This is a genomic window from Cohnella sp. GCM10012308 (assembly GCF_042649185.1).
GTDB lineage: Bacteria > Bacillota > Bacilli > Paenibacillales > Paenibacillaceae > Cohnella.
The window spans coordinates 57,217-287,902 of the sequence record NZ_JBHRYU010000005.1 but is presented as its reverse complement, the minus strand read 5'-3'; the positions used below and the strand labels follow the sequence as shown (position 1 = coordinate 287,902).

Genomic DNA, 230,686 nt, shown 5'->3' with positions numbered 1-230,686 from the left:
CGTATGATCGTTGTTCATCGAGGCCCTGCTGTTGACTTCAAAATAAATCGCCGTGCCCTTCTCCACCGCAACCGGCTTCAGATCGGGCGTCTTGCCGTCCGTCGTATTGACGACGGCGCTCCATAGCGTAGTCTTATCCTTCTTGATCGTTGCCAGGATGCCGTCGCCTTTGCCGTCGCCTTTTTTGACGGTGCCTCCGATCGTGATCGTCCCCTTGCCGGGCGATACCCATTTGCGTACGGCGTCGAAATCCTTGCTCGGATGCATCCCGTCCTTGTTCACCCAGGGATAACCGGTGTCCGCTGCCGCTTGCCAGCGGGTGCCGTCCGCGTTGTATGCGAGATTGCTATATACCGAGCCCGCGCTTTTCTGATAGAACCATTGGTTCCGTCCCTGCGCGACCGAGAAATCTTGCGGAGCTGCATATAAACTGCTAACGCTGACGGCTTGCGCGTCCCTTACGGATACCAACGAATTCGTAAGGCCAAGACCCAGAGCGAGCGCCATTGCCGTCAAACCGATTTTTTTCAAATAAATAACCTCCGTATGTTTGAATATGATTGACATGTGGTAAAGACGGAGTAATAGCTAGAACTGTATATGGTCAGGCAGCTATATTTGATATATCGGATCAACATGGGTTTGCATGAATACATTGGCAGCCGATTCGGACATGCCATTTGTTTCCTGCGACCTATTTTAGCATGCTTTTTAAGAATTAAAAGCAAAGAAATTATAATCTATTTTTAATAGAAGAAACACGAATCTCAGTGTACCGATCAACGGGGAAAATGGAGGAGTTGCGGGTAGGTGATAAGCAGGCGATGGACAAGTGATTCAACGGAATTTTAAACATTCGTTTAATCCAACGTACATCAATATACCACGAAATCCAAATTAAAGTACATATTGAATCTATTGTATGATAAAAAGTTAATAATTGGAGTTGGGGCAAAAAAAACAGAATGTCGCTCGTCTGCAGAGGCGGGCGCATTCTGTATTTTTTTGCGGAATGGTATGAAGCCCCGCACGCGAACAGCGAATCGCCTTCTTAATAGAAGGCGTTGGCGTTATTTTCGTACGATTGGCCCAATCGCCTTCTATATAGAAGGCGTTGACGCGCGATTGGGGCAATCGCCTGCTCTACGGCAGGCGTTGGCGCGCATTCCGCAACTGTTTCTACCTAATTATGTACGAAACCTTCTTTCATCCTCCGCGCCCCCGGCTGAAGGCTCCACCGAACCGATCGAGCGGCACAGCGCCAGGTATGCCTCGCGCGCTTCGGGCATCCAGCCGTTCCGGTACCTTCTTTCCCAAGTGCGCTCGTCCTGTCGGAGGAAGCCCTCGATGGCCAGAATCGGCTTCGTATGCGCGGCGACCGCGCACATGCGCTGCGCATGACGCAAATATTCGCCGATGACGGGCATCGCCTGCTCGTAGTCGTCGATGTCTTCGGCCGGACCGCCGGCGATCAGCGCAGACAGGATCCCGCCCGCTCCCTCGAGTAGCGCCGGGTCGATCGTATCCGAGCTGAGCGCCTCCTCCAAGTCTCCTTTGAGCGCGCAAGTATAAGCGAGCACGCCGTCGCCGATCCGGTTGCGGAAGCCGTCGCGAAGCAGCCAGTCCCGAATCTCCTGCGTCTCCGGGTCGAGACGCTCGACCAAGTAAATTCGGCCCCAGCCGTCCACGCACCGCGCCAGCTCGAAGAGCGATTTGCTGGGATTCTCCATGCTCATGAGCGCAGAAGCCGCGTACAGCGTGAACTCTTCGTGCTTGCCAAGCGTGAACGTCAGCTCCCTGTGCCGATCGCTTCCGTATTGGCTCAACAAGGCAAGCCCGAACTTCACGACGTTGCGATGCACGCCATGCCGCGCCATCCACAATGCCTCTTCGTAAAGATTGCCGGCATTCAATCCCGGCAGCTTATGTAATGCCTGCAGCGCCGGGCTGATCGTATCCAGCGATTCTTCGCGCATTAGCGCGAGATAGGCGGTCCTTCGGTTGCGTACGTTGCGGTCGCGGCTGAGCCGGAGGAGCAAGCTGGTTAGTTCCTTGGCGGAGCCTTCATCCTCGAAGACGCCGATCGACCCGATTCCCTCCAGGCCTTGTTGACGCAGCGCCTCCTTGCGTTCGGGCTTGTCCACGTATTCATCGTCGTCGGGCAGCGCCTGGGATTTCAGCTTGCCGTCTTGACCCGTTCGAAGAACGATCATGTCGTAGACGGACGGCTTGCCTGCCCAGGGGTACAACGGAGCGACGGCGGTATTGCGAAGCATACGGATATCTTCCTTCCGACCGGCAATCGGTCTGGCCGTATCAAGCCGGATTGCCGTTACGTATGTATTACCCGCCTGGCAGATATTGCATCGGAAAACTGGGCGGCAAACGTCGAAGCATGCAAAAACGAGGCGCACGGATCTGTATCTGTCCATCACGAACCCGCCACGCATAAGGAGACGCACTTCCTGCGCCAAAGATCAGCGTTTAGCGAACATGTGTACGAAAGATGTTATAATAAGAACTCAGAGCAAACCGGATTGCAAAGCGAGGTCATGCTATGTTTATAGAGGACGATCCATTGGAAGACGATCAGTGGTGGGAAAATCTGCTGCACAGCGTCGCCGCTGAATTTGACGACCTGACGCTTAAGCGCGGCTATCAATACTACAAACAAGGGCGCATCGAGCTCAAAGATCCCGAAGAGATGCAGCTGTTGATCGCCGTGGTCGAAGGTACCAAAAAATATCGGACGCAGGTCGATGTCGAAGACTTCGCCGACAGCGAGTGCAGCTGCCCCGTCGGCCGCGCTTGCAAGCATATGGCCGCGGTACTCATGGAGTGGGCCGGATATCACGGTTATCCCGTCCACGCCCTCGCCAACGCCAAGACAAATTTGTCGCGTCCGAGCCCCCTTCCTGCCTCGCAGCAGAAGGCCGACGTCGAGCGGCTTGCCCGGGACGCCGCGCAGATTCCCGGCATGAGCGTCCCGCAGTGGCTGGACCTGTTCGGCCGATGCCTTGCCCCCATCGCCGGTCAAGTGCGCAACACGCAGTACGTCAAGCAAGCGCTCGGCCTCTTTTATAAAATAAAACCGGCGCTTCCGCCCGTCGCCGAGCGGCTGTTCGAGCTGAACGCGCTGCTGTTTCTCATGCGCCATGCGGCCGAGACCCAGAGCAACCCGGCGCTCGGTCCCAATTCGTACCTGGGCTACTTCACGCATCTGGCCGTGACGGATCTTCACGAAGCCGCGATGGGCTGCCTGGATCGCCCGCTGCCCGAAGAGGACGAGCCGCTCGCGAGAGATCGCTTGCTCGAGACGGCAGACCTCCTCAGGGCGGCGATGCTGGCGCCCGGCCCGACGCAGGACTATGACCTTAAGCATTACGGCCGTCTATGGGAAACTTGGCTCGCGCCCCCGTATGGCGGCGACGCCCTGTACGCAGAGGAGCTCCGCAAGCTCGAAGAGGCCGAGAACGGCTTGCCCGCCCAGAGCGGCAGCGCCTGGAACGCGGCCGTGCTGCGGATGCGGTTCGGCCTGGCCGACGACGACCGTGCGCTGGCCTTGCTTCACGGTCAAGCGAGCCGCCTGGGCTCCGTCCAGGTCGCCCTGCTTACGGAAATGCTCGGCGAGCTCGCCCGGAAGGAAGAATGGCACCGTCTGCTCCGATGGCTGACCGAGCTGGGCCCCTTGATGAGCGGCCGCCGCCTGCGGGAGCTCGAGACGTACGCGGAGCTGTGGGATGCCGTCGTCGCCAAGCTTCCCGAGGCGGAGCCCCGGATGTGGGAGACGCTCGAGGCGATGCTGCCGTCCTCCCAGACGATCTACGAGGAACGGCTGCTCGGCGCCGGAAGGTACGAAGAGTGGATCGACATTCAGCTGTCGTTCGGCCGCGAGCCGCTCGACTACCGCGTCACCGAGCTTGCGCCTCTGGAGAAGGAAGCGCCGCATGCGCTGCTCCCCTTTTACCATCAGGCGGTCGAACGTCATGTGGCGATGAAAAACAGAGCCAGCTACAAGTCGGCGGTCAAGCTGCTCAAGCGGCTGGCCAAGCTGTACAAGAAAATGAAGCGCGAGGAGCGCTGGATCGAATTTTACGAGCTGTTCGAGCTGCGCCACAGCAGGCTGCGCGCACTGCAGGAAGAGCTGCGGAAAGGAAAGCTGTCATGAGCGCGCACCGGGATACGATCAGCGTCGACGTGCGGCTGAGCGAGCATGGAGACGCATTGATATACGGCGTTCTCGACGGGTACGGCTACGTGCCGGGCATGCTGCTCAAGCACAGGCTGTTTGCCTGGCACGAGGCCTCGTTTTACGGAACGAACCTGGACGTGAGGCAAGTGATGATGCCCACGGCCGACGATCCGGCCCTGGGCAAGGCGGAGATCGTCATTCTCCCCTCCGAGCATGTGCTGGCCTTCTTCGCGAAGCCCCGGCTGCTCAAGCACGTGGAGTGGGAGTTGGCCGGAGACGGCCGGCGGCTCGCCGCATTGGCCCCGGCTCTTGCAGCATGGGTCGACGAGCGCCGGTTTATTCCCCATCTGGACGCCTATCGCCGAGGCCTGCTGCAGTGGAGTTGGGAAGGCGAGCTGCCTTCCGCTGACGGCGAAGCTGCAGTTGGCGAAGCCGTGGACGACGAATTTGCGGAAGGCCTGCGAGCCGCCTTTTCGGCTGCCGTACGGGAGCGACACTACGGCACGGACGAGGATTATTCCGAGCTGCGGCGGGAGTATCCGCGGCTGTTCGACAAAAGCGCCGCTTCCGCGGCCGGCATGGACGCGCGCGGCTGGCTCGAGGCGATCGGCTGGCGGCAGGACATGGCGCCGTTCCGGCCGATCCTGCGGCTGCTCGAGCCCTATGCGGCGGGCAACGCGCCGGAAGATTGGCGGCTGCAGCTCGCGCTGCAGAGCAAGCGCGACGAGACGATCGTGCATCCCGCGAAGCTTGGCGCGGACGGCTCGGTTTCCGGGCGCTGGCCTGCCGCCTGGAACGAAGAGGCCGGCGAGCGTGCCCCCGGCTGGCTGGAGCGGCTGCGCGCGGCGCTGCCGCCCGAGCGTCTCGCCGGCGGGCCCAAGGACGTGCTGGCCGCGCCGCTCGACGACGAAGCGGCCTGGCGTTTTCTCTCGGCAGACAGCAATCGTCTGCTCGAGGCCGGCTGGCGGGTGCTGCTGCCCGCCTGGTGGGAGGCGGCGACCCGCAAGAAGCCGCGGCTGCGCGCCAAGATCGCGCCCGAGTCCGGCGGCAAGGGCAGCTCGCTGTTCGGGCTGGACGCGATCATCGACTTCGATTGGCGCGTCGCCATCGGGGACATTGAGCTCAGCGAGGAAGAGTTCGCCGCGCTCGTCGCGCGCAATCAGCGACTCGTCCGCCATCGCGGCCGATGGATCGCGCTCGATCCGGCGCTGCTGACGCAGATCCGGCGCATGATGACGGGCATGGACAAGACGGCCGGCCTTTCGTTCCAGGACGTGCTGCAGCTCCATCTGCTCGGCGAGGGCGAGGACGACGACGCGGACGGCGCCGAGACCGAGGAATCGGCGGAGGCTTCCGCCGCGCGCGTGCGGCTGGAGGTCGAGCTGAACGAGCATCTCGCCTCTTTCTTCGCGCAGCTCGGACGCCCCTCGGAGTGGCCCCTGCCTGAGCCGCCCGCCGATCTGCAGGCGACGCTTCGGACGTACCAGCGGGAAGGTTTCGGCTGGCTCACCTCGCTTCGGCGCTTTGGCCTTGGCGCGGTGCTCGCGGACGATATGGGCCTCGGCAAGACGGTCCAGCTGATCGCTTATCTGCTGCAGCTGCGTCACGATACGCCGCCGGAGCGGCGGCGCGCGGCGCTGATCGTCTGCCCCACCTCGGTGCTGGGCAACTGGCAAAAGGAAATCGCGCGCTTCGCGCCGAGCCTTTCGGTCAGCCTGCATTACGGCAGCGGCCGGATTACGGATGAAGAGGCCTTTGCCGCTCAAGCGGCGACCTCGGATGTCCTGCTCACCTCGTTCGCCACGGCGTCGCTCGATCAGGAGCTGCTGCAGACCTACGTATGGGCGGCGATCTGCCTCGACGAGGCGCAAAATATCAAAAACGCGCAGACCAAGCAGTCCGTCGCCGTGCGCAGCTTGTCCGCAGGACAGCGCATCGCGCTCACCGGCACGCCGATCGAGAATCGGTTGGCCGAGCTGTGGTCGATCTACGACTTCATCGCGCCGGGCTACCTCGGGACGCAGCGCGCCTTCCAGGAGCGGTTCGCGACGCCCATCGAGCGCAACCGCGACGAACGGAGGACGGCCGAGCTCAAGCGCCTCGTCGGACCGTTTATGCTGCGCCGCAAGAAGAAGGATCCGAACATCCAGCTCGACCTGCCGGACAAAAACGAAATGAAAACGTACGTCCCGTTGACACCCGAGCAGAGCGCGCTTTACGAGCAGACCGTTAACGAGCTGCTGGAGCGGATGAAGACGCTCGAGGGCATCGAGCGCAAGGGCGCGATCCTCGCGGCGCTGACCCGCCTCAAGCAGGTATGCGACCATCCGGCGCTGCTGAAAAAGGAGCAGGCGACGGCGTCCGCAGCTTCGGAGGACAAAAAGGGGCTCGCAAGCGGGGCGGAGCCCGCGCCCCCGGCCAAGCCGCCAATCAAGTCCAAGCCGGCGGGTGAGGCATCGGCGCCGTCCGAGGCGGAGCTGGCAGAACTGGTCTCCGGTTCGGCCAAGCTAGAACGGCTGCTCGCCATGGTCAAGGAGCTTCGGGAAGAGGGCGACCGCTGCCTTATTTTCACCCAATACGTCGGCATGGGAGAGATGCTCCGCCTCGTGCTGTCGCAAGAGCTGGGCGAGCCCGTGCTGTACCTGAACGGCAGCACGTCCAAGACGGCGCGCGACCGGATGATCGAGCGGTTCCAGTCGCAGACGCTGCCGCAGGACGAGCAGCCTAACGTATTCATCCTCTCCCTCAAAGCGGGAGGCGTCGGCCTCAACCTGACCGCGGCCAACCACGTGTTCCACTTCGACCGCTGGTGGAATCCCGCCGTGGAGAACCAGGCGACCGACCGCGCTTACCGGATGGGGCAGACCAAGGACGTGCAGGTGCACAAGTTTATCTCGCTCGGCACCCTCGAGGAACGTATCGACGAGATGCTGGAGAGCAAGCAGCAGCTCAGCGACAACGTCATCTCCTCCTCCGAGGGCTGGATCACCGAGCTGTCGACCGACGACCTGCGCGATCTGATCACGCTGCGGCGCGGCATGAACGGCTAACGCAAAAACGCCTCCGACCGAGAGGCGTTTTTTGCATGCGTTTATAACGACCTCCCGAGCATCGCGGCCCGTCGCCAGCCTGCTATTCCCCGCATTCCCGCGAGCGAGGTCAGATCAGCGGATAATGGCCTTCGTAGCGCGGATGCGCATAATACGGCGGTCGCGGTCCGATCAGCGGCAGATTCAGCGTAAAAAAGTCCCCGTAAGCGACCCGCACCATGCCGTTTGATTCATTGATCAGCAGCGCGTTCGCCTTTTTGCTGAACGAGTATGGCACCTTCATATCGATCATCCTCCATCGGACTGTTCGCCGTCATAGCCTATGCCGGATTTGATCCGGGAGAGCAGGTCCCTATAGAAATAGAATCGCCTGCCGGCGCATCTCGCTCTGGGCGTTGCGGACCATCGTTAGCGTAAATGCGGCGGTCGATGATAGACTTAAGAACAAAGCGGCAACTGCCGCACAATTAACGAGCGGCCAGCTCGCGGACAAGGGGCACTGAACAACGTGATTAAAGAATTGGTCTACGAAGATCAATGGATCGAAGCATATCCGGTCATGAACGAACTGCGGACGCAATTGGACCAGGATGCTTATCTGGCCCTTTTGCGCGAGATGCATGCCGAAGGCTACAAAATGCTCGCGCTGTACGCTGAAGACCGGATCGTGGCGTTGGCCGGCATCATCATGCTGACGAACTTCTATTTTGGCAAGCATGTATTCGTATACGACCTTGTCACTAAAGCCTCCGAGCGCTCCAAGGGCCATGGCGAGACCCTGCTTGAGTACGTTCACCAGTACGCAAAGGATAACGGATGCAAAACGGTGGCTTTGGAGTCGGGATTTCCGCGCGTGGATGCCCACCGGTTTTACGAGACGAGAATGGGCTACAGCAAGCCGGGCTTTTCATTTTCAAAAACGCTTTGACCGCGTTCTCGTCTTAACGATGTCCTCATGGAACGACATACAGCGCATGCCCGAAGTCTCCTGCAGAGCGCTCCCCATCGACCCGCAACGAAGCGGCTAGGCACCCGTCTAGCCGCTTTGGCATACGGTGAGAAATAACGATACCGAGGAAGACCCGCTCTATCCCAAGTCAGGCGTGCGGGTCGCCGATTCACGGGAGGCCGACATGACCGACAAGCGCGATGGCGAGAACGAGCTGGAGCAAATAAGAAGCATGCAGCTCAAATTCGAAGAGGCGAAGATTGAAGATCCTTATCCCCTCTATCCCAGCTACGGCACGATTACGCGGTACGAGGACATTGCGATCAGCGTGCCCGAGCAGCGTCAATACCGTCAGCCCGGCATCGAGAACCTGATGGTGCCGAAACCCATCGTCGACAATCCGCATTATAAAGGAAGCGGCAAGCTCGAAGGCAAAGCCGCGCTGATCACCGGCGGCGACAGCGGCATCGGCGCGGCGGCGGCCATCGCTTTTGCCAAGGAAGGGGCCGACATGGCCATCTCTTATCTTGACGAGCACGAAGACGCGGAGCGCACCAAGGCTTGCATCGAAGCGTACGGCCGCACCTGCCTGCTGCTGCCGGGCGATGTGCGCGACAAAGCCGTGAGCGAGTCGATCGTCCACGACACCGTCAAAGCGTTCGGCCGCCTGGACGTTCTCGTCAACAACGTCGGCATCCAGTTTCAGCAGAACGAGCTCGAGGACATTACCGACGAGCAGTTCGAGAACACGTTTAAGGTCAACTTCTTCTCGCACTTTCATACGACCCGCGCGGCGCTTCCTTACCTGAAGCCCGGCGCGTCGATCATCGGCACGGCCTCGGTCGTTGCTTACGTCGGCGAAAAAACGCTTCTCGACTACACCGCCACCAAGGGCGCGATCGTCGGCTGGACGCGCGCGCTGGCGCGCAACCTGGCGCCCAAGGGCATTCGCGTCAATGCCGTAGCCCCCGGTCCGATCTGGACGCCGCTTATCCCGAGCAGCTTTTCGCCGGATCAAGTCGCCGTCTTCGGCACGGAGACGATGCTGGGACGTCCCGGGCAGCCGTTCGAGCTCGCTCCGACATACGTCTATCTGGCGTCGGACGACTCGCGTTACGTCACCGCGCAGGTTCTTCACGTCGACGGCGGCCAATCGACGAACAGCTGAACCCAATTCCGCTTCCGCGCCGACTTACCGGCCGACGCTCGTTCGGAGATCTCCCGTATCGTTGACGGGGTCTTTGAGCGTCTTTTCCGCTGCGATATTTCCTTGATCGTCCAGCGCCTGAACCGTATAAGGCAGCTCTGCAAATTCGGGCAGCAGGACGAACCAAAATCTCTTGCCCGGTTCGTATTCGACGATATCCGCCGCGTATTTGCCCGGTTTCTCGCCACTGGTTTTCAGGATGACGCCAGCGACGGACGCATCGGTCAACTCCCCGACCACCAGCGGATAAGGACCGGGCACGCCTGGATACTTGCTAGGCATGGTCATATAATTCAGCAGCGAACGAACGCCTGCCTCCCCAGGTTCGCCATAGCCGATGCCGTAACCTCCACCCATGCCCCATTTCCAACCCAGCCACGTGCGGCGCACGAATTCAACCTGCAGCTCCGTACCGTTCGGCTGTATATTCCGTTTGATGAACAGCAGCACGCCCCCGTCTACGGCTTCGCGGTGAACGACCCGCATCGTATCGAAGCGCCGGAACTTCTCCACCGCTTCCTCCGGCGTCCGCCCGATCGGAATGTGCAGCGTGCTGCCGTTCAATCCCATCGCCTTCGACAGCCGCCGATCCGCGAAACCGCCAGGCGCTTCGTAAAAATAACCGATTCCCGCAGCCAGTATCATAACCGCAAGCGCCGCGACGACCCCGATCGCCCATCTGCGCCTCAAATGCTTGGCAGCAACTTCGCGTTGGCCCGCGTTCGCCAGTATGTCGGCCAACCTGCGCTCGCCAACCCTCCGCCGCTCGGTTATCGGCGTCTCCCTGAGCCGGTCGAACAGCGAGTCCCGCCTCAAATTCTCATCCGTGATCCGGCTGCCCATCGTTCTCTTCTCCTTTCATCCGTTCGGCTAGCATCGCTCTGCCCCTGTAGAGCCTGGACTTCACCGTACCCTCTGCGATACCGAGCAACCCGGCGATCTCGCTGTAAGACCATTCATAGTGAGCGAACAGAACGATCGGCTCGCGATACTTTCCCGGCAAGTCCCATACCGCTGCCCACACCTCGTTCGCCAATTCATTCCGCCAATATTCGTTCTCCGCCGAAGCGGCGCCATTGGCGTCAGGAATCAAACCGACGAGCGTCACTTTTCGCCAAAAAGCCGACTTCCGGTAATTAAACGCCGTATTGCGCGCGATCCGGAACAGCCAATTTTTAACCGGCCCGTCTCCCCGATAAGCATCGATCGCCCGCATCGCCCGCACGAACGTATCCTGCGCTATATCCTCCGCCAAGTGCTCCCGCCTCGTCAGAAACAACGCGTACTGCCACACGTCATGCCAATACTTGGCGATCAAATCGGCCATCTCATCCGCATCCAGTGCGACGCGATATTTGAGGTCGTTATCCTCGATGTCCGCCAAGCGCCTCGCCTCCCCTATGCCATAAAGACAACGCAGCTGCCGCGTTTGTTCCGTAAATTTCGTATTTTAACGATATCCCCTTCAGTCAGGTACATCTCGTGCTTCTGCCTATTTGAACGATATCCCCTTCGGTCAGGAACTTTTCGTGCTTCTGCCTATTTGAACGATATCCCCTTCGGTCAGGGACATGCCGCACTTCCGCTCATTTTAACGGTATCCCCTTCAATCAGGTAGCCAGTAACGAAACCTCGCAAAGATCAGACCGAGGGAACGAGTTCATCTCCACCTGAACGAAAGGGATATTGTTCAAAATAGTGGCGCGCCGATTGTCGCTTCCGCCCGCCTCTCCTGATCCAAGGGGATACCGTTAAAATGTGACTACGAGCTTGGACCGACGCCTTTCCTGAGCGAGAGGGATACCGTTCAAACCCTGCTAAGCGGATAACCCGGCCCGCTCCTGATCCAAGGGGATATCGTTCAAACGGCAAAACGGAGCCTTCCGCGCCAAAAAGCCATCCCCCGTCCCGGTAAGAACCCGGATAGAGGATGGCTGAACCTTAAGCATGGTCACACGGTCTGCGCGGTCTGCGGCTGCTCCGAGGCGGGTTCGCCCGCTTCCGGTTCGGCTTCGCCAGCCGGTCGGATCTCTACCGACAAGCTTCCGCCCGATGCTTCGACCGTCATGAGCGAACCCTCTGGCGCCGAGCCCGCGATCAGCGCTCTCGCTACCCGCGTCTCGAGATGACGCTGGATGAACCGCTTCAGCGGACGCGCGCCGTACACGGGATCGAAACCCTCCTTTGCGATAAACCGGACGGCTTCGTCCGTCAGCCGCAAGGCGACGCCGCGCTCGGACAGGCGTTCGGCCAGGCCGCGCGCCAGCTTGCGCACGATCGATTCAATCTCGCCAAGCGACAGCGGCTTGAACAGGACGATGTCGTCGACGCGGTTCAGGAACTCCGGCCGAAAGTGTCCGGTCAGCTCCTTCATGACGCGGTCGCGCACGGCCGGCGCGATGTCGCCGTTGTCGTCCACGCCCTGCAGCAGGTGCGGAGAGCCGATGTTCGACGTCATGATGACGATCGTGTTCTTAAAATCGACGACGCGTCCTTGCGAATCGGTGAGCCGGCCGTCGTCGAGCAGCTGCAGCAGGACGTTAAAGACGTCCGGATGCGCCTTCTCGACCTCGTCGAGCAGCACGACGGTGTACGGCTGCCTGCGTACGGCCTCGGTGAGCTGTCCGCCCTCTTCGTATCCCACGTATCCGGGAGGCGCGCCGACAAGACGGGACACGCTGTGCTTTTCCATATACTCGGACATGTCGATCCGGATCATGCCGTCTTCGCGGTCGAACAGCGTCGCCGCGAGCGCCTTGGCCAGCTCCGTCTTGCCGACGCCCGTCGGCCCCAGGAACAGGAAGGAGCCGATCGGCCGGTTCGGATCCTGAATGCCGGCACGCGCCCGCAGTACGGCGTCGGAAACGAGACCAACAGCCTCTTCCTGGCCTACGACGCGTTCGTGCAGCGTTTCTTCCAGCCGCAGCAGCTTGTCGCGCTCGCCCTCGACCAGACGCTTGACCGGGATTCCCGTCCAGCGCGAAACGATGTCGGCAATTTCTTCCTCGGTCACGGACTCACGCAGCAGGCGCGTCTCTCCTTCTTGCTCGGCCGCCTCCTCCGCCGCCTTGAGCTGGCGCTCCAGATCGGGGATAATGCCGTAGCTCAGCTCCGCCGAGCGGTTCAGGTCGTATTCCTCCTGCGCATCCGCCAAGTCCTTGCGCGCTTGCTCAAGCCGCTTTTGCAGATCGCGCACGCCCTGGATCGCGGCTTTTTCCTTTTCCCAACGCGCCATCATGCCCAGATGCTTCTCCTTGAGGTCCGCCAGCTCCCGCTGAAGCGACTCCAGCCGGCGCTTGCTCGCGTCGTCGGACTCCTTTTTGAGCGCGGCTTCTTCAATCTCCATCTGCATCATACGGCGCATGACCTCGTCCATCTCGCCGGGCATCGAGTCGATCTCCGTGCGGATCATCGCGCAGGCTTCGTCGACCAGGTCGATCGCCTTGTCAGGCAGGAAGCGGTCCGCGATATACCGGTTGGAGAGCGTACCTGCCGCTACAAGGGCGCTATCGTGAATTTTAACCCCGTGATGGAGCTCGAAGCGTTCTTTTAAGCCGCGCAAAATGGAGATCGTATCCTCGACGTTCGGCTCGCTGACGAGCACCTGCTGAAATCTGCGTTCGAGCGCGGGATCCTTTTCGATATACGTCCGGTACTCGTCGAGCGTGGTCGCGCCGATGCAGTGCAGCTCCCCGCGCGCCAGCATCGGCTTCAGCATGTTACCCGCGTCCATCGCGCCCTCGGTCTTGCCCGCGCCGACGATCGTATGCAGCTCGTCGATGAACAGGATGATCCGGCCGTCGCTCTCCTTCACTTCCTTCAGCACGGCTTGCAGCCGTTCCTCGAATTCACCGCGGTACTTCGCCCCGGCGACGAGCGCGCTCATGTCCAGCGAAAATACAGTCTTGTCCTTTAGCCCCTCAGGAACGTCCTTACGTACGATCCGCTGGGCCAAGCCTTCGACGATCGCAGTCTTGCCGACGCCCGGTTCGCCGATCAACACCGGGTTGTTCTTCGTCTTGCGGGAAAGAATGCGGATGACTCGGCGGATCTCTCCGTCCCGGCCGATGACCGGATCGACCTTGCCTGCCCGTACCTCGGCGACGAGGTCGCGCCCGTACTTTTCCAACACCTCGTACGTAGCTTCGGGTTCCCGGCTCGTCACGCGCTGATGGCCGCGAATCTCCTTGAGAACCGAGAGCAGCCGATCCCGCGTTAATCCGAAGCCGTCGAACAACTCGCGCACGTCGCGGTTGCCGTCCCTTGGCGCAGATGCCATCGCGAGTACCGCATGCTCAACCGCAACGTACTCGTCCGTCATCGCCGCGGCTTCTCGCTCCGCCTGCTCCAGCACGGACACGAGCGCGGGCGACGCGTACCGCTTGACCGAATCCGAACCGCCTACGCGCGGGCGCTTCATCAACCGTCCCATCGCTTGCCGATCCATCTCGGCCGGCTGAATGTCGGCCCGCTGTAGCAATCTCGGCAGCAGCCCGTCCTGCTGCTTCAGCAGCGCGGCGAGCAAGTGCAGCGAATCGATCTCCGGATGTCCGCTCGCGCCGGCCAGCGATTGCGCGCCTGCGACGGCTTCCTGCAGTTTTTGCGTATATTTGTTGAAGTCCATAAGCGTGTCTCCCCTTATCGGTTAAAATGGTGTCCCGCTTGCAGCGTATTCATGCCGGACATGCGTACGCTTGGCGGCATCAGCTTCTCGGGCGCGGCTTGATGCCCGCCTTGAAGCCGCTTCGCTCCGCGAGCTGGCGGTATAGCTCCCGCTCCTCCTGGCTCGGACTAGGCGGTATGGCAAGCGCGACGTCGAACAAAATGTCGCCGTATCCGCCGTCCTTGCGGCGCAGGCCTTTGGCGGGAATACGCAGCTGCTTGCCCGCAGGAAAGTCCGGCGGGATCCGAAGCTTGACCTGGCTGCCGTCCGGCAGCCGGACGATCGCTTCTCCGCCGAGCACGGCTTGCCACGGCGCAGCCTCCACCGTCGCGTGCAAATCCCCGTTTTCGCCGAGTCCGTACGAATCATTCGGCTCGACCGACAGCTCGATCAGCAGCTCGTCGCCTTCCTGCAAGCCGTTCGCCCCGTCTCCCTTGAGCCGGATGACCGTCCCGTCGGCCATCCGTTCGGGCACGCGCAGCGCGATGTCTTTGGTCCCGACCCGCACATTGACCTTGGCGCCCTGCCAAGCCTGCTCCAAGCTGACGTTCAACCGGGCATGCTGCGTTCGCGAGCTCGCGCCGAACGGATCGAAGCCCGACGCGCCCCAAGCGGATCCGGCTCCGAAACCCGTCGAACCGTCGCCGTATGCGCTGAAGCCTTCTTTATTTCCGAAGCCGCCGATTCCTCCGATTCCGCCTTGGCCGAAGAGCATCTCGTACAGCTCCTCTTCGGACAGTCCAGCCGCGCCTTGGCCGCCGCTCCAGCTCCATGCGCCGCCGTTCTGCGCGCCGCTTGGTCCGCCGCTGCCTCCTGTCCGCCCCGCATACTCTCGCCGCATCGACGCATAACGTTGTTCTTCTTCGTAAGCCTGCCTTTTATCGTCATGGCTCAGAATGTCGTAAGCCTCCGCGATCTCCTTGAACTTCGACTCCGCCTCGGGGGCTTTATTAACGTCGGGATGCCATTTCTTAGCCAGCTTCTGATAAGCCTTCTTGATCTCCTGCTTCGTAGCGTCCTTGCCGACGCCGAGCACCTCATACGGATTGCCGATCGTCATGGCGCATCTCCTCCCCCGGGCAGTCTCGTCTGACCTTTCTTGACCTTAATGCTATTATAGCCCCCGTCATGCGGATATGCCAAAGACGTTTTAGGGCGTTTATGGGCGTTTTTTATTAATAAAGGGCTGCTTTTCTCACTCAGAGGACCGTTTTTGACCTTTACTGATCTTTGTTGATGATTCCGGATCCTCGATTATCCTTACCACCAGCACACTTTTCGGACTCAGAAGCCGAGCCGTGTAAGACTATATACCGTGAAGCGCGACCTGGGCGCTAACGCCGGCTATTGTGTCACACCGATAATGGTTCTGTAGTCCGCAGCTTGCCGGCCTCAACCTTCGATACGACGCCAATATCCCCCTCGCCTGCGCGAAGGGGATATCGTTAAAATGTGCGTATGATGGATGTTACCTGCGCTTGCGTGCCTGCGTTTGCGCTCCTACGTTTTCCGGCAAGATGAGTCTATGCCTCGCTATTCTGCTGCGCTCGCTTGGCCCAGCTTGGCGAACAAATCCTTGAATATCGCGTCACGCTCGACATGCGTCACGTAACGGATCGGATGGCGGCCCTCCGCCTCGGCCCAGCGGCAATCGTCCGTCACGAGCGGACTCGGCACCAGCTCGCTTGGACACCACTCGGGCCGGACCAGCCAAGCGACCGCGGACAAGTCCCAAATGACGCGCGAGCGCCCGGTATGATCGTCCATGCATCCAAGATACGTCTCGTAAAGGTACTGTCCAAGCGGCCCTTTGTCTCGAACATGGTCCCGCAGCTCGGACAGCGTCGTCGTCAGGTGGGACACGACGCCCATGCAAGGCAGAAGCACCAGCGGAACGCCCGAGTTAAACACGACGCGCGTCGCGTGCAAATCCTGCTCGAGGTTGAACTCCCGCGTATTTTGCCAATGGAAGGCATGGCCCCCGAGCCAGACGAGTACGATCCGGTCCGCCAGGGCGGGTTCGAGCAGCAGCGCCGACGCGACGTTGGTAATCGCGCCGATGGCGACGACGTAGAGGGGATCTTCCTCCCCGCGCGCCATCGCCCGGCGAATCAGATCCCGGGCAGCCTCGCTCTCGACCGGCATATCCGGACCTGGCATATAAGTCGTGGATCCCCGGCATACCGGCAGCGTCTCCCTGCCTGCGAGCGACCGGATTTTCAGAATTTCCCGGTAACTCTTCTCCATCCCGTCCTCGGGTCCGTCGGACATCGTGTTGTGAAACGGAGCGGCATGAACGGCCTCGACCTCCACCGCCTCCGGCGAGTTCAGCGCGTAGATAAGCGCAAATTGGTCGTCGATCTCATTGTAAGTATCGGTATCCATTACGATCGACACCTTTTTACCGGGATGCGCCAGCCGGCTGACGCGGCGATCCTCCGCTGCTGATACGAACGGCTTAACCATGGTTCCGTATCTCCTTCTTATTCTTTTTGGCTGAACGCGTTGCAGCAAGCATGTTAATATAATAGTTAAATTATAAACAGGAAGCCGTTTGAATCGTATCCGGTTTCGGCCACTTTCTATAACGATCTGGCTGATCTTCAAGAGCAGAGGAGCATTGCCCATGTATGCACGTCTTGACTTCCTGTTCTCCATAGCTCACATGCCCGGGAACGACGTAACTTTGCATCGTCACGGTTGCTACGAGCTGGTTTATTATTTGAAAGGCAACGGAAAGACGCGCATCGGCGATGACGATTATGAATACCGCGAGGACGACTACGCGCTGATCCGGCCGGGAACGCCTCACGACGAGCGTCATGCCGCGCCGACCGAGGTGCTATGTCTCGGCTTTGCGCCGCTGCGGGAGTTTGCGCTTCCCGAGGGCGTCTTTTCCGATCAGCGATTTAAAGACGACGTGGACGATTACGCACCCGTTCTGCCGTTGCTGCTCGGGATGGTCAAGGAGATGAGGAATAAAGACGAGGACTACGCCGGCATGCTCGACCTGCTCGCCTCCCAGCTTGTCCTGATGCTGCGGCGGAGACTGGCCGGCGGCTCGCCGGCTTACGACGAGGATAAGTTCCGTTATGCGATTAATTATATGAACGAAAATTTTCATCAGCGAATCGACTTCGGCTCGCTCGCCGCCATGGCGGGCTACAGCCTCGATCGCTACCGCCATCTGTTCAAGGCCCATACAGGCGCGTCGCCCGGCCGTTATGTGCTCGGCAGGCGGATCGCGCACGCCCGGACGCTGCTCCGCGAGACGAGGCGCAGCATCTCCGGGATCGCCGCGGATTGCGGATTCGCGAGCGACTCGCAGTTCTGCAGCCTTTTCAAGCGCGAGACGGGCTGGAGCCCCGGCGCCTATCGCAAGGCCAGCCCGTAAAAGGCGCAAAAAAGAGCGCAGGGTCCCGGACCCATGCGCTCCTGCCGCAAAGACGCGATTATTTTTTTTGCCAGACGTCCCCGTACTCGGCATTCCGCTTGAACTGCACGAGCGCGTAAGAACATACCGGCACGATTTTCTTGCCCTCCGCGCGGGCCGCCTCGACGACTCTGTCCAGCATGCGCCGCGCGATGTCTCCGCCGCGGTAATCCGGAGAAACGTACGTATGATTCAGCAGCCAGGTATTCTCTCCGTCCGGCATGAACGTAATCTCCCCGATCTGCTCGCCGTTCTCTCGTACGACGAAGGCATTGCCTTCTTTATGAATGACGCCGATCTCGTCTTTTTTCTTCCAGCCCTTAAACGTATCCTTCGCCTCGGTCACGGTATCCTTCACGCTGCCGATCGTCTCTTGAACGTCGGACTTAATACTGTCTATATGCCCTTTCATGCTGTCCATTTCTTTCTTGATGCCCTCGATCGGACTGCTCATGGCATTCGCCTCCTCTAATCAGCCGCTATGGCATATACTACTATATACCCGCTTCGCCCCCGGTTATTCAGCGGCGGATGGTTGCAATGGCGTTCGGAGGAGAGCGGGCGGCATGCCGCCGTTTCGGCATTGTGCAATTCGGATAAAGACCATATAATATGAGCAAGTATTCATATGTTATAGCGCAAGCTAGGACGGAAGGGCTGACGGCAAATGGTTAAACGCAGCGAGAAGGGGACGGACGACCAGGTCGGAGGCGCGACGCGCCAAAAGGATTCGGGCAGTGCGCACGCACACTCGGACGCCTGCACGCACGACCGCGATCACGTTCACGGCGGCCACGACGAAGGCCATGCGCACGGACATCCGAGCGACCGTTCACACGGTCATTCGCATGGACACTCACATGGTCATGGAGGACATGGGCATAATCACGGCCATCACGGCCATCATCACGGGATCGGCGGGCACCATCATCACGGGCGCGAAGGCGACCGCAGAGGCCTGACGACCGCCCTCGCGATCACGGCGGGCATCATGGTGCTCGAGTTCGTCGGCGGACTGCTTACCGACAGCCTCGCGCTGCTGTCGGACTCGGGCCATATGCTGAGCGACACGAGCGCGCTGGCGCTGAGCCTGGCCGCCCTCTGGTTTGCCTCGCGGCCGGCCTCGGCCAAGCGAACCTACGGCTTTCACCGGTTCGAGATTCTCGCCGCGCTGTTCAACGGCGTCGCGCTGTTCGTCATCGCGGGCTTTATCGTCTATGAAGCGATCGGCAGGATGGCCTCGCCGCCGGAGGTCGCCGGCGGCCCGATGATGGCGATCGCCGCCGTCGGCCTCATCGCCAATCTGGCCAGCGCCTGGGCGCTCACGCGCCAAGGCGACGTGGAGCACAACGTCAACATGCGCAGCGCTTACCTCCACGTGCTCGGCGACGCGCTCGGTTCCGTCGGCGCGATCGCCGCGGGCATCCTCATGATGGCCTTCGGCTGGTACATCGCAGATCCGATCATCTCGATCGTCGTATCCGTCCTGATCCTGCGGAGCGCATGGCTCGTCATTACGCAGACGGTGCACGTACTGATGGAGGGCACCCCGGCCGGCATCGACCACGAAGAGGTGAAGTCGGCGCTGCTCACGCTTGATGGCGTCCGCGACGTGCACGACCTGCATATCTGGACGATCACCTCCGGCCTGGATTCCTTCAGCTGTCACATCCTCGTCGAGGACGGCGTCCAATGCCAGGACGTGCTGCAGCGCGCGATCACCCTGATCGAGGGCCGCTTCGGCATCAGCCACGCGACCATTCAGGTCGAGAGCGGCGCCATCCGGCACGGAGATATTCCCGTGTAGCCAAACGCACTAAAAAAATGGGAAGCTTGCGTCGGCTCGACGCGGCTTCCCATCTTTATTTGCGCTTGTTCAAGAAGCTGTTCTCCCTGCGCTTGCGCTCCTGCATCAGACGCTCCTGCTCGTAAACATGCGCGACCTCGCTCTTGATGCGCAGCGAGCAATCCGGGCACAGCTTGCCCTTGCGGATCGGCGCCTCGCACAAATCGCACGCGTCGGTCAGGTTCGGATAATCGTATACCTTCAGCCTGCCCTTGCGGATCCACGCGCGAATCAGCTCGGGGCGCTCGTCTACCCGTTCCGCCAGTTCTTCCGTGGTCAGCTTGCGGTTCGAGCGCAGCTCCTTTTCCATACGGTTCATCAACGCATCCTCGGCGGTCGCGCAAGCGGCGCACAGCTGCCTAAGATTAATTTGATAGATTCTGCCGCAGCCTGGGCAATGGTCCACACGCAATTCGGAAGTGATAAGTCATCCCTCGCCCGTCTTCCTGTAGTTACATTTATCATACCACAGGGACGGCGAACTTCACTAGATTGCCGATACGGGATACTGCTCGTCCGCCAGCGCGGCGGCCGCATCCGGCGACATCCCGGACAACATATCCATCAAGGCTTTGGCATTGGGCGTGGCGTCTCCCGCCGAATTGTTGTTGAACACGACGTACACGGTGTCCGTCTCCCGATCCAGCGCCAATAGGCGGTCCCGCCACTCGGCGAGCTCCTCCGCGTCATAGTGGTAAAGGTAACGGAGCTTGCGCCAATCCGGGCGCCCGCTCGCATGCCAGCCTCCCTCGTTGCGCCCGTGCAGCCGCACGTAGGTCATATCGCTCGTCGTGGCGACCGGCACGATCGGGATCGAACCCGTTCCTGCCTGAGGCTCGTCCACGATCGTATGGATCCAGCCTTCTTTTTTCATAAAGGCGATCGTCTTATCCTTGAACTCGGGGGAGTACCAGCTCCGGTTGCGCAGCTCCAGCGTGCATGGAACGTCTCCCATGTATGCCTTCGTCTTGCGCAGCAGGTCCACGTTCTCGCGGGTGCAATCGAACCACGGCGGATACTGGAACAATGCGGCCGCCAGCTTGCCGGCCTCGCGCATCGGCGCGATTGCCTCGTGGAACGCCTTATACATGGTTTCTTCATCGTCGAAGTAATTTTTCTTGCCGCGAAGATGTCCCGTCATTCCCTGATAGGCCTTGACGACAAACTTGAAGCCCTCCGGCGTGTCCGACGTCCACTTGGCCGTATTTTTAACGGACGGCACGGCATAGAACGAGCTGTCGATCTCCACGACGTCGAAATGCTTGCTGTATTCGCGGAGCCGTTCTCCGGACTTGAGCTTGCCGTACAGCTCCTCGTGATCGCCGAAGCCCGTCAGTCCGATTCGAATCATCGCTGCCGCCTCCTTTGCGCCAAAATTATCCTACGTCTATTTTACACACCGGAGCGGAGAATGAACGAACGACTTTGATTGCCGCTGAGCGCCCGCAGAAAAATAGACCGGCTCGCAAGGCATCCTGGGGATGCCCAAACCGGTCTTCATTTATTTTTCTGATTATTCTAAATAGACTATCTTTTTAACGCTAAGCTGTGATAGAATGCTGTTACAGGAAAGGAGGTGCGTCAACATTAGTTCCCATATGTTGAACGTATCCCTTACCCGGTCCAGTCTCTAATCCGGCTGGAGGCGCGGGATACGGTTCAATCAAGCAGCGCCGCTCGGGTACGAGAGACCGTCTTCGGACGGTCTCTTTGTTTTGTGTACCATGCGTATGAGCGCTGTCTTTATCCGCGCGCGGGCCGGCGATACGGCGCATGGACGCTGCCGGGCGCGATATCGGCGTCCAGATAGGCGCCCAGGCCGGCGATGCCCGCTTCTATCATCCGCCGGTGGTTGCGGACGAAGATCGGTCGCAAGAGCGGCGAGAGCGCCGACATCCATCGCCGTCTGGCCGCTAGCTCCATCAGGACGTGCACCTCCGTCGCGCGGCCCGCGCCGTGCAGCCGTACGACGGCTCGCCCCTCCAAGTCGCCCGTTACGCGCAGCGCGACTGCGGTCGGCGGCCGGCTCTCAGTGACTGACACGCCAAGCTTAAGGGTGTAAAACAGCCCCGAACGGAATTCGCCCGCGTAGCCGTTTCCCACGCCGTCGCCCGATGTGCCCGTGGCAATCCGCTTGATCTTGACGTTCGGCCACCAGCCGTCGTACCGGAAATCGCCGATCAGCGACCATAACCTCTCTTTCTCCCGACCCACGCGCCATACATGTTCGAACCGATAGATCGAATCGTCCATATGCACCTCCGGCTCGCGGTTGATATCAATGATATTTAACCACTTTAACCGGAGGTGACAGCCGCTTGCGGCAATCGGTCTGCGCTCAAGCTCGGGCACGCTTATTCCTGAAGCAGCTTAAGGCCTACGTTGCGCATGTTGGATTCTACCTTCAAGGCGATGGATGCCTGCTCGTATAAAGCGGCCCATTCCCCATATCGTCCCGGGGGCAGCGACGAGCGGTAACGGTTGCCGAAGCCGAAGACGTCCGAGCCCTTGGCTTGCGTCTTGGCGAACACGCCGATCGACCGCGCCTCAAGCAGCTTGTTCACTTCTTCTTCGATCCTCCGGCTCGATAGGGGCGAAGCGTGAGACGTGTCCATCAGCTTCATCGTAACGCGAATAAGAATATGGATATCCGGCTTCCCCCCTGCCCATCCCGTACGAATCTGAGCCTTCGACGTCTCGACCTTGACGTTGGCGCCTCCAGCCGTCTCGATCTCGAACGGCGTCATCCGGTTCGTGACGAGCTCGTAAATCAGCGTCTCCTCCGGCGTGAGCCAGCCGACCATCTTGTCGTCGACGAAATAGGCGTTGCCTTTCAGATTGAACTGGAAAGACTCGTCCTTGACGAGCAGCGGCACCAGGCTTTCCTGAAGGTGATTGTAATGCCGGCTGAACACTTCCCATAGCGCGACCTTGTTTTTTTGCGGCGTGCCGCCGGCATACCTCTCGAAAAAAAGCCGCGTATATACGCCCGATAGCTCTCCTGACGGGTTGGGCCGCTGGAAGAGCGGCTCCATGTCGCCTTCGATCAAGGTGAATATCGCGTTGATCGGCAGCATCCGGTCGCGCACGACAAAGTCAAGGCAGCCGTAAATCCCCTTGGCCTCTGCCAGCCTTCTTTCGACGAAGACGGCTCTCGTTTGCGACAAATCCAAATATTTAGGCATCCGCGCCCGCAGCCGGTCCAAAGCGTCGGAGGCGGTCTTGCCCCGCTCGCTGGCGGACAAAAAGTCCTTATTGCCGCTCCCGATGCCCAATTGAGAATGAGGAAGCGGGAATCTCACCCATATTTTTACGCCCTTCTCGTCAACCATCGAGATGCCCAGTGCCGCGACCAGCATGCGGTTGTCGATATCCCGGATATCCCAGCAGCCCTGGAGCAGCGCCAACGGTAACAGCATGCCGAGCACGGCCAGCCAACGCCTTCGCATTTTTCGCCCCCTCATGCGCTATGCCGCCTTCCGCTCGCCAGACGGCGCCACAGCCATACGACGGGAGGAAACAGCACGAGGTAAATCCGAACGGGCGTATCGGCCCAGATCCCTTTCTCGATCCATCCCCACGAAGGAATGAGCTGAGCGGAAATATAAGTACCTGCGCCGACGGCGACATACGCGAAGCGGGCGGGCAGAAACGGCATCAGCGCCCGAAGCGCGGCGACCAGGCTATGCATCATCAGGCTGAGCGTCAGGATGACGAGCAGGATGACCGCCGAGAGGAACACGGCCGTCAGGTTCTCGACCACCAGCCAGTAATGGCTGACGGAGTCCATCTTGGAGAGGAAAGGAAAGGTCAACGCCTTGGCAAATCCGACGCCGAACGTCAGGACGGGGAAATAGATCGCGGCGGCGATCGCCGGCAAAAAGCAAAAGGCCGCCGCCGCGTAAGGGCGCCAGAGCCTGCCGGGGACTTGCGCATATTGGCCGCAAGAGCACAAGTACAGGAAGCCGATCCACACGAACGAGGATTTATAAAACGACCGGCTGCCCCAGTACGACAGGTCGGTCGGCCGCCAAGGCTCGCGCAGCGCGAAGTCGAGGTCGCTGAACCCGAGCAGCGTGATTCCAATCGTCACGGGAATGCCGACCATGACGAATACGGCTGCTGCCCGCACGATGGAGGCCACCCCTCCCGCGGCTAGCAGCATTGCGATCGGTATGGTGCAATGCAGGATCCAGAGCGGCGTCGAATGCAGAATCGTCATCGACACGATCTCGGCATGCGCGCGGGCGATCATCGTCATGGCCCGCCAGATGTACCAGCCGTACGGAAGCGCGAAAAGCAGCAGACCCGGCCAACCCAGCACGCGTTTTATGGCTGCAAAGGCGTCGAGTCCGGGATATTGCGCCATGAGGCCGGAGAACAGCCTCGCACCGAGGATGCCCGCCAGCAGTCCGGTCACGATCGGCATCCAGTAGCTGCCCCCGTCGGTATGCAGAATCAGATACGGATACAGGAAATAGGACGTCGCGCCGAATACCGCCAGCTGCATGATGAAGTATTGGGCGTCGGACAACTTTATCGCCGAATTCGTATCGTTCATCCCCGCCGTTCCCTCGACCGCACCGGCCTTTTGAACCATGAGAGCCACGTTCTAGAATACACGCGGGCACGCGGCCCGGCCGGGGAAAGATAGGAAACGCCGAACGACTCCAGGCGGGACAGAAAAACGACCATGATCGCAAAGCACAGAACGAGACCGAGGATGCCGAGCACGCCGGCGCCGAGGAGCACGAAGTACTTCAGCACGCGGAGGACCAGGCCCATCTGGTAGTCTACGACGATGAAGTTCGTCAGCGCCGTCGTTGCCGCGACGATCACGAGCAAATTGCTGACGATGTTGGCCTGAATGATCGCCTGTCCCAGCACGACGCCGCCGACCATCGTGACGGTGGCGCCGATCGTTCGCGGCAGACGGACGCCCGCCTCTACGATGCAATCCAGCAGGAAGAGAATGAGCAGCGTCTCCACGAGCACCGGATACGGCACGCCTTCCCGGCTTCCCGCGGCAGCCAGACTGATCTCCAGCCGGTTCACGTCGATGTTGACGGACGTGATCGCCACGTAGAAGCCCGGCAAAAACAAATTGATCATTAACGCCATAAAACGGAGCGTCCGTAAAAACACGGCGATAAACGGCATTAAATACCGGTCCTCGGCCGCCGCCCAAAAATCGGTGAAAGCCCCGGGCGCCACGATGGCCAGCGGCGTGCCGTCGAGCACGATCGCGATCTTCCCGTCAATCAGCGCGCCGGCCACCCGGTCCGGCCGCTCCGTCGTCACGGCGAGCGGGAACAGCAGAGACTTACCGCCGAGCAGGCGCAGCAGCTGGCCCGTATCCTGAATGCCGTCGGCCTCGATCCGCGCGAACCGATCCTTCACCCGTTCCACCAGCCCCGGGTCCGCGGCGCCCTGCATGTAAAAAATGCCCGCCGTAGTGGAGGTCACGCGGCCGATCGTCGTCTCCCACAGCTTGAGCTTCGGCGATCGCATGCGTTGGCGCAGCAGGGCGACGTTGGTGCGGTACGATTCGTTGAACGCGTACATCGGACCCTGGATCACGTTTTCGGTCAGCGGCTGGCTGACGTTGCGCTGCTGCCAGTCCGCGGTCTCCAATATAATGCCGGACGCCGACGCCGTCGTGCATAGGACGGTGTCTCCGCGGCATAGCGCCTCCACGCAGGCAGCAAGTTCGCCCTCCGCGAACTTGGTGCCCACATACCGCTCCACGAGAGACGCGTCCGCCTGATCGAATGACGGGTCCAGCGAGAACAAGAGATGCTCCGATCCGACCAGCGTAGACAGATAGCACAAATAAAGCTCATCCGACGCCGCTTCCCCCAGGCGCACCGCCTCGAAGTCCGCCATGCCGTCGAACGAGCCGCGCAAGCCTGCGAGCAGCCCTGCCCCTGGAACGGGCTGCAGCGCATGCCATATCGTCCGTTTTCGGTGACCGCCCATAATCAGCCCTCCCTTGCGGGTCGAGAGCCGCAAGTTTTCCTTCATTATTCCGGAAGGAGGGCCTAATTATTCCGCTTGTTTGAGCGTCTAAACGATTCTCCGCGCGCAGCGAGCCTTCTAAGCGTCGGGGCCTTTGAACGATGCCGCCTCCAGCGGCAGCTCGAAGAAGAAGCGCGTGCCTTCCCCGACCGCCGACGTCACGGATATCGTGCCGCCCATCATTTCGACGAGATCCTTGCAGATCGCGAGGCCGAGGCCCGTGCCTTCGTGCCGCTTGGCGCGTCCGTTCTTCGCCTGGTAGAAAGGCTGGAACAAATGCTCCAGCTCTTCGCCCGGAATGCCGATGCCCGTGTCCCGGACCTCGAAACGAACGTGCCTGCCGGCCTCCGCTCCCCCGCTGCCGGCAGAATGCACCGCGACCTCGATCCCGCCTTTGGCCGTGAATTTTACCGCGTTGCCGACCAGGTTGATCAGCACCTGGCAGATCCGCTGCTCGTCCCCGAGCACCGCGTCGGTCAAGTTGTCGTCAACCGCGCACGCGAGCTCCAGCCCCTTTTGCTTGCACTGGGTTTGAAAAAGCATCGCCGTATCCCGCACGAGCCCCTTCAAGCTGAACGGCGCGATCGACAGCTGCATCTTGCCGGCTTCGAGCTTGGAGTAATCCAGCACGTCGTTGATCGTCGACAGCAGCAGCGCGCCGCTGCCATGGATAACCTGCACGAACTCGTGCTGCTCCTCGCTGAGCTCGGTCTCGAGCAGAATCGCGCTCATGCCGATCACGCCGTTAAGCGGCGTGCGGATCTCGTGGCTCATCACGGCGAGGAAGTCGCTCTTGACCCGCAGCGCTTCCTCCGCGTCCCGCTTGGCGGCCAGCAGCTCGCGCTCCGTTATGATGCTGTTCGTGATGTCTTTGGCTATCGTATAAACGTCCTGCACCCGGCCGTTCTCTACCCAGGGCACCATCGTGCAGCTCAGATGAAGCAGATGTCCCGCCTTGTGGCGAACCGTCACCTGGACCGTGCCCGATTCGCCCCGAAGCGCTGCCATGAAGCAAGCCTTGAGCTGCTCCAACTCGTCTGGATTCACCATCTCGTTGTGGAACCTGCTCGGAAGCTCGGAAGCCGCGTATCCCATAACCCGCTCTGCGGCGGGATTGGCCCTGAGGATGCGTCCGCCCGAATCGTACAGGCAGACCATATCCGGATGATGCTCGAAAATCGAATCGTATCTGCGTTTGTTGGAGTCGGCGATCCGAAGAGCAAGCCGCTTGTCCAGAATCTGGCTCGCCGTAACGAGCGCGAGGATGAAGAGCATCGAGCCGCCGATGACGGCGGCCAGCAGGGCGTTCCCCGTCTGCATCCGCTCCGCCGTCTCGTGCGCATGCGCTGCTTCGGCTGCCGTTCCCGTGAACGAGACGGCCGCCATCGCGGTGTAGTGCATGCCCGCGATCGCAGCGCCGAGCAAGAGGGAGAGCAGCATCTTGGCGCTCTGGCTGGCGGCCCGCCCTTTGCGCTGGTTCGCATGGGACAGCTTGAGTGCGGCAAAGGATACGGCGAACGCGATGACGACGGATGCCGCGACCAGCAGCCAATCGTAGCGCTGGTCATAGGGCAAGCGAATCGCGGCCATGCCGCTGTAATGCATGCCGACGATCGCCACGCAGAGCCAGAAGCTGCCGATCGCCATCGAGAGATTGCTCGCCAGATTGCGGGACATCATCCGAAAAGCCGCATACGCAGCCAATACGGGCAATAGAATGGAGACCGCGAGCCATCCCGGGTGGTAATGAATATTCACGGGAAGATGATAGGCCAGCATGCCGATAAAGTGCATCGACCATATGCCGAACCCCATGGCCGTCGAGCCGAGCAGCAGCCATAAGTCGCGGTAAGCTCCCCGCAGCGTCAGGACGCGCTCGTAGACAAGCAGGGAACAATAGGAGGACAATACTGAAATGAGCACCGATAAAACGACCAGAGGCGTATAATAGGTGCCATGGAGCTCTGTCATCGGAAGTCCTTCCCGGGCTGCGCACCTTCATTGGCCCATTTATGGTAGATGAACTTGTAGATAGAGCCTAATATTACTATTTTCAGTCTAGCATACGACAGCGTTTTCAAAAGGAATGGCAAATCCTATTTTTCCGACCTCCGTCGACAATCTATTTCTAAGTATATAGGATGATACTCACCTGCGGAAAGACCTACTTTGCATGAAAGGGCGCGGGACGACGTGGGACGCATGGGATGGCGGGCAACGCATGGGATGGCGGGCAACGCATGGGATGGCGGGCAACGCATGGGATGGCGCGGAACGCAAGATTGGCGCGGGACGGCATGCTGCGGCGAGCCGCCGGCCTGTGCTACAATACTGGAATCGAGAATGCCCTTCAATACGGGCAAGCGGGAAGGTTGATCGAACCATGCTGATTATCGGCATCGCCGGAGGCACGGGCTCCGGCAAGACGACGGTCGCGCGTTCCGTCATCGAGCGTCTTGGCGCCGGCAAAGTCACGTTTATTTCGCAGGACAGCTACTATATGGACTATCCGTATTTGAGCATGGAAGAGCGCGCCAGGATGAATTACGATCATCCGCTCATGTTCGATAACGACCTGCTCGTCGAGCATCTGGGCATGCTGAAGACGGGACGCACGGCCTATGCGCCGGTATACGACTTTGGCTTCTACGGCAGGTCCGCCGACGAGCGGGAGGCGCTGCTCCCCAATCCGATCGTCATTCTCGAAGGGCTTCACGTGCTGTACGAGGAAAAGCTGCGGGAGCTGCTCGACATCAAGGTATTCGTCGACACGGATCCCGACGTGCGCATCCTGCGGCGGGTCGTGCGCGACATCGAGGAGCGCGGGCGGACGATCCAATCGGTGTACCGCCAGTATATGGAGACGGTCAAGCCGATGCACGAGGCGTTCATCGAGCCTTCCAAGAAGTACGCGGACCTGATCCTGCCCGAAGGCGGGCACAACCAGGTCGGCATCGAATTGCTCACGGTGCTGACGGAGAAATATCTGGACGGCGCGCCGCGCCGGTCTTGAACCTTGCGGGACGCATAGCCCTGTCGCCTGTATTGGCGCAAAGCGAAAACAGCCCCTCGCCTGAAGTCGCTCCTGAGCGAACGGAACTCGTTCGCTTGGACGTGCTTAGGTTGAGAGGCTGTTTTTGCATGTTATCCGGGGGAAGGCGCTACTGCGCGCCGAACAAGACGATCGCCGCGGAGGACGAGGTGAATTCGGCCTCGATGACCGCCCGTCCCGACGCGTCCCACGCGACGCGGACCCCCTCGGAGTGCCAGACGGGCCGCGCCGGCTTGCCCTTGGTGGCATACGTATAGCTTCCGGGCGTCGCGGAGAAAAGCGCGACAAGTCCGCGGCCGTTCATGGCGGACAGCTTCTCGTGCACTTCCGCCGCCCCGCCGATCTCCCCCTCGCGGACCGGATCGCTGTCGGCAATATCGTCGCGTACTTGCTTGTAGCGGTCAAGCGTCCCGCGTATAAAATCGCGGTCCGCTCGCGGCAGCGCAGGCAGATCGCCCCATAGGCCGTTATGGCCGAGCATGAGCGAGGCAAGGGAGAGCAGTTGGTTGTCTCGCGGCGCATCCGGCAAATAATGCGCGAGGAACAGCGTCGACGGCAGCCAGCGATCGTAGGCGAGCGGACGGCGGCAGATCCAGCCTCGCGCGGGACCGGGATGAAAAAACAGGTTCCAGTTGTCCCGCTCCCGGTCGATCGGCACGTCGTAATTAAAGTAATACGGACCGTTGTTCACCAGAAAGTACTTGCCGGAGCCCAGGAATGCCAGCCCCATCGCGCGGCCTCCCTCGGTAACGTCGAAGTCGACGATCGCCTGCGGGCACGCCTCGCACAGCCGATCGACAATGCGCGCCATGGCCTGCACCTGCTGGAACGCGTAGCTCTCCCGACGTTCCAGGCGGGTATGTCCCGCATCGCCGTGATCGTGCCCGGGCGCGTCGCAGCCGTACTGCGCGATCGCGTCCCATTTGAAATACCGGACGCCGTAATCCCGGGCCAGCCGGATCAGCTCCGCGGCGAACGCGTCCGCATACCGGCTCGCGAGGCAAAGCGGCACGCTCGCCTCCGTCTCCCACACCTCGGCCGGCTCGGCTTCCCGGCCTTCCTCCGACATGACGCAGTCCCGATGTGCGGCGAGCATCTCGCTGCCGAGCGCGGCCACCGTCGGGTTGAACCACAGCCCGAGCTTCATGCCGTAGCCGTCAAGCCGCGCCCTGACCTCGCGCAGATCGTCGGGGAAGCGCTGCGGATCCGCTCGCCAGTCGCCGGTGCGGCCGTACCAGCCCGTATCGAGGACGTATACTTCCACGCCCAGCTCGTGCGCGGCGTCGATATCGAGCAGCGTCCGCCTAAGGCGCATCGGGTCCAGATACTTGCCGCCCTGCTCGTTGCGGACTCGCTCTTGATAGTTCCAAGTGTTATAGAAAATATAGGGCCTGCGGCTCTCCGCGTTTTCCGACCAATGGCGCAAGGCGAAGCGGCGGTAATGCGAAGCGAGCGCGTCGTCGTCTCCCTCGATCGCAGCCGCTTGCATCCATACCGTTCGATAGGGCCGCTCCGGCGTCGGGGCACTGCCGTCCAGATAATTTCCCTTGACCGCCTCCAGCTCGACCGTCCGGTCCGGCCGGAGCCGGTACTGAATGAAGGCGTCCGGGTACTGGGATCCGTGTTCGTAGGCAAGCAGCAGCCGGCGGCTCCCGTCTCCCGCGGTCAGCATCGGCCCCATCAACGTCTCTCCCCGCCTGAAATGCAGCTCGTCCACCTGGCGCTCGGTCGGGCAATAGCTGTGTACCGGTTCCACGAATTCGGACAGCCGCCGCTCGACCGTAAGGTCGCAGCCATCGAGGGAAACCGAGACGTAGCGCAGCCGGTCGCTGCCGGTCCGCTTCGTCAAACGCGCGCCGTCCCGCGAGGCCAGCTCATAACGGAAGCGGACGACCGGATTGCCGCCGTCCGCCACGCGCACGATCCAATGCAGGTCGGTCCCCGGCGCGTCGCGCAGCGGTCCGCCCACCTGGTATTCGGTCACGCCGCAGATCAGCGTCCGGTGCGGCGCAGTCTCCGCGAGCGAGGCGAGCGCGCCGGACACCATCCGCCCTTCCAGCTCGAACGTCGGGCTGCCGAACGTCCAGCCCGCTTCTATGCCGCCCGTATATTCGATCGCCCAGAAGCGTTTTTCGCGGCCATAGCAGACGACCTGCATGCCGGACCGCTCCGGACTGCGCCATGCTTGTTCCTCCGTCATCCCGGCCGCTCCTTCCGTTTCCATGCGTAAGGCCCTTCAATCTCAAGCGCGACCTCATAATCGTCCGGGATGTCCGTCTCGATATGCAGCTTCCCGTCGGCATAGCGCCAGGACATCGCCAGCAGGTCGCCGCCGGCAGGCAATGCGCCCGCGCAAGACAGCAGCCCCGACGTGCCCGGGCGAAGCACGACCCTCCGGCGCAGCGGGTCGACGCGGCGGAAGCCGAGCAGGTCGCGATACGCGACATGGACGACGTGGCTGACGAAGCCATGGCTGCAGCTGGCGATCGGCTCGTCCTGCTCCCACAGCGTGCCGGTGGCGCTCGCCATCCCGCCGAGCAGTTCGGGCAGCTCGGCCGCGATGACGTCGGCACGGCCCGCGGCGGACAGCGCCTCGAGTCGCAGCATGTTGCCGATGAGCTGGTTCGTCGGCGCGACGCCCGGCGCGCGCCCGCTCTCGATGCCGCGGCGGCGCGGTCCAAGACGGTCCACAAGCTTACTCCACAGCTCAGGGTAAGTATCCGGCTCCGCGATGCCGAAGCAGAAGGCGTAGTACTGGCAGGCCTCCGACACGTGGCCGGTCTCAATCCGCAAGCCATCCGCGGTCCGCACGGCATGATCCGCGAAGTATTCGCCCGTAAAAGCTTGGGACCGCACCGCGGTCCTCACCGCTTCGGCCTGCCGCAGCCAGTCGTCGGAGCCGTACAGCCGGCCCGCCGCCTCAAGCGCTGCCGCATACAGCATGTTGGTCGGATAGCTGACATCCTGCACCCACTCGCGCGCCGGCGACCAGTCGACGAAGATCCAGCCGTTCAGCCGCTCCAGCAGTCCGTCTACGTTGCGGAAGGGCTCGAAGTACCGCATCAACGACTCAACGCGCGGCCTCAGATGTGCCAGCATGTCCGCATCGCCGCTGCGCGCGTCGTATTCGTCCAATTGAAGGACGAACCACAGCCCCCAGTTCGGAATAAAATTGCCGTCGAAGTGGTCTGCCGGGTAACACATCGGCACCATTCCTTCGGGGAGATTGGCGAAGCGTTCCGGCAGCGCGTAATTTTCCAGAAACAATCGTTCGTATACGGTCGTACCGCTCAACGCCGCCGCCGTGCGCGCCATGAAAAAGCTGTCGCACAGCCATCCCGCGCGCTCGCGCGACGGGCAGTCCATAAAGATGTCGACCGCATTCTGCCTGTAGGTCTCGATGCCCGCCGCGACGATCGCGTCGAGCGCCGGATCGCTGCTGGCGAACGAGCCCAGGACGGCATCGCCGCACACGTATTCCCGGACGCCGATGCCGCGGATATCGGCAGTCCCCTCCCATACGAGCAGCTTCAGATAGCGGAGCGAATACGGCTCCATCGTCTCAAGCCGGTGGACGCCCGGTTCCAACTCGTAGGCGACGGCATTGACGGCGTCAAGCCGCAGGAAGTCGACCTCGCCGCCGCTCAGCACCTCGTCGAACAGCAGGTACAATCGCGCCGGTTCCGCGCAGACGACCTCGGCCCGTATGAAGCCTGCGGCGACGCGGCCGAAGTCCACGATGCGGTAGCTCCGCGCTTCGACCCTCAGCGCAGCGTCCGGCACGTAGGGCCGATCGCAGGCGTCCCGCTCGGATGTGACAATCTCTTGCAGCAGCAGCGACGGAACGGTCTCCAGCTCCGCCTCGGGATAGCCGAGGAAAAGCGGACCGACGCCCGTCAGCGACCGGTCCTTGCGGTAGCCGTCGGGCGGCACGCGATGCGCCACGGCGCCGGATTCGCATACGAAGAGCGGCTGCAGCGTTGGAAAAGCCGGCAGCGGTACGCCCCTGGGCAGCGCCATCCGGGCGGGCACGCGCGACCAGTCCGCCTTCGCACCCGGAACGGCGGCCGCCGATAATCGCCAGTCCCCCGCGCCGGTCTCCAGCCGGTACGCCTCCGTAAAGGCCCGCTGGAAGCTGTAGCGCTGCGTCCGGCGCAGCCGCTCCCGCAGCTCGCCGGCCTCGAACCCCCGCTCGCCGTCCGCCCCCGTCCAGCAGAGCGGGCGGGCGGCCGATGTCAGCAGCTCCGCCTGCAGGAAAGAAGACTCAGCCAGCGTATAGAAGCTGTTTACGTTATAGCCGGCGACTTCGATCGCGATGATCGTCTCTTCCTCCGTCCCGTCTCCCGGAAGCTCCCATTCGTCGACGCGGCAATACCCGTGAGGCGCGGCCGCCGGCCCGTGGCCGACGAACCGTCCGTTTGCGAAGCAGCGGTAGATCGACGCGGCGGCGATCCGCAGCCGCGCCCCACGTCCGACAGGCGCGGCGACGCAGGCTCTGAAGCCTGCCGTCACATTCATCGTGTCTTCGAGCCCTGACAACCAAATGGGCTCGGCGCGTTCAAAAACGAACGTTTCCATCTTCGTCCTCCCCGCTTCCCCGTTGCGAGCCGCCATCCCCCGCTCGTCTCGCTCGACGTTCCTCGCCATTCCCGCTCTTCACCCCTTGATCGCGCCGGCCGTCATCTCCTCGATGATGAACCGCTGACCGACGGCGTACACGAGCAGCACGGGGGCCATCGCGATCAGCAGGTCGGCGAAGACGTAATTCCAGTCCGTGCCGAACTTCGACTTGAACATGTAGACGGACATCGGGATCGTCCACATGTCGGAGCTGCCGAGCAGGTATAGCGGCCATTGGAAGTCGTTCCAGACGCCGAGAAAAACGAATACGGTCGCCGTCGTGATCGAGGGCAGCAGCAAAGGCAGTATGATCCGTACGAAAAGGCCGAAGCCCTTCGCCCCGTCGACGAAGGCGGACTCGTCGATCTCGCGCGGGATCGCCTTGACGAAGCCGGTCATCATGAGAAGAATGAACGGCGTCTGCAGCGCCGCGTACAGCAGGATGATGCCCACAAATTGATTATTCAGCTGCAACGACTGCATGAGCTTGACGGTCGGGATGATCGATGGCGGCGCGATCAGTCCCGCCAGGAACAGCGTATAGATTACCGTAATCAGCCTTCCGGACCGCCGGGCCGCGATAAACGCGCCCATGACGCCGATGGAGACCGACAATGCGACGGAGCCGGTCGTGACGATCGCGCTGTTGGTAAGTCCCCGCAGCATCCGTCCCTGTTCGAATACGATCTTGAAGTTGCTCCAATGCCAGGAATCGGGCAGCTCGAGCCGCATGAGCGCCGCCTGCTGCGCGTCCTTGACCGCGCTGAGCAAGATGAATAGCAGCGGCACGACGACAATGAGGCTGAGCGCCAGCAACAGGACCAGCCTGAGCGCGGTCAGCGCGCCGCTTATCCTCATAGCTGAACCTCCCTTCGGCGCAGCAGATGCAGCGCGTAGAAGGAGATGACGGCGATGACGAGGAACAGGCAGACGTTGGCCGCCGTACCATAAGCGTACAAGCCGTCCGAGAACCGGTCGAAGATATACGTGTTGACGACCTCCGTGGCATCGCCCGGACCGCCGCTTGTCAGCGCGAACACGATCTCGAATACTTTAAGCGAGCCGATCAGGCTCAGAATGACGTTAATGGTGAACGAAGGCGCGAGCAGCGGAAAAATCACGTAGCGCACGCGTTTCAGGTAGCCGCTGCCGTCGATGATCGACGCTTCGATCAGCTCCTTGGGAATGACCAGGATGCCGGCGATGTAGATCGCCATCGCGAAGCCGGCATACTGCCAGACGTTGGCGACGGAGATGGCGTACAGCGCCACGTCGGCGTTGCCCAGCCAGTCCGTCGTCGCGAATCCGAGACCGAAGAAGCGCAGCAGTTCGTTCAGGATCCCCTCCGGCCGGTAGATGGCGGAGAAGACATACCCGATGACGAGCGTGCTGAGCACGCAGGGCAGGAAAAAGACCGTGCGGAACGCGTTGCGGCCCGGCACCCTGGTCGTCAGGATCAGGGCCAGGCCGAGGCCCAGCCCGTTCTGGAAGACGGTGACGATGGCGGCGTAGACGAGCGTGTGCCTGACGGCGTTGACGAGATCACCCGCCGCCAGCAGATCGCGGTATTGCTGCAGACCGACGAAGCGGATGCTTTCTTTATAGATGTTCCAGTCCGTCAGAGAATAGTAGAAGCCCGACAGCGTCGGATAAATGTAGAGCGCTCCGTATACGGCCAGCACGGGCAGCAGCAGCCATAGGGGGTACATTTTTTTGATGTGCATGTTGCGTCAGCTCCCTCCTGCCCGGCCGGCGCGCCGGCCGGGCCCAACCGCTTACCAGCCCGCGAGCCCCGCCGCCTTGGCGGCGGTGTCGATGTTTTTCTGCAGCGCCTTGGCGACTTCGGCCGCCGTCTTGTCGCCGCCGTACAGCGCCTGCAGCTCCTTCGTATAGTCGCCGACCGAAACGGCCGTCAGTCCGTTGAAGAACGGCGCGGCGCGCCCGGCTTCGACGACCGGCTGCAGATCGGCCGTGCCCCCGTTCAACGCGGCCTCCACGCCGAGCCAGCTCGGCATCGTCTTGGCGGCGTCATAATACGTTTTGAGCGTTTCCGGCTCCGCGATATAGGCAAGCAGGTCTTTGGCCTGCTCGACGTTCTTGGAATTCTTGAATGCAAAAGCCGCCTGCGGATCGCTGATGCCGACGTAGCTGTCCGCCTCGAACGGCTGCGGGAACATGCCGACCGGCGCGTCCGGATACTTGGCCAGCAGCGTGGGCAGCGCCCAGTCCGCGTTGATGACCATGGCCGACTTGCCGGTGGCCAGCTCGTCGAGCGACAGATCGTACGTGCCGGAGAACAGGTTTTTGTTGGCATAGCCCTTTTTCACGAGATCCGCCTGCTTCTGCAGCATATCCACGAACTCGGGGATCTGGTCGAACGTCGTCTGGTGCGCGTTGATCTTGTCCATCAGGTCTGGCTGCTTGGCGAGCAGATTGGCGAACCCGCTGAAGGTGAATACCTGGAGCGGCCAGCCGTCCTTCCCCGCCTCGTAGAAGGGGGTGATGCCCGCAGCCTTGATCTTCTCGGCGTCGGCGAGCAGCTCGTCGTACGTGCGGGGCACGGACAGGCCGAGGTCGGAAAATACTTTTTTGTTGTAGAGAACGCCCGACACGTTCATCCCGCTCGTCGGAATGCCGTAAACCTTGCCGCCGTCCTGCAGGTAATATTTCAAAATGGTCGGATTGATCCGCGAAATATAAGATTCACCCGACAAATCGACGAGGTTTTTTTCGGGATTGAGCTTTTTGATGGCGCTGCTCTGGCTGAAGAAAAAGAGTACGTCGGGGATGTCCTCGGTCGCGATCTTGGTCAGCACCATCTGCTCGAAGTTGTCGGACACGATTTGCAGATCGACCTTGTTGCCGCTTTTCTCCTCGTAGCCCTTCATGATCTTTTCCCAAGGTCCGCCCTTGGCCCAGTCGGCGTGCATAATGACGGACAACGTCACCGGCTTGGCGGCGGGGGCCGTCTCCGACGGCTTCGCGGAAGCGCTTGCCGAAGCGGACGGCGAAGTCGAAGACGACGAGGAAGGCGAGGCGCCGTTGCCGCTCTCGCCTCCTCCGCAGGCTGCGAGCGCGGCGGCCATGAGCACGGACATTGCCGCGGTCAGGCCGGACTTGATCTGTTTTGCATGCATAGGTTGACCCTCCAGAATTGAATGATGGCAGCGAGTATGCCGTATTCCTAACGATAATGAAGCCGCCTCGTCATGGAAATGGAAAATGTGCAGGTAGCGGCCTGTAAAATTCCTAGATCGGCTCCGCCGCGCGATCGTCGGTGCTATACTGCTAGCAAGAGGTGGGAGTCATGCTAAGCCGGCTGAGCATACGGGTCAAGCTGTTTCTGGCGTTTACGCTGTGCGTCAACATCATCATCGGATTGCTCAGCTACTTATACTATCGGCAGACGGCGGACGTCATCTACCTGCGCAACCGGGAGGCGACCCAGCAGATGCTGTACAGGTTCGTCACGTCCATCGACCGGATGTACAAGGACCTTGACCGGATTTCCGCGCAGATTTTGTACAACAACGATATTGCCGCCTATTTTTCGCCCCCCGAGCCGGACTTCGACAGCTCTTACGCCGCCTTCGTCAAAGTGCAGAAGCTGACGAATCTGCTCGAGTACTTCAACGGACCGCAGATGACGGCCAAGCGCATTCTCGTCTTCAACCTGAACGGCGACTATATCGATTACGGCTTGAACTGGGACACGTATCCAAGTTTAAGGGAGCGCTTCCGTCAGGCGTCGTGGATCGATGATACGCTGGCGCTCGGCGGCGAGAAGCTGCTCGTGCCGCCCCGGCCGACCGAGTGGCAGACGACGGCGGAGGTTGTCTTCTCGGTCGCCCGGCGCCTGAATGCGCATACGCTGATCGAAGTTCAACAGCCCTATGCGCTGCTCGAGCAGACGCTGACGGAGGGGCGAGAATCCGCTGCAGAAGCCAGCCTGTTTATCTACGACGACGACGGGCGCATCTTCTATCCCTATGGCGCTTCGCGCATCCCTTTCGACGGCCGGGCGTTCGCAGCCGGTGCGGACGGCAGCGAGATCCGGCGGCTCGATACCGGAGAGACGAACGTCGCCAATCTGACCCGTTCCTCGTATACCGGCCTCAATGTCGCCCTGCTGCAGCCAAAGGAAGCGCTGCTGAGGCCCATCCAGCGGCTCCATCAGCTCAGCATCGTCATCATCGGCGCGGCGGAGCTGCTCGCGCTGGCGCTCTCCTACGCGATCGCGCGCACGATCACGTCGCCGATCTTCCGTCTGCAGCGCTACGTGCGCAGCGTAGAGCTGGACTCCCATCCCGCGACGCCGGCGCCTCGCGCGTTCGCGTACTCCCGCGAGGTGAACGACCTGTACGAGACCTTCGTCAAGATGACGCAGCGGCTGCACCGATCCATGAACGAGCTCATCGACCTTCGCAGTCGCGAGAGCACGGCGCAGATTCAGGCGCTCTATGCGCAGACGAACCCGCACTTTCTTTACAACACGCTCACTTCGATCGGCCGGCATGCAGAAGAGGCGGACGATCGCGAGGTTGCGGAGATGTGCTACGCGCTCACGCAGATGCTGCGCTACAGCAGCGTCGCGCCGGCCGCTCCCGTCGCCGTGCGCGAGGAGCTGGCCAACGCCCGCGCCTACTTGGAGCTGATGAAGCTTCGCTACGAATTCCAGCTGCAGTTCGATATCGCGCTCGACCCGCTTCTGGCCGAAGAGCCGATACCCAAGCTGATCGTGCAGCCGTTTCTGGAAAATTGCTTCGCCCACGCCTTCAAGCAGGTCGAGCCCCCGTGGCATATATCCGTCGCCGTCCGCGCGAGGCAGGACGACCCCGGCTGCTGGGAGCTGTCGATCGCGGACAACGGCGCCGGCATCGGCGACGAGACGCTGGCAGCCGTGCGCCGGCGGATCGAGACGCTTCGCGCGGACGGGGACGGCGAGCTCTCTCGGATCACCTCGCGCGGTCTCGGCCATGTCGGCATCGAAAATACGCTGGCGCGCTGCCGGCTGTTCTGGGGCGACCGGGTCCGCTTCAACGTCGGCCGACTGCCCGAGGGCACCGAGATTGTCATCACCGTCCGCAAGGAGGAATGCGACAGATGTTCCGCGTCGTGATCGTCGAAGACGAGCCGCCCATTTTGCGCAGCATCAAGGAGAAGATCGCCGCCATCGATCCCGGCTTCAAGGTCGTCGGCGAGTACTACAACGGCGCGGCGGCGCTGCTCGAGATGGATATCGTGCAGCCGCACGTGCTGATCACCGACCTGCACATGCCTGTCATGGACGGAGAAGCGCTGCTCGAACGCGTGCGCGAGCGTTACCCGGACATGCTCTGCGTCATACTCACCGGCTACCAGCAGTTCGAGTACGCGCGCATGGCGGTTCGCATGGGCGTCGTCGATTACTTGCTGAAGCCGCCTACCGGGGCTACGATCGGCGAGCTGCTCGCTTCGCTCCGGCAGCGGCTGCTGCAAAACCAGACGCTGGTCGAGTCGTTTATTTTGCAGCGCCTGCTGCTGCCGCACTCGTCCGTCGCCCATGGCGGCGCGGAGCTGGAACGTTATGCGCGGGAGTACTTTTACCACGCCAGCTATATGTTGCTGTACGCCTGGCTGCCTCCCGAGCTGGAGCGGGACTTCCCGGCAGCGCAGCTGCGGGACGCCGCGGAGGCATGGCTGCAGGACGGCGAGCGGTGCTACGCGCTCGCCGCTCCGTCGCACGAGTGCATCCTGCTGCTCGGCGTGCACGAGCTTGGCGGGACGCGGCTCGGCGCCTGGGCGGCCGCCGGCGGTCCGGGCGGCCCGGACTCGGCCGCCGTGCTGGCGATCCCGCTCCGCAGCGGGGGCATCGCCGGCGTGCCCGGCGCGCTCCAGCTGGCCCGGCGGGCGGCGCCGCAGCTCAGCCGCATGGCCGGCGCGGCGTTCGCCGTCCACTCCCCGGGCGAGGGAGTGGGCGAGCCGCTGCGGGCGGAGCTCCCGGCCGCCGCCGTGTCGCACATGGCCGCCTTTGTGCGCAAGCGCAGGAAACCGGAGTTTATGCAGGCGCTGACGGCGGCCATCGGCGACATCGGGCTCGGCAGTCTGCCGCGGTCGACGTGGATCAGGACGCTGCAGCGCCTCGCGCGCGAGCTTGCGCCTCATGCGGGCGCCATGGGGACCGACGGCGCGCCGGAGCGGATGGAAAATGAAATCTCCCAGGCGATATGGGGGGCGGCGCAGCCGGAGATCGCGCTTGCGCATCTGACGCGGATATTCGGGCGGCTGTGCGAGGAGGAAGGCTCGGACGAGGAAAGCGCCGGATGGCCAGAGGAGGTCGAGGCGTACTTAAAGGCGAACTTCACCTCCAATCTGTCGCTCGCGGACCTCGCGGAGCGCTTCGGCCTGAATCCCTCTTATCTGAGCTTCGTATTCAAAAGCAAACGGGGCAAGTCGCCGGGCGATTACCTGATCGAGCTGCGCATCGAAGAAGCGAAGCGGCTCATCCGCGAGTTTCCGCGGCTGCTGTTCAAGGACATCGCGGAGCAGGTCGGTTACCCCGATCCGTATTACTTCAGCAAGCTGTTCAAGCAATGGGCCGGCCTGACGCCTACGGAGTACAAGCGGGGTCAGCGCTTCGACTAGCTGCGACTCGACTTTGGTATGCCCGGCCCGCTATTTGTGCCGCTATTTGACGCAAAGGGTTACTCGCCGGGCAAGCCTGCGAATTTTACAAGCCGCATGCTGAGATTCGTCCATTTCGTTGTCCCTCCCTCGGGTGTAAGCTTCTTGTGGTAACGCTTACAAAAATTTTGAGGAGGCAATGACGTGCGAAAAAAACTATGGTACGGCTTGATGGCATGGCTATTGACGGCGGGGCTGGCGCTCGCGGCAGGACCGCAAGCGGCGGATGCCGCCGGCAACGGGCTCAAGGATACGTTCTCCGGCGGCGCGGGCGGCTGGAGAGCCGCGTCGGGGTCCTGGTCCGCCGCAGGAGACGAGTACGTGCAGAGCGCGACGGCGAACGGCACCTACTGGACCACGATTGCCGGCAAGCGTTGGGGCGACGCCACCTACGAGCTGGATCTGAAGCTGCTCGACAACGGCGGCAGCAGTCTGAGCTGGGCCGGCCTGCAGTTCAAAAAAATGGGCCAGGACGACGGTCCGTTCGACAGCGGCATGCTGCTGTACGTGCGGGCGAACGGCACCATCGAGCTGTACAAGGTGAACAAGGCGCTCGTGTCGGTCGCCACCGGCCTGTCCTTCGGCACCTACCGCCACCTGAAGGTCGTCAACAACGCCCACAACATCAAGGTGTACGTCAACAACGAGACGACGCCGCGTATCGACTATACCGATCCGACCTTCGCCAGCGGGTATGCCGGACTTGCGGCGAGCACGAGCAGTTGGGCCTTCGACAACGTGAGCGTGTCGGGGCCCGATCTGCCTTACACGATCAACGTCGGCAGCCCGAACCTGCTCTACGCGGACGCGCAGATGCCGATCACGATGGACGCTTCGTTCGCGACGCTGCGGGAGAGCGCGAGCGCGATGCATTTTTACCATGCCGAGTTCCTCCAGCATCTGAAAGGCCCGCTGGACGCTCCGTTCCAAACTTACGTGTCGGCGGGCGGCAGCAATTTGATCGATAAAAACGGCTTCGGCGCCGGCTACAGCGCCTATAAGATCTGGATTATGAATATGTACGAGATCGCACCCGGCGAGCTGCTCGGCTTCACGCATAACGAGGCATGGTCGACGCCGCAGCCGACGGGGTTGCCTACGAACTTCAGTCTCGGCATCGTCTACTCGACCGACGGCGGCGCGACATGGGAATACTGCGGCGAGATCGTGCGGCCTAAAAATACGGGCGTCAACATCGGCGGCGTCCCCTATATCGTCCGCAACGGCGAGTTTTACGTGTACTTCAACGACGGCATCTACGGAGAAGGGGACGGCATGGGCTACCCGCGGCATGTCGCCGTAGCCAAGGCGAGCGTGCAGGACGTCGTGAATGCGGCGCGCAATCTGCAGACGACGACTTGGACGAAATACGTCAACGGAAGCTGGACCGGAAACGCCGTGACGAGCGTCGGCAGCGCCGTCCTCGACAACACCTACCTGTACGAAGACGCGCACTCGGACGCTGCATACAGCACCGCGCTCGGCAAGTATCTGATGACCGTGCAGACGCATCAATCGAGCCGGCTTAACCTCTACTCCTCCTCCGACGGCGTCGTCTGGAGCATGGAAGCCGCGCTGGACGTCGCGGCTCCGGGCTCGGTCATGCAGCCCTATTCGACCTTCGTGGATTACGAAGGCGGGACCAACGACGGCCGCGAGGTCGACGGCGCGTTCTCCATTCTGTATCCGCGCAAAACCTGGGGCAACTACGAGCACGACGACCTGTATCGGCGCTCGATTACGATCTCGGCCGATCAGGCCGACCGATACTCAGCTTCCGGGGGCTACGGCCAGACGCAAGGCGCGAACGGCTGGTCCTATGAGCAATGGGACGGCTCCGCTTACAGCAATATGACATGGGACGCCGCGAACGGGCGCTGGAAGGGCGCGCAGACATACGCGATCGTCGGCGGCGGCTGGCAGCATCCCGACGCGAACGATTCCGTGCGGACATGGACGGCGCCGAAGGCGGGAACAGTCAATGTGTCCGGCGTCGCGCGCAAGGCGGACACCGCGCTGGGCGGGGACGGCGTGCAGGTAAAGATCATGAAAAACAATACGCAAATCTGGCCGGCGAGCGGCTGGCAGCCGATCGGCGCTTCGGACACGAACGGCTTCGCGCACAACCTGACGGTCAGCGTCGCCCAGAACGACAAAATTCGCTTCGTCGTCAATAAAGGCGGTACGATATCGACGGACGCCACCTGGTGGGACCCGACGATCCAATACGATCTTTACGAAGCCTCGAGCGGCTTCAGCCAGACTCAAGGCGCGAACCAGTGGTATTACAAGCAGTGGGACGGCTCCGCCTACAGCGATATGACCTGGGACGCGGCAAACGGACGCTGGAAGGGCGCGCAAACTTATGTCCTGGTCGGCAGCGTCCTTCAGCATCCGGACGCAAACGACTCCGTACGCGCTTGGCTCGCGCCGAAAGCGGGAAAAATCCGCGTCTCGGGTACCGCGAAGAAGGAGCCGGGCAGCGGAGCCGGCGACGGCGTCAACCTGAAAATCATGAAAAACGGATCGCAAATCTGGCCCAGCGTCGGAAGTTCCGCGACGCTGGCCTACAACGACTTCGCCGGCATCTCTCATGACGTCGCCGTGTCCGTCTCCGCAGGGGATTATATCTACTTCATCGTCAATAAGCGGAACAATCTGACGTCGGACGGCACGCTCTGGAACCCCACGATCCAGTATACCGGCTTGTAGAGCGCCTGTTTGCGGGGCATGAACGCACGGTAAGGGCGGTAAAAGGCGGGATCGCGCAGCTACCTTGCGCGATTCCGCCTTCTTTTCTTGCATGCCGCGTCTGCGTTACTGCCGCGTATACGCCACGATTGCGTCCCGCAAAAACGCCGTCATGCCCGGCTCTTTTTCATAATAAGCCTTGAACCGCTCATCGTCGACGTACATCTGCGCGAGTCCTGCGTGCGCCTCCTTGGAATAGCTGCCCCAGGAATAGGAGAGCCACTGCTTGTGCAGCTGCACCGTTCGCCGAGCGGCTTCCCCTTCCGCGTCGCCGGTCTTGAACGCTTCGGCCAACGAGACGTGGATCTCGTCCGCCAGCTTGTTCATCTCGGCGTACTCCGCCTCGCTCATGCCTCTCAGCTTCGCGTTGGAGCGGTCGATCGTCCCGTCGCCGTATTTCGCGCGGATCTCCGCGCCGTACTTGGCCTCGTTGTCCGCGATCAGCTTATCCTTAAACCCTTCGAACTTTTCTTCGTCGCTCATATCCGTTCCTCCTTCACGGGCGCCGATGGTGCGCTCGACGTTCGCGATCAGCGCATCCAGCCGTTCCCTGCGTTCGAGAAGCTCCTCGCGATGAAGCCGCAGCGCCCGCACGCCGTCGTAGTCCGGATCGCACATGATCTCCTTGATCCGGTCCAAGCCGACGCCGAGCTCCCGGTAGAACAGTACCTGTTGCAGCCTGTCGACCTCCGCGGCCCTGTAGATGCGGTATCCGGACGAGTTGATTCTGGCCGGCTTCAGAATCCCGATCTCGTCGTAGAACCGCAGCGTCCGGGCGCTCACGCCCGCCAGCCTGCCCAGCTTCTGTACCGTATATTCCATGCGATCGCCTCCCGACGACTCTACTGTAAACGTTGACGCAACGTGAAGGTCAATCGTTATTTTGCAAATTCTATTTTATACCGCGGACGCTTCTCCGCAGACGCCCGCCAGCTCCGCGAGCAGCTCGCCGAAGACGCCGTCCCAATCGCGCGTCCCCGCGTAGGCGTAAGCCCGCTCCGAGATCGCCTCCCGCAGCGCGGGCTCCCCGTGCAGCCGGGCGAGCGCCGCGGCGAAGGCGTCCGCGTCGTCCGGCGGGCAGAGCAGGCCGGTCTCGCCGTCCTGCACGAGGTCGGGCAGCGCCCCTGCTTTCGCCGCGATGACGGGCAAGCCGCAGGCCATCGCCTCCAGCGCGACATTGCCGAACGTCTCCGTCGGCGAAGGGAACAGCAGCGCGCCGGATGCCTGCATCCAGCGCTGGAGCTCGCCTTGCGACACCGCGCCGAGAAACAGCGCGTCGATGCCGAGCTGCTCGGCGAGCCTGCGCAGCTCGCCTTCCTGCGGCCCGTCCCCGGCGATCACCAGCCGGGCGTCGGCATCGGTCTCCTCCCGGAACCGGCCGAATGCGCGCAGCGCCGTACCCAGGTTTTTCTCCGGCGCGAGCCTGCCCGCGCACAGCACCGGAAAGCTCGAAGCAGGCAAGCCATGCTCGCTCAGCCATCCCGCGCGGTCTCCTTCTCTGCCGAACAGAGAGGCGTCGATGCCGCGGCTCCATACGCGGAGGCCCAGCCAGCCGTCGCGCCGGCATTCCTCGAGCACGGATGGCGACGGCACGAATACGCGCCTGCAGGGGCGGTGGAACCAATGCAAGTACCTGCGCAGCAGCGCGCCAGCCCAGGTCAGATTGTAGTAAGGCAGATATCGCGCGAAGTGCGTATGATGCGACGCGATCAGCGGAATGCCGTGCTTCAGCGCGAGGCGCCGCCCGGTGAGGCCCGTGCCGAACGGGGTCGCCACGTGCACGGCCGTAGGCTTGAAGGCGAGCAGGCTGCGCTCGGCCGCCGGGGACACCGGCATGGCCAGCCTGCACGCCGGGTACAGAAAAAACGGCAGGCTGGCGAGGCGCTCCGCCGTCTCCTCGTAGCCCGGCGCACGACGCGGACCTGCAGGCGCGAATACCTTGCAGACAATTCCCTTTTTCTCCAAATAATCCGTCCATCGCTGCAGCGTTTTGGCTACGCCGTTGATCTCCGGGGCGTACGTGTCCGTAAACAAGGCCAGGCGGATCTCGTTCATGCGACGACTCCTCCTCCGCGATGCGTTTTACGCCCATCGTACTGCGCCCGCATTAGCGCGGGATCAGCGGAGTGTCAAATTGCGGATGGCTTGTTCCTTTACAGTAAGGCCGACGGAACTTCATACCCCAATGACAATTCGCGGTTAGACTGGGGGAACATGAAGCCGCGCCCGCGCGCCGAAGGAGAGATGGCCATGGCACAGTTCTATCGCATGTTGAGCCGCTTCGAGAGCAATTGGTTCCTTTATATTAACATCCGGTGGAACCGGGCGGCGCTGACCACGCTGTTCCGGCTGTTGTCGCTGATCGGGGGCGCTACGTTCTCCCTCTCCATCTCCCTTGCCGTCGGCCTCCTGGCCGACGGCATCTGGCGCACGGCCGGCTGGCAGGCGCTGGTCGCGGTCGTTATCAGCCATATTCCCGTCGCGCTTGCCAAACGTCTGTCCCCCAGGTCCCGGCCCTATCAAGTATTGCCCCAAGCCAGGACCGGCCCCCGTCCACTCCAGGATCCCTCCTTCCCCTCGGGTCATACGACCGCGGCCTTCGCCCTGCTGACGCCCTGGATGATCGCCAGCCCCGCGCTCATCCCGCTGCTGCTCCCGATCGGCGCCGGCGTCGCGCTGTCCCGGGTGTACTTCGGCCTCCACTATCCAAGCGACACCGTCGCCGGCATGCTGCTCGGTAGCGCAACGGCGCTGCTCGTGGGCATATGGATTCACGCGGCCTGATCTGACAAAACGGCATAAGACTGATGCGGCGCAAATGACCGGGGAAGCGTCCCAAGTAGCTCTAACGAAGACTACTTCCGCCCGCGATCCCTGGCACGCACCCAAAGTAGCTCTAACGGAGACTACTTCCGCTCGCGATCCCCGGCACGCACCCAAAGTAGCTCTAACGGAGACTACTTCGGCTTGCGATTCCCGGCACGCGCCCAAAGTAGCTCTAACGAAGACTACTTCCGCCCGCGATCCCTGGCACGCACCCAAAGTAGCTCTAACGGAGACTACTTCCGCTCGCGATCCCCGGCACGCACCCAAAGTAGCTCTAACGGAGACTACTTCCGCTCGCGATCCCCGGCACGCACCCAATGTAGCTCTAACGGAGACTACTTCCGCCCGCGATCCCCGGCGCGCGCCCAAAGCAGCTCCGATGGAGACTACTTTGCCGCACATGACCTGGCACGCACCTAAAGTGACTCTGGTTGAGACTACTTCGGCCCCTACTCCCCGACTCGCCCACCATGTAGCCCCGGTAGAGGCTACTTCGGCGCTTTCGCAACGAAAAACGCCCGCCCCGTCATCTCCGATGACAAGGCGGGCGTCCGCTCACTTTGCGTCCGCCAGCATGCGCAGCGCCATCAGCGCGGCGCCGGCCGAGGCGTCCCGGCGAGGCGCGACTGCCCGGATGCCGGGACAGCGCTCGCGCAGTCCCGCCTGAAACGCTTCGCGCACATGCGCGCTCCGCAGCAGCACGCTGCCCGCCATCGCGAGCTCGCCGTCGCCCAGCGACAGCCGCTCGGCTACGGGCAGCACCAGCTGCACCAGCTCTGCGGCCGTGCGCTGCGCGACGAGAAGCGCCGCCCCGTCCCCGGCGGCGCAGCCGTCCGAGAGCAGCGGCGCGAGCGCCGCGATGTCCTGCTTGCCGGTGCCCTTGTCGTAGACGAATCGGACGATCTCCTCCACCGATCCGATGCGGAGCCGATCGTAGACCATCTCCGTCAATACGGTCGCCGGAGCGCGGCCGTCATGGGCGCGCACGATGGCCGCTAGCAGATCGCGGCCGATGCTGTAGCCACTGCCTTCGTCATCGATCAGATAGCCAAAACCGCCCGTACGGTGAACGAGGCCGGACTCGCTGCGGCCGAAACAGATCGATCCCGTGCCCGCAATCAGAATCATGCCGTGCTCGCGCTCCAGCGCGCCGTACAGCGCGGTCTCGTGGTCGCCGACGACATGCAAGCCGCCTTGATAGCCGGCTTCGCGCAAGGCGGCGCCCAAGCGGCCGGGTACGGTCGGATTGCTGACGCCGGCAGCGCCGACGACCATCTGCCGACAAGCGTCCGGACCTCCGCAGGCCGCGGAGATCGCGTCGGCGATCTCCGCCAGGCTGCGTCTGATATCCATCTCGTCCCGCCCATTGTAGTTGATCCCGCCCGATTCGAACGCGAGCACCATGCGCCCGGTCTCGTCGAGCACGGTTACGGCCGTCTTCGTGCCGCCTCCGTCCAGTCCCGCCGCATATATCATCCGCGCCTCCCCGCCTTCCTCATCCCATTCGTTTGCTCCCGAAATCTGCCGTATCCGCCTACGTTCACACCGGTTCGATCCTGCCCAAGCATAATCCGGTAACGGAACCCGGAACCCGCTATCCGGAACCTTCGACCGTTTCCCCGTCGTCATTCGCGCTTTATGGCTTTGGCACGATGTTCGCCCTTCCGAATCCGAGGCCGACGCCGCGGTTCTTTAACGATGCCACACGTTCCCGATGCGTCCCGCAGGACGAACTTTTCCGGACAACACCCGTGCCACGGAATCCAGCGACAGCGCCGTGTATTCAAACGCGGCGAGCCCGCAATCGACGCCCTCCAGCGCCTCCAGATCGTAAGGCTTGCCTAGCGCGACCGCCGTCACCCGCTTGCCAGCGGCGACGAGCCTGCGCACAACCTCGAGCTGTCCCGGATTGTCACTCCCGTTGAACAGCCCGTACACAACGCGGTCATAGCGTTCGGCTTCCCGCAACACGCTGTCGACCTCCGCTTCGACCGGATCGATGCGCACCAGCATCCGCCCGCCTCCCAGCCGGTCCGCCATAACGTCGGGGAAGCTCAGGCCGCCCGCGACCCGGCTCGAAGCCTGATCGGTCCGGTACGGAAGGCTGCCGACGAACAACGTGCGAATCTCTCCCGGCTGCACGGAGACCAAGCCCCCCGTTACGACGCAGATAGCGGCGTCGCTAATCGCCGCAGCTTCCTTGCGATGCGCCTCGCAGCCGACGACGGAGAGCGGCGACGCTTCTGACCCCGCAGCGTATTTCTCCTTATAATACAGCACTTTGTCCACTGCGCGGTCTAACGTTTCCAATGGCAGCTCGCCGGACTGCACGGCCTGCTCGATCACCTGCACGGTCTCGCGGACGAGCGCGGGCGTGTGGCTGACGAACAGCAGATGGATGCCCGCCTTCAGCGCGCCCAGCGCGCCCTGCGCCGTACCGTAATACTTTTTCACCGCGTCCATCTCCAGGCAGTCCGAGACGACGAGCCCCTCATAGCCCAACTTGCCCTTCAGCAGGTCCTCGACGATAACGGACGACATCGTGGCCGGTACCCGCCGCGGCTCGATAGCGGGAAACATCATGTGCGCGATCATGACCGCCTCGGCACCGGCCGCGATCGCGGCACGGAACGGCAGGAGTTCAAGCGCCTCAAGGTCCGCCAGCGTCTTCCCCGAAGTCGGCAAGCCCAGATGCGAATCCACCTCGGTGTCTCCGTGCCCCGGGAAATGCTTGAGCGCGGCCAGCACGCCGCCTTCCTGAAGTCCGCGCAGCATCTGAAGACCGTACGTCGCCACCGTCTCCGCCGTGTCGCCGTAAGAGCGGACGTTAATGACGGGATTTCGCTTGTTGTTGTTAATATCGAGCACCGGCGCCAGATTGAAGTTGATGCCGAGCGCCCGCAGCTCCTCCGCCGTGATCCGGCCCGCCGTCAGCGCGCCCGACGGATCTCCGGCGGCCGCGATCGCCATCGCGCCCGGGACGTTCACCGCGTCGCGGGGCAATCGCGTCACTCGCCCGCCCTCCTGGTCGATCGAGATGAGCGCCGGGCAACCAGTCTCCACTACGACGAGCTTCTGCAAATCTTCGCACAGCCGCGCGAGTTGCGATGTGTTTTCCGCGTTGTGGGCGAACAAAATGAGATTGCCGATCTTCCATTCCCGCACGAGGGACTCGAGATCCTCCGTAATGGAGGTCCCCGGGAACCCGGTTACGATCAGTTGGCCGATTTTTTCGCGCAGCGACTGCGGCCTGCGGTTTACGGCGTCCATGCCTGCCATCCTTCAATTCCTCCTTCTAAAAGAAACGCGGCCACCAGCGGCTGCGCATGCGCAGCGTACCGGTTGTCCGCGGCTTCGTTTCAATACAGATGGAACTGCGCCTTCATCTCCCCGAACGACCGGCTCTCCTCGCGGAATCGCGCGAGCAATCCGGGCACGTCCGCCTCCGCGCGCTCCGTCCGGTACACGTCGTCCCCGCCGAGCAGGTCGATGAACGGTCGCGAGCCTTCGCGCACGGGCGGCAGAAACGAGAACGCTTCGTAATTCCGCTTGATCGCGTACAACAGCGTCACGCCGATCTCGAGCGGACGCACCGCGCGGACGTCGGTAACATGAAGCTGAACGCCCCGACAGAACGCGCCTTGATGCTTGGAAAAGGACGGCTTGAAGTAGGCGGGCCGGAAATACACGCCCGGCAGCGCCAGTCCGTTCATCTCGTCCGCGAGCCGTTCCGCGTCGATGAAGGGCGCCCCGATCATCTCGAACGGGAACGTCGTCCCCCGTCCCTCCGACAGGTTCGTCCCTTCGAAAAGGCAGGTGCCGCCGTACAGCAGCGCGGTTTCAAACCGGGGGATGCCGATCGACGGATGGATCCACAGACGGCCCGCATCGGGAAAAAGCATGTCGCGCGTCCATCCCTCGCAGCGGACGACGTGCAGGTCGGCGCCCCAACCTTGCTGCGCGTTGGCCATCGTCGCGACCTCGCCGGCCGTCAGTCCGTACCGCACGCAGAGCGGATAACCACCGACGAAAGACCGGTAGCCGTCTTTCAGCACATTGCCTTCGACCGTAACGCCGTCCAGCGGATTGAGGCGGTCCAGCACGACAAAAGGTTTGCCCGCCTTGGCGCAGTCCTCCAACGCATAGAGCATCGTATAGATAAAAGTATAATAACGCACGCCGACGTCCTGGATGTCGTAGACGACCATGTCGACCGCGTCCAGCATCTCCTGCGTGAGCCGCTTCGAGTCAAGCCTATACAAGCTGTATACCGGCACGCCCGTCCGCTCGTCGGTATAGGTCTCTACCAGCCCGCCGGCATCCCGATCGCCGCGCACGCCGTGCTCGGGCGAGAACAGCGCCGCCAGCTCGTAGCGCTCGCGCAGGAGTTCGATCATCGACTTAAAGCCGAGCGACAGGCCGGTCGGCGAGGTGATCAGGCCGAGGCGTTTACCCTTGAGGAGACCGTCGTAGCGCGCGAGGTTGTCTACGCCGTTCAGGATCATCGCTTACAGCTCCGATTGACGCAGTCGCAGCGTTTCTTCGGGGACCATGAACGTCTCCGCATACGTCTTGCGCGCTTCGATGCCGCGTACGCGGGCGAGATGCTTGTAGTACTCCATGTACGGGAACGACTTGCTGCCGGTCACGAACCAATGCGTCGACAGCGCCTTGATCCACAGGTCGTATGCCGCCTGGTCGAAGTCCACGTAGACGTATGGGCGATAGTCGACGGCGTCCTCCCAATTTTCCGCATAGTAAAGCTTGCCCGCGAAGGCCGCCGGCAGCTCCCTTTCAATGGAAGGCAAACCTGCGAAAAAGCGCGCGTCGTTGACGATCCGGTGCGTCGTCATATGGTCTTTGTGCATGCTGTTTTTAAAATGCGTGATGATGATGCTCGGACGCACCTTGCGAATGACGTCGCATACGCGCCAGCGGATCGCCGCGTCGTCCGGCAGCTCGCCGTCCGGAATGTCGTCGAACACGATCGCTTCGCCGCCAAGCAGGTCCGCGAACGCATGCGCTTCCCGAATTTTCTGCAACCGGTAATCCGCCATATCCTGACCTGCTGGCACGCCGCGTTCGCCCGGCGTGAGCGCCAGCGTCACGATGCGGTCGCCCTTGAGCGAATGACTCGCGAGCACGCCGCCCGCCGTCAATTCCATATCCCCTACATGGCCCCCGATGGCCAAGATCGTCTGCTTGTCGCTCATTGTGTTAGCTCCTTCCGCATGATCGCGAATTGACGTACCGTAGTGAAACCGGCTTTCTCGTAGATTCTTAGCGCGGGGTTGTTGCTCCCCGTGAACAGCGACATATAGTCGGCACCAACGCCTTGCAGCGCCTCGCACAGCTTGAAAAATAAAATGCTTCCGAGCCCGCGGCCCTCATGGTCCGGATGGACGCCGATGCCGGCGAAGTAGCCCCGGCCGTTGTCCTGCCGGACGACCGGCCCGGCGAAGCCGGCCGCCCGGCCTTCGTGGTCCGCGGCGATGACGACGGGCACGCCGCCCGCGGTGCAAGCCGCGATCTCGCGCTCCCAGGCGGGATTGGCGAGACCGGCCAGCATGTCGGCCAGCCCGCTATGCTTGTTCGGATCGAACAGCTCGACCGTGTAGCCCTCCTTCGCAGCCTTGGCCTCCTTGGCCAGGATGTCGGCGGGGATCGCGAAGTCCGCGAGCGGCCTGTACATGGCGCACTGCCGCGCCCGGTCGATGTAACCATTGTCGAGCAAAAAACGGTACAAAGCCGTGTCGGCCGGTACGCCCGGCGCGTTGTTATGTTCGTGTCCCGGCGTGCCAGGTATGTACCAAGGCAGGCGCATGGGGTTGAAAAAAAGCACCTCGGATCGGCGCTTGCCAAGCTCCCGGAATCTCGCTTCCAGCGCCTCGAGCAACGTCGCCCGGTGCGCGTCCGAGCCAAAACCATCGGCCAGCACGACGCAGGCGACATAACCGGCCGTCTCGCCGAGCGGCAAGTCGTCTCCCGTACAACCGCAGGAGAAGCCGCGAACCTGGCCCTCGTCCAGCAGTACGAACGCGCCCGCCGGATCGAAGTACCGGTTCGCCGTGAAAATCTCGGTGAACGTGTCCCGCGTCAGCTCCTTATAGCCGTCGCGTACGGCGGCCCCGTTCCAAAGCGCCACGACCGCGTCCGCATACCGATCTTCCCATGTTGTCACCTTCAACTGTGTCATCCGCCGCACCTCCTTTCGTTTAAGTAGCCGCTTCCATAGCCAAATGCGGTCGTAGCGTATGAGAAGGTTCCGGCCGCGGCCATCGCGCCGCAGCTCCATTTTGGCACGTACGTCTACACTTCACCCGCGGCCATCACGCCGCAGCTCCATGTATGCTCAACGCTTCGCGCTCCATTCGTATCGGGAACTTCACACATCGTCTATCCGCCGCAAGCACTCTTCACTCCGCATACCTGCATTTATGCAGGTATTTTTGCGCACCACGATAATCGGATTTAAAGAAATGCAAATATGCAGGTATTTCCTCCGGCATGGCACGATTGAGGTCCATTTATCGAAAATACCTGCATATTTGCAGGCAATCGCACGATTGGAGGTCGTACGAGGGAAAATGCCTGCATATTTGCAGGTATTGCTAGTCCTCCGGTCCATTCGCGGGTGCGCGGGCGCGCTGCTGCCACCGCGTTGTCCTGACTGCACGCACGCGCTCACTGCGCACCCAACGCGCGCTCAATACGAAATCTTCCCGAGCACCACCGGCCGCGCAGCGCCGGTCGCCGCCGGCAAGTTGGCCGGCTGCCGCGCCATCGCGTAGTCCGCGAGCAGCGCGAACGCGATCGCCTCCTTGGCGTCGCTGCTGCCGCCGACCTCCTCCTGCGTCGCCACGGCCACGCCGCGCGCCGCCATCTCGGCGGCGAGATCCCGCATCAGCACGGGGTTGTAGCTGCCGCCCCCGCCGACGATCATGAGGTCCGCGGCGTGCCGCTCCGCGATAAACCGGTCGTACGCGTCGCCGATCGACCAGGCGGTCAGCCTGGTCACCGTGGCCGCAAGATCCGCGTCCGATACCCCCAGCTCGCGGCCGCGGCGCACGATGCCCTCAACGTAGTCCGCGCCGAACCGCTCGCGGCCCGTCGACTTTGGCACGGGCAGCGCATAGTACGCGTCCTGCCGAAGCTCTCCGAGCAGCGCCTCGCTCACGCTGCCCCGTCCCGCCAGCGCGCCGCCCTCGTCCATCGCGAGCGAGCCGCCGGTAATGAGGCTCGCGACGCCGTCGATGAGCATATTGCCCGGGCCGGTGTCGAAGGCGTACACGTCCGCCGGGCCGCAGCCCGCCGGGATGACGGTGACATTGCCGATGCCGCCGATGTTCTGCAGCAGCAGCGTCCTGTCCGGCTCCCGGTAGAGCAAATACTCCGTGAACGGGACGAGCGGCGCGCCCTGTCCGCCGACCGCAAGGTCCGCGGGGCGGAAGTCCGACACGCACGGAATGCCCGTGCGCGCGGCGATGACGGCGCCTTCGCCGATCTGCACGGTGTAGCCGGCTTCGGGCGCATGGTAGATCGTCTGCCCGTGCGAGCCGACGACCGACACGTCCGCGGGCGACAAGCCCGCCGCGCCGATGACAGACAGCGCCGCGTCCGCGTACAGCCGCCCGAGCCGGACGTTCATCGCGCCTCGCGCCCACCCGGTCCACCGTCGCCCGCGCCGGATCGAACAGCTCGAAAATCTCGCGCCGCACATCCGCCGGGTACGGCTTGTTCTCGAAGGCGAGCAGCCGCGCCTCGATGCGCTCGTCGCCCGGCATGCCCGAGATCTCGACCGCCGCGGCGTCGATCCCGTCGACGGAAGTGCCGGACATCAGGCCGACCGCGTAGCGCCGCGGCTTATCCGTGAATCTGCCCGCCCCCGAATCCGAGGCGCCTCGCCGCGACTGCTCGTCCTCGTCCCGAGCCATGCCCGGTATCGGGCCGGGGGCGAACCGTAGGGGGCGCTCCTTCTGCCCGCCGCTTCCAGACGCCCCGCCGGCTTCGCTGCGCACGGCAGCCACGGCCGAACTTCCCGCCGCGGTCCCGCCCCGTTCAACCATTCCTTCCACGCTCCCGGCCATCGCCGTTCGCCGATTCCCTTCCTTTTCACCCGCCATATCAGCCCTTGACCGCGCCGACGGTGACGCCCTCGAGGAAGTATTTTTGCAGGCTGAAGAACAGGATGAACATCGGTACCGCCGAGATCGTCGCGCCCGCCATCATCGGGGAAAAGTAGGTCGTGTTCGCGAAGCGGAAGTTCTTGAGGCCGACCTGGATCGTCTGCATATCCATCGTGTTGGTGACGAGAAACGGCCAGAAAAACGTGTTCCAGCTGTCCATGAACGTCAGGATCGCGATGACGGCCATGACCGTTTTGGACAAAGGCAGGATAATACGGAAGAAAATCTGGAACTGGCTGCACCCCTCCACCTTCGCTGACTCCATAATCTCGGTCGGGATGCTGCTCATGAACTGTTTGGCTAGAAAAATGTTGTACACCGTCACGAGGCCCGGCAGGATGAGCGCGCTGTACGTATTTTCGATATGGAACGTGTTAACGATCAGAATGTACAGGGGGACCTGCGTCACCTGGTACGGAATCATCATCGCGGCGAGCAGGATGGAGAAGAGTACGCCCCTGCCCTTGAAACGCAGCTTGGAGAACGCGTAGCCCGCCATCGTCGCGAAGAAGACGTTGGTAATCGTCACGGCGCCGGCGACGATCGTCGAGTTCAGAATCCAGCGGTACGAATACTCGCTATATTTGAAGAAAAAGGAATACGACTCCAGCGTGAACTTCCCAGGCCAAAGGGAATAGCTGACGGCTCCCGCCTCGACCGGATCTCCGAACGAGGAGATGACCATGAAGTAGATGGGGAACAGCGTCGCCAGCGCGAAGAGCAGGAGAAGGACGACAATCACGGTATTGCGGGCCCTCTTGCCCGCCCGGCTACCGGTATGGTTATTGTAAAGTGACATATGCGGTTGCCTCCTTCCCCTAGTAGTCCACGTCTTTGCCCAGGAACTTGAACTGGAACAGCGAGACCAGAGCTATGATAAGCGCCAATATCAGAGATTGGGCCGCGGCTTTGCCGAATTCAAAGTACTTGAAGGCATTGTCGAAAATAAGCAGGCCGACCATCGTGGTCGCGTGGTCCGGTCCGCCGCCGGTCATGAGGTACGCATTCTGGAACACCTGGAACGATCCGATTACGGCCGTCACGAGCAGGAACAGCGTCGTCGGCTTGAGACTGGGGATGACGATATGCCACAGCTTCTGCAGGAAGGAAGCGCCGTCCAGGTCCGCCGCCTCGTAGTAGCTGTCGTCGATGCCGAGCAGCGCGGCCAGGTAGATGATGATGCTCGCGCCGTGGCTGGACAGCCAGGCCATGATGACGAGCGAGAACATCGCCGTGGCGCTCGAGCCGAGCCAGTTCTGGTTGTGCGCGCCGAACCAGCCGATGAATTGGTTGAAGATGCCGCCCGGCATCGGATCGAAGATCCACAGCCAGACGAGCGAGAGCGCGACCCCGGAGGCGACGACGGGCAGGTAGTACACCGCCTTGAACACGGCCTGCAGCTTCTTGCGCAGCGGCAGGATCATGATCGCCACCAGGAAGGACAGCAGCAGCGCGACAGGGACGGTCAGCACCGTGTAGACGAGCGTGTTTTTGATCGACTTCCAGAACAGGTCGTCCTTGAAGGTCGCCGTATAGTTGTCGAAGCCGATGTAGGTCGAACCCAGCGGCTTGTATTCCTGGAAGCTGATAATGAACGCGCTGAAGACCGGGTATGCCGTAAACAGGGCGTACACGATGAGCGCGACCGCGATGAACGCGTAGCCCCATGCGCCGTCGCCTTTGATCTTGCGCTTTTTGACCGGTTGTGCCGACTGGGCCATGTGCAGGACTCCTCTCCTCGCGTCCGCGAATGAAGAAGGATAGCCGCATGCGGGGGAATCACGCGGCTATCCGTACGCGAATGCGTTATTGCGAATGCGTTTATTAATCTTGGACGATGCCGTCTTCGCCGAAGGCGGCGATCGCGGCCTTCTTCACTGCGTCGTACATTTCCTGCGGCTTGATCTCGTTCGCGAGCAAGGCCTGCATCTTCGGAATGATGACCTCGTTCTCGATCTTGATCGCCTTGGCGCCAAGGTCGGCCGGGATGTCGGGACGCGCAGGCGCGGCATGGGAGAGCATCCCCTCGACCGCGGCGACGTTGTCGGCGCTGCGCTCGATCGGCATCGAAGCCGCGGCTTCGCGTCCGCTCTTGGTGATGTGCGCCGCGAACAGATCGTTGTTCGTCGTGGCGGCCACTTGGCCGCTCGACAGGAAGTAAGCTGCCTTGGCAATGTTCGCTTTATGCTCGGCGGTCGGCTCCTTCTTGCCGCGGAAGGCGACGTAGCCGTCGACGACCGTGTAGGAAACCTGCTCCGCGCCTGCGAAGGTCGGCACCGGCAGGACGACGTAGTCGACCTTGATGCTGTCCTTGACCGCGCTGCCGTCCTTCGCGTCGATCTTCGCGTTGTTCTTCTTCGCGGAGTTCTCGAACGTCGCCAGCCCCTTGCCGGTGATCATCGTCTGGCCGGTCAGGAACATGTTCCAACGCTTGCCCGCGTCGACGGAGCTCAGCTCCTTCGGCATCGAGCCGTCGTCGATCAGCTGGCGAAGGTCGGTCAGCAGCTCGAGGTAGTTTTTGCTCGTATACGCATACTTCAGATCCTTGGTGAATGCCGCAGGCATGCCCGCGCTCTTTGCCATGATGCCCAGATAGTCCTTGGAAGCGACGCCCGCCGTAGCGAAGACGAAGCCGTAACGGGAAGTTGCGTCTCCGTTCTTCACGACGCCCTTCTTAATCGCGTCGCGGAATTCGTCGTAGGTCCAGCCGTTTTTCTGAACGTTTATCCAGTCGATGCCCGCGGCCTCGAGGAATACTTTGTTGCCGCCCAGGGCGTGGACTTCCATATAGGCGGGAAAGCCGTACAGGCCGGAACCGTTTTTCATGTACTCGAGCGGCGCGGCGTCGTAGTCGCCCGTCATCTCGGGCGTCGCAACGTCCGTCAGGTCGAGCGCCATGCCCTGCTGCACGTACTTGGCGATGCCGTCGGAGCCGATGAACGCGATGTCCGGCGGGCTGCCCGCATTGACCTGCGTATCGAGCTTCTGCGTCATGTCTTCCCAGCTGGCAGGCTCGATTTTCAGGGTCAGATTAGGATACTTCGCGTTGAAGTCCTTTTCCATCTGGTCGAAGTTATCTTGGTACGTCGGCGATACGGGCGGGAGAAGCGCCGTGATCGTGTCCTTGGCGCCGGCGTCCGCGGAGCCGGATGCGGCAGCGGAGCCCGAAGCGGCCGAGGACGGGCTGGCCGCGCCGTTATTGTTGTTGTTGCCGCCGCACGCGGTCAGCGCGGATACGGACAGCGTCGCTGCGAGCATGAGCGAGAGTGCTTTGCCTTTGTTCATCATTCGGATGACTCCTCCTTGGGATGGCCCCTTAACGGGTGAATGATAGGAATGCGCTTGCCGGTTAAACGACTTGTTTGTGCGCGCGGATCGTCGCCTTGAGGTTGCCTTCGAAGCGGGCCAGCGATGCGGCCGCCTCCGAAGCGGAGAGCCCCGTCTCGATCATCAGAATCGCGAGCTTGCAGCTCTGCGACGCCCGCGCCAGGTAATCCGACGCCGTCTCGGCGTCGACGCCGGTCGCGGCCTTGATGATGCGGATCGATCGATCCTGCAGCTTCTTGTTGCTCGCCTTGAGGTCGACCATCAGATTGTTGTAGGTTTTCCCAAGCTTGACCATCGTTGCCGTCGTCAGCATGTTGAGCACCAGCTTCTGCGCCGATCCGGCCTTCAGCCGCGTGGAGCCCATGATGACCTCCGGTCCGACGACCGGCGCGATGCAGATGTCGCAAACCTCGCCGAGCTGCGAGCCTTTGTTGTTGACGACCCCGATCGTGGCCGCGCCGATCTCTCCGGCCCGCCGGATCGCCGCAATGACGAAGGCCGCGCTGCCGCTGGCGGAGATGCCGACGACCGCGTCCTTGTCGGTGACGCCGATGCGCGCGATGAGCGCCATTCCCTCCTCCGCGTTGTCCTCGAATCCTTCCACCGCCGTCCGAAGCGCCGTATCCCCGCCTGCTATATGCCCCTGCACGAGCTCAGGGTCGACCCCGAAGGTGGGCGGACACTCGGATGCGTCCAGTACGCCGATTCTGCCGGATGATCCGGCGCCAATGTAGAACATTCTGCCCCCGCTCTTGAGCCGGGCATGCAAAACGTCTACAGCCTCCATGATGTTCGGAATTTCTTCCGCCACCGCGGCCGGAACGGCGGCATCCTCCCGGTTGAGAAGATGCAGCATCTGCTCCGTTGTGCACTCGTCGATCGTCCGGGTTGCCGGATTGATCTTCTCTGTGGTTAGACCCGCGAGATATTCGTTCATGGCCATTCTCCTACCCTTTGTTTGTGAGGATCGTCCTTTCATGGATCTGTTTAATGCCCCCTCTTGGGGTATATCTTATCGTTTTCGCTTTGTAAGCGTCAATACTTTTTGAAATAAAATTTCATTGTAAAAATTTTAATTGCATTTTTATTTTCATAAAAGCAACAAAAAAAGACACTGCCGCGAGCGTCCGGCAATGTCTGTAATCGTTATCTGCGGTGTTTGCCCGCCAAAATATTGTGGGTTTTCAACAAATATTTTTTAATATTCGGATATTCCGCGCTTGCCACCCCTGCGAACAGAATGTCGATAACCGTCAGCATGGCAATGCGAGAGCCCATCGCGCCGCTGCGAATCGTAACCTCCGGGGTGGAGATGCTGAGCACGATGTCGGCTTTGTCCGCGAGCTCGCTCTTGTTGAACTTGGTCAGGGCGATCGAGGTCGCGCCCGCGCGCTGCGTGATCTCCAGCGCCTCGAGGATCTCGATCGTATCGCCGGAATTCGAGACGAAGAAGGCGACGTCTCCCTTCCCGAGCAGCGTGGCGGCCGTGAGCTGGCTGTGCCCGTCCGTATAGGCATGGCACATCTTGTTGATGCGGGAAAACTTCTGCTCGCCGTCCATGCACACGAGCCCTGAGGCCCCGATGCCGAAAAACACGATCCGGTTCGTGTCGCGCAGCGCCTGGACCGCCTTCGCCACGGCGCCCCGGTCGATAATGCTGAGCGTATCCTCGATCGACTTCATGTTGTTGTAGGAGATGTTCGAGACGACGACGTTCAGATCGTCTCCGGGCTGGATGTCGGTGTATTCGTCCTTCTGCTCCTCGTCCATCGAGCCGACCGAAGCCGAGATGCTCACGATGAAGCTGCGGTAGCCGCTGTAGCCGAGCGTCTTGCAAAAGCGCAGCACCGACGCGTCGCTCGTCCGGCTGAACTGCGCGAGACTCTTGATGGAGAGATGCGGAATCTCCTCCGTATTGGCGAGGATGTACTCGGCCACCATCCGTTCGACGGGCGTCATGCTATCCTTCATGTCGCGGATCTTGAGCAATATATTGTTCTGGATCGCCATGGTAGGTACCTGCGCATTCTGTCGTATTTTAGTAAATAGTAAGGCCATTTTTTGCAAAAAACAAGGGAGCTTTACGGCATGGGTTGTGGCACGGTCGCCAACCAGAGTCGGAAATATTATTTCGAAACAAATATATCATACTGAAATAAAATTTCTATATTTTATTGTTGACGGGAAAACCCCATGCTATAATAGCCGCAAATGAAGGGCCTAAGATCGATGGTGCACGATTGACCGAAAGAACGCCCGCAGGAGGTACGTTATGAGCAAGCTGAAAATCGCGATAATCGGGTCCGGCAGCACGTATACGCCGGAGCTGATCGAAGGCATCATCAAGCGCAAGGGCGTCCTACCCCTCAGCGAGCTCGTGCTGATGGACATCGACGCGCATAAGCTGGACGTCGTCGGCAGCCTGTGCCGGCGCATGATCGAAGCGGAAAATCTGTCCTGCCGCGTCACGCTGACGCAGGATCTGGACGAGGCGCTGCGGGACGCCGACTTCGTGCTCGCGCAGATTCGCGTCGGCAAGCTGTCCGCCCGCGTGCTGGACGAGAAGATCCCGCTCAAGTACGGCCTTATCGGCCAGGAGACGTGCGGGATCGGCGGCTTTTTCAAGGCGATGCGCACCATCCCGGTCATGCTGCAGATCGCGGCGCGGATGCAGGAGCTGTGCCCGAACGCCTGGCTGATCAACTTCTCCAACCCGGCGGGCATCATCACCGAAGCGCTGCTGAAGCATACCGGCGTGAAGATGCTCGGCCTTTGCAACGTTCCGTATAATATGTACAAGAGCATCCGCGAGACGCTCGCGCTGCCGGACGCCAAGATGACGTATGTCGGCCTTAACCATCTGAGCTGGATAACCGCGATCGAGCACGACGGCAAGGACTATCTGAAAACGGCGCTGGAGCTTGGGCTCAACAGCGAGGCCATGAAGAACATTCCGTCGAGCGGCTTCAGCCGCGAGCTGGTGAACATGGTCGGCGCCATCCCTTCCTCCTACCTGGAATACTACTACTTCAAGGACAAGAAGCTGAAGCTGCTGATGGAAAGCGAGCAGACGCGCGGCGAGAAGTGCATCGATATCGAGGCGGACCTGCTGCGGATCTACGAGGACGCCGAGCTTCACGTGAAGCCGGAGCTGCTCTCCTCGCGCGGCGGCGCCAACTATTCGGAGGTGGCGATCAGCCTCGTGGACGCGATCTGGAACGACAAGCGCGAGGTGCACGTTGTCAATCTACTGAATCGGGGCGCATTGTCGTTCATGGAGGACGACGACGCGGTCGAGACGTCCGCGGTCATCGGCAAGGACGGCGCGACGCCGGTCGCGGTGCCGGGGTTCGCGAATCGCCATATCATCGACTATATGCAAATGGTGAAGGCGTACGAGCGCGAGACGGTCGCAGCCGCGGTGAGCGGCAGCGAGGACGCCGCGATGCGCGCGCTGCTCATGAACCCGCTCGTCGGCGACTACAACACGGCGCTTGCGTGCTTCAACGAGCTGAAGGAAGCGCACAAGGCATATTTGCCGCAATTCGGCTGAGTATCTGCTGCGGAATCAAAACGGTGCGAGCCAGAGCGAAATGGCGAGAGCCGGTTTGAGCCGTGATAGAGGATGTTTTTTCCTCTATGGAGCGGAGCGAGCCGGTTTTGGCCGTGATAGAGGATGGTTTTTCCTCTATGGAGCGGAGCGAGCTGGTTTGGGTTGAGGGACTGTGTTACATGAACGAAAAGAAACGAGTGTGATATTCATGATCGGAGCCAAACCGGGGGCCGGCTACGTTATCGGCGTGGACGGCGGAAACAGCAAGACCGACTATTTCCTGTTCGACCGCGAGGGCGGCTTCGTCAACCATATCAACGCGGGCACGTGCAGCCACGAACGGTTCGCCGACGGCTATGCGGGCGCCCACCGCGAGATGGACGCCCGCATCCGCGAGCTGCTCGCGCCATGCGGCATCGCGCCTTCGCAGGTCGATGCCGCGGCGTTCGGCCTCGCGGGCTGCGATCTGCCCACGCAGCAGGAGGCGCTCTGCCGGATCGCCGAGCGGATCGGGCTGCGGCATTACGCCGTGGACAACGATTCGTTCCTCGGCATCAAGGCGGGCACCGAGCGCGGCTACGGCGTCTGCTCCGTCAACGGCTCGGGCGCCGTCACGGGCGGCATATCGCCTAGCGGCTTGCGGCTGCAGGTCGGCGGCATCGGCAGCGAGCTCGCCGGAGACGAGGGCGGCGGCTACTACCTGGGCCGCAAGGTCGTGCGCGCGGTCTATGACGGCTTCTACCGGCTGGGACCGCCGACCGCGATGGCCGAGCCGGTCATGGCGCTGCTCGGCGCGCCGTCGCGCGAGCGCTTCATGGCGTATGCCGCCGAAGCCGCCTACAAGCGCGCGCTCCCGAACACGGCGCTGATGCGCGTGCTGTTCGCCGCGGCGGACGCGGGCGACGAAGCCGCCGTTGCGTTGGTTGCGCATTCGGCCCGTCAGATGGCGCTGTCCACGGCCGGCTGCATCGCCAATCTCGACTTCGGCGCGGACGACGAGATCGAGATCGTGCTGTCCGGCTCCGTCTGGATCAAGGCGGAGAGTCCGTTGATGATCCAGCGGTACATGCGGGATGTCTGTGAGCTTACCGCCCGCCGCTGCCGGTTTATCCCGCTCGCGGTGCCGCCCGCGACGGGCGCCGTGCTGTGGGCGCTGGAGCTGGCGCACGGCGCGCCGGCAGGAGCCGATATGCGGAGCAAAGTACTGCACGGCGTGCAAGCGCAGCGCTAACTGAAACCCTTTCTACGTCAAAAAGCCAGCGACGCGGATTCCTGCTCGGAATCGTGTTCGCTGGCTTTTTTGTCGTACCTATGCGGCGCTCCGCGCGATTAGCCCTTCTTCGTGCTCAGCCAATTGACGAGCGTGTTGATCTGATCGTCCGTCAGGGTTCCCTTGAACGCCGGCATGCCGCCGCCGCCGTTGTGAATGCGCGACGAAATCTCGTCCGTCGACAGGCGCGCGCCGACGTCCGTCAGATTCGGACCGACGCCGCCGCTCAGATCCGCGGCATGGCAGGCGATGCACTGCGCTTTGTAGATCGTCTCCGCGCCCTCTCCGGATGACGTCGTCGTGCCGCTGGGCGATGCCGGCGCCTCGCTCGACGGCGGTGTCGTGGAAGCGTTGTTGTTGCTTTTGCCGCAAGCTGCCGTCGTCATTGCCAGCAGCGCGGCTGTCGCTGCGATTGCCGTCCATTTTCTCATGCGAGCTTGACCTCCTTCTTGTCGTTTCGGTTAGATTTCTCCAATTATCCGAACGGCATGCACGCGACAATTGACCTGCGCTTCGTGGAATAGCAACGGGCGAATTGGACACGATAAGGTCAAAGCTATGCAATATATGGCAACGGCGGTGATGCTTATGAACGCGAATCAAGAATGGATCGGCCATCTGTCCGAGCTGCGCAAGCGGTTGATCGTCACGGGCATCTGGTTCGTCGCTTCGATGGGCGCCGGCTTGTACCTTTCCCCCTCCATCCTGCTGCTGCTCAAGTCGCGGGCGGCGGCGGGCGCGCCGATCGACTGGCACGTTTTCTCTTTCACCGACGGCTTGTTCGTCTACCTGCGGTGCGCCTTCCTGCTCGCCGCGCTGCTCACGTTCCCGCTCGCGATGTATCAGGCGTGGGCGTTCGTCCGGCCCGGACTGACCGGCAGAGAGGCGCGCGGTACGCTCGGCTACGTCCCTGCGTCGTTCCTGCTGTTTCTCGGCGGCGTCTCGTTCGGGTACTTTCTCGTTTTTCCGATGATGCTCCGGTTCATGCAATCGATGAACGAGAGCGTGGGCGCCGTGGAAATGTACGGGATCGAGCGTTACTTCGCCTTTATGTTCGGCGTGCTGATGCCGCTCGGAATCGCCTTCGAGATGCCGCTTGTCATGCTCTTCCTGACAAAGCTCGGCCTGCTGGACCCTGCGCGCATCAAGTTTATCCGCAAATACGCCTATGTGGGGCTCGCGGTCGTCGGCTCCTGCATCTCGCCGCCGGACCTGTTCTCCCACTTGTCCGTGACCGTGCCGCTCCTGCTGCTGTTCGAGTGCAGCGCGCTCGTCGCGAACCGGCAGTTCAGGCTGCGCCGCGCCGCCGGACCGGCGCCGGGTTAACGACGTTTACACTTAAGCCGGCTAAATATGTACGCGATCAAACGCTTATAAAGGAGGTGAACCCACGATGTTTCACAATATCGGCATCTCCGGACTGCTGATCATCTTCGCGATCGCGCTGATCGTCTTCGGTCCGGCCAAGCTTCCTCAGCTCGGCAAAGCCTTCGGCGAGACGCTGCGCGAATTCCGCAGCTCCACACGCGGCATCATCGAGGACGACAAGCACGAGCCTGCCGCCGAGCTGATCAAGGAACGGAATCCGACCTGAAGCCGCTCGCCCCCAACGAAAATAAACGAAATAAATCCCTTCCCCGTTCCGACAGCAGTCGGCAGGGAAGGGATTTTCTTTTTTACGATTTCGCGACGACGATCTTGACGCTCCAAGCGTCAAGCTGGAGGCTGTCGCCTGCCTCGACCGGCACGTCCGCAAGCAGCTCGTGTCCGCCCCCATGCAGGTAGCGTACGGCAACAGACGCGTCTGAGTAATTAAAATAGTAGCGCACGACGCGGCCTTGCCCGTTGACGCCGGCCTTGACGATAACCGGGAACGCGAGCTCCTGGTCGGCGTCGAGCAGATTCGCTTCCTGAAGCGCCCCCTTGAAAATGCGGCGCATGGCATCCGCGGTCGTCATGCAGCCCACGTAGGTCGCCGTGCCTGCTCCGTACCGGTTGCGCGTGACGGCCGCGTAAGTTCCCCAGTGCGGATGGTCGTAGTAGGCGAGCGCCTCCGCCGTCGTTGGCGTCAGCAGCTCCATCCACGCGCGCACCTCTGCCGCCTCCGGATCGAACGACTGCGCTCCGTCGCGCAAAGCGACCGCGTCCGGCTCTACGAAAACGCTGTAGCCGACGCCGCATGCTTCGTGAATAATGCCGGGCTGCTGTGCCGCGCGCACTTGGACGACCTCGTCCGCGAAGCCGGACTTGAACGAATAGACGACGTGGCCGCCGTCCCGCACATAGGCGTTCAGACGTTCGAGCGTGTCGTCCGGCGCCGCGTACAGCGCAGGCACGACGATCATACGGTAATCCGCCAGCCGCTCGTGCGAGGCGGGGATGAAGTCGCATTGGACGTTCAGCTTGTACAGCTCGTCGTACATCCATCTGACCACGTCGTTATATTTCAAGCCGCCCGGCAGCTTGAACCATTCTAGCGCGGTCAGCGCCTCGTTGCTGACCATCACGGCGACGTCGCTCTTCTTCTTCAGGTTAACCAGCTGCTCGCTGAGCCGCGCGAAGTCCCTGCCGACCGTCTTCGCTTCGTCGTAGACCGGATTCGGCTTGAGATCGTGGCTGAGCAGCCCCTTCCAGTACGTTTCGAACGAATTGTGGATCGAGTGCCAGTGCCAGTACGCGACCATATTGGCGCCGGAGGCCAGATGGCTGAAAGCGAGCTGCCGCAGCTGGCCGGGATACGGCGTCCAGTCCGGGAACGCCTGTGCCTGCGTCTCGAGCACGAGATAGTTCGTCCCCTTCAGCGACCGGGTCATGTCGCCCCCGAACGAGATTTCGGCGCCGGTCAGCTTGGCCTGCGACGGATGATAAATGTCGACGCCCGCGATATCGAACGGCCGCGAAGCCTCGAAGTGATCGACCGACGGCTGCACGCCGTAAGAGTAACCGCGCCACTCGAAATCGAAGTTTTGCGTCACGAACTGATCCGGCCGCGCGTACTCGCGGACGAGACCGACCTGCCAGGCCAGGAATTCGTTCACGAGTCCCCGTTGGAACTTCGCGAACTCGGCGCCCAGGCTGCCGTTGATCGTGCCGGTTACCGAAGGGAAGTCCTCCCAGCTGTCGATGCGGTTGCTCCAGTAGTCCAGGCCGAACCGCCGGTTAACGACGTCCAGGCTGCCGTACTTCTCGCGCATGTACTTCACGAACCGCAGTTGGACGTTCGGTCCCGCCGTGTCGTAGTGCTTGGTCTCGTTGTCGGTCTGATAGCCGATGACGGCCGGATGGTCCTTGACGCGACCGATGAGCTTGCGGATGATCCGCTCGGCATAGAACAGGTACGTTTTGTTCGTGATGTCCATGATCTGGCGGGCGCCGTAGCGGCCTTGCCCCGCCACCGTCTCCGCAAGTACGGCGGGATCCTCCTTGACCATCCAGGCAGGGACCGCGTAGGTCGGCGTGCCGACGATGACATGGATGCCCGCTTCATGCATCGCATCAAGCACGCGGTCTACCGAGGAGAAGTCGAATACGCCGTTCTGCGGCTCGTGCGTGCTCCAGGTCGATTCGGCGATCCGAACCGTGTTGATGCCGGCCTCCTTCATCATGCGGATATCTTCGGCCAGCCGGTCGTAAGGCATGTATTCGTCGTAGTAGGCGACGCCGTACAGCAGTTTATTCAAATTTCGTCCACTCCCTGCGTTTCATTCTTATCGCCCTCGTCATTCGGGTTCTGTCCGCTTGCCGCTCATTGGTTGCGATACTGATTCGGGGTCATCCCCGTATACTTTTTGAATACCTGAAAGAAGTACTTCTCGTCCTGATAACCTACCTCGTGCGCCACGTCCGCGATCCGCGCCCCGCTGTCCTCGAACAGCCGGCAGGCCTGGTCGATCCGGGTCTGATGCAGATAATCCAGGAAGCTTGTCTGCAGCTGCTGCTTGAACAGCAGGCTCACGTAGCCGGGCGTGATGAATACCTCCCGCGCCACCGTCTCCCGGCTGATATCCTTGCTGAAGTTGTTGCGGATATAGGCGGTGACCGCGTCGAACAGCTTGTTCCCGTTCTTCTTCGCGTTCAACTGGGCGGCGACGAGCCGCGCGGTCTCGCCCAGCGCATGCACGATGCCTTCGAGGCTCGAGCGGGCGACCATATGCGTGATTCCGGTCAGATCCCGGCCGAATATCTCCTGCACGTTGACGTTTTTCTCGATGCACAGCCGATACAGCGCGAAGAAGAGGGAGAAAATCGAATTCAGCACCGGCTCCTTCGACGCGCTCTCCGGCCGCAATGCCTGCAGAAATGCCTGCAGCTGCTCGCGTATCGCCCCCTCTTCCCCGTGCATGACCGCCTGGATGAACGCTTTCTCCAACGCGAACGGATACGAGGTACGGTCCGCGTCGCCGTCGACGGACTCCATGTAATCGACGATCTTGCGGTCGCCCATGTAGAACCGCACGTCGAGCGCCCGCGCCGCTTCCTGATAGGAGAGACGCAGATGTGCGATCTCCGCGCCGATGCTGCCGATACCGATACTGACCGTGAACTTCAGGTAAGTTTCCGCGTTCTGCTGGATCTGCTGCGCATAACGGCCGATCGCCGCGCTGTCCGGCATCTCTTCCGCGTTCAGCAGCGCGATCAGATCGTCGTTATGCTCGAAAACGGCGCACATGCCCAGCGGGGCGAGCGTCTCCTCGGCGATGTTTTTGAGCCCGTATTTGTAAAGCTCGACGTCCTCGTCGCCTACCCGCTGCTGGAACGAATGGAAGTTGTCGATCTGCACGACGAGCGCGCCGTAAAACGGATGGCCGAAGGCGATGCCGTTTGTCTTCAGACTGGCGAGCAGCCGCTCGTACGGCGGATTGTCGGTCAGCACGAGCCTGCCCAGCATTTTGTCCCGCAGCAGCGGAAAGCTGTCGCGGAAGCCCGCCTTCAGCTCCTCCAGCCTGCTCGACTGCTGCCTTTCCCCATCGATCTCCGCCCGGAGCTGGAGCACGAGATCCAGAATCTCTTGCCTGCGGCTCGGCTTGAGCAAGTAGTGGCTGGCCCCGAGCGACATCGCCTTCTGGGCGTAGGAGAACTCGTCGTAGCCGCTCATAATGACACATTTGACGGCCGGATATTGCTTCGAGACATGCTCGATCAGCTCGAGGCCGTCCATTTCCGGCATCCGTATGTCCGTCAGCACGATATCGACATGCACCTGCGCCATCCGCTCGAGCGCTTCCTCCCCGTCTCTGGCCTCGGCGACGATCGCGATATCGTGCTGCGCCCAGTCGATCAGCGTCCGGATGCCGCTGCGCGCCCGTTCCTCGTCGTCGACGATCATCATCTGAATCATCCGTCCGTCCCTCCTTCCATCTCGGTCGTCGCCGGTATCTCGATTTCCACGACCGTGCCTTGTCCCGGCTCGCTGACATAGCCGATTCGATAATGATCCTTGTAAAAATGCCGCAGCCGTTCATGAACGTTCTGCACGGCGTAGCCTCCGGTATCCTTCGCGGTGTAAATATCGCCGTCGCTGCGGATCTCCAGAATCCGCTCCAGCGTCTCCGCCGACATACCCGGTCCGTTATCCTCGATCCGGAAACGGAGACGATCTCCCTCCCGGACGCCCGATACGCGGATACGGCCGCCTCCGCGCTTGCGCTCGATGCCGTGCACGATCGCGTTTTCCACGAACGGCTGCAGGCTCAGCTTCAAAATGACGAAGCCGCCGATCTCGTCCGGAATGTCGATCTCGTAGGCGAGCAGATCCTTGAAGCGCATCTGCTGCAGCGACAAATACAGCTCCAGCAGCTCCTTCTCCTTCGCCACGCTGGTGAAGCTCTTGCCCCGGTTCAGGCTGAGTCGGAACAGCCGCGACAGATTGATGATCATCTCGCTGATCCGGTCCTGTCCCGCCGCCTCGGCCTCCCAGAAGATCGTGTCGAGCATGTTGTACAGGAAGTGCGGGTTGATCTGCGACTGCAGCGCCTTCAGCTCCGCCTCCTGCTCGCGCAGCCTGAGCACGTACACGTCGTCGACGAGCGTCTTGATATTGGCGACCATGCTGTTGTAGCCGCGGCCCAGGTGACCGATCTCGTCTCCGTACTTGACCTCGATCTTCTCGTCGAACTGGCCGTTCTGAAACCGCCGCATCGACAACAGCAGCTTCTTGAGCGGCGCCGTGAGAAACGAAGACAGCAGCATCAGGATCGGGATGCACAGCAGCAGCCAGCCGGCGATCGTCAGGATGACGAACAGCTTGATCGAATTCAGTTCCCGCGTCAGGTTGCCGAGCGGGACCGCGTACAGGATCTGCCAGCCATTTTCGCCGGTGCTGTACGACAACAGCAGCTTTTCTCCGCCGATCGAAACGACCTCGGAGCCGTCTCCGCTCGCCAAGGCATGAATACGCGCCATGTCCGCAGCTGAACCGTCGTAGAAAGGCATCCCCGCGGACAACAGCGGCACGCCGTCGGCATCGAGGATGACGATGCCGTGATCCTTGTCGTACATATTGTTCAAATACCGGCTCAGCACCGTCTGCTCATTGACGCCGACAAAGATGAAGCCGATATTGCGTCCGGTTTTCACGTTGCGCACGACCCGGGTCATGCCGATCTTGGCATTGCGGTTGTTCTGGATGAACGTATTGTTCGCGTCCGTGAGCGGGAACCAATAGGAAGTGCCGTTCAGCTCGACCGTCTTGCGGTAAATGGCGCTCTGCCTAATGTCCTCGATCGAATAAGGTCCGCTGCTGTCGTCCGTCGCCAGCTGGAACAACGGCTGGCCCGTCTTGCCGTACAGCGCGACATAGTCGAAGTTGCCGGTAACGAGCATCTGATCGATCAGCGTAGAGTTGGCGTCGCTGTATAGGAGCGGATCGAGCGGCTGCTGCGACTCCGCTTCCTTCGCCAGCATCGTCTGAATGACGGGCGCGATGCTAAACACCGTCACCCAGTTCTGCATCGCGCGCTGCAGCGACGCGACGTTGTTGTCGATCGCCTTGACGGCTCCCTGGTTGGTCGCGCTGACCTTGCTGACGATCTGTTTTTCCGACGTCCGGAAAGCATAGTACCCGAGCAGCATGGAAAATATAGTCATCAGCAGCGAGAATAAGATCACGATCTTATAGGTGAGACTCATGTTAAGGTAGATGCGCAGCATGCCGTCCCCCCAGGCGCTCCCTCGGTTTGTACTCATGATAGCCAACCGAAGGACATTCCACAACGGATCGGCAGGCGGTTTCGATAAACTTCAACTTTCCCGTTCTTTTCTCTACTGACCGGCGACCGACCCGTACGCTATGATGCAATCAGCAACGCCGCAACACTCCACAATCCATCGTTCAGGGGGAATACCGAATGGCTAAGCATAAAAAATGGAGCGGCTTGACCGCCACGGCAGCCGTCCTCGCATCCGTCACCGTTCTCTCCGCTTGCGGCAGCAACGGCAACAATAACGCGGCAGGCAGCGCAAGCTCGAGTCCGAACGCCAGTGCAAGCGCAAGCGGCGGCGCAGCTAGCAGCGGCGCGGCAAGCAACGAGAAGGTCACGCTGCGCCTGTTCTCCAACCTGCCCGACCGCAAGTCCGGTCAAGGTCTGGCCGAACAGACGGTCATCGACAACTATGTGAAAGAAAACCCGAACGTGAAGATCGAAGTCGAAGCGCTCGCCGAGGAGCCGTTCAAGAACAAGTTGAAGGCGTACATGGCCTCCAACGAACCGGTCGACATCACGATGGTCCACGGCGGCGCCGAGCTGAGCACGCTTGTGCAAGCCAACTACGTAAAGGAAATCGACCCGGCCGCCTACGAAGGCGAGCAATTCAACTTCCTCCCGGGCGTCTACAAGTCGTTCACGTTCGACGGCAAGCTGTACGGCCTGCCTCGCAACAGCGACTACGAGGTCATTTACTACAACAAGAAGCTGTTCGACGACAACGGCGTCAAAGTCCCGACGACCTTCACCGAGCTGACGGATGCCATCAAGGCGTTCCGCGCCAAGAAGATCGCGCCGATGTCGATCAACGGCAAGGATCTGTGGAGCTTCGGCGAGCTGTACCAGAACATCGTGCAGCGCTACAGCGGCGACCAAAACCTCATCCTCGACGCGGTCGAAGGCAAGAAGAAGTTCACGGAGGATGAGAGCTTCCTCAAGGCTGCCCAGTACATGGCGCAGCTGCGCGACGACAAGCTGTTCCAGGACGCGTTCATGACCGCCGACTACGGCGCCTCGCAGAACCTGTTCACGCAGGGCAAAGCCGCGATGTGGTACATGGGCTCCTGGGAAGCCGGCATGGCGACCAACGCCAGCCTGCCCGAAGAGTTCCGCAACAACCTGCAGGTCGCCAAGTTCCCGATCGCCGCGGACGGCAAGGGCGTAGCGACCGATCTGATCGCCTGGAACGGCGGCGGGTATGCGTTGGTGAACAGCTCCAAGCACCCCGAGGCAGCGAAGAAGTTCTTCGATTACCTGTTCAACGCCAACCAATGGGCGAAGGTCGCCTGGGATACGGGCGCAGCCGTGCCGGCACAGAAGTACGAGCTGACCGGCAAAGAAAGCGAAGTCCAGAAGCAGCTGACCGACGTGCTCGTGCAAGCGACTTCTACGCCTGGCGCATCGTTCATCGACTATGGCACGCCGAAGTTCAAGGACGACGTACAGAACGCGTTCGGCAAGTTTTTCTCCGGCAGCCAAAAGCCAGAGGAGCTCGTAGCCGCCCTGCAGGCAGCCGCCGACAGCCAGTAATCGCGATAACGTCGCGACGCATGAGCCACAGATAAAGGAAGCGGCGGGGACGGGCAGCATTCCTGTCCCCGTTGTATTCTCAAGGATGGAGCGGGTATCCCATGCACAAAGTGCTACGCAATAAGACGGCGATTTTCCTCTTCGTTTTCCCCGGTCTTCTGCTGTTTATACTTACCTTTCTGGCCCCCATCATATTGAGCGGATATTACTCCCTCACGGACACGCTAGCCCCGGGTACGAAAATCCATATGGTCGGTCTGCAAAACTACGCAGACCTGATCCTTCACGATACAAGATTCTGGATCGCGCTCCGCAATGCCGTCCTGCTCGGCATCGGCTTCATCGTGCTGCAGCATCCGCTCAGCATTTTCTTCGCCGTCCTGCTCGACCGGATCGGCGGCAAGGCGGAGAAGATTTTCCGCACCATCTTCTTTATCCCCTGCGTAATCTCCGTCGTCGTCATCTCGAAAATGTGGCTGTCGCTGCTCGACCCGACGTTCGGCATTCTGAACAAGCTGCTGGCCGCCGTCGGCCTGGAATCCCTGCAGCACGCCTGGCTCGGCGAGAGCAGCACGGCGCTCGGCACGATGCTGTTCATCCTGATCTGGGCCGGCTTCGGCTGGGGACTGCTGTTCTACTATGCCGGCGTCAAGGGCATTCCCGAGGATCTGTACGAAGCCGCAAGCCTCGACGGCGCGTCGGGCCTGAAGCTTCACCTTCGCATCACCGTGCCGCTGCTGAAGCCGGTCATCGCCGTTCAGGTGACGCTGGCCATGATTACGGCGCTCAAGCAGATGGAGCTCGTCTTCCTGACGACCAACGGCGGACCGGGCGACTCGACGCAGTTCATCGCAGTCTACCTGTACAACAAAGCGTTCTCCGCCAGCCAGTACGGCTACGCCAACGCCATCTCCATCCTGTTCATCGTCGTCTGTCTGGTCGCGACGTACCTGAGCAACAAATTTATCCGCAGCGACGCGGCGGAAGCCTAAGGAGGCGACGAACATGAGATCGCGATACAAGACAGGCATTTGGATCTTCTTCCTGATCGTCGCCCTCCTGCAGCTGTTCCCGCTGATCTGGCTGGTCGACTTCTCGTTTAACAGCAGCGCCGACTTCTACTCCGACCACATCCTGAAGTGGCCGACCGACCCGCAATGGCAGAATTACAAGAACGCCTGGATCGACGGCAAGTTCCTGAAGTACTTCCTGAACAGCGTGCTGGTATCCGGCGTCACGATCGTGCTCACCGTCGTCCTGTCGCTGACGCTGTCGTACGCATTCACCCGCATGCAGTGGCGGATGCGCTCCTTCTTCTTCTCCGTCATCCTGCTCGGCATCATGATCCCGATCCACGCGACGCTGCTGCCGAACTTCGCCATCTTCAAGCAGCTCGGCCTGACGGATTCTTACCTCGGTCTCATCCTGCCGTACACGGCCGTCTCCGTCCCGCTCGGCACGTTCATGCTGACCGGCTTCCTGCGGAGCATCCCGAAGGCGGTCGAAGAATCGGCCGTCATGGACGGCTGCAGCATCTACCGCATCGTCTTCCAGATCATCGCGCCGCTCATGGCGCCGGCGCTCGTGACGGTCGTCGTCACGACGTTCCTGAACTGCTGGAACGAATTCATCATGGCGTCGACGTTCCTCAGCAAGGACGCGCTCAAGACGCTGCCCTTCTCGGTCATGAACTTCGCGGGCCAGTACTCGTCCGACTACGGCTCCCAGTTCGCCGTCATGGTGCTGACCAGCGTGCCGGCGATCGTCATCTACGCGCTGTTCAACGAACAGATCACGAAGGGCGTTACGGCTGGCGCGGTGAAAGGCTAAGGCAATTAAAAAGCGGTGCGCAAAGAGGCTCTACGTGGAGCCTCTTTGTTTCGATTGGCGGCGCGGTCCCGCGTTTTTATTTCCTACGCTTCCCGTCGGATCCGCCTTACGATCCGTTCGTAGTCGTACAGATTATGCGTCTTGAATGCGAGCTTGCGAGTGCCCTTTTCAAAAGAAAATGTGTAGTAGTCCTTGCCCTCGAGATAATCGGCGGAAAAAGAATGCAAAGGAATCGTCTCGATGGTCTGCGCATCCGTATCCGCTTGGAACATCGACTGGCTCACGATCTGCAGCAGCTCGGGACCGAACCGGAACGTGCCCTTGATCTTTCGTTCGTCCAGCAGGATCGTCAGTCCTTTGAATTGCTCGACGCCTCTCGCCGGGTTTGCGTGCTGAACGACAGTCTCGACTGGAACTTCGGGCCGCGTATAATTGGCTGGCGCAGAATAGCTGCCGGTTACTTCCGCAGTCCGAGCAGGTGCAGTTGGCGCCGGATGGGCTGCCGGATGGGCTGCCAGCATCCTTTGGGCGCTCGACTGCTCCGCTTGAAACGGCGCGGACGGCGCGGCCCCCGCGGAACGGTCGAGCAGCTTCTGCAGCAGATGGACGACTTCCGACAAGCCGATGAACAAAAATCCGGCCGCCAGCGCGGACAGCCACCAGTACAAGGCAATCGCAAGCGAGAATTCGCCGTTCGCGTCTTTGCCCAGGCCGATTCCGGCGATGAAGCCGATCGCGATAATGATAATGCCGATCCCCATTAGAAAAACCGATACCGTGTTTCTCATCCAACTGCCTCCAAGTAGAAATATCTATTTTCCACCATATAACATTTTAGTTAACGCGGCAAAATAAAACGAAGGCCCGTCCTCCAGTCATTTGCATGACTTTGGGACAGCCCTTCGTTCGACTCAACAATAGCGTAATGTCCGCTCTCTTAGATATGAATTCCCTTCTGCTCCAGTGTCTCGCGCAAAGCATCGGCCATAATATCGTAGCCCAGCACATGCGGGTGAAGACCGTCGTCCGCAAGTCCTTCGCGCAGCCGAAGACCGTCCTCATCGGCCATCCGCGAATGATAATCGACAAAGATCGCGCCTCGTTCGGCGGCTGCTATCCGCAACTTCTCGTTCGCGCTGCGTATGCCTGCATTTCGCTGGTCATTGTGTCCGGATTGCGGCATATCCGTCGGAAGGATGGAACAAATAATCGGTATAATATCGTTTTCTTTCGCTTTCTTGACCATTTCCTCGATATCGCCCACGAGACCCGGAACGATTTGCTCCGCCGTTTTCCGGTCGCCTGCCGTCCAGCCGTCCATTGCCCAGAAGTTGTTTACGCCGATTTTAATGACGACATGCTTCGGCTTTAACTGGACCACGTCCGCGTCGAATCTTCGCAGCACATGGCTGCTGATGTCTCCGCCGATGCCCCGATTCACGATAAAACGGCCACTGCGGCCAAAATAGGCATTTAGCTCCCACATATGCGTGATCGAGTCTCCGATAAATACAAAGTCGACCGGCACTTCGTGCGCGATTAAAATCTCGTTGCCGATATCGAATTCTCCTCTGCGGCTATCCGCGGCGGCAGCTGTTGCAAAATAGCCCGGTTTCACTAGCTTCACGCGATTCGTTGTCATTTTTTATTTCCTTTCACCAGGGCTCTAGCCCGTTGTTTTTAAGCTTATATAGCGCTTCGGCAAAATAATAATCTCCATAAATGAGCGGCGCATCCACGGCGATATCCGCAGCAAAATATCCGGTCGCGTGAAGCAGCAGTCCTTCTTCATCCTCGTCCCAAGCGCCGTAGTTTTCATGCAACGAACGAAGGATGCGTTCGGCTGCTTGCTTATACGCGCCCCCTTCCTCTCCCGACACCAAGGAAGCCAGGTCCAGAAGCCCTGAAGCGGCGATCGCTGCCGCAGAGGAATCTCTTGGCATGCCCTCTGCATCCGCAGGCAACCGAAAATCCCAATAAGGCACCGAGTCCGCCGGCAAATGATCGAGAAAAAAGCGCGCCACCCGTTTGGCGGCCAAAAGATATCTCTCCTTGCCCGTGTATGTATAGCTAAGCGCAAACCCGTACAACGCCCATGCCGCGCCCCTTGCCCACGCCGAATCCGCGGCATAGCCCTGGCCGGCCAGCGCTTCCTTCCGCTCGCCCGTTTCCGGATCGAAGCTGACGATATGATGGACGGAGCCGTCTTCCTGAAAAAACGACCGAAGCACGGTATCCGCATGAATCTCGGCGATGTGCCGGTAGCGCGGATCGGCGATTTCCTTGGAGGCCCAGTACAGGAGCGGCAGATTCATCATACAGTCGATGATCGCCCAACCGGTGTGATCCTCGTCGCCCCAATTCGGCCAGGCGCGGATAAACCCGCCCGCCGGATTAAATCTTCCGGCAAGCAGACTGGCGGCCATCAGCCCGTGGCGCCTGGCTTCCTCGTCTTGCAGGAGCTTATATTGATTGATACTGCTCAAGCCAAACATAAACCCGACATCGTGATGCAAAGCGTCGAACGCCCACAGCGTCCGGCTAATCTGCTGCTCGCATTGTACGGCGAGATCCTTCAGACGTTCATTGCGGGTGTCCCGGTAGACCAACCATAGCAGCCCCGGCCAAAATCCCGCGACCCAATCATGCGCAGGACTTCTGTTGTAGCGGCCATTGACAGAGCCGTTCGGGAATGATGCTCCAATGTCGATGCTCGTTTTGTCGATCTTGTCGACAACCTGCCGCCACGATTCTTCGGCCCAATCCGCCTGATTATTCATCTTGTTCCTTCCTTCTGCCAATGGGGTTTATCTCTCATTATGACATCCCCAAAAAAAGAAAAGAATGATTGCATTTCAAGGTTATGAACTTTATTTAACCATATTTTATTCAAGTTGGATGATGCTTTCAATAGCGTTATTTGCATGGCTGTAATCGGATTTTAATCGTATGGCTGCAATAGCGAAAAGCCTCTGCTTTCTCGAAGCGGAGGCTTCGAGCAGAGGCTCTTCATTTTCCCGACTTACACCAAACTGCCGCCCTTTTGCCGATACTTGAGAATCCCCTCGGACGCCCGGAAGGCGAGCGCGCCGACCGTATCGGTCGGATTGTAGCCCGAATTGTGCGGGAAGGCGCTGGCGCCGACGACGAACACGTTTTCCGCGTCCCACATCTGCAAATACGTGTTGACCGCGGACGTATCCGGCGAGGCGCCCATGACGACGCCGCCCGTATTGTGCGTGGACTGGTACGTCGTGATTTCGTACGGGCCGAGCTCCTTGAGCTGATCGATATGGCTTGCGCCCATCTCCTTCACGATCTCCGCGCACTTGCCCGACAGGTACAGCGCGAGCTGGCGGTCCTGCTCCTCGAAGTCGAACGTGAGCCGCACGAGCGGATCGCCGTATGCATCCTTGTATGTAGGATCGAGGTCGAGGAAGTGGTGGCGAAAAGGCATGCACGACCCTTGCCCGCCGACGGACAGAAAGCGATTGGCGTATTTGACCGAGTTGGCCTTGAACTCCGCCCCCCAGGATGCGGTCCCTCCGGGCACGGGATTGTTGGCGATCGGGCGCATGCCCGTCTGGCTAAGGCTGATCGAGCCGCCGTGGATGAACTTCAGGTCGGTGTGGTCGAAGTTATCCCCGTTGTAGTCGTCGAGCGTTACGCCGAGCGAGCCCGCGCCAGCGTACGTATTGAACTGCTTTTCGTCGAAAAAACCGGCTGCGTTGCCCTTCAGCACCTGGTACGCGTAGTTGCGGCCGACGACCCCCGTCCCGCTTGCGGCGTCGTACGGCTTGCCAAGCCCCGACATCAGCAGCAGCTTGACGTTGTTGAAGACGTAGCTGGTCACGACCACGATATCGGCCGGCTGCACGAGCTCCTCGCCCGTCGTGACGTCCGTATACATGACGCCAGTCGCCTTCCCGCCCTGGTGAATGATGCGGCGCACCTGCGAATGCGTGCGAATCTCGAACTTGCCCGTCTTTAGCGCAACGGGAAGCACGGTGACGACCGGGTCCGCCTTCGCGCCGTATTCGCAGCCGAAGCGCTCGCAGAATGCGCAGTACTGGCAGGCGGCGCGGGAGATGCCATCCGGATTGGTGTAGGGCTCCGACAGATTGGCCGACGGCATCATGTACGGGTGGAGCTTGAGCTTGGACGCCGCGTCGCTGAACATGCTGAGCGCGGGCGACTTCTTCATCGGCGGCGTCGGGTAGTCGGCCGAACGCTTGCCTCCGAGCGGATTCGGTTCCCCCGAGATGCCGGCGAGCTTCTCGAACTTGTCGTAATACGGCTCCATCTCGTCGTAGGTGAGGCCCCAGTCCTGAATCGTCATGCCGTCCGGAATCTTGTTCTTGCCGTACCGTTCGATCGTCTTGGAACGAATCTGGAAGTCGTACGGAAGGAAGCGGTAAGTTTGCCCGTTCCAGTGGACGCCGGCTCCGCCCAGTCCCTCGCCGAGCAAGAACGAGCCGTACGAACGCATCGGCAGCGCGCGGACTTTCTCCGTGCTCCGGAAAGTCACCGTATCCTTCGATAAATCCTGCATCAGCTCGTACCGCAGTCCATAGCGGAGCTCGTCGTGGACCATAAAATAGTCCTCCGTCTTGCGTTCCTTGCCTCGCTCCAGGCCGACGACGTTCAGTCCGCTCTTCGTCAGCTCGGCGGCGATGATGCCGCCCGCCCAGCCGACGCCTACGATGACGACGTCCGTTTTCGGCAGCGTTTTGGCCATAGTTGGTCTTGTCCTCTCCGCCTTAGTGGGCGCTTAGATGGTCTTGCAGGCTGCTCGGCGCGATGACCGCGAAGTCCTTGTCGATGACGTCCGTGTAACTCATCTGGTTGCCAGGGTAGCTTCGCATTTTCCAGCCGTTCATGTCCGCGTTGCCGCCGTACAGCGGATCGCTGTACGCGCCTTCGATCGTGCTGCTCCGCAGCATTTTGAAAAAACCGCTCGCGGAGATCGTCGTCAGCTTCACCTCGTCGGACTCGAACGCCTTCAGCACCTCGTCCTGCTGCTCGGCCGCGAGCTCCGAGAAGCCCTTCGTAAATTTCGTCTGGCTGTAATTTTCCAATTCCCGCAGTCCGATCTCGAACATTTCCCGCCGCTTCAGCCGGCCTTGATAGCCCTGCACCTTCTCTCCCGCATAAAAGGGAGGCGACATGTATTCCCTGGAATTGAACCCCCACTCGCCCGCCAGCTGATGGTCGATAAAAAACGGGACCCCGAGCGCCAGCGCGCCGGGACCGGCGTCGTCCGCGGGAAAGATCCGCTCCGTAGCAGCGGACACGATGCCGAGCTGCTCCTGCGTAAAGAACATGGGCGCGCGGTTGTAGCTTTTGACCTCCGTCGCCGTACCCTCGCCCGTTTGGGGAGCGGTCTCCGTTTTCTTAGACGGCCGGATCAGGCTGCCGAGCGCCCCGCCCACGATAACGCCACCGACCGCATAGCCGGCCTGGACGAGAAATTTCCGCCGGGAAGGCTGCTCGACGTTGTCGTGGCCTGAGCCGCCATTGTGATTCTGGTCAGCCATCCTTTCACCTCCAATTTTCGTTCCGGATTTTCCCGATTAGTTTTTTCCAAAATTAAGTCCTTATGCATTCCGGGCGGCTGGCTATGCTAACTTCAAAACCAATCCAATATAAGGTGGAGATTCGCCATGGCAAACGCATTCGCAACAAAGCGCCGGATGCTCGCGCTCGCTTGCGCGGCAGGCGTACTGACGTTGGCCGCCTGCCAGAGCCACAGCATGCGCGAGCAGTCGGTCAAGCAGGCGGCAGACGCGCAGCGCATCGTCGACGACCGGCTGAAGCTGCACTCCGTGCAGCGTCCGCAGATTGCCGGACAGCACGATCCGGCAGTCATCCCGAGCGTCGACCGGGAGAAGACGAGAACGACCAACCAATACGGCGCATCCGGACAAGGCATGGGCAGCGGCGTGCTGAGCCGGATCGGCAGCTCGGGACTGCGCGGCCGTGGCGCTTCGCCGGACGTGGAGGCCGAGCTCGCCGGGGCCGGGCTGGCAGGCATTCGCGTGCTCGTCGCGAACGACACCGTATTCCTCGCGGCCAAGGACCGGGGGCCGTCCGCTTCCGCCGCGGATCCCCTGCAGCGCAAGCTGCTGAGCAACACAGGCGGCCTGTCCGGCAAAGGTCCGGAGCCCGGCCCGCACGGCGGCATCGGGATTCGCTCCGTCGACACGGACCAGACGGATACGCTGGCCGCGGCCGAGCAGTGGCTGAAGGACCGCGGCTACGGCGAGCGCATCGTCACCGTCGCCGGCCCCGAGGCCGTCGCGCTGATCGACCGCCTGCGGGCGCAGGGCGCGGACGGGACGTCCGGCAGCCACGATCAGGAGATCGCGCAGTTGATGAGGCTGGCTGGCGCGGCGAAGGATGGGAAGTAGTTCGGAAATACTTCAAAGCAGACATTGGAAAAAGCCAGCAGACATAGGAAAAAGCCGCCAGGGAAGATCGCCTGGCGGTTCTTTGGCAGTAGCCTATAAAATTAGCGGCCTGCCCCCGACCGCCTGAACGCATTGCAGACCGCGCTAAATTCCAGAGTGACGCCGGCAGCGGTGCGCGATCGGACGATGCCTCCTCCTGTGCGCGATTCGCCTGCCGGAGGGGAACAGATGAATGCCTGCATATTTACATCCTTTTCCTGCATAACAGACTTTTGAACAAAAAAAGATGCGAATCTGCAGGCTTTGATCTCTTTCTCTTGCGATTTTCGGGTTTCGCAGCTAAATAGATGCTGATTTGCAGGCATTTTCTCTTCCGATCTTCAAATCGGCTGAAAGCCTGCACGGATGCAGGCATTTAGCTACTGGGTTACAGAAGGCCATAATTCATCCCCGCATCATGAAGCCGGCCGTTCCGAGCTTACAGCTTCAGTCATTGATCGTCTGCGTACAGTCTGACTACTTACTCGCAAGAAACGCCTCGTACTGTCCGGCATCCATCAGGCCCTTTACCGCCTCCGCGGGATCGCCTTCCACCTCGACCTCGACGATCCAACCCTCTCCGTACGGATCGGCGTTAACCTTCTCCGGCGCAGTCAGCAGATCCTCGTTCACGCGTACGACTTTGCCGTCTACCGGGCTGAACAGATCCGACACTGTCTTGACCGATTCGATCGTCCCCATCGGCTGGCCGGCCGCGAGTTCGTCGCCTACGCCGGGTAGCTCTACAAAGACGATGTCTCCGAGCAGACTCTGCGCATAGTCGGTAATGCCGACCCTTATGACGGTAGCCGTCGCCTCCGCCCACTCATGCTCCTCCGTGTAGCCCAATCCCGCCTTGATCTCGCTCATCTTCGTCATCCTCTCGTTTATGGTCGCACCGCTGTCTGCCGCAACAAGCGCCGAACGGCAAAAAAGGACAGAGCAACGGCAAGCTGCCGTATGCTCTGTCCCGGGTACCTGAGAGATTAGACGGGGCGTTCGCTCCGCCCTTACCCCTTTGGTGGCTGTTCGCTCTCTCCAGAGGCGCGTCGGATGGCGGTACTTTTACCTGAAAGTTTGATCCTGCGGCGGGCCGGCCGCGGACTTGCTCCTTCGGTGCCGCGCCAGTGGGCGCAGTCTCTCCCTGCCATCTTCATCCGCAATATTCGTTTGACACGGATAGCTTAATTCACGCGCGGCGTTAGTGTCAATATAGGTGACGCATTGTTGCAAAATTTCGACTCGCCCGAATACGCCGCATGATTCATCGCCGGCCGCAACGGCTCAAGACACGCCCGGAAAGCTGCCGTCACCGCCTGCGCCGCCGGAAGCACCCGTTACCGCCGCCTCCGTACCCGTCTCCATATAGATCTGCCGCAGCACGTCGATGCCGTCGAAGAGGAACCACTCTTCCATGATCTTTCCGGCCTTCACTTTGTAATGGTTCACGCCGAAGATCTCGATCGGCTTGCCGCTCGGCTTGCCGAAGTAGCCCATGCCCTCGTGCGTGCCCTGGATGCGCCAGCGGACCGCTACGTCCCAATCCAGATCGGAGCCGCGGCGGTTGCAGGTGATCCGGTCGATATGCGTCTTGCCGTTCGGGATCGAGGCGAAGAAGCTGATGAACATGCCCTTGATCTCCTGCGCGCCTATCAGATCGCGATTGCAGACGTAGTGGATGACCGCGCTCGGATCGTAGAATTCTTTTACATAATTAAACGATCTGCGCTCCCAAACCCGGTTGATCATCTCCAGCATAAAGTCGCCGATCTCGAACTCTTCGAACTGACGTGTGTACGGCACAGGCGGCAAGCCGATCTCCGCCGTCTCGGGGAACCCGAAGTGCAGCGGGGCGGTCAGCGTCTTGGTCCCCTTGGCCAGCCCCTTGGCGATCTCGACCGGATCTAGACCCAGCTGCTGCACCATATGAAACGTATCCATTACGAGCCATTCCTCGTAAATCTTGTTGTTCAGGACCATGCAGTCGGCCGTCGTGCGGAAGACGACCTTCTTGTTCGTCGCCGGACCGTACAGACTGTCGCCGATATTCGTGCCCATCGATTTGCCGCGGTGCGAGGTAAAGAAGCCTTCCTTGTCGTCGCCGGACCAGATAACGCTCCAGCCGAGACCCTTACGGTCGGGAAAAGCGTGCAGCGTTTGCAGCGTGCCTGACACGACCTCGTTCACCCCGTGGCTGTTGAGCAGTCCTTTGTGCACCGACACGTTGTGGCTGTAGGTTTCGTAGATGAGGCCGATGTCTTTTTCCTTCCAGATCTGACGCGTGATCTTGACGATGTAATCGACGATATTGTTGTAGGCCGGGTCGAAGCCTTCCATGCGCTGCTTGCGCTGCTTGTCTTCGGGAATATGAATGTAATCGTAGTCGTCGTTCACGTCGATCATGTTCACGTCCTCGGCATCCGCGTAGAACACGTTGCTCTGCTTGATGCGGCGAGGCGGCGCTGCAGGGGCGGTCCGGGTCGCGGATGCGGCGCGTCCGGGTCCGTTCTTCTGCTGCTCGACTGGCGCGGAATCGGTCGTCTTGACTTCGCTGCTGTTCGTTTCCATTCGAAATTCCACCTTTATGTTGATATGCGCGCCGTCAATCGGAAGGTCGGCAGTGCTTCACTCGTTTTTCCCGTTCGTCGTAAAATTCAAGGAGCGCCGCCTGCTCGTAAGCATAGGCCGCGCGGAACGCGGTATCCTCCCCGTGATACGCGGCCGCGATCTGGAGGCCGACGGGCAGTCCGTCCGGCGTCAGCCCGCAAGGAATAGAGAGCGCCGGATGCCCGGTCACGTCATATAGGCAGGTGAAGCGGATCATGCATTCGTGCACGGACTCCGATACGCCGTCGGGGAACAGCACTTCCTGCTGCCCGAGCAGCGTCGGCGCTGCCGGCATCGTAGGGGTGACGATCGCGTCCACGTCGCCGAAAAGCGCGTCCAGGCCGCCCGTCATCTCGGCGCGCAGGCGCATGGCTTCCATATAATCGTGCGCTAACGCGGCCCGGCTGCGCGCGAACGTGTCCGCCGCGCCGGGGCCGTACAGCGCCATCGAAGCGGCGATGCGCTCGCGGTGCGAATAGCCGACCTCCGGCGTCGCGATGCCGGTCGCCACGGCGACCGCCCGATCGGCCAGCGGCAGCTCGACGTCGACCAGTACGGCGCCAAGCGCGACGAGCACGGACAGCGCCGCGTCGAATAGCGCCCGTACGGCAGGCTCGATGCGCCGATAGACGAATTCGCGCGGCACCCCGATCCGCATGCCCCGGATATCCGCAAGGCGCGCGCCCTCATAGGAGCGGGCAGTCGCCGCCTCGAGCAGCAGCGCCAGATCCGCTACATTGCCCGCGATCGGCCCGACATGATCGAGCGTCCACGACAGCGTATCGACGCCGTCCGCGGAGATCAGGCCGTACGTCGGCTTCAGGCCGACGACGCCGCAGCAGGACGACGGCACGCGGATCGAGCCCGCCGTATCCGTCCCGATCGAGCCGATACAGAAGCCGGCGGCGACCGACGCCGCCGAGCCGCTGCTCGACCCGCCGGCCATATAGCGCATGTCCCAGGGATTGCGTACGTCGCCGTAGAAGGGGTTGTCCGACGTGATGCCGAATGCGTACTCGTACAGATTCGCCTTACCTACCGTTACGGCTCCGGCCGCTTCCAGCCTATCGACGACAGCTGCATTGCCAGTCGGGACACGGTTCCGGTCGATCTGCGACCCGTTGGTCGTCCGGATGCCCGCCGTATCGATGTTATCCTTGATGGTGACCGGCACGCCGAGCAGCGGCGCGCCGGTCTCTCGCCCCGCCGTCAGCCGTTCGCCGGCCGCGCTCGCCTGACGGCGGGCCGTCTCGCCGGTCACGGTAATCACCGACCGGTAGTCACAGTCCGCAGACTCGATCTGGCTCAAGTAATAATCCGCAATCTCCCCCGGAGAAACAAGCCTTTGCCGATAGGCTTCCTGCAATTCGTTAATGGTCCTGTACGGCTGCACGATACCCCTCCTTATCCAGGCCGCCCGCATCTTCCGGCGCTTCCTCTCGTTGTTCGTTCCGGCGGCGGCGACGCAGCAGCAGAGCGGTCAAAAGCGCGCCGAGCACCGACAACCCTCCCCAGGCTGCAAATCCCGCAGCCTCGGAGACGCCGTCAACGATTAGTCCGAGGAGCAACGGGCCAGCGAATACGCCGACCGAATACATGCTCTGAAAAAAGCCCATGCGCATCGTCTTCTCCTGCGGTCGGGCGGATTCCAGCACGATCGACATTAAAAACGTAAATGCCAACCCGTACGCGATGCCCGCCACCGCTTGCAGCGCGAACAGCATAGGCAGCTCCCAGGCTGCAGCCATCGCCACGATTGCGGCTCCCTGAAGCGCAAAGCCCAACACGCCCGTCCTGCCCAGCCCCAGGTTCCGATACAGCCAGGGACAGAGCGCCGTGGACAGCCCGAACATCATCAGATGCGTGTTGGCCAGCCAGCTGATCGCGATCGGATCAGCGCCGAGCCGGGCCGCCATCAACGGCGTGAATGTGTCCCGCGTCCCGTACATCGTCATCTGGACGACGATGCCGAGCAGCGAGATCGCCCATAACCGTCCGTCGGCGAACTGAGCCGCCAGAGCGCGCTTATCCAGGCTCGCCCTCTTACGTTCCGTCGCCTCTTCGTCCTTGAGGAATATGGTAAGCGCAAGCGCGAGCAAGGCGGCGACGACCGCGACTAGGAACCCGGCCGCATAACCGAAAGCGTGGATAACGAGTCCTCCCGCCGTCGAACCCGCCAGCGAACCGAGCGGCGAGGCGATGGAGATGACCGCCATCGCCCTTGCTCCGTCCCGCGCGGCGAAGTAGGAAGCGAACATGACCGTGTAGATCACCCAGACCGAGCCGGCCAGTCCGTTGCTCAGCTTGCCGATATACAACGTTGCGGCGCCCGGCGCGATATAAGCGATCGCCCAACTGATCGCCGTCAACGCGAAGCCTGTCTGAATGAACAGTCTGCGCTTCGACAGGAACCCCGAGACGATGCCGACCGGAAGCCGCGCGACCATGGAGGCGAGACCGGTGATCCCGACCATGCTGCCGATCAGGACGGCCGGTATGCCTAGATCAGCCGCATAGGAGGATACAAAGGGGTCAAAGGAAGTAATGCTGATAAAAAAGAGCACGCTTATCGCGAAAAACAACGCCGCCTCAGCGGTCCAACGCCGGTTTGCCATCATTGCCACCGTTCTTTCCTTCCCGTCGCCTATCGCCGTCTCGTCGCCTGTCGCTTCGCCCGCCGAAGCCTCCGCCGAGTCTCCGTGCGCACGCCCGGGCGGCTCAGTCGGACGGTCCGCCCCGTTTCATCTCCGCTCGCGTGCGCACGTACTCGCTCGGCGTGACGCCTTCCGCACGCTTGAACACTTTAATGAAGTATTTGTCGTTTTGGTAACCGACGTAGTCCGCGATCTCGTACACCTTCAGATGCGGGTTTTCGAGCAGCTCCTTCGCCTTCTCGATGCGCACCTGGGTGACATAATCGGTGATCGTCAGCCCGAATTCCTGCCTGAACTTGCGCGAGATATATTCCCGGCTCAGATAGAAGCGTTCGGCGATCTCCTGGAGCGTGACCTCGCGCTTGTAATTTTGCCGGAGGTACGATTCGATCTCCCGAATGCTGTTTTTCTCCTTCTTGTACTTCACGTCGTGCAGCAGCCGGATCAGCTCGTGAAACTGCCGGCGCTTCTCGTCGCGGAACCGGCGCATGGAGAAGCTGCCGTCCTCGTCCCAATAGCCTTCGCCGCCGCTTAGCCCGCGGCTGTCGCGGATATCGTATTCCTGCAGCCAGCGGGCTTGCAGCAGCCGGTACTGGCTCTCCCAATTATGCACTTGCTCGAACGTCATGCCGCCCGACGCCTTGACGGTTTCCAGCACGCGGTCGAGCAGCCGGTCCGCGCCTTCCGCGCTGCCGCTCTGCAGCGCGAGCGTGAGGTCCTGCGCGTAGTCGAGCAGGTGCAGCACCGGACGCGGCTCGACGTCCTCGAAGCGGACGACGGCTCTCGCCTTGAACGCGCTCTGCAGGTCGCACCGCATCATCGCGTCAAGCGCCGACTCGTAGGCATCCGCGATCTGACGCGCCGCCCTGCCGACGGCGACCAGCAGCTTCATCCGGGCCGCCTGCCAGACGGCGGCGTGAATCCGCTTGGCCAGCGCATCCGCGTCTTTGAGGTTCCAGGCCAGGATCGCCAGCTCGTCCGGCTTGGCCGTATGGCGGAAGGCGACGCCCTCTCCCGGCTGGAGCGCCTCGGCGCAGACGGGCAGCAGCGCGGCGAACGCGTCCTCCATTTTGCCGCTTGACTTCACGGCCGCATAAGCGCGCACGGAGATCAGCAGCACCGTGAACAGATCGCGTCCCGGCACCGCCCCGAACTCGCGCGCGAGCCGCTCCGCCGCCTCCGGCGCCGGCGACCGGCCCAGCAAGCTCGACAGCACCCGGTCCCAGTACAGCGGCTTGGCGGCGCTCGCGATCCGGTCGTTTTCGAACGCGGACAAGCGGCTGATCGCCTCCCGGCGCCACGTCTCCACCGCCCGGCCGAGCGTTTCGTTCAAGACGTCGGCCTCCATCGGCTTGAGAATGTAGTCGAAGCTGCCGTAGTAGATGGCGTTGCGCATATAATGAAAGTCGTCATAGGCGCTGATGACGATCGTCTTGCTGTCTCCGGCGTGCTCGCGCAGCCACTCCAGCAGCCCGATACCGTCCAGGTTCGGCATATTCATGTCCGTGAACACGATCTCGGGCCGGTGCTCCGCGATGAGCTTTTTCGCTTCCTCGCCGTCTCTCGCCTCCAGCACTTCGCCGATGCCGAAGCGCTCCCAGTCCGCGAGCATGCGCAATACGCCTCTTACATGCTTTTCATCGTCGATTATGATAGCCTTCATAGCGCTTCACCCTTCGCCGCGATCTCGATAGGCAGCCGGATCGTCACCTGCAGCCCGCCGGCCTCGCCGTCCGCCAGTCGCAAACTGGCTCGGGATCCGTAATATAGCCGGAGCCTGAAGTACACGCTGCGCAGACCGATGTTCGGCTCCTCCCCGTGCTGGCCCGGCCTGTCCTCATGAAGCTGCAGGTACAGCTGCTGCAGCCGTTCGGACCCGATCCCGCGCCCGTTGTCGGCGACGACGAGCACGATGTCGTTTTCTTCCCTCCAGCCGCCGATGCGGAGCATGCCCGTCTTGCCCCCGCTCAGGTCCATGCCGTGCTTGAAGTAGTTCTCGATGATCGGCTGGAGCAGCATCTTGGGCACCGGCACGTTCAGGATGTCGGCATCGACGTCGATCTCGTATTCGAATTCGTCGTCGAACCGTTCCTTATGCAGCAGCAGGAACGCCTCCGCGTTGCCGACCTCCCGGATCAGCGTCACCTTGTCCTCGTCCGTGTTCATGCTGTAACGCATGATCTTGGACAGGTTGGTCACGAGCGCGTAGACTTGCGCCCCGTGATTCTTAAGCGCCAGCGCGCCGATCGACTGCAGCGCGTTGTGCAGGAAATGCGGGTTGATCTGGGACTGCAGCACCTTCAGTTGATTCGCTTTGTTCTCGATCTCCAGCTTGTACTCCCGGTCGATCAGATGATTAAGCCTTCCGACCATCTGCCGGAAGCTCTCGCCGAGCACGCCGATCTCGTCGTGGCCGAGCGATTCGAAGCCGACCTGCATCTTGCCCTTCTCGATGCGGCGGATGTTATCCAGCAAAATGCGCAGCGGAGAAGTAATGCGGAGGGAAAACAGCAGCGCGGCCACCATCGCGAGTACGATGCCGACGAGTCCGATGGCGATGTTGATCTGCGTGATGCGGAAGCCCTGCCGGTACAGATTCTCGTAGGGAATGCTTTTCATCAAAGTCCACCCGCCGTCCGTGTTGGCGATCCGCTCGTAGAGGACGATCCCGTGAAAGTCGCCCCGGTCCCACTCCAGCGTGCCGCTGTCCGGCTTCAGACCGCGGATCCGCTCGACCAGCTCGGGATCTTCGTAGCCGGCATCGGAGCTAAAAATGGGAACGCCTTCGGAGGTCAGGATCGAAAACAATTCCTGCCCGGGCGTATACAGCTTCTCGCTGATGCTCTTCACTCTGGCAGGCGCGACTTGGATCGAAAAGTAAGCGAGCAGATTGGTAGACGGCGCGTCGGTCAGAGAACGAAGAATCGTGAACGAAGTGCCCGAAGCGCCGCCCTTCTGAACCGGCCCCGGCATAGTCTCGATGTACACGTGATTAGGACTGTCGTCCACTTTGGCATACTCCGCCAGCTGCTCGTCCGTGATCGCGGAGAAGCTGACCCGGCTTTTTGACACGAGTATATTACGCTTGTCCTTCACCAATGCGATGCTGACCCGCTGGATGTTCTCGTTAGCGTACAGTACTTGGGTCAGCTCGTCCCGTACCGTCCAGAACGTCTCGTAGTCGTTCGCCCGGTCGGCCGTCCGCAGGTAGTTGATGAAGGCGGGATCGCTGTAAAAAGAAAGCGTGATATCCATCAGCTCGTCCATGTAGCTCTCCAGATGCACGCTGCCGAGGCTCATCAGGTTTACGTTTTCCTGCAGAAACTGATCCTTCAGCGAATCGCGCGTATACAAATAGGTGAAGAGCACGGAAGCGGCAAACGGGAGCACGCTGATGAGCAGCAACAGGATGATGAACTTGTTCCGCAGGCTTGTCCGGATCAACGGGATTCTCCTATCTGTCTTCTAGTCGTAGATGAATCCAGTATATAAGAGTTCCCCTTCGCTCGACAGGCCTGCCGAGGACGAAGAAGGAATGCCCGGGGCATTCCTTCTCGCACTCGCGCTCGTATAGTTATTTCAGATTATTCCAGGAATCCTGCATCTTGTTCAGCACGTCGTCCCACTTGATCTTGCCCGCGGAATACTCCTGCAGCGCAGCGGCGAACTCTTTGTTGGCCCCGTCCGGCCAGCTCGTCCAGATCATCGGGATCGTCTTGTTTTCCTTGGAGTAGGCGACGATATCCTGGCTCAGCTGCGACAGCTTGTCCGTCGGGATGTTGTCGAACGCAGGGATGAAGCCGAACTCTTCGGTCATGTACTTCTGGCCTGCCGCAGAGGATACCATCCAGTCGAGAAATGTCTTGGCGGCTTCGACATGCTCCGAATTTTTGTTGACCGCCCAGTTGTTCGGTACGCCGGCCACGATGCGGTCTGAGGTCGCCTCGTCGCCCACCGGCATCGGCAGAATGCCGTAGTTCAAGTTTGCGTCGATGTCGCCGATCATGCTCTCAACCCAGTTGCCTTGCTGCAGCATCGCCGCCTTGCCGGAAGCGAACAGCGTCACTTGCGTGTTGTAGTCGGTCGTGAGCGGGTTGTCGTTGCTGTACTTGATCGTCGTATCCATCAGGTTCTGGAACTGCTTGAAGACCGCGTTGGACGGAATCGTCGCCGTGCCGTCGTTCAGCTGCTGGATAAAGCCGGCCGGATCCTCCTGCTGGCCGAAGGCGACGTTCGTGAAATGGCTGCCGATAATCCACCACTCGGCGAAGCCGTTCGCGAACGGCGCGATGCCTGCATCCTTCAGCTTCTGCGCGGCCGCCTGCAGCTCCGTCAGCGTCTTCGGCAGCTCCGTGATGCCCGCCTTGGCGAACAGATCTTTGTTATACAGGTAGCCGTAGCCTTCCATGTTCATCGGCATGCCGTACAGCTTGCCGTCGGTGTCCTTCATGCCGTCGCCTGTACCGGGCAGCAGGTGGCTCACCCAAGGCTGATCGGACAGATCGGCCAGGTGCTCCTTCCATAGCTGCATTTCCTTTGCGCCGCCGTTGTTGAAGATGTCCGGACCTTCGCCGGCCGCGAACTTCGCCTTCAGCGCGTCCATGTAACCCGTGCCTCCGCCGACCGTCTCGGCGACGACCTTGATGTCCGGATGCTCGGTCTCGAATTCTTTGACCATCGCCTCGAACTTGTCCGCGATCTCGACCTTCAGCTGGAACACCTTGATCGTGACGGGATCGCCGCCGCTTGCGGCCGTCGCAGCCGATGCGCCGGTCGATGCGCTTGCGCTGCCCGAAGCCGCAGGGGCCGCATTGTTCGTGCTGTCATTGCTTCCGCAAGCCGATACCGCCATTGCCAGTCCTACCATCGATACGCCCAACATGCCGATCTTTTTCATCTCTCTGCATGACCTCCTGATAGTGGGTTGCTCAAGCTATATATGATTCTTTCGTCCGCGGGCGGCCGCAAGAGTAATACCGAGATAGTCGCGAATTGCGAATTGCACGGGCTTTTGCAGGGCGCCTTATTTGCCCGAGCCGGCCGCGATGCCTTTGACGATATGCTTCTGCAGCATGAGGGAGAAAACGACGATGGGCAGCGTGCCGATGACAAGACCGGCGAGTCCGAGATCCCACTGCTTGTTGTACTGGGCGAACAGCGCGCTCATCGCGACCGGAATCGTGTGCAGCTGCGAATCCTGCAGCATGAGACGCGGCAGCAGATAGTCGTTCCAGATCCAGAGCGTATTCAAAATGATGACCGTCATGATGATCGGCTTAAGCAGCGGAAACACGATCTTATAGAACACCCCGAACGGCGTGCACCCGTCGACGCGGGCGGATTCTTCCACCTCAAGGGGCACGCCCTTGATAAAGCCGTGGAACAGGAACACCGACATCGAGACGCCGAAGCCGAAGTAGATGAAAATGAGGCCGGGAATGCTGTTGACCAGCCCGAGCGAAGCGCTCAGCTTAACGAGCGGGATCATGATCGTCTGGAACGGAATGACCATCGCCGCGACGAACAGGCCGAACATCAGATTGCTGACCTTGCCCTGCGTACGGGCGAGCATCCAGCCGGCCATCGCGCTGATGGCGATCAGTCCGACATTGGCGAATACGGTGACGAAAATCGAATTCATGAACGCCCGGGGAAAGTGGAGCAGCGACCAGACGCGCCGGAAGTTGTGCCAAATGACGTCCTTCGGGAACGAGGCGGCATCCAGCAGGATGTTCGCGTTGCTCTTCACCGCGTTGATCAGCACGAAGTAAAAGGGCACCAGGAAGAGCAGCGCGATCGCGACGGCCACGATCTCCATGACGAAGGTGCGGGACGTGTATTTGTTATCCATTTTACGACTCCACCTCCCGCCGCTTGGTGAGCATGACCTGTGCCAGCGTGACGAGCGCCACGACGACGAAGAAGACGAGCGATTTGGCCGAGCCGATGCCGTAGTGGTTGTTCGTGAACGCTTCCGCGTAGATATTCATCGCGACCGACAGCGTCGAGTTGAACGGACCGCCGCCCGTGAGCGAATAGTTCAGATCGTAAATTTTAAAAGCATGCGACATCGAGAGGAACAGACAGATCGTGAACGCCGGCGCGATCAGCGGCAGGACGATCTTGCGCAGCGTCATCCAACGGCTCGCGCCGTCGATCCGGGACGCCTCGATAACCGAGTTGTCCACGCCTTGCAGCGCCGCAATATAGATGATCATCAGATAGCCGCTCTGCTGCCAGGCGAATACGATGACGATCGCCCAGAAGGCCGTGTTCGCGTCGCCAAGCCAGGGAAGCTCGAAGAACGGAATGTGCGTCGCGCTGCCGACGGCCGCGAATCCTTTGACGAAGATGAACTGCCAGATGAAGCCAAGCAGCAGGCCGCCGATGACGTTCGGCAGGAAGAAGACGGTGCGAAGCGCGTTTTTGGACTTGAGCGCCCCGTTAATCATCAGTGCCAGCCCGAGGCCGATGACATTGCTGACGAGAACGGCGACGACCGTGAATTTGGCGGTGAAAAAGAAGGAGTCCGCGAACTTGCTGTCGCTCGTCAGAATTCGCTTGAAGTTGTCGAGTCCAACCCAATCGACGGCGGAGCTGACGCCGTTCCAGGAGGTAAAGGAATAGTAGATCCCGACCGCGAACGGGATGATCTGAATGAGCAGGAAGCAGAGCAGCGCCGGCCCGACGAAGGCCGCGAAAATGAGCCATTTGTTCAGCTTCGTCCTGCGGGAGGCAGCTGCGTGAGGCCGACTGGCGTCAGGGGCACGAATTTCCGGCTTATTGTTCGCTCCGTTTCTGTTCGTTTCCGCAAGAGCGTCTATGGCGTCATCCCTCCATTCTGTGATGTGATGATTGCTCTGTTTCTATTGCTGCTTTGTTGTTGTCTCTATTATAGAAGGAGGCGGCAGCAGTGAATATTAACGCGATTGACGAAAATGGTGCACTAAATTGACTTGATGTGTTATTTAAAGTAACACAAGTTTTCAAAACTCAGCTATGGTGATCGTTGCCAGCTTCGGCAGTCGGTTTTGCAAGCGCTAACCGAATGATAAAGAAAGACCGCCCTGCCGCATCCGCGATGACGGCAGGACGGCCTGCTTGCGTGCAATCGTTGCCGGACCTTTTAGAATTGTGCGACCTCTTGGACTGCCTCCGGCTTGGCGTCGAGCTCGCCTGTCAGACGGATATTGGCGGAGCGCAGGTGACCGATCAAGCCCTCGCGGTAAGATTGCCGCACGCAGTGCGGCGCAAGACGCTCAACGCCGGCCTGCTCGACGCGCTGGTATGTCACGACCTTCAGGAAGGTGCCCACCCAGACGCCGCCGGTATACTTGGCCGCGCGGCTCGTCGGCAGGATGTGGTTCGTGCCGCATACCTTATCCGAAAAGACGACCGTCGCCTCTTCGCCGAGGAACAGCGAGCCGTAGTTCGTGAACTTGTCGCGGTGCAGGTAGGCGTCCTTGATCTGTACGTGCAAGTGCTCCGAAGCCAGATCGTTGGCCGTGTCGATCGCTTCCTCGAGCGAATCCGTTACGAAGACGCGGCCGCGCTTCTCCCACGATACGCGTGCAGTCGCCGCCGTTGGCAGCGTTTCGAGCTGGCGCTCGATCTCGGCCATGACGGCTTCCGCGAGCGGACGGCTCGTCGAGACGAGGATCGCCTGCGTATGCACGTCATGCTCCGATTGCGCGAGCAGGTCGGCCGCGACGTATGCCGGCTTCGCCGTCTCGTCGGCGACGACGAGCACCTCGCTCGGGCCGGCCAGCAGGTCGATGCCGACCGTGCCGTGCACCTGGCGCTTCGCTTCGGTGACGAAGCGGTTGCCCGGGCCGGTGATCTTGTTGACCGGCTTGATGCTCTCGGTACCGTAAGCCAGCGCCGCGATCGCTTGCGCGCCGCCGACGGCGAAGATCTCGTCGGCGCCGGACAGGTGCGCCGCGAGCAGCACGGCCGGATGAATGCGGCCGTCCTTCATCGGCGGCGTGCAGACGCGGATCTGCGAGACGCCGGCGACCTTCGCCGGGATGATCGCCATCTGCGCGGAGGAGAGGAGCGGGTAGCGGCCGCCCGGGACGTAGGCGCCGACCGCCTCGATCGGAATGACGCGCTGGCCGAGGAATACGCCCGGAATCATTTCCTGCTCGAACTCGGTCAACGTGCGCCGCTGCGCCTCGGCGAACGCTCCGATACGCTCGATGGAGAACGCCATGTCCTCCAGCAGCGTGAGGGGCAACTGCTTGCGCGCCGCCGCGATGTCCGCTTCCGTCGCCTTGAGCGAGTCGAGTTCGACGTTGTCGAATTGCTTCAGGAACGCCTTCAGCGCGGCATCCCCTTCCTTCTGCACCCGCTCGATGATGGAGCCGACCGTGCTCTCCAGTTGTCCTTTTTCCATCGGTGTCATCGGTTCCTGCTCTTTTACGATCTCGATCATTGCTGCTCCTTCTTTCCATGAGAGGTTAGGCTGCGTGTAACCTAATTATAGAGAGACCCTCTCACGGAAAACAGAAACGGGATTGACGAAAACGGTATACTCCGTTGATTCATGTCAATTTTGGTGACATATACGCTAGACATTGCCGCGCCCCCTGGTGTATCGTCGAAGCTGCTTGGGACTCGACCGGAAGGAGCAAGCGACCTCCCCTCGCAGCTCCGACTGGTCGAGCCATAACCTATTAACGTTGGGCAGGTGGTACAGCTTGTCATTCAACAGTATGGTCATACGTCTGGAACTCGCTCATGATCGCGTTCACTTCGGCGCAGTCGCCTCAGTCATCGGCAACGCGGGCGGCGACATCACTTCTATCGACGTCATCCGGTCCGGCGACGGCCATTCCGTGCGCGATATTACCGTGGCAGCCGCGGATCAATCGCACGAGGCGATTGCAGAGGCGCTCCGCAGTCTGGACGGCATCCGGATCGTCAATCTGTCGGACCGCACCTTCCTCGCGCATCTCGGCGGCAAGATCTCGATTCAGCCAAGCATGCCGATCAAGAATAGGGACGATTTATCCCGCGTCTACACGCCCGGCGTCGCGCGCGTGTGCTCGGCTATCCATGAGGATGTCGGCAAGGCCTATGCACTGACGATCAAACGCAATACTGTCGCCGTCGTCACGGACGGCTCGGCGGTGCTGGGACTGGGCAATATCGGTCCGCATGCGGCGGCGCCTGTCATGGAGGGCAAAGCGATGCTGTTCAAGCAGCTTGCAGGCGTGGACGCCTTCCCTATCTGCCTGGATACGCAGGACATGGAGGAAATCGTCCGCGCCGTTCGGCAGATTAGCCCCGTCTTCGGCGGCATCAACCTTGAGGACATCAGCTCGCCACGCTGCTTCGAGATCGAACGCCGGCTGGCGGAAGAGCTGGACATCCCTGTCTTCCATGACGACCAGCACGGGACGGCAATCGTCGTGACCGCGGGATTGCTCAACGCGCTCAAGCTTGTCGGGAAGCGGATCGACGAGGTGCGCGTCGTCGTAAACGGAATCGGCGCGGCCGGCGTGGCGATCTGCAAAATGCTGCTGGCGGCGGGCGTCACGAAGCTCGTGCCGGTCGACCGGGAAGGCGCGATCGTACGCGGGCGGAGCTATGACCATCCGATGTGGAGCTGGCTCGCCAGGCAGCCGCAAGTGCAGGCGGAGGAAGGCTTGCTTGGGGAAGTCATGCGGGGCGCCGATGTTTTTATCGGCGTGTCCAAGGGCGGCATTCTGGGCGAGGAGGAGATTCTTGGCATGGCGGAGGACCGGATCGTGTTCGCCATGGCCAACCCGCAGCCGGAGATCGATCCCGAGCTGGCCCAGCCCCATGTCCGCGTGTTCGCGACCGGCAGGAGCGACTACCCGAACCAGATCAACAATGTGCTCGTCTTCCCGGGGATGTTCCGCGGAGCGCTGGACTGCCGAGCCTCCGGCATCAACGAAGAGATGAAGATGGCCGCCGCCCGCGCCATTTCCGAGGTGGTGGCGGACGGCGAGCTGAGCGAGACCTACATCATCCCCAGCATCTTTAACGAGCAGGTCGTCGCGAACGTCCGCAAGGCCGTGATCGCCGCGGCTATCCGTACCGGCGCCGCGAGACGCGTACCGGCGGATTTCGGCGCCTAACAAACAAACCGTTTCTGACGTCGATGGCAGCGATTGGCCATCGAGTCAGGAACGGTTCGTTTCGATAGAACGCGGTATCTTAGGGGCGGCTCGAACGCACAGTTACATGCTAATACCGCGCCCTCCTCTTGCTTCATCATCCCGCCAGGTAACATCAAGCTACTCCGACTCCGAATTCCGAGTCTCCCCTTCTGCCGATGCCGGCTCCTCCCGCCCGCTTGTCTCCTGCGAATCTCCGCATTCGGCCGACGCGCCGCCTCTGACCTCCTGCCTGTACTCCGACGGCGTGCTGCCCGCCTTCTTGCGGAATACTTGCGAGAAGTGGCGCACGTCGGGGTAGCCGACCCGCTCCGCGATATCGCCGATCTTGAGCTCCGAGCCGCCCAGCAGCTCCATGGCGCGCGAGATTCGCAGGTTGGTGACGTACTCCTTGAAGCCCGTCCCCGCCTTCTGCTTGAACAGCTGGCTGAAGTACACCGGGTTCAGGTAAACGATCGACGCCACCTTCTCCAGGTTGATCTCGGCGCCGAAATGCGCGTGGATGTACTGGATCGCGACTTCGATCGCCTTTTCCCCGCCGCTCGCGTAGTGATCGTACACCTGCGCGGCGGACGCGCTCCGCATGCGGCGAACCTCTCCCGGTACGGCCGCCAGATCGTCGATGCGGCCCGTGTGCAGCACCTGGAACGGGGTCTTTAAGTACCGCTTCAGATGGGTTCGGAGCTTGTCGATGAGCAAGCCGAGGCCCGCTTCCTCCCGAAGCGTCGCGAGTCCGAGAAGACTGTGCGCGTCGATGCTTGCGACGAAGCCTTTGCCCGCGGCATCCATCAGCTCGGTCAGCACGTTTTCCACGATGAAATGCTCCAGCTTCGTATCGGCGTCGCTGTCCAGACGTACCATGAGCAGGTTGAAGTACGGGTGGCTCTCAGTAAACGGCGCGACATCGATGCCGCCCAGGTCGAGCCCGGACGCCCAACGCGCGAATACGCCTTCCCGCAAGAAACGCAAATTGCGCTTCATCAGGTCGGCTTCCTTGTTGCGCTCGCTCTCCTCCGCGATCTCGCGCGCCAGCTCCTCGATCAGGCCGATCAACGATTCCTTGCCGATCGGCTTCAGCATATAGTCTCTGGCGCCAAGCCGCACGGCTTCCTGCGCGTACGCGAACTCGGAATGCGCCGAGATGACGACCCACTTGACCTGCGGCTGCTTGCGCCGTGAGAACGCCATCAGCTCGAGCCCCGTCATGCCGGGCATCAGCACGTCGGTCAGCACCAGATCGACGTGCCTCGTCCGCAGCGCCTCCACGGCTTCCTCCGGATTCCCGGCGAGCAGGACGCGATGCTCGGGGAACCCGCGGGAGATCGTCCGCTCGATGCCGCTGCGGATGACCTCTTCATCGTCGACGACGAGAATATTCATCGGGAATTCCCCTCTTCTGCGGGTTTCGGAAACGAAACCGTAATCTTCGTGCCGCGCTCGCGTTCGCTCTCGATCCGTAATCCAAAGCCTTCCCCGTACATCAATGCAATGCGGCGGTGTACGTTCGCGAGCCCGATGCCTCTGCGTCCGGCGGGATCCTCATGCCGGCTAGGCGCCACGGCCGCCGCATCCTCCAGCGACTGCCGAATGCGAAGCAGCGTTTCCTCGTCCATGCCGACGCCGTTGTCCTCGACGACGATGACGAGCGCGTCCTCCGCCTCCTCAGAGCGGATCCTGAGCGCGCCTTCGCGGCTCAGCGGCTCGAGCCCGTACTTCACGGCGTTCTCCACGATCGGCTGCAGGATCATCTTGGGCACCTGGGCGCCCAGCCAGCGCTCCTCCACCTCGATCTCCGTATTCACGCGGCCGCCGAGCCGCGTCTCGATGATGGTCAGATAGTGGCGCAGCTGCTCGAGCTCGAGCCGGAGCGGCGCGCGCGAGGCCTCTTCCCAGTCGCTGCTGTACCTGAAAATCCGCGATAGCGCCAGGATAAGGCGCCCAAGCCGGTCGTTCTCCCGCTCGTCGAGCATCCAGTAGATCATGTCGAGCGTGTTAAACAAAAAGTGCGGATTGACCTGGGATTGCAGCGCCTGCAGCTGAGCGTTTTTCTCGCTGATCGACAATAGCTTCTCCCGCTCGATCAAGTTGTCCATCTGCTGGACCATCCGGTTGAACGAGCCGACGAGCACGTTGAGCTCCTGATAGGAATGGACGCGGACCCGGCCTTGAAAGTTCCCTAGCTCGACCTGCTTCATCTGCTGGATCAGCCGCTTGAACGGCAAGGAGAACGAGCGAGACACGAGCGTCGCGAGCGCCGTCGCCGCCAAGACGAGCAGGATGACGACCGTGAGCAGAAACCGCTGCGTCTGCTTCAGCTCCAGCTTCAGGTCGCGCTTCGGCGTCACGCCGATGACCGTCCAGTCGGCCGTGCCGATCCGGGCCGCCGTGAGCAGCGCGTCCTTGCGGTCGCGCACGGCGACCTCGCCCTTCTTCAGCGTGCCCGGCCAGTCCGCGGGCAATGCCTCCGTCCCGGCCTCGGCGGTCTCCGCATCCGCGGGCCTCGTCCGGACGATCACGTTTCCGGCCGAATCGCGGATGACGACGCTGCTGCCAGGTCCGATGCTGGCGTTGGAGAGCGCCGACAGAATCGGGTCCTCCTCCGTCTCGATCAGCACGTAGCCGACCGACTTCATCGTGCTCAGCTCGAACAGCTGGCGGCCGAACGCGAATACCGGACTGTCGATCCCGCCGCTCATCGGCGCTTGCGGATACACGCCCAGCCAGCGCATATCCCCCTTGGACCTTTGCAGCTCGGCATACCAGTCGGTCGACTTGTACTCCCGCGTCGAAGAGCCGATCGAACGGTCGAAGCTGTATACCTTGCCCTGGCTCGAGATGACGTGGATGCCGACGATATCGCTCCGCGAATAGAAGATGGCGCCCAGGATATCGGTGATCTGGCGTTCCCGGTTGACCGAGCTGACCTCCGGAGAGCCCGCGGGCGTCTTCTGCTGCAGCAGCTGCATCAGCTCGTTGTTGCTGTTGAGCGACTTGGTGACGCTGTCGTAGCCTTTGAGCATGAGCTCGAACAGGCCGACCGTCTGCGATATGTTTTTTTCCGCGATCACGCCGACCTTGTCCCTGATCTGCTCGGTCGCCCGCTGATAGTAGACGAGGCTGACGATGAGCAGAAGCCCGAGCATGCTGAAGAGGAAGATCAGGAACAGGCGGCCATGGATGGACTGGAATCTTTTTCTCATTCTCTCATCTTATCCCTTAACCGCGCCCGCTACCATGCCTTTCGTTATTTTCTCGGCCAGCAGGAAGTAGACGAGGATGACCGGCAGCGCTCCGAGCACGAGGAAGGCGCCGATCGCCCCGTAGTTGACCGAGTATTGGCTGACGAAGCTGTACACGCCGAACGGCAGCGTCTTGAGCGCTTCCTTGGAGATGAACGTGGCGGCGAGAATGTATTCGTTCCACACGTTGATGAACGTCAGGATGCATACCGTCATGATCGGCGGCACCGATACCGGCAGGATGATGCTGCGGAAAATGCGCAGCACGTTCGCCCCGTCCATGATGGCCGACTCCTCGATCTCGTGCGGAATCGTGCGCAGAAAGCCGCTCATAATGAAGACGGCGATCGGAATCTGGAACGCGATATAGGGCAGGATCATCGCCCAGCGCGTGTTCAGGACGTGGATGTTTTTGAAAATCAGCATGAGCGGCAGCAGCGTGCTCTGCAGCGGGATCATCAGACCCATCAGGAAGATGAGCATGACGACCTGGCCGTATTTCCAGCGGAAACGCGTGATCGCGAACGCCGCCAGCGATGCGAGCAGGATGACGCACGCCATCGTGACGGAGGTCACGATCACGCTGTTCAGCAGGTAGTGCCAGTAGCGGCCGCCGGCGAGCGCGTTCGAATAGTTGCTCCACTGCAAGGAAGCCGGCAGGGCGAAGAAGCTGCCCGACAGAATCTCCTCGTTGGTCTTGACCGAATAGATGAGCAGCCACAGCAGCGGGTAGAGCTGCGTGACGAGCAGGACGCCGAAGAAGCCGAACACGATCGTCTTCTTGAGGGAAGACCCGCGCCTGCGGGTCTGAACGGCCGGCTCCCGGACGGCGATGCTGGCGGATGGGCTCATGGGGTTTGCGCCCCCTTTCGAATAATTGCGGGCACGAATCATTCGCGACGTGAATGAATGACGACGTTAGTTGTAACGCTTCTCGATGCGGTTGAAGAGAAGATTGATGACGACCGTCGCGGCCAGGCACACGACCACGAGGAAACAGGCGATGGCGCTGCCGTACCCGTACTTTTGCGACAGAATCGAGATGTTGTACATATGGCTCGCCAGCACGTCCGTCGCATGAGCCGGCCCGCCGGCGGTCGTGACCATGATGAGGTCGAACGACTGGAGCGATCCGATGAACGAGAGCACGACGGAGATCTTGAAGATCGGCACGATCATCGGCAGCGTAATATATCGGTCGGCCTTGAAGCCCTCGGCGCCGTCGATCTTGGCGGCTTCGTAAATATCGGCCGGAATGTTCTGTATCCCGGTGAATTGAATGAGAATGTGGTAGCCCAGATACTGCCACAGCCCGATGACGATGATGGCGTAGATCGCCACCTTCGGCTCCGACAGCCAGGCATGCGTCCAGGAACCGAGTCCGAGCTTGATGAGGATCTGATTGATCATGCCGCCCTGCGACGCTGGGTTGTAGATGGTCTTCCACAGCTGGCCGATGACGGCGACGGACAAAATGACGGGCATGAAGTAGCTCGAGACGAGAAAATTGGGTCTCCGGACGAAACGGCTGATCAGGATGGCGACGAACAGCGCGAGCGGCAGCTGCACCAGCATGGAGAAGCCGGCCAGCATGAACGTCCGCCGGACGGACGGCCAGAACACCGAGTCGTTCGTGAACATGCGGTGGAAGTTGTCGAGACCGACGTGCTTGGCGACGCCGATGCCGTTCCAATTGAGGGTGGCGTTGTAGAAGGACACGATAATCGGCGCGAATACGAGGCCGACGTACAGCAGCAGACAGGGCAGCACGAACGCCGCGATCGTCCAGCGGGATACCTTCAGTACATTCAAGGCTGACGCCTCCTTCAGCGGCTGTGGCGATAAGGATACGGAGGGCGGCGCGCCAAGTCTGGCGTCCCCCTCCGTACCGTACGTTCAAGGCCGATTATTCTTTGTTGTCTTCGTAAGCCTGCTGGTGCTCCTTGGCGACCGCCGCGGCATCCTTTTTCGCGACGAACAGGTTCTGAATGCTGGACAGATGCGCCTGGGACGTGGCCGGGTTCATCGTGTTGTCGAAGGAGATGTCGCCGCCCTGGACGTCCTTGAACATCGCGAGCACTTCCATCGCCATGTCGGAGTAACCGGCCGCCTTGTAGTCGCCGTCCACCTTTTGCGCGACGCCGACGGCGCCCTTGACCGCGAACGCTTCCTTCGGATAGTTCAGCATGAAGTAATTCAGGAAGTCGAGCGTCTCCGGCAGGTGCTTGCTGTTCTTGGATACCGCGAACGCGCTGCCCGGGGCCAGCATGAACTGGTTCGGATCGCCCTTGCCGCCGACCGTCGGGAACTTGAACACGCCGACGTTGCCGTCTTTGTTCGCATCGGATACCTCGATGCCGCCGGTCGCCCAGCTGCCCATGAAGTACATAGCTGCCTTGCCCGTCTTGAACAGGTTCTCGCCGGCGTTGTAATCGAAGCTCGTCGCGCCTTCCTGGAAGGCACCCGCTTGCACGAGCTGCTCGAACGCGTCTACCGCACCCGTGAATGCCGGATCTTCGAACGTCTTTTTGCCGTCGACGATGTCCTGCAGGAAGCCAGGTCCGCCGTTCGTGCGGAGCAGCACGTTCATGAACAGGAACGAGCCGGTCCAGGTGTCCTTCTCGCCGATCGCCATCGGCTGGATGCCTTTTTCCTTCAGCTTCTTCACGTCGGCGACGAGATCCTCGAACGTCGTCGGCGGCGCGTCGATGCCTGCTTGCTTGAACAGCGCCTTGTTATAGTAGAGCAGCGCGATGTTGTTGCCGTCGGGCAGCGCGTACAGATTACCGTCGAAGGTATAGTAGTCCAGGATGCCGGATTGGAACGTGTCCTTCAGGCCGTTTTGCTCGACCATCTCGTTAAGCGGCGCGAACAGGCCGGCGTCGACGTAAGGCTTCATCTGCGCGGACGGGTTGACGATCGTGATGTCCGGCACCTCGTTGGAGGCGGCTTGCGTCTTCAGCTTCTGCTTCTGCTGGTCGGTGTTCAGCGAGTCGAGCTCGATATGGACGTTCGGGTGATCGGTCTCGTACTGCTTCACGATCTTGTGCAGCATGTTGTACTTCGGATCGGTCGGGTCCGGATAAATGTTTTGGAAGGTAATCGTTACTTTTTCGCCGCTGGCGGCGCTGGAGGAAGCTGGCGCGCTGGCCGAGGCCGATGCGGACGTGGAGGCTGAAGAAGATGGGGAGGCCGCCGCGTCGCTGCCGTTGTTGCCGCCGTTATCGGAAGAACCGCAGGCTGCCAGGCCGACGGCCAGGAAGCCTGCCATCGCGGTGCCAGCCACTTTTTTGCCGGTCGAAATCATGTTCAAATCCCCCTTGACTTGGTATAGCCTCATTATGCTCGGAGGTGTAATCGCATACAATGCGTATACTTAGGAGTCGATGTTTGTTTTTTTAATATGGCTTCAAAATGGTTGGAGTATGGTTTGCGCACAGTCGGATTCCGAGGCCGTTCGAGAGAGGAGGAGCCCCCGCCGCTGGAGCCGCAATTTTTGCGATTGCAGCCGGTCGCTATTTATGTAACGTTGCTCTTCTCGCTTGCAGCAGCCGCCGCCCCACATTTCGCCGCCGCAACCGCGCTTTCGTCGCTTACAGACGGCCGCCGTCTCTGTAGCGTTGCTTTTCTTGCTTGCAGCACCTATTTTTCGCCCGCACGCCGCTGTAGCGTTGCTTTCGTCGCTTGCAGCAGACCCGCCCCTCGGCAGCGATCGTACGCAACCTTCGCGCAGCACAAAAAAATCTCCCTTCCCGCTGCCCGCGGTTCGGGAGACTCCTTTGTACATCGCCTACAACCGTCTTCGCACCGGGATCCAGATCTCGCTCCGGTAGTCCGGTTTGCTCGTGTCCTGGCCCTCGTTCCACAACAGCTCGGGACCCGGCGCCAGCTCGTAGCTCGAGGACGGAAACCATTCGGCGTAAATCCGGCCCCAGACGGACTGCAGCGCGGACGGAAACGCGCCGACCGCCTCGAATACGGCCCATTCCGAAGCGGCGACCTCCAGTGCGGCCAGGTGCGCCGGACATGTCTGCGTCGTCGCCGCCCCGATGTACTGGTCGACCTCGCCCCCGTCCTTCCTGCCCTCCGAAAAGTTCGCCGAAGCGCTAATCAACCCGGTCGGCTCGACATCGGACAGCCCCTTCAGCTCCGCGATCAAATCCGCCGTCAGACGGCTCCATAACTCGGCGATGTGCGGGTTGACGCCCTCGTAAATCAGGGGTACCCGCTTCATGATGCCGACGATGTGAAACGCTTCCTTTTCCACCAAACGATACTTCATCTCGTCGCCTCCCTCGATCATCAGTCGGAAGGTCATGCGCGGATAGGCCTTGAGCGGCCGGCCGAGCCGGCGCGCCTCGGAGGGCGCCAGACCGTGCATCGCCTGAAAGGCGCGGGCGAACGAATCCGCCGTGCCATAGCCGTACTTCACGGCGATATCGATGATCCTAGCCTCGCTGCCGATCAGTTCGAACGCCGCCAAAGTCAGCCGCCTGCGCCTCACGTACTCCGTCAGCGTCACGCCAGCGAGCGATGCGAACATGCGCCGAAAATGATGCTCGCCGCAGCAAGCCCGCCGCGCAGCTTCCCCGATATCGGGCGCCGCTTCGTCCGCGAGATGCGCCTCCAGATACGCCAGCCCGTCGTTTAACCGGTCAAGTCCGTTCATGCGGCACGACCTCCCTTCGCCTTCAAGCTTAGCAAGACCGATGCGGCGAGGTCCGACAATTCCGGTGCAGATTCGGACGGATGGCGACCTGATTACTCCAGCCCCGGCAACGACCTTTTATACCTTCGCGATCTTGGCCGGATTGTTGATCTTGTAAGGAATCGGGTGCTTCGCCAGCTTCTTGGCCACGACCTTCGCCTCGAAAGTAAGCTTGTCTCCCACCTCGAGCTCAAGCTTCTTCAGCGTGGCGCTATGGCTCGACCATGCCTCGCCCAGTTCCGTCTCCGAATCGCCGATCGCCACCGACTCATAGATGATGACCTCGTCGTCGTTATCCGCGAAGTGGTTGGGAACGGTCGTGAATTCCTTGACGGTCGCCGTCAGCTTGATCTTCTCCTCAGGGAGCTGCACTTTCTTCGACCGCGCCGCCCCCGCCTTTGCCTTGGCCGGCGCCGCGGCGACCGCGGAAGCCGCAGGGGCCTCATCCCCCGACGCTACGAACGAAGCGAACGCGTCCGCCGCCGAACGATCGTCTTGTGCCTCCGGAGCCGCCTCGCCCGGACGAATCTGTGCCGCAGGGCTCGCCGTGACAGCAGCCGTATCAGCCCGCGTCTCCTCGCGCTCGGCTCCCGCGTCCTCCGACTCCGCGGCGCTCGCATAGCGCTGGCCGAAGTTCGCCGCTTGCATTTCTTTCAAATAAGAGGGGTGAATGCAGTGCTTCTGCTTGTTCGGGAGCTCGATAACGGCGGTCATATGATCGACGTAACCGACGATGCCGCAGGCTTCCTTCAGTCCGTTGCCCTTGTAGTAGAACGTCTTGGCCTTGGTCGCCTTCTCGGAGACCAGATCCCATTCCTTCAGCTTGTCGAGCTGCTCCGCTTCGTCCGCGAACGCAATATAACTCGCCGGCTCAATGACAAACGCGTAAACCATCTTATCCCGCCTTTTATCCATGAATGATCCCGGACCGGACTCGTATCCTGTATCCAAGTATAGCGCTATAGCTTGATTATAAATCGCACCGGCGAAATAATACCACCGCCCGCCGTTCCCCATACGCGCCATGCCGGTCGCCCATCGTCATTCACCCCGGCCCAAGCGCCCACATACGTTGGTTAAAAAGCAAAGCGGGTGCGATCATGATCAGCCGCTCCGACCTCATCGCCTTGCCCGGCGACGCAAGCGCCCATCCTTGGTCCAACGTAGAATGGTGGTACTGCTACGCCTTGCTGACCGGGAGCAGGGGCGGGCGCTACGCCGTCATGGCCTCCTTTTTCCGCGTCGGAGAATGGGCGGTTCCCAAGGGACATTATATCATCCACTCGCTCGTCCGGTTGGACAGGGGGCGATTCGAGAGCTGCTCCGAGCTCGACCGATCGCTCGCGGTCCAGATGGCAGGCGTATACTTGCCCGCTTACTTGCTGGCGCATCCGACCGACGGACATACTTGGGACATCTACCGCCGGCTGCTCGCGAACGCCCTGCCGCAGCCCCATCGCTATATGCCGTCTTCGTCCGTCAACGCACGTCCGACCAAGCTCGCCTTTGGACCCAACCGGATGACGTTCGCGGATGACGGCAGGCCCGGCTTCGAGCTGCGGCTGGATACCGATACGGCTCGTCTGCGTTTGAACTTCGCGCCGAGCAAGCCCCTGTCCGTCATCGACGAGACGGGCGGGCTCAACGGCTTGCGCTATTACTCCCAGACGCGCAGCCGGGTGCACGGAGAGCTGTATGAAGAAGGTCGCGCGGAAACGCTGCGCGGCGAAGGCTGGTTCGATCATCAATGGGGGCGCAGCTACGGACTGCTGACTGGCGAGGGATGGGACTGGTTCGGCCTGCAATTGGACGACGGCCGGGAGCTGCTCGTCAGTCGGCTGCGTCCGGCTGGCGCGGGTGCGGCAACCGGAGGCGAAGCGCCGACCACAGCGCGCACCGAAGCGCGGCTCATCGGCCGGGACGGCTCGACGACGCCGTCTGTCCAGGTGCATCTGAGTCCCTTAAGGCATTGGCAAAGCGAGGACACGGGCGCCGATTATCCCATAGCCTGGGCGATCTCGCTGCCCGACTACGGCATGACGGTCCGCGTCGCGCCGCTCATGGACCGCCAGGAAATGCCCGTGCTCGGGCCGCTGCGTGCGATCTGGGAAGGCGTCGTCGCCTTCGAAGGCGACGAGCGGAACGGCGACGGCGCACCGGTCCGGATCGCAGGTTATGGCTTCATGGAGCTGGTCGGCTATCCGCAGTCCGTCCGGACCGCGAAGGCTCCCATCCCTTACTTGCCGTAGTTGGCCGCGTCCGACAGCTGCCCGGCGACTTCCGCGATATGCGCGAAGGCTCTGCTGAACTCGTCCATGCCCGCCGAGGAGCTCTTGGATTCCTTCGCGATCTCCCCCACCGTGCGGTCCATCGCGCGGATGCTCTCCTCCATCGACCTGAACAGCTCGGTGATCTGCGACACCGCCGCCTTGCTGTATTCGCCCAGCTTGCGGATCTCCGTCGCGACGACACCGAAGCCGAGCCCCTGCTCGCCGGCGCGCGCCGCTTCGATGGCCGCGTTGAGGCCGAGCAGTTGGCTCTGCTCCGCGATCTCCTTCACCGAGGCGAGCACGGATCCCGCCTTCTTCAGCCGCTCGAGCAGCTGCGCAGACTCCGACGCCTGCTCCTGCAGCCGCGCCGCGATGTGCGCGCCGGCCGCCGTTATTTCCTGCCCCGTCGCCGACATCTCCTCGATCACGCCCGACAGGTCGGCCGCGCCTACGCGCAGCGAGTCGAGCCGCGTATTCGGAACGATGAAGCCGATCGCCCCGACGACTTCTCCGTCCTCCCGGATCGGACTGGCCACCGACAGGTAGGCGGTGCCGAACCGCGAAGCGTCCCGCTCCTCCACGATCCGCTCGCCCAGCTCGAGCGCCTTGGCGATAACCGTTCCCTGCAGCGACGACACCGGCGTGCCGGCCGGGATGCCGGACGGATAGAACGAAGCTTTTTCGAAATGAAGGACTTGGGTCCGGTCGATCACGATGACGACGGGTTCGTCGGTGTAGCTTTGCTTGTAAACGGGGATCGCGGCTATTACGTGCTCCAGCATCGTCGGCATCGGGGCATGGCTCCTTGTGTGAGAGAATATAACCTGTATGTCGTCAGACCGGAGCCGGAAATGAAGTGAGCGGCGCCTGCAGAAAGCGAAAAATAGAGCAATCCAAAAGAAATGTCCGCAGCGTTCGTATGCTATGTTAGAATCGAGCAACAAAGCGAGCCTGTGAAGCGTTTACTTTATGAAAACCGGCCGGATCGCTATGAATGCCGCCAAGATTAAGGAGTGTATGAATCTATGAATTCGGCATCTCATGCCGCAACGGGAAAGCCGCCCAGCCTGCTGTCGAGCCGCTTCCTGCAAACCATCCTGCTGTCCAACGTCCTGCTGCAAGTCGGCATCTGGGTGCGCAACTTCGCGATCCTGCTGTACGTCGCGGCCAAGACGGACAACGATCCCTACGCCATCTCGCTGATCAGCGTGGCCGAGTTCGCCCCGATCTTCGTCTTTTCGTTCATCGGCGGCACCTTCGCCGACCGCTGGCGGCCCAAGCGCACGATGGTCTGGTGCGACCTGCTGTCCGCGGTCTCGGTATTTATCGTCCTGCTCAGCATTCACTTCGGGTCGTGGCATTCCGTCTACCTCGTGACCTTTATATCCGCCATCCTGTCCCAGTTCTCCCAGCCGTCCGGTATGCGCCTGTTCAAGCAGCACGTGCCGGAAGCCCAGATGCAGCAGGGCATGGCGATCTTCCAGTCGCTGATGGCCATCTTCATGGTGCTCGGCCCGATGCTCGGCACGTTCGCTTACAGCAGCTTCGGGCTGGAGACCTCGGTCGCGGTTATGGGCATCGCGTTCCTGCTGTCCGCGCTCGTGCTCGTCCGGCTGCCCGCCGACCTGCCGCAGGAGCGCAACGCCGAGCATAGCCACTTCCGCCGCGAGTTCGTCGAAGGCTTCAGCTACGTTTGGCAGAGCCCCGTGCTCCGTATGCTCGGACTGGCCTTCATTCTGGCCGGGCTCGCCGTCGGCATCGCCCAGGCGCTCAACCTGTTCGTCGTCACCGAGCGGCTCGGCAAGCCGGAGGACTTCCTCCAGTACATGCTTATGGTCAGCGGCGGCGCCATGCTCATCGGCGGCGGACTCGTGGCCGCGTTCGCGCAGAAGGTGCCGCCGCAAGCGCTGCTCGCTACGGGCATGTTCTTCGGCGCGGTATGCACCGTGATCGTCGGCTACTCCACGAGCGTGCCGCTGACGCTGGTCGTCCAATTCGTCAACGGTCTGGTGTTCCCTTGCATCCACATCGGCATCAGCACGATGATCCTTAAATGGTCCAAGCCCACCATCATCGGACGCGTCAACGGCGTGCTGAGCCCGATGTTTACCGGCATGATGGTCATCTCGATGTCCGCGGCAGGCGCGCTCAAGAAGTCCTTCCCGCTCGAGACCATCTTCTCGGCGTCGGGCGTCCTTTTCCTGATCGGGACCGTCGCCATGCTGGCGATCGTCAGACAGCGCCCGCCTGTGCACGCCGCCGAGGGAGCGGCGCAGACGAGCGCCTAGGGCGTTTCAGGTGCGAAGCGCGCCGTATGTGCTGCGGCGACTGCTATCTCCGCCAGGCGCATGCCGAAGTGAACAGTAGCGGCACCCGGTGCCGCTAGCTCTGCCCTGCGCGTGCCAATGTGAACAGTAGCGGCACGCGGTGCCTCTATCTCTGCCAGGCGCGTACCAAAATGAACAGTAGCGGCACGCGGTGCCGTTATCTCTGCCATGTGCGTGCCAATGCGAACAGTAGCGGCACGCGGTGCCTCTATCTCTGCCCTGCGTGTGCCAATGTGAACAGTAGCGGCACGCGGTGCCTCTATCTCTGCCCTGCGTGTGCCAATGTGAACATTAGCGGCATGCGGTGCCGCTATATCTGCCCTGCGTGTGCCAATGTGAACAGTAGCGCACGCGGTGCCTCTATCTCTGCCCTGCGTGTGCCAATATGAACATTAGCGGCATGCGGTGCCGCTATATCCGCCATACGCGTGCCAAAGTGAACGCTAGCGGCACGCGGTGCCGCTATCTTCACGATGCGCATGTGGTATCGTGTCGCAGCTGGAGCCGTACGTCAGCGCTGAATCCGGTTCGAGCGGCGACGAGCGGTCAAGCGCCGCAGCTCGCGACGATGCGTGAACGCAAGCAGCAGCAGGTTGGCGAGCGCAAATGCGGCGACCGGCGCCGGGAACGCCCGCGCCAGCGCATAGACCAACAGCAGCAGCATCCCCAGCACGACCTGGAAGGCGTCCGCTTCGGCGGACGCCTTCTTTTTGGCGCGCGCCAGACGGCCGCCGAAGAGCAACGCCGCGAGGATGACCGCATACGCAAGCGCCCCCTCGAACGAGAGCGCGCACCAGACGCCGAACGTGGTCGCGATCGCTTTGCCGCCGCGTCCCCGAAGGAAAGGCGAAAAGGCATGCCCGAGCAGGGGCATTAAGGAAGCGACGGCGGCGGCGTAGCCCGGCACGCGTCCCGAAGCGAGCATCAAGGCGACAGGCCCGAAGCCTTTGGCGAAGTCGAGCGCGATGCCCGCAATGCCGTATCCGAAGCCCGCCGCGCGCCATAGATTCAAGGCGCCCGGGTTGCCGTCGCCGATCTCGCGAAGGTTGCTGCGGGCCGCAAGGCCCAGCCAGTAGGAGAACATCAGCGAACCGCACAGAAACAACGCCGCCGACCAGAGGAGAAGCGTCACTTGCGATCGCCCCCGATGCGGATCTTTCTCCCTTTCCACGACACATGCCCGACGAACAGGACGCGATACGAAGAGTAAAGCATGATGTATAAGAAAAACGCGGTGCTGATCGGATGAACCGCCGGCAGCCAGCGCCCGAACCGTCCCGTGTGGCGGGAGAAATAGTAGATCTGCAGCGTGTACAGCAAATAGCCGGCCGTCCATACGGGCGCCCCGGCGGTATGAAGGAGGAACGGCGCCGCCTCGGCGCAGATCAGTCCCACCAGCCACAAAGCGACGAGCAGCACCGTCGGCTTGGCGAGCTTGCCGGTGCTTTGCACCGCCCCTTTGCCGAAGCCCTCTACCTCGCTGCGGATGCCGCCCGGATACATGCGAAACGACACCAGGCCGCGGCCGATGAAGTTCGTGACCGGCACCCCGGCCTCGGCGAACCGCGCCCCCAGCGTCAAATCGTACAGCCCCTTCTGCGGATTGGTCCGCTCGAAGGGCGAGGTGAACGCGAACAAGCCGAGCAGGTTCGGGACCAGCGCCAGCCGTTCGTATAGCTTTTCCGTGTAATGGTACGGAACGACGGATACGACCCCATTCGTCCGGGACCTCGCTTCTGCCAGCGCGCCGAGCGCGTCCGGCGCAAGCCGCACGTCCGCGTCCAGAAACGCGATCAAGTCGCCCGTCGACCGCAAATAACCGTTCCAAACCGCCCAGTTCTTGCCCGTCCAGCCTTCCGGCAGCGGCAAGCCCTCTACGAGCGTCGCTCCGAACGCTTTTGCAATCAGGCCTGTCCGGTCCGTCGAACCGTCGTCCACGACGATAATCTCGTACGGCCGATAGCGCTGCGCGCGTAGCGAAGAGAGCAGATGCGGCAGGTTCGCTTCTTCGTTCCTGGCCGGGATGACCACCGATAGCCTGGAGGTTTCGAAAGGCTGCGACGACGCCGGCGGGATCGTATTCCTTCGAAAAAGGACAAAGCCCGCGGCGCACGCCGGAACCATGAATGCCAGCCATATCCACATGCCGCTCCCGCCCTTCGCCCGATGATTCGGCCCATGCGCCGTTATCTCATCTTATTAGCGCGCAGGGAAAAACATGTTCGGACCGGCCATAGGCGGGTTGTGAGCAAGGGCAGGAGCAGGTGCAGGAGCAAGGTCAGATCAGAGTTGACGCTTTTCTTTTTTGGGAGAGAGGGTGTAGCTGAAGCTGATCAAAAAGTCGATGCCGAGCACGAGGGACCACAGCCGGATCACCCGGACGAGCTGCTCCGTGCTGCCCCCGTCGTCGACGAAGTAGATCATGCCGGCCAGACAGAGGCAACCGATCGCCCAAGCTAGCAGGTGCTTGAACCAGCCAAGTCGTTCCTGCCGCGCATGCTCTTGTCCGAATCTCGCTTTGGGCGCCGGCGGCTCTCCCCCGGCGAACCGATGCGCGAAGCGTGCGTCCGCCCACCGGATCATCGCATGGCCGAACGCGATCGATACGCCTATATAGACGGCGGATAGCCCATGCACAAAAGTAGCCTCGGCTCCCTGCCTCAGGTGGATGACCGTCACCGCGAGCAGGACGACGTCGACGACCGGGGTCAGCAAGAGCAGCGCGGAGCCCGTCTTTTTCCACTTGAGAAGGTAACGGCACGCCAATCCTGCCAGAATAAGCACCCAGAACGCGATCTCGCAGCCGATGATGACGCCGATCATCTCAACACTCCCTTTTACCATACAGTCGTATTAATTAAATTCGATTATACCAGTTTATTTTAATAATACAATCGTATTATAATAAGAACATGCCAAAAATCGTCGACCATGAGAAACGAAAAGAACATATCGCCGAAGCCGTCTTGCGCCTGATCCGTCGCGAGGGTATCGACAGCGCTTCCGTACGGCGGGTCGCCGAGGAGGCCGGCTTGACGCTGGGCGCGCTGCGACACTACTTTGACGCCCAGCACGATCTGCTCGCCTATGCGATGCGCCTGCTCATCGCGCGAGTCGGCGCGCGGATCGAGAGACTTCCGCTGGCGGGACAGATGCGCGCGGACATCGAGGCGATCATCGCGCAGCTCGCGCCGCTCGACGAAGAGCGCCTCGCGGAAGCCGAGATCTGGCTGGCGTTTGCGGGCAAGGCCGTGTCCGACCCTGCGATCCGCGCGCTCAGCCAAGAGGTCCACGAGGCGCTGTTCGATGCCTTTAAGCGTATGATTGTCGCCCTGTGCGAACGCGGCCTCGCCCGTCCCGGCATCGATCCGGAGCTCGAAGCCCGCTTGCTCCACGCGCTCGTCGACGGCCTGGTCGTCCACTATACGACCTACGCCGAGCATCTGGATCCCGCGGGGCTGATGCGGATCGTCTCCGCCCATCTCGATGGGCTGATCAGGCGGGATTAGTCGGCGGGATCGCCAGCGCTGCGGGGCATCCGGGGCCGAGTATGCGGGGCCGAGTATGCGGGGCCGAGTATGCGGGGCCGAGCATACCGGCGGAGCATGCGGGCGGAACAGGCAGGCGGAGCATGCGAACGAACAAACGTGACTGCGTCACAAATGGACACAGACGCCGTTATTTTACGTCAATCGCCGAAAGTCCGCCGCTTGCGGACAGGGAGTCCGCTATCCGGCCTTTGCAGGCTCGAATCAGTGCTTCGATGCGGCGATAACGGATCCTGTGTCCGTTAACGCTGGTCCGCAACCGGTTTGAGCAGGAATAGCGAATTCCGTGTCCGACATGACGGCCTGACGCGAGTTCCAGCAGTGTATCCTATCGGTATGTCATCGCAGCTCGCCGCTTACAGCGTTCAACGGCATCCGCCGCGGAGACCGCCTCAGCTTCCGGAAGCGAACGCTCCGAATACTCGACGATCCCCTCGCCCGCCCGTTTGCCGATAACGATGCGGAGCGGGATACCGAACAGATCGGCATCCTTCAGCTTGACGCCCAAGCGTTCGTCACGATCGTCAAGCAGCGCTTCGACGCCGTTTTCCTGAAGCATGCGGCCGATCTCCTCCGCGAGCGCTCTCTGCGCGGCATCCTTCCAAGAAACGGGCACGATATGCGCTTGAAAAGGCGCGATCGCCGCCGGCCAGCGGAAGCCCCGTTCGTCATGATGCTGCTCCGCGACGGCAGACATCATGCGGGAGATTCCGATGCCGTAGCAGCCCATGACGACGGGCGCCGCGGCTCCCTTCGCGTCCGCAAATTCCGCATGTAGCGGGAGGCTGTATTTGGTCCCCAGTTTAAAAACGTGGCCGATCTCGATCCCTTTACGCAAGCCGAGACTGCCTTCCGCACAGCGCGGACACGGATCGTCCGCCTCCGCATCGCGCAGATCGCCTACCCTTGCCAGCGAAAAGTCACGCCCGGGCACGACCCCTCGCAGGTGGAATTCCTCTTTGTTCGCGCCCGTTATGCCTGTTGCCATATCCGCCACGGCAAAGTCGACCCACAGCGGCAGGTCCAATCCGACCGGACCTAGAAAGCCCGCGGGCGCAGCGGCGAGCGCCGCGATCGTCTCGGCATCCGCCATTTCCAGCGTATCCGCGCCGAGCAGACGTTTGAGCTTAGTTTCGTTCACTCCGTGATCCCCACGAATCGCGACAGCCGTCACTTGTCCATCCGCCGCAAACAGCAGGGTTTTAACCGTCTCGGCGGCTGAAACGCCCATCGCCGCCGTTAACTGATCGATCGTTCGCGCGCCAGGCGTATGGACGAGCTCCGGCGAAGTCTCCTCATCGTTCGCAGAAAACGTTCGCGGCTCGCCCTCCCGCCTTCCGGCCTCCGCTTTTTCCAGATTCGCCGAATATCCGCAATGCGCGCAAAAAGCGATCGTATCCTCGCCGACATCGGCCAAAGCCATGAATTCGTGTGAGCCGCCCTCCCCGCCGATCGTTCCCGAATCGGCCTCGACGCCCCGCACCTCCAACCCGCAGCGCGCGAAAATCCGCTCGAACGCTTCGTATATGACGCGATACGCGCGGTCCAGACTTTCTTGGTCCGCTCCGAACGAATAGGCGTCCATCATCAGAAACTCCCTGCCTCGCAGCAGTCCGAACCGCGGGCGCCGCTCGTCCCTGAATTTCGTCTGGATCTGATATAACGTCATCGGAAGCTGCCGATAGGAATTCACTTCGCTCGCGACCAGCGCGGTAACGACTTCCTCATGCGTCGGTCCCAGCACGAAGTCGCGATCGCCGCGATCCTTAAATCGAATCAGCTCGGGGCCGTACGCTCCGTAACGCCCGGACGTTCGCCACAACTCCGCCGGCTGCAAGGCGGGCATCAGCATTTCTTGCGCTCCGGCATGATCCAGCTCCTCGCGCACGATGGACGAGATCTTGCGGAGCACGCGCCAGCCGAGCGGAAGAAACGTGTAGACCCCCGAAGCTACCGGACGAATGAACCCGGCGCGCAGCATGAGTCGATGGCTGGCGGCTTCGGCATCCGATGGAACTTCCCGCATCGTCGGGGCCAACAAACTGGACTGATACATGAACCGACACCTCCCGGAAAATAAAAAAGAACGCCTTCGTCAGGGACGAAAGCGTTCGCGGTACCACCCTAATTCGACCGAATCGGCAAGCCGATCGATCCTTCGCGGATAACGGGGCAGCGCCCCGGCAGCGAATACTTGAACTTCCTCGCTGCGGCTCGCAAGGCGGGAATCGTCCACTCGGTCAGGGAAGCCTCTCAGCCTTGGGCTTCTTCTCTGCGCAGCCGATCGTGTACGGTCGTTTCCTTGTGTCTTCGCCGTTGTGTTCATAAAAGTGTGAATTGTCAAATAATTTACGCGAATGGCGGCTTATTGTCAAGTCTCGCCCATGCGCGGCAGCGGGACAGAAGCGGACCTTACGATGAAGCTACGGACTGCGAGGCACTGGCACGAACGCTTCGGGCAGCGCGCGACACGGACACAGCGGACGTTATTTACTCGAAATGCCGTCAATCCGCCGGTAAGCGGACAGAGAATCCGCTATTGCGCTCACACATACTCCAAATGAGCTTTGCGCGCATGAATAGCGGATCCTGTGTCTGACAAACCTTGATTTTACCTATATTACTCGAAAATAACGTATGCGGTGTCCGACACGCGGCAGATTGTGCTTTAATCGGGAAGCCCCGTGTGTCTCACTCCACCCGAATCTCTTCCGCCCCGCCCAAGTAGGGGCGCAACGCGGCCGGCACGTAGACCGAGCCATCCTCCCGTTGGTGGTTCTCGAGCAGCGGGATCAGAATGCGCGGCGTGGCGACCGCCGTATTGTTGAGCGTGTGCGCGTAGCGCAGCGTCCCGTCCGCGTCGCGGTAGCGGATCCCTGCCCGGCGCGCCTGAAAGTCCAGCACGTTCGACGAAGAGTGCGTCTCTCCGTAAGCGCCGCGGCTCGGCATCCAAGTCTCGATGTCGTACTGCTTGTGCGTCTTCTGCGACATGTCGCCGATGCAGACCGCCACGACGCGGTACGGCAGCTCCAGCAGCCGCAATATTTCCTCGGCGTTGGCCGTAATCTCCTCCAGCATCGCATCCGATACCGCCGCCTCGCCGCGACAGACCACCACCTGCTCGACCTTGGCAAATTGGTGCACCCGGTACAGCCCATGCACGTCGCGCCCCGCCGAGCCTACCTCGCTTCGGAAGCATGGCGTTGCTGCCGCAAGACGGATCGGCTCATCCAACGCCACGGTCTCGCCAGCGTAATACGACACCAGGCCGACCTCGGACGTGCCGATCAGATATTTGTCGCCTTCGGCCAGCGCGAAGGTCTGATCCTTGCCCGTCGGGAAAAACCCGGTGTTCTCGAACGCTTCGCCGCGCATCGTCGCCGGCAGCTCGAGCGGCGTGAAGCCGCGCCGCTCCAACACGTCCATCGCCAGCTGCTGCACCGCGCGGTGCAGGCGGCTGCCGATGCCCTTCAGCACGTAGCTGCGCGTGCCTGCGAGCTTCACCCCGCGCGCCAGGTCGAGCAGGCCGAGCCGCTCGCCAAGCCGGACATGATCCAGCGGCTCGAAGGCGAATGCGGGCACCACGCCGACTCGGCGCAGCTCGACATTGTCCGCATCCGATCTCCCGTCCGGTGTGTCCGCCGATACCGGGTTCGGCACGAGCGCGAGCAGCGCCCGCCACGCGGCCGAGACTGCCGCCAACCGCGCCTCCAGTTCCGCGAGCTTGGCGTTAGCTTCCCGCACCCGACCTTTTGCATCGTCGATCCGCGCTTCGTGCGCCGCCACCTCCGACGCTTCGCTAATCGAAACGCCATTAGCGAGCTCCGCGTTCTGTTCTCCCGCGTTCCCGAAGCTCTCTCCACTCAGCGTCCGCTGCGCCTTGACGAGCGCCGAGATCTCCTCGCTTCGCCGGTTGCGCTCGGCCCGCAGCCCCTCGACCTCTTGCAGCAGCGCCCTGCGCTCAGCGTCCAGCTCCAGCAGCTCGCGAATCGATACCGCGATTCCCTTGCGAGCCGCCGTATGCTGCAGCAGCTCCGCATGTTCGCGTATATACGTCATATCCAGCATGTTCGCCAGCCTCCTTCCTCAGCCCCGCCGCTTCCGGAAATCGTGCATGAAGCCCGCCAACGCCCGGCACGCCTCGACCGGCACGCCGTTGTAGATCGACGCCCGCATCCCCCCGACGCTGCGGTGGCCCGCCAGACCCGCGAAGCCGGCAGCCTGCGCCTCCTGCACGAACGCCTTCTCCAGCGCCTCGTCCGGCAAGCGCCACGTCGCGTTCATGGCCGAACGGTACTGCGCCTCTACGATGCCGCGGTAAAATCCGCCGCTCCCGTCGATCGCCTCGTAGAGCAGCGCCGCCTTCTCCGCGCTCCGGGCCTCCATCGCCGCGACGCCCCCCTGCCGGGCCGTCCACTCCAGCATCAGCTTCATCATGTAAATGCTGTGGACCGGCGGCGTATTGTACAGCGAGTTGTTGCTCGCATAGGTCGCATAGCGGAAAATCGCGGGGACCTTCGCCTCCGCAGAAGCCGCCAGCAGGTCCTCTCGGATCACGACGGCCGTGACGCCTGCGGGTCCCAGGTTCTTCTGCGCGCCTGCATAGAACATCGCGAACCTCGTCCAGTCGATGTTCCGGCTCAGGATGTCGCTCGTCATGTCGCCGATCAGCGGGATGCCGCCCGTATCCGGAAATGCCTTGAACTGCGAGCCCTCGATCGTATTGTTCGTCGTCAGATGCACATAAGCGGTGTCGGCTGCCGTCAGGCGCGCGACTCCCTCGTCGAGCCCGGGAAGCCTCGCCCATCCGGTCGCCTTGCCGCTCGCCAGCGCCTCCGCAGCTCCGACCGTCAGCGCCTCCTCGTACGCCTTTTCCGAAAAGCTGCCCGACAACACGTAATGCCCCGCCTTGCCCGCCGCCAGCAGATTCATCGCCAGCAAGGCGAACTGCGCGCTCGCCCCGCCCGACATGAACAGCACGCGGTAGCCCGCGTCTTCCAGGCCGATCAGCTCAAGCAGCAGCCGCTCCGTCTCCGCGATCATCCCTTCCACCGGCTTGCTGCGGTGCGACATTTCCATAAGCGACATGCCCTGTCCCGCAAATTCGATAAAGCTGTCCCGTCCCTGCTCCAGCACCTCGAGCGGCAGCGCCGCCGGACCCGGATTGAAGTTGTACGTCCGATCCATTTCCCATCGCCTCTTTCCCAAGATTGTCGTTTGAAAACGCAAAGACGCCCCTCGTCCGAATTGGGACGAGGAGCGTCAGCTCGCGGTGCCACCCAACTTGATGAACCGGCGCGCGGGCGCGGCTCATCCTCTTGGTTCCGCGGTAACGGGCGGGGCCGGTAAACTTAGGATACGGCCGTATCTCGCGATACCGGGCCGCTCTTGACGGGAACGCCTCCGAGTTGGATGCTCTTCACGGGCATGATTCCGATCTGTAATTGTGTGATCATTCTAACGGAGCGTCGGCGGGATTGTCAATCCCGAAGGCGTGCGAACACTAAGCGCGAGCACGCCAACGTAAGCACGCCACTTCGAGCACGCAAGCACGAGCCGCAGCCTGAGCGGGTCAGCTCGCCCTGAACCAATCGAACGCCGCCGTCCCGGTCGCCGCGCTGAACGAGGAGGCGGCGACGCCGACCTTCGCCTGCCCGGACGCGGTCGACGAGCCGTAGCCGCCGATCGGCGTCCAATAGTCGCCGTCCGCGCTGTAGTACGCCCGGTAATAATATCCCGCCTTGTCGAGACGCAGATAGATCGTCCCGCCGGGCACCGGATCGGCGACGCTCGCGCCGCCCGACAGTCCCTGCCCTGAAAACTCAAGCCTGCCGCCGCCGTTGAACTGCCGGTCCACCTTGATATAATGCGTTGCATCGTACCAGATCAAGACGCCCGCCTGCTGATAGTTCTGCGCCGGCTTGTAGTCGACCTTGGCCGTCAGCGACAGATCCTCGCTCGCCGCCGTCTGCACGACCTTGCCCGTGTCGTCGTTGGAGCTCGCGGCGATGCCGATCTGCAGCTTGCCGCCGGAGACGGTCGCCGTACCGGAAGCGCTCCACTTGCCGGCCAGCGCGGTGCCGTCGAACGCGTCGTCCATCGTCTCGACATGGAACCAGTCGAACGGCACCGACCCGCTCGCGGCTGAAAAGGAACCTGCGGCCACACCTGCCTTGGGCGACGTCAACGTTGCCGTGCCGCTGCCGATCCCGGTCCATGCCGCGCCGTCCGCGCTATAGGAGGCCGTGTACACATTGCCGTTCTTTTGCAGCCGCAAATAGATCGTCGACCCCGGCACCGGATCCGCCACGGACATGCCGCCGCTCAGCGTCGGCCCGGCGAACTCGAGCGTATTGCCGCTGTTATACGTACGCGACAGCTTCACATAGTGCGTCGCATCCTGCCAGATGAGCAGTCCGCCCTGCATGTAGTTGGCGGCAGGCTTGTAATCCAGCTTCGTCGTCAGGACATAATCCGAGCCAGCCATCGTGCGCAGCACGCGGTGCTCCGCGAATCCCTCGTTCGCCGGGACGATCAGATTCAGCTTACCGCCGTCGACCGTATACGCGCCCGTCGGCGCCCAGGCCGTTTCGAGCGAACGGCCTGCGAACTCGTCGTTCATCCCGCGCTTCTGATACTGGAACCAGTCGAACGCCGCATACGTGTTCTCGTTCGCCGCACCCGCCGAGGACGCGATGAACCCGACGCCGAACTCGGCGCCAAGGGCCGCGACAGCGTCCCCGCCGATCTGCGTATACGCCTGATTGTCCACGCTCTCGTAAGCCCGGATCGTATCGTCCTGCTTGACGATCCGCAGGTAGACCGTCTGCGCGGTCGGATGCGGATCTGCGTACGACCCGACGCCGCCGCTCACGCCCGCTCCGCCGAGCACGTACTTTGCGCCGCCGTCGGACTTGCGCACGAACTTGAGGTAGTGCTGTTCGTCCAGCCGCACGACCAGTCCCGCCTGCTGCCCGCTCTGCGAGGGCAGGTAGGTCATCTTGGCCGTTGCCGTAAAGTTCCCCTTCGCGCCCGGTTGCACGATGAAATTCTGGTCCGTGCCGACCGCGCGTACCTCCAGCTGTCCGTTATTCAGCCCTGCCGGCCAACCTGAACCGCTCCAGTAAGAATTCAGATATCTCACGGCAGAAAAATCGTCGTCGACCGGTTCCCCGTAGGTGGTAAACGTCCTGATGCCTCCCGCGTTGGCGACCGAGCCGCCTGCGTTCACCGCCGTCACCTGCCAGTAGTAGCGCACGCCCGGCTCCAGCGCCCGGTTCAACGCGTACTGGATCGTGCGGCCCACGTTCTGGTCGAACAGCGGATTGGACAAGTCCGCCCGCTTGGACACCTTCAGCTTGTAGCTCGCCGCGCCGTCGGACCAGTTCCAGCCGAACCGCGGGTTCACGGCGCCGACCTGCGCGGCGTCCTGCTTGGGCAGCAGAATATCGAACGCGCCCGGCTGGGCCGTACCCGCCGACGCGGTCAAGGCGATCGTACGGCTAGCGCCGGGGTCGAGCGTCACGTTCAGCTTGGCGAAGTTGCCTTCATCCACTCCCAGCACCGCGAGGCCGCCGGCGTCCGTCGCCGTCGTCGCGCCGTCCGGCACGCGGATATACACGGTACGCGTCCGGGATGCAGAAGCGTCCGTATTTTGCAGCGTGACGGAGATGCCCGCTTCGTCGTACGTGCCGGAGACGAGAATGCCGCCATTCGTCCGCAGGTCCTCGAAGCCGACGCCCAGGTCCAGCCAGGATTGCGCGACGCCGGGGAAAACCCGAATCTCCGTATCGCTGTCCCCGTCCAGCAGCATCTGGTCGATCGCGGCCACATAGGCGCCGTGCGCGCCGATCTCCGGCGCTTTTTTATAATCCTCGCCGTCCGTATGCGTCTCGACCATGCTGATGTCGTCGTAGAGATGAACGCTGTTCTTAAGACCCAGCTTGACCGTGCGCAGCGCCTCGTCGGCCAGATGCAGCTTGGATGCCAGTACGGAAGCCCATCCCTGGTTAAACGTATAGTCCATCTGCGTAGCCGCGACGTTGAGGTACGTGGCCAGCGCCTCCGGCGACATGATGTCGTGCGTCTGCATCCACCAGAAAGGCTGCGCGAGCAGCGTCATGTCCGCGCCCGTCTGCGAATTGTACCAGAACGGATCGAGCAGCTGCGGGAGCAGCGCGTCCCAGGTCGCGTTCGATACCCCGTACTTCTGGGCCTGCCGGATCGACCAGATCGCCGCCGTGCTCTGGTTGCCGTCCCCGGGATGGAGCGCGTTCGGATCCCACGGCGTCGGGCTCCATACCCCGCTGTGCGCATACCCCTGCCATTTGTCGAAATAAACCTGGTGCGCCAGCTGTGCCTTTGTCACCTTTTGCAGGAGCGCCTTCGCCGACGTCAGGTCCGCGTTCGTGAACGTCTTCTGCGACAGCACCATGGCCGCGACGTTGCCGCCCGGGAAGTCGCTGCGCCAGCCCTGCTCGAGGCCCGGATTCTGGATCGGCTTGGCGTTGTAGCCCATCAGCCACGCATACTTGGCGCTGCCGCTCGGATACCCGTAATAGGGATCGGCCGCAACGGCTTCCGCATTCGGCAGCATCCGTTCGTACCAGTCGGTCATCCCCTTGCTGACGTCCGCATGATTGCTGTACAGCATCGCAAAGTGGCTGTAGACGAGATCGAACTCGGGCAGCACGGCCCCGTCGAAGCCGTCCGGGTTGGTGCCGTAGGCGCCCGGCGGCACCTCGCTGTTCCCGATCATGGCCCCGTGGTAATACAGGGAGCGGATGTACCAGTTGGCCATGCCGAGGTCCGGAATATCGACCTTCGACTTGCCCCAGAAATCGTCCCACCAAGCGGCCGTATCGCCGGCCAGATTCGCATAGCCGCCGCCCGCTGCGGTCTGCGCCTTGTTCGCGGCAGCCGTGACGGGATCGGCGTCCTTCAGCGAAGAGCCGGGAGCGAAGTAAAAGTATGCCGGTTGCCCGGGCCCGACCGTCGCGGAGATCGTCCCGCCCGCCGTGTCGACGGACACGCCTTGCCCGCTGGCGGAGACGGCCAGCGTCATCCGCTCTGTCGTGCCTGCATAGTCGTTTTTCGCGACCAGTCCGTTTGTTATCGCATCGTAGGAGATGGCGTAGTTGTCGTAGATCGCGCCGTAGCCGGAGGCGACGTCCGCATCCGCGTTGGTCGTCCGGCCGACCTGGAGCCTGAACGTATGGGACACGCTGTCTTCGACCTTCATGACCAGAACGCCGTCCGGATTGACGAACGCGGAGCGGCTGGAATCGAACGTCTGCGAGCCCGCCGTCAGACGCAGCGCCGTCGTCATCAGACCGGTCCGCACGTCGACCGTCTGCTTCCAGACGCTGCCGTCGATCGCGCCCGAATTCGGGCTTGCGGACGTCCCGTAGCCGCCGTTCAGCTGAAACGGCATCACGCGCTTCGTGTCGGCATGCCACCAGTAATCGTACAGGATGGCGGGGATGTGGGCGAAGTTGTGGTAGGTCATATCCTTGCCCGGCGCATCCGGCTTGGTGAAGCCGGTCGGACCGGCAAAAAACGTCGTGCCCCCGAGGCCGATGAGCGGGAATTCATAGTATCCGTAGTCGAGCCGCTCGGCCCCTTCCTTGACGAACTTCGCGCCATTTACGAGCGAATCCCAGTCCCGGTCCCAGTCGTTGATCTGGGTAGCGCTTACATTATCGAACCGGACATGTCCGCCCGAGGAGGCCAGACCCGCGATCGTGCCTTCTTCGGGAAAATCATTGCGCTCCATCGCGAGCGTTCCGTTCACGTATAGCTTGACGTTCGTCCCGTTGGCCTCGGCCTTGACCGTATACCAGACGCCGGTGCCAAGCGCGAACGGAAGGCTGTACGAATGGCCGTTCACCCACATGACGATCGTCTGATTGGCGGCGTCCAGCCGGACGGAATTGTGCGTTCCGCCGGCGCTGCGGCGCAGCAGGATCTCGGCCGAGCCCGCGGTGACGAACTTGATGTCTGCCTGAAGGCGGATGCGTGCCTGATCGAGCGATTGATTGATGTAGATCTGCCTGTCCGCGCCTGTATCGGACTGATCGAGCTCGCCCGAGGCGATGCTCCATGTTCCGCCTTGCGGCGTCCAGCCCGCCAGCGTGCCGCCGAATGCATCGGAGAACAACCCGACGTCCGCGTTCGCGTCGGCGTGCCGCGCAGGCGCCGGCCACAGGACGCAAGAAGCCAACAGCACGGCCATCGACAGGAACAGGGCCCCCTTTTTCATCCAGGAAAACTTCGCGATCATTCGAATCCGCTCCTCATATCGATATCAAGTCGCCATGCCGGAAGTGAAACGATTCATTCTTATTAAAAAGAAAGACCGCGCGGTCTATGGATAATCCAAATGCACCTTCGCGGTCATATCGGTGGAGCCGCGCACGATCAGCCTCGTATCGAACGCATGGTGCCGGGCCGGCTCGCCCGCCCCTACCGAGCCGGCAATCAGATCGACCGCAAGCGCGGTCATCTCGTCCGTCGGCAGGGACATCGTGCTGAGCTGCGGAGACATCAGCTGGGCGAGCGGCAGCTCGTCATAGCCCATCACGGCAATGTCGTGCGGGATGCGCATCTGCAGCTCTTGCAAATACTTCATGACGCCGATCGCCAGCGTATCGTTGCCTCCGATGATCGCGGTCGGCAGCGGCCGCGTCTGCAACGCCCGATGGGCGTAATGGTAGCCGTCCATAATGCGGTAAGAGGGACAATCGACGATATACTCGGGCCGTTCCTCTACGCCGTGATCGGCCAGCGCCTTCCGGTATCCCCCCAGCCGCTGGCGGCTCGTCTCCAACTCGGGCGCCGCATTCATGTAAGCGATATGCTTGTGTCCGATCTGGAGCAGATGGCTCGCCGCCCGGTACATGCCCTCGAAGTCGTCGACGCCGACCGAGTGGATCGGCGAGTCCTCGAACTTGCGCTTGTACGAGACGACGGGAATCTCCTCGGCCATGCGGGCGAGCTTAACGATCGTCTTGTCGTCCCAGCCGTAGGTGGATACGATCAGCCCGTCCAGGTTGCGGTGCATCATCTGGGACAGCAGGTCGAGCGTGCCCTCGGACGACTGCTGCGTAATGCCCGAGAACAGGATCGGCGTGTAGCCGATCTGCTCGAGGCGCTTGTTGATTCCGTCATAGAACGGCAGGAAGTACGGCTCGTTGATCAAAGGAACAAAGATGCCGATCGTGCGGCTCGATTTGGCCCGCATGTTGCGCGCGTACAAGTTGGGATGATAGTTGAGCTCGGCGATCACCTTGAGGACGGCCGCTTTCGTTTTCCGGGATACGCCCTCGGTATTGTTGATGACCTTCGACACCGTACCGACGGAGACGCCCGCCCGCTCGGCGACGTCCTTGATTCTGACCATACGCGCAACTCCTCCATAAACGCAGGCCCGGCTTGGACCGATAACGATTCATTATTCCGTAAGTGTAAACAACCGCTTTCCCGCTGTCAAAAGGAAATCCGTCAAAAATAGCGCGCGAGCCAAGCCGTACGGTCCTCCTGCTCCAACCCCCCCTTCGCCTGCTCGATCCGCCCGATCGTCGCTGCGATCGTCTCGTGCTTCAGCGCGCTTCCGTCGCCGCCGCGGAACGTGTAGGGAACGTCCGAATGCTGCAGCAGGCTCAGCCATCGGCCGGCATTGTCGAGCTCGGCATCCAGCAGCGAAGCGATGCGGCGCACGACGGCGCCTGCCTCCGGCTCCTCCTGTACGGCGCGCAGCCGATCGGCCAGATAGCTGAGCTCCAGGTGGTGGAGCCTGCACTTCACCATATGCCCGAGCATGGCCACGGCCTCGCGCTGCAATCCGAAGCCGGCCCGCTTCTCCTCGCGCACGTCCGTCCTGTCGGCCTCTTCCGCCGCCAGTCCCAGCCAATCCGCCGCCATCCGGAACCGTTCGATCAGGTCCAGCTGCATGCGCGCCGTGAAGTTCGTCTCGCCGTCGACGACCAGATAGAACGAACGGCGGTTGCTCAGCCAGCTCGGCGTCGACCACGGCGTCTTGAACAGATCGACGAAGCGCGCACCCCAGTATTCCGCGTACGGCGGCAGGTTGCCGAAGCGCAGCACCCAGCTGAGGTCCCAGGGGATAAACTCGACGGCGCGGGCGGCGTGCTCCCAGAACTGCCGGATGCCGCGGCGGCCGTCGTCATCGTCGGCATAGTCGGCCGCCAGCGCTGCGGCTACGTCGTCCCAAGGACGGTACGGGTCCTGCGCGACGAGCCGCATCGTCTCTTCGTTCACCGAGGCGTACTCCAGGGGGAAGCCGAAGTATTCCTTTATGCCGGTCACGCCGGGCACCCGGGCAAGCGCCTGAATCTGCTGATAGACCAGACGGGGGCTCGGAAAGCCGACGATATTGCCCAGATCCTCGCCGGAGCCGCCGGCAAAGATCTCGCCGACGACCTTCCGTCCCTGGTCGCTTGCGATCGCCGCGAGATTGCGGAACCACTGGTCTGTCTCGTTGACGAAATACACTTCGTGCAGCGTCGAATGGAGCGCCAGCCCGATCGCCGGATCCAGCCGTTCCGTAATCCGGTACGTCTGCGCGGCGGACAGCTCCCACGGCTCCCACCACAGCTCGAATCCCGGCTTCAGGGCCTGCAGATCCTCATGCAAGCCGTTCAAAAACGCCGGAATCCGCTCGTCCGCGGCAATGCCCCGGCATCTCGGGCAATCGCTGTCCTCGTCGCATACCTCGGCCAATTCGTCGTACGTGTACACCTGCATGCCGTCCAGCTCCGGCATATGCGCCAGCAGGTCCGCGAACAGCTCCCGGTACAGCTGCCGAACCTCCGGACTGCGCACGCAGGCGACGGAATCGCCCGGCGAGATCGTGCTGACCGTGCTCCCTTTGAGCACGCCGTACGATTCGGGATACTTGGCAAAGTCGAAGTATCGGGGAATGCCGAACAACGCGAACGCCTGCAGCCCCGCCGCCTTGACCGCGGAGACCCTTGCGCCGAGACTCCTTCTGTGCCGCTCCACCTCTTCCATGTCGCTCAGCAGCGGGAAGCTGGCGGATACGGCCGCGTTTTCCAAATTGACCGCATCGATCCACGGCCTGGACCAGGCAATATTGACGAACACCGTGTTTATATTCATCGCTTTCAACTGCTCGATCTTCTCCGCGGTATGCTCCTGATAGAGATCGCCATAGAAGTTGGGGTTACCGAGCATGCCGCATACGTTAGTGAATCTCAACCTTTAATCGCTCCTTCGACTACGCCTCTTATTAAATATCTGTTGGCCATAAAGAAAATGAAAATCATCGGCAGGATGCACAGCACGATCGCCGCGTAAATATAGTCCCAGCGCGTGCCCTGTCCCAGCATCCGCCCGTAGAAGCCGTTCAGCGCCGGCATCAGCGTCTTGTACTCCGGCTGCGTCATGATCAGATCGGGCAGCACGAAGTCGTTCCAGATGCCGATCGACTGGAGCATGACGAGCGTGGTCGTCGTCGCGGCCGCGAGCGGCATGAAGATGCGGAAGTACGTCTGGAACAGCCCGCTGCCGTCCATTTTCGCCGCTTCCTCCAGCTCCCGCGGGATCGACCCGAAAAAGCCGGTGTACAAAAACAGGGACATGGGCATCCCCATGGCGCCGTATAGCAGGATCAGGGAAATATAGTTGTTCTTGAGACCGAGATCGCCGATCAGCTTGATCTGCGGCACGAGCATGGTGAACGTCGGCAGCACGATCCCGAAGACGAAAAACAAGTACACGAGATGGCTCCACTTGCCCGGACGCCTCGCGATAATGAAGGCGGCCATCGAGCCCGCCAGTATGAGCACGAGCATCGAGAAGACGAGAATGATCGACGTGTTGAGCAGCGACCGGAAATAATTGAGCTTGTCGAACGCGACGATGTAATTGCCGAAGTATAGGCGGCGGGGCAGCTCGATCGGCGACCGGAAAAAGTCGGGCAGCCGCTTGAACGAGTTGGCGACGATCGAGAAGATCGGGTACAGCTCCATCGCCGTCAGCAGCATGAGCAGGAAGGTGACGATGCCGCCTCTGACGGCTGCGGGAGACAAGCGTCTGCTGGTTCTAATCATTGGTCTCGCGCTCCCTCCTTCGCAGCATCGTGTTGGTCGTCCCGACGAGCGCAAAAACGAAGAGGGTGACCACGACGCCCATCGCGCAGCCGAGTCCGACCTTGTAGGAGGAAACGGAGTAATCGAGAATGGCGATGTTGATGACGCGGGTCGTCGTGCCCGGACCGCCCTGGGTCAGGATGGCGATCATGTCGTACTGCTTGAGCGAGTTGATCAACAGCAGCGTCATATTGATGGAGAAGGCGGGCGCCACCATCCGCCAGGTGACCGTGAACGTCTTGCGCCAGTAGCCCGCGCCATCGATCTCGGCCGATTCGTACAGCTCCTTCGGGATGATCTGCATGTTGGCCAGGTAGATGAGCGCAGTGTAGCCGACGGAGTTCCACACGCCCGTCAGCACGACCACGACCATCGTCAGCGCGGGATTGCCCAGCCAGTTCTGCGCCAGGCCGTCCATGCCGAACAAATACAGGAAGGCGTTCAGCGTGCCCATGTTGCCTTCCTGCGCATCCAGCACCGGCGAATAAATCTCGATGAACACGAAGCCGACGATAATGCCGGCGATCAGCATGGGCAGGAAAAAGGACACGCGCATCGTGCTCGTGAAGCGCGACTTGCGGTTGAGCGCCAGCGCGAGGAGAAAACCCGCGACATTCATGAAGATCGTATTGAGCAGCGCGTAATACAGGGTGACCGGTATGGTGGAAAAGATGTCGCGGGTGCGGAACATCTTCGCAAAGTTGTCGAAGCCGACGAAATGAAAGGTTTTGGAGATGCCGTTCCAGTCGGTGAACGAATAGAAAAGCGACGTTCCGCTGGGGTAGACGAAAAAGACCGTAAAGATGATAAAGGCCGGCAGTAGAAAGAGCAGCTCCACGATTTTTTCTTTCCGGTTGTTGCGCGTTCGTGTTCCCATCCTGGATCTTCCTTTGCAAGCGTGATGGAGAAAAGCGCGCGCGGGCCCGATTCGGAGGCGAAGGCGGACCGCGCGCGCGGAAGGCGGGAGCGGGTTACTTTTGCGCGTCGCTCATCCAAGCGGTTTGCAAATTTTGCAGCTCGGCGTTCAGCACCTTCAACTTGGCATCCGCATCCTTCTTTTCCAGCATGACGTTGCCGAGATTTTTGAGATTGTTCTGCACTTCCATCGGCCAGGTCATGAAGCCGTAGGTAGGCGCGGCGTTCATGTAGCCGGACAAGGTGGCGAGGATCGGGTCGACCTCCGCCTTCACGTTCGGCTTCGCCGACAGGCTGTTGATGGCGGCGCAGATCTTGGCGTTGTTCTCGTCGTTCATCAGGTAGCTCAAAAACTTCTCGGCCGCTTCTTTCTTGGCGCCGGCCGCGTTCGCGCTCATCGCGAACGCTTCGCCCGCCGCCGCCAGCACGGAGCCTTTGCCGTCTTGCGCCGGGAACGGGAACATGCCGATATTGACCTTCTTGCCGTCCGCCAGCTGGTTCAGCACCGGAATATCCCAGCCGCCCAGCTCCATGATGCCCGCCTTCCCGTCGATGAATTGCAGGACGGCCTTGGACATTCTATCCGTGCTCAGCATCGTGCTGCCGTTCACGTAACCTTTGTCGGGCCAGTCGATCAGCATGCGCTTGAAGAGATTGGTGAAGGCCTCGTTGTTGAACTTCTCCTCGCCTGCGCCGACCTTGGCGTCGAAGTCGGGCTGCTTGGCGTAGACGTCGGTGACGGCCTGCAAGGAAGCGATGTTGAGCAGGAAGTCGGCGCCGTTAATGAACGGCGTCTTGATAGCGGGATCGTCCTTCAGCGTCTGCAGGATATGCTCGAAGTCGGCGTAGTTCTGCGGCGGCTGCAGGCCCAGGCGGTCGAACACGTCTTTGTTGTAGGCGAGCGCCATGATCGCCGTGTTGACCGGCGCCAGCACCAGCTTGTTGTCGTACGTGGAGATTGTTTTCGCCGTACTGTTGATCTCGCCTGCCCAAGGCATATTGGACAGGTCGGCGAGCACGCCGCTGTCGTAATACGGATTGACCGATGCGCCCGGCCATACCGTGAAGATCTCCGGCGTGTCATTGGACTGAATGCGTTGGGTCAGGTCCGTATAATGGTTGGCGACCGACGACAGGTTTACTTTGACATGGATGCCGGGGTTTTCTTGCTCGAAATTTTTGGCGATCTCCTTGATCGTGTCGTCCGCGTTGGACCAGAAATGCATGACCGTAATATCGGCTTCGATCGGCGCATCGCTCGGACTCGCGCTGCCGCCGGCGGACGGAGCCGCGCTCGAGGCGGGGGCGGAGGAGCTGGCGTTGCCGTTGCCGTTGTTCGAGCCGCTGCACGCGGCGAGCGACAGCGACAATAAAGCAGTCAATACGAAAAAGGCGGTCGAACGTGTTTTTCTCATTTTCGATTCCCCCGTGGATTTAAAATGGATGTTCCTTGTCCGGCAGGTGCCGAACCCTCCCGGCCAGTAGCGGAAGAAAGTTCCGCTTTGGCGGGTGCGCACGCCAGCCTCCTGGCCAGTAGCGGAAGAGAGTTCCGCTATGGCGGGCAGCTCCCCCGCTCTCCGGGCCAATAGCGGAAGAGAGTTCCGCTATGGCGGGCAGCTCCCCCGCTCTCCGGGCCAATAGCGGAAGAGAGTTCCGCTATTGCGGCAGCTCGCCAATCACCTTTCAGTGGAAGAAAGGCAAGTCCGTAACCGCTTACAGCTCGCCGGAAAATGGTGAAACGATTCATTTATTTCCAGTGCGTGCCCCTTGTTTCATTGTGCGAGCGACTTGCCAAGATGTGAACATACTAGCACCGGCTTTCGATGCCTGTCAATCGATTTTGTGAATCGGTTCATTGTTCAAGCGCACTTGCTCCCGCATCACCTCCGCTTCGATCCAGGCGCTCCCGGTCTCGCCGGGCGCCAGCGTCAACGCTTCGCCTTCGGCTGCCGCCTCCGCTACGTTTCCATGGCTTCGCTTCGGGAACAGACATACAATCTGGCCGTCTCCGAACGTCTCCGACGGACCGGTATCGAATGCTCGCCAGAGCAGCAGGTCGGGGAAGGCCTCTCCGTCCCAAGACAGTCTGAAGGCTATGCCTGTTGCCGTATTCCGTACAGTTGCCTCGCTCGCTGCCAGGCGGCGCAAAAGGATCTGCCTGTTCTCCCTCGAAGTGCCGAACGGCGGCACGCGGCGCAGATCCTCAAGCCCCTCCGGTCCTTGCAGGTAGGGCCATACGCCCGTCTTGCGGCCGTCCGTCCAAATCTCGCACGGCGGCAGATCGATGACGCAGCTCTCGTTCAGAAACGGCCGCCCCAGATTCGGATGATGGCCCCAGGTAAAATCGACAGTCTCTTCGCCGACATTCCGAACCGTCTCGTCGATCCGGATAACGGAGCAGCCCCGCCGCAGCGCGATCGTCCGGGTCAGCCGCAGCGGCAACTCCCGGCTCTGCACGGCGCATATAGCCCGGACCTCCTCGAGAGCGCCCGCGTCATCGCCCGCGCCGCCGCGCTCGATGCGGTATTCCCAAGGCAGCTGCCAGACGTCGCCGTATCCGGACAGCTCGCGCCCGAGGTGCTTGCAGCCGCTCCAGGCATTCGGAAACGCTTCGATCCAGCCCCCGATATAGCGAACACCGCCTGCTGCATTTGGCGCCGCGAGCGCATCCAGCCCGGCGGGCGACCGCCATAGCAGCTCGGTGCCGCTCGCAAGGTCGGTCAGGCTCACGATATCCGCGCCTTTGCCGGGGACGATCGTGACCGACAGCCGATCGTTCGCGAGCGTGACGACCGCGCAGCCGTGGACCTGCGTCTCCCGCGCTTCCATTACCATCGCTGATCGAACGTCTCCAGCCTCACCGGATTGTCATAGCGGTAAGGCTGCTGCAGATTCAGCCGGACCCAGGTCTCGGGGTCTGCGACGAACCGGTCCCTGACCTCCAGCATCTCCTCGTCGCCGTCCTGATTGGCCAGATCCTCGTCGAGCAAGTGTCCCAGGCGTTCGCAGGCTACCGCGTATTTCTCCTTATTGCCCTGCTTCAACGCCACCCGTACGTCGTAGGCGGCGATCGTCTCCAGATAGTGCAGCGACGATCCCCTAAGAGACGACGCGAGCCAGTTCAAGTCCGCGATCTGATCGCGGACGTCGTCCGCTTTCTCCGCGCCTTTGGCGAGCGCCTGCTCCAACAGCTCCACCGCCTCGCGGAAGTAATTCGCAGCCTCGCCCATCCGCAGCCCCAGATCTTCGAGCATCCACGGGTGGATCGCCGTCGCATGCGTAATCATGTAAAAGGAACGGCGGTTGGCCTCCCAGGCAGGCGTATCCCAATGCCAGGCGGGCACGGTCGCGGCGTCCCAGTCGTGCTTGGCCGGCTTGTGCGTCAGGTTGCAGAAGCTGTAGCTCGCATCGAACGGGATGTGCCGGACGGCTCTCGCGGACAAATCCCATGCCGCCAGCAGCTCATCCGTCGCGTTCGGCCCGTATCCCGCAGCCACCGCGGCGAGCAGCTCGGACAGCGGGGTCTCGGGATTTTTCACGTATTCCCTGAACAGATCGGTGTTGACCGACATCTTGGATACCGCGATGCCGAAGTGCTCCCGGATGCCGACCACGCCATCGATCGCGCGGAACGCCTCGGCCTGCTCGTAGACCAGCTCTGGACAAGGCAGCTTCTGCACGGAGTGGCAGCCGATCTGGCAGCCCGTGAACTGCATCTCCCCGATGACCGGGATGCCCCGCTCGGCCGCGATGCGGATCGTGTTGCGCACCCACAGATCCGAGGTGTTGCTCGGATACGTCTCCGCGATCGAATTGTTGATGATGATGCCGAAGCGTTCGGGGCGGACGGCCTGCATGATCCGGTAGGTCTGGCCGGCCGATATCTCCCATGGCTGCCACCAGAGCCTCGCGCCAGCTCTGCCTTGTTGAAGCGCATCCTGCATCAGATTGAGAAAGCGCGGCAGCCGCTCGTGCAGCGGCACGCCGGCGCACCGCGGGCAATCGCCGAATTCGCTGCACAGCCACGAATCCTGGTCGAAGGTATAGATCATCACGTCGGCGATCTCGGGAAATTCCCGCAAAAACGCGACCAGCCGCTCCGTATAATTGGCGACCACCTGCGGGTCCTGGATGCATGCCGGCGTGATGACGGAATAGCTTTCCTTCACGTTCAACAGCTGAGGAACGCCGAAGTGAGGCATGACGCGAATCCCGTGTTTTTGCGCCTGTGCGATGCGGAACCGGAACTGCGCCCGCTTTTCGTCGTCGATATCCTCCATATTCAGCACTTCGCCGCCCGGACGGCCGCCCCAGCCCAGATTCAACTGAAGCAGATTGATGCCGAGCCCTTGCAGGGCCGCCATCTGCTCGTCGTTCCACTCGTTCTCCAGCGCTTCCGGATTGCCGACGATCCCGCCGACCCAGTCGAACTTTTTGTCACGCATCGTTTGCCGCTCCTTCCTTCGTCGCCGATCCGGCCGCAGCAGGCACGCCGAACACTCGCCTGATCGCTTCCAGATACGCGTTGCCGTACTCGGTATCCGGCAGCAGGTAGCTGCCCTCGGTCCATTCGTTCCAAGCGTTCACGTAGACGATCTTGTGCGCGTACGGCTGCCGCAAAGCGAAGTCCCTCGCCATGCGGGCAGCCCGCTCGAAGTTCTCCGGCGTGTTGTTCTCCACGACCGGGTACCACGGGTAGCCCTCCATCATCCCGCCTGCGCCGGCGAATTGCTCTCCCCGGGGCGAGGAATCCCACCCTTGCGTCAGAATCGGATAGTACGGAATGCGCAGCTTGCCCGCCATCTTCTCCCAATGCGCCTCCGCTCTCGGCAGGCTGTCCGCGAAGTTCTGCCGCTTCGGCGCACGGGAGTCGAATACATTTTCCGGATCGCCGATATTCGCGCCGTACGTCTCGTCCCAGATCGTCTGGTAGTTCGTCGCGCTGGCGATGCCGAGCTCCTCCAGCCGCTCTTCCGCCTCGTGGTAGAAGCCCATTACGTTCCAGTGCAGACCTGGCAGACCCGCGCGGCTTAGCCTCTCCTCGAACCGGTCCAGCAGACGCTTGGCGCCTTCGATGCCGATCTTGCCGACCATGTCGTTCAGGTCGAAGACCGAGACGACGGGCTTGCCGCCGATCGTCCAAATGCGCGGGTGGCTCAAATACTTCTCGATCCACTCGTCGACGAGCCCCTCCATCGCCTTGTCGTCGTATTCGCTCGGGAAGATCATCGCTTTTTCCTTGGAACGCGGCATGGGAAAAATATGCTTCCAGTCGTGATTGGCCCACATAATGCCGAACTTCATGCGATGATTGTTGGATGCGCGGAGAAGCGCCTCGTCCAGCGGACGGTTCAGATAAGGTCCGCCTTCGTACCAGTACCAGTCGACATGGAAAACGGTAATGCCGTGATCGGCGGCGAGATCGATCTGGCGTTCGGCGTATTCCACGCTCGCCTCGTCGAAGCGGCCCCAGGCAGGCACCCTTGGCTGGCGATGACCTTCGTACAACGGCCTGGCTTTTTTGACCAGCTCCCATTCCGTCCAGCCTTTGCCGTGCAGCTTTTCATTTCTCGGATCGACGTGCCAGCTCGGAAAATAAATGGCCGCCACGTCGAAACCCGCGCTTCGGTCGCTCATTCAAACAACCCCTTGATTGTCATTTCTAAAAATGAACCGATTCATTAAATGACTAAAAAAATATTCATTAAACAAAGAATTACAAATATAATAATGAACCGTTTCATATTGATCTTATCATCCGCTTTTCTTTGTGTCAACGCTTTCATTTATACGCAGCGCCGATCAGTTTAGAACCTGCCCGCGGCGCCCTTAAGCGCCGCCTGCACGGTCAGCTCCCGTCTCCCCGAACGAAGCCGAATCGAAAAACACCAGCTCGCGGTCGCTTCCGAATTTGCCTGCGTACCTCGCCTGCTCGAGCATGATCGCTTCGGGGCTCATACCCGGCGTATAAATGCCGATCGCGATGCGGCTTAACGCCGACTCCCGAACGGCTTGAACGATATGCTCGTCCCCGTCGAAGGACAAGCCGAACACGGTGAGTCCGCCGGTCAGGCGCTTCAGGCTGTCGTAGCAGAACGAGAGGTACTCATTTTCTAGAATGCGCGACATCTTGTGGCGGCTCAGCCCTTCGGACACGAACAGCGGCATTGCGTCCCCGCTCCGGTACAGCTGGTCCAGCGTGCGCGGCAGCGTCAGTTGGCGACTCTCGGCCACGATCTTGCGCGTGAGCTTGTCCTCCGTGTAGAGGTGCAGCGCGCCGTGCAGGTAATACAGCGGGATGCGCTCCGCGTACTTCTCCGGCACTAGAGACGAGAAGCAGCAGTCGAAGAAGTAATCCTTGAAGGATGATGGCGCCGTCATAATGGCCCAATAGGGAATAAGGTCGTACGAGGTAGTGAAAATTGCTTCGAAACGGGCAAGCCGCACGCCAAGCTCGGCAAGCCTGCCGTGTCTGCGGCCTTCCGCGGGCTGCGCGCCTGCCGGCGTGTCGATGTCTGTCTTCTCCGGGTGCACCTGCTGCACGACCCGGACGAGCGCATGGCGGATGTCCGCGTAGAGATCCGGCAGTCTGCCGCTGGCATTGCCGACGAGCCCGTTGAGGCTGATCGCCTGGTTGATCTCGCGGAGGGCCAGCTCAAAGTTGGTCGTGCCGAGCGCCGCGAAGATCGCGGACACCGTCTCTTCCATAATAGGCACGGCAGCTTGATAGAGCGAGCCGTAGCTGAATCTCGGCGAATAGGAGATCGACAGCCCGTTGCCCGCCAGCAGCGCGTCCGCGTGCGCTTCCTGGATATCCCGATAAGCATACATCTCGTAGCGAAAAGACATATGGCGCCTCCCCCGGCAATCCCGAATCTCGCATCCCGGCGGCGCCGGGCTTTGACTCGAGTATACCAGACAGGGAGGCGCCATGCCTTCCTTGTAGGCTCGTGCGTGTGCTTTCCCTCGAAAGCACTTCGCACCGCCGGCACTGACCACGCTCGCAAGTGCTTTCCCTCGGCAGCACTTCGCGCCGCCGGCCCTGCCCGCGCTCGCAAGTGCTTTCCCTCGGCAGCACTTCGCGCCGCCGGCCCTGCCCTCGCTCGCAAGTGCTTTCCCTCGGCAGCACTTCGCGCCTCCGGCCCTGCCCTCGCTCGCAAGTACTTTCCCTCGGCAGCACTTCGCGCCTCCGGCCCTGCCCGCGCTCGCAAAGGCTTTCCCTCGGCAGCACTTCGCGCCGCCGGCCCTCCGCACGCTCGCAAGTGCTTTCCCTCGGCAGCACTTCGCGCCTCCGGCCCTGCCCGCGCTCGCAAGTGCTTTCCCTCGGCAGCACTTCGCGCCGCCGGCCCTCCGCACGCTCGCAAGTGCTTTCCCTCGGCAGCACTTCACGCCGCCGGCCCTACACGCGCTCGCAAGTGCTTTCCCTCGGCAGCACTTCACGCCGCCGGTTCTGCCCGTGCTCGCAAGTGCTTTCCCTCGGCAGCACTTCGCTCACTTAGCCGCGGCAAACCTCGCCTGCTCGTCCCTCATTCCGGCCGATCCAGCGAAAACGCTTCGCCCAGCTTCGCATAGGCGTTGCCGGCGAGCCGGCTCACCGGCTGCAGCAGCTGCGCGTCGATCCTGCCGCCGCTGAGCAGCTCGTCGGCGACATGAAAGCGGACGACGCGCCCGATCAGCAGGTCGCAGGCCGGCGCGTCTGCCGTTCCTCCCAGCGGATAGGCGTGCTCGAGCACGCATTCCATCCGGATCTTCGCCTCCGCGAGACCCGGCACGGGCACGGCGTTGCTCGGCACGGCCGTAAAGCCCGCAAAATCGAGCTCGCTCTCCTCCGGCGGAAGATTCGCCGCCGCGAGGTTCGCAGCGCCCACATTCGACTCGTCGGTGACGTGAACGACGAAGCTGCCGGTCGCCGCGGCATTGCGCGCGCTGTCCTTTTGCCGCCCGCCCTTGCGCTGGACCGATATCGACACCATCGGCGGATTCGCGGTCACGATATTGAAGTAGCTGAACGGCGCCGCGTTCACGATCCCGTCCTCCGACAGCGTCGTCATCAGCGCGATCGGACGCGGCACGATGCTGCCGATCATGAGCTTGTAGTTGTCCCGTTCGGTCTGGTCAGCCGGATCGATCGCGATCATGTTGCTCTCCCCCTTCGCCGCGGCCGTCATACGCGGCCAGCGCGGCATCCATAATTAAGCACGGTCCGCGTCCAGCACGCGAACTTCAATCGGAGGCAGCACCTGTTCTAGCTCCGCGCGTCTCGGCTCGAACCATTCGGGAAGCATCAGCCGCTCGCCGAGCGCCTCGGCCGGCTCGTCGCGGGCGAAGCCGGGCGGATCCGTCGCGATCTCGAATAGAATGCCCCCGCTCTCGCGGAAGTAAATGGCGTTGAAGTACTGCCGATCGGTAAATGGCGTCGGCTGGAAGCCGTGCACGACCGTCCGTTCGCGCCATACGCGATGATCCTCGTCGTTCTTCGCACGCCAAGCGATATGATGCACCGTACCCGAGCCGCCGTGGCCGATCGGGACCGCCTCTTCCCGCACCTCGACGATATTGCCCAGCTCGCCGTAGGCGCGGAACCGGACGAGACCGCCTTCCGAGCCGACTTTCTCAAGTCCGAGCAGCTCCTGCAGCGTCTCCATCGTCTTGTCGGGCGCAAGGCTGAAGAGGACGGCTCCGCCGAGGCCCTTGATTGCCTTGTCCGCCGGCACCCCGCCGAACGACCACTTGCTCGGCTCGCCCTGCTCGCGCTCGACCAGCTCGAGCTGCAGCTCGTCGCGATCGCGGAATCTTAGGAAGGTTTCTCCGAACCGCATCGTCCGCTCGTAGTCGATCCCCAGCTTCGCGAGGCGTCCTTCCCAGAAGGAGAGCGCGCCTACCGGCACGGCGAACGTCGACCAGCCTACCTGACCGCCGCCGATCAGTCCCTTGCGGCCGTGCTCGAACGGAAAAAACGTAATCGCCGTCCCGGGGCTTCCGCCTTCGTTGCCGAAGTAGAGGTGGTAAACCTCCGGGCCGTCGAAGTTTACCGTCTTTTTCACGAGCCTCAGCCCAAGTACGCCTGCATAAAAATCCACGTTGTCCTGCGCGTTGCGAACGAATGCCGTAATGTGGTGAATGCCCGCCGTCTTCTGCGTCATCGATATCTTCTCCTTCGCTCGTTGGCGAGTTGTTTTATCTTTAAATTATTTATCTTTAATTTAAGATAAATATACAGCAAGATCCCCGCGATTGCAAGCGGGGATTTAGCGCAAGCCGATATTTAGATCGCATCCATGCCGGGATACCCCATGAACGAGAGGTCGGCCCGACGCGCCCCCCCTTGTTCCGACTCCTCCACGATGCCGAGCTGGCCGGCCTTAATAACGGCCTCGACCCTCGATTTGACCTTGAGCTTGTGGAAAAGATCCGTCAGCGCGTACTCGAGCGACCGCTGGCTGATCAGCAGCGCCTGCGCGATTTCCTTGTTGCTCTTGCCGCGGGAAATCTCCGTCAGAATCTGCTTGTCTCTATCGGACACGGCCGCGTTCGTCGGATCGGAACGCGGCTCGGGCCGAGGCTCGCTCGGGCGCCTGAGCTGCTTGAGCAGCTCCAGGGGCAGCACGGCCTCCCCGCGCGACGCGCACCGGACCGCGGTGACGAGCTGCTCCCGGTTCACCGTCTTGGGCAGAAAACCGGAAAGGCCGGACTCTACCATCAGGTTGAAATGGTTTTTAAAATCGAAGCCCGTATAAATTAGAATCGTCGCGTCGGGCCGGATCCCGAGAATCCGCTTGGACAGCTCTAGCCCGTTCATGTCGGGCATCTGCAGATCGACGAGGATGACGTCGAACCGCAGCCGTTCCGTCAACTCTATTGCCATGGCCGCCGTGTTCGCGAAGCGGACACGGATGTCTCCTTCCTGCTCGAGCAGCAGCTTCGTGCCTTCCATGACCGAGGGATGGTCGTCTACTGTCAATACTTCTATCATGTGGTTCCCTCCCGTCGCAGCCCGGTCTAGCAGACAGCCGGTATGCGGATGCTGATGGAGAGCCCGTCGTCCGGAGCCGAGCAGAATACGATCTGGCCGCTCATGCTATGCACGCGTTCCTTCATGCCGTATACGCCCATGCTCGCGAATGCGCTCCCCGCTTTCTCGATGTCCATGCCGACGCCATTGTCTTCGTAAAACAAGTGGATCAAACCTGCGGAAGCCGCGAGCGAGATCTTCACCCGGGTCGCCTGCGAATGCTTGGACGCGTTCGCGAGCAGTTCCTGAACGACGCGGTAAATGCCCAGCATCTGATCCTCGCATAGCGTTTGCCCGATATCTCCCAACTGATAATCGATCGCATAGTCGGCACGCAGCTGCGTCAGCTCGAACAGCGACGCGAGCGAGGACGCCAGCCCGGCCTCCTTGAGCATAGGCGGACGAAGATCGATGCACATCATCCGGATTTGGTACATAACGTCCAGCAGCCCCTCCGCAATCGCCTGGAGCTTGCCTCGAAAATCCGGATCCAGCGTCGGATCGGCAAGCATTTGCTCCGCCTTGCGGTACCAGACGATCTGCTCCTGCAGCGCCGAGTCGTGCAGCTCCTGGGCAAGCCGCTTGCGCTCGTGCTCGTTCAGCTGGAATAGCAGCCGGAGCAGCTTCGACGGGACGGCCGTCTGCGAAGAAGCGGATTCGACCTCCCGGGTCAAATCCTCGATTACCAGGAAATTGTCGTAAAGCACGCTGACGTACCGGCAGATCGTCTCGAGCCAAATCCGAACCTGCTCGAGCTGAAGGGCAGCGGGACGTTCCCCTACGCACAGCACGTAAGCCGATCTGCGGATATCCCCGATCCGGATGAGATAGCCGGCCGGCCGGTCGACGACTCGGCATAGCGGCAGCTCGGCGCACCACGCCTTGGGGAGCTCGTCCAGCCAGCCCGGAATTCGGTTGCCTCCGCGCAGGAAGCTGCGGCGGCCGGACCGGACTTCCAGCAGGCAGACATCCTCGGTCATGAGCACCTCCCGCACGACGCGAACGAGACGTTCTTCCATCTCGGATACTTTTACCATACCGAAAAGCGCGCTCGAGAAGCAGTCCAGGCTATTCTGCAAACGGACGTACAGCTCCCCGTTTTCCCGCACCAATCGCTCGGTCTCGAGCCGCTGGCTCTCCGCCTGCTTGCGCTCGGTGATATCCCGTACGATCGAGATCGCGGCGACGCCTCCCTTGTAGGGCACGGGACCCGAGATGACCTCGACGTCCACGAACGTGCCGTCCATCCGCACGATCCGCTGCTCGGCGGGCGCGCTCGTGCGGCCGTCGCGGTATACCTGGGACAAGCGAGCCAGCGCATCGTCCAGACCGTCCGGATGAATCATCCCGAAGATCCGCGCCTCCGTCAGTTCCTGCGCGCCGAACAGCGCCTTCGCCGCAGGGTTGGCGTATTGGATCCGGTAATCCTGATGAAAAATAATCCCGTCCGGGCTCTGCTCGGCCAATTGAAAATCGATTCCCTCGTCTCCGAACGCCGCCGACGCATGCACGGCGACTCGCGGCACATCCGCGGAAAAACCGTGAGCGGCCAGCTTGGCTTCAGTAATGTCTCGAATGATCGCATTGATAAATTGACGTCCGGATGCGTCCGTCGGAAAGGCAATGCACACGTTCAGCCAACGCAGCTCTCCGTCCGCGCGATAGATGCGGCACTCCAAGTCGTCCGCCCTGGCGCCCGGCATCGTCATATCCAGCGCCAGAAATACGGCATAATCGTCGGGATGCACGATTTTCTCCCAAGCGCGTATGTCCTGGAGCCGTTCCTTATCGTATCCCGTAACCGTGAGCACAGAATCGGACAGACAGTCGCAGCGCCCCGTCTCCGCCTCGTACGCACACATCGCCACGCCTAAGGAGTCCATCATACGGCGCATTTTGATGCGTTCAAGGTCAAGCGAAGCGGCAGACGCGTTCTTGTAAGACTGATTACGGTTGACCGTCAACGCCCGCTGAGAGATGATCGGCGATTTTTTCACGTGCATTCCCATCCTCGTCCACCATATTCCATAATAAATTAAATAATGTTTATTTTCCCATTTAAAATGGGAACCAAAAGGCGTCTTTTCAAAATTCGACACCTTTCCTTATATTTCGATATATTCAGGTCTTTATTTTAGTCCCCACCACTAAACATTTGCTAAAAATGATAAAACAGCGCTTGTCGCTCTCTTTTTCTCAAGTCTGAAATGCGCCGAAACGAAAGCGGGGCTGCTGCATCTGGCATTAAACGCACGCAAAAAAGAGCGGCGCAGCGTCTTCATGACGCGCACTGCTCTTTTTTAATCTGCCGCCTGTGTCCCGCCCCAATTAACCCCTGCCCGTCAATTGGACAATTTTTTCTGCGATGCGCCCAAGCGGAACGACATGTTCGACGCAGCCGAGCTCGACCGCGGACCGCGGCATGCCATAGACGACGCAAGTCTCCTGCGACTCGGCAATCGTGGAGGCGGCCCCGAGCTCCTTGGCCAGCAGCATGCCTCTCGCGCCGTCCTGTCCCATGCCTGTCATGATGACGTAGTGACGCTTCAGCCTGGACAGGCGGGCCACCGATTCGAACAGGACGTCTACGGAAGGACGGTGTCCGCTTCGCAGCGGATCCTCCGTGAGCTTGACGAGGTATTCGCCGTTTTTTTCTACGACGGTCAGATGCCGGTCGCCGGGAGCGACGTAGACGCGGCCCCCTCGCAATGCCTCCCCGTCCTCCGCCTCCGAGACGCGCACCTCGCATATGGTGTTCAGCCGTTCGGCAAGCGACTTGGTGAACCGCGGAGGCATGTGCTGTACCACCAGGACCGGGTAAGCGAAAGCTGCCGGCAGCGCCGACAGGACGGCATCCAGCGCACGCGGCCCTCCGGTCGAAGTGCCGATCGCGACCACCTGGCCGAACGTTTTGAAGCCTGGAGATTCCTCTCGTCCGCTCCCCGCCGCAGCGCGCTTGGCAACGGCCGGCCTCGCTTCGGCCTGCGGCTTCAACGCCGCCTTTTGCGTTTTGGACGCCGCTTTGACCTTCGTGACCAGCTCCGTCCTCACCTTGTACAAGTCAAAGGACGTCGAGCCGGAAGGCTTGCCTACGAAGTCCACGGCTCCCCGCCGCAGGGCGTCTATGGTCGCGACCGCGCCTTCTTGCGTCTGCGAGCTCAGCATGACGATCGGTACCGGACGCGATCTCATGATGGCGGATACCGCGTCCAGCCCATTCATGCCCGGCATCTCGACGTCCATCGTAATGACGTCCGGCTGCAGCTCCTGAGCCATGCGGACCGCTTCGGATCCGTTCGTCGCCACGCCCGGCACCTCTATCTCCGGGTCTTCTTCGAGCAGACGCTTGATCAGCTTGCGCATGAAGATCGAGTCGTCGACCACCAGCACCCGAATCGCAGCCATCGCGTCTCCCTCCTTTCCTATTCGCCGGAGCGTTCCTCACTTTTTGCGGTAGAAAAAAGCGTCGGCCGTCTCCAGCCCGTACTGCTCCGGCTGGAAGACCTGCTCGGTCCCCCCGATAAATAAGTACCCGCCCTTGCTAAGCGACTTGGCAAAATTTCTAAATACGCTTTCCTTGGCGGCATCTGTAAAATAGATCAACACGTTGCGGCAAACGATCAGGTCGAAGCCCTGCTCGTACGGATCCGCGAGCAGATTATGCTGCTTAAACGTGACGCTTCGCTTGATCTCGTCGGATACGGCGTACGTCTCCCCCGCGACCTTGAAATACTTGCTCAGGATCGGCTTCGGCACCTCCCTGACCGAGGAGGGCCCGTACAAGCCTTCCCTTGCCTTCTTAATCGCCGTTTTGTCGATATCGGTAGCCAGAAGCTCGTACTGGTGCCGCCTAAGCAAGCCCGAGAGCACGATGGACAGCGTATACGGCTCGTCGCCGGTCGAGCATGCGGCGCTCCAGCACCGGAGCTTGCCGCGGCTCTCAGCCAGCTCGGGAATAATTCTTTTCTCGAGCGTCTCCCAGCGCTTGGCGTTGCGGAAAAATTCGGACACGTTGATTGTCATCCGGTCCAGAAATTCCTCGTACAGCTCGGCGTCGCGCAGCATGCCCTCGAAGAGTTCGACAAACGTGCGATAGCCCCTCCGGTCTCTGAATGTAGCCAGCCGCCGCCGCATTTGGTCCTCTTTGTACTGCAGCAAATCAATGCCGGTCTTGCTCTTCAACTTGGCGACGAACTGCGAAAAATCCAGATCGTCGGTCTTCATCGCCGCCATCGTTCATCCCGCCTTTTCTATGCTTTGCGCGTGCGGAACATCGCCACCGACGCATTCAGCTCCTCCGCCAGGCCTGCGAGCGTCTGCGCGGTCGCCGCGGTCTCCTGGCTGCTGGCCGCCGACTCCTCGGCCGCGGAAGAGATGCTCTCGATGGATGCCATCATGTCCGACGACTGCGCTGCCTGCTGCTCGCTCGCGGCCGCGATCTCCGCGACCCGGCCCGCCGACTCGCTCACCTTGGAGAGGATGCCGCCAAACGCTTCGCCCGTGCGTTCGGAGCCGGCCAGCCCGGTCGCAACCGCCTCTACGCTGCGCCTCGTGTTCGCTTGCATGCCCTTGACGATCTGCGCGATCTGCTTGGTCGCTTCCCCGCTTCGCTCGGCGAGCTTGCGCACTTCGTCCGCCACCACGGCGAAGCCGCGTCCCTGATCCCCAGCGCGGGCGGCTTCGATTGCCGCATTGAGCGCGAGCAGGTTGGTCTGCTCCGCGATATCGTCGATGACCGATACGATCTCGCCCACCTGCTCCGAGTCCTGCGCGAGCCGCGCCATCTGCGCGTTTACTTCGTTCATGCCCTGGATCGAAGATTCGACGACCCGGTTGCCGTCCTGCGCGATCTCCATCGCCGCATTCGACAGATCCGAGGCGTGCTCCGCGCTTCTGGCGACGGATCCGATCGCTTCCGACAGCTCCTTGAACAGCTCGGTCATCGTCTGCGCGGAGTTCGCCTGGCTCGCGCTGCCGCCCGCGATCTCTTCCGTGCTCGCCGATATTTGCTGCGCGGCCGAGGACACGTTCTCGGCCGAATACTGAATGCGCTCGACCGTCCCCCGCAAATCCTCGATCATGCGGTTGACCGAACCCGCCAGCTGGCCGACTTCGTCTTTCGTATCAATGTCCGAGGTGTCCCGCAGATCGCCTTGGGCCACGCGGCCGACGAGAGCGACCATGCTGCTCAGCGGACGGGAGATGTGCCGGGAGACGTAGAAGCCCAGCGCGATGCCGAGCAGCGCGCCCAGCAGGATCACGGCCAGCGTCGTGGTCCGCGCCGAAGCGAAAGACCGGTCTCCCTTTTCGCTCGTCTCCTCCGCGATCTTGACGTTCAGGTCGACGAGATCGCCGAGCTCCTTGGACATCGTGTCGCCGTTTTTTTTCAGGTCACCCTGCAGCAGTTCTTCGAACGCTTCGTGATCGCCCTTCCGCAAGTACTGAAGCGCGTTCTGCAGCGTAGACTCGTAGTCCTTCCAAGCCGTATCGAATTGCGCGAGTTCCACCTGCTCAGGCGGCGTGATCCGGGTATTCCGGTAAGTATCCACCCGGCCGATCAGATTGGCTTCCGCTTGCTTGATCGCGTCTTCGTACGTCTGCTTGTCCGAGTCGCTCTCGGCAAAAGCGTTGTAATCCCGAACGCTTACGCGGATCAGTTCGTATTGGGTTTGCGCCTCGGACAGGTTGGAGATCGGAATCAGGTTGTTGTCGTACATATTGCCCAGCGCCGTATTCATTTTGCCCGTCTGGCTGAGCCCCGACAATCCGATAAAGATCAGCAGTGCGACCATCAGAAGGAAAACGACGCTCAATTTCCAGGATATTTTCAAATGTCCGAACCATCTCATGGTGTTCCCTCCGTTTTTCGTGAACCGTTTACCGCGCCGTCGATTTGGCGAACAGCGCCGATATCTCGAGAATCAAAGCCACGTTGCCGTCGCCGAGGATCGTCGCCCCGGCAATGCCGTCCACCTTGCCGATGTAGGCGCCCAGCGACTTGATAACGATCTCTTGGTTGCCGATGAGCTCGTCTACGGTGAGCGCGAGGCGCTTCTCGGCGGAGCCGATTATGACCAGCGGAATCTGCTTCGCCGCGTCTTCCGTCTGCGTTACGCCGAATCGCTCCCGGATGTCCGCCACAGGGATCACCTGATTGCGGATCAATACGACCGGCTGGCCGCGCACGCTGCGAATCTCCTCGACGGGAACCCGCACGATCTCCGCGATATTGCTCATTGGAATGATCAACGTCTGTCCGCCGCATTTGACCAGCAGCCCGACGATGATCGCCAGCGTCAACGGCAGCTTGATCTTGAATGTCGTCCCGCGTCCGAGCTCGGAGCGAATGTCGATCATCCCGTTCAGCTTCTCGATATGACTCGCCACGATATCCATCCCTACGCCGCGGCCGGACACGTCGCTTACCTGCTGCGCCGTTGAGAACCCCGGGCGGAAGATCAGGTCGATCGCCTCCCTGTCGCCCAGGGCGTCCGCTTCCTCCTGCGTGATGATCCCTTTATTGACGGCCGACGACCGCATCTTCGCCGGATTAATCCCCGCCCCGTCGTCCTCGACGCAGATGACGACCTGATTGTCCTCGTGCGCGGCCTTGATGCGCAGGATACCTTGACGGGGCTTGCCTGCGCGTTCCCTGACTTCAGGCAGCTCCAGGCCATGGTCGACGGCATTGCGGATCAGATGAATGAGCGGATCGGCGATCTCCTCGATGAGGGTGCGGTCCAGCTCCGTGTCCTGCCCCTCCATGACGAGCTCCAGTTCCTTGCCCAGATCCCTGGAGAGATCCCGGATCATCCGCGGGAACCGGCCCATCAGCTGCTCGATCGGCAGCATTCTTGCCTTCATGACGCTCTCCTGGAGATCGCCGATGATCCGCGAGAGATGGTCGGCGATATGGCCGAGCTCGCCGACCGAATCGTCCTGGAAGCGGCGGCGCTGCGTGCGGGCGACCTGCTGGATGCGGGTCTGGTCGATCACGAGCTCGCCGACGAGGTTCATCAGGTCGTCCAGCCGCTCGACGCTGACGCGGATCGTCTGGGCCTTCGGCTTGGCCGCCGCGGAAGGCGGGGTCGCGGGCGCAGACGTCGACGAGGACGAGAACGGCTCAGGTTGCCTGGACGGAGCCTCCGCTGCCGCCGCCGACTCGTCGATTAGCAGAGCGGATACCGACAAGGCGTCTTCACGCTCCTGCGCATCGGCGATGTCGGCGACGGCGGATGCCGGCCCGCGATAGTCCAGCTCGGTCTCTTCAAGAAGGACAGCCTCGGCATGCGCGCTCGCGACGTCGGCCAATCCCGCCGCCATCGCCGCCAACTCACCCGGCTCCTGTGTCCCCGCGTACAAATAAGTCAGCTCCAGCGCATCTCCGCCGCTCTCGCCGATGCTCTCGTAGTCGGGAGAGGCCAACAGCAATTCTCCCCACTCCGTGAGCATCGTCTGGATCACGTAAGCTCTGGCGCCCTGGATGAAGCAATCGGGCGAGAGACGGACGCACAGCCAGGACAGGCGCAGCCCTTGCTCAAGCGCGCTTTTCATATGCAGGCGGATCGAAAGGGAGAGCTCCGGGCGTACCGCAGCGGAGTCGGGGACAACCGCCTGCGTCTGGACAGCGCCGGAAGCCCCCGCCGCCGCGCCCGCTTCCTCCGAGTCGAACCGCTCGAGCGCATGCAGGCATGCGGACACGTCCACCGTGATGCAATCCTGCTTCAGGATGTCTTCCTTCATCAGCTTCAGGTTATCGAGCGCGCGGAACAGCAGATCGATCATTGAAGGCGTAACCGTTCTTTCTTTGGAACGCACCAGATCGAGCAAATGCTCCATCCGGTGGGTCAGGCGCTTCATCTCTTCGAAGCCCATGGCGGCGGAAGAGCCCTTCAGGGTATGCGCCGCGCGGAACAGGCTCTGGATCACCTCGCTGGATTCGCAGTCCCGCTCCAGCTGCATGATCACCTCGTCCATTAATTGAAGCTGCTCGTCCAGCTCCTCTAGAAATACCTCTTTGTATTCAGACAACATATTCGGCATCCCCCTAGTCTCGAAGCAAAACTTCCTCCAGCTGCAGGATGCCGACCAGCCCTCCGTTAGCCAAGCCGATCCCCGTGAATAGCCGGCCGTCAAGGCCGCCGAAGCGTCCTTGCGGTGCCTGGATATCGTTAAACGTCGTCACCTTGCTGACGCGGTCGACGATGATGCCGACCGTGTCGACGGCGTGGTTCACGACGACGATGCGGGTCTGCTTCGTGTACGGCTGCTCCTCCATTCCGAACAGGTCGCGCAGGCTGAGCACCGGCACGATCTTGCCTCTGAGATTGATGACCCCTTTGACATACGGCATGACGCCTGGAATATGCGTGATGTCCTGCATCTTGATAATTTCGTGGATGTCCTGTATGCGTATGGCATACTGCTCGCGCTCGATGCCGAACTCCACGTATTGTTCTTGCGCCGTCATGGCGGATGCTCCCCTCTGTCGTGGCTGCCGCCGATGGCGGCTCATAACGGTCAGTCGACCTTAAATACGGATGCGGATTCGTGCAGCCGCTCGGCGAGCTGCGCAAGCGATTGGGAAGTCGACGCGGTCTCCTCCGACGCGGCGGCGGCCTCTTCGCTGGCAGCGGAGATGCTCTCGATGGAGCGTCTGACCTCTTCGGACTGCGCGGCCTGCTCCTCGCTGGCTGCGGCGATCTCCCCGACCTTATCCTCCGTGGCGGAAACCATGGAGAGGATGCGCTCGAACGCTTCGCCCGTCTCCTTCGAATGGCTCACGCCTTCGGCGACGGCCTCGACGCTGCGTTCGGTGTTGCGCTGCATCTCCTTGATGATCGCGGAGATTTGCTTGGTCGCTTCGCCGCTGCGCTCCGCAAGCTTGCGGACTTCGTCGGCGACGACGGCAAAGCCGCGTCCCTGATCGCCGGCGCGGGCCGCCTCGATCGCCGCGTTCAGCGCCAGCAGGTTCGTCTGCTCGGCGATGTCGCCGATGACTTCGAGAATATCGCCGATCTTGGCGCTGTCCTCGGCCAGATGCGCGACCTGCTTGCTGACTTGTCCCATGCTGGCCACCGACCGGTTGACGACGGCGCCGCCGTCCCGGGCGATCGACGAGGTCTGCGACGCCAGCAGCGCAGCCGACTCCGCGCCCTCGGCGACGGCCGCGATCGCTTCCGACAGCTCGCCGAAGCGCTCCCGGATATCCAAGGCCGCTTCAGACTGCACGTTCGTGCCGCTGGCGATCTCATGGGTGCTCGCCGAGATTTGCTCCGACGAAGCCGCGACGCTCTCGGAGGAGCGAACCACTTCGCCGATCAGCGTCCTGAGCTTCGCGATCATGCGATTGACGGCAACGGAGAGCTGGCCGAGCTCGTCCTTGCTCCGAACCGGCACTTCTTCAGTCAGGTCTCCGTCCGCGATCCGTTCCGTCGCCTGCATCAGACGCTTCATCGGCGTGCTGATCGAACGGATCAGCCAGAATGCCAACAGAAGACTGACGATTGCGGTAGCCGCGATAACGATGACGGTCGTATACAAAATGCCGCGCGTCGCATCCGACACCTCGCTCAGCTCGATGGCGCCCATGATCTTCCATCCCGTGAGCTTGTTCGTCGCGTAGGCCGCTTCTTTTTTTACGCCCTCCAGCGTGTAATTCACGGTACCTTCTTCCGAAGCGTATACCTGCCCGATATAGCCATTGGTGTTCGGCGTCCCCGGCGTTTTGGTCGGGTGCGTAATGTAGTTGTGATTGCCGTCCATGACCAAAATGTAGCCGCGCTCGCCAACCTTGTATTGCTTCATCTGCTCGCCAAGTTCCTTCAGGCCGAGGACTGCGCCTACGACGCCCGTGCCGTCGTCGACGGTCTTGGAGATGACAACGATCATTTCGCCGGTGGTGGCCGACACCATCGGATTGGTGACGACAGCGGTACCCGGACGCTCCATCGCCAGCTTGTACCAATCTCGCTGCCGCGGGTCGTAATCCGCCGCAAAGTTGGACTTTGGCGCGGCGGCGGTCTTTCCGTCCACCGTTCCGAAGACAACGCTCTGATAGTGATTCTTAGCCTCCTGGAAGGGAGCGAGCAGCGCTGCGGCTTTAGCCGTGTCATCGCCCGCAAGCAGCTTCGAGCTCATGAGACCCGCCATATAATCGACATCCTGCATGCCGGAAGAGATTTCTTCCTGAATCTTCATCTCCGCCGTCTGCACGCTCTCCCTTGCGGAGCTTTGGATCTGCGACTTGATTTCCTTCGCGGCGCTGCGGAAGGAAAACCAGCCGATGGCGGAGCTTGGCAGCAGCAGCACGATCAGCAGCACGATCGCGAGACGATATTTGATAGACAGGTTCATCACGGCACCGGTCTCCCCTCGGCTTTGAGCAGCTTGTTGACCGACTCGATGACGCGATCCTCCTGGAACGGCTTGACGATAAAGTCCTTCGCGCCGGCTTGAATGGCCTGGATGATCATCCCTTGCTGGCCCATCGCCGAGCACATGATGATTCTCGCGTCCGAATGGTTCGCCCGGATCAACCGGACTGCTTCGATGCCTTCCATAATCGGCATGGTGATGTCCATCGTCACGAGATCCGGCTTCAGCATGGCGTATTTCTCGACCGCGACAGCACCGTTTTCGGCCTCCCCGATGACCTCGTGTCCGCCTTTTTGCAAGATCGATTTGAGCATCATCCGCATGAATGCCGCATCGTCTACGACCAATATCGTTGCCATTGCGTCACACCTTCCCTTCCGTATCTCTCGATATGATGAATTGAAGCTCTCCTGCGCGTTCGAACGCGACGGACATCCGCACGACGTTCCTTAATCCGTAAATGTGCATTTTACCTGTGATGACGGTAGGCGGCGTAATATCGATCCGGTACCCCCTGCCGGAAACGAGCGTCGCCGCTTGTCCGGTGACCATATTGGCCAGCTCCCCGACGAAAGAATGAAGCATGTCGCCCTCGAGCAGCATCCCGAACATCGATTCCCCGAGCCTGCCGAACACGTCGCCTTCGCCCAGGATGACGACGCGCCCGTACATGTCTCCCGTCACGCCGATCAGCACGCCCCATTCATCCTGCCATTCATCCTTCTCCGAGCGAGGGTCCGTAACGCTGAGCGGAAGCGGCACGACCTGGCGAAGCGCCTGCAGGATATCCTGCAGCAGCTCGTCCGATCGTTCGCCCGTCCCGTCCCCCACGATTGCCGACGTGTTCGCTTCTATGTTCATGATGGCCTCCTGACCGGTTAATTCGAACTATATTAATCATAAAGTCCCAGCTTTTCTCTGTAACCGAAAAATCATTGCGCGGTACCGCAAATATTCGCGGGTTATCGTGAGATTTTGCGGTACCGCGCAAATCTTGCGTGACAGCCGATGGGAGGTTTAAGCATGAAAAGAGACCGACGCCAAGCGTAACCGACGTCGGTGATTAAGACCTTTGACCTATTCGATTCATCTATCCTCCAATTGGACTCCGATCCCGCGTTCTGTCGCAAGCGCTGCATAATCCGCCGCAATCGCGATATCGAAGACGCCCAGTCCCATCGGATTGAAAAAAATCGGCATGCAAGGCGGCATATCGAGCAATGCGTCCCGGCATACGACGTCCGCAAGCGTGCGCGCATCCGCCTCTCCGAGTCCGCAGGCTGCGTGAAGCCGCTCGATATCGGTGTTCTCGCGGCATACCTCGAACCAGTCGTCCACGACCGGTATGGCCTTTCCGAATACGCTGGCGGGCTCGTAGTCGCGCAGCGAGACATTGAGCAGCAGCGCGCCGGCCGGCGGCGCCTCGTCGATGTAACGCTCCGAGGATACGGTGCACGTCGCGAACACGTCGGACGAACCGTAAATCGCGCGCCAATCGCTCTCGATGGTAACGATATCCCGCACTTCCGCAGGCACCGTCTGCGAATCGATGGGACGCAAATCGAAAAGAGACACCTGCTTCAGCCGAGCGCCGAGCAGGTCCGCACACATGTCGAGGTGAAGACGGCCGATCGGGCCCCAGCCGACGATGCCGAGACTCACTTCTTCCGGCTGCCGCGCTTCCATATACGCCCGCAGCATCAGGCCGCTGACCGCGGCCGCACGCAAGCCGTTCAGCAGCGCGCTCCGGATGAAAGCGAACGGGATGCCCGTCTGCGCGTCGTTAAGCACGATCGCGTTGCTCGCCCGCGGCAGGCCGCGAACAAGATTGCCGGGGAAGCCCGCCACCCACTTGATGCCGGCCAGATCGAACGGCCCGCCGACATAGGCCGGCATCGCGATGATGCGGTTGCGTATATCCCCGTAGCGCAGATAGGTCTTGGCCGTACTGACGCACGTGCCATGCTCCCGTTCGCGGACGACAGCCTCGACGATGCCGATCAGCCGGCCCCAATCGATGCCGAGCGAACGGATATGCCCGTCGTGCAAATAGATCATCCGCGACCACCTTCGCTCTCTGTCGAAAAGCAAGTCTGCGGTTTCGGTGCCGGCTGCAGCATCGGCCGCGGGCCGGACTTCGGATTGGGTCTGGAATTGAGCTTCTGTTCCGGCTCCAGGCCGAGCTCTCTTTGAACCCAATCGTCGTCGTACACCGTATCCATGTACCGCTCGCCCCGGTCCGGCAAAATCGCGACGCACACCGCGCCGGCGGGAATATCCCGGCTCATCCGGCCGATTGCCGCGACGACGCCCCCCGAAGACGCGCCGGCGAGAATGGCTTCCTGCCGCACAAGCGCCCGACAGCCCCGTACGCAATCGGCATCAGATACGCGTACGACGAGGTCGGCCAGCGACTCGTCGTGCAAGTCCGGCACCTGCGCGGCGCCGAGACCGGGGAATCTTCGCCGGCCGTCGGCCCCGCCGAACAGCGCGCTGCCTTCCGCGTCGACCGCCACGATCCGCGTTGGCCAGCCGCGTCGCCGGATTTCGTCCCGGCATCCGCGAATCGTGCCGCACGAGCTGACGCCGCAGAACAAGTAGTCCACCGTGCCGAGCCGTTCCGCGATCTCGCGCATCGTCGTCTCCGCGTGCGCCAGCGCATTGTCCGGATTGCCGTATTGATTCGTCCAATACGCCCCCGGAATCTCGCGCACCAGCTCCTGCACCCGGCGTATGCGGGCAGGCAGGTATTCGCCCGTGCGCGCGTCCGGCCTCGTCACGAGCTCGATCTCGCCGCCGAAGCTCCGGATGATCTGCAGGTGCCGCTGCGTCGTGCGGGGATCCGCCACGCAGATGAACCGAAGTCCCAGATAGGCACACAACTGCGCGAGGCTGATGCCCAGATTGCCCGAGCTGGATTCGACGATCACGCTGCCCTCGGACACTTCGCCTCGTCCGATCGCTTCGCGCAGCATATACAAGGCCGGGCGGTCCTTGGCGCTTCCGCCGGGATTCATCCACTCCAGCTTGCCGTGCACCTCGAACGGCTCGCCGTCGTACAGCCGTCCCAGACGGATCAGCGGCGTACGCCCGATCGCTTCCGCGATGCCTCCTTCGAGCCTCATGCGAACCCGACCTTTACGTATAAAATATTTTTTTGATTTTGACGGCGCCGCGGCTCAGTTCGTCATCGAATCCGGCATGGGCGACGACCTCTATACCGGACAGAATGCCGCCGCGGATCATGGCGCCGATCTCCGGAATGCGATCCTCCAGCTCCGCGCGCACCCGATCGAGCAGCGCTTGGTCCGCCGCCGCGCCATGCAGGTGAACGCGCAGAGCGTTGCCCGCCACGTTAACGCGGACGCCTGCTTCGCGGACATGCCGGTAAACCGCATTCTCGATGTCGTAAATGCTGATTTTCTCTCCGTGCTTGAGATCGGGGCCGATGCGCTTCACGATGCTGTGAAAGCTCTGCCTCCGCACCCCCTCCACGACGATCGGGCGCAAATCGCGGACGACGTCGTACGTGACGTAGCGAAGCGCCGGAAATGCCTCTCTGACGGCCGACGAGAGCACAAGCACCTGCTCGCCCGCCGGCAGCGGCTCATACGTCTCGCCGAGCGCCTCGGCGCCGATGCCTTCCGCTTCGAGTCCTTCCGTCAACAAGTAGCGCCCGTACCGATGATCGAAATAGGCAATGGTGCCGATCTCGATCGACCCGTACGTGTCGACGAACGCGTCCGGCTCAAGACCGAGACGGCCCGCTGCATGCCTGATCCACGCCGGGGCCGCGATCTCGCCGACCAAAATGACTTGCCGTATGCCGAACAAACGCGGATCGTCCGCCGCGAGCAGTATGCGGTCGAGTATCGAGGGCATCGTGTATAGCACCTCGGGACGGATCCGCCGCAGCTGTTCGACGTGCCGCTCGATCGGCTCCCTGTACGACAGCGTATGGACTGTCATGCCAAGACTCCGGAATACGCTCGAAGCCGTCGCTTCGGCATGTCCCGTTCCCATGTCCGACACCGCAGTCCGATAGCCGCGGTCTCCGAGAATGTCGCGGAAGACGTTCTCCTTGATGCGTAAATACGCCGCTTCGTCCCGCTCAGAATAGTAGATGGCCTTACGCAGGCCCGAGCTCGTTCCCGAGGTTCGATAGCAGTACAGATCGCTGCGGAGCGCAAGAGGATTGCCTTCCGTATAATAAAAAGCCTCCAGCACGGAAGCTGTAATCAGAGGCAATGATTCCCGCGGGGCCGCATTCCAACCGGGGAGGCCGCGATACCATGGGAATCGCTGCGCAGTCTCTTCGGCGAAGGCCCTCCCGACAGCAGGCTCGGACATTCGATCCACTCCTTGCCCGTCAAGGTCACAGCCTGATTCGGGATGCTACCACCATATGTAAAAGAGCGGCCCGACGTTCGAGAAACGCGCGTGAACCGGATGACGCCGTACCTGTTGACAATCGCAAACGGCATTTGTCGTTCGTATGATGATAACAGCCAGATGCGGGGGTGAAGTGCCGTGACGAATCGTTTGAAACAGACCGTGTCCAGCAAGCTGGTCAAAACCGAATTACTTCGCGGAGGCAAGCTAGGGAAGCATGTGCCGCTCACTGTACCGTTCACCCGGGAGCGGCTGCAAAAAATGTTGGGGAAACGCGGGATGGTCTATGTGAAGCCCGACACGGGATCGCAGGGCATAGGCATATTGCGGGTCGAGCGAAGGGCTGGCGGCCGCTATCGATACCAGCTCGGCACCGAGCGGTACGACTTCGGCAATTACGCGGGAATGTACGGCTCCATGCGACGCCGCATGGGGAGGAGGCGCCATCTGATTCAGCAGGGCGTGCGCGCGCTGCGGTACGAAGGCAGGCCTTTCGATTTTCGGATCATGGTGCAGAAAAACGCGGCGGGCCGGTGGGTCGACACCGGCGTCGCGGGCCGCGTCGCGCATCCGGGCAAGATCGTCTCGAACGGCAGCCAGGGGGGCGCGATCTACGAAGCCGGGCGGCTGCTCCGGCCCTCGGCAGGTCAAGCGGAGACCGCGGGCTTGATCGACAGGATGCGGGAGCTGGCTCTGCTGACTGCGAGCCGCTTCGGGCGCAAATACCCGGCCATGAACGAGCTCGGCATCGACATCGCCGTAGACCGCGGGCTGAAGCCATGGATACTGGAGGTCAACACCCGCCCGGATCCTTGCCCGTTCGCCAAGCTTGAGGACCGGACGGCAATACGCAGAATCGTGCGCTACGGCCGCGGGTATGGCAGGCGATATTGCTTGAAATGCGGAAAAGCTAAAACAGGAACGTAACGGCCAACCATCGCCATCCTCTGCGGCGGAAGCATAGCTTGGCGCCGCAGAGGACATGAGTTTATTTCATCCGTTCGCGGAGCTTCTGAAGCTTATCTCCGGATAAACCCGTCGCTTCGGCGATGACTTCAACACCCAGCCCCAGCCGCAGCATGCGGAGCGCCGCCTGCTCAAGTCCTTGCTCAAGTCCTTGCTCAAGACCTTGCTCCAGCCCTTCCTCCATCCCTTTCGCGATGCCGAGCTTAAGACCTTCCTCCACGCCGCTGTTTCGAATCGCCTCCAGGTTTTGCTGCAGTCCCATGGTTACCTCTCCCTCCTGTCTAAACTGGTTGATCAAATCGTCGATAGCCTTGGTCGGGTCCGGCAGCTGCTTGGCGACCATATTCGCCAGCCAGTTGAGAAACTGGTTCTTAAGCTCTTCGGGCATCGCCCGCACCGTGCCCATCAGCTTCGCAAGCCGATCTTGCAATTGCTGCCGGTCAGCCGTCTGATCGAGCAAGAACACGGCGCCGATCGTATTCGACAGCTCCAGCAATTCCCGCTCCGTATACCGCTCTACGTCGATGAGTACATACTCGAAGTCCAATAGCTCTTGGCCGAAGGCGTCCTGCCCCTCCGTCAACGCGCGAAACCGTCTCGGCGCCGTCCACGGACGCTGGCCGTTGTACAGCACGATCGGAACGATCGCGGGAATCCCGAAGCGGCCGCCTTCCGCAGCCGGCCGGTTGCGGAGCAGATAACGCCATATCTCCACCTGGTACTGAAGCAGCCTGTACGGCATGGCCATATCCACGGTCGATTGAAGCTCCAGCAGCAGGTAGAAAATAATCTCCCTGCCCCGCATGCGGAGGCGATATACCAGATCGGCTTCCCTCCGGCCGAAATCCGGCAAGACGAAGGAATGATCGATCGCTTCCAGATCGGACTCGTCGATCGTCTCGGCCCACGCTCGGGCAACGAACGATCGGATCAGCTCGACGAACAGCTTTTTGCTCGAGAACAGGTAACGGTAAGACGTGTCGTGAGGGAAGGAGGGGACTGCGGTCTTCTTCCCGCCGCTCATATCCGCTCACCTGAAATAATAAGTCCATTATAATGCACGGCTCTCTGTCGCAAAAGTATTCTCGCATTCACCCTGCGCTCCCCCTCCGCTCCGGAAAAGCAAAAACCCCGACCAAGCCGTCATGGACGACCGTCGGGGTGTGCTTCACCGCTAACGTATTGCTTTTATTAAACCACAATCATCGCAAAAAGGGAATACACGTTCCCTTTTTTTATTCCAAGCCGACCCAATCGTCCTCGGCGACTGACCGCCAGCGCTCGCGAATCGCTTCGTACTCGGCTGACGACAGCGGGCCCTGCGCCAGCAGCCTGGCGTTCGATGTCCAGCGATCCGGGTTCGCGGTGCCGACGATCGCCGAATGCACGCCTGGCGTCGTCAGCGTAAAGCGCAGCGCCTTGCCGACCGTTTCTTCCAGGTCGCCTTGCAGGAAATCATATTTTAGCTTCTGCAGCCGCTGCCAGTAAGGATACTCGTAAGCTTTGGGATCCGGCGCTTGCGCGTGCCTCCAAGCCACGTTGGCGACGGGGCGCTTGATGACAACGCCCATGCCGCGCTCCGCCGCTTCGTTTAAGGTAAGATCCGCGGCTTCCTGATCCGCGATGTTCAAGGACGTCATCAGCGAATCGAACGCGCCCGTGCGAACGGCGTACAACGCATTCGTGTGGTCGCCGCTGTACCCGATGAACCGCGTCTTGCCCTGCTCCTTGGCCCGCTTCAGCACGTCGATGACATCGCCCTGTCTCAGCACTTCCTCAGAGCAGCTGTGGAGATGAATCACGTCGACATAATCCGTCTTGAGCCGCTCGAGGCTGCGGTCGATGCTCTGAGCCAGCATCCGGGGATCCCAGTCGGGCAGGTCGAGGCCTGCGGCATGTCCGCATTTGGTGAACAGGAAATAATCGCCGCGTCTGCCGGCAACGGCTCGGCCGATGAGCTCTTCGCTGTTTTTATAGCATTCCGCCGTATCGATCAGGTTGAGCCCCGCGTCCAGCGCGCTGCCGAGCAGCCTGTCCACGTCCCGCTGAGCGGCGCCGCCGAACCCGATCTCCGCGCCGCCGAATCCAAGTATGCTAACCTGCATGCCTGTCTTGCCGTACGCTCGTTTCTCCATGACATTCGCCTCTTTCCTTAGAATCTATATTTATTTTACCCAATCGCGCGCGCTCCCGCCGCTATGTCCGGATACGGCAAAGAGCGGGGCCTCTGCCCCGCTCTCCGCGCAATGTTCGGTATGCCGCTCTTTAGACGAACACATGATGGCCGATTTTCTTGATCGCCTTCAGCCGCTTGGCCTTGGCAGGCTCGAGCTGCGGATTAAAGAAAGAATAAGCGCCAGGAACGTTGTTCTCGCCGGACAGAGCGGCCTTGGCCGCTTTGATGCTGTCCTTGGAAGGCGTCTCCCGCTCTAGGCTGCCATTGCCGGCAGGTGAGAACTGTCCGGGGGCGTATATAACGCCCCGCAAGGTGTCCGGGTACCGGTCGTTGTGCAGACGGTTCATGACGACGCTCGCGACGGCGAGCTTGCCTGCGTAAGGCTCGCTGCCAGCTTCGGCCTCCACCAGCTTCGCGAGCAGCGTCACGTCGGCAGGATCGATCGCCGCCTCGGCCGCGGCGGTCGCCTTCTGCTCGGAGACGTCCGGATCGAGGAATTCCGGCGCGACGATCTTGAGCTGCTGACCGACGGACAGCGCTTCGCTCGAAAGCCCGTTGCGGACCTTCAGCGCGGTTGCGGTCGTATCGTGCGCCTCCGCGATGCGCCAGAGCGTGTCGCCCGCGACGACTGCGTACAGCTCTTCTTGCCGGAGGACCGCGACCTTCTCCTGCTCCTTCCAGCCGACGCTCGCGTGCATCGACTCGGCGACGACCCGCAGCGGCGCGTAGGTGACGCCGTCCTTGAGTCGGACCGTACCGCCGATATCATAGGTGCGGCCGTTCAGCGCAACGTCGGACGATCCCGCCTTGAATGCGAGCACGTCACCCAAATCGTTGCGAATCGTCGTGCGTCCCGACCCTCCGTCGTACTCGAGCGTCCAGTCCATGAGGTCCGCGATCTCCTTGACCGGCGCATAAGTCCAACCGCCGATCGTCCATAAGCTCTGGCTCAGGTCGACTTTAACATCTGCTATGTATAGGGTGCTATTCGTGCTATTTGTGCTTGCGAATGCCGCGCCTGCGCCAAGCGCCAGGAAAAGCGCAAGAGCCAGGATCGCGATTCTGTTCAGCCGTTGAATGAGCTTCATCTCCTTTTGATTGGAATGAAATCCATGATCAGCACTGTTCGCTATTATACAGACAATAAAAAGGAAAAATTTAAAAATGAGTGATTTTTCATCCTGGGTAAGCGTTTACTTGTCCAAAACTCTTCGAAAATAGCGATCATTAGCTATATTCGGGTCCTAATTTTGATGGGGGAGAGCAAGCGAAAAGGCCGCGCCCGAACCGGGTGCGGCCTTCGCTTTCACTATTTTCGCCTTTTTTTACGAGTATGACCTTGCCTGTTCCAAACCTAACGGACCGCAGCGCCGCTATTTCCCCCGATCCTCGCACCGACGCCTGCATTTCGGACACCGCATTCGTTATTTTGCCAAAAACGCAGTATGAGACGCGAAACGATCGGCTATAACGGAACTACGGTCCGCAAACCTACCTCAGAATCCCGTTCGTGCGAAAATAGCGGAATCAGGATCCTCCAACGGTCGCCGATGCCGCACAGAACAGCGTGCAGGAGCAGCTCCCGCATCGCCGCTCTCGCGAATGAGCCACTCCCACTGACAACCTGTCTCTTACTTCCCTTCGTTGATCGCCCGAATCGCCTCGACCGGCAGCTTCGACACGCGATCGTACGTCAGCAGCCCGTTGATCTCCTGCTCGACGTCGGTCAGCTGCGTATAGCAGTAGCCCTGGACGACGCCCGAGCCGAGCAGCGGCTGGATGACGGCACGCAGCCGCGCCGCGAAGTCCTCGTCGCTGTCCGCGCCGGAGTAGCCCCAGCCCTCCCACTCGCTTTTTTTGTAGGCGATGCCGCCGAACTCGGTCACGAGAATCGGCTGGCCTTCGTACGCATGGCCTCCGACGGTTAACCGGCGGCCGGAAGGCATGCCGTTCACGGCACGCTCGGCTTCCGCGTAGCGCGCCTCCAGCACCTCGCGCCGATACTCGTAATCGTGAATGTTGAGCAAATCCGTCTTTACCATTTCCCAGCCGTCATTCGAGACGACCAGGCGCGTCGCGTCCAGCGACTTGGTCAGATGATACATCGTGAGCGCATGGTGCTGCTGCTGCACGTCGATCTGAATGTTCGGCACGCCCCAGCTCTCGTTGATCGGCACCCAGACGACGATGCAAGGATGATTGTAGTCGCGCTCAATCGAAGCCTGCCATTCGCTTACGAAGCGTCGGACATAGGTGTCGGAATATTGATAGGCGTTGGCCGCCTCGCTCCAGACGAGGAGCCCCAGCTTGTCGCACCAATAAAGATAGCGCGGGTCCTCCAGCTTCTGGTGCTTGCGCGCGCCGTTGAAGCCCATCGCCTTGGTCAGCTCGACGTCGTTGCGGACGGCCTCGTCGCTCGGCGGCGTCAGGTTGCCGTCCGGGAAGTAGCCCTGATCGAGGACAAGCTTCTGAAAATAAGGCCGGTTGTTGAGGTTGAACCTGCCCGCTTCGACCGACACCTTGCGCATGCCAAAATAACTGGATACCTCGTCGATCGCCGTCTCTCCGTCGTAAAGCGTCAATCTGACATCGTAAAGGTTCGGCTTCTCGGGCGTCCACCAGCGCCCTTCTCCGTGATCGTTCAGCTCCTGCAGATGAATCGTGCGGGCTTCGTTCGCGGAACGGATCGTGTAGATGTCGCTCGATACCGGCTCTTCCTCGAACGTAATGTCTACCTTAACCTTCAGCGCCGGCTGGCTGCCTCCTCCCGCCACCGCCAGCCGCAGCCCGATGTCGTTGCGGTCGATATCCGGCGTCCAGCGAACCGAAGCCAGATGCGCGGAAGATACGGCCTCCGCCCATACCGTCTGCCAGATGCCCGTCGTGCGGGTGTAAAAGATGCTCGCGGAGTCGGACAGCCAGTATTGCTTGCCCCGCGGCAGCGTAACGTCGCGGCTATAGTCGACCGCGCGTACGACAAGCGCGTTGTCCTCCCCTGCAGGCCGCAGCGCGTCCGTAATATCGGCATGGAAAGGCGTATGCCCGCCCTCATGCGTCGCGACGAGCTTGCCGTTGACCCACACCGAGGCTTCGTAGTCGACGGCTCCGAAATGCAGGACGACGCGCTTATCCCTGAACGCATCCGGCAGCGAGAGGGTCCGCCGGTACCAGACAATATCATGGAAGTCCGGCTCGCCGATGCCGCTCAGCTGGCTCTGGAAGGCAAAAGGCACCTGGATGCGCCGGGTGAATTCGCGATCTCCGTCTTGCCACCGCTGTCCGACGCCGACGGCGGCGTCGTCGAACTCGAACTCCCATTCTCCGTTCAAATTCACCCAGCCGTCCCGCACGAATTGGGGCCTCGGATAGTCTTGTCTGGGGGCTGACTTTTGGATTTCGGACATCTGATTACCCTCCCATAATAGTTAACATTAAAGTTAATAATTAATTAATAAGAACTTATTATCGAACCCATCGTATCCCGCTCCGGCTTGATTGTCAACTCCCGCGTAGTATAATTAACTTCACGATTAACCATAGAAACGGAGGGAACGCCATGGAAATCGAAGTCAGCACCAACCACATGCAGCTGCTGGAATGCCTGTCGTCGGAAACGCGGGTGCGCATCATTGAGATGCTGCGGGAAAAACCGATGTACGTCAAAGAGATCGCGGACGAGCTGGCGCTCTCGTCGGCGATCGTAACCAAGCATATGCAAAAGCTCGAGCAGGCCGGCATCGTGTCCACCCATATGGCTGCCGGGACCCGCGGCAAACAGAAAATATGCACGCTCAGCCTGGAACGGCTTGTCCTCCTCTTCCAATCCGATTCCCGGAAGCCCGAAACCCGCGATCCGTCCAGCTACGCCGTCTCCATTCCGATCGGACACTATACCGCGTACCAGGTAAAGCCGACCTGCGGGCTGGCATCTCCCCGCAAGCTCATCGGCCTGCTGGACGATCCCCGTTATTTCGACGCGCCCGAACGCGTCGAAGCGCATCATTTGTGGTTCGGCAGCGGTTATGTGGAGTATCGGGTGCCCAACTACCTGGTCGGCGACGTCCGGGCGAGAGAGATTCGCGTCACGCTGGAGATCGGTTCGGAATCTCCCGGATATAGGGAGGATTGGCCGTCGGACATCGGGTTCTCGCTAAACGACTTCGAGCTCGGCGTATGGACCTGCCCGGGAGACTTCGGCAGCCAGCGCGGCAGGCTTAATCCGGAATGGTGGGGATCCAGCAATTCGCAGCACGGGGTGCTGAAGACGCTGCTGGTGAACGAGGAAGGAAGCTATATCGACGGCGTAAAATTATCGGACATAACGGCGGAAAAGCTCAACCTGACTGCCGGCGGCGACATCCGGCTGCGCATCGCTTCAGCCGAAGACGCCCGCTATCCGGGCGGCGTCAGCCTGTTCGGAAGCCGCTTCGGCAACTATGCGCACGACATAGAAGTCACCGTCGCCTACTAGCGCGCGGCTAGCCGGCCGTCTCCGACCTCATCGCCAGCATCGCCGCACATGTCTTGTCCAATCGGTCCTTGAGCAAAATTTGCGAGGAATAACGTTCGGGGATGCCGTCGAAGCCCCAGTGCACGCCGGCCAGACCGCCGACGATCGCGCCGATCGTGTCCGAGTCCCCGCCTTGATTCGCCGCCCGCTGCACCACTTCCTCAAAGGAATCCGAAGTCAGCAGCAGATGCAGCACCCAGCGGAACGTATGCACGACAAAGCCGCTGGACTCGCAGTTCGGCTCCGACGTCAGCATCTCTTCGTACGCGGTGCCGGCGACGGCGTCGGCGATCGCGTCGCGGAGCGGAACCTCGCCTTCTATCATGGCGAACGCGATGCGGTTATATATCTCGCACGCCTCGTTGCACCGCTCGTCGTAGTGCGTCATCTTCGACTGCATGCGCGACACGCGCGCCGCTTCGGCCCAATCCGGGTAACACAGCGCCGCGGGCAAGCAGCGCATCAAGGAACCGTTGCCCGCGCTCTGTCCGAGATTCAGGTCCGCAAGCAGCGCGGCCTGGTACCAGCTGCCCTCGTACGTGGCGAGCACGGTCCGGATAATGTTCCCGATGTCCTTGGGCTCAGACGCATACCATTGCAAGAAGCGCTCGCCGATCGCCTCGATCGGATCGTCCGGCGCGGCCAATATGCCGTCCGCCACGCACAACGTCATCATCGTATCGTCGGTCACCTCGCCGGGTTCGAGGCGCCATACGCCGCCCCCGATTATTTCCGTCAGATAACCGTGCCGCTCCGCAATCTCTCTCGGAGACATAAATTCCGTCGTACCGCCCAATGCATCCCCGACAGCCACGCCGTACAGCCCGCCCCTAATTCGATCCGCCAGCTCCATACGCTCCGCCTCCATCTCTAACACCTTCGAAATTTTAATGTACGCCTGTCTTTCAGCCTGTCTTCCCCTAGCCGTAAATCGACAGCTCCGGCGCATAATCGGTGAACCGGTACAGCTGCGCCGGACGCTGCGAGTACCGGTTGGACATCGCCGGACGTCCTTCCGCGTCGCGGACTTCCTCCAGAATGCCTTTGCGGCTCTGCGTGGAGGTGACCTTGCGGATAAAATTCTTTTCCTCGAATGTCGGCACGACGGCCGTAATCACCTGGTACAGCTCCGCAATCGTAAACGTCTCCGGCAGGAACTCCTTGGCGATCGTCGTCGTCAGCATCTCCCGGCGGATCCGCCCGAGCGCATCCGCGACGATCGACCGGTGATCGAACGCCAGCTCCATGGCGAGCGCCTCCTCGACCGGCCACAGGCTCACGTCCGAGGCTTCGTCCGACGTCCTGCGGCTTGCCACGTACCGCTCCTCGACGAGCGCAAAAAACGCGTGGGAGATCATCCAGCCGCGCGGATCGCGGCCCGGCGCGCTGTAGACGTTGAAGTACGCGAGGTGCACGTCCGATACGCCCGTCTCCTCCAGCAGCTCCCGCCGGGCGCACGCTTCGACCGTCTCCCTCTCCCGCGTGAACCCCCCCGGCAGCGCCCACATGCCTTCGCACGGCCACTGCTTGCGTTTGATCAGCATGACTGCAAGCCGCCGGAGCGGCAGCGCCTTCTTCGGACCCGTCCGCTCGGTCTTGGTAATGGTGAACACGACGATGTCCGTCGGCGCGCCGTCCGGCGTGCGAAATCCGGCGGCTGAATATGATCCTGCATGGTTATCGTTCATCGTAATTTGACCCCTGTCGCTTAGTCCTGCAGGTTCCCGAGGAGTCTGGCGCGTATGTCGCCGAGCGTTTGCTCGCGCACGAGGCGCCCGTCGACGAACACGTCCTCCAAGAGATCGTTCCCGCTGTATTGATCGTATTCCTCCTTGTTCAGATTATCAATACAGATCATGGTGCCTTCCTGCGGGACGACGCGTACGAGCCCGGTTTGCGATTTTTTGACCTTGCCCGCGTCCGTCTTCGGATCCTTATAGATCTTGCGTTCCTCCCCGTCCACGACCGCATACGTCGATTTAAGCGCGTAGCCGAACGTGTCCCGGGTGTTGTACTGGTAGGTGAACGAGCCGATGCCGAAAACCATGTTGGTCGACGCGAAGCCTTTGGCCGCGAGCCGCTCGCAGATCTCCCGGCAGCGCGCGATCGTGATCGCGTCCCCGTAGATGGCGCCGATGTGGCTGTCGAGCTGCTTGAACCCGCGCGCGGTCGTCGTGCCGCCGAAAATGTCCCACAAAATCTCGATGACGCCTCGCTGCGCGAGCGGGTCCTCGGCGTCCGGGTCGCCGCAGATGATCTTGACAGGATCGCCGCTGTCCGGACGAATGACGACCTTGCCGTCCCGGCTCATAATATCGTCCTTCAGCCCGCGGATGACGACGTCCAGAACGGTCCACAGATCCCAGGTGTCCGACACGATCGATACGAACCCGCTCGGGTACACCTCCTTGATGAGGTAGCGGTACGAAGCCGCTTCGTCCCGGCCGTGCGCGCACATGACGCTGTGCTCGGTCGCGGGGATCGACGTGCCGACCAATTCCTTTTCCATGTCCGCCCCGTAGTTGTCTTCGAGATACAGAATAGCCGGAATCGTGTCCGTGCCGGTAAACGAGAGCAGATGCCCCGCGCCGCTGGCCTTGGCCGCCTCGAGCGAGCCCATGCCCCGCATCGAGAAGTCGTGTCCCTGGAACGGCACGCCGGTCGCGTCGCCGTTGGTCCTGCGAGCGAAGTCCTCAAGAAGCTTGCGATATTCGAAAGCGAGCGTCGCGCTCGTCGCCGGCAGCCACAGCTGGCACGACATGAGCGTCTCCAGGTAATTGGTGAGCCAGAAAAAAGCGGGCTGCGTGTTCTCGATCGTCAGCATCGGCACCTTGACCGGCACGAGACTGCCTTCCTTAACGGCCTTAATCTTGATCGGCAAATAGCCGAGGTCGTGCAGCGCCTCGATGTGAGCGGCGTCCGGGTTCGTCTCGCCGAGCGCATAACGGATGACGCGCTTGTATTCTTCCGTCACCTCCGCCTTCGTGCGGCCGAAAAAGTGAGCGTTGAAATAATCGATCAGGTATTCCTTGATAAAGGCCTGGAAGCCGAAAGCCGCGATCTGGTCGATCTCGGGTATACGGCTCGCGCGCGCCGTCCAGGTCGAGTAGACGAGCTCCGTGCCTTGCGGGTATTGATTTTTGTGGCTCACCTTGTAAAAGTCGCAGAGCAGCGTGGCCGGGTATACGAAATTGTTGTTAGCAGCGGTCATGGCAGCATGCCTCCAATGGGATAAATTTGAATGAAGTCCGTGCTTGGTCCGTCAAGGATCGTGTCGGTCGTGAAAACGCGGTCGATCAATCCCGATGCCGGGAGCTTGCCTAGATGAACGGCGTTCTCGCAATGGGTGACGAGCAGATAAATCCGCGAAGCTCCGAGCTCCCGCAGCCGCTCCGCGCTTAGCAGGAACGTGCCGCCGTACGAGCACAGATCGTCGACGATAACGGCCTTGAAACCAGTCCGGTCGACGTCGCCCGCAACGTCCAATTTCTGAATACGCCCTGTCGCAAAATCTCTTTGTTTGCTGCCGACCAGCTGTCTGAAGCCTTCCACCCGGCCGTATCGCTTCTGCGCCCCCGCGTCGGGAAAAAACAGATAATCCGCCGCCGGATCGAATCCCGTCTCCGCCGTCACCCGGCCCAGCAGCTCCAGCGTCGGATACAGCGCCTCGCTGCGGTCAAGCAGCGCCAGCGTGACGTCCGAATGCGGCTCGACGACCGTAACGCGCTCGAAGTTCATGGCATTAATCATTTGTGCCGTATACTTCAGCGTGAAGGCCGACGCCCCCTCCGTCCGGTCCATCCGGCTGTAAGGCATATAGTAGATATCGAGCGTCGCCGAGCCAAGCCCGCGGTCGTCCAAATAGCTTTTGACGAACAGGAGCTTGATCAGGTCCGCGTCCGTCTCGTACTTGATCGCGATCCGATTGCCGTCCGTCCCGCGGGCCAGCGCAAGAATCTGCTCCCCCTTCACTCGCGTCTCCCCGTTCGGGTAAGTCTCGAATAACAGCGTCTGTCCGTTTAGCCGAATCATGTCGTTCACGCTCCCCGCTTCATGATGTCCAGCGCCGATTGCAGGCACCGGTAGGCCGAGCCGAGTCCCGCCCGATCGTCGAGCAGAATATTGAAGTAGATCTTCCTGCCGCCCGAGGAAGGAACGAACGGCGGATCCTCGTTGATGGCATCGAACGGAATGTCGTTGTCCGTCAGGTAATTCGCAATGGCCGGAAACTGCGACTTCCCGCAAGCGGTAAAAACGATGAGATAGGCGCCAAGCGAACGACACTCCCTGAGCAGCCGCGGTACGTCGTCGAACGAGAGGCCCGCGCGATGATAATCGAACACCGTGTTATCGTAGTCGAACGCGACGACGAGCCGGCCGTACTTGCGCCATTCCGTCACGAGCCGGGAAACCACATGTTCGTCTTCCAGATAGAAGTCCATCGAAGTCGCCTCGTTTCACATCGTCATTTTTATATTATCATAATGACAATATTAATAATTGTCAAGCGAATAGCGTCCGAAAAAATAAAAAAGGCGCCGAAACCGGCGCGCGCCTTACTCCCAAGGGTACTTCGTCAGCAAAAAATCGGCGAACGCCTTGCTCTGCTCCCGCCGAATGCCGCGCATCTCTTTGCGGTGCTCCGCGGTTTCGAACAGCTTTTTCTCCTCGTCGGTCTCGGGAATGACCTGCGGCACGGGCACGGGCCGATTGTCCTCGCCGAGGCCCACGAACGTGAGGAACGACGTCGCGGCAATCCTCCGCTCCCCCGTCCGCAGATCCTCTCGGATCACTTTGACGAACACCTCCATGGAACGCGTGCCCGTCCACGATACGAAGGCTTCGAGCGACACCGAATCCGTCTGCCGAATCGGGAGAAGGAAGTCGACCGAATCCGTCGAGGCCGTAACCGCGGTGACCCTGCACAGCTTGGATGCGGAGATCGATGCGATATCGTCGATGTGGGACATCAGCTTGCCGCCGAACAGCGTTTCGTGATTGTTGACGTCAGTGGGGAATACTCTGGAGGTTTTGACGCAGCGGGTTTCTTTGACATACTTCTTTTCCATTTCGGCTTGCGCTCCTTCATCCCATGAACTTCCTGCTCGGCTCATTGTCCCCAGCCCGGCGGTCGTTATGCCTGAGAGGAAAGAGACGATAGAAGACGCAGGGGTGAGGAGGAGGCTGCCGGCCGGGTGTCGAATATGGATTGACGTCATGCGTCAATGATTGTTAATGTCGTAAGTTGAGTGAACGTTAACGCCATCAACAGTGAAGCGCGTCTTCTTACGCGCAGGAAAGGAGCAAGCCCATCCATGTCAGTCGGAATATTGGCGCATCTCCTCGGTACGCTTCCTTACGCGCAATTGGCCGAACAGGTGGCCGAGCACCGATTCTCCTATGTGCAGCTGGCGCTGTCCAAAGCGATCGCCGACATCGACTTTTCCCTCGGCAAGCTCAGCCCCGGACTCGCGAGCGAGATCGGCGGCGCGTTCGCGGACAACGGCGTGCGGATCGCCGTGCTCGGCTGCTACGCCAGCCTTATCGACCTGAACGAAGACAACTATCGCTATAATGTAGACCGATTCAAGGAACATCTGCGGCACGCGCGGCATTTCGGCGCGCCGATCGTGGCGACCGAGGTCGGCGTGCCCCAGGACCCGAGCCGTCTCGCGCAGCACGCGGCGCTGCTCGACCGAGCGCTCGAGGAGCTCGTCGAGGAAGCCGAGCGATGGGGCGCCATCATCGGACTCGAGGCGGCGCAGGGGCACTTAATCGACTCGCCGCAGACGCTGGCGGCCGCGATCGAGCGCTTCCCGTCGTCGTGCGTCGGGGTCGTTCTCGATCCGTGCAACCTGCTCGGCGGCCATAATCTGGACGATCAGGACCGTGTCGTCGACGAAGCGTTCCGGCTGCTCGGACCGCGGATCGTCAGCGCCCATGCCAAGGATCTGGTCCGCGCCGAAGACGGCGGCGTCCAGGAGACGGCGGCCGGGCTCGGACAGCTCCATTATGCCCGCTTCTGGGAGAAGCTCGAGGCGCAGAAGCCCCGCGGGTTCGTCACGCTGGAGGCGGTCGCGGTGCCGCAAATGGAAGCCGCGGCGCGCTTCGTGCGAGAAGGGCGCGAGTCGGCCCGCAGGGGGTAACGTTGGCGGGTGCGTTTGAACCTGCGGCTGGGCCTGCGCAGCGCGCGAGTTCCTGGATGGGAGCATCTGCGGCTGGCGGCAAGCGACCGGCGCTCCGGTGTTCCTAGCCAGGAACACCTCCGACACGCGGCAAGTGCGAAGCGCCCGGTGTTCCTAACCAGGAACAACTCCGACACGCGGCAAGCACGAAGCGCCCGGTGTTCCTAACCAGGAACAACTCCGACACGCGGCAAGCGCGAAGCGCCCGGTGTTCCTAACCAGGAACAACTCCGACACGCGGCAAGCGCGAAGCGCCCGGTGTTACTAACCAGGAACAACTCCGACACGCGGCAAGCGCGAAGCGCCCGGTGTTCCTAGCCAGGAACAACTGCGACCTGCGTGTTCCGTATATCCGCGATTGCGCAGCCTGGACCAGCCGTGAATGCTACCGCAAAAAGGGATGAAGCAGCCCCACGCTGCCTCAGCCCTTTTTATTTGTCGAGTCTTTAAATCAACTTTTTCGCATACCACTTGTCCCCGCGGAACCGCTTCAGGAACAGCACGCCGCGCACGCCCCACTCGCAGTTCATCGCGAGCCACACGCCGATAATGCCGAGCCCGAACGTAATCCCCAGCAAATAGCCGAGCACGATCCGAAACAGCCACATGGACAGCATCGACGCGATCGAGGTGAAGCGCGCGTCCCCGGCAGCCCGCAGTCCCGCAGGCAGGACGAAGCTGATCGCCCATAGCGGAATCTGTGCGATCGCATTGATCAGCGTCAGCCAGAAGATATCGTCTACGATGTCCGCCGGCGGATGGAACAAGCTGACCAGCGGATGGAAGAGCGGCATCAGGATGGCGGTCATCACAACGAACGAGCAGGAGGCAAGCCAGATAAACGACTTGATGAACTTGCGGGCGTCCCCGACGTTGCGTCCGCCGATGCATTGCCCCACGACCGTAACGATCGTCAGCGACATCGCGCCGGCCGGGATCTGATACACCAGGGCGATCGTGCCGCTGATGGCGTTCGCCGCAAGCGCGTACGTCCCCATGCTGACGATGAACACCTGGGTAAGCATTTTGCCGCCGTTAAAAAACATCTGCTCCGCCGCGAACGGTACGCCGATCGTCATGATCTTCTTCAGCATGTCCCACGGCACGCGGACGAGCTGCACCAGACGCAGACGCAACGAAGTGTCGATTCGCAGGATATAAACCAGCGCGCATAAGGCAGCCGTGTAACGGGCGATATTCACCGCGATCGTCATGCCGAGCACGCCCATATCGAGCCCATTGATAAACACGAAATTCAGCGCGACGTACAGCAGGTTCATGATCAGCGACAAAATCAGCGACACCCGGGAGCGCCCGATACCCCGCATCGCGCCGCATACGGCTTGCACGACGCCGATGCCCAGGTAGGAAGCGCAGCTGCCGATCAAGTAAACGCGGGCATGGTCCAACACTTCGTCCGACGCCCTGCCGAACAGCACTTGCAGGAGAGGCGCGTGCAGCGACGCCACCAGCAAGCCGATGCCCAGCGACAGAAGCGCGACCGAGGCGACCGTGCCCGCGGCTGCTTTGGCGATCATCCCTTCGTTGCCGCTGCCCTTGTACTGCGCGACGACGACCGTCCCCCCGGTCGCTACGGCGACGAAGACGTTGATCAGGAAAATGTTCAGCGAATCGACGGTGCTGACCGCGCCGACCGCCGCGACGCCCGATGAGCTGATCATGGCGGTATTCACAAGGTTGAGACCCACGATAAAAGCTTGGTCGATCAGGATCGGGATGAACAACGCGATCACTTTGCGGTAGTCCATGGACGACCCGGTCAGACGCTTGTCCAGATAAGCGTGCGTCCGCGCCTTGAACTGAAGCGGTCTCACCTTATCACATCTTTTCCCGGATAATAGATTGCTTTGCAAACTTTGCGTCTGCGGGTCCTATTCTAGTGGCAAAAAGAAAAATCCACAACCTCGGCAGGTTGCGGACAGAGATCGTGTATGGGGAAAAAGCGTCTGCTTGCGCCGAGGAACGGCCTACAGCGCCGCTTTCCTTTGGTTTTTCCGATGCTCCTTAAGCTGGTGGTCCGACGAGATCAGAATCGGCAGCACCTTTTCGCTTCGGACCATGACCGACTTGCAGATCATGCACGTGGGCACGTCCTCGAACGAAAAGTTGTCACGGATCCATCCCTTGCAGCCGTCTTTGGTGCAGGACCAGATCGTGGTCATTTCTTCGGGCAAATTTTCCAACGGTTTATTCCAGGAATAATTCAATGGATCGTCCCCCTTCAAATAAAAAATCCCCAAAACGAGTCGTTCGGGGATTCGGTCTTCATTTACAGTTTGACGACATTCTCGGCTTGCTGGCCCCGGTTGCCCTGGACCACGTTAAATTCGACGCGTTGGCCTTCGTCCAGCGACTTGAAGCCTTCGCCGACGATTGCGCTGAAGTGTACGAATACGTCTTCGCCGCCTTCGACCTCGATAAATCCAAAGCCTTTTTCTGCGTTAAACCATTTAACCGTTCCTGTTTGCATGAAAACACCTCCAATTTGTACATGAGCTTCTCATTTTAGGTACAAAATAAAAAATTCATATATTGCACAAGGTTAGTCATTAAAATAATAACCCTCTGCAATAGATGAATTTAAGGTCAGCATTCCAATAACTTAACCCTACCACAACGACCGTAGAAAAGCAATCGGATCGCCGGCATCGATTCCCGTTCACGACCGACAAGACACCAGGCATCCTATCATGCAGGGGTGCCTGATGCCATCCGTCTTCGCCGGCTTCGTCAAGCTTGGCGTCTCAGCGCTCCCACGTATCGGTCATGACGACCGGTTCGATCCGGCCCTGGCCGATCCGCATGCGATCGATGCATAATCGGCGGTGCCCCGGCTCCGTGTCTCCGATCGCTCTGCGATGGTAGACGATCAACCATTCGTCCGTCTCCTGCAGGTGCAGATAGCCGTGGTGACCGGGGCCCTCCGCAATCGGCTCCTGTCTTTCCAGGATCGTGCCTCGATTCTCGAACGGGCCCAGCGGATTGTCGCTCACGCCGTACGCAACGCGATACGTCCCGTTGGTCCATCCGCCCATGGACCACATCAAATAATAAAGCCCGTCCTTTTTGATCATGCAGGGGCCTTCCACGTATCCGTCCGGCGTAATGGAGCGGAATACCTCATCCCCTTCGACCGTCAAGGAAACGAATCCGGTCATCTCCTCGTTCATCCGCGCGACGTTGCAGTGACCCCAACCGCCGTAGTACAGATAGACGGTTCCGTCGTCGTCCTTGAACAAGTGCGCATCGATCGGCTGCGCCCGGTGAAGGAACTTGTCCACCAAAGGCTTGCCGAGGTATCCCCGATAGGGCCCTTCCGGACGATCGGCCACGGCGATCTCCAAGCCGCCGATTTCCTCGTTCGTCTGGATATCGTTCGAGGCGAATACCAGGTAATAACGGCCCCCGTGCTCGATATGCGTCGGCGCCCAGACCGCTCTCCATATCCATGGAAAATCGGCCATATCTACAATGCCTTCGTGTTTGTCCCAGCGGACCAGGTCATCGGAGCTGAACGCGTCCAGATTCATCTGCATCGTATATTCCGTGAAGGAGCGCGTCGCAAAGATCCAGTGCTTCCCCTCATACGTCCTGGCCTCGGGATCCGCGTACCAGCCGGGTACGATCGGGTTGTTTATTTTCATCGGCGATACATTCCTTCCCGTTCTACATGGAAGCCGCTAAACGGACGCCGCTAAGTTGATCGCCCCGAACGGCACGTGCGCGGTCGGGTACAAGCCCGACACGCCCTCGATATGGCCCACCTGGTCGTCGATAAAAATGTGCGGCCGAAATACTTTGAGCACGCGCGCCTTCTCGATGCCGCCGAGGAAAAAGGCGTCGTCGACCCGAATGCCGGCGGCCCGCAGCGTCGTGACGACGCGCTCGTGAGCCGGCGCGTTCCGGGCGGTCACGATGGCGATCCGGACGCGCGGCGAGTAGTCGGGGTCCGCCTTCTTTTTCTCCCACTCCCGTCTCTGCAGGCGGCCGACCTCGCTGAAAAACCGGAAAAGCGGCCCCGGCGGGAGCGCCTCCCCCGCGTTCATTCGCTCGCTATCGTGGAAGCCCTGCATGCCCTGCGCCTGATAGATGCCCTCCGCCGAGTCGTCCGCGATGATGCCGTCGAAGTCGAAGGCGATGCGCAGCTCCTGCTCCCGGTCGTCGTCCACGAACCCGGTCGGGAACACCTGCGCCGCTGGCAGTCCAACCCGGATCGCCGACCGTACGTCGTCCGGATCCGCCGAGAGGAACAACGAAGCGTTGAACGCATCCATATAAGTAAAAGGATTGCGCCCGGCGACGAACGCCGCGCGCGTGATCGGCAGGCCGTAGCGCTGGATCGACTTGAACACGCGCAGCCCCGTATCCGGATCGTTGCGAGACAGCAGCACGACCTCGACCGGCTGGTCGTCCGCCGCCTCGCCGTTGATCATGAGCAGCCGCTTGATCAGCGGGAAGGCGACGCCCGGACGCAGCACCTCCTCCTCGTGGGCGTGCTGGTACTGCCGGTACTCCTCTTCTCCTTTTTCCTTAAATACCTTGTCCGAAGCCTCCAGATCGAACAGCGCGCTGGACGCGACCGCGACGACGAATTTTTCTTCAATGGGAAATGGCATAGGTACTGGTTCCTCCGTAAGTTTGAACGCGCGATCTCTTAATCGACGTATAGCCGGCTATAAAAAAACAAGTCTAATCCGAAGGCACGTATAATAACCCTTTTAGTTTAACAAACATGCGGGTTTGTCGAACAGAATCAATTCATCCGACGATGGATCGTCTTTGCTTTTGATGTGGCCCGTCCCTTCCGGCCGGCACAACCCGATACACCTGTTTAGGACCGATATTTTGTAAAATGCGGGTAGGCACGCTGGTCATTTTCCGCACATCGGTTACTCCCTTTGCATTTTTCGCAATGGTCAACTTTAGGATCTTGCCTCTTAATCTGGCCGTATGCTGCGGCAGCTCGGTGGAAACGAAGTTACCCAAGGAGGATGCCGCTATCCGATTGCGGAGACGCCCGTCCCTGTCCTTCACCTTATATATTTTTACCGGATGCAGTACATGGGGATGCGCGCCAAGCACCACATTCACGCCATTCCGAAATAATTGATGCATGAGGCGGACTTGTCCCCGATCGGGTCGCGAACGGAATTCTTTTCCGAAATGCAGGCATACGATGATAAAATCCGTCACTCGCTTTAGGCTGCGCACGTCCGCCGCTATTTTCTTGCGTACGATACGGTTGACCAGCCAGGGCTGCGGCACTTGAATACCGTTGGTTCTGTACGTATAAGCCAAGATGCCGATCTTGATTCCCTTTACATTAACGATAAGCTTCCCGCGGGATTCCCGGGCAGAACGGTACGTGCCCGTATGCCGCAGGCCGTATCGGTCGAGGACATCCAGCGTTCGATTCAATCCTGCCGAAGTCCCGTCCATGCAGTGATTGTTGGCCGTGCTCAACACATCGAAGCCGAGGCTGCGGAGCGTGGCCGCGAATGCGTCCGGCGAGCTGAACAACAGTCTTCCGGGCTTTCCTTTGAACCGGCTGCCGGAGAAGGTGGTCTCCAGATTGCCTATCGTCAGGTCCGCTTTCCGAAGATACGGCTTCACGCGGGAAAAAACAGGCGAGAATCCGCCTTCTCGCGCGGCCGAAGCGATCATTTTCTTCTTCATCAACAAATCCCCGACCGCAGCCAACGTGATTGTTGTCATCGCCCGCTTTCCTCCTTCTTATTTTAACGGATCAATCATGTTATGTGAAAAGTCGGGGCCTGTGTGCGCCAGACGTACGCAAAAGAAATCCGGCGCCTGATGGGCCGGATTTCTCTCTTCTGCATGCGCGGTTATAGCCTTGGATCGATCTCCTTCTCCTTCGCCACCTCGAACAGCAGATTGGCGGCGATCTGATTGAACGGCTCGTTGTCCCGCTCGATATCCGACAGCTTAATCGCAAGCATCTGCTTGCCCAGCCGATGTTCGTTGAGCGAGGTCCGCAGCTTGGGCGCAATGTTCTTCTGCTTGATCAGCTTGCCGTACTTATGCGGGAACTTGTAGTCGTAGCCGTAGATAATGGACAGATAGCCGGCGTTGCGCACCTTCATATACGGAACCGTGCCGGGATGCTCAAGCTCCGGCTTGATGACGATGCCTTCCATGCCGTTCTCTACCGTGAGCTTTGAGAAAAACGCTTCGGCGACCGCATAGGCGTCCGGACTCTCGAGATTCAGCGCTACATATTCGTCCTCCGACACGAAGCGGTAGTTCTCCGAGGTTTTGCCGTCCGGCAGCCGCTCGTCGCCGTTCTCGTCGATCTCCTTGAGCAGCGCAAAAGGCTTGTAGACGATCTCGGCATCTCCCGCATACAGCTCGAGCTGGCGCCTATACACTTCAAAGGCTTCTTCATGCTGCTGCAGCGGCACGCGCGCGTCCCTGATGCCGCGGACGAACTTGTACGTCTGATACTGATGCGAGCCGTATTTGTCGTTCAGCGCTTCCTTGGTCGCGTGATGCTGATCCTGCTCGAATCCGCTGTCCTCCCAAGTCTTCACCAGCCCGCCAAGCGCTTCATCGAACCCGTGCCGCTTCAAGAAATCCAGCTCTGTCTCAAGCGCCTTCCCGATGGGCCGGAACTGCCGCTCGATCAGCCCTTCGCCCATCGCCCTCCACGGGAGAAGCTCTCCGTCGAGCACCAATACGGCGATGTCCCGTTCCGACATATAAGCGCCGAACTTCCGTAGCAATCGCTCGTAAATCGGCTGCATGTCCACGGCTTTGACTTGATAGCCGTTGCGGCTGACCGCCCGGCACTGCTCGAGGTCCCGGTGCAGATACACGTTGCACCTGGAGCCCATGTACTTGGGCTGCAGCACGACCTCGCCTACGCCGCGCTCCGCGAAATATGCGAGCCCCTTGCGCAACGATTCGAGCTCTCCCGCTTCCAGGTCCTTGTCCGCCGGCGACATCGTTCCCGAGATAAAATTGATCCGATGGCGGGCGCAATAACGAAGCCTGCGGACGGACTCGGCATCCAGTTCCAGCAGCTTGACCTTCTTCTCTTCCCGGAAAAGCGTCGGCAGCTCTTCATGGAAGGATGCGGTACGCGACTTTCTGTTTTTGAAAAAGAGCTTGTAAGCCATCCGAACGCCCGTCAGCAGGTTGCCGTGCGCGCAGCCCGTATCGAGATGAATCTTGTTCTTAATCCGGAAAGCCTGCTTCGCCGCGACATGTCCGAACAGATGGTAAGGGTGATTGCCCGTCGCTTCTTCTCGCAGGAAGTTAAGCTGTTCTTCCGCAGGAAGCGCGCGGTCGAGCCTGAAGGTTCGCTGACGGCGCAGCGATTCCGCGTCGAGCTTGCCGATGTGCACGCTGCGGCAAGGCGCATGCGTGATATAAAAGGAGGATCTGCCCTCGCCGCCGACATAGCGGTAGAAGGGGCGGGAAGATTCCACGAGCGCTGCGAACTTTCGGAACAACGCCTCGTCGGCCTGCAAAGCCGGGATGGAGTCGAAGTATGCGTCCGTCAACTGCGCGTTCGCGCCTTTAATCTCTCCCTTTATATACTTAAGAACGAAGTTCTCATGGTTGCCGACCACGAACAAGAAATATTCCCGGTTGCCGTACAAAAACTCGACGATCTCCCGCGTATGCTTGCCCTTGTCGATCCAGTCGCCGACCAGAATCACCTTCGCGCCCCGCACCCTATCCGTCGGCGCCATGCGGCCTTCCTCGATCCGATAGCCGAATTCCAGCAGAAGTCCCTGCAAATCCTCGGCGCACTCATGGACGTCTCCGATCACGATATATTCCGCATCCCTGGGCAGCACCGACGCCGCGTACTCATTCCAGTTTTCCACCGCGATCCGGTATTCCGGGTTGGCCCGCCGCTCCTCCGGGAAATAGAAATCCTTGGCCCGCACCTTGTGAATCCTGTCATAGCCCTCGCGCGACAGCACGGGAAGCACGTCCTTGCGAAGCCGGTTCAAATGCGCGGTGATCAGCTTCTTGGACCGCTCGGAAGCATAGTAGTCGTCGCGTCTGCGATAATCGAACAGCACAACTTCGAGATTGTAGTGGTTATCGCGGGCGACCTCCCGCACCTTCGCACGGAAATCTTCGGCCAGGCCGATCGTATCGACGATGACGAACTCGGCGTTGATCGGAAACGAAGTGACCAGCTTCAACCGCTCGAAAAGCAGCTGAAACGCATGCGAGCTGGACTCCAGCATCAGCTGCTCGTATTTGTCGTAGGCGTAACCGAGCAATTCCTGGCGGATGCCGTCCGAGGACAAATACTGCACGTTGGCGCGCAAGCCCCGCTCTTCATCCGACAGTTGAAGCTGCGGCATCAGCACTTCCTTTGCAAACGTCGTCTTCCCGCATTCCGTCGCTCCTACAAGCATAAAAACGGTATGCACGCGCGTCGCGATCTCCATGCGTTATCCCTCCCCTCTGCGGACGATGACGCCCTGCGTCGTATGAATGCCTTCCACCCGATCTCCGATTTCCACGAACTCGCAAGCAAGCGGCAGCTCTCTTACCGTATCCGCGAACCATTGCCGGAACGCCGTCTGGCCAAGCTCCCACTTATGGTCGTCATGCCGGAACCCTTCCAGCTCGTAATAGCGGTTAAAGTCCGCGTTGGGCGTCGTCACGATCAACCGGTCAAAATCGACCTTGCCGCCGATCTGCCGGATGAGCGCCGCCGCTTCCTCCAGGCTCATATGCTCGACGACCTCCGTGAGGATCACGTCGACCTGCTCGCCGTTGTACGTTTCGAGGAAGCGTTCAAGGGAAGAGTACGTCGCGATATTATCGATCTCCTTGGCGGCCGCTTTTCTGGCGACGGTATCCAGCAGCTCTTCGTCGATGTCCACCGCGTAATAAGCGCTCTCGAGCTTGCTCGCAAAAGGAATCGCATAGAAGCCCTCGCCGCAGCCGATGTCGAGAATCGGTTTATCGAAAGGCAGCGCGCCCGCGATGAAGCTGCGCCGCTGCATGGCCGTACCGCCGAATTCCAGCTCTATCGCGTACCTTTCCGTCCGCTCTACTGCCGTCTTGTATTTCTTGAACCGCTCGCGCGAATGAAGGAAGTTTCTCGCAAACAAGCTTCGAATGAAAAACGGCGCATCGATGACGTTCAGGCTGGGAACGTATTTGTCCAGTACGGCGTCCGATATATCGATCTGCTCGTCTCCGAACATCGACAGGAACAGGCACAGCACGCTTGCGACATGCAGCAAGCCATACAGGCTTTTTTGCGTGCCGATCGTCAGCGTATAGCTTTTGTGCGCCCGGTGCTCCAGCGTGAAGGTATAATCGGTCAGGTGCTTTTCAAAAAATTGAATATAGCGAAGCCGATCGACGTGGATCATGTTGATGAAAAAAACGTGCTCGCTGCCTTCTGCGTCGCGTTCGTCCTGCTTTTTGAACGGCGCTGCGAAAAACTCGTTGATCGCGTTCAGCGGAAACAGCGGCGTGTTGTACCTGGACACATTCAAGTATTCAAAGCTCTCGTCTTCCTGCTTTTTATAGGAGATATCGTTGTCGGCATCCTTGAAATAAACGTTGTACGTCGCATCGTCCGAATACCAGCCGTAGGTCATGCCTTGGCGCACTTGCCGGAGCTGCATGCCGGCGGACGGATTTTTTCGGATGAGAAACGTAAACTGCGGATTGCTCGACTTGAGTTGAACAATGGCCAATGGAAGTCATCCTCTCTGTGGGACGCGAAAAAGCGAGACGTCGGCTAATCCTTGTAAGGATCGAATTCGTCGGCGCCGGCCATGCACACCCCGATCGGCTTCAGCACATGCATGACGTCAATTGTCTCGGCATGGGCATCCAGCACCTCCTGCAGCCGGCGATAAACGAACGGACTCTCGTCCGTCCCAGCGCCCCGCAGCACGACGCCGAATTCGCGGACCGCCCGCTTCATTTGCTCCGTCGTGATTTGTCCGCCCGAACGGGTGCGGGTCTTCCAGTTCATCTTGCCTGCCGCTTGCGTACGGCTCATAACGCGGCCAGCGCCATGGACCGTGCTGTAGTAGGAGTCGCGATTTTCCGCCGTGTCCTTGCCGCGGACGATGACCGAGATATCGCCCATGCTGCCGCCGATAAATCCAAGCTGTCCCGGCGCCGAAGGCGTCGCGCCTTTGCGCACGACGATCGTATCCTTGCCGCCGTGCGTCTCGCGCCACGCGTAGTTATGGTGGTTGTGGACCTCGAAGTCCGCCTCCGCGCCTACGATCGACAGCACCTGCCGGATCACGTAGTCGCGCCCGGCATACGCGTACCGGCCGGCCAGCTTCATTGCCCTGTAGTACAAGTCGCCGAGCTCGCTATCGAGATCGAACAATACGGGCGGCTGATCCATCTTTTCACCTGGTGCGTTGCCCAGAAACTCGCGACCTGCCGCAAGGTTCAGGAAGCCGCTGGCCGTCCTGTGGCCGAAGCCCCGGCTGCCGAAGTGATTGCCGATCCATAGGCGGCCCGTGGCGGGTTCGACGAACAAGTCGACGTAGTGATTGCCGCTGCCGACCGTTCCGAGCTGGTCGCGCGCGAGCTTCTTCAGCTTGTCGTGCTCCTGCCGCCCGATCGCCGAATATGCGCTCCAATCGGGATCGTCGAACAGATCGTGATCGACCGGCTCGCTGTTGCTGCGGCCGATGCCGAAGGACACCTTGCGCGCGATTTGATCCATGATGCCGGTCAGATGAGGCAGCACGTCGCTCGCCATCAGGTTCGTACGCACGGCTTTGTTGCCGCAGCCGATATCGTACCCCACGCCGGAGGGCGAGATCTGGCCGTCATAGGCGACCACACCGCCGATCGGCTGGCTGTAGCCTTTGTGGTGGTCGGCCATCAGCAGCGCCTGAACGACGTTGCCGTGCACCGCGCAGGTTTTGGCTTGCGACAGCGCGCTCTCGTCGGGCTTCCCCCAGACGCGCACGCCGTCTATCGTTTGATAAGTCATGATGTATCTTTACGCTCCTTTATTCGCAATAACCTGTAACCGCTAGGCGCCCCATACCTCTCGCAGCGCCGACCGGAACAGCGCGTCCAGCCGGTCGTCCAGGCGCTCGGCCCTCGTTGACTGCAAAGCGGCGCTTCGCTCCAAATGATCCAGCCGTTCCTCCAAATAATCGCCCACGACGGCGAGCCGCGGCTCGTAGTCGAGCTCCTCGCCCGCCATCTTTCGCACCAACAGCTGCTTTACCGTGTCCCATAGTTCGCCACCCCGCGGGAGAAGCCGGTTCACCAGGACGTCGAACGCCATCGGCGGCATGTCGCCGTACCGCTCGATCCATTCGCAGGCCAGCACGGGGCGCAGCACGTAGAAGTACTTTTTGATCTTGACCCGGTCGCCCTGCAGATACGTCCGGTAGTTGCCCCGGGCCATGTTCAGGTAATGGTACATACAGGACTTGGGCGAAAAGGTGAGCGGGGAGATCGCGCGCAGCTGCTCCGCCACGGTGTAGCGCTCGGCGTACTGAATCGGCGATTGCAGCCATTCGAGCAGCGGCGGGTTGGACTTGCGGTACAGGTTCAGCGCCTTGCGCAGATCCCAGCCGCTGATGTCCAATCGATCGCTGATCGGCCGCTCAATAACGTCTCTTTTATCGTAGATCGACAGGTACCAATCGGGCTCGCGCACGTAAACGAACCGCACGTCGTAGTCGCTGTCCTGCGACGGGAAGCCCCACGCCCGGCTGCCCGATTCGCACGCGTACAGGATGCGGACGTTCTCTTCGCGCTCCAGCCGCTCCAACTGATCGCCTATCGTTTTTCTGATCGTTTCCATTTGCCAGTCACCTCTATGAAAAACGGCAAACTCCGCCGCTGCGAAGCCTGCCGCTTGTTGTCGTGCATCGCTGCGATTTCCCCATTCCCGCCCTCGCCCGAATCCTGCCGATCTGCACGCGGTGGTCACAATGATTGGTACACGTTACGCTCGTCACATTGCTGGGCTCATGATTGATAGGTTGGACATGGCCCCCGTGTCCGAGCGGCTCCAACTTTCCCTGTTGGCGGGTTGTGCACGCCTCGGCCGATCCAGACTACCTTCGCAGCTACGTCTCGATCAGATTCGTCGTCCAGTTCATCTCCTGAATGCGAAAATCCATCTCTCGATAGGCTTTGGACAGCGCGTCCACTCGGATCTGAAGCTGCACGACGTCTACCGTCCGCTCGAACCTGACCTCCGAACGGCTGAACCGGTCCTGCTTGATCGACGCCTGCTCGAGCAGATCCGCCAGCAGCTTGCGATGCTGCATGAGCCGGTCCCGCTCCGCCAGCGCATCCGAGATGCTCAGCTCCGCGTTAAACGGCGTCGCCGCATTCGTCTTGTTGATCCGACGCACCCAGGCCGTCTGCTCGCCTAGCGTCTGCTCCAGCTCCGCCATCAGCAAGACCGGATCCTCGGCCGGCGCTTCTCCCTCCTGTACCTTCACGACCCGCTCCAGCCGCTGCCGCAGCTGCGCGATTTTTTTCTGGCTATCCGCCCTGCGGACCAGCGCTTCCGCCAGCTTCATCTTCATGCACCTCTTCTTTTAGTTATCGATATCGATCGCTTCGATCCGTTCGACCATGGAAGCGTAACCCTTGGCCGACTGCGCGATGTAGCTCAGCACCGTGTCGCTCCAGCCGTATATATAGAACGTATCCGGGTCTTGCTGCGGCACCATCGCGCCGCGGTATGGCGACACGTCGACGATAAACGCCTTGACGCCCGGGTTCACCTTCTCCCTGTACTGCTTTAGCGCCTTATAAAATGGACTGCCCGTATTTTGCTGTTCGTCCGTGATGATGACGATCTGCTCGACCTTGCGGCGCTCCTGCCGCAGCTTGCGCACCGGCGCGCCGGTATCCGTGCCGCCCGCCGCACGAATGCCCCCTGCCTGCGAGAGGATACTGTCTTTGCGGGAAGGCATCGCATCCTTTGCGACGGTATTGAATAGCCAGAACAGGGAGTCGCCCGCCGTCTTCTTGTACAGCGCCAGTGCGAACACCGAACCGGCCTGCAGATACTCGCCGTTCATCGAACCCGAGATATCGAGAAAGATTGCAGTGCGCCCCTCCAAGTCCGGCAAATGGCTGAACGTATATTCAACCGCGTCCCGGAGTGCGTCGCGCAGCAGCGGATGCTTCACCTGCCCGAACGCTTTGGCAAACCGGAATGGCAGGATCCTCGCCTTCGCCAGCGCGCGCTGATCGGTCAGTCGATCCGTCACGACTCGCACCGTGTTCCAATCCTCTAGCACCCCGGCCCGCTCGAGCGCGTTCAGGTGACGCAGCAGTGCGAACGTCGGCATCTGGGCGATCAGCGCTTCCCAGATCGCCTTGGTCGGCTTGACCGCACCGGTGACGACCTCGTGCGGCAGCTTACCCGTTTCGATCCAGTACAGCCGCTCGGCCTCGGTCGTCGCCTGCTTCAGCTGCTCCAGGGCATAGACCTGCGGCAGCAGCGACAGGTTCGCTTCCTGGCCTCGCAGATACCGATAAAGCGCCTGCTGCTTCAGGTCCGCCGGCTTCGGGTGCGCCGTCGCGATCGCGTCGCCAAGGCTGTAGCCTCGTCCCCGGCCGTTATACTTGATCGCCCAATATTCGGACACCTTAGCCAGGAAACGGTTCACCTGCCGCTTCACGGCCCGGCCGCCCTCGCCCCGGCCCATTCCCTGGAGGATCGTCAGGAAGTCGGACAGGTCGGACGGAATCTGCACGACCTTGAGGAAGATCTTCGCGAACAGGTCGGGACGGTAGACCGACAGGATCGCGAGGCCGTACAGCGGCTGAAGCCGCATGTAGCCTTCGCCCCGCGCATAGACGAGCGCTTTGGCCATGAACTGCGGATCGCGCTGCGCCATCTCGCGGTGAATCGCTTCGGCTTCGATCAGCAGCGACTGACCGTCCGCGTAAAACGTGTTGCCCATCGTATTGGTGACCAGCGTCTGCACGTACCGCTCCTCGGCGGAGCGTTCGTAGGCCGGATAGCCATCCTGGTTCAATGTCGTCGGCCGGACGGCCGAGAACAGCTTTTTAGCGAAACTCATCGGATAAAACCTCCTTAAAGAGAGCGGAGCGAGGAAACTGGCCGAGAAGGTTCACGGAAGGCCTGCGAAAGGCCTCGTCCGTCCCTTATACTTATCGAAGTATCCCTCTCGTTCGCCTCGCTCCGTCTGTGATGCCGCATCGTTGAGGAAAAAGGTCGGAAAGGCATGCTGCTCTACCATCTGAGCTATCCCGCCGGAGCGAGAGTTGGATTCGAACCAACGACAGGCCGATTAGAAGTCGAAGTAACCCTTCCATGCGCCTCAACGAACGAACGTCGAAAACTTAGCACTCATTTTGCATTTTGTATTTACACCTTGCGGCGTTGTGCCCCGCCTTTTCGGCGTCGGCTGCTTGCTCTTATCATCGCGCAGTTCCGCTGCCGCGAACATGGCGCAAGTATGACGACTTGTAAATTTATCCGAAATTCGATGCCGTTTTCGAGGCCGAAGCGCCTCTGTACGGGGTTTTGGTATAGCGATTGGAAACGGACGAAGCCGCGATCGCCTCCGGTTTCACTCTGGCCGACAGCCCCATCGCTTCGATTCTTCCGACCAGCTCCGCGACCATCGCCGACGTCCGGTTGCGCTTCGCGTCGGTGCCTGCGTCGATATCGACGAACATCGCAAGACTCGCGCCATGATAGGCGTACGGCAGGAGGATATCCTCCAGTGCAGCGCGTTTCCCGGTATCGAAGTAGGCTGCGATCTCCTGGCTATAGGTCGTTTCGAGGCTCAGCTTTTCCCGCAGCGAACGCAGCTCCCGCGGGACGATCACCTGGCGGTAGCAGAACCAGGCGCCCCTGCCCGGACGGACAATGACGACAGACGTTACGAACTTCGTATGTCCGGCGTGCACCTGCGCGTCCGTCCCGACGACAAGCTGGTACGCAGCGCGCGGATCGCGCGCCATGAAGCTGCGGATGCGGTCGAAGACATCGTTCAAGGACAGATTCTGTTCGGAGAGGTTGCGGAAGACTTGCTCGTGAAGCATGGGGTATACCTGTCTTTTCATATGTGTCACCTGTAGCGCAAGGCGGCTTCTTCCTTTCTTGTTTGTCTGATGAAGGCGTGGACGGGGCTCGAACCCGCAGATCCGGACGTGAAAGGCCCGTGTGTTCATCCAGTTTCACCACCACGCCATGGCGGTTCCGTAAAATCGATTGGCTGCCCGGGCAGGATTCGAACCTGCGGTGGATGAGTCAAAGTCATCTGCCTTGCCGCTTGGCTACCGGGCATCGTATGGGGAGACCAACCGGAATCGAACCGGTACTGGCGGATTCACAGTCCGCTGCGTTCGCCTTTTCGCCATGATCTCCATAATAGAAAGCGATCCATGCTTGCCGCGGTTCCCGCCCTGCCTTATGGCAGAGGCGAGCCGCAGCCTCCTTTCTTTGTTTTTAATAGCGCTTGACGCGTTATGTACTTTGCAGGGGCCATCCAGGTATGAAAAAAAGACCCCTGTCGCCCTCGGATCTTCCTCTAAGGCTGAATTTAGCCATAGAAAAAGACCGCTCGGCTACAAGCAGTCTTTACGGGTACGCATATGTATGCCGTCGCCGGAGGCGTCAGGCTGTAGAAAACAACCGACGAACCGAAGCGGGTTTGCGCCTGTAAAGAATGCCTTTATGAGATTGGAAATACAGATCATGCGGATTTAAGAAGCTTATCTCTCGCTGGCCGCCTTTAATCTGAGACATTGGGCTGCAATGATTCGGACGTTCATAGATAAAATTCGTGTCGTGCATGTTCCGCACTCCTTTCTCCAATTCAGTATGTTGCTGGTAATCCTAGCATCGGACGATTCACGCTGTCAACCATAAACTGCATGAATGATATCATGGAGGAAATGGGTTGGAAAGGTTAGTCACTCCGAATCCCTTTGGATTGGAGCGGTTAGGTATCGGGCCTAACCAAAACGTTTGGACGAAGTAACCCTTCCGTGCGCCTCCATGATGCCGTGGCCCCGATTGCCTTGCGGCCCTCGGCTTCACAACCTGATTTTCGCAGCAATCGCATCGATCGAACAGGGCGAAAGTATGGCAACGCTCAAAAAGTTTCCATATTCTCCTGCCTTTTCTCTTGATACAATGGAGCAAAGATCGGCAGGAGGTGCGCGCATGGCGCGGGAAAGCTTCGACAAAGAGGTTCAGTTTCTTCGCATGCTCGCGCTTGCGGGCGGCGCTTACAGCAGGCAGCAATTCGCCGACCGGCTCGGCATCTCCGTGCATACGTACGACAAGACGCTGCGCTACATCAAGGACATGCGGACGATGCTGTCCTCGGATGCGGCCGGCGATCTCGCCGAAGGTCTGCGCTACAACCATTACGAATCCGCGGACCCGCTGCTGCTGTTTCTCTTCAGGTCCAAGTCGCTGAAGGATTCGGAAAGCGTCCGGCTCGCGGTACTGATCGGCTTGATGCAGGGCGAAGCGCTGACCGCCAAGGAATTGCTGGACGCCTGCAGCGACAGCATGCCGGCCGACTATGCTTGCCCCGACGAGAAAACCGTGCGCGGGGACCTCAAATATCTGGAAGAAGTCGGCGTCATCCGCCGCATGGACGGCGGACGACCGTACAGGTACAGGGCCGACATCGATCTGATCGATCGGCTGGCGGACGAGGAGCTGCTCGACCTTTACGACTATGTCGACGTGATGGCGAACACGCAGGTGCCCGCCGTCCAGGGCTATCTGCTGAGAGATACGCTGAAGAAGGCGCTGACGAGACGCGGCTATGGCCCCGAGACGTTCGATGTGCATCTGTACAAATATCACTACCATACGCGTATCCTCGACGAGGCGCATCTGTATACGGTATTCGAGGCGATCCGGGAGCATCGTCAGCTGACCTTTCTCTACCTGTCGCCCAAGAAGGGCAAAAACTATGCCTCCAAAAACACCAACCCGCTGTTTGAGCGCGAGACGGAGGGTCGCGTAGAGACGACGCTCCCGCTGCGCGTGGTTTACGACCACCAATACGGCCGCTGGTATCTGATCGGACACAGCCCCCGGCTGGGCACGATGAAGTATCGCATGGAAGGCGTCACCCAGATCGAGATGGGCGAGGCCGTAGATACGGCAACCTTCGACAATCGGCTCGAAGCCGTCGAGCAGGAGCTCGAGCACAGCTGGGTCACGGACTCCCACCGGCGCATGAAGATCCGGGTAAGGTTCTACAATCCGGGGCGTCCCGGCGCGAACTTCGTACGCGAACGCGTCGAAGCCCAAGGCCAATGGGGCGTCGTGACGGACGAGTCGGACACGACCTTCCTTTATGAAATCGAGGTCAACGGCATTTACGAAATCAAGCCTTGGCTGCGAAGCTTCGGCTCGAGCTGCGAGGTTCTGGAGCCCGCATGGCTGCGCCGTGAGCTGATTGCCGAATGGAAGGAGATCCAAGCCTACTATGAACCCGTTCGAGAAGATCTTTAATTATCAGATTCTGTCGCGGCTGGACGAAGCGGATTCGATCGCCCTTACGGCTCACGAGCGTTCATGGCTCAAGACGATGCTCGAGCATCCCGCGTCGGCCGACGCGTTCGCGGAAGGAACGCTGTCCGGGCTCCGCGATCTGCTGCGAGACGAGGCCTCCATCGACAGCCGCCAATATATTATCCAAAAAGCCAAAAGCCGGGAAAGACAAATCTACCACGCCCTGCTCCGTCCGCTGCGCCGCATGATTCAGGAGGGCAGCGGCATCAGGCTCACGACAAGGCTCAAGCATGGCGGTGTCCAGGCGAATCAGAACGGACTCCCCGTCAAGCTGGAATACAATATGGTCAAGCGAGAGTGGTACTTGCTCTGGTACAACGTGCGCGGCCTCATGTCGAGCAAGCTGCAGCATATCGTCTCCGCGAAGCCCGTGCCGCTTCCGCCGGAGCGCGTCCAAGCGCTGCGAAGCCGGGCCTTCGCGCTCCTCGAGGAGCGCCGGACCTACGCCGTGATCGAGATCGTCCGCGAATACAACGCGGAGCTCTCCCGGATCCTCTACGCCTTCTCCTGCTTCGACAAGACCGTCAGCTACGAAGAAGACCTGGACTTGTACCGCATCCGAGTCTCCTGCCTCGCCGACGAGAGCGAGTTCCTGCTGTCCAAGATTAGATTCCTCGGGCGTCGGGTGCGAATCGTCGAAGGCGAGCAGCTGCGTCGGCGCATGCGGGAGTCGGCGGCTTGGACGCTGGCCAGATACGAGGGAACGACCGATTCGCAGCAAGCCCCGCAGCCCCCCAAAGATGCCGGCTCCGCGTCCTGACCCGGCCGAATCAGTCGCTTACTTCCGCGGCGGCAGCAGACCGGCTTTTCCGTTCCGCACCCAATAGATGCGGTCCGATACCGGGCTCGGCATAAGCGCCACGCTGCGCCTTGCCATCATCCGGAAGCCGGATTCCTCCGCCAGCCGCTGCGCCTGGCGGAGCGTCTCCATCGCTTCGTCCGCGCGCAGCACCATCACTGTCTTACGATTCGTGAACGCGACCAGGTACGGATTGCGCCCCAAATGCTTATTTAATTCCGGGTCTAAAAACTGGCACTCCGCCGGATGCGTATCGTGCATGTACGCCTCAAGCCAGCAGCTATCCAACAAAGTCGGCAATCTCATCTGCGGTTGCTGCCAGCCTTCCCGCCGAAGATTCCGGTAAGCAATCGTCCTTAACTGATCCTCGGGCAGCTCCGGATTCAGCTCAAGCAAATCCGTAGTGACGATCTTCGTAAGACCGTCCTTGATCTCGAGATACATCTCCCGCAAGCCCGGCAGCCGCTCGGCCGACAGTCCGCCCGCCTGCTTGCGCGAAGCCTCCGCGTACCCCTCATCCCGCAGCGCGGGATAGATGTAATCAGGATCGAGAACGTTGATTTCATCTTTCTTTTCCGCTGCCAGCCTAGAACTGCGAACGATATTGTTCAAATAATCGATAGCCGCGTTCAGATCGCCTCCGGCCATGTAGGTCCGGTACGTATTGTGCAGACTCACTTGCGCCGTTCCGATTTTGTCGTCCATTTCGAGCAGCAGCGGCTCGCCCTCGGTCATTCTCACTTCGATCTGCAAACTTTCCGCCAACTGACGCTTCATCATCTCCGCGAACTGCTCCGGCTGATCGTACAATCTTGCTTGCTTCATACCGCACGCCTCCTCAAAATGTCCCGGGCAAAACAAAACACCCCGACAAAACGTCCGCAGACGTCCTGCCAGGGTGTGCTTCACCGCTGGAAATATTAAGTACATTAAACCATATTCGCCCGCGCTTGAAAAGCTCGAATTTTATAAGCTGCGAAGCTGAAGCGCCTTTCTATTACTTGTTCGCTACGCGAACCTTCAGCAGCTTGCCTTTGATCGTCGTCTCCTGCATCTTGTTCAACACCAGGCGGCCTTTGCCGTTCAGAATATCCACGTAGGATACGTTGTCCTCGATCGTGATGATCCCGATGTCCTCCGCCGCTACGCCTTCGATCTTGGCGATCGTGCCGACGAAGTCCACCGCCCGGATCTTCTTTTTCTTCCCGCCGTTGAAGTAAAGCTTCAGGATCTCCTCTTCCAATCGGGCGCTTCTGTCTTTTTTGACGCCTGCCTTGCTCTTGATCTTCGCATCAAAGGACGCTTGGGCATACGCCACCGCGTCTTTGGAGGGGTTGTTTCTCCTCGGAATTTCAAAGCCCACATATCGCTCCACGTTGATTACGAACTTCTCTTCGTTCGGCGTGGCGAAGGAGACCGCTTTCCCCCTGTTGCCGGCTCGTCCGGTTCTGCCGGTCCGATGTACGTAGCTCTCGTTTTCCTGGGGAAAGTCGTAGTTGATGACCAGACTAATATTGTCGATATCGATTCCTCTCGCGGCAACGTCCGTCGCGATCAGATAACGAAACTCTCCGCGTTTGAACTCGTTCATGACCTGGGAGCGATTGTCCTGCTCCATGCCCCCGTGGATTCGGTCGCAGGGGTAGCCGTGCTTGTGCAGTTCCTTGAATACGACGTCAACCCTGACCTGCGTCCGGCAAAAAATGATGCAGCTGTCCGGATTTTCGACCGTGGCGACGTCCTTGAGCACATTCAGCTTGTCGTCGTCCTTCACCGTGTAGAGCGCATGCTCGATCTGGCTTGTCGTTCTGCCCTCCGTCTGTATCTCGATATCGAGCGGCTGCTTCATATACTTGTGGCACAGGCGCTCGACATCCTTGGGCAGCGTCGCCGAGAACAGCAGGGTCACACGATCCTTGGGCAGCTCGCGAATAATCTTCTCTACCTGCTCAATGAACCCCATGCTCAGCATCTCGTCGGCTTCGTCGATGACCAGGTATTTCACTTGCTCGAGGTCGATCGTTTCTCTCTCGATGTGATCCATGACCCGACCCGGCGTACCGACGACGACATGGTTTTTATGGGCCAGCTGAATCTTTTGCCTGGCAAAGGGCTGTTTGCCATAGATCGCGGTCGCCTTGATCCGTTTAAATCGGCCGATGTTCATCATATCTTCCTTGACCTGGTCGGCCAGCTCGCGCGTCGGCGTCAGGATCAAGGCTTGCGGACGGTTCTCTTCCCATTCCACCATCTCGCAGATCGGAATTCCGTACGCGGCCGTCTTCCCGCTGCCCGTGTGAGACTTGACGGTCATATCCTTCTTTTGCAGCGCGACCGGAATGACTTTGCTTTGCACTTCGGTCGGCTTGACATACCCCATGCTTTCCAAAGCCCGGCGTATGTCGTCGCTTAATTTATAGTCATTGAAACTGGATTCGCTCATGCTAATTCCCCTTTGTACATCCGCGATTGTCGGTTCTTCATGATACGATAAATCCCTGCGCTTTACCATCTAAAGACGGACAGGCTGCGGCTTAGCGATTACCACCGTACCTTCCGAACCTGTTCAATCAAGGCATTACGATCGTCCGGATTCATGGGCCACGCTTGAATCTCGCGGAGGACCGGCCCCAGATTCGTATACCCCTTGGCGATGCCGTTGAGCCGTGCCGCCAGCGTCGAACGCAGAAACGCTTCTTCCGATTCGTACAGCCCGCTCAGCCTGTCCGCCGCATCCGGGTATCTTTTCAGATAATACTTCTGGTGCCGCGGCTCTGCCGGATAAAACGCCTCGAAAGCAGCGATCTCCGTCTCCAGCGCATGTCCCTTGTCCGCCTCCATCCGCTTCTTAACCCGGTTAAACGTCTCCGCCTGATCCTCATCGCGGTATAGCAGCAAAGACTGATACTGCCTTCCTTTATAACCGTTAATATTAACGGGGTTATGGTTGTTCCAGAACGTCTCGAGCAGTTGATCGACAGAGATAAGCTCGGCATCGAATCCGATCTCGACCGTCTCGGAATGATCCCCCATCTCGCGGTAAGTCGGCAGCCCGGTCGTGCCTCCCGCATACCCCACGCGCGTCTCCTCGACGCCCGGCAACGAGCCGAACAGCGCTTCCGGCGACCAGAAGCAGCCCATGCCAAGCGTGATCGTCCGTTTCCCCCGCATAAGACCGCCTCCTCCTATTACGCACATATTCTCGTCCAAGATGTGGCATGCTGGAATGGTTGTAAAAATCGTCCTAGGAGGTGCCCCATGACCAATAACCACAATGAGCCGACCAAAGCGGAAGTTCAAACCACCGAGCTCAACAAGCTGCCCGTCCCCGGCCAGGACGATACCGAGTTCTCAGCGGAGGAAGCGGCAGAAGCTTTCGAGCAAGGCCAATCCGCCAGCGGCACTCAGAATACGGATCGTCAATAACCTTGTCTTCAAAGAATAAGACACCGGCGGCCTTTTCGCAAAAAGGTTCGCGGTGTCTTATTTGCATGCGGCTGGGCGTCCTGTCTTTAAACGACCTTAATCGCGACCTCGATATTGCCCCGCGTCGCTTTGGAATAAGGGCAGACCTGGTGCGCCTCGGCAGTCAGCTGTTCGGCCAGCGTGCGTTCGACGCCGTTCAGCTTCACATCGAGCGCGACCGTCAGGGCAAATCCGCCGTCCGTGTCTTTGCCGATCGTGACATGGGCCGTCACTTCCGTGCCTTCGAACTTGACCTCACGCCGGCGGCATACCAGATTCAGCGCGCTCTCGAAGCATGCCGCGTAGCCCGCCGCGAATAGCTGCTCCGGATTCGTCGCAGCCCCGCCCATTCCGCCTAGCTCCTTGGGCATGCGCAGCTCAAGCTGCAGCACGCCGTCGCTCGAAGACAGCTTGCCTTCGCGTCCCCCCGTGACTGTCACGGTTGCCGTATATAGGTTTTCCACCCGATATCCCTCCACGTATCCGAAGTCCGATGCGTCGCGCGCCCTATGGGCAAATGAAGTTCGCCTCGACATCCGATTAGGTTGCGCGGAAGGGGAATTTTTATCCTGACTATACAGCTTTAAAAGCAGCGCTAACACCGAAGTGTGGTTTCGTCTGTCTCGGTTTCTTCCACATGTGCATAACTCTGTGCACATGCTGTGGATGTTCTGTTGATAACTGCCGAAAAGTCGTTATTGCACGCCCTGCAAGGCCACGACCTTCAGCCATTGGCGCGCGATCAGCTCGTGGCCGGCGGCGGTCGGATGAATGCCGTCCCAGAGCCAGTGCTCCCGCGGCGCACGCCGGCAAGCCTCGTCGAACAGGTGCTGCAGCGGTACGAACGTCGCCGAATAGCTGTCGGCCAGCTCGCGCACGATCTGCCGGTATGCCGTCATCCTCGTTTCCCAGTCCGTCCACTTCTCGTCAAGAGACCCGGCCCGGAGGATAAAAGGCTCGCACAATACGATCCGCGCATTCGGAAGCACCGCCCGCGTCTCTTCGAGAAGATGCGTATAAGCCCGCTTGTATCGGTCCGAAACGCCGCGCGCGTCGCCCTGGATCAGATGATAGGCGTCATTGACGCCAACCAGGATGCTGATGAGATCAGGCCGCACGCTGATCGCGTCTTCGTTCCATCTGGCATACAGATCCGAGGCCCGGTCTCCGCTGATGCCGCGATTCACCACTTCAGGGGCATCGGCGCCTAGTTCCAAGCCCAAGCGGCCCGCGATCTGAAATACAAAACCGTGTCCCAAGATATGATTGGGATCGCTCGTCCGGCCGCGAGCGCCGTCCGTAATCGAATCGCCAATGAATAAAAGCGTGTTTTTCGCCGCCATCCTGCTCGCCTTCCCCTCTGTTCATTCTCTTCGGTTCAATTGTATCACCGGACCGGAAGGCGAGGAATGGGACGCCAAATTCGTCAATCCGATAACGGGCAAGAAAAACGTTGCAGCGAGAAAACAAGCGAGCAAACGCCATTCACCTACCATTCACATGTGCATAACTTTGTGCACAACCCGTGGACAATCTGGGGATAAATAGAATTCTGGTGCCGCGACCGACTTGCATCATCAAAAAAAACGAAGCGACTGATGTGCTAGCGTGAATTCCCCATGTAAAAGAATGAGCACTGCAATATCCTCCACAACGAGCAATGCATGATCAGTTATTTAACCACTAAGATTCACATGTGCATAATTCTGTGCACATACTGTGGGTAACCTGTTGATAATGTAGGTAAGTGGTGTATATCTCTGGAATCGCGTTCAAACCTGCCCTGAGCGTCAAAAAGACTCCATCCCTGAAGGACGGCGTCCGCCTACCTTAGCTCTAGCGCTCAGATTAATCGCTCGATTCGTCTCGCATACAGATCGTAGTTCTCTTGATCAAAGCATACAAACCGGATCTGCCGGAACGCCTGCCGGCTGTCCAGTACCGCTGCGATCGCCTTCAAAGCGACATCGGCGGCTCTGGCTTTCGGATATCCGTAGATGCCGGTGCTGATATTCGGAAAAGCGATGGTTCGTATCCCGTGTTCCGCGGCCAGGCTGAGCGCGTTCCTGTAGCAATTGCCCAGCAGTTCGTCTTCGCTGCCGGCTCCGCCTTGCCATACGGGGCCTACCGTGTGAATCACATATCTAGCCTGCAGGTTGCCGCCGGTCGTGATGACAGCTTCTCCGACCGCACAGCCGCCTTGCTTGTTGCGGATTCGGATACATTCCTCGAGGATCTGCTTGCCGCCAGCCCGGTGGATCGCGCCGTCCACCCCGCCGCCGCCGAGCAAACTCGTATTGGCTGCGTTCACGATACAATCCAGCTCGGATCGCGTGATATCTCCCTGTATGACCTCGATCATCGTACCGTTCATTGTAATGTTCATAGGAAAGCGCCCCTTGTTCCCTTGCTCTAAACTTACTTCCAGTCCATAAGCTCCCTAATTCGAGCAACCAGCTTCTTCGCCGCTTTGCGATGCGTTGCTTTCGACGGATGCCAGTCGGCGCCGTAGCCGTCAGACGCTAGCTGGGTGTCGAATTCCATTGTAGCGATATTGCGATCTCCGGTTTCGTGCCCATAACGATCAACCGCTTGTTCGACAAACGGATACAACCTGCCTCCCAGGATGCCCAGCGTACAGAGAATTTTGGCATCGGCATTGTTTCGTCTCACGCACTTGAGGAACTCGACATACTGATCGGCATATTCCGCCTGTCTGACGGCATGCTCCTTCGTATAAGAATCGTCATTCGTTCCCAGGTTGATGACGATGAGCTCCGGGACAAACCTGTCGAAATCCCAGCTTACGGTTAGCGGGTCCAATGTCCGGTCAAACTTTCCTTCGGATTTGGCTACTTTTTCGTAGTAGTCCGGCACGAGGTGAGCCGTCTTTTTTTGATCGTCCTCCGTGTAGCCCGATATGATTCCGTAACCGCTGTAACAAACCATGCTATAATCCGCCTCAAGCGCTTGAGCCGCTTGGTAAGCATAGGCTTGCGTGACATCTTCAGTGGCCGTGGAAAAATGGCGCTGCTCGTTTTCATCGTCAACGCCATAGCCGCAAGTGATGGAGTCGCCGATGATTTCAACTTTGCGCGCTTGTGCGGCAGTAGGCTTAATTCCCCCGGCAGCATCGACGATAATGCGCTCAATCCCGACGGTCGACATCGCCGCTTCCGATAATTTAATGACTTTAACCGTGATCTGCGCCTCGGTATCGCTTTGGAGAACGGTATACGTTTTCATATGTTCAGTCACTTGATCGTCGACGACTCGTTTTCCGTTCACGTAAATGCCGATCCTGGCTTGATGCGCCGGACTTGCAATCCTATCGTCGCCTTTTATGGCGATTTCCGCCCGTTTGCCATAGAACTCAAATTCCACGCCGCTGCCGGACAACGCGAGCCACAACGTTTCCTTGTAATCGTAGGTTCGCCCGATCATTTTCACGGTTGATGCTGTCGCCCGGAACGCTTGCATCGCCTCAGACATCCGAAGCCATCCTCCTCCGCTAGTGCTTACTACGAGTAACCTTAACAAAGGCAATTCCTGTTTTCAATAAAAGTCCGTCATTATCGTCTTGCGGACAACTCATCACATCCGCTCAACGCTGCTCATAAAGAAAGAGCCGCGATAGCGGCTCTCCTCCTCTAAATTTCTTGCCGGCCGTTCAATACTGCAACACATTATCGAACTTCGCGTTGGCGCGGTGCGCATACAAGCCGAATTGGCCGGACGCGATCGCGGTATCGGTCGTCGTCAGCTGCTTGGTCCCGTTCACCCAAAGCTCCAGCGTGCTGCCGTTCGCGACCGCCTTGAAGTCGTACCACGTGCCGGTATTAAGCGAGTAGGCGGTCGAGATCAAGTCCGTCGCGACGCCTCCGGATACTTTGGTAATCTTGAGGGTGTTCGTAATTTTGTAGTACATAAACACATAGTAGTTGTTGCTGTCGACCCGCCTCGCCACGAGCCCGACGCCCGCATAATTGCCGCTGTCGAAGGCGTCCGCTTTGACTTTGGCCGACACCGTGTAATTTTGCAGCGAGGTCTGACCCGCATAGGCGATCGCGCTCGCGGACGTCGTACTGGATTGGTTGTAAACCTTGGTCCCGTCCGTCGCTACGCTCCAGGTGCCTCCAGCTAGTGTCCAGCCCGCCGCATAACCCGCTTCGAAGTCCTCGCCGAAAATCGGCGCCACTTTCACGTCGTCGAACTTCGCATTGGCCCGATGCGAGTAAAGGCCGGCCTGTCCGGCGCCGATGCTCGTATCGGTCGTCGACAGCTGCTTGACCCCGCCCACCCAGAACTCAAGCGTGCTGCCGTTAACGACCGCCTTCATGTCGTACCAGTTTCCCGTGTTCAGGCTGAACGGCGTCGTTACCAGATCGGTGGCTGCGCCGCCTGACACTTTCACGATTTTTAACGTATTGTTCAATTTATAATACATAAAAACGTAATAGTTATTATCGTCGACCCGCCTGGCGACGAGGCCGGCTCCCGCATAGTTGGTGCTGTCGAAAGCGTCGGCTTTGACTTTGGCGGATACCGTATAATTCTGCCAGGTACTCTGCCCGCTATAGGCAGTCACTCCGGTCGCCGCAGCGTTCGATTGGTTATAAACCTTCGTGCCGTCCGTTACGACGCTCCATGTTCCGCCCGAAGCGGTCCATCCCGTCGCCGTCCCCGTTTCGAAGTCGTCGCTCTGCAAAGTCAAGCTGCTGTTGCTTACAGGGATGCCCGCTCCGTTATAAGCGCCGCGGTTAGGTGCGCCGGTGGAAGATACCGCGTTCCCCCAATAGTCCTTCCCTCCGTTGCTGCCGATCAGAACGCCGGACCCGATGGCAGGCGATCCCGCAACGAGCTTGTAACCGTCCACGGTATTCCTGCCCGTCCCTCCGCTTCCCGGCGTGACCAACAGCGGATCGCTCGTAAGCTTGTGGGGATCGCTCGGCTCGCTGGTCGGGTGATTGCCGTAGAAAATATTGTAGTCGTACACGTCGTTCCCTTTTACCGCATATCCCCCGCTGCCGAGGTTATAGACGATGTTGTTTTTGAAAGATAGTGGATTGCTGCCCGCGAGCCCGGTCACGATGTTCGTCGTCAACCCCGACCCGACATAAATCGTATTGTTATAAATGCCGGCGTTCAAAGGCGTGTAGCTGTCGCTGAACTGAAACGTCCGCGTCCGGTCGTTCTGGCTAATGTTGTACCGTACCACCATATTATCGTTGCGGATCGCGCCGACGCCCATGATCAGCAAAAAGCCGCCTTCGTTATCGTGGCTGTAGTTGTACTGCACGGTGCAGCCGGTCAAATTGAAGTCGCAGTCGAAGCCATGCCCGTCGTTCGTCGTCTTCGTGTTATACGCTTCGTTGTACTGCATCACCGGATTCGTGCTGTTAATCGCCCAGATCGCCACGTCATAGTGCGTGTCCCGGTTATGGGCGGCATTCACCACGTTATATTGAATGAGGCCGTTAATTGAAGAGCGCATCACGATGCCGTCCCCGCCGATATCGTTCAGCGTATTATTGCTGATCACCAGATTCGTAAAAGGTTCGAAATTGCCCGCGTTGTCATTGTTGCCCCACGAGCTCGCGTTGTTGATCCCGGTACGGTCGACGCGCTCGACGGTATTGCCGTCGATCCGCACATCGTTCCATTTCGAACGCACGGCCGTCCCCGTGACGAGCACGAGGATCCCCCCCGTCGCTTTAAGCGCGTCGCTGTTCGTCCCTTTGACATCGTGGACGTAATTGTTCTGGATGTAAAAATGGTTGTACGTCCCGACGTCGTGCGCCTCCACCTTAATCCCGTAACGATCGCCTTCCGCCGTCGCCGAGTTCGTAACTTCCAGATTGTTGATTTCCCAATACTGTTGATTGTAGAAATAGACCGTTCCGCCGATCAGGCCGTTCCCGTTAATAATGGGTCTGCCGCCGCTGCCGTACTTGTCGATAACGATCGGTGCGCCGGACGTGCCGGAGCCCAGCGGGTGCAGCTGTCCGGACCAGACGGAGCCGGCTTTGAACAAGATGACGTCGCCCGGTTGAAACGTCGTGGCGTTCACCTTGGCAAGCGATTGCCAGGCCGAACTATCGCTCAGTCCGCTATTGCTGTCGCTGCCGCCGACCGAATCGACATAATAAGTCGTGTTGTTGGCGTAAGTCTTCGTGGCCAGGGAAGGGATCGACAGCGTACAGCTCAGCATCAGCGTAAAAATCAAACCGATGGACAGCCATGAACGTCCGTTTTTCAAAATTCTCATCTCTCATTGTCCTCCTCGCGTTCTGATTAAGCGTTTTCATAAAATGACGCAAGTTTGCCCGCCTCCGTTATTGAAGCCGCATGCTTCGGTAGACGCTTTCCTCCAGCGTTACTTTCGCCTCCGAAGTCAGCTTTTTCACCTCCATTTCGAATTTTTCCTCGAACAGACGGCGTGTTACGTCTTCCTTTACGTTGTCGAAAGACCGGTACCCACCTCCTTTTCGCTCCAGGCATTTGAGCACGACAAAGCGATCCCCGCTCGCAAAAACCTCGCTGACACCGTTTTCGGGCAAGCGCAGCGCTTCCTCGATCGCCTCTTGGTCAGGCGAATGCATATCTTTGCTCCGCAGGGAATCCTCGTTCACTACAAATTCACCGACCTTCCAGCCAGCCCCGGCATCCGAGTCCAGCGACCGGCCGATGCCTTCAGGGTCCTCCCCCCGTTCCAGACGCCGCTTGATCTCCTCGATCTTCGCCTTGGTGTCCGGTTTATCCGACCGTCTCGGTTCCCCTGAAGCTGCCGCCGCGTAGGGAGTTTCGAATTTGTACGTCTTAATCTCGCCGACTTCGGCGTACAACGTGTCCTTCCACGCTTCATAAGCGTTCCTCAACGTTTGTTCGGGCAAGGGTTGTCCCCGCTCGTACAGCAGTTGTTTGAGCTTCAGCTCCATATTCGTATTGAGATACGTGTAGTAGCCCCATTCGTCATACTGCCGAGGGCCGTAGATGACCTCATTGCGCTTAACCGCTTCCGCCCTTCTTCGATTCTCCTTTGCCCAGTTATCGAGAAAAGCGGCGTAGGATGGGTCGTCCAAGAGTCCGTTTTGTTGTGCCAGGCGCTGCACGGCCTTGACGCGCTTGATCTGTTCCAACGCCATCTGCCTGGCCTTCTCTAGCGGAACCTCCCCCTGGTAGGAGGTATCCCAAAAGGCCGGCGTGACATCTGCGTCGTAAGTCATCTTAAAATAGCTCGCTACCTGCGCCTTTATTTGGTTCAGCACCAAACTGAACTCCCTCTGATCCACCGGGGTATCGTCGATGTAGCCCATCGCGGCATGCGGAGCGTCGGCCCCGCTCCCTGTCAGCACAGGGAGGCGGCCTGCGAAAATCAGGGCGAAAAGCACGATTCCTCCAGCCAAAGCCGCGACGAGGCGGCGCGATCTTTTCATGCCTTACCGCCTTCGTTTTCGTTTTCGTATTCGTTTTCGTTTTCGTTTTCGTTTTCGTTTTCGTTTTCGGCGGCCACGATTCGGAACGTCCAATCGCCGCGGTCGACCTCGCCAAGCGCGATAAAGACGATTCGGTACAAGGCCTCGCCCCATACGCGCCTTAATTGTTCGTCGACGACTTCGATGCGCTCGAACGCGACGTCCCACTGCCCCGGATCGTAAGCGATCGCGAGCGCGCCGCCGCACCCGTCCCGCAGGCGAATCCGGCCTTCGCATATAGCTTCCGGACGACGGCAGCTGATCATATGCAGCCTGACGGACAGGCTCGGCTCCGCCAGCATGCACTGCTCCCGCAGCGTAATCGCCGCCTCCCGCCCCTCCGCTCGCTCGAACATCCAGCTTCGCCGCCAAGCCTTCACTCCGGCTTCCGCCGGATAAGCGGCGGCCAGATCGAGCGCGAATCGCACGACATTGTCGCTTCGCTCATAAGTGACCTCCCTAGCCCGGTAGACGCCCCCCTCCTTTTGTCCAAAGCCATTGACGACCGGCAGACTGTGATACGCCGACTGCATCGTCCAGATCTCGTAGCGCTCGGGACTGAACGTCTTTGCGGTATACGTCTCTACGCCAATGTCGATCAGATACGGTTTGCCGTCCGCATATACCACATAGTGGCCGATATCGTTATGGTTGTGGCTTTCGTCGTTGTGACCGCCCTTGGCTGCCAGATACAAACCGTGCACCGACCCGTCCTGCTGTCTGGCCGTCATCGCCTGCAAATCGGGCAGCCAGCAGTCTTGGACCAAAGGCGGGCTCAACACCTCCTCTGTCTGGATGTCCGCATAAGCGGCGAGGCTGATCATTTCCTGAAAGAAAGAGACGATCCCCTCGGTCGGCACGCGATGCGAGGCCATCCCGATCTGCCCCAAAGCCTGCAGCCTGTCGTCCTTGATTCTCCTGCCATATAAATGAATCAGGCCGTAATCAAGCGATGGCATCGCGGAGCCGTCGGCGAAATTCACGAAATACGGCCCGCCAACATACATGCGGTAGACGAACTGCCCCAGCTTCTGAATCAGCGGCTGATCGTACACCCGAAGCGCGCCGCCGGACGCCCTGTACAACAGCTCCAGATTGACCAGAAGCATCCCGGCCGCCCGCCCCCAATAGGTAGTGCCCTCGTCGCAGCCGCCGTCATCATGCTGAACCTCCAAATATCGGTCCAAGCTGTGCAGAATTTTGGAGAGAACTGCGGCTCTAAGATCCCCGGCCATCTCCTGCAGCAGCGCTACGCTCAACATATTGCCGTTGCACCAAGGGTTCCAGTTGTTCGGCTCCCGCTCGCCGAAGCCCATCCACCAGAAGTCGCTGCGTTCCATATAGGGCGCCACGATCCGGCGGTCGATCTCAAGACGAATGCGCTCGCGGATCAGCGGGGATACGCGGTCGAGCGGCCCGCGGAGCAGGAACGAGGTCCAGGCCAAGACCGCCGCCGTCTCGCCCGCCATCAAGTCGAACAGAGGCTCAGCCACATTGGAGAGGACTTGCTCCGGGTCGCGGGACAAATAATGATGCGCCGGGCTGCACCAGGTCGTCTGCTCGCACAGGAGCCATACGATGTCGACGATGTCCCGGACGAACCTTCCTTGGCCTTCCAGGCACTCGGCGATCAGCAGCGCGCACAGCGCGCTTCGTCTTGCCGCGTCGATCGATTCGTACCGCACGCGGCTTCCCTCGGTGAAATAGGCCATGAACGCGGAGGCGCGAAGCGTCGGCAACTCCTCGCCGATATGCCTTTCCGCCGCACGGATCCATTCCTCGCCCAACCCGTCGGGCATCCGCTCCCAAGCTTCGCGATCCTCCCATGCCGGAAAAAGACGCCCCGTCATGTCATGACTCAGAATATGCGCGGCGACATCCTCCGCCGATACGAATGAAGTGAGCTTCATGGCGCGTATCCCCCTCTGAACAGAAGAAGGCTAGCAGAACCGTTCGAAGCGCCCCGCTAACCTTCTACTTTTCCTATACGATTTTTGATTTATTTCGCATTCTGCTTAATGATCTTGTCCGCTTCTTCCATCATGCGCTTCTGCGCTTCTTCGACGGAAAGGTTGTCGAGGATAAAGCCCGAGTACCCGTTCTCCAGCACTTTTTTCAACTGATTCTGATAGGAAGCGGAAATGTCGGTCGTCGCGTTCGTTCTGAGCCGTGCGTCGGACAGGACCGCGGTCAGCGAAGGCAGGTCGATCAGATCCGCGTTGCCGCCGTACAGCCGCTCCAGCAGCGCTTTCGTATCGGTCTTCTTCCAGCCGGACAAGTCGGTCCGCGCGCTGTCCTCCGTCGACATGTAACGGATGAACTTATATGCTTCTTCCTTGTGCTTCGAGTTGTTCGCGATCGCCACGTAGGAGGCGCCAAGGCTGGTCAGGCCCGGCTCGACGTCCTTGGACGAACGCGGCATCGGCGCGAACACGGTCTTGAACGTATGCGGGTTTTTGGTCTTGTCCGCAAGACTCGCGATCAGGAAGGAGCCGGTCAGGATCATCGCCGCTTTGCCGTTGACGAATTCGGTCCCGTAGTTCAATTTGCCGCCTACGATGTCCGAATACGTTTTTACCGACTTGTCTTCTTGCTCCATGGCTTTTCTCAGGTTAAAGAAATAAGCGAAGGAAGGATCGTTGAACGCCGGCTGCATATCCGCGGTCAGGTACGGATTTTTCAGTTCGGCGTAGGCGATCGGGTTCGCGTATTCGCCCCACGTGTGAAAGTACGACCCGAATTGCTCGCCCTTGGTCAGCTTCTTCGCATACGTCCGGAAGTCGTCCCAGGTCCAGTCGTATGGCGGCGTTTCCAAGCCGGCCGCTTTCAGCGCGTCTTCGTTCAGCATGACGAGCCAGTCCGTGGCGGTGAACATGGTGGCATAATAATTTCCGTTGTACTTCGGATTGATATAGTACTCGTCGTCCGGCTTGACGTTATCCTTCTGATACAGATCGTTGAGCGGAGCGAGCACGCCTTGGGCGGCGCGCGCCATCGTCTCGTCGATGTTCGAGTACAGGACGACGTCCACTTGCTCGCCGGACGACATCATGACGTCCAGCTTTTTCATCGATTCGACGGAGTTGCCGGGCACCAGGCTGACCGATTCAACTTTGATGCCCGGATTTTTGCTTTGAAAATCCTCGATCAGTTGTTTGGTGTGCGGCTCCGCGATCTCGTTGTCCCAGTTATAATATTTGATCGTTACGGTCTCGGCGGGCGCCGACGCCGTTCCTGCGGACGCGGACGTCGATGCAGTTCCACTCGCCGGGTGCGACGCGGCGTTATTGTCGTTTTTCCCGCCGCACCCGGCTAACATCGACGTAGCGATCAAGATGCTGCTAAGCATTGCGGCACTTCTTTTTTTCAATTCGTTTTCCCCCTCGTTCATTGTGGTTTACAGTTCAAATTGTACAGTCGGGCAAGCCGCCCGGATGTGGACGATTTTTTGTTTTTTGTGCGCTTTGTTGACTTCTATCCCTTAACGCCGCCGAGCGAGATCCCTTGAATGACCTGCTTCTGAAGCACGATAAACACGAGGAGCAGCGGCACGATGGCGGAGAGCGAAGCCATCATTGTCAATGACACGTTATCGGCGAATTCGGACTTGAACAGCTGCATGCCGAGCGGGATGGGGTACAATTGCTTGCTGATCAGGAAAATAAGCGGACCCTGGTAGTCGTTCCAGCTCCATATGAACTTGATGATGCCGACCGTCGCCAGGATCGGCTTGCACAGCGGCAGCATGATCCGCAAAAAGATGAGCGTATAACCGGCGCCGTCCATCTTGGCGGCTTCGAGATAATCCTGATGAATGCCGATCATGAACTGGCGCAGCAGGTAAGTGAAGTAAATCGAGAACATCCCCATCACGATCAGTCCCAGGTGCGAATTGTACAAATGAAACCATTTGAGCAGAAGATACCGGGGGACGAGCGTCGCTTCGTTCGGGATGATCATGAGCGACAGCAGCAAGCCGAATGCCAGGTTTCGCCCTTTGAACCGAAGCTTGGCCAGCGCGAAGGCCGACATCGACGAGACGATGAGCGTCAACAGCGTCATGCAGGCAGCCAGCTTCAGCGAATTGAAATAAAATAAACCGAACGGGACGTTGCTCATCCACACTTCCTTGAAGTTGTTCCAGAAATTCCACTGCGCCGGAATCCATTGGATCGGGTAAACCATGACATCCTTCTCGTACTTGGATGCCGACGACACCATCCAGATTAGCGGCGTCAGGAACAGCACGGAGATCGCGCCCATCGCCCCTGTCGTCAACCATTTGAACATTTTGTTCCTTCGCGTTGTCATGATGGCCTCCCCCTCATTCCTCAACCTTCGTTCGCTGAATTTTCCACGTAATCAGGGTGATCGCGCCGACGATCAAGAATAGCAGCCAGGATATGGCCGACGCATAACCCATTCTGAAATTGTGGAAGCCTTCGTCGTAGATTCGATAGACGAGCACCGTCGAGGACTCGTTCGGCCCGCCGTCGGTCAGAAAGGCGATCAGATCGAATACTTTGAAAGAAGCCATCAGCGTGGTGATGATCAGGAAGGAGAGCGTGGGGCCGAGCAAGGGCAGTGTGATTCGGGTAAATTGCTGCGCCTGATTCGCGCCGTCGATGTCCGCCGCTTCGTACAATTCCTCCGGGATGCCGGACAAGCCGGCGATGAAGATAACGATCTGGTACCCCAAGGCCGCCCAGATCGCGATGACGATGATCGCGGTCAGCGAATAATGCGTGTCGGCCATCCACTTCGGCGGGTTCGCGATGCCAAGCCCGATCAGAAACCGGTTGATTGGCCCTTGTGACGGATGGAACAAAGCGCTCCATACCGCCCCGATCGCGACGATGGAGGAAATATAGGGGATGAAGAAGGCCACCTTGAAGTATTCTTTCCCATACACCTTGGAGTGAATGACGACGGACAGGAGCAGCGCCAGCACGATCCCGACCGGCACGACGCACGCCGTGTAGGTAATATTGTTTTTCAAAGCCATGAAGATCTTGTCATCGTCCAGCAGCGCCCGGTAATTGTCCAGCCCCACCCACTTGATCGCGGACAAGCCGCCGACCAGATTCCAGTCGCAGAAGCTTAAGAACAGCGAGAACAAGATGGGAAACACGCTTAAGAGCAGCACGCCGATGACTTCCGGGGCCAAGAAGATCCAGGCGGCGAGCGTCTCTTTTCTTTCGTTGTTCCAGTACCTTCGTTGCGATTGGTAAGCCGGAATTCCGGCTTTGACCATCGTCTTCTCCAACAGGCTCACCTCGATCGGAAATGGTTGATAGGATAACTATAGGCCACTTCCGGCTTGAACGAGGCGTAGCGATTTTTACTCCTTTGTGCAAAATCTTTACTTTGCTTACCGGTAATCCTTCGGGCTGACGCCGACGTACTTTTTGAATATTTTGGAGAAGTACGTGCGATCCGCATACCCCAGCTTTAAGGAAATCATCTCGATGCTCTCTTGCTTGCCCTTGAGCATTTGACACGCCAGCTTCATCTTGAAGCGATGGAGGAAATCCGTAAAGTTCATGCCGGTCTCCAGCTTGAAATACCGCGATAAATAGCTCGGGTTCAAATAAAGATGATGGGCCACGTCGACCAGCGACAGGTTCTCGGACAGATGCGCCGAGAGATAGCGTTCGATCTGCTGGATCTTCGGCTTCCGGTCGACGGGGGGCGTCTTCGTCGCGAACAATTCGCCGATTTTCGTCCGGACGAGATGCATCGTGTCCTCCAGCCGGACGGTCCTGACCAGACATTCGTGAAAGGCGTTATCGCTGTTGCGGTTATCGTCAAGCTCGAGTACCCGGATCCACTGGGACGACCTGAGCTTCCACTCCTCCGGCTCCAAACGCAGATCCGCCGCTTTCTGCTTCATTTGGTCCAGCAAGGACGCAGCCGATTGCTCGTCATGCTCCTTGAAGGCCTTGCGGACCTGCTCCCATTCCGCGCTGACGGCATTCCAAACGTCGCTCGTCCACGGCTTGCCGTCGTAGGACGGCATTTGGCCGAAGGCAGGTCCGTCGTAATAGGACGACCGCCGCCATTCCTTCAGCTTCTTATACTGCTGCCGAAGCGATGCGAGATCTTTGACAGGGCTCCCGTACGTCATGTAGACACCGATGCCCAGATACTCCCTGATCTTGTCCGCCAGCGTCCGCAAGTAAAGTTCGAACGACTCCATCCCTTTCAGGCGTAAGGAGGGCTGGTAGTTGGCCACGCAGACGAAGCCCGCATGCGGATCGATAAAGGTGGTTACCGTCATGGATTCCAGCGGCAGCTCGCCCGATATGTTGCCGATCGCGTACAGAAGCAGGTCCGTGTCCGTATATCGGAACCGGCCGGTAAAGGAGAGATAACGAATCGTGCCGATCGCCATTATAAATTGCGGATGCTTCCAATCGATCCCCAGTCTTTGCCCATAGCCGAGCATGCCGGCGTCGGCGGAGCCGGACATCAGTTTTTGAAAAAAAGGCTGCTTCAGCACTTCCCGGTTTTTGAACAAATCCTGCTTGTACGCCAGCTCCCTGCGGCTCTCCTTTTCTTCCTTAAGGAGTTCGACCGCTTTCTTGAGCGAGTCGCGGAGCTGCTCCGCCGTTAACTCGTCCTTCAGCAAATAATCGACCGCCTCCAGCTTGACCGCGGTCCTGGCGTAGTGAAACTCTCCGTGGCAGGTGAGGAAAATGAGCCGCACTTCGGGGTTCAACCTCTTGCATTCCTGCGCTAGCTCCAATCCGTCCATCCCCGGCATGCCGATATCCGTCACGATCAGATCCGGCGCCGTCTCGCGAAAATGCTGAAGCGCGCGTTTCGCCGAATGGGCCTGCGCGACGATCTCGAGACCAAGCTCCCGCCAGGGGACCAGCTTGGCCAAGTATTTGAGCATGGGCACGTCGTCGTCAACCAGCATCGCTTTGAGCATGCGCATTCTTCCTTTCCAAAGGAATGGAGATCCGGACCTTCAATCCGCCAAGCTCGCCCTGCATCAGGCGCATGTCCGCCTTCATGCCATAGGTCGTCCGCAACCGCCTCAGGACGTTGATCAGACCGACACGTTTATAGTCATCCGCCGAATCGGCGTCCGGCTGCCGCAGCAGCTCGTTAAACGCGTGGAGCCGCTCCTCCTCCATCCCGGACCCGTTGTCCTGGATATCGATCCGGATGCATTCTTCCTCTTGTACGGCCCGAAGCTCGATACGAGGACTGGCGCCTTCGTCCATAAAGCCGTGCACGATGGCATTCTCGACAATGGGCTGAAGCAGCAGCTTCGGCAGGCTGAAGTCCTCGACATCGGCAGAGAGAGGGGTATCGAATTGCAGCTGAATATCGTTTCGCATTTGCATAATCTCTACATAGTGGCCAAGCAGCTTGCACTCGCTGCGCAACGTGGACGATTCGTTAAATTTTAAATAGGCTCTTAAGAGACTCATGAGCGAATCGATTTTTTGGCTGTGCGCCGTATCGTCATGCAGGACCAGGCTGCACTTGATCGAGTTCAGCGTATTAAGCAGAAAATGCGGCCGAATCTGGGAATATAACGCCTGCAATTCGAGGACCCGCTTCTGTTCCTGCTCCTGCTCGATGTCGGCGATCAGCGCATTGATCTGATCCAGCATCCGGTTCAGCGTTCTTCCGAGATCGGCGATCTCGTCGTTCCCATCCGCCTGGAACCGGATGTTCCGGTTGCCGTTGCCGAATTGCTTGACGCCGGTCTGCAGCTTGCGGATCGGTCGATGCAATCGCTTGGCCACATAGAACGAGATGAACAGGAACACGACGCAAAACGGAATGACGATCAAAATCGAGAGGAAAAACGTCCGCGATATTTGCCCGGTGACTTCTTTCTTCGAGTTCGCGTACAAAAGAGACCATCCCGCCTTGGGAATGGCGACCTCGTTCCGAATTTCTCCCGATGCCGAAGCGGCCTCTATGGATTCTGTAATCGGACCGGCGGCGATGAGTTCGCCGTTCGAATCGGTCAGCGCCATGTTGCCCGACATGACCTGGCCGAACAGCTTTTCAAAGTATTTGCTGGAGATCACGATCACGAGGGTGGCCAAATACTGATTGTCGGCCGGATCCTTGAGCGCTCTCGCGACGAAATAGTTGTCCGGCTCCTGTTCGGCATCGTTTTTGATTGTACCCAGCCATTGCAGCACTTTCGGATTGTCCTTGTTGACCCTTCCTTTGACGTCATGCCAACTTTTCTCGACCTGCTCGGGGGTCAGCGTCCAGGTTTCCGATGACTCTGCAATGAAATCGTTTTCATTCGCTACAAACATAAAAATGTCCGTATTCATCGTTTTGACGGACACCTGGCTGAAGAAATCCTTGATTTGCTGATAAGCCGCGTAATTCCGCGAGCTGTCGATGCTTTTGATGGCTTTAAACGTTCGAAGGGGGTCGAGCGCCTGCTTGTCCTGTACGAAAAAATTGGAGGCGTAAGTGATATCGTCGAGCATCTTCTCGATATCCTTCGCCATGACGGTGAGCACCGATTGGTTGCTGAGCTGGATCTTGTCCTTGACGATGCCTTGCGTGATGGAATAGCTGATGAAGGAAATAAACACCATGGGGAGAAAAATCAATACCAAGAACGAGGCCTGGATTTTCGTGTAAAAAGAACGATGAAGGAAATGCCGCATGCCACTCCCACTTCCTTATCCATCTATAATCGCATGAAGTTCCTCTTTTTCCGTTTTCATCTTTTTCGACTTCTTTCGAACAATCCCTGCCTGTATCATAATCGAAAAGCTATGGCTTGCAAGCGTAATCTCATTACGCTTTTGTGCATTATTTTTACGTGCGGCAAACAAAAAGCGCTGGCCTCAGGCGGCCAGCGAATGTAGTTACAGTATAAGAAATCATTTGGCAACCAAATACGCTGTCCGTCTTCATTGATCCCTTAAATCTACAAAAATACCCTCATCTTCTTCAAACACGTCAAAAAACGCCTCAAGAACTTCTGATCTTACATGATCGGGGAGTTGCGTTTGCCGCGTCTTCATCATTACAACCTCGCCTCGCTTATGATCCAGAAATTCTAAATTTGTATAATATCGTAGCAATTTTCTCTAAAAATATAAAGAAAAATCACCATGCGTAGGACAGACGATGTCGACAGGATGGCGTTAGAAAATGAAATAACAAGAAAGCCTCCGAAGCAGCAGCTTGAAGGCTTTCCTCATTCTTTCTATTCATTTACGACATATGCCCCAACAAAGCCGAAGGCAACTGAATCTGATTCTCCTGATATAGCTCGCGTGTCTTCCGCGGCTTCTGCGGCACGGTGATGGCGGCCAGGCCGTCGTCCGTCTGAGCCGACGCCGTCACCCACGATTCGCTCGACTGGATGTCGACGGCCGGCAGCGGCCGAACCTCGCCTAGCGACAGCGTGAAGATCCAGACAGCTTGCTCCAGCGCATGAAAATCGAAATCCCGCTCCTCGCCCGTCGAGATGACGTAGTCCAGGCAGAGGCCTTGTTCGCTTTGTTCCGTCTGCAGCTGAAGTTCGCCATACTCCGAGCGGTCCAGTATTGCCTCCACCTGCAGCGCCGTCTCCCCGATTGCAGTCGCAAACCGGGAGGCCGTTTGTGTCGTCGGCAGCTCCACGTTCGCCGCGTTTCCGCCGAGAAGCAGCCGGATGCGCAGATCCATCGCGCTGAACCTGCCGTTAAGGATGTCCAGATCCTGATGCCACCCGCCGTTGTCCGTCGCAAGGTTAAAGGCGAACAGTGCCATCCCGCGCGACTGCACGCCAGTAAAGATCGCCGAGCAGAAGTCCTTGCCGTCCTTTAAAAACTGGAGCTGGATCGACACTGCATTCCCGCCGCCGCTGTCGACATAGCCGAGCAGATTGCGGCGCTGGTTCCACATGCTGCCCGACGTATAACTGCCGAGCGACAGCCGCTCGTTTTGGTACGTCGTTGCGTAGTTCTGGAAGCCCGTCTCGTCCGCCTTCAGCGTTGGCTCCGTGAAGTAACGCGCCTCCGTTGAGGTGAACAAATAGCGGTACTTTTCAGGGCAACGAATAGGTCCCGGTTCCGGCTTCAATCCTTGCTCCTGCCCCTGCTCCGGCTCTTGACCGAGCGCATTTTGAAGAAAAGCCTTCTCGTTCGGCCTCAGCTGCGTGCTGTACGTCCGACTATGCGGGCCGCTCCATGCGCCCGTCGCAGGATGATAATGCCTCGCGATCATATGCCAGGCCAGGTCCAGCAGCTCCTCCGCGTCCGCAACCGCCCCGGCCGTGCCCGACTCCGCGTATATGCCATGCAGCTCCTCGATGGCGATCGGCGTATAGCACGGGCTGTTGTACTCCGAGAACGTGCCGATAGCCTTCGTATAGTCGCGAAACGTGCGGAGACGCTGCTCGCCATAGCTGCGAATCCCTTCTTGGCCCAGCAGCTCGCCGCCCAGAAGCGTAACAAACGCCCCCATGATGGCGATGTTCGTATAGTGCGGGCCGACATTGCGGATGATGATCGCCTGGCAGGCATGGTACACGGCGCCGCGCAGCTTGTCAATGAGCGAAGGCGGGAGCAGCTCCGCATGATTTTTTAAAATGAGCACGAGCTTCTTGCCGTGAAAATCAGCCATATTCCAGTCGGGACGGTCCATCTCGTCCAGCGACTCCTCGTCGAAATACGGCCAGATCCCGTATGTTGAACGGCTCGAATCCTGGTCCTGCCTGGAGACGACGACTTCCAGGATGTCTGACGCCCGCTTCGCATACGCCTCGCCGCCATATTGCAGCAGGTCGAATGCATAGCAGGTCGCGACATACAGCTCGTAAGCGAAAGGATGCCGATCCGGCTTTAACGCCGTGTGATACGTCTTCGTCATGGGAACCCGAACCAGCTTGACGTCGGCATCATACGCTTTATCCTTTGCTTGAATCGAGGCGAGAAGCTCGGCGCTGCGCATGTCTACTCGCTCCTTTGCGATATTTTCGCGAGCAGCATCAGCACCAGGCCCTGCCCGTACAGGGTCGGATAAGTCGGCACGTCATTTTGGTACGCCTCGATTGTCGGCATCACCGGCGTGCCGCCGGACACTCCGTTGACCAGGCCCTCTTCCGTAATATACGGAACGATCGCGCGATACGTTCGGTCAGCACCGGCCGCGTACTTCTCTTCGTCCGCAATCAGCCTCAGCTCAATCGCCTTCAGTATGCCGTAAGCGATCCCCGCGCTGCCCGAAACTTCTCTGTAAAAGTCCGGCCGGTCCATCACCGTGCTCCACAGCCCATCCGTCTGCTGGTAACCGAGGAGCCCGCTCATGAGGCGGCCATACCGCTCCTTCAGCTCCTGCGGAATGCCGACGAGCCCGTCAATCTCCGCTACGATCATCGGAACGCCGGCGGCAATCCAGGCATTCGCCCGCGTCCAGCGCGCGCCCGACATATGATCGCCCGAGGCGCAGTTCCAGCCGTGGAATAGCACGCCGGGCTGCGGATCCTGCAGCAAACGCAGATGGATCAGCAACTGCTTGAGCGCCTCCTCCGCGTAAACCGCGCTTCCGAGGAGCGAAGCGGTTCGTGCCAGGAACAGCACCGCCATAAATATCGTATCCGCCCATACCTGCTCGGAGAACGCCACGTTTTCCGTCACCGTATGCTCGAAGGCTTCTTCGCGCGTACGCGGCGCTTCATTCAGCAGCCACTCGGCGACGCGCACCGCTTCCTCCTTGAATTTGGCGTCGCCGGTCAGCCGGTATAGCGCAGGAAAGATCGCAAAGGGGGCAATCGAATTGATTACCGTTTTTCCCATGGCCTTCGCTTCATTCCTTTTCACCCAATCCTGCAAATACGCCAGCACCTGAACATCGCTTGTCGCCTCGTAGTATTCCAGCAGCGCAATGACGCCAACCCCCGGGACCCAGTCCCAGTGATCGATGTCCATACCCCAGTTTCCGGAATGATCCTGTATCATCTGCCGCCATACTTTTTCCGCATAGCTTCCGGCCATCGGAGCCCCCGCCCTTCGCCCTCTAGTCACTGACTGTTACTTGCACGGTATGTTCAAGAGGGAGAATAAATACTTCAGGGGGCCGATTTGCTTATAAATCCAACGCCATCGGATCATTGCATAGCGTGTAACCGTTTCGTGCGTAAAATTCCCTGCTCTCTTCGCTCGGCCATACGATGATAAATTCAAACTTGTTCTCCGTCGCCCAATCCCGAATCGCCTCGAGCAGCCGGCTTCCGATTCCCTGCGACCTGTAATCCGGATCTGTATAGACGTTGGTCATGTAGGCAAATGGATACGTGACACGCCCTGGTCGCGGCACCTTGTCGATTAATTGGATGTACATATGCGATGCGATGACGCCTTCAACTTCCGCAATCCAGATGTGCCAACGCTCGCCGGAAATCGCTTCTTCCAGAAACGCTCTGCACTCGGCAGCAAAAAGCTCGAAGTCGTCGCTCATTTCAGGTTGATGCTCCAGCGTGAATTCCCATCGCATGCGAATGAGCGAATCGATGTCTTCCGCATACGCTTGTCTGATGCGCATGTCCGGCTCCTCCGTTTCTATGCAACGCTGCTGTCCAACCATCGAGAAGCAAGCTCTAAAATGGTGCGGTCTCTAAGAACCATGAATCTCGTAGAATAGTCCTCGCAGTTTTCGATCGGAAATCGCATTTTAGCAATAGCTTCTTCGCAGCTCATCCATCTCACTTGCATGCCTAACTGAACTTCTTCTTCAGATAGCTCCACGCCCCTCTGTTGACTCGCTGCCTTAGCGATAAAGCAATAGGATCGTTGCATAAATTGATTTTTAAATTTATGCTCGTCGATATACCCAAGCGCGTGAACGACAACAGCATCGTAACCCGTTTCTTCCCTGATCTCGCGCAAGAATGCCGCTTCTTTGTCCTCATTCTCCTCCAGACCGCCGCCAGGGAGCTTGTAAAGGTTGAGCGCCGTCATTTCCATCATGGCAACCTGCCCATTCTCATTGAAGAGAATGCCTCTGGACGCAAATCTGGATACTTCATTCAATATTCGAGGTTCCCCGCTTAGAACGTCGCTGTCCGTTATGCCAATTATGAGTTGCAAGAGCAAAGTCCCTCCAAATAAGTTCAATATTTCTTTCCAGCTATAGATTCCAATCGATTATATTTACATCCCATGGCGTTCGCAAATAAAATTTCACAGCAATCCCGGAAGGCTCGGAGCGCGTGATGGCGGAGGCAAGAGAGTAATCCCTGCGCGCGGTCGAACCCCGATGTCCTCCTTCGGAATGGGGGCAGCGCCTAGCCCCTCGGGTCCACGCAAAAAAGCCAGCCTCTCGCGGCTGGCTTTGATGATGGTTGAGCCGAGGGGAGTATATGATTCCTGATTAAAATGACTGACGAAGCTGATTCGACGAAGTAGAGCGCAGCGGTGGAATCAGATGCCGTGCTCGTCCGCTTCGCTCCCTGCGCGCGGTCGAACCCCAATGTCCTCTTCGGACTGGGGCAACGCCTAGCCCCTCGGTTCCACGCAAAAAAGCCAGCCTCTCGCGGCTGGCTTTGATGATGGTGGAGCCGAGGGGAGTCGAACCCCTGTCCGAAGATAACGCAACATAAGCTTCTACGGGTGTAGTGACAGATTTGATGTCACCCTAGAGACTCCCTGTCACCGGATTCCCTTCGGGTCAGCCTGATTGTCTTCTTCAGCTAGCCCCAGGCGGAGACTAGGCAGCGTATCCCACTAGAGTTGAGCCCCTATCCCGCCACATGGGCGATGGAAGGTAGGAGCACGAGAGCAGTTTCTTAGGCTGCTACAGCGTAGGTTGGTTGTTGTTTGCCAGTTAATTGGCTTCCGCGTTGGTGAAGCAGCCGCAGCCCTACTACCCGCTACTCATGTCCGAACTACCCCCGTCGAATCCATAAACGGCCCCTAAATAAAAGCGAAGCCCTCGCGGCGGACCAACAGTCGGCCGGCGAACGGATCTTCAGGCGCCATCTCCCTAATGTAGCGAAGATCGGCGAGTGCGAACACGGTGCATAAAACAAACCGTATCGGTGGAACTTCTATAGTATAGCACACCCCGCCGCCAAATACCGCACGGCATTGCTGGGATGGATGGCGATGACTGCCTGATTCGGCCAATCAGCGGAAAAACAGCTGTAAGCTCCGCAGAAATCCTCGGTCAGCACACCTTACGCCGTCTTACCTTGCGACCTTCTGCTTCTCGCGCAATGCCCGTTGGATATCGCGCTCGGCATCCTTTTTGGCGGCGGACTCGCGCTTGTCGTAGTTCTTCTTGCCTCGGCCGAGGCCCAGAAGGCACTTGGCGTAACCGTTGCGGGTATACACCTTAAGCGGTACGATCGTATAACCCTCTTGCTTGGAAGCGCCGATCAGCTTGCGAATCTGCGCCTTGTGCATGAGCAGCTTGCGCGTGCGCGTCGGGTCGGTCGGATTGTGCCGGTTGCCCTGTTCGAACGGACTGATATGCATGTTGTGCAGAAAAATCTCGCCATTCCGAATAGTAGCGAATGCATCGCCCATATTGGCTCTGCCGCCCCGGAGCGACTTGATCTCGGTGCCGGTCAGCACCATGCCCGCTTCAAACGTATCCTCGATGAAGTAGTCATGCGAAGCCTTCCTGTTCTGCGCGAGCGGCTTGTCGAACTGGTCCTTGCCCTTCACCATGCTGCTTCACCTCACGGATTCCATTTTGGTCGGACTCTCATTATAGCATGCGTTTCCAGCCGCTCACAACTATGTCGCCTAAGAGTGGAGCAGCATGTTATCCATCATAAAGTACCCGATTCGCGCCAAACGATAACTTTGGTCCGTTATTCGTTACTATGCGGACACAGGAGCTGTTATTCCCCCCGAAATCGCCTATTTCAGCGCTGTTGCGGACAAGAGGTACGCTATCCTCCGTCAAAAAGGGGTAATCAGAAAGAATGCCTTCACGTAACGGATCCTGTGTCCGCAACCAAGCTAATCATGACACCTTTTCAAAAATTAGCGTCCTCTGTGTCCGATGCGAAAAGATAAACGCCGGAGAATGTCTCCGGCGTCGATTGATGATTTATTCTGCTTGCAGCGCCCTGTCGATGAGCGCCATGCGGATGTAGAGACCGTTCTGCGCCTGACGGAAGTACGCGGCACGCGGGTCCGCATCCACTTCTTCGGCGATCTCCCCGGCTCTCGGCAGCGGATGAAGTACGATCGCGTCCCGGCGCATACGGTTCATCAACTCGGCGTCGACGATATATTGTCCGGCCGCCTTGTCGTATTCCTCCGGAGAAGGGAAACGCTCCTTCTGAATCCGCGTCTGATACAGCACGTCCACCGATCCTGCCACAGCGTTCAAGTCCGTCGTTTCCTCGTAGTGCACGCCCTTGTCGTCCATATAGTGCTTGACCGACGGCGGGATCGGTACGTTTTCAGGAGAGATGTAGTAGATCTTGACGTCCTTGAAATTGGCGAGAATGTAGCTCAGGGAGTGTACCGTCCGTCCATATGCCAGGTCTCCCACCATCGCGATGCTCAGGCCGTCGAGGCTGCCGCATTCCTTTTGAATCGTATAAGCGTCCAGGAGTGCCTGCGTCGGGTGCTCGCCCGCGCCGTCGCCCGCGTTAAGGACCGGTACGCCCGACACCGCAGCCGCGCGCTTCGCCGCCCCGATCTCCGTATGACGCATCACGATGAGGTCGCTGTAGCCCGTGATGATGCGGATCGTATCCTCGAGCGTCTCTCCCTTGATGGCGGACGAGAATTGTGCCGCGTTCTCCGTCCCGATGACGCTGCCGCCCAGACGGTTCATCGCCGACTCGAATGACAGCCGCGTCCGCGTGCTCGCCTCGAAGAACAGCGTCGTCATAATGCGCCCGGCATGACGCCGATCGCCCCCTGCACGAACGACGTCCTCCATCGACCGCGATGCCGCGAACAACTCCTCAAGCTCGCTCCGCGAGAACTGCTTGGCCCCTAGCACATGATACAGCTTGTCCTGCACTGCCATCACTTAGTTCCTCCCGTCGACGCTGCCTCGCGTCCATGTTTACCATGATCTATCCTAGCGGATTGCCCCGGGATTGTCTAATGGGATTTGTGCGATAAAGAGATGGATTTCGGCAGTCATTTTGTTGACTGACGACATACTTGGGACGATGCGCGTAGCTGAGGCCGTTAATGTGTTGATCTACGTGCACACTTGAGCATACTTGGGAATGTTAAGGGCTCCACGCAAAAAAAAGAAGCCCGCCGCGGCTGCGGCAAGGCTTCATTATTATTGTTCCGGCGTTGGCGATGGCGTCGGCTTGGCGCCCGGCGCCTTCGGCTTGCGCCGGCGGCGCGGCTTGGCTGCGCCTTCGGGCTTCACGCCCTCCGGCGCGCTCTTGGCGCCGGCGGAGGCGGATGCCGCCGCCGTCTGCGCGGCGGCTTTGGCGCGCGCGCTGCGCCCGGCATCGCCCGGCTGCGCGCCGCCCTTGCTCTGCGCAGCGCCCTGCTGCGGACGGCCGCCCGGGCCCGGCTTGCCGCCGAAGCGGCCGCCTCGGCCACCGGGACCGCCGCCGCCTGGACCCGGCCTGCCGCCGGAGCGGTTGCCCCCGCTGCGGCCGTGGCCGAGCGCGCTGCGCTCGCGGCGCAGCTGGCTCTTCTCGCCGTAGAAGCGCTCCTCGTCGTCATCGTGCGCATACTTGCGCGTCGTGAACGGGAGGCCCCACATGTCGAGCTTCGGACCGCGCTTGCTCTTCTGCGTCGGCGCCGGCACATAGTCCGGCGAATCGCGGTTCACGTCGACCGGCTCGCGGTCGCGATCGCGCCGCGGCGGGAATCCCGCATCGCTGCCCGAACCGATCATCTCCTCGCTGGCCAGCCCCGCTCCGCGGCGCTGCGGTTGCGGCAGCTGCACCGCCGATTGCTCGAACTCGCCGAGCTCGCTTTGCATCGGCGATTCGTCGCGCTCGTCGCTCGCTACGTCCACGCGACCGCCGCGACCGCGCTTGCCGCCGCCCGGCTTCGCGCCGGCGGCCACAAATGGCGGCGCCGCATGCCCGGCTCCTGCGCCGGCACCGCGATCCCCGCGGGCGCCGCTGCGACGCCCGCCGCCTTCGCCGCGCGCCGCGCCTCCGCGGCTGCCTTCCGCCGCCGGCGATTCCCCGCCGCCGCGGCGTTTCTTGCCCTTGCGCGCGCCCGCGAACCCGCCGGCGCCGCCTTGTCCCCCATTGCCTCGATGGCCCGCTCCGCCGCCCTTGTTCTCGCTGCGCGGCTTCATGCCGACCACTTCGAAGTCGATGTTATAATCGTCCATGTTCACCCGTCCCACTCTGATCCGCACTTCGTCTCCCAATCGGTACACCTTGCTCGTGCGCTCGCCGAGCAGCGCCATCTGGCGCTCGTCGAAGTGGTAGTAGTCGTCGCTCATCTCGCCGAGACGAACAAGACCCTCCACCGTATTGTCGAGCACGATAAACATCCCGAAGCCGGTCACGCCGCTGATGATGCCGTCGTATTCCTCGCCGATCTTGTCCAGCATGAACTCGGCCTTCTTCAGCTTGCTCGTGTCGCGCTCCGCATCGACGGCCACGCGCTCTCTCTCCGACGACTGCTGCGCGATGTCCGGCATGCGCGCCGCCCATTGCTCGAGGCGTTCCTCCGGCAGTGTTCCTCCGTTCTCCAGCACCTCTCGCATGACGCGATGGATGACCAGGTCCGGATAACGACGGATCGGGGACGTGAAGTGCGTGTAAAATTCGGCCGCGAGCCCGAAGTGTCCGAGACTCTGCGAATCGTATTTGGCTTGTTTCATCGAACGCAGCATCATCGTGCTGATGACGTTCTCTTCCTTGGTGTCGCGAATCTGCTCCAGCAGATCCTGAAGCGCGCGCGGATGCACGGAATTGCCCTTGCCGCGCACCGTATAGCCGAGGTTCGAAGCGAACTGAACGAACGTCAGCAGCTTCTCGCTGTCCGGATCCTCGTGAATCCGGTACAGGAACGGCACCTTCAGCCAGTGGAAATGCTCAGCCACAGTCTCGTTCGCCGCCAGCATGAATTCCTCGATGATCTGCTCGGCGATCGAGCGCTCGCGCTTGACGATGTCGACCGGCTTGCCTTCTTCGTCCACGATGACCTTGGACTCCTCGAAGTCGAAGTCGATCGCGCCGCGGCGCATCCGGCTGTCCCGCAGGGACAGTGCGAGCTCGCGCATCGTACGGAACGTCTCGACCAGCGGCGCATACCGCTCCATCTGCTCCGGATCCTCGTCGATGAGGATCTTGCGGACGTTGGTGTAGGTCATGCGTTCCGTCGTCTTAATGACGCTGGTGAAAACGTCGTGGCGGACCCGCTTCATCGTGCCGGCCTCGAACTCCATCTCGCAGGACATCGTCAGGCGATCCACCTTGGGATTCAGCGAGCAGATGCCGTTGGACAGCCGGTGCGGAAGCATCGGGATAACGCGATCGACGAGATACACGCTGCAACCGCGGTTGTACGCTTCCTCGTCAAGCCGGGACTTGTCCTTCACATAATAGCTGACGTCCGCGATATGAACGCCGAGCACATAGTTGCCGTTCGGCAGCCGCTCCACGTTTACCGCGTCGTCCAAGTCCTTGGCATCCTCGCCGTCGATCGTCACGATCGTCTTGCCACGCAGGTCGCGCCGGCCCTGGGCGACGATCTCTTCCTCGGAGATGGCGTCCGGCGCGGCTTCCGCCTCGGTGTTCACCTCGTCCGGGAACTTCTCGGGCAGACCGTGCTTGCGGATAATGCTCAGGATGTCGACCCCCGGGTCGTCCTTGTGTCCGAGCACCTCGACGATCTCGCCTTCGGCGGCCGCCTTGCCCTCCGGATAGTGCACGATGTCGGCCACGACTTTCTGTCCGGTTACCGCACCTTTAAAATTCGCCGGGCGAACATAAATTTCCTTGTTAATGCGCTTGTCGTCCGGAATCACGAGACCGTAGCTCTCTTGATGCTCGAACACGCCGACGACCTGCGTGACGGCGCGGCTGACGATCTTCACGACTTCGCCTTCCATGCGGCTGCCGTCGTGGTTCTTGGACGTGATGCGGCCGAGTACGATATCGCCGTTCATCGCGCCCTTGAGATCGTTGGCATTAATATAGAGATCGGGATGTCCCTCCTGCTCGGGCAGCAGGAAGGCGAAGCCCTTCGCGTGCACCTGCAGACGGCCCCGCAGCAGATTCATCTGTTCGGGCAGGCCGTAGCGCTGCGCGCGGGAACGCATGATTTTCCCCGCTTCTTCCATCTCCGTCAACAGACGCAGGAATGACTTGAACTCTGCGGCGTCCGTAATCTCGAAGCGCGCTTCGAGCTCCTTGTACGTGAGCGGCTTGTAGTCTGGATTCTTCATCATCTCGAGCAGCTCCTGCTCGCTCCACGATGGCACTGGCATCACCTCATCTTCCAATAGTATACACGATTTAGCGGTGAGCCAATCGGAGCGCAGCAAGATGTCCCGAACCAAATATAGCTACGGTACGGGACGGGGTGGGACAACGCAAGCAGGCACTTGGTAAATCGGACCAGCGCGATTCGCGATACAAAAAAAGCGGGAAGCCCGTGCTTCCCGCTTTGAACGACATTGCAATTACGCACTCACGACGTAAGCAACGACCAAGGACAGAACGAAAAATCCGACTGCCAGCACGATCGTCATCCGTTGAAGGAACAGATCCAGTCCTCGTGCCTTCTGCTTGCCGAACAAGTGCTCCGCACCGCCGGAGATGGCGCCCGACAGGCCCGCGCTCTTGCCGCGCTGCAACAATACGGTGCCGATCAGACCGAGCGAGAAAATGACCAGTACGATTTTCAAAGCGATTTCCACTGCTTCCACCCCCCGTGATGCCGGAACACTGAGAATCGGTTCAATAGGCATAAAACGTTAGTTTCATAATAGCACAAGCCCCTCGAACGTAGCAACCATAGCTTTAAAGGAACGGAAAGCCCAGCCGCCGATCATGCCGGATGCTGGGCTTTCTGCTGCCGCACTAGTCGTCCTGTGCAACGGTACCCGTCAATTCCCGCCGGTACAGGTCAATATCCGTCCGTCTCCCCGCCCAGCTTCTTCGCCGCTTCGACGCCGGCATCGGACGCGGCCGTTCCCGTAGCCGGATTGCCCTGCTGCTGTCCGCCCGCCTCCAGCCCCTCGCGCACGCGGCGGCCGTAGTCCGGATCCGCTTGCGTGAAGTAGCCGATCATCCGCTCGCGGATATCCGCCTTACAGATGCTGAGGTTCGCCACCAGGTTCGCAATCAGCTCGTCGCGCTCCCAATCTTCGAATGCGCGGTACGTATCGCCCGCCTGCTTGAAATCGTTCGGCCGGTCGATCTTCTGCCGCACGAGCTTGGCATTGTACGCAGGCTCATGATCCTTGCCAGTCTTGGGCGCTTCCTTCAGCCCGCCGAGCGAAGAAGGCTCATAGTTGACGTGCGGGCTCTGTCCCGGCGCAGCATCGACGTTGTACGCCATCTGGCCGTCCCGCTGGTTCGTCGCGACATGTGTCTTGGGCGCGTTGATCGGCAGCTGCAGATAGTTCGTGCCGACGCGGTGCCGCTGCGTGTCCGAATAGGAGAATGTCCGCCCTTGCAGCAGCTTGTCGTCGGAAAAGTCGAGGCCGTCCACAAGCACGCCCGTGCCGAATGCGGCCTGCTCCACTTCCGCGAAGTAGTTGACCGGATTGCGGTCGAGCACCATCTTGCCGACGGGCAGCATCGGGGCCACGTCCTCGGGCCACAGCTTGGTCGGGTCGAGCGGATCGAAGTCGAGCTCGGGATGCTCGTCGTCGCTCAGAATCTGCACCCGCAGCTCCCACTCCGGATATTCCCCTTTTTCGATCGCTTCATATAAATCCTGCGTGGCATGGCTGTAGTTCTTGCTGACGATCTTGTCGGCATCGGCCTGCGTCAGGTTGCGGATCGGCAGCTTTAGCGGCTCAAAGTGGTATTTGACCAGCACGCCGACGCCTTCCATATTGACCCATTTGTACGTATTGACGCCTGCGCCCTGCATCTGCCGGTAGTTCGCCGGGATTCCCCAGGGGGAAAACAGGAACGTGGCCATATGCGTAGCTTCGGGCGAAAGCGAGAGGAAATCGAACATCCGCTCCATATTGTTGACGTTCGTCACCGGGTCCGGCTTGAACGCATGCACCATATCGGGAAACTTCAGCGGATCTCGGATAAAGAAAATCTTGAGGTTGTTGCCGACGAGGTCCCAGTTGCCGTCCTCCGTGTAGAACTTGACCGCGAAGCCGCGCGGATCGCGCAGCGTTTCCGGGGAGTGTCCGCCGTGCACGACGGTCGAAAAGCGAACGAAAACCGGTGTCCGCTTGCCCGCCTCCTGGAACAGTTTCGCACGCGTGTACTTCGAGACGGGTTCTTCTCCTGCTTTACCGTATGCCTCGAAATAACCATGCGCCCCGGCGCCGCGCGCGTGAACGACGCGTTCGGGGATGCGTTCGCGGTCGAAATGCGTGATTTTCTCGAGGAAATGATAGTTTTCCAGCGTTGTCGGTCCTCTGCTGCCCACCGTGCGCACGTTCTGGTTATCCGTAATCGGATGTCCCTGGCGATTGGTCAGCGTCATGTCCGCTTCCGCGCCTTGCTGCTGTTGTGCGCCGCTCTTATTCGTCTCGTCCGCCATTTCTCGGTCACCTCTATAAGTAAGAATGAATCGCTATTCTTACTCTATCCCTGGACTGGCAGGATATGCATGAAGATGGTATGAATTCCGGATGAAGGGGAGGTGAAGAATGACGCGCGCACGGCAAAAAGCCCGGCCGTCGGGCCGGGCTTGTCGGGACATTTAAACGCGTAAGCCGGATTAGATCCAGCCGCGCTCCTTAAACCATGCGAAGTTCAGCTTCGCGCTCTCGAGCGAGTTCACGTCGTACTGCTCCTGCTCGATGATGACGTACTCGACGCCGGCCTTCTCGGCGGCTGCCAGCGCGGAATCCCAATCGACCGAGCCCTTGCCGATCTCCGTGTCCTTGCCGTCGTCCTTGAAGTCCTTGGCATGCACGAGCGGCAGCCGACCGGCATATTTCTCGATGTAGGCGGCAGGGTCTTGGCCCGCGACCTTCACCCAGCCGAGGTCGAACTCGCCAACCAGTTCTTCGGCCGACAGTTGCTCGAACAGGTGATCGATGACCAGCTTGCCGTCCTGAGCCGGCTTGAATTCGAACGCGTGGTTGTGATAGCCGAATTCAAGGCCTGCTTCGCGAACGATCGCGGAAGCGCGCTTCAGCGTGTCTGCGAAGTTGTTCACGTCTTCGACGGACGGATTTTCGGCCAGCGGGAACCACGGCACGACGAAGCGCTTAACGCCAAGTTCCTTGTAATAAGCGACCTTCTCGTTCAGGTCGGACTCGAACTTGTCCGGCTCCTGCACGTTCAGGCCGACGTGCGCCGAGTTGACGTTCAGGCCGGCGTCAGCCAGCGCCTTCTTCAGGTTGGCGGCGGAAACGCCGTAGTTGCCCGCCAATTCAACGTTCTTGTATCCGATCTCGGCGATCTCGCGGATCGTGCCGAGGAAGTCCTTCTCGCTGCGGTCGCGTACGGAGTAAAGCTGGATGCCCACTTGCGGCTTGCTCATGATTCATTCCTCCATATTCGGATTAATCGATTCGGCGCTTTGCGCGCCGTTCACCTTCTCGTCCTTCTCCATTATAGGCGCTTGGCGGGAGCGCTTACGAGACCGTTATTTGCTCATTTTATATGGCATTTGGACCCTGCTTCGCGCAGGGGGCGCCGGGATTGGCGCCGTCGATATCTTTAGCGAAGCCTGGCATGCCTATGCAGCTGGCGTCCTTATATGGAAGAAACCGTCAGGGAAGATCCAGATCCCTGACGGTCCTTTTAGTTTTTTGGCGATTATCCGAATCTGGATTCGCAATGCCTGCAAATATACATCTATTTTAGCCGCCGTCGCCCCTATTGGATAGGATAGATGCAAAAACGCAGTTAATTTCCTCAAACAGCCGGATTTCCGGCTTGCGCTTTGAATTTACCTGCATATTTGCATGAATTTCATCCGATGTCGTAGTTCGGTGGGAAATACATGTACAAATGCAGGTTTTTTAAATCCGCCAACCTCCGACAAGCGCCTCCGCCACGCCTAACGCACGCTTACCTGTCCACGAATCGCCGCCGCTCGAGTAAGAATTACTTAGGCTGCCCGGTCGGGTCGCCGGCAAAAAGCTCTGACGGAGACTACTTGCGCCGCTCAGCCTGCCTGCGATCCAAAAGTGGCTCTGCTTGAGACTACTTGGCGGACCATAATCGGTTGGCACGCTAAAGTAGCTCTGTCGGAGACCACTTGCGAAACTAAAGCCAGCCTGCCAACTAAAGTGGCTCCAGTTGAGACTACTTGGCGAGCCCCGGCGCCGTCCCACGGATGCCCAGCGTGAAAATCTCGCAGGCGCCCAGCGTGCGGACAAGCGCTTCGCCGTCCGCTGCAGGGGCGACTTCCGCCCCGCGCCGCTCGAGCACGTCGCTCTCGTAGAACGACTTGGCAGTCGCCGCTACGCGCAGCTCGGCCGCCTCAGGCCGCATGTTGAACCATCGGACCATCAGGTCCCCGCTCTCCTCGCCGATCGCGGCGGAGGAGAAGGCAACGCCTTCGCCTTCCCAGCTCAGCAGCTGCCCGGCGGCAGTCAGCGGGCCCTCGTGCACGCCGGTCTGCGCCAGCGTCCAAGGCGCCTGAAACTGATATGCCGCCGCATATGCGCCGTCCGTCGCGCCGTCGCCGCCATGCGGAACGAGCAGCAGCTCGGTCGTATGCACGCCCAGGCACTGGGCTTCCGGCGTCGGGAAGACGCCCCAGTCGCCCAGCTCGGCGACCGACCGCAGCAGCGTCACCGCGATCGTGCCGCGTCCGTCGCGAAGCACCTCGTACTCGTTCAGGCCAAGGTTCGCGACCGTCAGGCCGAAGGCTTCGCCGTCCGCGACGTCCACGAACGCCTGCTGATGCTGCGCGTTGCTTGGGTTGCGCCACTCGGCCGCAGGCTCGGTATCGCGGCGCGCGATCTCGAAGATCGCGTCCGCCAGATGCGTCGACGCCTGAATATCCGTCGGGAACAACGCCCGGACGCGATGATCCTTGGCGCGGTTGTCGATCGTCGTCCGGATGCCCACGCCGCGGCCCGAGCGCTCCAGGCTGACGACGGTCCGAATCTCCATCGGCACCGTCTCCGCCACGCGCTGCGCCTTGCGTTCGGGGAAGTAAACGGCTTCCCGCTTCTCTTCCTCGAACAGCGCGTCCGCCGAAGCGGGCACGGCCCAGCGGTGCACGATCTCGATCGCGCCGCGATGCGCCTCGTCCTCCAGAACCCGGATGTCGGCCGCCAGGCCGCGCGTGGTCAGCGCCGCCTCGCCTTCCGGCTGCCGGTACATGTACTCGTTGCCGATGTCGCCGGTGTCCTCGTAGACGAGCAGATCACGGTAGGTCCGCCCGGTCTGCTTGTCCGTCACGGCCAGCGTGCCGTCGTCCGCGATTTCGACGCGCAGACGTTCGCTTTCCAGGGTACGCTCGCCGCTGACGAGCGAAGCGTCCGAAGACGCCATAGCCTTTCCGCCAACAGCTTTACCGCCAGCAGCCTCACCGGCATTCTCCCCGGCAGCAGCAGCCTTGACCCAAGCGTAAGCCTTCCATCCGAGCGCCGGCACGTCCGCCGCCTCGAACGTCAGCTTGACGCGCCGCGTCCAGTAAGGCTGGCGGAACTTGTCGTCCGGCAGATCGTAGCCGAACTGCAGGCCGAGATCTGCCGTCTGGCAGGACACGGCACGTCCGTCCCCGTCCACCAATACGCGTCCGCCGATGTCGAGCGCCTTCATGCGGCGCTTCATCTCCTCGGGCGGGACGCCGTCGCGGTAGTAGATGCGCTCGACGTCGAGCTCGAGCTCGACCGTGCCGGTACGCGGCCAGCCGGTCGTGTTGAACGCCACGAGCGGCAGCGCGTCGGCGCCGTAACGGGCGAATGCCGACGTATCCACGGCATCCGCCGCGGCCCGCTTGCTGTCGTCGATGATCGCCTCGGCGACGTGCCGGCTTTTATCGAACCGGGTCACCATCTCGCGATGGACCTCGTCGACGCTGCAGCCGCAGATGCTGTCGTGCGGATGGTTCTGCATGAGCGTCTTCCACGCGTAGGTCAGCAGGTGATGCGGGTAGGCTTCGCCGACGCCGTGCGCGATCGCGGCCAGCGGCTCCGCCACGCGCTCCAGCAGCGCTTGTCCCAGCTGGTTCATCTGCTTGAGGTATACGCGGGCGGAAGCCGTATTGACGAGCGTCGACCAGCCGTCGGTGCGCTGGCTGCGCAGCTCGCCCTTGACGACCGACAGGTTATCGCCGAGCGACTGCCTGACCGACGCCAGATAATCCTCGAAGCTCGAATGCACGAACTTCGTGTCCGGATACAGCTCGCGGGCGACGCGAATCGCCTCGGGCAGGTCCGTCTGGATCGGCTGGTGGTCGCAGCCGTTCATATAGAGCAGCTGGCCGGTCGACGCATAACGCTCCGCATCCGCCAGCTTGCGATCCCAGTAGGCCTTCGCTTCCGCCGCGTCTACAGGCACTTCGTTGCCGTTGCTGTACCAGTTGGCGAACAGAATGCCGAGCACGCGCGACCCGTCCGGCCCTTCCCAGACCAGCTCGGAGAACGACGATTCGTATTCCGAATCGGCCACCGTGTTGTTGAAGCCCGTCGGCTTCACGCCGCGTCCGAACACGGCGTTGTCGATGTCCGCCTGCTTCATGATCTGCGGCGCCTGACCGATGTTGCCGAACGTGTCGGGGAAGTAGCCGACCTTCGAGATCGTCCCGTACCGCGCGGCGTCGCGGTGCCCGATGAGCAGGTTGCGCAGGTTGGCCTCGCCGCTCGTCAGGAACGCGTCCTGCAGAATGTACCAGGGCCCGATATGAATCCGGCCTTCGTGGATCAGCTTCTCCAGCCGTTCCCGGCGCTCCGGACGCACCTGAAGATAGTCCTCCAGGATGATCGTCTGGCCGTCGAGGAAAAAGCTGCGGTACTCCCCGTCCCGCTCCAGCGTGTCCATCAGCGTATCCATCAGGCGGATCAGGCGGACGTGATGCTTTTCATAAGGTAAATACCATTCGCGGTCCCAGTGGGTGTGCGAGATGATATGGGCGGTTCTTTTTTGCTCCAAAATGATTCTCTCCTCTCCGAACGCTCAAGCGCCGATGTCTGTGTCTACATTCGTCTCGCCCGGGCGATAAACGGCCGTCAGCCGGCCCTCCCGGTCGACCGCGAACAGCACCGAGCGCTCGCGCTCCAGCAGGAACGAATAAATCGCTCCGGTCGAAGCATCCTTCACCCGGACCGGCGTATCGTATGCATATTCCGAAACGAACACGAACAGCGCGCCTTCCGCAAACGAAAGCTTGCGCCCGTAGACGCCCGGCAGATCGCCGCCCTCGAGCCACTCGAGCGCAGGCGTATAGCCTGCCGTCTCCAACGCATGCGCATACAGCGCCGCGATCGGCTCGCTGCGTTCGTTGAGCTCGACCGGCAGCGGGCACCACAAGATGCGGCCGATCCCGTAGAACACGTCGACCACGACATCCGCTCCCGATCCGGCGACGTCGGCCGGCACTTCCTTGGCAACCTCGGCGATGCGCCGGCTGCCGTAGCTGACCGCGTAACGCTTCCCGCCGACGGCGAGCCGCTCTTCGCGAACGACGTTGGCGGGCTTGCGCGCGCCCAGCGTCTCCGCGAGACGGTCCGTGTGCCGCCAGTACGCGTCGAGGCCCGCGGGACCGGTGACGAGCAGCGTCGCGCCCGTCCGGCCGACGATGTCGAGCAGCTGCGCAAACGCGGCGTCGTCCACGTTGTGAGCGGAAGGCAGCACGATCAGCTTGGCCGGCTCGTCCAGCAGCGGCTTCAGGTCGTACTCGGACACGCCGCGGAACGGCACGTTCAGCTCGTAGGACAGCACGCGGGTCAGCTTCGTCGTAGCGTCGAAGGCCAGCTTACGGTTGGACAGATCGTTCGAGTACGGGAAGACGACCGCCACGTCCTCGAGCGCGCGCCCTTTGAACAGATCGCGCGAAGCTTCGATGAACGCGCCGAAATCGTACGAGACGTCCGCCTCAGGCTTCTCGGTACCGTCCGCGCGCAGCGCGCCGATATGGGATTCGTTCGCGTTGTCCATATAGAAATTCGTGTTCCAGATCCAGTGGATCGCGCCTGCGCCGCCCGCCGCGAATGCATAGGCGTACTTGCGCTCCAGCAGTGCCTTCAACTCCTGCTCCGAGCGCTTGGCCAGCCCCTCGGGCGTTTCCACGTACATGATGCCGGTCTCTTGCACGACGTTCGGCTTGTCCGCCGTCTTGGCGAACACGCCGTCCCACAGCAGCTGGTCGTTAAGCCACCAGGAATGCACCGTCGTGTAGTCGACTTCTTCTCCGTAGAAAAACGGGGAAGGCCGCTGCGCGCCGAGCGCCTCGTCCTGGCCGACGGTCACGAGATGGTCCGGGCAAAGGTCCTTGATCGTCGCCACGAGCTCACGCGCCCACCGGTTGTGCATGTCCATCGAGAACAGCGCGTAATCGAGCCAGCGCGTTCCCTTTTTCCCGCTATGCATATCCTGCACGTCGAAGTTGATCTGCTCGGCCTCGGGAATCGCCGCCGACGCGAAGTCCGGCAGCTCGCCGGGCGTCATGCTCCAGCGCTCGCGCAGACGGTCGATCGAGCCGTGACGGCGTTCCAGCCATTCGGTAAAAGCCGCCTTTTCGAACGGATCGCGGCTCGAGCGCGGACCGTTCGAGAAGATTCGCTCGGGATCGAACATCGACGGCTCGTTGATCAGATCCCAGTCGACGTGCTTCGTCTCCCGGTGGCGGCCGACGATCGAGCGGATGAACCGCTTCTGCGCTTCCACGCTGCGGGGATCCAGGTACGGGTTAACGCCTTCCCAGGTCTCCGGCGTGAACGAGAAGAAGGTAAAGGTGATCTGCAGTCCATGCTTTTTGGCGGTCAACAGGAAGGCGTCGATCGCGCGTAGCACGTCCTCCGAGACATGGCCGTCGACCTGCATAATGTTGCGGTACGCCGTCCAGATGCCCGTGCGGATCCAGTTGATGCCCGCGCGGCGCATCTGCGCCATGTCGCGGTCCCATACCGATACGTTCGGAAGGAACAGGAACTTGCGCGCGACGTCGCTCGTCATGTACGTCATGCCGACAATCGGCAGCGGACGCCCGTCCTGCTCGAAATAGTCGCGTCCCGCCTGAATAGGCGTGCCCTCCGCCAACAAAGCCGGGTCCGCGCCCCAAAAGCCCTGGCGGAGATAGCGGACTTCGCCGTTCTCCGATTCGGCCCGGCAGGACACCCGGTAGAAGCCGCTTTGGACGTCCTGCGGCACCGGAATCCGCCATACGTCCAGCTCCCGGCCCACCTGTTCGCTAAGCGTCAGACGGAACGGCGCTTCCGTGCCGTCCCGTTCCTTCGTCTCGCGCTCGACACGGAGGTCGAACGTCCACTTCTGCTTGCCGCTTTCGGCTGCATGGACGGACTCGCCGCCGCGTCCGAGCGCCTGCGCCTGCAGCGTCAGCAGCGGGCGTTCGTGCGCTTCATAGACCGCGTAGCTTGGCTTCAGCCACAGCTCGGTCACGCCGCGCGCGCAGAAGCGGGCCCAGCCCGCGAGGGACGCCCAGCCGCCGCGCGCCGCGAACGCGTCGCCCAGCGGCTGGTTCACGAACAGCCAGCGGCTGCCGGCGAAGTCGCCCTTGGTGTTCTCCCACAGGACGACCGGCGCGGACCGCTCGCGTCCGTCGGCCGATATGCCCTTGAGCAGCGCGTACACGTGCGCGTCCATCGGGCCTGCCGAGCCCATCTGATGCGGCAGGTCGCTCGATTTCGTGACGTGAGGCACGAGGTTCCACGTATCGTCCACGTCAAGCAATGCCTCCTGTCCCGCGAACAGCGGGATGTCGGCATGCGACGCGTGCCGCGACACGGGCTCGGCGGACACCCGCAGCATCTCGTGAATGCGAAGCTGGCGATGATAAGCCGTCTGCTCAGCTTCGACATGCCAGGCGCCGTTCTCGCGGCGAACCGGCTTGCGGAACGGTGCGCCGCCCGCGCTGAGCAGCCCGCCCCCGCGCTTCAGATACGCGAGGATGTCCTCCCATGCGCCGACGGGAAAATAAGGCGCATGCAGCGATACGAAGCTGCCGCCGTCTGCCTGACGCAGACGCGCGCCCAATTCCTCCGCGTTCGCCACATCGCCGATCAGCCGCGCTTCCTCTTCGGACAAGGCCGGCGCGCCCGGAAATGCCGGGTCGTAAAAGACGATGATTTTCGACGATGCCTGATTTGCCGAATCCTTATTCGACGCATCCACATTCAACGAATCCTTATTCATCGAGTCCTTGTTCATCGAATCCTTATGCATCGAGCAATCCATCCTTCATCGCGCGGTAGACGAGCTGCGAGAACAGGCTGTTGGACCAGGCGAACCACTTCCGCGTGAACACCGCCGGATCGTCGGCATGGAAGCCCTCGTGCATGAACCCGGTGTCCCCGTCCGTCGCTTCGAGCATCGCGATCATCGCAAGCTTCTCCTCGGCGGTCGACGCCGTGATGCCCTGCATGGACAGCGCCATATGCCAGATGTAATCCGGCGGCGTGTGCGGGCTGCCGATGCCGCGCGCGACTTTGCCCTCGTAGTAGAACGGATTTTCCTTGCTAAGCGCGAAGCGGCGCGTGTTCTGATAGATCGGATCGTCCGCCGATACGTAACCAAGGTACGGGATGGACATCAGACCCGGCGTGCCCGCGTCGTCCATCAGACAGTAGTTGCCGTAGCCGTCGGTCTCGTACGCATATATCGGCCCGAACTCGGGGTGGCGGTAGATGCCGTACAGCTGAATGCCGTGATCGATGTCTGCCTCAAGCGCCTTCAGCTCGTCCAGCAGCGCCATGTCGCGGAACACCCATTCGGCGAACTCCTGCATGTGGCGCAGCGCGACGACCGCGAACATGTTGCCCGGAATGTTGTAGTGAAAATCGCAGGCGTCGTCGCTCGAGCGGAAGCCGGACCAGACCATGCCCGTGTAGTTGACCGGCATGCCCATGCCGCCGTTGCGCAGGGAATCCGTCGAAATTCCGTTGTTGCGCGTAAAGCGGTACGGGGACAGCTCGAAGTGGCGCTGCTCGGTCTTGAACAGGTCGACGATCAGGCGCATCGCCTGCTTGAAGCCCGCGTCGAATACGTCCGCGCGCCCGGTTTCCTTCCAATACAGGTACGCGAGGCGCATGGAGAAGCACAGCGAGTCGATCTCGAACTTGCGCTCCCACACCCACGGCGACATCTCGGTGACGTCGGTCGTATTCCAGTGCCAGTCGTTGGCGGATTCGTTAAACGCGTTCGCGTACGGGTCGATCTGGATATACGCAATGTGGCGGCGGATAAGGCCCGCGATGATGCGCTGCAGGTCGGCGTCGTCCTTGGCCAGCGGTACGTAGTGGACGACCTGCTCGACGGAATCACGCAGCCAGGAGGCCGGAATGTCGCCGGTAATGACGAACGTCGTGCCGTCGTCGAGCAGCTTGGTCGTCGTCTCAAGCGTGTTCGGGAAGCAGTTTTTGAAAAGCTGGAGCAGCTTCGGACGATGCGCGAGCCGCTGCTCGGCTTCGGCGAGCACGTCCCGCACGGCCGCCGGCAGCGTCAGCTTCGGCATCGCGATCTGTGGCAATCTGAATTGTTCCATGGCAGGCAAGACCCCGCTTCTATGTGATTTAACGAGCTAAATTAACGTTATAAAGCATTACTGTCGGAGCGTGAACCAACGATCCACTGAGATTACATGCTGCCGCCGAGAAAACGCTTGTGTATGGTCATCTCGTTGCATATCGCTATATATCAGAGCGGCCGGCGGCGTATGTTAGCGGCATTCCGTGCCGCTAACTGGTCTGGAGCGGCGGGCGCGTGTGTTAACGGCATTTTGTGCCGCTAATGGACCTGGGGGCGGTGCGCCCGCATGTTTTAACGGCATTCCGTGCCGCTATCGGCTCTTAGGCGTTTCGCCGTTCCCACGAAATAAGACGCTGGCACATCGCTATTTCGCTGCAAACCACCGATTCCACCGAAATAAGACGCCAGCACATCGTTATTTCGCTGCAAACCACCGATTCCGCCGAAATAAGACGTGGCACATCGTTATTTCGCTGCGAGCCGCCGATTCCGCCGAAATAAGACGCTGGCACATCGTTATTTCGCTGCGAGCCGCCGATTCCGCCGAAATAAGACGCCAGCACATCGTTATTTCGCTGCAAACCGCCGACTCCACCGAAATAAGACGCCAGCACATCGTTATTTCGCTGAAAACCACCAATCCCGCCTAAATAAGACGCAGGCACATCGTTATTCCGCCACTTACCACCGTTCCCGCCGAGATAAGACGCCTGCACATCGCTATCCCGTCGCGAACCGCCGAGCTACATTAGCGATCTAAAAGCTTAACGGTCTTAATCTCAAACGGCGCGAACGACAGCGCGATCCGGCCGTCCTCGACCGCAAGCGCCTCTCCGTCCGCCTCAAGCGCATTCGAGAGCACGGCGCGCGCGAACGGGCGAGGCCAGCTCAGCGCCGCTCGGCCGCGGCCGCCGGACGATTCGTACATCCGCAGCACGATGCCGTCGCCATCCTCGGCCGGCTTGACCGAGTCGAGCACGACATGCTCGCTCTCGAACGGCAGCAGCGCGCCGGTCGCCGGGAGCGAGCCGCTCTGACAGTCTGCCAGGACGACGACTTCCTCAGCGTTGAGCTCCGCCGCCCGGCGCGCCGTATGGGCCGTCCGCCAGTCGCCTTCGTGCGGATAGAGCGAATATGTGAATTCGTGCTCGCCCAGATCCGCGGTGATGTCCGGCCACTTGGGGGCGCGGAGCAGGGACAGGCGGACCGTCGTGCCTTGCACGTCGTAGCCGTATTTGCAGTCGTTCAGCAGGCTGACGCCGTAGCCGTGCTCCGACACGTCGACGAACCGGTGGCCGCATACCTCGTATTGGGCCTGCTCCCAGCTGGTGTTGCGATGCGTCGGACGCTCGAGCGCCCCGTACGGAATCTCGTACGTCGCCTTGCTCGCCACGACATCGATCGGAAAGCCGACCTTCAGCAGCTTGTGCGCCTCGTTCCAGACGACGCGGGTGCGGAAGTCGATCCGCCGGTCGCCGTGGTAGAACACGACGTCCTGGCTGATCTCCGACTGATGGAGCCGCCAGCGGAAGCGCAGCACGTCCATCGTCTCGCCCTGCAGCGCGACGCTCTTCTCCAGCAGCACGGCCTCGCCGGCCGGCTGCAGCTCGTAGCGCTCGTCGATGTCCCAGGCGTCCCACAGCGTCGGGCGGTCGTGGTAGAAGCCGAAGCGGTTCGCGGCTTCGCCGTCCTTGACGATCTCCCGTCCGGCCGCCTTGTCGAACAGGCTGACGATCTCGCCCCGCGCATTGAACCGGACGCTGTAAGCCCCGGTTTCCCAGCTGTCGCCAAGCGTGCGCGCCCTGGCGTCCGCAGCGGCAGCACCCGCTTCGCTCTGCTCGCGCAGCCAGATCGTCTTGTAGCCGAACGCCGGCACCGCCGGCACGCGCACAACCAGACGATTCTCGCCGACCGCATCGGCGGTCAAACGGATGCCTTCCGCGTCATAAGCTGCGAGCGCACCAGCGGACAATCCTTCCGCCGCCAGCTCAGCCTGCACGTCCCGCGCCCAGCCAAGTCCATTAAATACAACATAGGGCACGCCTTCGCCGGCCGTCGTATCCACCCCGCCTGCGAGCGCCGGCAGTATCGCGTTCAGGCTCGCGCGTCCCTTTTCGAAAATCGTCCCGTATTCCTTCTCGGAGGTCACGTACGCCTCGGTAATCGCAGACCCCGGGATGATGTCGTGGAACTGATTCAGCAGAATCAGCTTCCAGCCTTCATGCAGATCGCCGCGCAGCCGTCCGTCCAGTCCCGCGTCCAGCCGAGGCAGGGCGAGCGCGTGCCACAGCTCGGCCTCGCGATACAGCACCTCGGCCTTGCGGTTGCTGCGTTTGTTGCGGCCATGCGTCGTATAGGTCCCGCGGTGCAGCTCCAGATACAGGTCGCCGTGCCATTCCGGCACTTCGCCCCGCTTCTCCTCCGCCCCAGCGAAGAAGTCCGCGGCCGTACTGTGCTTGCTGGCCGGCTGGCCGACCATCAGGTCCGCAAGATCGACGTACTCGAGCATCTCGCGCGTCACGCCTCCGCCCCCGTCGCCGTGCCCGTACAACAGCATCTGCTCGGGATAGACGTCCTTTTGCCGGTACGATTGCCAGTGCTCGTGGATGTCCTTGGGCGTCGTATGCTCATTGATGCCATGGTTCAGGTACGACAGCATCGGCGTGCCGTCGATGCCGACCCAGCGGAACAGGTCGTAAGGGAACACGTTCGTGTCGTTCCAGTTAAGCTTGGTCGTCATGAAGTAGCGGACGCCGCCGTGCTTCAGAATCTGCGGCAGGGACGCGCAGTAGCCGAACGTATCCGGCAGCCACTCGATATCCGAGACGCGTCCGAACTCTTCCTGGTAGAAACGCTGTCCGTACAACATCTGCCGCATGAGCGACTCCCCGCTCGGAATGTTCAGGTCGGGCTCGACGTACATGCCGCCGACGAGCTCCCAGCGGCCTTCGGCCACCCTTTCCTTCACCCGCGCGTACAGCTCCGGATCGTTGTTCTTCAGAAACTCGAACAGCAGCGGCTGGCTCTGCGCGTACCGGAATTCCGGATACTCCCGCATGAGCGCGTCCACCGTCGAGAACGTCCGGCTCGTCTTGCGCACCGTCTCCCTCACCGGCCACAGCCAGGCGATATCGATGTGCGACTGCCCGACCATGTGCTGAACGCCTTCGGCGTTGCCGCCGATCGCGCGGACCTCGTCCTTCAAGCGGTCCTCAATTCCCGCAACCAACGCGCCCTCGCGAATATCCCCATCGCTCAGGGACACGTACGCATCCATCGCGCGGAGCAGCGCTTCAAGCAGCCGTGCCTTGCGGAAGTCCGTCTCCGGCAACAGCACGGCCGCGTCGCGTACGACCGTCGCGGCGTACATGAGCCGCTGGACCGGCGCGTTCGCCAGCACAAGCTCGCTGCGGATCGCGGTGATCGGCGGCTGGATGACCGCCTGCCGGTTGAGCGGATCGACCGGCTCGGGAATCGGGTCGTACAGCTCGATCTCAAGCTCCGGCGACGTGCCGACGCGGGCGGCATCGAGCGTCGCGAACGTGTGATTGCGGTCCAGCCCCTGATACGAGGCGCCGTTCACGCGGAGCAGTCCCTCGCCGCCGGACTCGAATACGAGGCCGATTCTGGCGCCGGAAGCGATCCAGGCGGCAGGCAGCTCCAACTGCTTGCGGAAAAAGTAAGTCGTCCCCTGCTTGCTCGGAAAGGCGGCGAGCCCTTCCGTTTCGTACGGCCCGATCTCCTCGTACTGCCCCGGCAGCACGTAAGTCGCCCGGTCGATCGCCCAGTCGCGCACTTCCGCGCGCTCGAGCCATTGCGCCTCGGACAGCTCGCGAAGGAAGCGGCGCAGGCGTTCCAACAGGTCTTTTGCGTTCATCGGTTTCCGTCCTCCTTGACGAGCAGATCGGCTGCCAGCGTGTCGGCCGAATGCCGTCCGACCAGCACCTTGAACCGGCCGGGCTCGACGACCCGCTCGTATGCCGGGCCTACGTATTCAAGCTGTTCTCTGCCTACCCGGAACTGCACGGTACGCGTCTCTCCGGGCGCCAGCCCGACCTTCTCGAAGCCCTTCAGCTCCAGCGCCGGACGCGTGCATTCGCTCGCGACGTCGGAGATGTACAGCTGCACGACTTCGGCGCCGGCCACGCTGCCTGCGTTGGTCACGTCGACGGAGACGGTCGCCTCCTCGTCCGGTCCGATCGCGCTTGGCGTCACCGTCAGATTCGCGTATTCGTAGTTCGTATAGCTAAGTCCGTAGCCAAACGGATACTGAGGCTTCGAATCGCTCTCCAGATACCGCTTGCCCCGCGAACGCTTGCCGTTATAATAAACGGGCAGCTGCCCGACGTCTCTTGGAATCGATACCGTGAGGCGCCCGGACGGATTGACCTCGCCGAACAGGATGTCGGCGATCGCATGCCCGCCTTCTTGCCCAGGATACCATGCCTCAAGGATTGCGTCCGCATTCGCGTCGATCCACGGCTCCGCGATCGGACGGCCGTTGATGTAGACGACCACGAGACGCTTGCCCAGCTTATGAACCTCCTGAATCAGCTCCAGCTGTACGCCGGATAGACGCAGCGACATGCGGTCGATGCCTTCGCCGCAGTCCATGTCGTTCCAGGCATCTTCGGTCACCTTGGACGCACCTGTCTTCAGGTCGATCGTGCCGTCGCCGAAGTCGCGCGCGCTGGAGCCGCCGACGACCATGACGACGGTGTCCGCCTGCCGCGCGATCTCGAGCGCGACCGGGAAGCCGTCACGGTCTTCGCCGCGAATCCGGCACCCTGGCGCGTAGAGCACGCGCTCGGCGCCCAGCTTGGCGCGAATGCCCGCGAGCACCGTGGCGATCTTTTCCGCAGGCTGGGGCGACGTGTAGTCGCCCAGCTGATTGTAGCCGAGGTCGGCGTTCGGACCGATGACCGCGACCGTGCCGTCCGCAGCATCCAGCGGCAGCGCGCTGCCCTCGTTCTTCAGCAGCACGACGCCTTCGGCCGCCAGCTGCCGCGCCAGCGCGACGTGCGCATCCGCGCCGATCGCCTCGGCGGCGAGCTGCGTATCGACGTAAGGCCGCTCGAACAGGCCGAGCTTGAACTTGAGCGCCAGGACGCGTACGACCGCGCGGTCGAGCGCCGCCTCGTTCAGCTTGCCCTCGCCGAGCGCCTGCAGCAGGTGCTTGCCGAACATCTCGCCCGACATCTCCATATCGATGCCGGCTTCGAGCGCACGGACCGCGGCTTCCATACCGTCTTCCGCCGTGTCGTGCCCCGCCGCGAGCATATCGATCGCCCCGCAGTCGGTGATAATCATGCCGTCGAAGCCCCAATCCCGGACCAGCACCTCGTCCAGCAGCTTCGCGTTGGTCGTGCAAGGGACGCCATCGATCTCGTTGTAGGCCGGCATGATCGACGCCGCGCCCGCCTCCACCGCCTTGCGGAACGGATGCAGGTCGACCTCGAGCAGCTCGCGCCAGCCTATATGGACCGGCCCGGCATTGCGGCCGCCCTCCGAGCTGCCGTAGCCGACGAAGTGCTTGAGCGTCACGGCGACGCTGTCCGGCGCGTCGAGGCGCTCGCCCTGCATACCCTCGACCGCGGCGACCGCCAGGGCGCCGACAAGATGCGGATCCTCGCCGAAGCACTCCTCCGTCCGTCCCCACCGGGGATCCCGGACGATGTCCAGCACCGGCGAATACGTGATCGCGCCGCCCTGGGCGCGCGTCTCCTTCGCCACCGCGCGGCACATCTCGCGGTACAGATCGACGTTCCAGGCGCTGCCGATCGACAGCGGCACGGGAAACACCGTCGCGCCGATCGCCATATGGCCGTGCGAGCACTCCTCGCCGATCAGCAGCGGAATGCCGAGCCGCGAATGCTCGATCGCATAGCGCTGGATCTCGTTAACCGCCTCCGCGCCGCGAACGGGCGACAGGCCCGTCTCCAGCGTGACGCCGGTCCAGGGGTCGGCGCGCAGCGTGCCGTACAGCGAGCCTACGGCGCCCCGCGCGACTTGTTCCTTGAACATCTCCTTAAGGACGACGTTTCCGTCTTTATGCTCATAGGCCTGCCAGCCGAACGGCTGCACGAGCTGGCCGACCTTTTCTTCCGCCGTCATCTGCCGAAGCAGCAGCTCCGCGCGTACGCGGGGCGGCTTCGACGCGTCCTTGTAATCCATCTTTTCACATCCCGCTTATTGGTTGAATCCCGTTTATTCCATCACGCAGATCACGTTATTCCTTCACGCAGATCACGCTATTCTTCATGCAGATCGCGTTATTCCTTCAAGCGGATCACGCTTATTCTTTAACGCCCCCGACCGTCAGGCCCTGGACGAAGTAACGCTGGAAAAACGGATAAGCGAAAATGATCGGCACCGTCGCCAGCACGACCATGGCCATGCGGGCCGTATCCTGCGGCATGTTCTGCAGCACCTCGAGGCTGATGGAGCTGTTGGCCGAGTTTTGCTGGATGAACTGCATGCTCGATTCGATCCGCATCAGCATCGCCTGCAGCGGCACCTTGTTCGGATCGTCGATGTACAGCAGCGCGTTAAACCAGTCGTTCCAGTAGCCGAGCGTACTGAACAGGCCGATCGTAGCAAGGCCCGGCAGCGATAGCGGGAGCACGATGGTGGAGAAGATGCGGAATTCCCCGGCGCCGTCGATCTTGCCGGACTCGATGATCGCGTCGGGAATGCCTGTGATATAGAACGTCCGCAGGATCATGATATAGAAGGCGTTGAGCGCGAGCGGCAGGATGAGCGCCCAGATGCTGTCCTTCAGGCCGAGCAGCTGCGTCACGACGATATAAGTCGGGATCATGCCGCCGCTGAACAGCATGGTGAAGATGGCGAACAGGGAGAAAAAGCGGCGGTACGCGAAGCTGCGGCGCGATACGGCGTA

The 230,686-nt window shown here is 60.6% G+C and carries 176 protein-coding genes, 3 tRNA genes, 1 other RNA gene, 1 pseudogene and 2 riboswitches (2 of these 183 running past the window's edge); of the genes and pseudogenes, 29 read left to right on the top strand and 152 right to left on the bottom strand.

Features of this window, described 5'->3' with window-relative positions; genetic code table 11:
• Nucleotides 1-531, bottom strand: partial view of a right-handed parallel beta-helix repeat-containing protein gene (locus ACFOTD_RS09400; RefSeq protein WP_378117969.1) — the 5' portion only. It extends 1,176 nt beyond the left edge of the window; 531 of the gene's 1,707 nt are visible here — the first part of the coding sequence; its start codon is at nucleotides 529-531; the stop codon falls past the left edge of the window.
• A 656-nt stretch (nucleotides 532-1,187) separates the two neighbouring features.
• Entirely contained in the window at nucleotides 1,188-2,276 is a 1,089-nt protein-coding gene (locus ACFOTD_RS09395; protein ID WP_378117967.1) for a hypothetical protein, read from the bottom strand.
• Nucleotides 2,277-2,557: 281 nt separating this feature from the next.
• Here ACFOTD_RS09395 and ACFOTD_RS09390 point away from each other — a divergent pair, with 281 nt between their 5' ends.
• Nucleotides 2,558-4,168 carry an SWIM zinc finger family protein gene (locus ACFOTD_RS09390; RefSeq protein WP_378117966.1) on the top strand — a complete coding sequence of 537 codons (1,611 nt, stop codon included), beginning with the start codon at nucleotides 2,558-2,560 and terminating at the stop codon, nucleotides 4,166-4,168.
• Complete coding sequence (locus tag ACFOTD_RS09385; RefSeq protein WP_378117964.1) at nucleotides 4,165-7,242, top strand: DEAD/DEAH box helicase; 3,078 nt, start codon at nucleotides 4,165-4,167, stop codon at nucleotides 7,240-7,242. The genes ACFOTD_RS09390 and ACFOTD_RS09385 overlap by 4 nt, the downstream gene beginning before the upstream one ends.
• A gap of 109 nt (nucleotides 7,243-7,351) precedes the next feature.
• Here ACFOTD_RS09385 and ACFOTD_RS09380 read toward each other — a convergent pair whose 3' ends face one another.
• A complete protein-coding gene (locus ACFOTD_RS09380; protein ID WP_378117962.1) occupies nucleotides 7,352-7,525 on the bottom strand; it encodes a hypothetical protein in 174 nt (57 codons plus the stop codon).
• A 276-nt stretch (nucleotides 7,526-7,801) separates the two neighbouring features.
• Between ACFOTD_RS09380 and ACFOTD_RS09375 the strand changes: the two genes are divergently transcribed.
• Nucleotides 7,802-8,170, top strand: coding sequence for a GNAT family N-acetyltransferase (locus ACFOTD_RS09375; protein ID WP_378118019.1), 369 nt, complete (start codon nucleotides 7,802-7,804; stop codon nucleotides 8,168-8,170).
• Nucleotides 8,171-8,375: 205 nt separating this feature from the next.
• A complete protein-coding gene (locus ACFOTD_RS09370) occupies nucleotides 8,376-9,359 on the top strand; it encodes an SDR family oxidoreductase (RefSeq protein ID WP_378117960.1) in 984 nt (327 codons plus the stop codon).
• Nucleotides 9,360-9,383: 24 nt separating this feature from the next.
• On the opposite strand, the gene ACFOTD_RS09365 is transcribed toward ACFOTD_RS09370, so the two are convergent.
• From ACFOTD_RS09365 to ACFOTD_RS09345, 5 genes are all read right to left on the bottom strand, one after another.
• A complete protein-coding gene (locus tag ACFOTD_RS09365) occupies nucleotides 9,384-10,241 on the bottom strand; it encodes a hypothetical protein (protein ID WP_378117958.1) in 858 nt (285 codons plus the stop codon).
• Entirely contained in the window at nucleotides 10,219-10,782 is a 564-nt protein-coding gene (locus tag ACFOTD_RS09360; protein ID WP_378117956.1) for an RNA polymerase sigma factor, read from the bottom strand. The genes ACFOTD_RS09365 and ACFOTD_RS09360 overlap by 23 nt, the downstream gene beginning before the upstream one ends.
• 567 nt (nucleotides 10,783-11,349) lie before the next feature.
• Complete coding sequence (gene clpB, locus ACFOTD_RS09355; protein ID WP_378117954.1) at nucleotides 11,350-14,022, bottom strand: ATP-dependent chaperone ClpB; 2,673 nt, start codon at nucleotides 14,020-14,022, stop codon at nucleotides 11,350-11,352.
• Nucleotides 14,023-14,101: 79 nt separating this feature from the next.
• A complete protein-coding gene (locus ACFOTD_RS09350) occupies nucleotides 14,102-15,121 on the bottom strand; it encodes a DnaJ domain-containing protein (protein ID WP_378117952.1) in 1,020 nt (339 codons plus the stop codon).
• Nucleotides 15,122-15,594: 473 nt separating this feature from the next.
• On the bottom strand, nucleotides 15,595-16,527 hold the full coding sequence (locus ACFOTD_RS09345) for a nucleoside hydrolase (RefSeq protein ID WP_378117950.1): 933 nt from the start codon (nucleotides 16,525-16,527) through the stop codon (nucleotides 15,595-15,597).
• Between the two features lie 160 nt (nucleotides 16,528-16,687).
• On the opposite strand from ACFOTD_RS09345, the gene ACFOTD_RS09340 reads away from it, so the two are divergent.
• Nucleotides 16,688-17,455: a helix-turn-helix domain-containing protein gene (locus ACFOTD_RS09340; protein WP_378117948.1), complete on the top strand. Its 768-nt coding sequence runs from the start codon at nucleotides 16,688-16,690 to the stop codon at nucleotides 17,453-17,455.
• A 58-nt stretch (nucleotides 17,456-17,513) separates the two neighbouring features.
• Here the strand turns inward: ACFOTD_RS09340 and ACFOTD_RS09335 are convergent, their stop codons facing one another.
• Nucleotides 17,514-17,948 carry a GNAT family N-acetyltransferase gene (locus tag ACFOTD_RS09335; RefSeq protein WP_378117946.1) on the bottom strand — a complete coding sequence of 145 codons (435 nt, stop codon included), beginning with the start codon at nucleotides 17,946-17,948 and terminating at the stop codon, nucleotides 17,514-17,516.
• 213 nt (nucleotides 17,949-18,161) lie between these two features.
• Here ACFOTD_RS09335 and ACFOTD_RS09330 point away from each other — a divergent pair, with 213 nt between their 5' ends.
• Entirely contained in the window at nucleotides 18,162-19,301 is a 1,140-nt protein-coding gene (locus ACFOTD_RS09330; RefSeq protein WP_378117944.1) for a cation diffusion facilitator family transporter, read from the top strand.
• Between the two features lie 55 nt (nucleotides 19,302-19,356).
• Here ACFOTD_RS09330 and ACFOTD_RS09325 read toward each other — a convergent pair whose 3' ends face one another.
• The 7 genes from ACFOTD_RS09325 to ACFOTD_RS09295 all read right to left on the bottom strand — a co-directional run bounded on the left by ACFOTD_RS09325 (nucleotide 19,357) and on the right by ACFOTD_RS09295 (nucleotide 27,329).
• On the bottom strand, nucleotides 19,357-19,659 hold the full coding sequence (locus ACFOTD_RS09325) for a hypothetical protein (protein ID WP_378117942.1): 303 nt from the start codon (nucleotides 19,657-19,659) through the stop codon (nucleotides 19,357-19,359).
• A 168-nt stretch (nucleotides 19,660-19,827) separates the two neighbouring features.
• Nucleotides 19,828-20,691: a DUF72 domain-containing protein gene (locus ACFOTD_RS09320; RefSeq protein WP_378117940.1), complete on the bottom strand. Its 864-nt coding sequence runs from the start codon at nucleotides 20,689-20,691 to the stop codon at nucleotides 19,828-19,830.
• Nucleotides 20,692-21,083: 392 nt separating this feature from the next.
• A complete protein-coding gene (locus ACFOTD_RS09315) occupies nucleotides 21,084-21,593 on the bottom strand; it encodes an SRPBCC family protein (RefSeq protein ID WP_378117938.1) in 510 nt (169 codons plus the stop codon).
• A 101-nt stretch (nucleotides 21,594-21,694) separates the two neighbouring features.
• Nucleotides 21,695-22,789, bottom strand: a complete 1,095-nt coding sequence (locus ACFOTD_RS09310) for a Ger(x)C family spore germination protein (RefSeq protein WP_378117936.1) — start codon at nucleotides 22,787-22,789, stop codon at nucleotides 21,695-21,697.
• An 11-nt stretch (nucleotides 22,790-22,800) separates the two neighbouring features.
• On the bottom strand, nucleotides 22,801-23,940 hold the full coding sequence (locus ACFOTD_RS09305) for a GerAB/ArcD/ProY family transporter (RefSeq protein ID WP_378117934.1): 1,140 nt from the start codon (nucleotides 23,938-23,940) through the stop codon (nucleotides 22,801-22,803).
• Nucleotides 23,898-25,319 carry a spore germination protein gene (locus ACFOTD_RS09300; protein ID WP_378117932.1) on the bottom strand — a complete coding sequence of 474 codons (1,422 nt, stop codon included), beginning with the start codon at nucleotides 25,317-25,319 and terminating at the stop codon, nucleotides 23,898-23,900. The genes ACFOTD_RS09305 and ACFOTD_RS09300 overlap by 43 nt, the downstream gene beginning before the upstream one ends.
• Before the next feature lie 117 nt (nucleotides 25,320-25,436).
• On the bottom strand, nucleotides 25,437-27,329 hold the full coding sequence (locus ACFOTD_RS09295; protein WP_378117930.1) for a sensor histidine kinase: 1,893 nt from the start codon (nucleotides 27,327-27,329) through the stop codon (nucleotides 25,437-25,439).
• 412 nt (nucleotides 27,330-27,741) lie between these two features.
• On the opposite strand from ACFOTD_RS09295, the gene udk reads away from it, so the two are divergent.
• Complete coding sequence (gene udk, locus ACFOTD_RS09290; RefSeq protein ID WP_378117929.1) at nucleotides 27,742-28,371, top strand: uridine kinase; 630 nt, start codon at nucleotides 27,742-27,744, stop codon at nucleotides 28,369-28,371.
• Between the two features lie 148 nt (nucleotides 28,372-28,519).
• Here the strand turns inward: udk and ACFOTD_RS09285 are convergent, their stop codons facing one another.
• The 5 genes from ACFOTD_RS09285 to ACFOTD_RS09265 are packed head-to-tail and all read right to left on the bottom strand — an operon-like array spanning nucleotide 28,520 to nucleotide 36,167.
• A complete protein-coding gene (locus tag ACFOTD_RS09285; RefSeq protein WP_378117927.1) occupies nucleotides 28,520-30,610 on the bottom strand; it encodes an alpha-galactosidase in 2,091 nt (696 codons plus the stop codon).
• Entirely contained in the window at nucleotides 30,607-33,057 is a 2,451-nt protein-coding gene (locus ACFOTD_RS09280) for an alpha-L-rhamnosidase-related protein (RefSeq protein WP_378117925.1), read from the bottom strand. Before ACFOTD_RS09280 ends, ACFOTD_RS09285 begins: the two co-directional genes overlap by 4 nt.
• A gap of 9 nt (nucleotides 33,058-33,066) precedes the next feature.
• Complete coding sequence (locus tag ACFOTD_RS09275; protein ID WP_378117923.1) at nucleotides 33,067-33,888, bottom strand: carbohydrate ABC transporter permease; 822 nt, start codon at nucleotides 33,886-33,888, stop codon at nucleotides 33,067-33,069.
• Complete coding sequence (locus tag ACFOTD_RS09270) at nucleotides 33,885-34,754, bottom strand: carbohydrate ABC transporter permease (RefSeq protein WP_378117921.1); 870 nt, start codon at nucleotides 34,752-34,754, stop codon at nucleotides 33,885-33,887. Before ACFOTD_RS09270 ends, ACFOTD_RS09275 begins: the two co-directional genes overlap by 4 nt.
• A gap of 51 nt (nucleotides 34,755-34,805) precedes the next feature.
• Complete coding sequence (locus ACFOTD_RS09265) at nucleotides 34,806-36,167, bottom strand: ABC transporter substrate-binding protein (protein WP_378117919.1); 1,362 nt, start codon at nucleotides 36,165-36,167, stop codon at nucleotides 34,806-34,808.
• 170 nt (nucleotides 36,168-36,337) lie between these two features.
• Between ACFOTD_RS09265 and ACFOTD_RS09260 the strand changes: the two genes are divergently transcribed.
• The 3 genes from ACFOTD_RS09260 to ACFOTD_RS09250 all read left to right on the top strand — a co-directional run bounded on the left by ACFOTD_RS09260 (nucleotide 36,338) and on the right by ACFOTD_RS09250 (nucleotide 42,405).
• On the top strand, nucleotides 36,338-38,149 hold the full coding sequence (locus ACFOTD_RS09260; RefSeq protein WP_378117917.1) for a sensor histidine kinase: 1,812 nt from the start codon (nucleotides 36,338-36,340) through the stop codon (nucleotides 38,147-38,149).
• Nucleotides 38,134-39,654, top strand: a complete 1,521-nt coding sequence (locus ACFOTD_RS09255) for a helix-turn-helix domain-containing protein (RefSeq protein WP_378117915.1) — start codon at nucleotides 38,134-38,136, stop codon at nucleotides 39,652-39,654. The genes ACFOTD_RS09260 and ACFOTD_RS09255 overlap by 16 nt, the downstream gene beginning before the upstream one ends.
• A 183-nt stretch (nucleotides 39,655-39,837) precedes the next feature.
• Nucleotides 39,838-42,405 carry a glycoside hydrolase family 183 protein gene (locus ACFOTD_RS09250; protein ID WP_378117914.1) on the top strand — a complete coding sequence of 856 codons (2,568 nt, stop codon included), beginning with the start codon at nucleotides 39,838-39,840 and terminating at the stop codon, nucleotides 42,403-42,405.
• A gap of 105 nt (nucleotides 42,406-42,510) precedes the next feature.
• Here ACFOTD_RS09250 and ACFOTD_RS09245 read toward each other — a convergent pair whose 3' ends face one another.
• A complete protein-coding gene (locus tag ACFOTD_RS09245) occupies nucleotides 42,511-43,266 on the bottom strand; it encodes a MerR family transcriptional regulator (protein WP_378117912.1) in 756 nt (251 codons plus the stop codon).
• A gap of 75 nt (nucleotides 43,267-43,341) precedes the next feature.
• Nucleotides 43,342-44,499 carry a glycosyltransferase family 4 protein gene (locus ACFOTD_RS09240; protein ID WP_378117909.1) on the bottom strand — a complete coding sequence of 386 codons (1,158 nt, stop codon included), beginning with the start codon at nucleotides 44,497-44,499 and terminating at the stop codon, nucleotides 43,342-43,344.
• A 195-nt stretch (nucleotides 44,500-44,694) separates the two neighbouring features.
• Between ACFOTD_RS09240 and ACFOTD_RS09235 the strand changes: the two genes are divergently transcribed.
• Nucleotides 44,695-45,228 (top strand): phosphatase PAP2 family protein, encoded by a 534-nt coding sequence (locus tag ACFOTD_RS09235; RefSeq protein WP_378117907.1) that lies wholly within the window; start codon nucleotides 44,695-44,697, stop codon nucleotides 45,226-45,228.
• Between the two features lie 597 nt (nucleotides 45,229-45,825).
• Here the strand turns inward: ACFOTD_RS09235 and ACFOTD_RS09230 are convergent.
• The 12 genes and pseudogenes from ACFOTD_RS09230 to ACFOTD_RS09175 form a co-directional block, all read right to left on the bottom strand.
• Nucleotides 45,826-46,746 carry an N-acetylglucosamine kinase gene (locus ACFOTD_RS09230; protein ID WP_378117906.1) on the bottom strand — a complete coding sequence of 307 codons (921 nt, stop codon included), beginning with the start codon at nucleotides 46,744-46,746 and terminating at the stop codon, nucleotides 45,826-45,828.
• Between the two features lie 216 nt (nucleotides 46,747-46,962).
• On the bottom strand, nucleotides 46,963-48,549 hold the full coding sequence (locus tag ACFOTD_RS09225) for a glycoside hydrolase family 3 protein (protein ID WP_378117904.1): 1,587 nt from the start codon (nucleotides 48,547-48,549) through the stop codon (nucleotides 46,963-46,965).
• A gap of 80 nt (nucleotides 48,550-48,629) precedes the next feature.
• On the bottom strand, nucleotides 48,630-49,775 hold the full coding sequence (locus tag ACFOTD_RS09220; RefSeq protein WP_378117902.1) for an exo-beta-N-acetylmuramidase NamZ family protein: 1,146 nt from the start codon (nucleotides 49,773-49,775) through the stop codon (nucleotides 48,630-48,632).
• A 3-nt stretch (nucleotides 49,776-49,778) separates the two neighbouring features.
• The gene (locus ACFOTD_RS09215) at nucleotides 49,779-50,483 is read right to left on the bottom strand and encodes a PIG-L deacetylase family protein (RefSeq protein WP_378117900.1); all 705 of its coding nucleotides are present in this window, start codon (nucleotides 50,481-50,483) and stop codon (nucleotides 49,779-49,781) included.
• Nucleotides 50,480-51,466, bottom strand: a complete 987-nt coding sequence (locus tag ACFOTD_RS09210) for a GNAT family N-acetyltransferase (protein ID WP_378117898.1) — start codon at nucleotides 51,464-51,466, stop codon at nucleotides 50,480-50,482. The genes ACFOTD_RS09215 and ACFOTD_RS09210 overlap by 4 nt, the downstream gene beginning before the upstream one ends.
• A 510-nt stretch (nucleotides 51,467-51,976) precedes the next feature.
• Complete coding sequence (locus tag ACFOTD_RS09205) at nucleotides 51,977-52,918, bottom strand: anhydro-N-acetylmuramic acid kinase (protein WP_378117896.1); 942 nt, start codon at nucleotides 52,916-52,918, stop codon at nucleotides 51,977-51,979.
• 73 nt (nucleotides 52,919-52,991) lie between these two features.
• Nucleotides 52,992-53,108, bottom strand: a pseudogene (locus tag ACFOTD_RS09200) (hypothetical protein); the annotation flags it as partial.
• 286 nt (nucleotides 53,109-53,394) lie between these two features.
• Nucleotides 53,395-54,255 (bottom strand): carbohydrate ABC transporter permease, encoded by an 861-nt coding sequence (locus ACFOTD_RS09195; protein WP_378117894.1) that lies wholly within the window; start codon nucleotides 54,253-54,255, stop codon nucleotides 53,395-53,397.
• Between the two features lie 19 nt (nucleotides 54,256-54,274).
• Nucleotides 54,275-55,177 carry a carbohydrate ABC transporter permease gene (locus tag ACFOTD_RS09190; RefSeq protein ID WP_378117892.1) on the bottom strand — a complete coding sequence of 301 codons (903 nt, stop codon included), beginning with the start codon at nucleotides 55,175-55,177 and terminating at the stop codon, nucleotides 54,275-54,277.
• 103 nt (nucleotides 55,178-55,280) lie between these two features.
• Nucleotides 55,281-56,744 (bottom strand): ABC transporter substrate-binding protein, encoded by a 1,464-nt coding sequence (locus ACFOTD_RS09185; RefSeq protein ID WP_378117890.1) that lies wholly within the window; start codon nucleotides 56,742-56,744, stop codon nucleotides 55,281-55,283.
• A 61-nt stretch (nucleotides 56,745-56,805) separates the two neighbouring features.
• Nucleotides 56,806-57,720, bottom strand: a complete 915-nt coding sequence (murQ, locus tag ACFOTD_RS09180; protein ID WP_378117888.1) for an N-acetylmuramic acid 6-phosphate etherase — start codon at nucleotides 57,718-57,720, stop codon at nucleotides 56,806-56,808.
• Nucleotides 57,721-57,929: 209 nt separating this feature from the next.
• Nucleotides 57,930-58,793, bottom strand: a complete 864-nt coding sequence (locus ACFOTD_RS09175; protein WP_090116962.1) for a MurR/RpiR family transcriptional regulator — start codon at nucleotides 58,791-58,793, stop codon at nucleotides 57,930-57,932.
• Nucleotides 58,794-59,055: 262 nt separating this feature from the next.
• On the opposite strand from ACFOTD_RS09175, the gene ACFOTD_RS09170 reads away from it, so the two are divergent.
• Together ACFOTD_RS09170 and ACFOTD_RS09165 are read left to right on the top strand one after the other, a co-directional pair.
• The gene (locus ACFOTD_RS09170) at nucleotides 59,056-60,336 is read left to right on the top strand and encodes a 6-phospho-beta-glucosidase (RefSeq protein ID WP_378117886.1); all 1,281 of its coding nucleotides are present in this window, start codon (nucleotides 59,056-59,058) and stop codon (nucleotides 60,334-60,336) included.
• A 208-nt stretch (nucleotides 60,337-60,544) separates the two neighbouring features.
• The gene (locus tag ACFOTD_RS09165; protein ID WP_378117884.1) at nucleotides 60,545-61,567 is read left to right on the top strand and encodes an N-acetylglucosamine kinase; all 1,023 of its coding nucleotides are present in this window, start codon (nucleotides 60,545-60,547) and stop codon (nucleotides 61,565-61,567) included.
• A gap of 98 nt (nucleotides 61,568-61,665) precedes the next feature.
• On the opposite strand, the gene ACFOTD_RS09160 is transcribed toward ACFOTD_RS09165, so the two are convergent.
• Nucleotides 61,666-62,037, bottom strand: a complete 372-nt coding sequence (locus ACFOTD_RS09160) for a c-type cytochrome (RefSeq protein ID WP_378117883.1) — start codon at nucleotides 62,035-62,037, stop codon at nucleotides 61,666-61,668.
• Nucleotides 62,038-62,194: 157 nt separating this feature from the next.
• Between ACFOTD_RS09160 and tatC the strand changes: the two genes are divergently transcribed.
• The gene (gene tatC / locus ACFOTD_RS09155) at nucleotides 62,195-62,932 is read left to right on the top strand and encodes a twin-arginine translocase subunit TatC (protein WP_378117882.1); all 738 of its coding nucleotides are present in this window, start codon (nucleotides 62,195-62,197) and stop codon (nucleotides 62,930-62,932) included.
• A 67-nt stretch (nucleotides 62,933-62,999) separates the two neighbouring features.
• Nucleotides 63,000-63,200 carry a twin-arginine translocase TatA/TatE family subunit gene (locus ACFOTD_RS09150; protein WP_090116968.1) on the top strand — a complete coding sequence of 67 codons (201 nt, stop codon included), beginning with the start codon at nucleotides 63,000-63,002 and terminating at the stop codon, nucleotides 63,198-63,200.
• A gap of 82 nt (nucleotides 63,201-63,282) precedes the next feature.
• Here ACFOTD_RS09150 and ACFOTD_RS09145 read toward each other — a convergent pair whose 3' ends face one another.
• The 3 genes from ACFOTD_RS09145 to ACFOTD_RS09135 form a co-directional block, all read right to left on the bottom strand.
• Entirely contained in the window at nucleotides 63,283-65,286 is a 2,004-nt protein-coding gene (locus ACFOTD_RS09145) for a beta-galactosidase (protein WP_378117880.1), read from the bottom strand.
• Nucleotides 65,287-65,351: 65 nt separating this feature from the next.
• On the bottom strand, nucleotides 65,352-66,944 hold the full coding sequence (locus ACFOTD_RS09140) for a response regulator (RefSeq protein ID WP_378117878.1): 1,593 nt from the start codon (nucleotides 66,942-66,944) through the stop codon (nucleotides 65,352-65,354).
• Nucleotides 66,941-68,791: a sensor histidine kinase gene (locus ACFOTD_RS09135; RefSeq protein WP_378117876.1), complete on the bottom strand. Its 1,851-nt coding sequence runs from the start codon at nucleotides 68,789-68,791 to the stop codon at nucleotides 66,941-66,943. The genes ACFOTD_RS09140 and ACFOTD_RS09135 overlap by 4 nt, the downstream gene beginning before the upstream one ends.
• Nucleotides 68,792-68,952: 161 nt before the next feature.
• Between ACFOTD_RS09135 and ACFOTD_RS09130 the strand changes: the two genes are divergently transcribed.
• From ACFOTD_RS09130 to ACFOTD_RS09120, 3 genes are all read left to right on the top strand, one after another.
• Complete coding sequence (locus tag ACFOTD_RS09130) at nucleotides 68,953-70,338, top strand: extracellular solute-binding protein (RefSeq protein WP_378117874.1); 1,386 nt, start codon at nucleotides 68,953-68,955, stop codon at nucleotides 70,336-70,338.
• Nucleotides 70,339-70,439: 101 nt separating this feature from the next.
• A complete protein-coding gene (locus ACFOTD_RS09125) occupies nucleotides 70,440-71,330 on the top strand; it encodes a carbohydrate ABC transporter permease (protein WP_090116973.1) in 891 nt (296 codons plus the stop codon).
• A 13-nt stretch (nucleotides 71,331-71,343) separates the two neighbouring features.
• The gene (locus ACFOTD_RS09120) at nucleotides 71,344-72,168 is read left to right on the top strand and encodes a carbohydrate ABC transporter permease (RefSeq protein WP_090116974.1); all 825 of its coding nucleotides are present in this window, start codon (nucleotides 71,344-71,346) and stop codon (nucleotides 72,166-72,168) included.
• Between the two features lie 83 nt (nucleotides 72,169-72,251).
• Here the strand turns inward: ACFOTD_RS09120 and ACFOTD_RS09115 are convergent, their stop codons facing one another.
• The 5 genes from ACFOTD_RS09115 to ACFOTD_RS09095 form a co-directional block, all read right to left on the bottom strand.
• Complete coding sequence (locus ACFOTD_RS09115; protein WP_378117871.1) at nucleotides 72,252-72,956, bottom strand: hypothetical protein; 705 nt, start codon at nucleotides 72,954-72,956, stop codon at nucleotides 72,252-72,254.
• 149 nt (nucleotides 72,957-73,105) lie between these two features.
• A complete protein-coding gene (locus ACFOTD_RS09110) occupies nucleotides 73,106-73,810 on the bottom strand; it encodes a GDSL-type esterase/lipase family protein (RefSeq protein WP_378117869.1) in 705 nt (234 codons plus the stop codon).
• Nucleotides 73,811-73,823: 13 nt separating this feature from the next.
• Nucleotides 73,824-74,948 carry a glycoside hydrolase family 88 protein gene (locus ACFOTD_RS09105; RefSeq protein ID WP_378117867.1) on the bottom strand — a complete coding sequence of 375 codons (1,125 nt, stop codon included), beginning with the start codon at nucleotides 74,946-74,948 and terminating at the stop codon, nucleotides 73,824-73,826.
• A gap of 242 nt (nucleotides 74,949-75,190) precedes the next feature.
• Nucleotides 75,191-76,906, bottom strand: coding sequence for a GMC family oxidoreductase (locus ACFOTD_RS09100; RefSeq protein ID WP_378117865.1), 1,716 nt, complete (start codon nucleotides 76,904-76,906; stop codon nucleotides 75,191-75,193).
• Between the two features lie 22 nt (nucleotides 76,907-76,928).
• A complete protein-coding gene (locus tag ACFOTD_RS09095) occupies nucleotides 76,929-77,705 on the bottom strand; it encodes a gluconate 2-dehydrogenase subunit 3 family protein (RefSeq protein WP_378117863.1) in 777 nt (258 codons plus the stop codon).
• 126 nt (nucleotides 77,706-77,831) lie between these two features.
• Between ACFOTD_RS09095 and ACFOTD_RS09090 the strand changes: the two genes are divergently transcribed.
• Nucleotides 77,832-78,578, top strand: a complete 747-nt coding sequence (locus ACFOTD_RS09090; RefSeq protein ID WP_378117861.1) for a hypothetical protein — start codon at nucleotides 77,832-77,834, stop codon at nucleotides 78,576-78,578.
• Nucleotides 78,579-79,094: 516 nt separating this feature from the next.
• On the opposite strand, the gene gcvH is transcribed toward ACFOTD_RS09090, so the two are convergent.
• The 10 genes from gcvH to hisD form a co-directional block, all read right to left on the bottom strand.
• Nucleotides 79,095-79,487, bottom strand: coding sequence for a glycine cleavage system protein GcvH (gene gcvH, locus ACFOTD_RS09085; RefSeq protein WP_378117859.1), 393 nt, complete (start codon nucleotides 79,485-79,487; stop codon nucleotides 79,095-79,097).
• Nucleotides 79,488-79,580: 93 nt separating this feature from the next.
• A riboswitch (glycine riboswitch) is annotated at nucleotides 79,581-79,661 on the bottom strand.
• Between the two features lie 3 nt (nucleotides 79,662-79,664).
• A riboswitch (glycine riboswitch) is annotated at nucleotides 79,665-79,774 on the bottom strand.
• Nucleotides 79,775-79,901: 127 nt separating this feature from the next.
• Entirely contained in the window at nucleotides 79,902-81,185 is a 1,284-nt protein-coding gene (locus tag ACFOTD_RS09080; protein WP_378117857.1) for an ester cyclase, read from the bottom strand.
• A gap of 34 nt (nucleotides 81,186-81,219) precedes the next feature.
• Nucleotides 81,220-82,617: an amidase gene (locus ACFOTD_RS09075; protein ID WP_378117855.1), complete on the bottom strand. Its 1,398-nt coding sequence runs from the start codon at nucleotides 82,615-82,617 to the stop codon at nucleotides 81,220-81,222.
• The gene (locus tag ACFOTD_RS09070; protein WP_378118017.1) at nucleotides 82,595-83,842 is read right to left on the bottom strand and encodes an MFS transporter; all 1,248 of its coding nucleotides are present in this window, start codon (nucleotides 83,840-83,842) and stop codon (nucleotides 82,595-82,597) included. Before ACFOTD_RS09070 ends, ACFOTD_RS09075 begins: the two co-directional genes overlap by 23 nt.
• Nucleotides 83,843-83,942: 100 nt before the next feature.
• Nucleotides 83,943-85,541 carry a response regulator gene (locus ACFOTD_RS09065; protein ID WP_378117854.1) on the bottom strand — a complete coding sequence of 533 codons (1,599 nt, stop codon included), beginning with the start codon at nucleotides 85,539-85,541 and terminating at the stop codon, nucleotides 83,943-83,945.
• Nucleotides 85,538-87,322 carry a sensor histidine kinase gene (locus ACFOTD_RS09060; protein ID WP_378117852.1) on the bottom strand — a complete coding sequence of 595 codons (1,785 nt, stop codon included), beginning with the start codon at nucleotides 87,320-87,322 and terminating at the stop codon, nucleotides 85,538-85,540. Before ACFOTD_RS09060 ends, ACFOTD_RS09065 begins: the two co-directional genes overlap by 4 nt.
• 130 nt (nucleotides 87,323-87,452) lie before the next feature.
• Complete coding sequence (locus ACFOTD_RS09055) at nucleotides 87,453-88,775, bottom strand: ABC transporter substrate-binding protein (protein ID WP_378117850.1); 1,323 nt, start codon at nucleotides 88,773-88,775, stop codon at nucleotides 87,453-87,455.
• 126 nt (nucleotides 88,776-88,901) lie between these two features.
• Nucleotides 88,902-89,729, bottom strand: coding sequence for a carbohydrate ABC transporter permease (locus ACFOTD_RS09050; protein WP_378117848.1), 828 nt, complete (start codon nucleotides 89,727-89,729; stop codon nucleotides 88,902-88,904).
• 1 nt (nucleotide 89,730) lies between these two features.
• Nucleotides 89,731-90,555 (bottom strand): carbohydrate ABC transporter permease, encoded by an 825-nt coding sequence (locus tag ACFOTD_RS09045; RefSeq protein ID WP_378118015.1) that lies wholly within the window; start codon nucleotides 90,553-90,555, stop codon nucleotides 89,731-89,733.
• Between the two features lie 449 nt (nucleotides 90,556-91,004).
• Entirely contained in the window at nucleotides 91,005-92,312 is a 1,308-nt protein-coding gene (gene hisD / locus ACFOTD_RS09040) for a histidinol dehydrogenase (RefSeq protein ID WP_378117846.1), read from the bottom strand.
• Between the two features lie 265 nt (nucleotides 92,313-92,577).
• Between hisD and ACFOTD_RS09035 the strand changes: the two genes are divergently transcribed.
• Nucleotides 92,578-93,984 carry an NAD-dependent malic enzyme gene (locus tag ACFOTD_RS09035; RefSeq protein WP_378117844.1) on the top strand — a complete coding sequence of 469 codons (1,407 nt, stop codon included), beginning with the start codon at nucleotides 92,578-92,580 and terminating at the stop codon, nucleotides 93,982-93,984.
• Between the two features lie 159 nt (nucleotides 93,985-94,143).
• Here ACFOTD_RS09035 and ACFOTD_RS09030 read toward each other — a convergent pair whose 3' ends face one another.
• The 7 genes from ACFOTD_RS09030 to ACFOTD_RS09000 all read right to left on the bottom strand — a co-directional run bounded on the left by ACFOTD_RS09030 (nucleotide 94,144) and on the right by ACFOTD_RS09000 (nucleotide 102,864).
• The gene (locus ACFOTD_RS09030; RefSeq protein WP_378117842.1) at nucleotides 94,144-95,403 is read right to left on the bottom strand and encodes a response regulator; all 1,260 of its coding nucleotides are present in this window, start codon (nucleotides 95,401-95,403) and stop codon (nucleotides 94,144-94,146) included.
• A complete protein-coding gene (locus ACFOTD_RS09025) occupies nucleotides 95,400-97,223 on the bottom strand; it encodes a cache domain-containing sensor histidine kinase (RefSeq protein ID WP_378117840.1) in 1,824 nt (607 codons plus the stop codon). Before ACFOTD_RS09025 ends, ACFOTD_RS09030 begins: the two co-directional genes overlap by 4 nt.
• Before the next feature lie 9 nt (nucleotides 97,224-97,232).
• Nucleotides 97,233-98,114, bottom strand: a complete 882-nt coding sequence (locus tag ACFOTD_RS09020; protein WP_378117838.1) for a carbohydrate ABC transporter permease — start codon at nucleotides 98,112-98,114, stop codon at nucleotides 97,233-97,235.
• A gap of 66 nt (nucleotides 98,115-98,180) precedes the next feature.
• Nucleotides 98,181-99,074, bottom strand: coding sequence for a carbohydrate ABC transporter permease (locus tag ACFOTD_RS09015; RefSeq protein WP_378117836.1), 894 nt, complete (start codon nucleotides 99,072-99,074; stop codon nucleotides 98,181-98,183).
• A 94-nt stretch (nucleotides 99,075-99,168) separates the two neighbouring features.
• On the bottom strand, nucleotides 99,169-100,569 hold the full coding sequence (locus ACFOTD_RS09010; protein WP_378117834.1) for an extracellular solute-binding protein: 1,401 nt from the start codon (nucleotides 100,567-100,569) through the stop codon (nucleotides 99,169-99,171).
• 483 nt (nucleotides 100,570-101,052) lie between these two features.
• Nucleotides 101,053-101,931, bottom strand: coding sequence for an AraC family transcriptional regulator (locus ACFOTD_RS09005; RefSeq protein WP_378117832.1), 879 nt, complete (start codon nucleotides 101,929-101,931; stop codon nucleotides 101,053-101,055).
• Between the two features lie 117 nt (nucleotides 101,932-102,048).
• A complete protein-coding gene (locus ACFOTD_RS09000) occupies nucleotides 102,049-102,864 on the bottom strand; it encodes a hypothetical protein (protein WP_378117830.1) in 816 nt (271 codons plus the stop codon).
• A gap of 206 nt (nucleotides 102,865-103,070) precedes the next feature.
• Between ACFOTD_RS09000 and ACFOTD_RS08995 the strand changes: the two genes are divergently transcribed.
• Nucleotides 103,071-104,219 (top strand): lipocalin family protein, encoded by a 1,149-nt coding sequence (locus ACFOTD_RS08995; RefSeq protein ID WP_378117829.1) that lies wholly within the window; start codon nucleotides 103,071-103,073, stop codon nucleotides 104,217-104,219.
• On the opposite strand, the gene ACFOTD_RS08990 is transcribed toward ACFOTD_RS08995, so the two are convergent.
• Nucleotides 104,207-105,031: a methyl-accepting chemotaxis protein gene (locus ACFOTD_RS08990; protein ID WP_378117828.1), complete on the bottom strand. Its 825-nt coding sequence runs from the start codon at nucleotides 105,029-105,031 to the stop codon at nucleotides 104,207-104,209. The two genes, ACFOTD_RS08995 and ACFOTD_RS08990, sit on opposite strands and share 13 nt — an antisense overlap.
• Before the next feature lie 234 nt (nucleotides 105,032-105,265).
• On the opposite strand from ACFOTD_RS08990, the gene ACFOTD_RS08985 reads away from it, so the two are divergent.
• Nucleotides 105,266-106,528, top strand: a complete 1,263-nt coding sequence (locus tag ACFOTD_RS08985; RefSeq protein ID WP_378117827.1) for an MFS transporter — start codon at nucleotides 105,266-105,268, stop codon at nucleotides 106,526-106,528.
• A 550-nt stretch (nucleotides 106,529-107,078) separates the two neighbouring features.
• Here the strand turns inward: ACFOTD_RS08985 and ACFOTD_RS08980 are convergent.
• The 3 genes from ACFOTD_RS08980 to ACFOTD_RS08970 all read right to left on the bottom strand — a co-directional run bounded on the left by ACFOTD_RS08980 (nucleotide 107,079) and on the right by ACFOTD_RS08970 (nucleotide 109,390).
• Nucleotides 107,079-107,699 (bottom strand): glycerol-3-phosphate acyltransferase, encoded by a 621-nt coding sequence (locus ACFOTD_RS08980; RefSeq protein WP_378117826.1) that lies wholly within the window; start codon nucleotides 107,697-107,699, stop codon nucleotides 107,079-107,081.
• A complete protein-coding gene (locus ACFOTD_RS08975; protein ID WP_378117824.1) occupies nucleotides 107,696-108,712 on the bottom strand; it encodes a glycosyltransferase family 2 protein in 1,017 nt (338 codons plus the stop codon). The genes ACFOTD_RS08980 and ACFOTD_RS08975 overlap by 4 nt, the downstream gene beginning before the upstream one ends.
• A 138-nt stretch (nucleotides 108,713-108,850) precedes the next feature.
• Nucleotides 108,851-109,390 (bottom strand): hypothetical protein, encoded by a 540-nt coding sequence (locus ACFOTD_RS08970; RefSeq protein WP_378117822.1) that lies wholly within the window; start codon nucleotides 109,388-109,390, stop codon nucleotides 108,851-108,853.
• Between the two features lie 89 nt (nucleotides 109,391-109,479).
• On the opposite strand from ACFOTD_RS08970, the gene ACFOTD_RS08965 reads away from it, so the two are divergent.
• Complete coding sequence (locus ACFOTD_RS08965) at nucleotides 109,480-110,076, top strand: TetR/AcrR family transcriptional regulator (RefSeq protein ID WP_378117820.1); 597 nt, start codon at nucleotides 109,480-109,482, stop codon at nucleotides 110,074-110,076.
• A gap of 367 nt (nucleotides 110,077-110,443) precedes the next feature.
• Here the strand turns inward: ACFOTD_RS08965 and ACFOTD_RS08960 are convergent, their stop codons facing one another.
• The 28 genes from ACFOTD_RS08960 to ACFOTD_RS08825 all read right to left on the bottom strand — a co-directional run bounded on the left by ACFOTD_RS08960 (nucleotide 110,444) and on the right by ACFOTD_RS08825 (nucleotide 149,901).
• Nucleotides 110,444-112,171, bottom strand: a complete 1,728-nt coding sequence (locus ACFOTD_RS08960) for a proline--tRNA ligase (protein WP_378117819.1) — start codon at nucleotides 112,169-112,171, stop codon at nucleotides 110,444-110,446.
• Nucleotides 112,172-112,806: 635 nt separating this feature from the next.
• On the bottom strand, nucleotides 112,807-114,183 hold the full coding sequence (gene serS, locus ACFOTD_RS08955) for a serine--tRNA ligase (protein WP_378117817.1): 1,377 nt from the start codon (nucleotides 114,181-114,183) through the stop codon (nucleotides 112,807-112,809).
• Between the two features lie 18 nt (nucleotides 114,184-114,201).
• A complete protein-coding gene (gene serC / locus ACFOTD_RS08950; protein ID WP_378117816.1) occupies nucleotides 114,202-115,302 on the bottom strand; it encodes a 3-phosphoserine/phosphohydroxythreonine transaminase in 1,101 nt (366 codons plus the stop codon).
• A 385-nt stretch (nucleotides 115,303-115,687) separates the two neighbouring features.
• Nucleotides 115,688-120,397, bottom strand: coding sequence for a beta-xylosidase family glycoside hydrolase (locus tag ACFOTD_RS08945; RefSeq protein WP_378117815.1), 4,710 nt, complete (start codon nucleotides 120,395-120,397; stop codon nucleotides 115,688-115,690).
• 84 nt (nucleotides 120,398-120,481) lie between these two features.
• Complete coding sequence (locus ACFOTD_RS08940) at nucleotides 120,482-121,516, bottom strand: LacI family DNA-binding transcriptional regulator (RefSeq protein WP_378117814.1); 1,035 nt, start codon at nucleotides 121,514-121,516, stop codon at nucleotides 120,482-120,484.
• A gap of 101 nt (nucleotides 121,517-121,617) precedes the next feature.
• Nucleotides 121,618-123,354: a hypothetical protein gene (locus ACFOTD_RS08935; RefSeq protein ID WP_378117813.1), complete on the bottom strand. Its 1,737-nt coding sequence runs from the start codon at nucleotides 123,352-123,354 to the stop codon at nucleotides 121,618-121,620.
• A complete protein-coding gene (locus ACFOTD_RS08930; protein ID WP_378117811.1) occupies nucleotides 123,351-124,208 on the bottom strand; it encodes a carbohydrate ABC transporter permease in 858 nt (285 codons plus the stop codon). Before ACFOTD_RS08930 ends, ACFOTD_RS08935 begins: the two co-directional genes overlap by 4 nt.
• On the bottom strand, nucleotides 124,201-125,124 hold the full coding sequence (locus ACFOTD_RS08925; RefSeq protein WP_378117810.1) for a carbohydrate ABC transporter permease: 924 nt from the start codon (nucleotides 125,122-125,124) through the stop codon (nucleotides 124,201-124,203). The genes ACFOTD_RS08930 and ACFOTD_RS08925 overlap by 8 nt, the downstream gene beginning before the upstream one ends.
• Nucleotides 125,125-125,218: 94 nt before the next feature.
• On the bottom strand, nucleotides 125,219-126,577 hold the full coding sequence (locus ACFOTD_RS08920; protein WP_378117808.1) for an ABC transporter substrate-binding protein: 1,359 nt from the start codon (nucleotides 126,575-126,577) through the stop codon (nucleotides 125,219-125,221).
• A 415-nt stretch (nucleotides 126,578-126,992) separates the two neighbouring features.
• On the bottom strand, nucleotides 126,993-127,997 hold the full coding sequence (locus ACFOTD_RS08915; protein WP_378117806.1) for a DUF4432 family protein: 1,005 nt from the start codon (nucleotides 127,995-127,997) through the stop codon (nucleotides 126,993-126,995).
• Nucleotides 127,991-129,607 carry a hypothetical protein gene (locus tag ACFOTD_RS08910; protein WP_378117804.1) on the bottom strand — a complete coding sequence of 539 codons (1,617 nt, stop codon included), beginning with the start codon at nucleotides 129,605-129,607 and terminating at the stop codon, nucleotides 127,991-127,993. The genes ACFOTD_RS08915 and ACFOTD_RS08910 overlap by 7 nt, the downstream gene beginning before the upstream one ends.
• A complete protein-coding gene (locus ACFOTD_RS08905) occupies nucleotides 129,600-130,799 on the bottom strand; it encodes a glycosyltransferase WbsX family protein (RefSeq protein ID WP_378117802.1) in 1,200 nt (399 codons plus the stop codon). Before ACFOTD_RS08905 ends, ACFOTD_RS08910 begins: the two co-directional genes overlap by 8 nt.
• Before the next feature lie 192 nt (nucleotides 130,800-130,991).
• Nucleotides 130,992-132,011: a DUF4917 family protein gene (locus tag ACFOTD_RS08900; protein ID WP_378117800.1), complete on the bottom strand. Its 1,020-nt coding sequence runs from the start codon at nucleotides 132,009-132,011 to the stop codon at nucleotides 130,992-130,994.
• Between the two features lie 677 nt (nucleotides 132,012-132,688).
• On the bottom strand, nucleotides 132,689-133,300 hold the full coding sequence (locus ACFOTD_RS08895) for a flavin reductase family protein (protein ID WP_378117799.1): 612 nt from the start codon (nucleotides 133,298-133,300) through the stop codon (nucleotides 132,689-132,691).
• Between the two features lie 54 nt (nucleotides 133,301-133,354).
• Nucleotides 133,355-134,305 (bottom strand): ring-cleaving dioxygenase, encoded by a 951-nt coding sequence (locus ACFOTD_RS08890; protein WP_378117797.1) that lies wholly within the window; start codon nucleotides 134,303-134,305, stop codon nucleotides 133,355-133,357.
• A 122-nt stretch (nucleotides 134,306-134,427) separates the two neighbouring features.
• Nucleotides 134,428-135,135: a response regulator gene (locus tag ACFOTD_RS08885; protein WP_378117795.1), complete on the bottom strand. Its 708-nt coding sequence runs from the start codon at nucleotides 135,133-135,135 to the stop codon at nucleotides 134,428-134,430.
• Between the two features lie 26 nt (nucleotides 135,136-135,161).
• On the bottom strand, nucleotides 135,162-137,171 hold the full coding sequence (locus ACFOTD_RS08880; RefSeq protein ID WP_378117793.1) for a PAS domain-containing sensor histidine kinase: 2,010 nt from the start codon (nucleotides 137,169-137,171) through the stop codon (nucleotides 135,162-135,164).
• A gap of 331 nt (nucleotides 137,172-137,502) precedes the next feature.
• Nucleotides 137,503-138,579: a protein-glutamate methylesterase/protein-glutamine glutaminase gene (locus ACFOTD_RS08875; protein WP_378117791.1), complete on the bottom strand. Its 1,077-nt coding sequence runs from the start codon at nucleotides 138,577-138,579 to the stop codon at nucleotides 137,503-137,505.
• Between the two features lie 36 nt (nucleotides 138,580-138,615).
• On the bottom strand, nucleotides 138,616-139,407 hold the full coding sequence (locus ACFOTD_RS08870) for a CheR family methyltransferase (RefSeq protein WP_378117789.1): 792 nt from the start codon (nucleotides 139,405-139,407) through the stop codon (nucleotides 138,616-138,618).
• A 17-nt stretch (nucleotides 139,408-139,424) separates the two neighbouring features.
• Entirely contained in the window at nucleotides 139,425-141,023 is a 1,599-nt protein-coding gene (locus ACFOTD_RS08865) for a methyl-accepting chemotaxis protein (RefSeq protein ID WP_378117787.1), read from the bottom strand.
• Between the two features lie 28 nt (nucleotides 141,024-141,051).
• Nucleotides 141,052-143,208 carry a chemotaxis protein CheW gene (locus ACFOTD_RS08860; protein ID WP_378117785.1) on the bottom strand — a complete coding sequence of 719 codons (2,157 nt, stop codon included), beginning with the start codon at nucleotides 143,206-143,208 and terminating at the stop codon, nucleotides 141,052-141,054.
• A 13-nt stretch (nucleotides 143,209-143,221) separates the two neighbouring features.
• On the bottom strand, nucleotides 143,222-143,644 hold the full coding sequence (locus ACFOTD_RS08855) for a chemotaxis protein CheW (protein WP_378117783.1): 423 nt from the start codon (nucleotides 143,642-143,644) through the stop codon (nucleotides 143,222-143,224).
• 50 nt (nucleotides 143,645-143,694) lie between these two features.
• Nucleotides 143,695-145,530, bottom strand: a complete 1,836-nt coding sequence (locus ACFOTD_RS08850) for a methyl-accepting chemotaxis protein (protein ID WP_378118013.1) — start codon at nucleotides 145,528-145,530, stop codon at nucleotides 143,695-143,697.
• A complete protein-coding gene (locus ACFOTD_RS08845) occupies nucleotides 145,530-145,910 on the bottom strand; it encodes a response regulator (protein ID WP_378117781.1) in 381 nt (126 codons plus the stop codon). The genes ACFOTD_RS08850 and ACFOTD_RS08845 overlap by 1 nt, the downstream gene beginning before the upstream one ends.
• Before the next feature lie 4 nt (nucleotides 145,911-145,914).
• Nucleotides 145,915-146,412 (bottom strand): chemotaxis protein CheX, encoded by a 498-nt coding sequence (locus tag ACFOTD_RS08840; protein ID WP_378117779.1) that lies wholly within the window; start codon nucleotides 146,410-146,412, stop codon nucleotides 145,915-145,917.
• A gap of 225 nt (nucleotides 146,413-146,637) precedes the next feature.
• Entirely contained in the window at nucleotides 146,638-147,609 is a 972-nt protein-coding gene (locus tag ACFOTD_RS08835; protein ID WP_378117777.1) for a 2,3-diaminopropionate biosynthesis protein SbnB, read from the bottom strand.
• Entirely contained in the window at nucleotides 147,606-148,676 is a 1,071-nt protein-coding gene (gene sbnA / locus ACFOTD_RS08830; RefSeq protein ID WP_378117775.1) for a 2,3-diaminopropionate biosynthesis protein SbnA, read from the bottom strand. Before sbnA ends, ACFOTD_RS08835 begins: the two co-directional genes overlap by 4 nt.
• Nucleotides 148,677-148,689: 13 nt before the next feature.
• Nucleotides 148,690-149,901 carry a phenylacetate--CoA ligase family protein gene (locus ACFOTD_RS08825; RefSeq protein WP_378117773.1) on the bottom strand — a complete coding sequence of 404 codons (1,212 nt, stop codon included), beginning with the start codon at nucleotides 149,899-149,901 and terminating at the stop codon, nucleotides 148,690-148,692.
• A 180-nt stretch (nucleotides 149,902-150,081) separates the two neighbouring features.
• Between ACFOTD_RS08825 and ACFOTD_RS08820 the strand changes: the two genes are divergently transcribed.
• Entirely contained in the window at nucleotides 150,082-150,870 is a 789-nt protein-coding gene (locus ACFOTD_RS08820; protein WP_378117771.1) for a YheC/YheD family protein, read from the top strand.
• A 61-nt stretch (nucleotides 150,871-150,931) separates the two neighbouring features.
• Here the strand turns inward: ACFOTD_RS08820 and ACFOTD_RS08815 are convergent, their stop codons facing one another.
• From ACFOTD_RS08815 to ACFOTD_RS08800, 4 genes are all read right to left on the bottom strand, one after another.
• Entirely contained in the window at nucleotides 150,932-151,933 is a 1,002-nt protein-coding gene (locus ACFOTD_RS08815; RefSeq protein ID WP_378117769.1) for an Rpn family recombination-promoting nuclease/putative transposase, read from the bottom strand.
• Nucleotides 151,934-152,144: 211 nt separating this feature from the next.
• Nucleotides 152,145-153,044, bottom strand: a complete 900-nt coding sequence (locus ACFOTD_RS08810) for an aldo/keto reductase (protein ID WP_378117768.1) — start codon at nucleotides 153,042-153,044, stop codon at nucleotides 152,145-152,147.
• 130 nt (nucleotides 153,045-153,174) lie between these two features.
• Nucleotides 153,175-154,173: a cell wall hydrolase gene (locus tag ACFOTD_RS08805; protein ID WP_378117766.1), complete on the bottom strand. Its 999-nt coding sequence runs from the start codon at nucleotides 154,171-154,173 to the stop codon at nucleotides 153,175-153,177.
• 543 nt (nucleotides 154,174-154,716) lie between these two features.
• The gene (locus ACFOTD_RS08800; RefSeq protein WP_378117764.1) at nucleotides 154,717-156,489 is read right to left on the bottom strand and encodes a glycoside hydrolase family 2 protein; all 1,773 of its coding nucleotides are present in this window, start codon (nucleotides 156,487-156,489) and stop codon (nucleotides 154,717-154,719) included.
• A 152-nt stretch (nucleotides 156,490-156,641) separates the two neighbouring features.
• Between ACFOTD_RS08800 and ACFOTD_RS08795 the strand changes: the two genes are divergently transcribed.
• A complete protein-coding gene (locus tag ACFOTD_RS08795; RefSeq protein WP_378117762.1) occupies nucleotides 156,642-157,556 on the top strand; it encodes an ArsR/SmtB family transcription factor in 915 nt (304 codons plus the stop codon).
• A 7-nt stretch (nucleotides 157,557-157,563) separates the two neighbouring features.
• Here ACFOTD_RS08795 and ACFOTD_RS08790 read toward each other — a convergent pair whose 3' ends face one another.
• From ACFOTD_RS08790 to ACFOTD_RS08765, 6 genes are all read right to left on the bottom strand, one after another.
• Entirely contained in the window at nucleotides 157,564-158,448 is an 885-nt protein-coding gene (locus tag ACFOTD_RS08790) for an ADP-ribosylglycohydrolase family protein (RefSeq protein ID WP_378117760.1), read from the bottom strand.
• Nucleotides 158,449-158,515: 67 nt separating this feature from the next.
• The gene (locus tag ACFOTD_RS08785; protein ID WP_378117758.1) at nucleotides 158,516-159,283 is read right to left on the bottom strand and encodes an NUDIX hydrolase; all 768 of its coding nucleotides are present in this window, start codon (nucleotides 159,281-159,283) and stop codon (nucleotides 158,516-158,518) included.
• 20 nt (nucleotides 159,284-159,303) lie between these two features.
• Nucleotides 159,304-160,806: a nicotinate phosphoribosyltransferase gene (locus ACFOTD_RS08780; RefSeq protein ID WP_378117756.1), complete on the bottom strand. Its 1,503-nt coding sequence runs from the start codon at nucleotides 160,804-160,806 to the stop codon at nucleotides 159,304-159,306.
• Nucleotides 160,803-161,627, bottom strand: a complete 825-nt coding sequence (locus ACFOTD_RS08775) for a ribose-phosphate pyrophosphokinase (RefSeq protein ID WP_378117754.1) — start codon at nucleotides 161,625-161,627, stop codon at nucleotides 160,803-160,805. The genes ACFOTD_RS08780 and ACFOTD_RS08775 overlap by 4 nt, the downstream gene beginning before the upstream one ends.
• Nucleotides 161,628-161,632: 5 nt before the next feature.
• Complete coding sequence (locus tag ACFOTD_RS08770) at nucleotides 161,633-162,037, bottom strand: hypothetical protein (RefSeq protein ID WP_378117752.1); 405 nt, start codon at nucleotides 162,035-162,037, stop codon at nucleotides 161,633-161,635.
• Between the two features lie 114 nt (nucleotides 162,038-162,151).
• On the bottom strand, nucleotides 162,152-162,664 hold the full coding sequence (locus tag ACFOTD_RS08765; RefSeq protein WP_378117750.1) for an acyl-CoA thioesterase: 513 nt from the start codon (nucleotides 162,662-162,664) through the stop codon (nucleotides 162,152-162,154).
• A gap of 246 nt (nucleotides 162,665-162,910) precedes the next feature.
• Between ACFOTD_RS08765 and ACFOTD_RS08760 the strand changes: the two genes are divergently transcribed.
• Nucleotides 162,911-163,741, top strand: a complete 831-nt coding sequence (locus tag ACFOTD_RS08760; protein ID WP_378117748.1) for a sugar phosphate isomerase/epimerase family protein — start codon at nucleotides 162,911-162,913, stop codon at nucleotides 163,739-163,741.
• A 485-nt stretch (nucleotides 163,742-164,226) separates the two neighbouring features.
• On the opposite strand, the gene ACFOTD_RS08755 is transcribed toward ACFOTD_RS08760, so the two are convergent.
• The 16 genes from ACFOTD_RS08755 to ACFOTD_RS08680 all read right to left on the bottom strand — a co-directional run bounded on the left by ACFOTD_RS08755 (nucleotide 164,227) and on the right by ACFOTD_RS08680 (nucleotide 179,167).
• Nucleotides 164,227-165,615: an MATE family efflux transporter gene (locus ACFOTD_RS08755; protein ID WP_378117747.1), complete on the bottom strand. Its 1,389-nt coding sequence runs from the start codon at nucleotides 165,613-165,615 to the stop codon at nucleotides 164,227-164,229.
• Nucleotides 165,616-165,768: 153 nt separating this feature from the next.
• On the bottom strand, nucleotides 165,769-166,008 hold the full coding sequence (locus tag ACFOTD_RS08750; RefSeq protein ID WP_378117745.1) for a cold-shock protein: 240 nt from the start codon (nucleotides 166,006-166,008) through the stop codon (nucleotides 165,769-165,771).
• Between the two features lie 62 nt (nucleotides 166,009-166,070).
• Complete coding sequence (locus tag ACFOTD_RS08745) at nucleotides 166,071-166,271, bottom strand: cold-shock protein (protein ID WP_378117743.1); 201 nt, start codon at nucleotides 166,269-166,271, stop codon at nucleotides 166,071-166,073.
• A gap of 274 nt (nucleotides 166,272-166,545) precedes the next feature.
• Nucleotides 166,546-167,445: a glycoside hydrolase family 43 protein gene (locus ACFOTD_RS08740; RefSeq protein ID WP_378117741.1), complete on the bottom strand. Its 900-nt coding sequence runs from the start codon at nucleotides 167,443-167,445 to the stop codon at nucleotides 166,546-166,548.
• Between the two features lie 36 nt (nucleotides 167,446-167,481).
• The gene (locus tag ACFOTD_RS08735) at nucleotides 167,482-168,417 is read right to left on the bottom strand and encodes a 5'-nucleotidase (RefSeq protein WP_378117739.1); all 936 of its coding nucleotides are present in this window, start codon (nucleotides 168,415-168,417) and stop codon (nucleotides 167,482-167,484) included.
• A gap of 142 nt (nucleotides 168,418-168,559) precedes the next feature.
• A complete protein-coding gene (locus tag ACFOTD_RS08730) occupies nucleotides 168,560-169,516 on the bottom strand; it encodes a CapA family protein (protein ID WP_378117738.1) in 957 nt (318 codons plus the stop codon).
• 131 nt (nucleotides 169,517-169,647) lie between these two features.
• Nucleotides 169,648-172,236 carry a metallophosphoesterase gene (locus tag ACFOTD_RS08725; protein ID WP_378117736.1) on the bottom strand — a complete coding sequence of 863 codons (2,589 nt, stop codon included), beginning with the start codon at nucleotides 172,234-172,236 and terminating at the stop codon, nucleotides 169,648-169,650.
• Nucleotides 172,237-172,239: 3 nt separating this feature from the next.
• On the bottom strand, nucleotides 172,240-173,505 hold the full coding sequence (locus ACFOTD_RS08720; RefSeq protein WP_378117734.1) for a class I SAM-dependent methyltransferase: 1,266 nt from the start codon (nucleotides 173,503-173,505) through the stop codon (nucleotides 172,240-172,242).
• A gap of 44 nt (nucleotides 173,506-173,549) precedes the next feature.
• On the bottom strand, nucleotides 173,550-174,776 hold the full coding sequence (locus tag ACFOTD_RS08715; RefSeq protein ID WP_378117732.1) for an RtcB family protein: 1,227 nt from the start codon (nucleotides 174,774-174,776) through the stop codon (nucleotides 173,550-173,552).
• 42 nt (nucleotides 174,777-174,818) lie between these two features.
• Nucleotides 174,819-175,604: a nucleotidyltransferase domain-containing protein gene (locus ACFOTD_RS08710; protein ID WP_378117730.1), complete on the bottom strand. Its 786-nt coding sequence runs from the start codon at nucleotides 175,602-175,604 to the stop codon at nucleotides 174,819-174,821.
• Nucleotides 175,605-175,872: 268 nt separating this feature from the next.
• Nucleotides 175,873-176,334 (bottom strand): DIP1984 family protein, encoded by a 462-nt coding sequence (locus ACFOTD_RS08705; RefSeq protein ID WP_378117728.1) that lies wholly within the window; start codon nucleotides 176,332-176,334, stop codon nucleotides 175,873-175,875.
• Between the two features lie 18 nt (nucleotides 176,335-176,352).
• On the bottom strand, nucleotides 176,353-177,852 hold the full coding sequence (locus ACFOTD_RS08700) for a TROVE domain-containing protein (RefSeq protein ID WP_378117726.1): 1,500 nt from the start codon (nucleotides 177,850-177,852) through the stop codon (nucleotides 176,353-176,355).
• Between the two features lie 415 nt (nucleotides 177,853-178,267).
• The gene (locus ACFOTD_RS08695) at nucleotides 178,268-178,864 is read right to left on the bottom strand and encodes a ribonuclease H-like YkuK family protein (protein ID WP_378117724.1); all 597 of its coding nucleotides are present in this window, start codon (nucleotides 178,862-178,864) and stop codon (nucleotides 178,268-178,270) included.
• A 52-nt stretch (nucleotides 178,865-178,916) separates the two neighbouring features.
• Nucleotides 178,917-178,991: transfer RNA gene (locus ACFOTD_RS08690), tRNA-Glu, on the bottom strand.
• 22 nt (nucleotides 178,992-179,013) lie between these two features.
• Nucleotides 179,014-179,087: transfer RNA gene (locus ACFOTD_RS08685), tRNA-Gln, on the bottom strand.
• Nucleotides 179,088-179,092: 5 nt separating this feature from the next.
• Nucleotides 179,093-179,167, bottom strand: a tRNA-His gene (locus ACFOTD_RS08680).
• Nucleotides 179,168-179,969: 802 nt separating this feature from the next.
• On the opposite strand from ACFOTD_RS08680, the gene ACFOTD_RS08675 reads away from it, so the two are divergent.
• Nucleotides 179,970-181,283 (top strand): helix-turn-helix transcriptional regulator, encoded by a 1,314-nt coding sequence (locus tag ACFOTD_RS08675; protein ID WP_378117722.1) that lies wholly within the window; start codon nucleotides 179,970-179,972, stop codon nucleotides 181,281-181,283.
• On the top strand, nucleotides 181,258-182,103 hold the full coding sequence (locus tag ACFOTD_RS08670; RefSeq protein WP_378117720.1) for a WYL domain-containing protein: 846 nt from the start codon (nucleotides 181,258-181,260) through the stop codon (nucleotides 182,101-182,103). The genes ACFOTD_RS08675 and ACFOTD_RS08670 overlap by 26 nt, the downstream gene beginning before the upstream one ends.
• Nucleotides 182,104-182,121: 18 nt before the next feature.
• On the opposite strand, the gene ACFOTD_RS08665 is transcribed toward ACFOTD_RS08670, so the two are convergent.
• From ACFOTD_RS08665 to msrA, 3 genes are all read right to left on the bottom strand, one after another.
• Nucleotides 182,122-182,967 (bottom strand): hypothetical protein, encoded by an 846-nt coding sequence (locus tag ACFOTD_RS08665; protein WP_378117718.1) that lies wholly within the window; start codon nucleotides 182,965-182,967, stop codon nucleotides 182,122-182,124.
• Between the two features lie 172 nt (nucleotides 182,968-183,139).
• Nucleotides 183,140-184,585 (bottom strand): DEAD/DEAH box helicase, encoded by a 1,446-nt coding sequence (locus ACFOTD_RS08660; RefSeq protein ID WP_378117716.1) that lies wholly within the window; start codon nucleotides 184,583-184,585, stop codon nucleotides 183,140-183,142.
• 98 nt (nucleotides 184,586-184,683) lie between these two features.
• Nucleotides 184,684-185,313, bottom strand: coding sequence for a peptide-methionine (S)-S-oxide reductase MsrA (gene msrA, locus ACFOTD_RS08655; RefSeq protein ID WP_378117714.1), 630 nt, complete (start codon nucleotides 185,311-185,313; stop codon nucleotides 184,684-184,686).
• 87 nt (nucleotides 185,314-185,400) lie between these two features.
• Here msrA and ACFOTD_RS08650 point away from each other — a divergent pair, with 87 nt between their 5' ends.
• On the top strand, nucleotides 185,401-185,568 hold the full coding sequence (locus ACFOTD_RS08650) for a hypothetical protein (RefSeq protein ID WP_378117712.1): 168 nt from the start codon (nucleotides 185,401-185,403) through the stop codon (nucleotides 185,566-185,568).
• A gap of 86 nt (nucleotides 185,569-185,654) precedes the next feature.
• Here the strand turns inward: ACFOTD_RS08650 and ACFOTD_RS08645 are convergent, their stop codons facing one another.
• The 30 genes from ACFOTD_RS08645 to ACFOTD_RS08500 all read right to left on the bottom strand — a co-directional run.
• Complete coding sequence (locus ACFOTD_RS08645) at nucleotides 185,655-186,071, bottom strand: organic hydroperoxide resistance protein (protein WP_378117711.1); 417 nt, start codon at nucleotides 186,069-186,071, stop codon at nucleotides 185,655-185,657.
• A 231-nt stretch (nucleotides 186,072-186,302) separates the two neighbouring features.
• Nucleotides 186,303-186,950: an SGNH/GDSL hydrolase family protein gene (locus ACFOTD_RS08640; RefSeq protein WP_378117709.1), complete on the bottom strand. Its 648-nt coding sequence runs from the start codon at nucleotides 186,948-186,950 to the stop codon at nucleotides 186,303-186,305.
• Between the two features lie 500 nt (nucleotides 186,951-187,450).
• Nucleotides 187,451-187,993 (bottom strand): O-acetyl-ADP-ribose deacetylase, encoded by a 543-nt coding sequence (locus tag ACFOTD_RS08635; RefSeq protein WP_378117707.1) that lies wholly within the window; start codon nucleotides 187,991-187,993, stop codon nucleotides 187,451-187,453.
• 32 nt (nucleotides 187,994-188,025) lie between these two features.
• A complete protein-coding gene (locus ACFOTD_RS08630; RefSeq protein ID WP_378117706.1) occupies nucleotides 188,026-189,099 on the bottom strand; it encodes an SGNH/GDSL hydrolase family protein in 1,074 nt (357 codons plus the stop codon).
• A 178-nt stretch (nucleotides 189,100-189,277) separates the two neighbouring features.
• A complete protein-coding gene (locus ACFOTD_RS08625; RefSeq protein WP_378117704.1) occupies nucleotides 189,278-191,875 on the bottom strand; it encodes a 3-keto-alpha-glucoside-1,2-lyase-like domain-containing protein in 2,598 nt (865 codons plus the stop codon).
• A gap of 67 nt (nucleotides 191,876-191,942) precedes the next feature.
• Nucleotides 191,943-193,043: a peptidylprolyl isomerase gene (locus tag ACFOTD_RS08620; RefSeq protein ID WP_378117702.1), complete on the bottom strand. Its 1,101-nt coding sequence runs from the start codon at nucleotides 193,041-193,043 to the stop codon at nucleotides 191,943-191,945.
• Nucleotides 193,040-194,992, bottom strand: coding sequence for a heparinase II/III domain-containing protein (locus ACFOTD_RS08615; RefSeq protein ID WP_378117700.1), 1,953 nt, complete (start codon nucleotides 194,990-194,992; stop codon nucleotides 193,040-193,042). Before ACFOTD_RS08615 ends, ACFOTD_RS08620 begins: the two co-directional genes overlap by 4 nt.
• Nucleotides 194,993-195,081: 89 nt before the next feature.
• The gene (locus tag ACFOTD_RS08610; RefSeq protein WP_378117698.1) at nucleotides 195,082-196,452 is read right to left on the bottom strand and encodes an ABC transporter substrate-binding protein; all 1,371 of its coding nucleotides are present in this window, start codon (nucleotides 196,450-196,452) and stop codon (nucleotides 195,082-195,084) included.
• Nucleotides 196,453-196,556: 104 nt separating this feature from the next.
• Complete coding sequence (locus tag ACFOTD_RS08605) at nucleotides 196,557-197,393, bottom strand: carbohydrate ABC transporter permease (RefSeq protein WP_378117696.1); 837 nt, start codon at nucleotides 197,391-197,393, stop codon at nucleotides 196,557-196,559.
• A gap of 13 nt (nucleotides 197,394-197,406) precedes the next feature.
• On the bottom strand, nucleotides 197,407-198,336 hold the full coding sequence (locus ACFOTD_RS08600; protein WP_378118011.1) for a carbohydrate ABC transporter permease: 930 nt from the start codon (nucleotides 198,334-198,336) through the stop codon (nucleotides 197,407-197,409).
• 117 nt (nucleotides 198,337-198,453) lie between these two features.
• The gene (locus ACFOTD_RS08595) at nucleotides 198,454-200,019 is read right to left on the bottom strand and encodes a response regulator transcription factor (protein ID WP_378117694.1); all 1,566 of its coding nucleotides are present in this window, start codon (nucleotides 200,017-200,019) and stop codon (nucleotides 198,454-198,456) included.
• Complete coding sequence (locus ACFOTD_RS08590) at nucleotides 199,997-201,742, bottom strand: cache domain-containing sensor histidine kinase (RefSeq protein ID WP_378117692.1); 1,746 nt, start codon at nucleotides 201,740-201,742, stop codon at nucleotides 199,997-199,999. The genes ACFOTD_RS08595 and ACFOTD_RS08590 overlap by 23 nt, the downstream gene beginning before the upstream one ends.
• Before the next feature lie 556 nt (nucleotides 201,743-202,298).
• Nucleotides 202,299-204,020: a hypothetical protein gene (locus ACFOTD_RS08585; protein ID WP_378117690.1), complete on the bottom strand. Its 1,722-nt coding sequence runs from the start codon at nucleotides 204,018-204,020 to the stop codon at nucleotides 202,299-202,301.
• 2 nt (nucleotides 204,021-204,022) lie between these two features.
• Complete coding sequence (locus tag ACFOTD_RS08580) at nucleotides 204,023-205,063, bottom strand: glycoside hydrolase family 88/105 protein (RefSeq protein WP_378117688.1); 1,041 nt, start codon at nucleotides 205,061-205,063, stop codon at nucleotides 204,023-204,025.
• A 91-nt stretch (nucleotides 205,064-205,154) separates the two neighbouring features.
• The gene (locus ACFOTD_RS08575) at nucleotides 205,155-205,610 is read right to left on the bottom strand and encodes a GNAT family N-acetyltransferase (protein ID WP_378117687.1); all 456 of its coding nucleotides are present in this window, start codon (nucleotides 205,608-205,610) and stop codon (nucleotides 205,155-205,157) included.
• A 17-nt stretch (nucleotides 205,611-205,627) separates the two neighbouring features.
• The gene (locus ACFOTD_RS08570) at nucleotides 205,628-206,098 is read right to left on the bottom strand and encodes an NUDIX hydrolase (RefSeq protein ID WP_378117685.1); all 471 of its coding nucleotides are present in this window, start codon (nucleotides 206,096-206,098) and stop codon (nucleotides 205,628-205,630) included.
• Nucleotides 206,099-206,617: 519 nt separating this feature from the next.
• Nucleotides 206,618-206,981, bottom strand: a transfer-messenger RNA (tmRNA) gene (ssrA, locus tag ACFOTD_RS08565).
• Nucleotides 206,982-207,253: 272 nt separating this feature from the next.
• A complete protein-coding gene (smpB, locus tag ACFOTD_RS08560) occupies nucleotides 207,254-207,739 on the bottom strand; it encodes an SsrA-binding protein SmpB (protein WP_378117683.1) in 486 nt (161 codons plus the stop codon).
• Between the two features lie 388 nt (nucleotides 207,740-208,127).
• Nucleotides 208,128-209,063, bottom strand: coding sequence for an aspartate carbamoyltransferase (gene pyrB, locus ACFOTD_RS08555; protein ID WP_378117681.1), 936 nt, complete (start codon nucleotides 209,061-209,063; stop codon nucleotides 208,128-208,130).
• Between the two features lie 267 nt (nucleotides 209,064-209,330).
• Nucleotides 209,331-212,462 (bottom strand): ribonuclease R, encoded by a 3,132-nt coding sequence (rnr, locus tag ACFOTD_RS08550; RefSeq protein WP_378117679.1) that lies wholly within the window; start codon nucleotides 212,460-212,462, stop codon nucleotides 209,331-209,333.
• A gap of 195 nt (nucleotides 212,463-212,657) precedes the next feature.
• Nucleotides 212,658-212,894 (bottom strand): preprotein translocase subunit SecG, encoded by a 237-nt coding sequence (secG, locus tag ACFOTD_RS08545; protein WP_378117677.1) that lies wholly within the window; start codon nucleotides 212,892-212,894, stop codon nucleotides 212,658-212,660.
• Nucleotides 212,895-213,103: 209 nt separating this feature from the next.
• Nucleotides 213,104-214,711 (bottom strand): catalase, encoded by a 1,608-nt coding sequence (locus ACFOTD_RS08540; protein WP_378117675.1) that lies wholly within the window; start codon nucleotides 214,709-214,711, stop codon nucleotides 213,104-213,106.
• 180 nt (nucleotides 214,712-214,891) lie between these two features.
• Nucleotides 214,892-215,662 carry a sugar phosphate isomerase/epimerase family protein gene (locus ACFOTD_RS08535; RefSeq protein ID WP_378117673.1) on the bottom strand — a complete coding sequence of 257 codons (771 nt, stop codon included), beginning with the start codon at nucleotides 215,660-215,662 and terminating at the stop codon, nucleotides 214,892-214,894.
• Nucleotides 215,663-216,432: 770 nt separating this feature from the next.
• The gene (locus ACFOTD_RS08530) at nucleotides 216,433-219,234 is read right to left on the bottom strand and encodes an alpha-mannosidase (RefSeq protein WP_378117671.1); all 2,802 of its coding nucleotides are present in this window, start codon (nucleotides 219,232-219,234) and stop codon (nucleotides 216,433-216,435) included.
• A gap of 24 nt (nucleotides 219,235-219,258) precedes the next feature.
• The gene (locus tag ACFOTD_RS08525) at nucleotides 219,259-222,453 is read right to left on the bottom strand and encodes a beta-galactosidase (protein WP_378118009.1); all 3,195 of its coding nucleotides are present in this window, start codon (nucleotides 222,451-222,453) and stop codon (nucleotides 219,259-219,261) included.
• Between the two features lie 22 nt (nucleotides 222,454-222,475).
• Nucleotides 222,476-223,801: a glycoside hydrolase family 125 protein gene (locus ACFOTD_RS08520; RefSeq protein ID WP_378117669.1), complete on the bottom strand. Its 1,326-nt coding sequence runs from the start codon at nucleotides 223,799-223,801 to the stop codon at nucleotides 222,476-222,478.
• Between the two features lie 304 nt (nucleotides 223,802-224,105).
• The gene (locus ACFOTD_RS08515) at nucleotides 224,106-224,501 is read right to left on the bottom strand and encodes a hypothetical protein (protein ID WP_378117667.1); all 396 of its coding nucleotides are present in this window, start codon (nucleotides 224,499-224,501) and stop codon (nucleotides 224,106-224,108) included.
• A gap of 32 nt (nucleotides 224,502-224,533) precedes the next feature.
• Nucleotides 224,534-227,644 (bottom strand): alpha-mannosidase, encoded by a 3,111-nt coding sequence (locus ACFOTD_RS08510; protein ID WP_378118007.1) that lies wholly within the window; start codon nucleotides 227,642-227,644, stop codon nucleotides 224,534-224,536.
• Between the two features lie 14 nt (nucleotides 227,645-227,658).
• On the bottom strand, nucleotides 227,659-229,959 hold the full coding sequence (locus ACFOTD_RS08505; protein ID WP_378117665.1) for a glycoside hydrolase family 3 N-terminal domain-containing protein: 2,301 nt from the start codon (nucleotides 229,957-229,959) through the stop codon (nucleotides 227,659-227,661).
• Nucleotides 229,960-230,080: 121 nt separating this feature from the next.
• Nucleotides 230,081-230,686, bottom strand: partial view of a carbohydrate ABC transporter permease gene (locus ACFOTD_RS08500; RefSeq protein WP_378118005.1) — the 3' portion only. 300 nt of this gene lie beyond the right edge of the window; only the last 606 of its 906 coding nucleotides appear in the window; the start codon falls outside the window, past its right edge; it ends in the stop codon at nucleotides 230,081-230,083.

What these genes read in the sequence shown, in the direction of transcription:
- ACFOTD_RS09395 (WP_378117967.1), bottom strand. Translation starts at nt 2,276, where the DNA reads ATGCTTCGCAATACCGCCGTCGCTCCGTTGTACCCCTGGGCAGGCAAG.
- ACFOTD_RS09390 (WP_378117966.1), top strand. Translation starts at nt 2,558, where the DNA reads ATGTTTATAGAGGACGATCCATTGGAAGACGATCAGTGGTGGGAAAAT.
- ACFOTD_RS09385 (WP_378117964.1), top strand. Translation starts at nt 4,165, where the DNA reads ATGAGCGCGCACCGGGATACGATCAGCGTCGACGTGCGGCTGAGCGAG.
- ACFOTD_RS09380 (WP_378117962.1), bottom strand. Translation starts at nt 7,525, where the DNA reads ATGAAGGTGCCATACTCGTTCAGCAAAAAGGCGAACGCGCTGCTGATC.
- ACFOTD_RS09375 (WP_378118019.1), top strand. Translation starts at nt 7,802, where the DNA reads ATGAACGAACTGCGGACGCAATTGGACCAGGATGCTTATCTGGCCCTT.
- ACFOTD_RS09370 (WP_378117960.1), top strand. Translation starts at nt 8,376, where the DNA reads ATGACCGACAAGCGCGATGGCGAGAACGAGCTGGAGCAAATAAGAAGC.
- ACFOTD_RS09365 (WP_378117958.1), bottom strand. Translation starts at nt 10,241, where the DNA reads ATGGGCAGCCGGATCACGGATGAGAATTTGAGGCGGGACTCGCTGTTC.
- clpB (WP_378117954.1), bottom strand. Translation starts at nt 14,022, where the DNA reads ATGGACTTCAACAAATATACGCAAAAACTGCAGGAAGCCGTCGCAGGC.
- ACFOTD_RS09350 (WP_378117952.1), bottom strand. Translation starts at nt 15,121, where the DNA reads ATGACGATCGGCAATCCGTATGAGGTGCTCGGCGTCGGCAAGGACGCT.
- ACFOTD_RS09345 (WP_378117950.1), bottom strand. Translation starts at nt 16,527, where the DNA reads ATGGTTAAGCCGTTCGTATCAGCAGCGGAGGATCGCCGCGTCAGCCGG.
- ACFOTD_RS09340 (WP_378117948.1), top strand. Translation starts at nt 16,688, where the DNA reads ATGTATGCACGTCTTGACTTCCTGTTCTCCATAGCTCACATGCCCGGG.
- ACFOTD_RS09335 (WP_378117946.1), bottom strand. Translation starts at nt 17,948, where the DNA reads ATGAGCAGTCCGATCGAGGGCATCAAGAAAGAAATGGACAGCATGAAA.
- ACFOTD_RS09330 (WP_378117944.1), top strand. Translation starts at nt 18,162, where the DNA reads ATGGTTAAACGCAGCGAGAAGGGGACGGACGACCAGGTCGGAGGCGCG.
- ACFOTD_RS09325 (WP_378117942.1), bottom strand. Translation starts at nt 19,659, where the DNA reads ATGAACCGTATGGAAAAGGAGCTGCGCTCGAACCGCAAGCTGACCACG.
- ACFOTD_RS09320 (WP_378117940.1), bottom strand. Translation starts at nt 20,691, where the DNA reads ATGATTCGAATCGGACTGACGGGCTTCGGCGATCACGAGGAGCTGTAC.
- ACFOTD_RS09315 (WP_378117938.1), bottom strand. Translation starts at nt 21,593, where the DNA reads ATGGACGATTCGATCTATCGGTTCGAACATGTATGGCGCGTGGGTCGG.
- ACFOTD_RS09310 (WP_378117936.1), bottom strand. Translation starts at nt 22,789, where the DNA reads ATGCGAAGGCGTTGGCTGGCCGTGCTCGGCATGCTGTTACCGTTGGCG.
- ACFOTD_RS09305 (WP_378117934.1), bottom strand. Translation starts at nt 23,940, where the DNA reads ATGGTTCAAAAGGCCGGTGCGGTCGAGGGAACGGCGGGGATGAACGAT.
- ACFOTD_RS09300 (WP_378117932.1), bottom strand. Translation starts at nt 25,319, where the DNA reads ATGGGCGGTCACCGAAAACGGACGATATGGCATGCGCTGCAGCCCGTT.
- ACFOTD_RS09295 (WP_378117930.1), bottom strand. Translation starts at nt 27,329, where the DNA reads ATGACAGAGCTCCATGGCACCTATTATACGCCTCTGGTCGTTTTATCG.
- udk (WP_378117929.1), top strand. Translation starts at nt 27,742, where the DNA reads ATGCTGATTATCGGCATCGCCGGAGGCACGGGCTCCGGCAAGACGACG.
- ACFOTD_RS09285 (WP_378117927.1), bottom strand. Translation starts at nt 30,610, where the DNA reads ATGACGGAGGAACAAGCATGGCGCAGTCCGGAGCGGTCCGGCATGCAG.
- ACFOTD_RS09280 (WP_378117925.1), bottom strand. Translation starts at nt 33,057, where the DNA reads ATGGCGAGGAACGTCGAGCGAGACGAGCGGGGGATGGCGGCTCGCAAC.
- ACFOTD_RS09275 (WP_378117923.1), bottom strand. Translation starts at nt 33,888, where the DNA reads ATGAGGATAAGCGGCGCGCTGACCGCGCTCAGGCTGGTCCTGTTGCTG.
- ACFOTD_RS09270 (WP_378117921.1), bottom strand. Translation starts at nt 34,754, where the DNA reads ATGCACATCAAAAAAATGTACCCCCTATGGCTGCTGCTGCCCGTGCTG.
- ACFOTD_RS09265 (WP_378117919.1), bottom strand. Translation starts at nt 36,167, where the DNA reads ATGCATGCAAAACAGATCAAGTCCGGCCTGACCGCGGCAATGTCCGTG.
- ACFOTD_RS09260 (WP_378117917.1), top strand. Translation starts at nt 36,338, where the DNA reads ATGCTAAGCCGGCTGAGCATACGGGTCAAGCTGTTTCTGGCGTTTACG.
- ACFOTD_RS09255 (WP_378117915.1), top strand. Translation starts at nt 38,134, where the DNA reads ATGTTCCGCGTCGTGATCGTCGAAGACGAGCCGCCCATTTTGCGCAGC.
- ACFOTD_RS09245 (WP_378117912.1), bottom strand. Translation starts at nt 43,266, where the DNA reads ATGGAATATACGGTACAGAAGCTGGGCAGGCTGGCGGGCGTGAGCGCC.
- ACFOTD_RS09240 (WP_378117909.1), bottom strand. Translation starts at nt 44,499, where the DNA reads ATGAACGAGATCCGCCTGGCCTTGTTTACGGACACGTACGCCCCGGAG.
- ACFOTD_RS09235 (WP_378117907.1), top strand. Translation starts at nt 44,695, where the DNA reads ATGGCACAGTTCTATCGCATGTTGAGCCGCTTCGAGAGCAATTGGTTC.
- ACFOTD_RS09230 (WP_378117906.1), bottom strand. Translation starts at nt 46,746, where the DNA reads ATGATATATGCGGCGGGACTGGACGGAGGCGGCACGAAGACGGCCGTA.
- ACFOTD_RS09225 (WP_378117904.1), bottom strand. Translation starts at nt 48,549, where the DNA reads ATGGCAGGCATGGACGCCGTAAACCGCAGGCCGCAGTCGCTGCGCGAA.
- ACFOTD_RS09220 (WP_378117902.1), bottom strand. Translation starts at nt 49,775, where the DNA reads ATGATCCTGAACGGCGTAGACAACCTCGCGCGCTACGACGGTCTCCTC.
- ACFOTD_RS09215 (WP_378117900.1), bottom strand. Translation starts at nt 50,483, where the DNA reads ATGAGCGACAAGCAGACGATCTTGGCCATCGGGGGCCATGTAGGGGAT.
- ACFOTD_RS09210 (WP_378117898.1), bottom strand. Translation starts at nt 51,466, where the DNA reads ATGACACAGTTGAAGGTGACAACATGGGAAGATCGGTATGCGGACGCG.
- ACFOTD_RS09205 (WP_378117896.1), bottom strand. Translation starts at nt 52,918, where the DNA reads ATGAACGTCCGGCTCGGGCGGCTGTACGCGGACGCGGCGCTGTCTGTC.
- ACFOTD_RS09195 (WP_378117894.1), bottom strand. Translation starts at nt 54,255, where the DNA reads ATGTCACTTTACAATAACCATACCGGTAGCCGGGCGGGCAAGAGGGCC.
- ACFOTD_RS09190 (WP_378117892.1), bottom strand. Translation starts at nt 55,177, where the DNA reads ATGGCCCAGTCGGCACAACCGGTCAAAAAGCGCAAGATCAAAGGCGAC.
- ACFOTD_RS09185 (WP_378117890.1), bottom strand. Translation starts at nt 56,744, where the DNA reads ATGATGAACAAAGGCAAAGCACTCTCGCTCATGCTCGCAGCGACGCTG.
- murQ (WP_378117888.1), bottom strand. Translation starts at nt 57,720, where the DNA reads ATGAACGAATATCTCGCGGGTCTAACCACAGAGAAGATCAATCCGGCA.
- ACFOTD_RS09175 (WP_090116962.1), bottom strand. Translation starts at nt 58,793, where the DNA reads ATGGCGATCCAGAACAATATATTGCTCAAGATCCGCGACATGAAGGAT.
- ACFOTD_RS09170 (WP_378117886.1), top strand. Translation starts at nt 59,056, where the DNA reads ATGAGCAAGCTGAAAATCGCGATAATCGGGTCCGGCAGCACGTATACG.
- ACFOTD_RS09165 (WP_378117884.1), top strand. Translation starts at nt 60,545, where the DNA reads ATGATCGGAGCCAAACCGGGGGCCGGCTACGTTATCGGCGTGGACGGC.
- ACFOTD_RS09160 (WP_378117883.1), bottom strand. Translation starts at nt 62,037, where the DNA reads ATGAGAAAATGGACGGCAATCGCAGCGACAGCCGCGCTGCTGGCAATG.
- tatC (WP_378117882.1), top strand. Translation starts at nt 62,195, where the DNA reads ATGAACGCGAATCAAGAATGGATCGGCCATCTGTCCGAGCTGCGCAAG.
- ACFOTD_RS09150 (WP_090116968.1), top strand. Translation starts at nt 63,000, where the DNA reads ATGTTTCACAATATCGGCATCTCCGGACTGCTGATCATCTTCGCGATC.
- ACFOTD_RS09140 (WP_378117878.1), bottom strand. Translation starts at nt 66,944, where the DNA reads ATGATTCAGATGATGATCGTCGACGACGAGGAACGGGCGCGCAGCGGC.
- ACFOTD_RS09135 (WP_378117876.1), bottom strand. Translation starts at nt 68,791, where the DNA reads ATGAGTACAAACCGAGGGAGCGCCTGGGGGGACGGCATGCTGCGCATC.
- ACFOTD_RS09130 (WP_378117874.1), top strand. Translation starts at nt 68,953, where the DNA reads ATGGCTAAGCATAAAAAATGGAGCGGCTTGACCGCCACGGCAGCCGTC.
- ACFOTD_RS09125 (WP_090116973.1), top strand. Translation starts at nt 70,440, where the DNA reads ATGCACAAAGTGCTACGCAATAAGACGGCGATTTTCCTCTTCGTTTTC.
- ACFOTD_RS09120 (WP_090116974.1), top strand. Translation starts at nt 71,344, where the DNA reads ATGAGATCGCGATACAAGACAGGCATTTGGATCTTCTTCCTGATCGTC.
- ACFOTD_RS09115 (WP_378117871.1), bottom strand. Translation starts at nt 72,956, where the DNA reads ATGAGAAACACGGTATCGGTTTTTCTAATGGGGATCGGCATTATCATT.
- ACFOTD_RS09110 (WP_378117869.1), bottom strand. Translation starts at nt 73,810, where the DNA reads ATGACAACGAATCGCGTGAAGCTAGTGAAACCGGGCTATTTTGCAACA.
- ACFOTD_RS09105 (WP_378117867.1), bottom strand. Translation starts at nt 74,948, where the DNA reads ATGAATAATCAGGCGGATTGGGCCGAAGAATCGTGGCGGCAGGTTGTC.
- ACFOTD_RS09100 (WP_378117865.1), bottom strand. Translation starts at nt 76,906, where the DNA reads ATGGCCAAAACGCTGCCGAAAACGGACGTCGTCATCGTAGGCGTCGGC.
- ACFOTD_RS09095 (WP_378117863.1), bottom strand. Translation starts at nt 77,705, where the DNA reads ATGGCTGACCAGAATCACAATGGCGGCTCAGGCCACGACAACGTCGAG.
- ACFOTD_RS09090 (WP_378117861.1), top strand. Translation starts at nt 77,832, where the DNA reads ATGGCAAACGCATTCGCAACAAAGCGCCGGATGCTCGCGCTCGCTTGC.
- gcvH (WP_378117859.1), bottom strand. Translation starts at nt 79,487, where the DNA reads ATGAGCGAGATCAAGGCGGGATTGGGCTACACGGAGGAGCATGAGTGG.
- ACFOTD_RS09080 (WP_378117857.1), bottom strand. Translation starts at nt 81,185, where the DNA reads ATGGAAACGAACAGCAGCGAAGTCAAGACGACCGATTCCGCGCCAGTC.
- ACFOTD_RS09070 (WP_378118017.1), bottom strand. Translation starts at nt 83,842, where the DNA reads ATGATGGCAAACCGGCGTTGGACCGCTGAGGCGGCGTTGTTTTTCGCG.
- ACFOTD_RS09065 (WP_378117854.1), bottom strand. Translation starts at nt 85,541, where the DNA reads ATGAAGGCTATCATAATCGACGATGAAAAGCATGTAAGAGGCGTATTG.
- ACFOTD_RS09055 (WP_378117850.1), bottom strand. Translation starts at nt 88,775, where the DNA reads ATGAAAAAGATCGGCATGTTGGGCGTATCGATGGTAGGACTGGCAATG.
- ACFOTD_RS09050 (WP_378117848.1), bottom strand. Translation starts at nt 89,729, where the DNA reads ATGGATAACAAATACACGTCCCGCACCTTCGTCATGGAGATCGTGGCC.
- hisD (WP_378117846.1), bottom strand. Translation starts at nt 92,312, where the DNA reads ATGATCGAGATCGTAAAAGAGCAGGAACCGATGACACCGATGGAAAAA.
- ACFOTD_RS09030 (WP_378117842.1), bottom strand. Translation starts at nt 95,403, where the DNA reads ATGAATATTCTCGTCGTCGACGATGAAGAGGTCATCCGCAGCGGCATC.
- ACFOTD_RS09025 (WP_378117840.1), bottom strand. Translation starts at nt 97,223, where the DNA reads ATGAGAAAAAGATTCCAGTCCATCCATGGCCGCCTGTTCCTGATCTTC.
- ACFOTD_RS09020 (WP_378117838.1), bottom strand. Translation starts at nt 98,114, where the DNA reads ATGAGCCCATCCGCCAGCATCGCCGTCCGGGAGCCGGCCGTTCAGACC.
- ACFOTD_RS09010 (WP_378117834.1), bottom strand. Translation starts at nt 100,569, where the DNA reads ATGATTTCGACCGGCAAAAAAGTGGCTGGCACCGCGATGGCAGGCTTC.
- ACFOTD_RS09005 (WP_378117832.1), bottom strand. Translation starts at nt 101,931, where the DNA reads ATGAACGGACTTGACCGGTTAAACGACGGGCTGGCGTATCTGGAGGCG.
- ACFOTD_RS09000 (WP_378117830.1), bottom strand. Translation starts at nt 102,864, where the DNA reads ATGGTTTACGCGTTTGTCATTGAGCCGGCGAGTTATATTGCGTTCGCG.
- ACFOTD_RS08995 (WP_378117829.1), top strand. Translation starts at nt 103,071, where the DNA reads ATGATCAGCCGCTCCGACCTCATCGCCTTGCCCGGCGACGCAAGCGCC.
- ACFOTD_RS08990 (WP_378117828.1), bottom strand. Translation starts at nt 105,031, where the DNA reads ATGCCGACGATGCTGGAGCACGTAATAGCCGCGATCCCCGTTTACAAG.
- ACFOTD_RS08985 (WP_378117827.1), top strand. Translation starts at nt 105,266, where the DNA reads ATGAATTCGGCATCTCATGCCGCAACGGGAAAGCCGCCCAGCCTGCTG.
- ACFOTD_RS08975 (WP_378117824.1), bottom strand. Translation starts at nt 108,712, where the DNA reads ATGTGGATATGGCTGGCATTCATGGTTCCGGCGTGCGCCGCGGGCTTT.
- ACFOTD_RS08970 (WP_378117822.1), bottom strand. Translation starts at nt 109,390, where the DNA reads ATGATCGGCGTCATCATCGGCTGCGAGATCGCGTTCTGGGTGCTTATT.
- ACFOTD_RS08965 (WP_378117820.1), top strand. Translation starts at nt 109,480, where the DNA reads ATGCCAAAAATCGTCGACCATGAGAAACGAAAAGAACATATCGCCGAA.
- ACFOTD_RS08960 (WP_378117819.1), bottom strand. Translation starts at nt 112,171, where the DNA reads ATGTATCAGTCCAGTTTGTTGGCCCCGACGATGCGGGAAGTTCCATCG.
- serS (WP_378117817.1), bottom strand. Translation starts at nt 114,183, where the DNA reads ATGCTGGATATGACGTATATACGCGAACATGCGGAGCTGCTGCAGCAT.
- serC (WP_378117816.1), bottom strand. Translation starts at nt 115,302, where the DNA reads ATGGATCGGACGTACAACTTCAATCCGGGTCCGGCGGCGCTGCCGCTC.
- ACFOTD_RS08945 (WP_378117815.1), bottom strand. Translation starts at nt 120,397, where the DNA reads ATGATCGCGAAGTTTTCCTGGATGAAAAAGGGGGCCCTGTTCCTGTCG.
- ACFOTD_RS08940 (WP_378117814.1), bottom strand. Translation starts at nt 121,516, where the DNA reads ATGGTCAGAATCAAGGACGTCGCCGAGCGGGCGGGCGTCTCCGTCGGT.
- ACFOTD_RS08930 (WP_378117811.1), bottom strand. Translation starts at nt 124,208, where the DNA reads ATGATTAGAACCAGCAGACGCTTGTCTCCCGCAGCCGTCAGAGGCGGC.
- ACFOTD_RS08925 (WP_378117810.1), bottom strand. Translation starts at nt 125,124, where the DNA reads ATGGGAACACGAACGCGCAACAACCGGAAAGAAAAAATCGTGGAGCTG.
- ACFOTD_RS08920 (WP_378117808.1), bottom strand. Translation starts at nt 126,577, where the DNA reads ATGAGAAAAACACGTTCGACCGCCTTTTTCGTATTGACTGCTTTATTG.
- ACFOTD_RS08915 (WP_378117806.1), bottom strand. Translation starts at nt 127,997, where the DNA reads ATGGTAATGGAAGCGCGGGAGACGCAGGTCCACGGCTGCGCGGTCGTC.
- ACFOTD_RS08910 (WP_378117804.1), bottom strand. Translation starts at nt 129,607, where the DNA reads ATGCGTGACAAAAAGTTCGACTGGGTCGGCGGGATCGTCGGCAATCCG.
- ACFOTD_RS08905 (WP_378117802.1), bottom strand. Translation starts at nt 130,799, where the DNA reads ATGAGCGACCGAAGCGCGGGTTTCGACGTGGCGGCCATTTATTTTCCG.
- ACFOTD_RS08900 (WP_378117800.1), bottom strand. Translation starts at nt 132,011, where the DNA reads ATGTCTTTTCGCTACGAGATGTATGCTTATCGGGATATCCAGGAAGCG.
- ACFOTD_RS08895 (WP_378117799.1), bottom strand. Translation starts at nt 133,300, where the DNA reads ATGATCGCGATCGATCCGGCTGACCAGACCGAACGGGACAACTACAAG.
- ACFOTD_RS08890 (WP_378117797.1), bottom strand. Translation starts at nt 134,305, where the DNA reads ATGACGCAGAAGACGGCGGGCATTCACCACATTACGGCATTCGTTCGC.
- ACFOTD_RS08885 (WP_378117795.1), bottom strand. Translation starts at nt 135,135, where the DNA reads ATGATAGAAGTATTGACAGTAGACGACCATCCCTCGGTCATGGAAGGC.
- ACFOTD_RS08875 (WP_378117791.1), bottom strand. Translation starts at nt 138,579, where the DNA reads ATGGCTGCGATTCGGGTGCTGGTGGTCGACGACTCGATCTTCATGCGC.
- ACFOTD_RS08870 (WP_378117789.1), bottom strand. Translation starts at nt 139,407, where the DNA reads ATGGCGGCGATGAAGACCGACGATCTGGATTTTTCGCAGTTCGTCGCC.
- ACFOTD_RS08865 (WP_378117787.1), bottom strand. Translation starts at nt 141,023, where the DNA reads ATGAGATGGTTCGGACATTTGAAAATATCCTGGAAATTGAGCGTCGTT.
- ACFOTD_RS08860 (WP_378117785.1), bottom strand. Translation starts at nt 143,208, where the DNA reads ATGTTGTCTGAATACAAAGAGGTATTTCTAGAGGAGCTGGACGAGCAG.
- ACFOTD_RS08855 (WP_378117783.1), bottom strand. Translation starts at nt 143,644, where the DNA reads ATGACGGCGCAAGAACAATACGTGGAGTTCGGCATCGAGCGCGAGCAG.
- ACFOTD_RS08850 (WP_378118013.1), bottom strand. Translation starts at nt 145,530, where the DNA reads ATGAACCTGTCTATCAAATATCGTCTCGCGATCGTGCTGCTGATCGTG.
- ACFOTD_RS08845 (WP_378117781.1), bottom strand. Translation starts at nt 145,910, where the DNA reads ATGGCAACGATATTGGTCGTAGACGATGCGGCATTCATGCGGATGATG.
- ACFOTD_RS08840 (WP_378117779.1), bottom strand. Translation starts at nt 146,412, where the DNA reads ATGAACATAGAAGCGAACACGTCGGCAATCGTGGGGGACGGGACGGGC.
- ACFOTD_RS08835 (WP_378117777.1), bottom strand. Translation starts at nt 147,609, where the DNA reads ATGATCTATTTGCACGACGGGCATATCCGTTCGCTCGGCATCGATTGG.
- sbnA (WP_378117775.1), bottom strand. Translation starts at nt 148,676, where the DNA reads ATGAGGCTCGAAGGAGGCATCGCGGAAGCGATCGGGCGTACGCCGCTG.
- ACFOTD_RS08825 (WP_378117773.1), bottom strand. Translation starts at nt 149,901, where the DNA reads ATGTCCGAGCCTGCTGTCGGGAGGGCCTTCGCCGAAGAGACTGCGCAG.
- ACFOTD_RS08815 (WP_378117769.1), bottom strand. Translation starts at nt 151,933, where the DNA reads ATGAGCGGCGGGAAGAAGACCGCAGTCCCCTCCTTCCCTCACGACACG.
- ACFOTD_RS08810 (WP_378117768.1), bottom strand. Translation starts at nt 153,044, where the DNA reads ATGGAGAAACGAGCGTACGGCAAGACAGGCATGCAGGTTAGCATACTT.
- ACFOTD_RS08805 (WP_378117766.1), bottom strand. Translation starts at nt 154,173, where the DNA reads ATGAAGCTCATTCAACGGCTGAACAGAATCGCGATCCTGGCTCTTGCG.
- ACFOTD_RS08800 (WP_378117764.1), bottom strand. Translation starts at nt 156,489, where the DNA reads ATGTCCGAAATCCAAAAGTCAGCCCCCAGACAAGACTATCCGAGGCCC.
- ACFOTD_RS08795 (WP_378117762.1), top strand. Translation starts at nt 156,642, where the DNA reads ATGGAAATCGAAGTCAGCACCAACCACATGCAGCTGCTGGAATGCCTG.
- ACFOTD_RS08790 (WP_378117760.1), bottom strand. Translation starts at nt 158,448, where the DNA reads ATGGAGCTGGCGGATCGAATTAGGGGCGGGCTGTACGGCGTGGCTGTC.
- ACFOTD_RS08785 (WP_378117758.1), bottom strand. Translation starts at nt 159,283, where the DNA reads ATGAACGATAACCATGCAGGATCATATTCAGCCGCCGGATTTCGCACG.
- ACFOTD_RS08780 (WP_378117756.1), bottom strand. Translation starts at nt 160,806, where the DNA reads ATGACCGCTGCTAACAACAATTTCGTATACCCGGCCACGCTGCTCTGC.
- ACFOTD_RS08775 (WP_378117754.1), bottom strand. Translation starts at nt 161,627, where the DNA reads ATGATTCGGCTAAACGGACAGACGCTGTTATTCGAGACTTACCCGAAC.
- ACFOTD_RS08770 (WP_378117752.1), bottom strand. Translation starts at nt 162,037, where the DNA reads ATGGACTTCTATCTGGAAGACGAACATGTGGTTTCCCGGCTCGTGACG.
- ACFOTD_RS08765 (WP_378117750.1), bottom strand. Translation starts at nt 162,664, where the DNA reads ATGGAAAAGAAGTATGTCAAAGAAACCCGCTGCGTCAAAACCTCCAGA.
- ACFOTD_RS08760 (WP_378117748.1), top strand. Translation starts at nt 162,911, where the DNA reads ATGTCAGTCGGAATATTGGCGCATCTCCTCGGTACGCTTCCTTACGCG.
- ACFOTD_RS08745 (WP_378117743.1), bottom strand. Translation starts at nt 166,271, where the DNA reads ATGCAAACAGGAACGGTTAAATGGTTTAACGCAGAAAAAGGCTTTGGA.
- ACFOTD_RS08740 (WP_378117741.1), bottom strand. Translation starts at nt 167,445, where the DNA reads ATGAAAATAAACAACCCGATCGTACCCGGCTGGTACGCGGATCCCGAG.
- ACFOTD_RS08735 (WP_378117739.1), bottom strand. Translation starts at nt 168,417, where the DNA reads ATGCCATTTCCCATTGAAGAAAAATTCGTCGTCGCGGTCGCGTCCAGC.
- ACFOTD_RS08730 (WP_378117738.1), bottom strand. Translation starts at nt 169,516, where the DNA reads ATGACAACAATCACGTTGGCTGCGGTCGGGGATTTGTTGATGAAGAAG.
- ACFOTD_RS08725 (WP_378117736.1), bottom strand. Translation starts at nt 172,236, where the DNA reads ATGGAGATCGCGACGCGCGTGCATACCGTTTTTATGCTTGTAGGAGCG.
- ACFOTD_RS08715 (WP_378117732.1), bottom strand. Translation starts at nt 174,776, where the DNA reads ATGACTTATCAAACGATAGACGGCGTGCGCGTCTGGGGGAAGCCCGAC.
- ACFOTD_RS08710 (WP_378117730.1), bottom strand. Translation starts at nt 175,604, where the DNA reads ATGGAAACGATCAGAAAAACGATAGGCGATCAGTTGGAGCGGCTGGAG.
- ACFOTD_RS08705 (WP_378117728.1), bottom strand. Translation starts at nt 176,334, where the DNA reads ATGAAGCTGGCGGAAGCGCTGGTCCGCAGGGCGGATAGCCAGAAAAAA.
- ACFOTD_RS08700 (WP_378117726.1), bottom strand. Translation starts at nt 177,852, where the DNA reads ATGAGTTTCGCTAAAAAGCTGTTCTCGGCCGTCCGGCCGACGACATTG.
- ACFOTD_RS08695 (WP_378117724.1), bottom strand. Translation starts at nt 178,864, where the DNA reads ATGAAAAGACAGGTATACCCCATGCTTCACGAGCAAGTCTTCCGCAAC.
- ACFOTD_RS08675 (WP_378117722.1), top strand. Translation starts at nt 179,970, where the DNA reads ATGGCGCGGGAAAGCTTCGACAAAGAGGTTCAGTTTCTTCGCATGCTC.
- ACFOTD_RS08670 (WP_378117720.1), top strand. Translation starts at nt 181,258, where the DNA reads ATGAACCCGTTCGAGAAGATCTTTAATTATCAGATTCTGTCGCGGCTG.
- ACFOTD_RS08665 (WP_378117718.1), bottom strand. Translation starts at nt 182,967, where the DNA reads ATGAAGCAAGCAAGATTGTACGATCAGCCGGAGCAGTTCGCGGAGATG.
- ACFOTD_RS08660 (WP_378117716.1), bottom strand. Translation starts at nt 184,585, where the DNA reads ATGAGCGAATCCAGTTTCAATGACTATAAATTAAGCGACGACATACGC.
- msrA (WP_378117714.1), bottom strand. Translation starts at nt 185,313, where the DNA reads ATGCGGGGGAAACGGACGATCACGCTTGGCATGGGCTGCTTCTGGTCG.
- ACFOTD_RS08650 (WP_378117712.1), top strand. Translation starts at nt 185,401, where the DNA reads ATGACCAATAACCACAATGAGCCGACCAAAGCGGAAGTTCAAACCACC.
- ACFOTD_RS08640 (WP_378117709.1), bottom strand. Translation starts at nt 186,950, where the DNA reads ATGGCGGCGAAAAACACGCTTTTATTCATTGGCGATTCGATTACGGAC.
- ACFOTD_RS08635 (WP_378117707.1), bottom strand. Translation starts at nt 187,993, where the DNA reads ATGAACATTACAATGAACGGTACGATGATCGAGGTCATACAGGGAGAT.
- ACFOTD_RS08630 (WP_378117706.1), bottom strand. Translation starts at nt 189,099, where the DNA reads ATGTCTGAGGCGATGCAAGCGTTCCGGGCGACAGCATCAACCGTGAAA.
- ACFOTD_RS08625 (WP_378117704.1), bottom strand. Translation starts at nt 191,875, where the DNA reads ATGAGAATTTTGAAAAACGGACGTTCATGGCTGTCCATCGGTTTGATT.
- ACFOTD_RS08620 (WP_378117702.1), bottom strand. Translation starts at nt 193,043, where the DNA reads ATGAAAAGATCGCGCCGCCTCGTCGCGGCTTTGGCTGGAGGAATCGTG.
- ACFOTD_RS08615 (WP_378117700.1), bottom strand. Translation starts at nt 194,992, where the DNA reads ATGAAGCTCACTTCATTCGTATCGGCGGAGGATGTCGCCGCGCATATT.
- ACFOTD_RS08605 (WP_378117696.1), bottom strand. Translation starts at nt 197,393, where the DNA reads ATGACAACGCGAAGGAACAAAATGTTCAAATGGTTGACGACAGGGGCG.
- ACFOTD_RS08600 (WP_378118011.1), bottom strand. Translation starts at nt 198,336, where the DNA reads ATGGTCAAAGCCGGAATTCCGGCTTACCAATCGCAACGAAGGTACTGG.
- ACFOTD_RS08595 (WP_378117694.1), bottom strand. Translation starts at nt 200,019, where the DNA reads ATGCTCAAAGCGATGCTGGTTGACGACGACGTGCCCATGCTCAAATAC.
- ACFOTD_RS08590 (WP_378117692.1), bottom strand. Translation starts at nt 201,742, where the DNA reads ATGCGGCATTTCCTTCATCGTTCTTTTTACACGAAAATCCAGGCCTCG.
- ACFOTD_RS08585 (WP_378117690.1), bottom strand. Translation starts at nt 204,020, where the DNA reads ATGCGCAGCGCCGAGCTTCTCGCCTCGATTCAAGCAAAGGATAAAGCG.
- ACFOTD_RS08580 (WP_378117688.1), bottom strand. Translation starts at nt 205,063, where the DNA reads ATGGCCGGAAGCTATGCGGAAAAAGTATGGCGGCAGATGATACAGGAT.
- ACFOTD_RS08575 (WP_378117687.1), bottom strand. Translation starts at nt 205,610, where the DNA reads ATGCGCATCAGACAAGCGTATGCGGAAGACATCGATTCGCTCATTCGC.
- smpB (WP_378117683.1), bottom strand. Translation starts at nt 207,739, where the DNA reads ATGGTGAAGGGCAAGGACCAGTTCGACAAGCCGCTCGCGCAGAACAGG.
- pyrB (WP_378117681.1), bottom strand. Translation starts at nt 209,063, where the DNA reads ATGGCAGTGCAGGACAAGCTGTATCATGTGCTAGGGGCCAAGCAGTTC.
- rnr (WP_378117679.1), bottom strand. Translation starts at nt 212,462, where the DNA reads ATGCCAGTGCCATCGTGGAGCGAGCAGGAGCTGCTCGAGATGATGAAG.
- ACFOTD_RS08540 (WP_378117675.1), bottom strand. Translation starts at nt 214,711, where the DNA reads ATGGCGGACGAGACGAATAAGAGCGGCGCACAACAGCAGCAAGGCGCG.
- ACFOTD_RS08535 (WP_378117673.1), bottom strand. Translation starts at nt 215,662, where the DNA reads ATGAGCAAGCCGCAAGTGGGCATCCAGCTTTACTCCGTACGCGACCGC.
- ACFOTD_RS08525 (WP_378118009.1), bottom strand. Translation starts at nt 222,453, where the DNA reads ATGAATAAGGATTCGTTGAATGTGGATGCGTCGAATAAGGATTCGGCA.
- ACFOTD_RS08520 (WP_378117669.1), bottom strand. Translation starts at nt 223,801, where the DNA reads ATGGAACAATTCAGATTGCCACAGATCGCGATGCCGAAGCTGACGCTG.
- ACFOTD_RS08505 (WP_378117665.1), bottom strand. Translation starts at nt 229,959, where the DNA reads ATGGATTACAAGGACGCGTCGAAGCCGCCCCGCGTACGCGCGGAGCTG.